The following is a 168,479-nucleotide window of genomic DNA, read 5'->3' as shown; positions in this document are numbered from 1 at the left end:
CTCGGGGGGGGCCGGCGCCCGCCCGGTTGCCCGTGGGGGGTGGTGTCCGCCCGTCGCGACACACCCCCCCCACAACACCCGCGGGACCGGCGGGGCCGCGAACTCGAGCGCGCCAGCGCTCAAAAAAAACCCTGTCGGACCCTCATGACATCATGCGAGCACCATGGAACTACGCAAGGGTGCGCACGCGCCGGTACCGACATCGCTTCTCGCCGTGGTCGTTTCATGGCGGTCGGCGCATACCGTAGACGCGCACGCCCTGCTGGTCACCGAATCGGGCCTGGTCCGCGCCGACCGGGATTTCGTCTTCTTCAACGCACCCCGGCACGCCTCCCAGGCGGTGACCCTCGACCAGGAGCCCGCCCCCGGCACCGCGCGACTGAGCATCTCACTGCCTCGCACCGAACCCGAGGTGGCGCGCATCGTCATCAGCGCGTCCCTCGACGACGCCACCTTCGACCAACTCCTCGACCTCACGCTGACCGTGCACGCCGCCGACGGCCCGGTCGCCCAGTTCACCATCGACGGTATCGAAGACGTCCAGGCGATGATGTTCGGCGAGTTCTACCGCCGCGACGGCCAGTGGCGGTTCCGTGCGATCGGCCAGGGTTGGTCGGGCGGGCTGGCCGGACTCGCCGGTGAATTCGGGGTCACGGTCGACGAGCCCACCACCGGACGTCCCAGCATCACTCCCGACGACAGCTCGCGGGTGCCCGCGCGACCGCATGGGGCAGCCGCCGACGCCGCGCGCTCCGCCGATCGCGCACGATTCGCGAGTGTGCCGTCACGGCACGACGCGTCGACGTCTACTGCCGATCTGCCCGGCGCCGACCACCGGGCGAACCGCTCGTCCCCCGAGTCTGCGAATCCAGCCGCAGCGCGATACGACGGACCGGCGTCGACGCGCCCACCGGCCCTGTCCCGCCGGGTCATCGACGTGCCGCCCCCGCCACCGGTCGACCCGGAGATCGCCGACTGGCACCCCGACCCGGAAACCCCCGATCAACTCCGCTGGTGGGACGGCGACGAGTGGACCTCGAGCGTCCGCCCGCACATCCACGATCACCGCACCCGCTGTACCCGCTGTGGTAGCCCACTGCGGCGCAAGCTGTTCGGTGGCCACGGACCGTGCAAGAACTGTGCCGCCGAAATCGAGGAGTTCCTCACGCACTGGCGCAACCGAGCCAGGCGCGTCCTCGCGGGTCCCGGCACGATGTCGGTGGAGTGGACCGAGGTGTGGGCCGCTCTGCGCTTCCAGCGCATCGACGAGGAGCGCGGCCGAACACTACTGCGCGAGGCGGGTCTGACCCAGGTCGAGCGGATGGTCGCCTTCGCCTTCGCCGACGGTGAGGTGTTCGCCGAGGAACTGGACGCTTTCGAACACGTGGTCAGCGAGCTGGCGCTGTCGGGCGGGATCGTCGACGATCTGCGTCGCCGAATGCATCGCGGCCGCACCCTGTCCCGCTTGCGCGCCGGCGAACTGCCCACCGTCAACACCCCCGGTCTGCATCTGGATCCCGACGAACGCGTGCACCTCGATCTGCCCGCTGTCCACATCCGCATGCTCGCGCGCGGCCCACGCAACACCGAGGGCCGCCTGATCGGCAGTTCCAAGAAGCTGCGTTTCGTCGGCGACGGCACCGGCATCGAGCTGCCGTGGAACCGGGTGGTGTCGGTGCATCCCGAGCACGGCACCGTCGTGCTCGCGGCGACCTCGGCGCGCGGCGGCGCTACCTTCGGCGTCACCGACCCCGACTATGTGGCGGCAGCGTTGGAAGGTGCACTGCGCGTATCGAAACGCCTGGTCCTGACGCCGGGACAGCTCGACAGCCGCAGCATCCCCCAGGACGTGAAAGCCCAGGTGTGGCAGCGCGACGGCGGCGCGTGCGTCGAGTGCGGCGACGGCCACTACCTGGAGTTCGACCACATCATCCCGCTCAGCCGCGGTGGTGCGACGAGCGTGACGAACCTGCAGATCCTGTGCCGGGCCTGCAATCGCGCCAAGGGCGCGCGGATCTAACCGAGAATCGCGTTCATGATGGTGCCGCCGCTGGTGGCGACGACGCCGCCGATCATCGCGCCCGCGATCATCTTCGGCGACTCCATGGAGCTGCCGGTCCACTTCTCCCAGGCGAACTTTCCGCCGGCGACGGTGATGGCGAGCACACCCGACAGGATCATGAACCAGGTCAGGTACTGAACCATTTTCATGATCTTGTCCGACAGCGGAGGCGCTTCCGGCGACGGGTTGCCGATCTGCGCGTACGTGGTGATGGTGTCGGCCATCGACGTCAGAATGATGCTCATAGCCTGCTCCCCTATCGCGTGACGCGAACTGCGTTCCAGCCCTGCCGTATTCGATCGTGGTCCAGGATACGGGCGCGAACCCCCTGCACACCAACAAAACCGATCGGTTCGATCGAGATGGGCGCCGACACGGTGACACATGACCGGATACCATCAGTGCAGAGTTCATCGTCGTCCCGTTCCTCCGAGATACCGAGTGAGACCCCATGCTCCTGGCCGCCGTCACCGATACCTTGGCGCAGATCGGCAATCCGACCCCCGAAGCACCGCCACTGGCGGACAAGATCATGCAGCTGGTCAGGTACCTGACCTGGTTCATCTTGTTGTCCGGCATCATCGCCATCACTGTCGCGGGCGGAAAGTTCGCCTGGGAGAAGTGGACAGGCAGCTCTATGGAGTCGCCGAAGATGGTCGCGGGCGCGATGATCGGCGGCGTCGTCGCCACCAGCGCGGGCACCATCATGAACGCGATGCTCTAGGTTCCTGCTCCGCTCGGGACGGTCCGGGATCAGCCCGGGCCGACTCGACCGGCTAGGAACACACCGACCCGAGTTCTGTTGGGGTTCAACAGAACTCGGGCCTACCGGATTGTCGAGTGTCGGCGCACGGCATCTACCTCCTGTCGTTCGGCGGGTCGGGTCGGCTACGTGTAGAGCCGGTCCACGAAGGCGTTCAGGTTTTCCACCACGCGGTGGGCCTTCTCCTCCGGCGTCAGATCCTCGCGATACCGGCTGCCCATCGACGGCCGCTTCTTGTTGCGCGCATACAGCGAGCAGGCCAGATCGGTGCACATGTAGCTACCGACCGTGTTGCCTTTGCGCCCCGACTCGCCCGTCTTGCTCGCGGTCATCAGCGAAACGCCGCCGCCGGAGTGCGTGGTGAGGCAGATCGTGCACATCTGTGTCTTGCCCGACCCGCCGGTCTCGTGCCGCAACGCGACGCTGACCAGCCCGTCCGCCCGCGGCACCGAGATATAACAGCGCCCCGCGTACGAGGGGTCGGTCCAGCCGAGGAAGTCGAGATCCTCCCAGGGGCGTTCACCCAGGTCACGCGGCACATTCAAGCGCTTGGCGTCGCCCTTCGAACAGTTGACGAACGACGACCTGATGTCGCGTTCGGTAATGGGTTCCATGCGTCGATCCTTCCAGTCTGCGAACTGCAAACGGTAGACACGCTAACGATCCCCACCTGCGGAGACAACCTGTTTTCCGGCCACCGATGACGAGCATCCCAGCCGATGGACGACTGTCAGCGAAGGATCCCCGCGGCCCGCGCGGCGCGCAGCCAGTCGGGGAACTCACCGAGCAGCCTGCCGTACAGCTCCGCGTCGCTGATCCGGTCGATGTCGTCGAGGGCGAAGAAGCCCGCGTTGTCCACGACGCGGCCGTCGAGTTCGTCGAGGGTGCGCAGGACACCGAAGTTGGCTGTGCCGAGGCCGATGAACTGCCAGAAGGCGGGCAGGTGGGCGGCCTCGCGCATCAGCGCCGCGATCTCGCGCTTCTTCGCGAAGCCACCGTCGGTGAAGAACAGGACGAGGGTGGGCTCGGTGAGGGTGTCGATGACCGCGCGCATGATCGGTAGTTCGTCGTTGCGGCCGCCGATGGCGTTGTAGTCGACGCCCTGGTGCGTGCCCTTGAGATGGAGATAGGTGTGCGCCCACTGCTCCCCGCCCTCGACGGTGATATCGGGCAGTTTCACGTAGCTGAGCGCGTAGAGGTAGGCCTCGAGCACGCCGTCGTCATCGAGTTGCGTGGCGACCGGGATCATGCGCTCGACGACCCGATGCACCGTGCCGGCGCGATACATCTTCTCCATGCTGCCGGTCTTGTCGATCACCAGCACCACCCGCGCCCTGGCTCCGAACGCGCTCTTGTCGATCAGCACCTTCGCGACTTCGCGCTTGCGCATGTCCAGCTTCTGGCGCTTGTCGAACGACAGCGCCGCCTCGCCGGGAACCGTCCGAACTTCCGCGACCACTTCCGGCTCGTCGTCGACGCTCACCCCGTGATCGGTGACCAGGTCGGGGAATCCGCCCGCGTAGCCCTGTCCGACGGCACGGACTTTCCACTGGTCACCCCGGCGATACAGCTCGAGCGCGATCACCACCGACTCACGATCGAGGCCGTCGATCACATACTCGTGCAGCACGTTCCCCGCACTGTCGGCGACCGAAGCCACCGGCGACGTGGCGCCGCCGAACGTATCCCCTTCTGCCGCGACAGTGATCACGGCGCGAATCTGCGCGATCTCGACCGGCACGGCACCGAGTGACACCTCGAGCGCGGCACCCTGGAGCCGAACACCCGGCGCCTGCGGCTGATTGAAGAAGACGAAATCCGCGTCCGAACGCACCTTCCCCGCGTCGGTCACCAGCAGTGCCGAGAGGTCGGCGGCCACGCCGCCGCGCACCGACAGCACCACCTCCCCCGAAGCCAAGCCCGCGTTCTGTCCTTTGACCAGCGCAGCAGCCATCGCCATCCCTCTCATCGCACCGTAACGCCCCACACCCTAGGCGAATACGGGCTAGATCCAGCCCTTCTCGCGCGCTTTGAGGGCGGCTTCGTAGCGATTGGACACCCCGAGCTTGGTCATCGCCGAAGACAGATAGTTGCGGGTGGTACCCGGGGACAGGTGTGCGCGTTTGGCGATGTCCTCCACGGAGGCGCCGTCGGCGGCGAATTCGAGGACGTCGGCCTCGCGGGCGGTGAGGACGGTGTCGCCCGCGCTGATGGCTTCGGCCGCGAGCTCGGGATCGACGTATCGGCCACCGTTGTGCACCGACCGGATCACCTCGGCCAGCGTCGCCGCGGAGGTCGTCTTGGGCAGGAATCCGCGCACACCGGCCGCGAGTGCGCGCTTGAGATACCCGGGCCTGCCATGGCTGGTGACGATCAAAGTGCCGGCACCAGGGGTGATCCGGAGCAGTTCGACGGCGGTGTCGATGCCATCGATGCCCGGCATCTGCAGATCGATGACCGCGACGGCGCCCGGCTCGCCGACCTCGGCCCTGCGGCGCCACGCGGCGACGAGTTCCGCACCGGAGCCGACGTGGGCCACGACCTCGAGATCGGGCTCCAGGCCGAGCATCGTCGCCATGGCAGCGCGGATGAGGGTCTCGTCGTCGGCGAGTAATACGGGAATCACTGCTTCTCCCAATGGATTTCGAGGGCGAATTCGTCGCCGGAGGTGGCGATGTCGAGGGTCGCGCCGACAGCGGCGAGTCGTTCGCCGAGGCCGCGCAGCCCGGATCGTTCACCGATCGCGCCCTGCGGGCGGTCGTTGCGCAGTGACATGCCGGACCCGCCGAGTGCGAGGGTCGCGGTGGTCGCGGCCGAGTGTTCGACGATATTGGTTGTGCCTTCCCGGACCACCCAGGCCGCGACTTCATGAAATGTCGCGGGCACCTTGGCCGCGTCACCCTCCACGACGAGTGCGCATCCCGCCGCCGACAGCAGTGATCGCGCCCCGGCCACTTCCCCGCGCAGGTCGATATTGCGGTAGCCGCGCACCAGGGTGCGCATCTGCCCCATCGATTCGACCGCCAGTGTTCTGACCTCGTCCATTTCCGCGGTCGCTCGATCGAGGTCGCCTGCCCGTGACAGTGCCGCCGCCAGTTCGCTTTTCACCGCGATGGCCGAGAAGCCGCGTCCGACGACATCGTGGAGGTCGCGCGAGAAGCGCAACCGTTCCTCGGCGACCTGCAGTTGCGCCTCGACACCTTTGGTTCGCTCCAACTCGTCGATGATGCCCAGCCCCCACACGGTGAGCCGGGTCAACACGATCGCGAAGACCCCGGTGAACAGGAACGCCGCCGCACCCTGCAGGCCCGCGCCCAGTGGCGTACCGAAGACCACCAGCGGAGTGGCCACGCTGAGAACGACCAGAATCCACCACTTGTGGCGAGTGAACGGGATGACGGAGAAGATCGCCATGAACACCGCGGACACGCCCACCGTGCGCGCGCTGAGGACCGTCGCCTCGTCGGTGGCCAGGCGGGCGACGATCCCGCTGATCGCCCACAGCGCGACCAGCATCACGATGGCGACGGGCAACATCCGCGGCCGCGCCACCACACCGGGAACGGTGGCGAACGCGGGTTGTGCCTCCAACGCGAACCCGGCCGCGATGCCACCGGCGACGATCCCGAGCACCGATGGCACCGACTCGGCGCTGATCGCCAGCACGACGACGAGCACGGCGATCACCGCCTGGAACGAGAGCCGGGTGTAGAGCCGGAACTTGGCGGCTCCCGACAGCTCGTGCCACCAGGCGGTCGCGCGCATCACCCGCGGTCGTCCCAGCGGAAGCTCTTGCGGGTCAGCACGAGCGCCAGCACGGTCCATAACGCCAGTGTCGCAAACGGCCGGCCGGATTCGGTGACGGTATCGGCGAAGCCGAGCGCGGCGTCGGATTCGGCGAACGCCGACAGCGTGCCCGACGTGCCGAGGGAGAGGAGGTCGGAGACGGCGGCGAAGGGGGTCCAGTCGGCCAGTTGCGCCAGCCGATCGGGCAGTACGCCGCGGATCGAGGACATGCCGAGCATCGCGATGATCATCACCGGCAGCGAGGTGATCTGCGCGGCCTCGGCGTTCTTGGTGTACGCGCTGGTGGCCAGGGCGAGCAGCGAGAACAGCACTGTTCCGCCGACGAGTGCTACCACGATCGCCAGTGGGTTGACGGGCGCGGGGGCGCCGGTGGCGTAGACCACCACGGCGATGACGGCGGTGCACGCGAGCGTCATGATGGCACCCGGGATGGCCGGAGCGAGCTGGATCTGCCAGTCGGCGGCCTCGCCCGTGCGCAATCGTTTCAGGACGCCTTCGCTACGGCGGGTGGTCACCATCGACAGCACCGAGTAGTACTGCACGAACAGCAGGGCGAGCAGTGCCAGCAATTCGAAGGTCACCGCCGCCATCGCCGCTGTGGGCTCGGCGTCTTTGCGGGCGATGAAGTAGGTGGCCAACGGAATTCCGATCGGGAAGACCGTCGCCATGTAGACGAGAGTCTTGTTGCGCCGGAACTGCAGCCACTCCGCTGTGGCGAGCGCGGCGAGTGGTCGACGGCGAAATCCGCCGGCGGGCAGGGTGGTGGTCATCGTGCTCCGATCAGGGTGGGAGTGGTTGCCTCGGCGATATCGAGAAAGACCGATTCCAGGGATGCGGCGCGCGCTTCGAGTCCGGTCAGGCGCACACCTGCTTCGCCGGCCCAGCCGAGCAGTTCGAACAGGTGGCCTTGTAAGTCGTTGGTGCTGATGGTGACTCGCGCTCGCGCGTCGACGCGGGCGCCGCGGAACTGCGGCACGGGCAGGCCGGGATGATCGAAGGCGATCCGCGCCGGATGGTCGTCGACGATGTCGCGCAGCGTGCCCCTGCGGGCGATCGCGCCCTTGTGCATGATCGCGATCTGATCGGCGAGCGCTTCGGCCTCGTCCAGGTAGTGCGTGGTGAGGACCATCGTCACCCCCGACGCTTTGAGGTCGGCGAGCAATTGCCATGTCCCACGCCGGCTTTCCGGATCGAGGCCGGTGGTCGGTTCGTCGAGGAACAGCAGGCGCGGCTGCCCGAGCAGGGCGCAGGCCAGGTCGACGCGGCGCTGCTCACCACCCGACAGTGAGCCGACCCGCACCCCGGACCGGTCGGTCAGGCCCACCTGCGCCAAGACTGCCTCGGCGGTGGTCGGTGCGGTGCACGTTCCACGCCACATGTCGAGCGTCTCGCCGACGGTCAGCTCGGCGGGCAACCCGCCCGACTGCAACATGATGCCGACCCGCGGACGGACCTGGTCGCGGTGCCGGAGCGGGTCGAGGCCGAAGACTTCGACCTCGCCTGCCGAGGGGGCGATGAGCCCCTCCAGCATGTCGAGGGTGGAAGTCTTTCCCGCGCCGTTGGTTCCGAGCAGGGCGAACACCTGCCCTTCGTGCACCTCCAGGTCCACGCCTTTGACGGCTTCGAACGCGTCGTCGCCGCGGCCGTAGGTTCGGCGCAGCCCGCGCGCGGTGATGACGTCTGTGTTTCTCATGCCTTCTACGGTGGTCGACGCGGGGCGTCGCCAGTAGTAAGCGCAGTCACCGATCCCCGATGGGATTCACACGGTCAAGCCATGACATAAGTCATCGGGCTGCGGCTGTGCGCAGGAGCGCTACGCCGTAGGCGATGAACCAGGCCGACCACAGCAGCCAGCCGGACAGGCCGATGAGACCGAGCGGGCCATCGTGGTCGATGATCAGGGGCGTGAGGGTCGCCGCGGTGAATTGCAGTGCGGCGGCGAGGAATCCGATGGTCGCATGCCATGGCTTGACGAGCCCGCCGAGCCGGCCCGCGACCGTCAGTCCGACCAGTGCCGTCGCGAGGAAGGTGCCGTTCAGTGCGAGCAGGGCATCGTGCAGCGCCCACAGTGCGCCGCCTTCCCCGCTCGAAGCGCCGAGGGCATAACGAATTCCGACGATCACTGTGAAAGTCGCGTTCTGCAACAGCAATCCGGCGAAGCCGACCAGCGACCACCCGGTCCCCGCCGTCCGCTCGGCCGGTCGCAGGGCCGCCAGTGCACCGGCACCGAACAGCACGGCACAGAACCAGCCCAGCGGTACCGGCGCCATCGCCAGCGCCACGAGGTCGCGGTGGTCGACGAAGAACGCGACGGCTGTGCGCGAGTCGGTACCGGGCTTCGGCAACCCGGCGGGTGCCAAGATCAGATTGGCCCCCAGGATGATCAGCGCGAACCCGATACCGGCGATCCCCGCGACCCGCTGAAACCGCGCGCCGCTCGACAGATTAGATTTATCGTTCATATTTTGAATATAGGTACCATAAAACGAAAGAGGAACCCCCTTTGGCCACCGACTCACCTCGCCGCCGCTACGACTCCCTTCGCCGCACCCTGCAAGCCCAGGCGACCAGCATCGAGATCGCCCAGGCCGCCCGCAGGCTGTTCGTGGAGCAGGGCTGGGCCGCCACCACGGTCCGCGACGTGGCCCGCGAAGCCGGCGTCTCCGTTCCCACCGTCTATTCCGCCTACGGCAACAAAACCGGGCTCATCCAGGCAATAGTCGATGCCGCCGATCTCTCCGCCGACGCCCCGCAGATGCTCGACACCCTGGAAGCCGCGGCAGGCGACCCCCGAGCTCAGCTGGCCGCCATGGCCGGCTACGACCGTCGCCTCTACGAACGCGCCGCCGACGTCATCGCCCTGATCCGCGAAGCGGGCCGCACCGAACCCGCCCTGGCCACCACCTACGTCGACGCCCGTCACCGCGCCGACCGAACCCGCATCGAGGTCTTCACCTCCTGGCCTCCCGGCACCCTTCGCGAAGACCTCCCCACCTCGGTCGACATCTACGCCGCCCTGTGCACCATCGACGTCTACACCACCCTCACCACCGAACGAGGCTGGTCGCCCGACCGAGTCGAAACCTGGTGGACCGCCACCCTCGCCCGCGAACTCCTCGCTTGACGATTCCCCCTCGGCCGACCGGGAATTTGTCTACTATCGGCCGTAGTAGAACGAACACTGGAGGGGCAGTGAGTGATCCGAACAAGACCGGTACCGGTCATGGCGCCACGAGGTCGTCGATGGCACGACTGGTGGAATCGTGCTCCCAATTCATGAACAAGCGCGGCATCTACCTGGGCCGCCGATCGACGAAACTCCATGTGGCCCTGTACCGCCGAACCAACGGCAGGCTCGGCGGCCACATGCCCGCCTGGCCCGACGCCCGAATCCTGCTGCTCGACCACGTCGGCGCCAGAACCGGCACCCGCCGAACCTCACCCTTGATGTTCCACGCCGACGGCGACATCATCGCCCTTGCCGCGTCCAAAGCCGGCCAACCAACCCACCCCGCCTGGTTCCACAACCTGAAAGCCAACCCGGACAGCACGATCCAGATCGGCGCCCGGTCGCACCCCGTCCGGGCCCGCGTAGCCACCGACGCGGAACGAAAACTGCTGTGGCCGAAGTTCGTCGAGCTCTTCCCGGGCTACGACTTCTACCAACGTCATGCGGGCAGTCGCACGATCCCGATCGTGATCCTCACCCCGCGCACCTAGATACCATCCGACCAGCATCGTCGATCGGCCCCTTCCGCTGCCCTACGCCGATCCGACCGTCGGGGACTTCGACTGGCGCACAGGTAATTTCCCAGCCATTTGCTGAATCCGCAACGCTGTCGACAGGCATCATCAAGGCATGAGTTTTACGGTGGCCTACCTGCAGTACGCCGGATCGGGTCCGATGCGGCACGAGGAGAAGCTCCTCACCGAGGGCCTCGCAAGACTCGGCGTCCCCGTCCGCCACTACAGCCTGAAGCGTATTCAACGCAGGCAGTTGACGTTGGGACCCGGCATCTTCATCGCCGGGGATATGGCCGCGATGCACGGCGCGATGCGCCAATTGGGCATCCCGCTACCGCAACCCGACGACTATCCCGACGTGCTTCGCGGCTTCCTCGGGCGGAAGGTGTGGGCGTCGACCCTGGGCGAGATCGAGCGCTCGATGGATGGCGGCTCCTCCCCGCCGGTTTTCGTCAAACCCGCGGACCGCCGCAAGGCCTTCACGGGCTCGGTCTGCTACTCGGAACACGATTTCGCCGCATGGGGGAATACCAGTCGGCGCCAGCGCGTCTGGTGCTCCGAGGTCGTCACCTGGGTGTCGGAATACCGCGTCTATGTCATCGGCAGGCGGATCGTGGCCGTGGACCACTACGAGGGTGACAACTCCGTGCCACTGAACAGGGAAACAGTCGAGTCAGCGGTCAGTGCCTACTATCGTTCCGGAACCGCCCCCGCTGCCTACGCCATCGATTTCGGCGTACTGACCAACGGGGAAACGACGCTCGTCGAGACCAACGACGGCTACGCCCTCGGCGCCTACGACATCACCGCCGACCAATACACCGCGCTGCTGATGAACCGATGGCGCGATCTACTCACGTCCGAGCCGCGGCCGGCACGAGCCACGAGCTTCTGACGTCGACTCATCGACGACGCAGGGACGCGTCCAGCAGAGATGGTGGGGTGTCGTGTTTCTCGTCGGGGGCGAGGTCGGTGCCAGGGGCCACGATGGCATCGACGGCGTCGAGGATCTCGGGCGGCAGGACGGTGTCGGCGGCGGCCAGCTGGGCGTGCAGGTGGTTCATGGTGCGGGGGCCGATGATGGCGCTGGTGACGGCGGGATGGGCCGTGACGAAACCCAGGGCGAGTTGGATCAGGGTCAGGCCCGCCTGGTCTGCCAGGTCCGCGAGTTGCTCGACGGCGGCCATCTTGGCGTGGTTGGCCGGGATGGTGGTGTCGAACCGGTCGGGCATGAATGCCGAACGGCTGGTGGATATCTCGCGGTCGGCGCGGATGGCGCCCGAGAGCCATCCCGAGGCCAGCGGGCTCCAGGCGAGCACGCCGAGACCGTATTCCCCGGTGACCGGCAGGACGTGAGTCTCGATGCCGCGCTGCAGGATCGAATAGCTGGGCTGTTCGGTGACATAGCGGCTCAGGTGGCGTTCTTCGGCCGCCCACTGCGCCTGCACGATGCGGTACGCGGGGAATGTCGAGGATCCGAAGTAGCGGATCTTGCCCGCACGCTGTAGATCCGTGAGCGCCGAGAGGGTTTCCTCATCGCTGGTTTCGGGGTCCCAGCGGTGGATCTGATAGAGATCGACGTGGTCGACGCCGAGTCGGCGCAGGCTGTCGTCGAGCGCGGTCATGAGCCAGCGGCGTGAACCGCCGCGATGATTGCGCTCCTCGCCCATCGGCATCGTCGCCTTCGTGGCCAGCACGAGGTCGTCGCGGCGACCCGCGACGGCCTTGCCGACCAGCTCCTCCGATTCGCCCTGGCCGTACATGTCGGCGGTGTCGATGAGGTTGACGCCGCCGTCGATGGCGACATCGATCATGGCGGTGACCTCGTCCTGGGTGGAATTTCCCAGCTTGCCGAAGTTCATCGCGCCGAGCACGAGCGTGCCGACCTGAACGCCGGTACGGCCCAGAGTGCGGTACTGCATGGCGGTTCCTCCCAGATGGGCTTGGTTCGGCTCGCCGGTTCTGGCATCCTCGACCAAGCGGAACGATGTTCCGCTAATCAACATACGGAACACTGTTCCGTTTAACAAGAGGGAGGTCTCGTGGCCGACAATCCGACCGAGGCGCCGCGCCGACGCGCCGACGCGCGGCGCAACCAGCAGGCCCTGCTCGACGCAGCCGCGGCCGCCTTCATCGCCTCGGGCGTCGATGTCCCCGTCCGCGAGATCGCCGCCCGAGCAGGCGTCGGCGTGGGCACCATCTACCGCCACTTCCCCACCCGGGCCGACCTCATCGTCGCCGTCTACCGCCACCAGGTCGAAGCGTGCGCCGAAGCGGGCCCCACACTCCTGGCCGCCCTCGGTTCCCCCCACGCCGCACTCGGCGAATGGATGACCCTTTTCGTCGACTTCCTCACCACCAAACACGGCCTGGCAGAAGCACTTCACTCCGACGCGACCACCTTCGAAACCCTCCACACCTACTTCCTCGACCGCCTGGTCCCCACTTGCGAAGCCCTCCTCACCGCCGCCGTCACCGCAGGCGAAATCCCCGCCGGCACCGACCCCTACGAACTCCTGCGCGCCGTCGGCAACCTCTGCATCGGCGGCCACACCCCCCGCTACCACCCCCGCCGGATGGTCGCCGTCCTCATCGCAGGGCTGACCGTGAAGTAGCCGACCAGAGCGCAGGCCGAGGACACTCTCGCGCTGACATACCCGAGCGGCGGTGAGCAGGCGGTTGTCGTCGGCACCAATACGCAGAAGGGCCGAGCGATGCCGACAGCAGCCGCCGAGATCGGGGTGGAGCAGCGTGTCGCGTTCATCCAGGCGGACCCGCGCCTGGTAGCCGAGAAGTGGCCGGCCATCCTCGACCTGTCCGGCCCTGGCGGCGATCCGTCCCGAATCCGCTGGGAGAAACCGCAGTTCAGAAGGGGAAGTGGGGCGGGTGGGGCTCGAACCCACGACCAGCGGATTATGAGTCCGCGGCTCTAACCGACTGAGCTACCGCCCCTCGCCGCGGGGGTCTCCGCGGGCGAGTCGCATGGTACCCGGCGAAGTGCGGGGTTGACCACTCGACGCGGCGGTCGTGTCGGACCGGCGGGTACGAGAACGGCGACCGGAGTCGCGGCTTCCGAGAAAGACGCGGCGACCGATCGCCGTGGTGGTGCTGCACCCGGGGGTAGGGTTTACGAGCGTTCAGCTCGCTGGCCTCCCCGCGCTCGTACATCGCGTTCGCGACGTTCGATGTTGCCCCCTGGGTTGCTGGCCAACTTGATGACTCCAACTACCAACAACAGAACCGCAGCTATCACTGCGATGATTATCAGTCCCTGCACGGAACATAACTTAACGTGTATTCCGTTGCAGCGCACAATAAGTTACAATGACGCGCCGACCGTCAACAAGGTACGACCGAGGGCGGAGCGGCTCTCGATCGCGGAGTGAGCCTGCCGCACCTGATCGATCGGGAAGGTTTGCCCGATCACGACTTCCAGCACACCCTCGGCGACCGCTTCCTGAGCGCGGGCAGTGATGCCGACCCAGTCCACGTCCTTGCCGACGATATCGAACAGACCGAGCACCGTGACACCGCGCGCACCAGCGGCATCGGTGTCGCCTGTCGCGAAATCACCGGCGGCGGAGCCATATCCGAGAAAGAGTCCGGTGTCGGCGGCGGCGGTCAGGGCCGCGCCACCGATATCGCCACCCGCACCGTCGAACACGACCGCCGCTCCCCCGCCGGTGATCTCCCGTGCTCGGTCCGCCCAGCCGTCGACGGAGTAGTCGACGACCGCGGTGGCACCCAATCGCGTTGCGAGCGCGAGCTTTTCCGGTCCGCCCGCCGCGGCGACAACCCGCGCGCCCGCCGCGATCGACAGCTGGATGAGCAGCGTGCCGAGGCCGCCCGCGGCGGCGGTGATCAACACCCACGAATTCGGTTGCACGGCAGCCCTGTCGAAGACAGCGAGCGCGGTGCGACCGTCGTGGGCCAGGCCTACGGCCTGCTCGGTGGTGAGCCCGGCGGGGATCTCGGTCAGTGTGGCGGCCTTGGCGAGGGACTTCTCGGCGTAACCGCCGGTGGGCAGGCCGCCACCGATGCCGCTGGCGGCGGTCTGGGTGACAACGCGCTTGCCGAGCCAGCGGGGGTCGACCTCGGCGCCGACCGCGCTCACCACGCCGCCGATCGCGCCACCGGGGACGTAGGGCAGGCTCAGCGGGAAGTAGTCCTGACCCCACCCGCTGCGCAGCCGGGTATCGAGGAACATCACGTCGGCGACCTCGACGTCGACGACCACTTCGACCGAATCCGGTTGCGGTGTGGGAACTTCCACCAGGTTCAGGACCTCGGGCCCACCGAATTCTTTGACCTGCACTGCGCGCATCGCGACTCCTTCGTGGTGTTGACCGAACGAGTCAAGGATGAAACCTGAAGTCGAGTTCAGGTCAAGCGCACTGGGACGTAGGTCACACGATCAGGACCCGCCGCCACAGCTGCTACTGCTGCCACCTCCACAACTGCTGCTACTCCCACCGGAACAACTGCTGCCGCTTCCACCGCTACAGCTACTGCTGCTCCCGCCGCCGCAGCCGCTCCCCCCGCCGCAACCGCTGTTCGAGCCACCGCCACACCCGGACGGGCTGCCCGGATCCCACGGCTGCCCCGAGGTCCCGTCGACATACCCGGTGATCCCGGCCGACCCGGCCACCCATCGCCGATCCAGCGGGCGCGCGTTCTGCGGCTGACTCGACTTCTGGATCAGCCACACGACGGTCGTCACCACCGCGCCGAGACACACCGCGACGAAACCGAGCACGATTACGAGCGTCAACACCATGTTCGCAGGCTAACGCCAGAACCCGGCCACAGCACCCCCACCGTCAGTGGCCTTACAGTGAATTGTGGCGTTCTCTTTCTCCCGGACCGGCAGACGGCAAGTCGACCTTCCCACCGTCGACCGCACCGTCGCCGCCCTGGTCTTCCCCGAAGCGATCTTCAAAACCTCGCCCTGGCAGCCTCGCGAACTCGTGGAAACCGGTCTGCGCCAATGGTTACGGTGCTGCGGTGCCGCCCTTCGCGACGACCAGGTGATCGGTATGCCCTCGCACGCGGTCGACGAGGCGTGGCACGGTTTCATCCTCTGCACCCAGCTCTACGCGACGTTCTGCGAGCAGGCTTACGGGCGTTTCCTGCATCATTTCCCCGAGGGCGCCGGGGAGAGTACGCAGAATCACGGCACCATGGTCGAACAGCTGGGCCGCACCGTGGTCGCCTGGTCGCTGGTCGCGCGACCCGAGGAAGAGTGCGTGCTGTGGGACCTGGACCGCACGGTCGGCGTCGAGAACGCGTGGGGCGTGGACGCCCGGCACGTTGCCGCCGTCGAGGAGCAACTGCGCCGGGCGTAGCCCCGATCTAGACCAGCTTCATCCGGCGCGCCGCGAACCGCACCGCGCCGGGTGCGATCCGGTTGATCCGGTACTGCACCCACGACTCCGGCGTCACCGGCACGATGTCGCGCCCGGTCCGCACGGCCTTCACGATCTGCGCGGCCACCCGGTCCGGGGTGTAGCCGCGTCGCTCGTACAGCTTGTCGAACTTCTGCTGCGCGGCGGCCTCCTCGGCGGCGGAGACGCCCGAGATACGGGTGGTGGCAACGATATTCGTGTGCACGATGCCCGGACACACGGTCGACACCGAAATGCCACGGTCGGCCAGTTCGGCACGCAGGCAATCGGAGAACATGAAGACCGCCGACTTGCTGGTGGCGTAGGCCGCCATGTCGCGCTGCGGACTGTAGGCGGCCATGCTGGACAGGTTCACGATGTGCCCGCCGAGCCCGCGATCGGCCATCGCCGCGCCGAAGGCCCGGCAGCCGTTGACGACGCCGCCGAGGTTGATCCGCAGTACGCGGTCGAACTCCTCCGACGGAGTATCGAGGAATCCGCCCGCCTGGCCGACACCGGCGTTGTTCACCAGCACATCGGGCACGCCGTGCGCGGCGATCACCGTGTCGGCGTGCGCGCGCACCGCGTCCTCGTTCGACACATCGAGTGGATAGGAGTGCGCCACCCCACCTTCCGATGCGACGAGCTCCGCGGTGGCCTTGGCGGCGAGCTCGTTGACATCGGAGACCACCACTTCGGCGCCGAGGCGCGCGAAAGCCAGCGCGGTCTCGCGGCCGATGCCGCTGCCCGCACCGGTGACGACCACCAGCTTGTGTTCGAATTCCCTTCGCGCAGCGCCTACTTCGGCCCTGGCGAGGCCGCGCGAGACGCCGGCGCCGTCGAGTGCGTCGATGAGCTCGGTGGTCGCGGTCGCGAGGAGTTCCGGATGCGAGAACGGCATCCAGTGCCCGGCGGGGACGTCGCGACGCCACAGCCGGTCGGTCCACTTGCCCGAGTCGTCGTAGCCCGCGGGCCGCACGGCGACATCGCGTCCTGCCACGATCAACTGCACCGGCACCTCGGTGCGACGCTCACGCGGGGAGAGCATGCGCGCCACGATGTTCGCGCGATAGATGAGCAGCCCGTCGACCATGTCGCGGCGGAAGGTGGGGCCGAGCTTCACATTGGCGGCGGGGGTGTCGTTCATGATCGACACCGCACGCTGCCACAGCTTTTCGGTGCCGATGGCGTTGAATGTGGCGCGCGGCAGACCGGGCGTCATGAAGAAGAACGTGTAGGCCGAGGAGGCCAGCTGGGTGATCGGCTGCCACACATTGCGCAGGGTGGGCCGGGAGAGGCGGTCACGCACCCAGGTGGCCAGGTGGTCGAGGTTGGGGCCCGAGACCGAGGTGAACGAGGCGACGCGCTCGGTGGCCCGCGGTTCGCACACCGCCTCCCACACCTGCACCGAACCCCAGTCGTGGGCGAGCACGTGCACGGGACGATCGGGGCTCACCACGTCGATCACGGCGTAGAAATCGCGTGCGAGTTCGTCGAGGCGGAAATCATCGGTGCGCTGGGTGCGAGTGGACTCGCCGTGGCCACGGGTGTCGTAGGCGACCACGTGGAAGCGCTCGGTGAGCAGCGGAATCACCCTGTCCCACAGATGGTGGGTGTCGGGCCAGCCGTGCACGAGCACGACGGTGTCGGCGGCCGGGTCGCCGTATTCGAACACGGCGATGTCGAAATCACCGCTGCGGACGGTGCGCTGGTTCGCGGGCTGCGGGCTGTCGTTCGTCATGATCTTTCGGACTCCTTGTCCAGCGGAGAAATCACAGGTCGAGCACCAATCGCTCACCGCGAGAACGGGATACGCAGGCCAGCATGGCACCCTCGGCGTGGTCGGCAGCGGACAGCGTGGTCTCGCGATGGTCGGGTTCGCCCGAGCGAACCCGCACCACGCAGGTGCCACAGAAGCCTTGCCTGCACGAGTAGGGCTGGTCGGGACGGGAATCGAGGATCGTGTCCAGCACGGTGCGGTCGGCATCGACCGTCACCACCGCACCACTGGACGCGAATTCGATCTCGAACGGGGTGCCGTCGACGATCGGCGGCGGCGAGAACCGCTCGAAATGCAGTTCCACGTCGGCCATCTCGCGCACCGCGGCGACGATCGCCGAGGTCATCGGGGTTGGGCCACACGCATAGACCGCGGTGCCCGGCCCGACGTCGGGCAGCAGGTCCACCGCGGCAGGTAGACCGTGCTCGTCATCGGTGCGCACCACGACGTTCGCGCCGAAGCCTTCGATCTCGTCCAGGAACGGGATGGTGTCGCGGCTGCGTCCGCTGTAGACCAGTGTCCACGGCACGCCGAGCCGGTGCGCGAGCCTGGCCATCGGCAGGATCGGGGTGATGCCGATCCCGCCGGCCACGAAATGCAGGCGCTGCGAAGGTGATCCGTGGCCCGGCACGGCGAACGGGAAGGCATTGCGCGGGCCGCGCACCACCAACCCGGAGCCGACGGGCAAGGCGTCGTGCACCTCGATCGAGCCGCCGCCGCCACCGGGGATGCGGCGCACGGCGATGCGGTACGCGCGCTCGTCGGCGGGATCGCCACACAGCGAATACTGGCGCAGCCGACCCGACGGAAGTTCCAGGTCCAGGTGCGCCCCTGGCCGCCAGCGCGGTAGCACGCGCCCGTCGGGTGCTTCGAGGCGAAGACTCACCACGTCCTGGTCGTGCGCTTCGATCCGGCGTTCGGTCACCACCACGGCCAGGCGGCGATCGTCGACGCGTGGGCGCAGATCACCGCGGTTGACCAGCGCGCTCCAGCGCAACCGGGTGGCCGCGATGGCGTCGATGACCTTCATCGCCGGATCGTGGCGGTACTTGCCGTAGAGATCGGCGGGGATGTCGCGCGTGGTCACGACGCTGCCGCGCGGGCGCCGGGCGAGGCCGCCAGATACGCGATCGCCTGCGCCGTCGAGCCGACCGACTGCGGGTTGTAGCCGGGCTGGAAGGTCGACAGCGCACTGGCCAGCAGCGACGGCACGCCGGGCAGCGCACCACGCCACATCGCGCCGAACACACCGGCGAGCAGCCGTGCGTAGCCCCGATCCGGCAGTTGCGGATCCTGCTGGACGAGGAACCGCGCACCGCGCACCAGCACGATGAGGAAGATCGGGAACACCAGCGTCATCGACGCGCAGCGCCGGACGTAGCCGACCCCGAAGTACTCGGCGACGTCGTGGGCGACATTGCGGTGTTCGACCTCTTCGGCACCGTGCCAGCGGAACAGGTCGGCCATCCGCGGGTCGGCACCGAACTTCTCGAGGTCGGCGTTGAGCACCCAGTCCCCGAGCCAGGCGAAGAAATGCTCGAGACAGGCGATGAAGGCGAGCCGCTCGACCAGCATCTGGCGGCCGGCGCGATCGTCGCCGCCGCGCGGGCCGAGCGAGATGCGGAACAGGTATTCCATCTGCGCCAGATAGGGACTCGCGTCGACGCCGTGGGCGGTGAAGACGTCGTCGAGCACCTTCCCGTGGGTCTGCGCGTGCATGGCCTCCTGCCCGATGAAGCCGAGCATGTCCTCGCGCAGCTTCTCGTCCTTGACGTAGGGCAAAGCCTCGCGGTAGGTCTCGATGAACATGCGCTCGCCCTCGGGCAGCAGCATGTTCAGCGCGCTGATCAGGTGACCGGCGATCGGTTCCGCCGACATCCACTGGAGGTCGACACCCGACCAGTCGAAGCTGACATTGCGCGCGTGCAATGCCACCACGCCCGGATCGATCTCCGGGCTTTCTCTTCCCCAAGGAAATAGCTTCATCGGTACTCCTCGATCAACCGCGCACGGACCTCCGTGCCCCAGGTCGCGACGTTGCGTCCTGCTCGGTAGTTCCGATGATACAACTATCCATAACTGTACGTAACACCTAAATGTGTCAGTTGGCCGCACCGAAGATCGCCAGCGCGACCGGCGCCGCCACCAGCAACCCGCACATCACGGCGTTGATCGCCTTGTGTTCGGCCAGAATCCCGGCGTATTCGCGCAGGACAGCGCTGGGCAGGTAGTAGCGCGCGGTCGGCGCGCCGACGGCCTGGGCGTCGATCCCGACCGAACGGGCGAGCAACGCGGTCCGCAGCACATGGAAATTGCTCGTGACCAGCAGAATGCGGCTGTTTATCCCCTGCCTGGCGAGCAGTTCCCGACTGAACAGCAGGTTCTCGCGGGTCGTCGTCGAGCGATCCTCCCGCAGGATCTCGTCGTCGCGCACGCCGTGTTCGACGAGGTAGGCGGCCATCGCCGTGCTCTCGGCAACCTTCTCGTCGGAGCCCTTGCCGCCGCTGGTCACCAACAGCGGCGCGGGGCCGTGCGCGCGGTCGGTACGCCAGATCTGCAGCGCGCGGTCGAGCCTGCTCGCCAGCAACGGCGGGACCCGGTCTCCGAGCAGGCCGGAGCCGTGCACCACGATCGCGACGGCGTCGTCGGTGCGGGTCACCCCGCCGTAGACGACCGAATAGAGCAGGAACGCGACCAGCACGAAGCCGAGGTAGGCGGCGACGAGCACCACCGCGAGCAGCAACACCCCGAGCACCACCCACTCGGCGATCACCGCCATCACCAGCAGCGCGTACGGAACCAGCAGCGCGACGCCGAGACCGAAGGAGAGCAGGTTCGCCGGACGCACGCCCTCGCGGCGCAGCATCACCACACCGTTGAGCATCAGCAGTCCGGCCAGGACCAGCACGAGCAGTGGCGACAGCGCCAGGGCGAAGAAGACCAGCATTTCGGGCCCTGATCCTTCGGCGCCCGAACCGATCAGCGCGGCGCCGACGCACAGGACTCCGAGCAGCAGCAACACCGCGTTGCCGAACCGGCGCCGCTCCTGACGGAAACACAGCGCGAACACCCCGAGCAGAACCACACCTATCGCCAGCAAGATCACCGGGCCACCCTAACCGCAGCACCGGCCAATCGGATTGCCGAGCTATTGCTCAAACCTGCTGGGCAACCTCGATACATGCGGATGAAAACTTGTTCACCAGCATTTTTATCAGAATTATGCCCCTCTATTCGCAACAGCTGATCGGTAACTGATAAGGGCGAAGGGAAGGCGGTGAGCGATCATGATCATCGATTACTTCCAGTGGTGGGCCAGGATGATCGTCGAATTCTTCGTCTGATCCGAAGACACGATTCGCGCAGGCGCGGGCTCGGATCCCAGTCGCGGGCCCGCCCTCGCGTCAGCGGATAGCACGCGAAGCCGATCAACGCCGCACCCGCGTGGCCCACATCGGTGAACGTGCGGTCCAGGAATACCGGTGGCACACAAACCGCCAGCACACCGAGCACGTACAGCACCCGCCACGGCAGCAACACACGGTAGGCGAGGACGGCGGCGACTCCGGCCAGCCCGTAGCTGACTCCCACATCGAGCGCGAACGCCGCACGCTCCGGGGCTCTGTCGTGGCGAATCGCCCAGAGCAGCACGCCCTGGCTGAGATACGTGGCGCCGACATGGGCGAGGACGACCACCACCAGCCAGCGCAGCGTCCCGAGCCACCGTTCGGCGTTGGCGTGCACGAGGCTGAACAGCACCGCGTAGACCAGCCACCCGCCGCCGTCGGTCCAGAACGCGCTGCCGACCAGCACCCGGATCGGGTCGTCGCCGAGACGATCGAGATTGGTCGAGCGGTGCCCGAGCCAGACTCTGGCTTCCTCCGGCGTGAGCCGCAGCTGGATCGCGGTGGTCACACCCAGCGCCGCCAGCCACACATAGGTGCCGGGAGCGCTGCGAATCCACCGCCACGCCGAGGCGGCGGCCGCCCGCACGCTGCCCGAGGCGCTCACCACGCCAGTGTGCCAGTCCTCGATCACGGTTCCGGTCATCCTCGCCGGGCGGTTGTTTCCCCGGCCGATCCCCGGGTAGGCGGCAACCAGAGCCGTCCACCGACCGGAACGGAGCACGTGATGCCTCAGCAAGCCTGGAGTGACAAGCGCGAACGGCAGTACGAAGACATCAAGAAGTCCGAGCGCGAGCGCGGCCGCAGCGAGAGCAGGGCCGAGGAGATCGCCGCGCGAACGGTCAACAAGACGCGCGCCCAGCACGGCGAGACCAAGGGCTCGAGCAAATCGTCGCGATCGCGCGGTTCCTCGCAGCGCAGCGGCCAGCAGGCGCAGGGCGGCGGCAAGACCCGCGATCAGCTCTACGACGAGGCCCGCCGCCGCAATATCGACGGCCGTTCCAAGATGAACAAGCAGGAACTGGCCAACGCCCTCGGCCGTAGCTGACCCCCAGCGAAAGGTTCGCCATGCAGCTCGGATTCAAACTGGCGGCCGAGGCTTTCGGCCCGAAAGAGCTTGTTCGACAGGCAGTGCGGGCCGAATCGGCCGGTTTCGATTTCGTCGAGATGAGCGACCACTTCCACCCGTGGCTCGACGAGCAGGGCCACTCGCCCTTCGCCTGGACGGTCCTGGGCACGATCGCCGCGAAAACCACCGACATCGGGCTCGCCACCGGCGTGACCTGTCCGATCATCCGCTATCACCCCGCCGTCATCGCCCAGGCCGCCGCCACCACCGCCCTGGTCTCGGATGGGCGGTTCACCCTGGGCATCGGTTCGGGCGAGCGACTCAACGAGCACGTCATCGGCCACGAGTTCCCGCCGGTGCTGATCCGTCAGCGGATGTTGCGCGAGGCGCTCAAGATCATCCGATTGCTGTGGCGCGGCGGCTATCGCAACTATTACGGCGAGTTCCTGGAGCTGTCGGACGCGCGGGTGTTCGATCTGCCGCAGACACCGCCGGTGATCGCGGTGGCCGCGGGCGGGCCGAGCGCCGCGGCGATCGCCGCCGAACTCGGCGACGGACTGTTCGCCACCGAACCCGATCCCGAACTCGTGCAGACCTTTCACGACAAGGGCGGATCCGGTCCGCGCTACGTCGAAGTGGGGGTCGCCTTCGCCGAGGACGATCGCGCGGGCGCCGAAGCGGCACTGTCGACCAACCGGTGGTCGACCGGTGGCTGGAAGGTGATGAGCGAGCTGCCCAATCCGGCGAACTTCGCCGCCGCGTCGAGCACCGTGCGAGTGGATGACATGCTCGAATCCTTTGTCTGCGGCAATGATCCGAAGCGCTACGTCGAGGCGGTGCGCAAGGCCGCCGACGCGGGTTTCGACCGTGTGGTGCTGATGAACGCGGGACCCGACATGGACGCGTTCCTCGACTTCTACAGCAGCGAACTCGCGCCCCTGCTCCGCTCGGAGATCTGACAGCGCTGCGGAGGGAGGCCGAAATGCCCATGTACGTCGGCACTTCCGGCTGGCAGTACCGCGACTGGCGGGGTGTGCTGTACCCGTCGGGGCTGCCCGTCCGGCAGTGGCTCGAGCACTATGCGCGGGCGTTCGCGACGGTGGAGTCGAACAACGCGTTCTATCGATTGCCGAGCAGGGAGAACTTCGCCGGTTGGCGGGAGCGCACGCCCGCGGGCTTCGTGATGGCGGTGAAGGCGAGTCGCTACCTGACCCATATCAAGCGATTGCGCGACCCCGCCGAACCTGTGCAGCGCCTGCTCGACCGGACCGAGGGACTGGGTGATCGGCTCGGACCGATCCTGCTCCAGCTGCCGCCGACCCTGCGCGCGGACCCCGATCTGCTCGACAACTGTCTGCGCTGCTTCCCCGACACGGTGCGGGTGGCGGTGGAACCGCGCCACGATTCGTGGTGGACAGACGAGATCGGTGACGTCCTGCGATCCCGTGGCGCGGCATTGACCTGGGCGGACCGTGATTCGCACCCGATCACGCCGCTGTGGCGCACCACCGACTGGGCCTATCTACGCCTGCACGCGGGCCGCGCCGCTCCCCGGCCGTCCTACGGCAAGCAGGCATTGCGCGGCTGGGCGCATCGGCTGCTCGGCACCTGGTCTCCCGACGCCGACAGCTACGTCTATTTCAACAACGATCACGGTGGTGCGGCGGTCCGCGACGCGGTCACCTTCGCCCACCTCGCGGCGGCCGCGGGCGCGGACGCGACTCGCGTACCCGATGTGCACGCGACCGCGGGCTGATCAGCGAGCCGATGGGGACAGGATCAGGCCGAACCCGGTCTCGACAAGACGGCGAACCCCGCCCCCGATGTCGCGCGATCGATGATCGGCGCGAGATCGCAGGCGGGGTGAACCAGTGCTCACCAGCCGGGATCGGTGTCCAGGGGGACGTTGATCCAGCTCGGGCGGGACGGGTCGAGCTCGAGGTGCTGGGTGCGCAGGCCGCTTTCGTTCAGCAACGGCCGCAGCGGGATTCCGCTGGGGAAGTTGCCGGCGAAGACGTCGACACGCAGGCGGTGACCCGGCAGCAGGACACCGTCGGTGGCGCGGATGCCGATCTCGATCGTCGTCGGCTCGCCGGGCACGATCGGCTGACGGGTATCCAGGGTGAGGTACGGATACGGGTCGGTGTAGTCGCCGTTCGGCGAGCGGGTCGCCTTGCCCTCGTCGATCGTGCGCAGGGATGCCATCAGCTGCCCCTGGGACCAGACCGTCGACGTGCCGTCGGGCGCGACATCGTTCACCGTCACCGTCCAGTAGCCGTCGGTGGCGTCGAGCACGGTGTTCAGATGAGCGGCGATCGGACCGGAGATCCGCGTCGGCGCGGCCACCGGAGCCGTGGTGAAGGTGAGCGCGGCGCCCTCGCTGATCCGGGCATCCTTGGCACAGATATCGGGCAGCGGGACCAGGCCGGCCGTGCCCTGCGCGGCATCACGCGAGCAGATGGTGGTCAGGCTCGGATCCACCGAAACACGTTGCGCGGCACCGGGAGCAGTGCGCAGGCTGCCGTCGTGGCGGGCGCCCGGCGCGGTGCCGGAGGCGGCGGCGTCGAGATACATCCGCCGGTGCTGCATGCCCGGCCGCGGGAAGGCGACATCGGCGGTCCACTGCCCACTGCCCTGCTGCCACAACGTGACCGGGTCGTAGCGGTCGATACCGTTGTCGATTCCCTTGAGCCACTTGTCGAACCACGCGCGCTGCAACGAATCCGCCGGCGCGGGCGCACCCGGCTGGCCGAGTCCCGAGGTCACCGTCACGTGGTAGACGTCGTCCATGACGAGCTTCTTCTGCTCGGCGGGCACGTTCACCGCGTTGTAGATGCGCGGGGTGGAGTAGGTGAAGATGTCGTGCCAGCCGCCGTAGAGGAAGGTCGGCACCCGCACCTGATCGGGCGAACCCACCCAGGCGGTCCGCAGCGCGCTCTCGTCGTCGAGGATCGACGCCATCTCCGGCGGGATCTGCTCCACGTTCGGAGTGGTCAGCGCGGCGATGAGCACGTTGAAGAAGGTGAACGGGTCGGTCACCCGGTCGCGCAGCCAGACCCAGTCGAATTTGCCGTTCAGCATCGACATCAGGTCGGGCAGCAGCTTCGCGCCGTCGACGGCGAGCAGCCAGGCCGGGATGAACCCGATCCCGAGCGCGCCACCGGGGGCGGCGACGTCGCGGATCAGGTCGCTACCGGGCACGATCGGGAAGATCGCCTTGAGCGCCTCGGGGTGCCGCTGCGCGGTCTGCAGCTGGTTGATCGCCGAGTAGGAGATGCCGCTCATCCCGATCTTGCCGTCGGACCAGCCCTGTTTCGCGGCCCAGTCGACGATTTCCACACCGTCGAGTTGCTCGCGTTCTCCGAAGACCTGCCAGGTGCCCTGGGAGAAGCCGGTGCCGCGCACGTCGACGACCACCTGGGTGTACCCGCCGCGGATCAGATTCCGGTCGACGCCGAAGGTGCGGGCCGCGCCGCCGGGCAGCGCGTTCATCATGTCGCTGAGGCTGCTGAAACCGAACGGCGAGAAGTCCAGGTTCTGCAGCACCGGCATCAGCAGGTCCGACAGGCCGGGAACCGCGAGCGCCGAGTCGGCGACGTTGGTGACCAGCTTGGTGTAGGGCGTCATATTGACGATCGTGGGCGTCGGCTCGGCGACGGGCTGACCGTCCGCACCGGCCGGGTGATAGACGTTCGCTTTCAATACGGTGCCGTCACTCATGGTGATCGGCACATCCCACTCGATGAAGACGTTGGGGTACTGCTGCGGCCCGTTATGGGTGGCGACGAACTGCGCGTCGAGACCCTCGGCATTCGGCGATGCTTGTCCGACCGGTGCGGATGCGACGGCGCCTGCCATTACGACGACGGATGCGACCAGCGCAGCCAGCCGCCCACGATGTGTGATCATGCTTCGGTTCAGCCCTCCACCATCGGGAACTCCGACGTTCCCGTACCGGGAAGTAACGTAGCGTGGGTCACGTCCGATCGCAAGAACATGTTCTGGGCAATCCACGATCAGCGCCCGCGCGCGTCCCACCGCGGTCACCTGACAGAATTGGCGTTGTGACAGCGTCCGAACTCGATGACGGCCGCCGGTACCGCGGGGCCGCCCCTGGGCAACGTCAGCAGGACCGCCGCACCCGGTTACTCGAGGCGGCCACGGACGCCTTCGGCATCGACGGCTACCGCAACACCACAGTCACCACGATCTGCGCGGCGGCCGGGGTCGGCAAACGCTACTTCTACGAGTCCTTCACCGACAGTGAGGATCTGCTGCTCGAGGTGTACCGCGAGACGGCCGCCCGGATGATCGAGGCGATCCATACCGGCCTGCGCGAGGCCGAGGCCGTCGACGCTCAGGTGCGCGTCGGCCTGACCGCGTACTTCCAGCTCATCCTCGACGACCCCCGGGTTCCCCGGATCGCCTTCTTCGAGATCCTCGGCGTGAGCCCCGCGGTCGACCGGGCCTATCACGACGTTCTCGACGCGCTGGTCGATATCTGCATGGCCCTGATCACCCCGCATGTCGACCTGGAAACCCACCCTGCCGTCAGCGTGCGCACGGTGCTGTTCGGCCTGGTCGGCGCCATCGTGATCATCGCCCAGAAGTGGGTGCTCGACGCCTACCGCCAGCCGATGGCCGATGTGGTGGACAGCGCGTGCCTGGTGGTCAACGCGGTGCTGGCGCGGATCGGACCGGACGGCGACCGACGGTGACGCCGGAACTGCGGCACCTGCGCTATCTGGCCGCTGTCGCCGAGCACGGGAACTTCACCCGGGCCGCGGAGCAGCTACACCTGTCGCAGCCGACGCTGTCGCACCAGATCAAGCAGCTCGAGCGCGCCGTCGGGGCGGTGTTGCTCGACCGGACCGGGCGCAGCGTGCGGCTCACCGACGCGGGGGCGGCCTATCTCGCGCATGCCCGCCGAGCTGTCGACGAGGTCGCCGCGGCGCAGCGGGCCGTGCACGACGTCACCGATCTCAGTCGCGGCCTGCTCCGCTTCGCCACCACTCCCACCTTCACGCCCTATCTGGTCGGCCCGCTGATCGCGGCGTTCCGGGCCCGGTATCCGGGGGTCACCGTCGAGTTCGGCGAGTTGTCCCAGGACGCCATGGAGTCCGAGCTGCTCGACGACCGCCTCGACCTCGGCATCGCGTTCGCTCCACCGCGCCTGCCCGGCATCACGGCCGAAGCGCTGTACGAGGAGACCCTGGCCGCCGTAGCCGGCATCGCCGCGCGCCCCGCGCTACCAGACTCCGTGACACCCGACGATCTGGGCGGCCGCGATCTCGCTCTGCTCAATTCGACGTTCGCGACCCGCCACCACATCGACAGCTACCTCCACGACCACGGCGTTTCGCCACGAATCGCGGTGGAGGTCAATTCGATTCAGGCGCTGCTGGAGGTGGTATCCACCTCGGACCTGATGACGATCCTGCCCGAGTCGGTCACCGACACCCATCCCCCACTCGCCCGGATTCCACTGCGGCCCAGCATGTCCCGGCGAACCGTCACGTTGCTGTCCGCGGCCGAGGGGCACCGCAGCGCCGCCGCGACAGCTTTCGCCGAATCGGTCCGCGAACAGACGCGGTGAGCGCGTCGGCGCGCCCGCTCAGCGCAGCAGTGCGACGATCGCGTCCTGGTGGAGGCGTTCGGCGTTCTGTAGCGCGGTGCGGCCTTCGGCATCGCGGATCTGCGGGTCGGCGCCCGCGGCGAGCAGCGCGGTGACGGTTTCCTGGTAGCGCTGCGAGCCGTCGCCGTAGACGACCGCCTCCTGCAGTGCCGTCCACCGCGGCTTGTTCACATGGTTGACGTCGACGCCCGCGGCGATCAGCATCCGCACGGTGCTCACATGCGCGTGCTCGCTCGCCGGGATGAGTGCCGTACCGCCGTAACGGTTCACACTGCGCAGGTCCGCGCCGTGGCGCAGGGTCGCCGCGAGGATCTCGTCGAGGCCCTCGGCTCCGGCGTACAGGTAGGCGGAGTCCTGGAGGTCGTCCGCCGCGTTCACGTCGGCGCCCGCCTCGATCAAGGCCGATGCGGCCGCGGTCGCCGTGTTCTTGGTGGCGGCGACCAGTGGTGTGCGCCCGTTGTCGCCACGCGTCTCCATATCGGCGCCGCGGGCGATCAGGTCGCGGACCCGGGCGGCATCGTCGGCGAGGGCCGCGTCGTAGAGGTCGGCGTCCAGGGCGTGGTCGAGCTGCCTGGTCTGCGGTGTGGCAGCGGAAGTCGTGGCCGACGTCTCGGGCGTCGCCGAGGCGACGGCGGATTCCGGCGTGCCCGGGTCGGCGGAGCAGGCGCCGACGCCCACCGCGAGCACCGCGAGCGCGAGCACGGCCGCGCGGGGGCCACGAACTGCCGGGCGAGCCGGATTCATAGGTATCTCCTCTGGTCAGGTCATGCTCCACCGTGCCCACCCCGTCCCCCCGCGTCCAGGACGCAGCGCCGATCGCCACCATCGACACCGTCTATGCGCAGCCGCCAGGACGCGATCCGAGGAACTGGGGCAGCTCTGGTTTCGACGAAAAGTAGGCACCGACCCGTTGATCGACGGTGTCGCCGGGTACCCCCGGAATATGACTACTCACGAGAACCGCCAACTCGACGAGGTCATCGAGCGGTTGATCATCCGGTACCCGACCATCGCACCCGCTGAGCTCGCCGACATCGTGCACAACGTCTACGACGCGTTCGGGAAGGTGCACATCCGCAACTATGTTCCGTTGCTCGTCGAACACCATGTGCGAGAAGAACTCGGCAGTCCGACAGGTGAGATCCCACCCATCCCGCATTGACCGGGCGGGCGGCCCCGCTAGCGTTGACGTAGACCCACGCCAACCATGAGGAGGTCCGCATGCCAGACACCGTCCGCGGAGTCATCGCCCGCGCGAAGGATGCGCCGGTCGAAACCGTCGACATCGTGATTCCCGACCCGGGACCGCACGATGTCGTCGTCCGCGTCCAGGCCTGCGGGGTGTGCCACACCGACCTGCACTATCGCGACGGCGGGATCAACGACGAGTTCCCGTTCCTGCTCGGGCACGAAGCCGCCGGTGTGGTCGAGTCCGTCGGCGCGGCGGTGACCCATGTGGCCGCGGGCGATTTCGTCGTCCTCAACTGGCGCGCGGTGTGTGGCGAATGCCGAGCGTGTCGGCGCGGGCGCCCCTGGTACTGCTTCGACACCCACAACGCCAGCGTCCCGATGACGCTCACCGACGGCACCCCGCTCACCCCGGCCCTAGGCGTCGGCGCTTTCGCCGACAAGACCCTCGTGCACGAAAAGCAGTGCACCAAGGTCGATTCCGAGACCGATCCCGCCGTCGCCGGCCTGCTCGGCTGTGGCGTGATGGCCGGGATCGGCGCCGCCGTGAACACCGGCAACGTCTCACGCGGGGACAGCGTCGCGGTGATCGGCTGCGGCGGCGTCGGTGACGCCGCCATCGCCGGTGCGCGCCTCGCCGGTGCGGGCACGATCATCGCGATCGATCGTGATCAGCAAAAACTGGACTGGGCCAAGGACTTCGGCGCCACCCACACCATCGACGCGACCAGCGAGGACGTGGTCGAGCGGATCAAGGAACTCACCGGCGGTTTCGGTGCCGATGTGGTGATCGACGCGGTCGGCCGCCCGGAGACCTGGCAGCAGGCGTTCTACGGGCGCGACCTGGCGGGCACGGTCGTTCTCGTCGGCGTCCCGACACCCGACATGACATTGGAGATGCCGCTGATCGACTTCTTCTCGCACGGCGGTGCGCTGAAATCCTCCTGGTACGGCGACTGCCTGCCCGAGCGCGACTTCCCGATGCTCATCGACCTCTACCGGCAGGGCCGACTGCCGCTGGACCGGTTCGTCACCGAGCGGATCGGCATCGACGGGGTCGAGCAGGCGTTCGCCGCGATGGCGCAGGGCCGGGTGCTGCGTTCGGTGGTGGTGTGGTGACTCGCATCGAAAGAGTCGTCACCTCGGGCACTTTCGCGCTCGACGGCGGCACCTGGGATGTCGACAACAATGTGTGGCTCGTCGGTGACGACACCGAGGTGCTCGTCATCGACGCCGCCCACGACGCCGATGCCATCGCCGCCGCGGTCGGCGACCGGCACGTCACCGCGATCCTGTGCACACACGGCCACAACGACCACGTCACCGTCGCGCCAGAACTCGCGCAGCGCCTCGATGCCCCCGTCCTGCTGCATCCCGGCGACGAGCCCCTCTGGCGCATGACCCACCCGAGGGCCGACTACCACTCGCTGGCGGATACCACCCGGATCACGGTGGCGGGCACCGATATCGACATCCTGCACACCCCCGGCCACTCCCCCGGCTCGGTCTCGCTGCACCTGCCCGACCTCGCGGCCCTGTTCACCGGTGACACCCTGTTCGCGGGAGGCCCGGGCGCCACCGGCCGCTCGTTCTCCGACTTCGACACGATCATCGACTCGATCCGAGACCGATTGCTCACGCTCCCCGAGGAGACCACGGTCCACACCGGTCACGGCGACACCACCACCATCGGCACGGAGCGGCCCGCGCTCGCGGACTGGATCGCCCGCGGACACTGACCGCGTGCCCACCGCCGATCAGCGGTGGGCACGCTGGTAGGCGCGGTGCCGAGGGCGATGAACGAGCCGTGAGCCTCAGTCGCGAAGGTCGGCGACGGACTCCTGGTAGGCCACTGCCGCCCGAGCGAAGTAGTCGAAGAGCACTTCGCGCTGCTCGGGGGTGTAACTCGCGATGATCTCGCCGATCCGGCGCCGCGCCGGGGCGAGCACCTTGTCGAGCTCGGCGGGCTGGTCGATCGGCTCGACGATGACCTTGCGCCGGTCGCCGGGGTCGGCGCCGCGACGCACGTACCCCGCCTGTTCGAGGCGGTCGACCAGACGAGTGGTCGGACCGGTGGTGAGGCCGGTGCGAGTACCGAGCTCACCCGGCGTCATCGCGCCGCTCAGCGCGAGGATGTTCAGCGCGTACAGGTCGGTCGCGTGCAGATCGACAGCCTTCGCACCTGCCTGGGCGTGCAGCACCACCGAACTCAGGTACCGGCGAAAGATCGCGCTCGGGTCGTCGTCAGGTACCGACATGCTCGCCACTCACTTCCTCCGCGCAGACACTTCGTCGCCAATGATAGATCGGAGTCCACTCCGTTGTGATCGCGCTGCGCGCAACCCGTGAATCCGGCATCTCCCTGCGCGATCGTGGAAGCATGACTTCCACCGCCGCGCCATCGACCACCGATTCCGAGCTGGACGCCATCTTCGCCCCGATCTTCGACCGGATCGCCGCGGGCGCGGTGGAACGGGAGGTCGATCGGCGGCTGCCGTTCGACGAGGTGGGCTGGTTGAAGGAGGCCAAGTTCGGGGCGTTGCGGGTGCCGGTCGAGTTCGGCGGGTACGGCGTGAGTGTGCGACAGCTGTTCCGGTTGCTCATCGACCTGGCGGCGGCCGAGTCGAATCTGCCGCAGGCACTGCGGGTGCACTGGTCGTTCGTCGAGGATCAGCTCCTGGCGCAGGCGGCGCCGGCGCGGGAGCGATGGTTGCGGGCGGTCGCGGCGGGGACCCTGGTCGGCAATGCGATCACCGAACCGGGGGTCGGCGCGGTCGACCGGTATCGCACCCGGCTGACCCGCGACGGTGACCGAGTGCTGCTCAACGGCGTGAAGTACTACAGCACCGGATCGCTGTTCGCCGATCACATCCTCGTCGCGGCCGACAGTGACGGCGAGCGGCTCGGCGTGCTGGTCGACGCCGACGCCGAAGGTGTTGTGCAACACGATGACTGGGACGGTTTCGGGCAGCGGCTCACTGCGAGCGGCACCACCGAGTTCACCGATGTCGTGGTGGCCGAGGACCGCGTCCTCGGACCCGGCTACGGTGTCGCGGGGCCCACCTACGGCACCGCCTACCTGCAACTGGTGCAGCTGGCGGTGCTCGCGGGGATCGCCGCCCGCGCCGAACGCGACGCCAGGGAATGGGTGAGCGCACGCACCCGCACCTACACCCATGCCGCCGCCGATCTGCCGCGCGAGGACCCCCTCGTCCAGCAGGTGATCGGCAAGCTGTCGGCGGCGGCGTTCACCGCGCGTGCGGCGGTGCTCGCGGTGGCCGATGTGCTCGACCGGGTGCTCGACGCCGGGGCGACGGACGAGAAGGATCTCGTGGCCGCCGAATTGGCCGCCGCGCAAGCACAACTCGGGGTGATCGACATCGTGCTCGGCGCCACGACCCAATTGTTCGAGCTCGGCGGAGCCTCGATCGTGTCCGAACAGCTGCGCCTGGATCGCCATTGGCGCAACGCCCGCACCATCTCGGTGCACAATCCCGCCCTCTTCAAAGCTCGCGCGGTCGGCGACTACCTGCTCAACGGCACCGACCTGCCGTTCGGCTGGAGCGCGGGCGAGCGGAACACCGGCACAACAGCTTCCGCGAGTCCGGAGCCCGAGGATGCGAGCACCGTGGCGGCATCGCGATGAGCAGGCCGATCCGGTTCAACGCCTTCGACATGAACTGCGTCGCCCACCAATCCCCGGGGCTGTGGCGTCATCCCGAGGACCAGTCGCACCGCTACACCGATATCGGCTACTGGACCGAGCTGGCGACACTGCTCGAACGCGGACGGTTCGACGGGATCTTCATCGCCGACGTCCTCGGCACCTACGACGTGTACGGCGGCAACGACATCGCCGCGCTGCGCCAGGGCGCGCAGACGCCGGTCGCCGATCCGCTGCTGCTGGTGTCGGCGATGGCGGCGGTGACCGAGCACCTCGGTTTCGGGATCACGACCGGCACCGGCTTCGAACACCCGTTTCCGTTCGCGCGCCGCCTGTCCACCCTCGACCACCTCACGAACGGGCGGCTCGGCTGGAACGTGGTGACCGGCTATCTGCCCTCCGCGGCAAGGAATTTCGGCGCCGAGGATCAACTCGACCACGACGAACGGTACAACCAGGCCGACGAATACCTCGAGGTGCTCTACAAGCTCTGGGAGGGTTCGTGGGAGGACGACGCGGTGGTGCGCGATGCCGAACGCGGCATCTACACCGATCCGTCGAAGGTGCACCACATCGGCCACCACGGCAAGCACTACACCGTGCCGGGAATCCACGTCTCCGAACCGTCACCGCAGCGGACGCCGGTGATCTATCAGGCGGGCGCCTCCCCGCGCGGTGTGCGGTTCGCGGCCGAGAACGCCGAGGCGATCTTCATCGCCGGACCCTCGAAAAGAATCCTGGCGCAGACAGTTTCGCGTGTCAGGGACGCGCTCGAGGCCGCAGGCCGTGACCGGTACGCGGCCAGGATCTACGCGCTGGCCACCATCATCACCGACGAGACCGACACCGCCGCACAGGCAAAGCGCGAGGAGTACCTGTCCTACGCGAGCATCGAAGGCGGACTGGTGTTCATGTCCGGCTGGATGGGAATCGACCTGTCGCAGTACGACCTCGACGACCCGATCGGCGAGGTGCAGAGCAACGCCATCCAGTCCGCGGTCGCGGCGTTCCAGGAATTCGACGACGACGGCCGCGAATGGACGGTGCGCGATATCGGCCGCTGGGCGGGCATCGGCGGCATGGGCCCGGTGTTCACCGGCTCCGGCAAAACAGTCGCCGACCTGTTGCAGGAGTGGGTCGCCGACACCGACCTGGACGGATTCAACCTCGCCTACGCGATCACGCCGGGGACATTCGAAGACATTGTGCGCCACGTTGTTCCGGTCTTGACCGAGCGCGGCGTCTACCGGACCGACTACGAGCCGGGCACCTTGCGCAATGCCCTGTTCGGTGCCGGTGATCGGCTCCCGCCCGAGCATCGCGGCGCCGGGTATCGCGTCGGCGGTCCGCGGTCTACCGTGTTGCCACCCGAGCAGTCGCGTCCCGAACCGGTGGAGGCACTCGCCCGTCCGTAGCGTGGCGTGTATCGCCGATCGGCGCCAGGACGTACTCGGCCTGGCGCCGATCGGCGTGCCCCATAGCTATATCCGCTGGGGTGCAAGGTATTCGGATCGATTCCCGCTGATCGCAACACTCATCATCGGGCGAAGGTGAGCGCACCATTCCGGTATGACATCGCAGACACCCGTTTCCCGTTCCCCTCGTTCGGCCGCGGTAATCGGCGCCGGCCAAACCGGCGTCACTGCGGCGCTAGGTCTTCTCGACGCCGGTTTCACCGTGACCCTCTACAGCGACCGAGATCAACGCTCACTCCGTGACGACGTCCCCGCCACCGGCACCGCCCTCGAATTCGGCGAGACCCAACAGGCCGAGGCGGCGCTCGGGCTCGACAGCTACACCGGGCGCGCGCCCCGCCACACCGGGCTCAGCGTGCGCATCGCCGGACCCGAGAACGCCGAACTGATCGCCCTCGACGGCACCTTCGACGGTTATGTCGGCGTCGCCGTCGACACCCGGCTCAAGGCCGATGAGCGCCTCACGGCCTTCCTCGAACGCGGCGGCGATTTCGTCGTCGAACCGGTCACCCCTGAATCCCTCGACGCCATCGCCGCCGCCAACGACCTCACCCTGGTCGCCACCGGCCGCGGCGGGCTGGCCGACCTGTTCCCGATCGACGAGGAACGCACTGTCTACGACAAGCCGCAGCGCTCGCTGCTCACAGTCACCGTGACCGGCCTGGACTTCGACCCTGGCGTCTTCGCGCACCGCAGCCCGGCAGGCGGGGCGCACAGCCTGTTCTCCATTCTCGCCGAGCAGGGCGAGGCGTGGTGGGGTCCGTACCTGCACAAGGACGCGGGTCCGAGCTGGGCGTTCCTGGGCTGGGCCCGACCCGGCAGCGACTGGGAAACCCGTTTCGCCGCAGCCGATTCCGCCGAATCGGCGCTGCAGATCGTGAAGGATCTCTACCGCGACTACATCGACTGGGACCTGCCGGAAGTGCAGGCCACCCAGGTGATTGCCGAGGACCCGCACTCCTGGCTCAAGGGCGCGGTCCGGCCGGTCGTGCGGGCCGGGGTGGGACACACCGCGGGCGGCCATCCGGTCGCCGCCCTAGGTGACACCGCGGTCGCCTACGACCCGGTCGCGGGCCAAGGCGCGCAGAGCGGGCTGATCCAGGCGCAGCGCCTGGTCGCGGCCGCCGCCGTACACGACGGACCGTTCGACGAACAGTGGATCACCGACCAGTACGCCACGTTCCTCGCTGCCCGCAGCGACGCCGCAGCCAAGGTGACCCGCCTGTTCCTCAGCGACCCCGAATTCGGCGACATCGGCGGCCAGTTCTTCGCCACGGCCGCCGTGAACCCGAAGTTCGCTTCGGCATTGGTCGGCCTGCTGCACCGTCCGCAGCCGTTCCTGCCGATCGACTCCCCCGCCGACGCCGCCGCCTACATCACCGAGGTCACCGGCACGGACGCGGCCGAATTGCTGGCGGAGTTCGCCCCCGCGGGCCGCTTCGAACGCTCGACGTTCGCCCCGGCCGCCGTCGGGTAAGAGGTGGATCCGGGCGGCCGCAGACACCAGCGGCCGCCCGCTCCGGTTCGTCCCGCCGGCTATACCGAAGCCCCGGGGCCGGTGCACTCCCAGGCCGCCTCGATCATCCGGAAGATCTCGTCCACCGCGGCTTCCGGATCGGCGGCCTCCCGGCCCAGCGAGTAGGCGTCGATCACGAACCTCGCGATCGCCGCGCTCTCCGTCGTGGTCCGCGCCAACGCGGGATCGGCGGCGACGGCCGCTGCCAGCGCCTGCGCATGGCGCACCCGCATCGACTCCCCGTACCTGCGCAACGCGGGGGATTCGTCGATCATGTGCCAGATCGGGGCGGCGCCGTCCGCCGAGCAATGTCGCACCATGGCATGGATTTCGCGCCGCAGCGCGGGGATGAGCGGTTCGTCGGCCGCCCGGTCGGTGACCGCCCGCACGAGTCCCTGTTCGAAGTCCTCATCCCGCTCGAACACCAGGGCCTCTTTGGCGGCGAAGTGGGCGAACAGTGTCGTGACGGCAACGTCGGCCTCAGCGGCGACTTCGCGGATGCCCACCTCGTCGTACCCGCGTTCCAGGAAGAGCCGCAGGGCGGTATCGGCGATCTTCTGGCGGGTCGCGGCCTTCTTGCGCTCACGACGTCCGGTCGGCACGGTCATGCCAGGAGGCTACCAGTTAGGAATATGTATCAGTTATGAATTCAAATCTGTTTCAAAACACTAACCGTTAGTGTTACGTTCGAGGCATGAGGAAAGTGAGCTTCGCCGAGTTCGGCGGTCCCGACGTCCTGCAACTCATCGATGCCGAGGAGCCCCACGCGGGCCCCAGCCGGATTCGCATCGCGGTGCGCGCGGCGGGCGTCAACCCTGTCGACTGGCGGCTGCGCGAAGGCCAGATCCTCGGGGCGCATCCGATCGCCTTGCCCGCCGGTGTCGGGCTGGACGCGGCCGGGGTGGTGGACGAGGTCGGCGCGGGCGTCGACGGAGTCGAGGTCGGCGACCCGGTGTTCGGCGAAGGCTCGAGCACCTATGCCGAGTTCGCCGTGCTGACGGCCTGGGCCCGCATGCCGGCGGGCCTGACGTTCGAGGAAGCCGCTGGGTACCCCTCCGTGGTGGAGACCGCGCTGCGCGTCATCGGCGAGGTCGGTGTGCGGGCCGGGCAGACATTGCTGGTCAGCGGCGCGTCGGGGGGTGTCGGATCGGCGGTGCTGCAGATCGCGCGCGAGCGTGGCATCACGGTGATCGGCACCGCGGGGGCCGCGAACCAGGACTATCTCCGGAGCCTCGGCGCCCTCCCCACGACGTACGGCGAGGGTTGGGTCGAGCGGGTGCGCCGGTTCGGGCCGATCGACGCGGCCCTCGATCTGGCGGGCTCGGGGGTGATCGGCGAGCTCGTCGAGCTGACCGGGGATCCACAGCGGGTGCTCACCATCGCCGATCTCGGTGCACCCGCCCTCGGGGTCCGATTCTCCGGCGTGGCAGGGAGCGTGCCGGATGCGCTCGCCGAGGCCGCCGCCCTCATCTCGCAGGGCACACTGCGTATCCCGGTCGAGAAGTCGTACTCGCTGTCCGACGCCGCCGCGGCGCACGTCGACAGCCAGGCCGGTCACTCACGCGGACGCCGGGTCATCGTCATCTGAGTCGTGCGCGCGATCGCGGCGAGGCCACGGCGGCCCACACCCAGGGGTGGACAGCGGCCACCCCCGGGTTCGCCGGGTGATACCTGCGGGCACTATCCGGACCGGCACAGAGAGCGGATAGTCATAGTCAGTCCCTATGACTTTCTCCCCGGTGAAGGAAAGGCCACATGCAGCCCAGCTACGTGCACCACGTCAGGCAGCAGGTTCGCGTCTACGGCGAGACCCGCTCCTACATCTACCTGCGTGAGGCGGGGCGCGAGCTCGTCGAGGAGGTCGTCACCTACCGCGATCTCGATCGCGATGCCAGGGCGCTCGCCGCGTGGCTGGCCGATCGCCCGGAATCGACCGAACCCGTCGTTCTGCTCTACCACGACGGCATGGCTTTCCTGCGGGCCTTCCTCGGCTGCCTCTACGCGGGCGTCATCGCGGTGCCCGCGCCCCTGCCGCACGACGAGCGCAGCACGCGGCGCGTAGCGGGCATCATCGCCGACTCCGGCGCCCGCCTGGTTCTGACCACCGCCAACTTCCAGCCGATGGTCGCCGCGGCCACCACCGCGGCCGTGGTGGCCACCGACGAACAGCTCGGTGACCCCGACGCGTGGCGCCTGCCCGACATCGACACCGGGACCATCGCGTTCCTGCAGTACACGTCCGGCTCGACCGGCACACCGAAGGGTGTCGTCGTCACCCACGGCAACCTCCTGCACAACGAAGCCGCGATCGCCGCCGCGATCGGGAGCGACGACACCTCGACCGGCGTCACCTGGATCCCGCAATTTCACGACATGGGCCTGATCGGCTCGCTGCTCGCCTCGATCTACGCCGGCGCGAACCTGGTGTTCATGTCGCCCACCACCTTCCTCAAACGCCCCGTGCGCTGGCTACAGGCGATCGACAAGTACCGCGCCACCTGCACCGCCGCCCCGAACTTCGCCTATGAACTGATCACCAAGCGCGTCACCGACGAGCAATTGGCCACCCTCGACCTGTCCACCCTCGAGGTGGCGTTGTGCGGCGCCGAGCCGGTCCGCGAACGCACCATCACCGCGATGCGCGAACGGTTCGCACCCGCGGGGTGGCGACCGACCGCGCTGCTGCCCGCCTACGGTCTGGCCGAGGCGACGCTGCTCGTCACGGCGGGCCCGGTCGACGCACCGCCAGTCGTCACCGACGGACCCGATAGCCTGCTGGTGGGTTGCGGACAACCGGCGCGCGGTCTCACCGTCCGCGTCGTCGACCCGCACACCGGCCAGCAGGCCGTCGACGACACCGTCGGCGAGATCTGGGTTCGCAGCGACAGCGTGGCAGCCGGCTATTGGAATCGGCCCGAGGAGACCAGGCACACCTTCGACGCGTATCTCGGCGACGAAGGACCCTTCCTGCGCACCGGCGACCTCGGAATGCTGCGCGACGGCGAACTTTTCGTCACCGGGCGGCTCAAGGACCTGCTCATCATCAACGGCCGCAACCTCTACCCGCAGGATGTCGAGGAACTGGTGGAGGAGTTGCATCCCGCGCTCACCACCGGCGTGGCCGTCTCCGTCGAAGCAGGTGGCCGGGAACGACTCGTCGTCGTGCAGGGCATCAAGACAGCGCTGCTGCGCGGTACCACCCTCGCCGAGCTGACCTCGACGATCAAGATCGCGGTCGCCCGCGGTTTCGATGTCCCCGCACCGAGCGTCGTCCTCATCGAGAGCCGCTCCGTGCACCGCACCACCAGCGGCAAAGTCCAACGGGCCTCGATGCGCGAGGCCTTCGTCGACAACAGCATCTCGACCGTCCTGCACGAAGACCTCGAACCGGCCCTGAGCCGATCCTCGACCGCGACCCACTGAGGAGCCGAAACATGTTCGCCACCATCACCACTCACTCCACGACAACCCAGGACTGGCTCATCGAGCGCGTCGCCGACTACACCGCACGCGCACCGCACCAGGTGGACCCGACGATCCCGCTCGCCGAACTCGGCATGGACTCGGTGTCGGCAGTGGCCCTGTGCGGCGAGATCGAAGACCGGTGGATGCTCGACATCGACCCGACCCTGGTCTTCGAATACCCCACCATCGCGGCCATCGCCACCTACCTCACCGCCGAAATCGCCGTCGCGGCATGACCGATATCGCTGTCGTCGGCCTCGACTGCCGTTTCCCGCACGCCGCCGACCCGGCGCGGTTGTGGCAGTTGCTGATCGACGGCCGCGACGCGATCTCCGACGTCCCGTCGAGCCGCTGGAACGCCGACGACTTCCACGACCCGGCCGGCGCACCCGGCACCATCAACACCCGCAGCGGCGGATTCATCGACGACGCCGACGCGTTCGACGCCGAATTCTTCGGCATCACCGCACACGAGGCCGAATCGATGGACCCGCAACAACGACTGCTGTTGCAGGCCACCTGGCGAGCCTTCGAGGACGCCGCGCTCGACCCCCGGGCGCAGGCTGGCTCACGGACCGGGGTCTATGTCGGCGTGATGGCCAACGAGTGGGCCAATCTGCAGATGAGCGACTACGCCGCGATCACGCCGCAGCACGGATCCGGCAACGGATACTTCATGACCGCGAACCGGCTGTCCTACCAGTTCGACCTGGAAGGGCCGAGCATCGCGGTCGACACGGCATGCTCGTCGTCGCTGGTCGCGGTCCACCTCGCGTGCAATGCCCTGGCAGCGGGCGATTGCGACCAAGCCGTCGCGGGGGGCGTCAATCTCGTGCTGACCCCGGCCGTCGGCGTGTTCTACACCCAGGCGGGTCTGTCGGCGCCGGACGCGCGGTGTAAACCGTTCAGCGGCAACGCCGACGGGATCGTGCGCGGTGAAGGCGTGGCGGTGCTCGTCCTGCGCCGCCTGGCGGATGCCGAGGCCGCGGGGCTGCCGATCTACGCGGTGATCAAAGGCAGCGCCGTCAACTCCGACGGGCGCAGCAACGGCATCACCGCGCCGAACCGATGGGCGCAACAGAAGGTGATCGGCGAAGCCTACCGGCGAGCGGGCGTGCGGCCCGACGACATCGACTTCATCGAGGCACACGGCACCGGAACGGTTCTCGGCGACATGATCGAGGTCAAGGCGCTCGGCAAGCTGCACGGGAGCAACCGGGCGCGGCCCTGCGGGATCGGGTCGATCAAGGGCAACCTCGGCCACACCGAGGGGGCCGCGGGCGTGGCCGGGCTCATCAAAGCCGTCCTCAGCCTGCACCACGGGGTGGTTCCGCCGTCCAGGTTCGCCGACCAGGAGAATCCGCGCCTGCAGATGGCCCGGCACGGCCTGCGCCTGCTCGACGATCCGATGCCGCTCGACGGACCCGCGCACGGTGGGGTGAGCAGCTTCGGGCTCGGCGGTACGAATGTGCACATGGTGTTGGCGAGCGCCACCGCATCGCCCGTGACATCCCAGGTTCCCGCCGCGTCGGCAGTGTCCGGGGCACCTGGAGCAGCCGGAGCGAGGGTGATCACCCTCTCGTCGGACAGCGAGGATGGACTGCGGCGCAACGCGATCCGGATGTCGGAGGCGTTGACATCGGTCACGGAGGACCACTTCGCCCAGTTCTGCTGGACGAGCAATCAGGTCAAGTCGTCGGGTCGGCACCGGCTCGCCGTCGTCGCCCACCACCGCGACGAGGCAATCGCGCAGTTGCACCCCGTTGACGGCACAGGCGAAGACGTGAGCCGGCGGCACGGTCTCGCGCAGCCGGTGCGCGCCGGCTGGATGTTCACCGGTCAGGGCTCGCAATTCCGCGGTATGGGTCGAGCTCTGCACGAGACGAGCCCGGGGTTCCGGCGCGCACTCGAACTCGTCGACACCGCCATGGCCGCCCACCTCGGCCGATCGGTCCGAGACCTGCTGCTCGACGAACACGCCGACCTCGATCCCACCGCCCTCGCGCAACCGGCGATCTTCGCCATGGAATACGCCATCGCCAAGACGCTCGCCGACCTCGGCATCCGACCGGCCTGGCTGATCGGGCACAGCATCGGCGAATTCGCGGCCGCGGCGGTGGCGGGTGTCTTCGATCTCGACGACGCCTGCAAGCTGGTCACCGCACGGGGACGGCTGATGCAACGACTGCCGACCGGTGGCGCGATGCTGGCCGTACGCGCCGCCACCGAGCGGATCGCCGACCTGCTCACCGACGAACCCGCCGTGGTGGTCGCCGCCGTCAACGGCCCGGAGGATCTCGTCCTCTCCGGCGACGCCGAGGCGCTGCACCGTATCGCCTCGGCGCTGCGCACCCGGTCGGTGATCGCGAAACCACTCACCGTGTCGCACGCGTTCCACAGTCCGCTGATGGCGCCGATGCTCGCCGAATTCGACACCATCGCCAGTACCTGCGCCTACCGCGCCGCCGCACTGCCGATCTACTCGACCGTGCACGGCAGGCTGCTCGATCCCGAGGAGGTGATGGACGCCGAGTACTGGACCGAACACGTCCGCGCCACAGTCCGTTTCGGCGACGCCGTCCACGCCGCGCTCGGCACCGACCCGACGCACATCATCGAGGTCGGCCCCCGGCGCGTACTCGCCGCGGCGGTGCGCAGGATCGATCCCGGGCTCGGTGCACGCTGCCTGTCCCCGAGTCCCGGCCCCGGCGCGACCGGCGACGACCTCGCCGCCACCGTCGCCGCGCTCTACCGCGACGGTCTCGACCCCGTGTGGAACGAACTCTACGAACCCGCGCAGCGCGTCCGTCACCGCCTGCCGGTGTACGAGTTCTCTGGCGCGCACCGGTTCTGGGTGGAGCCACCCACCGTCGGCGACGTCGGCGCATCGGCACCCACACCCCACTCCGCACCTACCGAGGAAACGACGATGGACTCACTGATCGCGCTCTTCCGTGAACAGAACGCGGTACTGGCGGGCCTGCTGGCGGCGCCCGGCCAGGCACCCGGCACACCCCTCGACACCGGCTCCGGCTCCGTGCGCCACGATCACGCCCCGGACGCCGCCGCGATCGTCCGCGCGGAGGTGGCCAGGGTGAGCGGATTTCCCGCCGACCGGCTGGCGGACAGCCGAACACTCGGCGACAGCCTGGGCTTCGACTCGCTCATGCTCACCGACCTGTTCACCGGTCTGACCCGCAAGATCCCCGGCACGACCGTCGACCCGGCCCTGGTCACGGGGACAACGACGCTCGGCGATGTCATCGCCCACTTCACCGGTCGACGCACCGATTCCCCTGCCGCGCCGAACACGTCGGTCGAGACATCCGAAACCACCTCCACCGCAGCCGAAGCCAGGCAGGCAGGCGTCGCCCCCGAATACCGGGTCTCCGACTTCGCCGAGGTGCGAGCCATCACCGATCGGCTCGCGGGCGGCGAAGCACTGGGCCTGGCCAACCCCTACTTCCTGATCAACGACGGCGTCACCCGAGACACCTCGTTCATCGGTGGCACCCAGGTGGTCAACTTCTCCAGCTACAACTATCTGGGGATGTCGGGTCACCCCGCCGTCGTCGCCGCCGTGCAAGACGCCGTGGCCCGCTACGGCAGTTCGGTCTCGGCCAGCCGGCTGCTCTCCGGCGAGAAGCCGATCCATCGTGAACTCGAGGCCGAACTGGCCGCCCTGCTCGGTACCGAGGACGCGATCGCACTGGTGGGCGGTCATTCGACGAACGTGACGATCATCGGCCATCTGGTCGGCCCCGAGGATCTGGTGATCCACGACAGCCTGGCGCACGACTCCATCCTGCAGGGCTGCCGACTCTCCGGTGCCACCCGCAGACCGTTCCCGCACAACGACCACGCCGCCCTCGACGCGTTGCTGACCGAGATCCGGCACCAGTACCGCCGGGTCCTCATCCTCATCGAAGGCGTCTACAGCCAGGACGGTGACATCCCCGATCTGCCCGCGATCATCGAGATCAAGAAGAAGCACCGGGCCCTGCTGATGATCGACGAGGCGCACAGCGTCGGCGTACTCGGCGAGAACGGCGGTGGCATCGGCGAATACTTCGATGTCGACCGCCGTGATGTCGAGCTGTGGTCCGGCACGATGTCGAAGGCGCTCGCGGGCTGCGGTGGCTATGTGGCAGGCAGCGCGGAGCTGGTCCAATTCCTGAAATACACCACTCCGGGCTTCGTCTACAGCGTCGGCATGACACCGATGAACGCGGCCGCGTCCTTGGCCGCGATGCGGTTGCTACGGACCGACCACACGCCGCTCGACCGCCTTCGACACAATGCCGAACTGTTCCTTCGCCTCGCCCGCGAGGCGGGCATCAACACCGGCGACAGCCACAACACTCCGATCATCCCGTGCATCGTCGGCGACTCGATGAAGACGCTGAAACTGTCCACCGCGCTGCTGCATCGCGCGATCAACGTCAACCCGATCATCTATCCCGCCGTGCCGGAAGACCTGGCCCGGCTCCGCTTCTTCGTCACCTCCTGCCACACCGAAGACCAGATCCGCGACACCGTCGCCGCCCTCGCCGAAGAACTCGCCCGGATTTCCGCCGACGACCTCGTCGACCACTAGCCCTGGCGGTCAGCCGGCCCAGTCGACCCCCTCTCGCCCCGCCACCGACGCACCGGGCCACTGTCGCGAGGAGTCATCCTTTTCGGGTGAGCCGAGCTCACGGCCGATGTGTGACCATCGGCGAATGCCCGCCCGGACAGCACGCCCACGCCGCCTGCGAGCCGGTCTGGCCCAGCTCGTCTTCATGCTCGCCGGGCTCGGCGCGGGCCTGGCCGCCCCGAGGATCGCCTGGGGACCACGCGCGCCGAGCGCCCCGGTGACCGACGCGCTGCTCTCGATCGGAATCGGCCTGCTCGGTGCGGTGGCCTTGATCTTCTCGCTGCTTTTCCTGGTGGTGCAGTGGGTGATGTCCACGTTCACGCCACGGTTGATGCTGTTCCGCGACGACCCCTTCATCTGGCGGACCTTCGGGTTCGCCCTCGGGTTGGTCGTGTTCTGTGTGACCGCGGCCCTCGCCATCGGCAGAAGTCCCGAGGTTTCGGCGGTCGTGCCGGTCCTCGCGATGCTGGCGCTGTTCGTGCTGCTCGTGCTGTTGCGGGCATTGCTGTTGCGGGCCTTCGCCGCCATTCAGTTGGTGCCCGCGCTCAGTACGATCGCCGATCACGGGCGGACGGTGCTCACCGCCCTGTACGCCGCACCCCGCCTCGACTCGCCACAGCTGCCGCCCGTGCGGACGACGGTTGTCTGGAAGCAGCCGCCCGCAGTGCTGCAACGGGTCGAGACGGCCGACCTGATCGACGCCGCGACGGCCGCGAACGTGACCATCGTCTTACGTGAGAATCCTGGCGCCACACTGCATCACGGCTGTCACGTGGCAGATGTGCACGGCGGCGAACTGCCGGAAGACGCTGTGCTGGGCGGTCTCGTCGTCGGCACCGAACGAACCTTCGAGCAGGACCCGCTGCTCGCGCTTCGGCTGCTGGCCGATATCGCGCTGCGCGCGTTGTCCAGCGCGGTGAACGATCCGGCGACTGCCGTACAGGCCATCGACGAGTTGGAGGATCTTCTCGGATGGGTGGCCGAAGCACGTCTCGAACCGCTGCGGGTCACCGACAACGCGGGTGTCGACAGGCTGGTCGTTCATCTGCCGGGATGGGAGGAATTCGTCCGGACCGGGGTCGACGACATCGCCTTCGCCGCCCGCTCACCGATGGTCGTCACAGGTCTGCGAGACTCCCTGCGTCGAGTACGCGACCGGGCGACCCCCGAGCATGTCGAACTGCTCGACAGATGGCTGGCCCGGCTCGACGACCAGCTGGCCCAGCTATGAGCTCGGACGAGCCCAGCGCGCCGTCTGCCACAGTCGTGCCCAGTCGAAGGCCGCGGCGGCGGGACGCACTCCCGGTCTGGTTCTGGGTACCAGCACGCGCAGCGCCCCCGGCTGGATGGTGCACCGGACGGGTGTAGCGAGCAACAGGGATTCGCCGTCTATGCCTGCCGGGATCTCGGGGGCGTCGGCGTCGACGATCAACTCGATCGCTGTCTCCTGCGACAGGCCGCGAAGTCGGGTTCGGCGCAGCAGACCGACCGCTTCCCTGGTGCTGGTGACCGACAGCGTGACCGCGCCGAGAACACCGCGATCGAGGCGAATACGACGGCTCAGGCCCGCTAGATCATTGCTGCCGTACGGGTTGTTGCTCACCAGGATCGCCTGTGGTCCCTCCACCGCCATCGCACCGATCCGGGCGACCAGTTTCGGGCCGCTGTGTCCAGTGAGCAGGTCGGGAAGCAGCGCCAGCACCGTCGCGGTCTTGTCGTCGCGATATTCCGGACTGCGCACGATCTCCGCGTAGACCCCGAACGAGGCGTTGTTGACGAAGGGCCGTCCGTTCACGGTGCCCAGATCGACGCGCAACTCCACACCGTCGCGCAGGGCGTCGAGTGACCGGGTGGGATCCGCGCGATCGAGCCCGAGATCCATGGCGAAGTGATTGCGGGTGCCGGCGCTGATCACCAGGAACGGCAGATCGTGTTCGACCGCCACAGCCGCGACGAGGGCCTGGGTCCCGTCGCCGCCGGCGACCCCGAGCAGATCGGCGCCCTCCGCGACTGCCTGGTGAGCCAGTGCGGTGACGTCGATTTCCTCGGGTCCTTCGAGCAACGCCACGCGGGCACCGAGTTCTTCCGCTTTGCGCACCAGGTCGAACTTCGTCACCTTCCCGCCACCGGAGCGCGGATTCATGATCAGGAAGGGGCGCTGCGGAGGTGGGACCGGAAATTCCGGCATCTTCGCGTCCGAACCGCTGCCGCGCAGGGCGGCGCGGGCGGCGCCGAGGGTCACCAGCGCGAGCGCACCCCACACCAGGACCACCCACAGCAGATTCGCCCGCACGAATGACACCACCACGACGACCGGCGCGAGCAGCGCCACCCCCAGTGCGATCCACCGCAGGATGCCGAACCGGGTGATGAACGAGTAGAGCGCCGCCACAGCGACCACGACGCCGCCGGTGCCGACGATCAGCAACGCCAACGCGCCGAACACCCCGGCGGCGAGCACGGGCACCACCACAGCGGCGGCAGCGGCGACGAACGCCAGTCGCGCCCACCAGCGTCGAGCGCGGCTACCGGCAGTGTCCGGCGAGTTCATGGAGGCGGTTCACTTGGCGGTGGTCTTGCGCGACCGGGGACGGCGCACTGCCTTGGCCGGTGCCGGTTTCGACGCCGATTTCGTGGCCGGTCTCGGTTTCGGCGCCGGTTTCGGAGCCGGGGCCGGGGCCGGTTTCGCGTCGGACCTCGTCTCGGCGGCGGGATCGTCGTGCCACTTGATCTCGATTTCGATTTCGGTCTCGTCGCCGTCGACTTCGATCTCGAATTCCCACTGGAGGCGGTCGGCGACGACGATCTCGATCGAGTCGTCACCGGTCTTCAGTTCCACTTCGGAGCCGTGGGCGAGGGCCCGTCCGATCATGATGAGCCGCTCGCCTACCTCTGTGCGGGAGAGCTCTGTTTTCCTCTTGATCTCCAACTTCGGCACGGCAACTCCTGACTGGATTCAGTGTGGACGTTCCTCCACCGTAGCCACTGCGGCGAGCTGGACGGATCACCCTTTTCGGATGAGCTGCACCTGCCGCCGGGCTTTCGAAACCCCAGCTCAGCCTGCACGGTCCAGGCGGGAGATGCAGTAGCCGTTCGCGGCGTGCTCGAGGGTGAGCTCGACCGCTGATGTCGCACCGTCCGCACTGCTCACCGGCGCGTTGATGGTGACGACGGTGCCTGTCGAGCTGCGGACCGTGAGTGCCTTGTCCTCGAATCGCCGCACCCCGGACAGGGCGGTGCCCGGCTGGGTGCCGTTGCACAGCAGTGGGTAGTCCGGTTCCACGTCGGCCGGGTTCACGGGGTCGCCGACCACCCGGCTCAGATAGCGCTCGACGGTGTAGCGAGCCTGCTCCTCGGTGAGCCCGGTCGACGATCGGTCACTGACGATCGGGCAGCCGTACACGGACCGTAACTCGCTGGGGCGCAGGCTGACCTGTAGCGCGTCGTTCTGCCAATACGGTCCGAACTGGCCCAGGCTGCCGGGTCGGCGCACCGCATCGGCGATCTGCTCGACATCGCCGTACATCCCGGGGATCTCGGCGGGCGACTGGGTCCAGCACTTGCGGATCAGGGCGCTCATGTCACCGGCGAGGACATCGTCGAGCCAGGGGCGCAGGACCGCCGCCGCCTTCGGGCTGTTCGGGACGGCGCCGATTCGCGCGGTCTGCGTCGTGGCAGGCGCGTCCGAAGCGCCCCTGTTCGCGGCGGTCAGCACGGCGAACGCGGTCACCGCGGCCACCACCGCCGCGCCACCGACACCGAGCAGGACTTTCCTGGTCAGCGACCTGCCAGGAGCCTGCGGCGTATCCCGCTGCAGCACAGCGGTCTCCCCCACCACCGGCGCGCCGGTGAGAGCGGAGATCGCCGCGTCGGCGAGCTCACCGCAGCTGGCGTATCGGTCGTCCGGATTCTTCGCCATCGCCCGCGCGATCACCCCGTCCAGGGCAGGCGGCAGCCCCGGATGTCCGGCCGACGGACGCGGCGGCGGCTCGATCAGATGCGCGCTGATCAACGCGGCCGGACTCTCCCGCTGGAACGGCACGAACCCGGTGAGCAGCTCGTAGAGGGTGCCGCCGAGGGCGTACACGTCGGTGCGCACATCCAGCGGTTGCCCCTCGAGCTGTTCGGGCGCCGCGTACGCGAGCGTGCCGAGCACCGATCCCGCGGAGGTGAGACTCGTCGTCTCCCCCATGCTCCGAGCGATCCCGAAGTCGGTGACCATCACCTCGTCGGTGCCGTCGTCGGCACGGGCGATCAGCAGGTTCGCCGGTTTGATGTCGCGATGCAGCAAGCCTTGCCGATGCGCGTAGTCCAGTCCCTTCGCCGCCTCGGCGACAATGCGTACCGCCCGCTGGGGCGTGAGCACCGACAGCCCCTGGCGCAGCAGCTGTGCCGCGTCTAGCCCGTCCACGAACTGCATCGCGATCCACAACCGATCGCCGTCGACGCCCCGATCGAAGATTTGCACGACATTCGGATGACGCAGCCGCGCGGCCAGATCGGCCTCACGCTCGAACCGGGCCCGAAACGTCGGCTCCACCGCGAGCCGCCCATCGAGCACCTTCACGGCGTCGCGGCGCGGCAGCCGAGGATGCTGGGCCAGATACACCGTCCCCATTCCCCCGCCACCGAGCCTGCGCTCGATGCGGTATCCCGCAAGGATCGCCTCCGGCCCGAACTCCATCACCACTCCTTCGCACGACCACCCACGTGACTGCGCTCAGGTTATCCGGCACGGGCCACCCCTGCCGCAACTCGGATTCGGCTGCACGGGTTCAGGTCTCCGCGCGCTCGCCCCATTTCGCCATCCAGCTCGCGTTCTCCAGCGAGATGGTGTTCTCGCAGTCCGTGACGAATTCCGCCCACCGCACCCGATCGGTGGGTGATCCGTCGGCGCGCCACCGATCGAGCCGCCGTCGCAGGCGATCCGCGGTGGCGAGATAGGTCATCACCAGGAAGTCGTACCGCTTGCCCGCGAGGTAGGCCAGCAACGATCCGCTCAGCGTGGTCATGACCGCGACCCACGGAGCGATCCGGCCCGACGATTCCGCGCCGACGCCGGTGTTGATCGCGGCGACGATCGTGGCCGCGAGGCCGAGTCCGACGGCCGCGCGGCGCAACCTGGTCGCGCGGGCGCCGTAGCAGCGGGCCGTCGGCAGGTAGTAGCCGTCGATCTGGGCCCGTACCCGGTCACGGACGTACTCGTCGGGCCGCATCGATCGCGGCGCCTGGACGGCATCGTCGCCGGGCGCGAGCAGCGGCAGCAGGTCCTCTGCGGCCTGTTCGATGCCTTCGATCTCGGCCTGCAATCGCTCGGTCTGTTGTGCGTCGCCGATGGCGCGGAAGGTGAGAATTCTCTGCTTGATGCCTTCGGAGACGGCCCGTGCCCGGGTCCAGCGGCGGGTCGATTCCGCGGTGAGGTACTGGGCGGTGAGGAACGTCGCCACCGCCAGCGCCACCGCACCCGACAGCGCCACGACGCGGGTCGTGGTGCCGGCCGAGCGCAGGATCGTCGTGGTCGAGGCCGTGGCGATCGCACCCCAGCTGCCGAGGAACAGGACGGTGAGCCGCACTCGATCCAACCGGCGCTTCATCCGGGTAGCGGTGGCCGACCAGCGAGTTCGGCGCTGCCAGAGAGTGTTCAGGAGATCGTCGTCGGACATCGGCTACTCCTCCTCGCCGGCGATCGGAAGTCCCGGGCAGAGCTCGATGTAGCCGATCTCCGAGGAGACCCGGCCCCGCCACATCTCCCGGCTCATGTTGTGCGTCATCTTGGCGCACAGTTGCTCGGGCGAGGCGGTCGGCACGGGCCACATCCGGATGGTCTCGTCGATGCTCGCCGAGATGATCCCCGAACCGTCGGGCAGGAAATCGACAGCGGTGACGAGAGCGCCGTGACCGACCAGGGCGGGTCCGATCTGGCGGTGCGTCCCCACATCCCACAGCCGCAACACGTTGTCGGTACCGACGGTGACCAGTGTGCGGCCGTCCCGAGAGAATTGGACTCTGGTGGCGGGGCCGTCCTGCACCATGGGTTCGCCGATTTCCTGGCCGGTATCGGTGTTCCAGATGCGAATCGTCTTGTCTTCGTAACCGACGGCGAGCAGGCGGCCGTCCGGGCTGAAGCTGGTGCTCTTGACCCACCCGTCCCCGACCATCGGGTCGCCGACCGGATTGCCGGTGTCGGCGTCCCACAACCGGACCGCGTAGTCGGTGGCGCCGGTGGCGACGCGCCGTCCGGCGTCGTCGATCGACACCATCTGCACGAAACCGTCGTCGTGGCGCAGTTCCGGTCCGACCGGCCGCATACTCGCCATGTCTCGAATCTGGGCCTTTCCGTCGCCGGCGATCACGATCCTGCGCCGACCAGGATCGTGTGCGAAAACAGCCGTTTCGGGCGGCAGCGGGATCGGCGACCCGACCGCAGCGCCCGATGCGGCATCCCAGAACCGAATTTCGGTCCAGGTGAGGGATTCGGGGCTGAACCCGGCGGCCTCCAGCTGTGTGCCTTCTGCTGTGTACTCCGCGAGCTGGAAAAGGCCTTCGTCGCCGCGGAGCAAGGGACCGACCTGCGCACCGGTGCCGGTATCCCACTGCCGAATGGTGCCGTTCGCACCGCCGGAGACGATATGCCTGCCGTCCGGGCTCACGTCCGCGCCCAGCACTCTCGCGCCGTGGTGGATGGTTCGCCCGCCACCCACATCCCACTCGCGGACGGTGGAATCCATACTGCCGGAGAGGATTCGACCGGAGTCGGGGTGGAAGGCGACACTGGACACCACCAGCTCGTGTCCCTCCAGTGGCTCTCCGATGGGCCTGCCCGTCGCGGCATCCCACAGCCGGATCGTCTTGTCATCGCCTGCCGAAGCGATCTGCGTGCTGTCGCCGCTGTAGACGACTTGTTCTACCGCGGCGGTGTGTCCGCGAAGCGGCTCCCCGATCGGGCGGCGGGTCCTGGTATCCCATTGCTGGAGATCGAATCCCGCGACCACCAGCCGGTCACCGTCGCGGTCGAAGGCAAGGCTGTTCACGGCACTGCCGGTATGCGCGGTCAGCGGTTCACCCGAGGGCCGCTGGGACCGAGCGTCCCACAGTTGGACGGTGCCGCCGACATCACCCGAGGCGATCAACCCGTTCCTGCCGAACGTCACCGAGGTCACCGGCGTGGTGTGCCCGGTCATCTCGCCGATCTGCTGATGCGTCTCGGCATCCCAGAGCCGGACGGATTCATCCAAGCTCGCCGACACGATGTGGTGGCCGTCCGGGCTGAACGCGACGCCGACGACCACACCGGTGTGGCCGCGCATTTCGGCCCCGATCTGCTTCTGGGACTCGACATCCCAGAGCCGAACAGTTCGATCTCGACCTGCGGACACCAGCCGGGCACCGTCCGGACTGAACGCGATGCGAGTGACTTCGGACGCGTGGCCGGACAGCAGAGCGCCGATCGGGGTCCAGGTTGCGGCATCGAGGAGCTGGATCGCGTTCCCACGCGTGGCAGCGATCTGTTTCCCATTCGGGCTATAGGTGACGCTGGAGACGTCGGCCTCGTCCATGTCGGCGATCTTGCGGATTTTGCCCTGCTGGTGGATCGCGTTGAGCAGGGCGAACTCCCGCCCGGTCCCCTCGCCGAGACGGTACGCGGCGATAGCCATCTGCATACCCAGGATGTCGTCGCTCTTCCCCGGCCACCGGCCCGAGAGCATGAGTTGCGAGTTCGCCGACAATGCCAGTGCTGTCGCGCGACGGCTCTCGGCGACGGCACGTTCTTGCGCCCGATCCGCGCGCACCCACAGCAAACCCGCGACCAGCGCGGCCACCATGGTCACCGCCAGCGCCGCCCGCAGAATCCGCGACCGCCGGTGCAACGCCCTGGCGCTGCGCTGCGCGTCCTCCTTCGCCCGGCTCTCCGTGGCCGCCAACGTTTCCGCCGCCTGCTGGCGTTCCCTGGCGGCCCGCAGCTCGTCCTCCCGGTGCCGACGTTCCTCGGCGATGCGCTCGTCCTCGACCTGCCGTGAGGCCAGCAGCAATCCCCGGGCAGGGTTGAGCCGCTCGCGGAATCCTGGTGCGGTGGCCAGTGATTCGGCATCGGTGAGCCGTGACCCCGACAGCAGCCATTCCTCGCGCCGCCCGTTCTGCTCCCACGCCTGCGCGGCCCGCTCGAGGTTGTCGGCGGCCTCCAGCTCGCCGGCCTGCACCCGCAGCCAGTCGGCGAGGGTATCCCATTGGCGCAGCAGGCTTTCCAACGCGACCTCGACGACAACGGCGCCGTCTCGCTCGTCTTTGACCAACAGCCTGCGTGCGACGAACTCCTCGAGCAGTGGATGACTCTCCGGCGGCAGATCGAACCAGCGGGCCGGGCGGCGCATCGGCTGGTCGTTGCCGGAATTGATCGTCGCCAGCCACGGCACGAAGGCCCGCCGCAGGATCGCCAACTGCCCGGCCCGGACCTCGGGATCGGCGTCGAGGAGCTCGTCGACCTCCCGCTGTACCACCCGCCGCAATCCACCGAGGGATTCGTAGTGCGCGAGGGTGATCTCCCCGTCCCCATAGTCCCGGTACAGCCGGGCGAGGGTGAGCGAGAGCAGCGGCAGGGTGTCGGCGCCGCGGGACCAGTCGTCGAGCAGACGTTCCACCAGGTCCGGGGCGAACGACAACTCGGCGCCGGCTTCTCTCGCCCGCCGCGCGGGCCCGACGATGACCTCCTTGAACTGGGCCTGCGGCATCGGTTTCAGATCGTCGAACGGGCGCACCGCGACCGACGCCAGCATGGGTGCGGTCTGGAGCGGCTCGTAGCGGTCCGAGCGGATAGTGGCGACCGCGATCATCGCGATCCCACGCTCGCGGTCGAGCAGTCCGCCGAGGAGAGTGAGCAGCACGCCTGCCTGCTCCCCCGCCTCGGGGCCGAACAGCTCCTCGGCCTGGTCGATCGGCAGAATCAGCGTCGGCGCCGGGTCGTCGCCGGAGTCCACAACGCGATCGCGCGCGGCCTGCTGTGCTTCGATCAGCCAGGCCCGCACCTGTTCGATGTCGCGGACGCCGTCCTCGATCTCGGTGAGGCAGGGCCGGCGCAGCCCGACGCCGACGCGCAACGCGTGAATCGACCGCGCGAATCCGGCATCGCCGGTGAGCGCCCTGCGGTGCGGCCGCACGATGTCCATGGTTCGGAAGTGGCGGTCGTCGCGGGCCAGCCGAGGCAGCAACCCGGCGCGCACGAACGACGACTTGCCGACGCCGGAGGGACCGAGGACGACGAACAGGTGGCCACCACCGAGGCCACGCAGGCCGCGCACGGTGTCCATCGCTCGCCCGATCTGCGCGTCGCGACCGAAATATACTGCGGCATCGACAGATTCGAGCGGTTCCCACCCGCGGTACGGTGCGCGTCCCGGGTCGCCGGGCGGTGGCCAGCCGAAGGTGTCGGCGCCGATACCGGCCGCCCGCAGACCGTGACGTAGTCGCTGCAACCCCTCTGTCAGGAACTCGACCTTCTCCCCGTCCACCAGGATCGTGGTCTTCGGTCCGTCCCCGAACAGGTCGCAGCGCTGCCACTCGCTGGTCATGTCGCGCCCGGTCAGCGGTTCGAGCCGGACCGTGAAGATCGGCTTGTTCAGGGACTCGGCATGGCGGTATTCGACCTTGCACTCATGAGAACTGTCCCAGTTGTCCGACAGCAGACAGATGACCGCCTCGCAGCGGTCGCCTGCCCGGCGCAACGCGTCCTTCCAGCGCACGCCTGCCGGAATCCCGGTGTCCGGGTCGAGATCGAGGAAGATCTCGCCCGCCAGACCGGGTTCCGCCTCGATCAGCCAGACCCGCAGTGCGACCGCTTCGCGGCTGTCCCGGCTCGAATGGCTGAGGAACAGCCTGGCCTTCATGGCAGTTACACCCGCGAACGGTCGATACCCGCTTCGACCAGCGCCGAGCGCGCCACGTCCTTCGCGCAGGCGGTGAGCGCGCCGAACGCGCTGATCCGGCTGAACGTCTGTCCGGTGTGGACGACATTGTCGTTTTCGTCGTCGCCGTCCACGATCGGCACAGCACCCGCCAGCAGCCATGTGCGAACATCGGCGACCGACGGCATCGTCCCGGCCACCCGCAGATGGAATTGCTGAATCAGCAGCACGATGCCGGCGACCACGGGCGTGGCCTGACTGGTGCCGTGCTGGATCGACTCGCCGCTGTCGTTGCGGATCCCCGACGAGGTCGTCGGGGCGCCGGGCGCGAAGATGTCGGTCGCGCAGGCGCCACCCACACTCGAGTGCAGGCGCTGCGAGAACGGGGTGATCCGATCCGGAGCCGTCGAAAGGGCGGTCGCCCCGGAGCCGTAGCTGAACGAGCCCTCGTCGGCGTCGTAGACCGCGCCGACACTGATCGTCTGGCGGAAGATCGCCGGGTAGCTCATGCCTTGGCCACTGTTGTGGGCGAAGTAGTCGTTACCCGCCGCGACACAGCAGGCGACGCCGGCGTCGGTGAGTTTCCGCATCACGTCGCCGATGCCGTCGCCCGCGAAATCCGCGTCCGAGGTGTTGTTGTCCGATGCGCCGAGCGACATACACACGGCGGAGATACCCAGCGATGCCCGATTGGCCAGCACCCAGTGCAGTGCGTCACGGATCGCCTCGAAGCTCCCGCCGCCGGAGTTGCCGAGGACCTTGACGGGCACGATATTCGCGCGCGGCGCCATCCCGGTGTGCACCCCGCCGGCACAGATGATCCCCGCGACGTTGGTGCCGTGACCCTGTCCGTCGCTCGGATCGGTGGGCGAACCATTGTTGTCGGCCGTGAAGTTCCGGCCTGCCCGAACCCGGCCCGCGAAATCGACGTGCGTGGTGCGGAGCCCGGTATCGAGGACGGCGACCGTCATGCCGGATCCGTCGACGTTGAACTTGGCGCGCGCCTCCGCGGCGCGCACCAGCAGATCCACCTCGAGCAGTTCGGGCATCACCGTCAGGTCGGTCTGCAACGGCTTCTCCACGGGGACAACGAACTCGTAGGCGACGTCGGCTACCGATTCGGCAGAGATGGTGTCGGACATGATGATTCCTTCCTACAGAGCCGAGTACGCGACGATGAAGTCGCAGACGTCGCGGGTCATCCGCCGTCCGAACCTGGGCTTGCTGTTGTCGCCGATCGCGTCGGCGGCACCGCGCAGCACGCCCACGACACAGGGCCATCCGTCGGTGCCGTACACGTAGAGACAGCGCGGTGTAGGACGATGTGCGCCGTTCACCTCCGCCCGGAGCAGCTCGACGAACGAAGTGGTCGGCGCGGGGTACACCGAGTTCGGTGAGACCTTCGCGTCGCCGATCAGAGTCGGTGGTCGGCCTTGGGGCGATGTCAGCGTGGTGATTGCGGTAGACATCCGTACTCCTCGACACTCGCGCGGCGCAGATGTCCCAAACGCCGACGTCAGCCGCAGATTTTCAGGCTGATCTGAACGTACGAGGATGTGTCCGAACCCACACGAGTACCCGGCTACCCCAATTTCCACGCAGGTACTACCCGCGCCGAACTACCGAGAAGCGAGAGCGAGCACCGCTAGCTCTGGTCCGGGTCTTCGACCGCGGCCAGGAAGGTCGGCAGATGGTTGCCGGGGACCGGCTCGGCGGGCTCCGCACTCGCGTCGCCGAGATACTGGGCGCTGAACAACGACACCGGTGCGGCGCCGGCGGCGTTCAGATGCGGATCGGTCATGGGGTCCCCCGTATATCGGTGTGACTGAGGTGGAATTTCGCGGAGCCTGCGCGTCAGGAGGATTCGACGGTTGGACGCTCGTCCGCGCGCGCCGACAGAACTCAGTTCAGCGACGCAGCTGGTTGTGCGGAATCAAGACCGTGGTGCGCTCGTCGATCGGCTCCATCGGCTCGAGCTTCGGCTGCGTGCTCAACTTGTCCGACAGCTTCTGCCGGCTCACCGACACCAGCTTCCTCGTCACCGGACTACCCGCGACCGCTCGCGAGGCCGCAGTGATCTGTTCGTAGCGTGCCCGACCGGCCTTCGTGCCCAGCACATAACCGGCCGCCACGCCGATGATCAACCGCAGCATCTCCTGGAGCTCCTCCCACGTCTGTGTGCGGGCTCCATCCTGCCCCAGCCGCCCCACCCCTGTCGATCCGGCCACCGTTCGACAGCACATCGTTATACGCCGCATGTCCGCAGGTAGCGCCCCGATTTGGGTTCCCGCGACACGATGCGCTAAAGTTTCATCTCGGTCAGCCCGCCAAGGCAGACCACCTGAGTCTAACCACCCAGGACAATCCCCTATAGCTCAATTGGCAGAGCAGCCGACTGTTAATCGGCAGGTTTCTGGTTCGAGTCCAGATGGGGGAGCATCTACCAGGGCAAACGTCATCGTTTGACCTGGTTTTCTGCTTTTCGGGGTCGTCGAGGCACGGAAACGGCACACTTTCATCGGTTCAGCTGCCCCAAAGTCTCCGTGAAGTCGGGGGCCTGAGTACGCGTTCCGACCGAGGCTGTGGTCCCTCGCATTCGGTCGTCTACTGTCCCTCGCGTTTGGGCGCCCCGGGGACAGGCAGGCAGAAGACTCCGCTTTGACATGCCGGTTCTGGGCTGTCGAAGGGCGGTGTCAGCGGTACGCCGCCACATGAGAGCAGCGTGCATCCGGCCGGGGCATATGGTCCTACGCCGAATGATGCCAGCAGGACATTGGGATCGAAGACACCGATCGGGTCGAGTTCGAGGTTCATGCTGGGGACGTAGGGGCCCGGGTCGGGCAGGTCGACGTCGGTGATCGCGCGGGCAAAGAGTCGAAGGAACTCCCGGTAGAGTTCACTGTTGGTGTTGACGGAAAGCAGCGTGCTCGGGTCGGGTGATACATCGCCGAGGACACCGTTCCAGGTGATCAGCAAGTTCAGACTCGGCACAACGAAATTTGTTTGGTGCAAGAAACCTACGGTTGCATAGGTGTCGGGCGGCATCGGGTCGAACGCCGCAACATCGATCGTCTTTCGCGACGGCAATGTGACGCCCGTACAAGGAGTTTGGTTGAGCCAGACAAGGAAGCCGTAGCAGGCGTTGGACTTCGACGGCTGCCGGTATTGGTCCATGTAGGCGGCGTCGATGACTCGTTTCCCGTTCCACTCACCGTTGTTGAGTAGAAGCAACCCGATCCGGGAGAAGTCGTTCGGCGGCAGGAACAGATACGCGAACCCGTAGATATTGCCCGCACGGTCGCGCTTCCAGTAGTAGTCCTCGGCATCGATGCCCAGCGGGTCGAACAGGTACTGCTGTGCGAACCCCTGAAAATCTCGTCCGATCGCGTGCTGCACAACGTAGACAAGGAGGTCGGGTCCGCGCTGGGAGTACTCGAAAAATGTGCCCGGAGGGTGCTCAACCGGCAAGGCTAAAGCTTGTTGGGCGGTGTTCAGATCGGGAATCAGGCCGGTGAAAGCCTCGGCGAAAAGTGACTGCTTCAAACCCGATGATTGCGTCAACAAGTCGCGGATGGTGATCGCGCGATGCGCGGCGTCTCCTTCGCCTTCTGGTAGGTAATCACCGATCGGTGCGTCCAGGCGTAGCAGGCCTTGTGTGACGGCGACACCGACGACCAACGCTGTCACCGCTTTGGTCGAACTCCACAGGTGCCATGCGACATTGCCGGTAGCAGAGTTCAGCGGTCCGGTACCTACGAGACAGTTGTTGCGGAAGATCTGGATGTTGGTCCGCATTCGCGACGACGCGAACGCGATCGCCTCGTCCATTGCTCGCTGGTCGATATCGACATCAGCGGGTGCGACGGACTCGACGGCGGCATCCCCTTCCGGCAGTGCGCATATTCGAGTCTCAGCGCTAGCTGGTGGGGTGCCGATCATTCCGAATCCCGCGAACAGCGTGGAAATGCTCAGCAAGGTGATCGAGACCTGGCGAAACCTCGATCGGCACCGTAAATCCATCTCGCACCACCTCGTTGTACTGCGATTTATTTACGTATCGATATAGGCCTACCACGATCGGTGTGGGTGATGGGGGAATTCGGGACGCATAATCGCTGACCGGGACATCCCCTGGTCAGCGGTCAGCTCAGCTTCTTCGTGCCGATGGAAATCAAGCGGACGAGGCGACCTCGTGGGCCGAGGTGTGTGTGTTGCGGATTGCGACACGAGGTGTCGCGTCGAGCGTCGCGGTGAGATCGGTGCGCATCGTGGTCAGCCAGTCGAGGATGTAGTTTTGTCGGACTTTCCACGGCCGCCGGTCGCCCTGGCGGGGGAACTCGTTGATCGAGCGTTGGACGTAGCCTGCCGCCAAATCGAGCAGTGGGCGCTCATGAAGGCCGGGATCTGCCTTGGGTGCGATGGCGGCCAGTTCGTGCCGGTCCATGTGGTTGAGGACCTTGCAGACCAAGCGCGAGGTGAGGTCGCCGCGCAGGGTCCACGAGGCGTTGGTGTAGCCGATGCACATGGCGAAGTTCGGCACTTCGCTGATCATCGCACCCTGCCATACGAATTGTGACTGCAGGTCAACAGCTCGGCCGTCGACTTTCAGCTGGACTCCGCCGAATGCCTTGAGCTGCAGACCTGTTGCGGTGATCACGATATCGGCTTCGAGCACACGGCCGGATCGAAGGCGGATACCTTCGGGAACGAAAGCATCGATGTGGTCGGTGACGACCTCGGCCGCTCCGCTCTTGATAGTTTTGAACAGGTCTGCGCCCGGGATGGCGCAAAGCCGTTGGTCCCACGGGTTATAGCTGGGAGTGAAGTGGTCCTCGACCAGCTGCGCATCGCCGAGAATGCGGGTGTTCATCTTGATGAGCAGTTCGCGTGCTCCCTCGGGCCGCCGACGGCAGTACTGATAGAAGGCGGTGCTGAAAAGAATGTTCTTGGTACGAATGATGCGATGCGCCATACCGGCGGGCAACATGGCGCGCAGTCGATCAGCGATCTTGTCCCGGCTGGGGACGGCGCTGATCCAGGTCGGTGAGCGCTGCAGCATCGTCACATGGGCGGCGTCTGTCGCCATGGATGGCACGAGGGTCACGGCGGTCGCGCCGCTGCCGATTACGACTACCTGCTTGCCGGTGTAGTCGAGGTGGTCGGGCCAGAACTGGGGGTGCACGATCATGCCGGTGAAGGAATCGCTATCCGGAAATTGCGGGGCGTGGCCTCGGTCGTAGTCGTAGTAGCCCGCACACGAGTACAGGAAGGTACAGGTCAGCGCAGAGGTGGTTGTTGTTCCGTCGTCGCTGTGCCGTTCGACGGTCAATGTCCATAGGGCATCGGCGATCGAGTAGTCCGCGGCGACGACCTTGGTGTTGTAGCGGACGTGTCGGTCGATGCCGAACTCGGTCGCGGTTTCCTGGATGTAACGCAGAATATCGGGGCCGTCAGCGATGGACTTGGCCTCGCGCCAGGGCCGGAACGGGTATCCGAGAGTGAACATGTCCGAATCGGAGCGAATCCCGGGGTATCGAAACAGATCCCACGTTCCGCCCAGCGCGCTACGGGCCTCGAGCACGGCATAGGACTTGGTCGGGCACTCGGTTTGCAGCCGGTATGCGGCACCCACACCGGACAAGCCTGCGCCGACGATCACCACATCGACATGCTCGGAGCTGGTGGTGGAACGCGGGTCGTCTGTCATAGCAACCAGTATTTGCCGTTCACTGCTCGTAGTTCTTGATCTGAGACGACAAAAATTTGATACTGGGCGACATGCCGATGATTCGTTCCGCAGCGCTGCGCGGGTTCCGTGCCACCGTAGCCGAGCTCGGCGGCAACGCCGACGAGCTGGCCGAGCGGGCAGGGCTACCGCCGGTCGCACTCGACAGCGACGACATTCTCATCTCCGATCTCGTGGCCGCCCGGGTACTCGAGTCCGCAGCACGCCTGCTGGACTGTCCAGATCTGGGATTGCGTGTTGCCGGCCGCCAGGACCTGGGAATGCTGGGACCGCTGTCTTTGGCGATCCGCAACGCCCCCACCGTCGCTGATGCGCTCGAATGTGCTTCTCGATACCTGTTTCTGCATGCCCAGGGAATGAGCATCGCGATGGAAGACGACCCGGACGGGGCGCGCGGTGTACTCGCCCTGAGATACGGGGTCTCGGCCGGCGGACGGGTCATCTCCGTGCAAGGCGTGGATCTTGGACTCGGCTTCCTCCACCGAACCATCGAGCTGCTGGTCGGCGGCCGGTACGGTCTGCGGTCGGTGGATCTGCCGTATCGACCCGTCGCCCCGATAGCCCTTTACGAGCGGTTCTTCGGAGCGCCGGTGCGCGTTGCGCGTCCGGCCGCGAATTTGCGGGTACCGCGCAGCATCACAACCCTTCCCCTCTCTGGTGCGGACGAGAGTCTGATGCGGTTGGCAATGACCTTCCTGGCGGAACAGGCGCCGTCGCACCCCGCGCTGCCGACCGGGACTCAGGTGCACGCGGCGTTGCAACAGTCGCTCGGCACCGCACCTGCGGAGATCGGTGTCGTCGCCAGGCTTCTCGCCGTGCATCCCCGCACGCTGCAACGCCGCCTCGCAGCTGAGGGCACGTCGTTTGCCGCCATTCTCGACGAGGTTCGTCGCAACCAAACCCACCGCTACCTGACCACCACCGACATGCCGATGAGTCAGATCGCGGCGCTGGTCGGGCTGAGCGAACAATCCACCCTGACCCGATGCTGCAGACGCTGGTGGGGTGCCACGCCGCGCGCAATCCGCCGCGGCGGTGCTGCGGCACCGTAACCGGGTGAAACTATCGGGCTGCTGATCAGAACCCAGCGCAGTGTCGCGCAAAGCGAAATTGTTGTCGTCTCACATCAAGTTCGCACGGATGTTGCCCAACAGACTGGCGGTCGAGCCAATTGTCGCGCCACTGTTGAAGGAGATCCGATGTCACTGTCCTCTTACAGGTTTACGGGGGCCACTGCGTTACTCACCGGTGCTGCGAGCGGTATGGGCGAGCAGATGGCATATGGGCTGGCTACACGCGGCTGCAACCTGGTGCTGGTCGATAAGGACGCCGACCGCCTGGCTACAGTCGCCGAAGTGGTGCGGTTGGCCCGCCCCGACCTAGCGGTGGATACCTATGTCGTGGACCTCGCCGACCTCGACAGCCTGGAGGCAAAGACCTCGGCGATCCTCGCCCGGCATCCGAGCATCACACTGTTGATCAACAATGCCGGTGTCGCCCTGGGCGGAAATTTCCGAGACCTCACGGCTGAGGAATTCCAGTGGGTTCAAGACATCAACTTCCGCGCCCCGGTCGCCTTGGCACGCTTGCTGCTCCCGACCTTGCTCGCCACACCGGGAAGCCACATCGTCAATGTTTCGAGCCTGTTCGGCCTCATCGCACCACCTGGCCAAACCGCTTACGCCGCAAGCAAATTCGCGCTGCGTGGCTTCAGTGAAGCGCTGCGCCACGAACTCGCCGACCAAGGAGTCGGAGTCACCACGGTGCATCCCGGGGGGATCCGCACCAGGATCGCGGAGAGCGTCCGGATCGCGGACTCGGCTTCCGAAGAACAGACACGAGTGAGCAAAGCGGCATTCGCCAAACTCCTCACCTATCCGGCGGACAAAGCCGCCGAGCAGATCCTCGACGGCATCACCCGACGCAAACCACGCGTATTGATCGCATCATCCGCCGTCACGGCCGATCTGATAGCCCGCATGTTTCCGGCCTCGTACCTGACGGTGATGCAGCGACTGAGTCCCCGTGGTACGCGCAAACGCCGAGCGGCGGCTCTGCGATGAGTTGGCTCGCCGAACTCCACCGGAACGGGGAATCCACAAGGACGGACACGGAATGAAGATTCGGGGCGCGGTACTCGAACACAGTGGGCAGGATCGACCATACGCACGGTCCCGGCCACTCGTCATCGATGAACTCGACCTCGACCCACCCGGGCCGGGCGAGGTCCTTGTTCGTATCGAGGCCGCCGGTATCTGCCACTCCGACCTGTCAGTCGTCGACGGCAATCGTCGCCGCCCCCTTCCGATGCTGCTCGGGCACGAAGCCGCCGGGCGAGTCGAGCTCCTCGGATCCGACGTCGATGACATCGCGATCGGACAGCGAGTTGTCATGACCTTTCTCCCGCGATGTGGATATTGTCTCGCCTGTGGCACCAACGGGCGATTGCCCTGCTCGGCGGGTAGCGCAGCCAACAACGACGCCATCCTCCTCGGAGGTGGAGTACGCCTGCGTCGCGGCGGGAAGGCGATCAACCATCATCTCGGGATATCGGGATTCGCCACCCACACAGTGGTCGACCGACGCTCAGTAGTTCCCATCGGCGACGACATACCGCCTGACATCGCTGCGGTACTCGGTTGCGCGGTACTGACCGGCGGCGGCGCGGTGATCAACGCAGGCCGCCCACAGCCGGGCGATGCGGTCATGGTCGTCGGGTTGGGTGGAGTGGGAATGGCGGCCCTGCTTACCGCAGTCGCGTTGGGCCACGGCGAGGTCATGGGCGTGGATCCGCTGCCCGACAAGCTCAGCCACGCACGCGCAGCGGGTGCCGCCGCTTGCACACCGCAAGAGGTGATCGAATCCGGGATCACCGCCGCCGTCGTCGTGGAGGCAGCAGGCAGTGCCCGCGCATTCGAGACCGCCGTGGCGGCGACCGCTCCAGGCGGGACAACCGTGACAGTCGGGCTGCCTGGACCCGAGATCCGCGCCACCATCGCGCCGTTGGGTCTGGTCTCGGGAGCACGCACGATCACCGGAAGCTATCTCGGTTCGGCGGTGCCCGAACGTGACATCCCGATCTTCGCGCAGATGTGGCGCGACGGTGTACTCCCGGTCGAGCAGCTGATCACCTCACGTATTCGACTGTCCGAAATCAATTCAGCCATGGACGAATTGGCCGACGGCAAAGCCGTTCGACAAATCATTGTCTTCGATCAAGATTGAGGCCCAGCAATTGAGCATCACAGCATCCACCATTCGTGACGTCGAGGCGCAGATGTACTACGGCGGGCAGTGGCGAGACGCACAGGGCGCCAGAACCTTTCAGGTCTTCGACCCTGCCACTGAGCTGCCCCTGGCCTCCGTGGCCGACGCAACGCCCGCCGACGCGCGCGCCGCTCTGAACTCCGCTGTCGTCGCCCAACGACACTGGGCTCGCACCGCACCTCGCACGCGATCGGAGATTCTGCGAAGAGCTTTCGAAGCCGTAACCGCCCGCGCGGAGGAATTCGCCGCACTCATCACTCTCGAGATGGGCAAACCGTTGGCCGAGGCGCGAGCCGAGGTCACCTACAGCGCAGAATTCCTGCGCTGGTTTGCCGAAGAAGCCGTGCGGGCAAATGGACGATTCGGCACCGCACCTGACGGCAAGACCCGACTACTCGTCAACAAACACCCTGTCGGGCCAACGCTGTTGATCACCCCATGGAACTTCCCACTGGCGATGGCCACCCGCAAGATCGCACCCGCCGTCGCGGCCGGCTGCACCATGGTACTCAAACCCGCCGCGCTCACACCGCTGACTTCACTCTTGCTGACCCGAGTCCTCGCCGAGGCCGGCCTTCCTCCAGGCGTGCTCAACGTGATTCCGACATCATCGGCGGCAGAAGCTGTTTCGGCGATCATTACCGACCCTCGGCTGCGGAAACTGTCGTTCACGGGTTCCACTCAGGTCGGTCGCCGTCTTCTCGCCGAGTCGTCAACACAAGTACTGCGGACCTCGATGGAGCTCGGCGGCAACGCACCGTTCCTTGTGTTCGACGACGCCGACATCGATACCGCCGTCGAGGGCGCGATCGTCGCGAAACTACGCAACATGGGGCAGGCATGCACCGCAGCCAACCGCTTTCTGGTGCACGAATCGGTGGCCGCGGAGTTCACCGACAAACTCACCGAACGCGTGGCCGCCTTTGTCGTCGGGCCGGGCTCCGACCCCACCACCCAGATCGGACCACTGATCGATGAGGCTTCCCGCCGCAAGGTGCACGACCTCGTGCTCGACGCTGTCGAGCGTGGTGCCGTCGTTCGCGTCGGCGGTGCGCCACTTCCTGGACCCGGGCACTTCTATCCGCCGACCGTCCTAACCGACGTGGATCCCGGTTCCCGCCTGCTGCGCGAAGAAATCTTCGGACCTGTCGCACCGATCATCCGATTCGGCACCGAAGACGAGGCCATAGCAGCAGCGAACAGCACCGAGTACGGACTGGCCGCCTACGCCTACACTCGCGACACCGCCCGTGGCCTACGTCTGATGGAAGAGCTCGAAACCGGCATGCTCGGGCTCAACGTCGGTGTGGTGTCCAATCCCGCGGCACCGTTCGGAGGGGTTAAACAATCTGGTTTGGGCCGCGAGGGCGGATTCGAAGGCATCGAGGAATATCTGGAAATCAGGTACACCGCAGTGAGCGACCCCTACGCCTGAGAGAGATCCTTGACCGCGTGCACTTTTCACGCGGTCAAGGATCTGGCGTGCTGACGCGACCTGGCTTCGACATGGCTATCGCATCGTCACGTGACTGCAGGGGTGATCGCGTGCGTGGTCCGGCGCAGATGAACTTGGCGCACCCCTGGCCGCGAATATTCCTGTGCAGATGCCCGGCCTGTGGTCGAGCGAATAGCGCGACTGTCCGGCCACGCCGGGCCGCTGGACTACGCATTTCTGATCGTCAGATGTCGGTGACAGCCGTATGGATGTCTTCGACTACCCGAATGATGTCAACGACCGCGATGATCTGTCCAAGTGTCGAGGAGGGCAGACCATCGACGGTCTGGACGAGACGACGCAATGAGCGATTGCTGAATTGCGCGACGATCTCAGCATCGCGGCGGTATCGAACCTTATCGCCGTGAGGACTACGGCGTGCACGTGGCATCGGAACTCCAATTCGCGCGCAGTGTTTCGAGCAGTCGGTCGTTCACCGCTGATGTTGAACGTCACGGTGGCGGGCGAGCTGTCTCGGCCAGAAATCGCATCCTCGGGAGCTGAGCTCGGCTCGGCTCCCGAGGATGTCGGGGGCTGGTGGAGATCTAGGTCAGGGCAGCGAGGTGACGGTCAGGTCGCCGTCGGCGTACTGGGCGCGCAGCCGTTTCTTGTCGAACTTGCCGACGCTGGTCTTGGGCACCTCGGTGATGAAGGTCCAGCGTTCGGGCAGTTGCCATTTGGCGACTTTGTCGGCCAGGAAGTCGCGCAGCTCGGCGGCCTCGGCGGCGCCGGCCTCGGTCAGCACGATGACGACCAGCGGCCGCTCGTCCCACTTCTCGTCCGGCACTCCGATGACCGCGGCCTCAGCGACGGCCGGGTGGCCCATCACCGCGTTCTCCAGATCCACCGAAGAGATCCACTCGCCACCGGACTTGATGACATCCTTGGAGCGGTCGACCAGGGTGAGATAACCGTTGGGGCTGATCTTGCCGATGTCGCCGGTACGCAGCCAGCCGTCGTCGAACTTGTCGGAGTCGATCGCGACGCCGTCGGGGGAATAGTAAGAGGCGGTGATCCAGGGTCCGCGAACTTCCAGCTCGCCTAGTGAATCGCCGTCGTTGGGCACGACGTTGCCATCGTCGCCGACCAGCCGTGCCTGCACACCGGCGGGGAAACGACCTTGGGTATAACGAAACTCCCACTCCTGCTCGCCGGTGACACCCGCAGGCGGATGAGCGACGCTGCCCAGCGGTGAAGTCTCGGTCATGCCCCAAGCCTGCACAATTCGCAAGCTGTGCTGCTCTTGGAAGGCGCGCATCATCGAAGGCGGCACCGCCGACCCGCCCACCACCGCGGCGCGCAGGTGCGAGATGTCCTGTGGCCTGGCAGCCAGCCCGGCAAGGACCCCGCCCCAGATGGTTGGCACGGCCGCGGCGAAGGTCGGCTTCTGGTCTGCCATCATCTCCAGCAGCGGTCCCGGCTGCAGGAAGCGGTCGGGCATGAGCAGGTTCGTGCCCGCCATCAGCGCGGCATAGGGCAGGCCCCAGGCGTTCGCATGGAACAGGGGCACGATCGCCAGCACGTTGTCGGACCCGGTGCAGCCCATACCCATCGGCGAGGCGACCTGCATCGCGTGCAGCCAGTTGGAGCGGTGCGAGTACACCACCCCTTTCGGATCGCCGGTCGTGCCGGAGGTGTAACACATTGCGGCGGCAGAGCGCTCATCGATCAGCGGGTAGTCGAAGGTGTCGGGCTGGGTTGCGAGCAGTTCGGCGTAGGAGTGCACCTGCACGCCGGCAGGTGCCTGCAACGCCTCGGCGTCGCCGTTGGCAACGATGACGTGACGGACCGTCTTCAGGTTCGGCAGATACTGGGCGAACATCGGCACCAGCGAGCCGTCAACGATGACGACCTGGTCTTGGGCATGATTGGCCACGAACACCAGCTGCTCTGGAAACAATCGGATGTTGAGAGCGTGGAGCACCGCGCCCATCGCGGGCACGGCGATGTAGCTGACCATGTGCTCGTTGTTGTTCCACATGAAGGTCGCGACCCGGTCGCCGATTCCGATTCCGAACCCGCGCAGCGCGTTCGCCAGTTTCGCTGCCTCAGAACCCATTTCACGGTAGGTCATGGTGCGCACGCCGCTGCCGGTCCAAGTGGACACTGTGCTGTCGCCTTGGAAGGTCGAGGCGTACTTCAGTAGCGTCGCCAGCGAAAGCGGCTCGTCCTGCATGGTGCTCAACATCGGTGCGGTGTCTCCTCTAGCTATTGATCGCATTTCGTTGTCCTCGGTGCGGTGGGGTTGATCAGCCGAATACCTGCGGTAATTGATGGCTGGTTCGACTGGTGAACTGTGGTCGCCTCTTGCCGAGGAACGCGTCGACGCCTTCTTTGCCGTCGGCGATGCTGGTGTAGAACATCGCCAGCGAGTCGACCCGGTGGGCATCGAGCGGGTGCGGTTGTGCGCTGTTGCGGTACATCATGTGCCGGGCCAGTGCGGTAGCGACCGGTGAGCGGTCGGTGGTGAACGTCTTCGCCAGCGCATACGCGGTATCCAGCAGATCGGCCGCCGCCACGACCGTACGAACCAGCCCGCTTTCGAAAGCGGCATCGGCGGTGAGGATTTCGGCCGCATAGGTCCATTCCAATGCACGACTGATTCCGACGATGCGCGGCAAGAACCACGTGCTGCACGCTTCGGGAACGATGCCGAGCTTGCCGAAGACGAACCCGATGCGGGCATCATCGCTGGCTATTCGAATGTCCATGGGCAGGGTCATCGTCGCTCCGACTCCTATTGCGGCGCCGTTGATGGCGGCGATCACCGGTTTGGTGCACGCGAAGATAGCTAGCGCCACGCGCCCGCCCGCATCACGCACACCCTGATGGATCGGCGGATCGGTCAGCCGGTGGTGCATGTCTGTTGGTGTGGGCCGGGCTGTTTCATCCAGACCGAACACGTTGCCGCCGACCGACAGGTCCATGCCCGCGCAGAAGGCACGCCCGGCGCCGGTCACCACGATCGCAGCGACTGCGTCATCACGGCTGGCTTGCTCGAACGCGTGCACCAGCTCGTCGGCCATGCTCACGGTGAACGCGTTGAGTTGCTCAGGGCGGTCCAGCGTGATGGTCAAGATCGCGTCGTGTACCTCGTAGCGCAGGGTCTGGAAGGTCACCGGGTTGCTCCTGACTGGGGTGTGATCGGCCGACGTGGATATCGCGCGACCGAACCAGATCGTGTTCGCTATGCCATCCCCGTCCCACGAGACGGCGTCGATGAAGGAAATCGGTCCTGCTGGGCGTCTTTGCCAGCAGGACTCGACAAGCTGTAAGTCTGTGCAGCCTCGGCGGCGAGAACTTGCCTTTGCGCGACAACAATTTGACTTCATCCGACAGATTCGCTGCGTCCGCGACGAGCCCTCCACCTGGAGTGCGGGCAAATTTGCAACATCTACTTGATTCGTTGCTACATTTGTGAGTATGTTGCATTCATGAGTGGTCCGGGTCACAGCAAAGTGTCAGCCGAGCAGGCGATCGCCGTCGCCAGGCGCAAGTTCCTCGAGGGCGACCGTTTGGATATGCAGAAACTCGCTGCTGAACTCGGGGTCGACCGAACAACACTGTTCCGTTGGGTCGGCAATCGCGACCATCTGCTCGCGACCGTGCTGTGGTCGCTCGCGGAACCGACTCACCGCGCAGCGGTGGCAGCGACCACACGCACCGGTGCGGCCCGGATCGCGGACGCGACGGGCACGTTCGGTCAGGCACTCATCGACGCACCGTATTTCCGCAGGTTTCTCCGCAGCGAACCCGAACGCGCTCTGCGCCTGCTCACGACCAAGGAAAGCCCCGTGTTGAACGAAATCGTCGACGCCGTGGAGCGCGTGGTGCAACAGGAGTTGGACCGTGGCCATCTCGTTCACCCGATGTCGGCGCACGATCTGGCCTATCTCATCGCGCGGATCACCGAATCCTTCATCTACGCAGATCTCATCACCGGAGAAGACCCCGACGCAACGAAGGCAGCCATCGCGGTAGCAGCATTGCTCGGCGACCCCACATATATCCCGAAGGGAACGTAGTCATGACCGTAAGCGGGCAATGTAGCCCCGAATTCGATGATCTCCGAACGGAGTTCGAGAAGAACATCGCCTCAGGTGAGGAGTTGGGCGCTTCAGTAGTTGTCGACATCGACGGCGAGGTCGTTGTCGACCTATGGGGAGGGTTCAGCGACATCGAGCGGACCCGGCCATGGGAAGCCGACACCATCACCAACGTGTGGTCGTCGACGAAGACAGTGACGAGCCTGGCAGTACTGATGCTGGTCGACCGGCATCAGGTCGATGTCCGCGCCCCGGTCGCGGAGTACTGGCCCGAATTCGGCGCCAACGGCAAGGACCGTATCGAGGTTCGCCACCTGCTGTCCCATACTTCCGGTGTCGCCGGCTGGGAACCGCCGTTCGCCCTGGACAATCTTTACGATTGGGATTCGGCGAGTTCGCACCTGGCTGCACAGAAGCCGTGGTGGGAGCCGGGGAGGTCCTCGGGCTACCACGCCCAGAACTACGGCCAACTGCTCGGCGAAGTTGTTCGCCGGGTCTCTGGGAAGTCCCTGGCACAGTTCGTCGCCGACGAAATCGCCGGGCCGCTGGACGCCGACTTCCAGATCGGTGCACACGAACTGGATTGGCCGCGCATCGCCGATGTGGTTCCGCCGCCACCACTTCCGTTCGACCTCACCGCGCTTCCCGAGGGCAACCTCATGCGCAAGGCACTCGGGTCCCCGCCACTCGATGCTGCCGCGGCGAACACCGCGTCCTGGCGGCGCGCAGATCTCGGCGCCTACAACGGCCACGGCAATGCTCGCTCGCTCGCTCGCATCATGTCCGTGATCCCGTGCGGTGGGAGCGTTGACGGTGTCAAGTTGCTGTCTCCGGCCACGATTGAGCTGATCTTCGAGGAACAGAGCAACGGCAGAGACCGCGTGCTCGGCGTCCCGCTGCGCTTCGGCATCGGCTACGGCCTCCCCGAACCTCAAACCGTTCCCGCGATTCCTGACGGGCGAATCTGCTTCTGGGGTGGGTGGGGCGGATCCATGGTCGTCATGGACTTGGACCGCCGAATGACCATCACCTACATGATGAACAAGATGGGTCTCGGTCTCCTCGGTTCGCCGCGGAGCGAGGCGTACCTGCGCGCGGTCTATCAAGTAATCGACGCCTGATCGGCGCGCATACAACGCCCGGTTCAAATCCGGGCGCGCCTTGCCATGGCTTGGCACGGCAACCGAACCGGCTGACGCCCAGCGGTTCCGCGAGTTGCTCGTTGTTTCGTAGACGACTCCGCAACTTTGATTCGATTCGACAGTGGGAGAGAACAATGCGAGATCTGGTCCAGGGACCGTTACGCTCCCTCGGCGAGTTCTTCTATCTGTCGCTCGACACTTTCCGTGGCATGGTGACATGGCCCTTTCAAGGCCGGGAATTCCTCGAACAGTGCTGGTTCATCGTGCGAGTGTCGTTGTTGCCGACGCTGTTCGTCGCGCTTCCCTTCACCGCATTGATCAGTTTCACCTTCAATATCCTTGCCGCGGAATTCGGGTCATCGGATATCGCAGGTGCCGGTGCCACGCTAGGGGCGGTGACCCAGGTGGGACCCGTCGTCACCGTGCTGGTCGTAGCCGGGGCAGGTGCGACCGCAATCTGTGCCGACCTCGGGTCGCGGACGATTCGCGAGGAAATCGATGCGCTCGAGGTGCTCGGCATCGACCCGATTGTGCGGCTCGTTGCGCCGCGTGTGCTCGCCTCGACTGTGGTTGCGCTGCTGCTGAATGCGCTCGTGTGCGCGATCGGGATCGCGGGAAGCTTCTTCTTCTCGGTGTACTTCCAGAACGTCACACCCGGAGCGTTCGTCGATGGCATACCGCTGTTGACCGGACTACCGGAGCTTGTGATCTCCGAAATCAAAGCCGGGATGTTCGGACTCATCGCCGCGCTCGTCGCGTGCTCACGCGGTCTCACCGTGAGGGGTGGCCCAAAGGGCGTCGGCCAGGCCGTGAACGAGACGGTTGTCTACGCATTCATGGCCTTGTTCTTCGTAAATATCGCCCTCACGGCGATCGGTATCAAGATGACGGCGGGTAGCTGAATGACGTTGGCAGTACCTAGGTTCACGTCGCGACCGGCTCGCTTCGTGTTTCTCCGCGCGAAGTGGCTGAAACGGGCAGTCGACGAGATCGGCAGGCAAGCGGTCTTCTATCGGAAAGCGATAGTCGAAATCCCACTCGCGCTGGTCCACTATCGCCGGGAAACACTACGGTTGGTCGCCGAAGTCGCACTCGGTTCCGGCGCCTTGGCGGTGATCGGCGGCACCATCGTCATCGTCGGATTCTTGACGATGTCAGCCGGGGCTGTCGTTGCGCTGCAGGGCTATACAACACTGGGCGACATCGGCGTCGAGGCCTTGACCGGCTTCATCGCGGCGTATGTGAATGTGCGCGTCGCGGCACCGGTGATCGCCGGTGTCGGCCTAGCGGCGACCATCGGTGCCGGCGCGACAGCACAGATCGGCGCTATGCGCATTTCGGAGGAGATCGACGCGCTGGAGGTGATCGGCGTGCGATCGGTTCCGTACCTGGCGTCATCGCGGATTCTCGCCGGCATGGTGGCGATCGTCCCGGTGTACGGAGTGGCGCTCATCGCCTCGTTCCTGGCGAGCCGAACGGCGACGGTCGTCGTATACGGCCAATCGGGCGGGGTATACGACCACTACTTCTACACGTTCCTCGTACCCACGGACCTGCTGTGGTCCTTCTTGCAGGCGATTTTGATGGGACTCGTCGTGATGCTCATTCACACCTATTTCGGCTACACCGCCAGCGGTGGGCCCGCGGGCGTGGGCGAGGCCGTCGGCCGAGCGGTTCGTTCGTCACTCGCTGCAGTGGTGTTCGTGACGCTGGCGGTGTCGCTGGCCGTGTACGGCACCTCCGGCAAGTTCAACTTCGCCGGATGATCAGGCGACTGCGGACGGGGCCGCCGCGCGACCCCCACGTCACCACGGCAGGAATCCTCTTCACCGGCTGCGTCATTGTCATCGCCGCGCTCGTCGTAGCCCAATTCCGCGGTGAGTTCATCGACAGCGTGAAGGTCGAGCTGCTTGCGCAACGATCCGGGTTGAACCTCGACACGGGAGCCAGGGTGAAGCTCCTCGATGTACAGGTAGGCCGCGTCGGCAAGATCAGAGAAGAAGCGGGATACGTATCGATCGAGCTCGATCTCCTCCCCGAGCACGCACATTCGATTCCGGTCAACGTCGGTGCTTCGATCGAAAGCACGACTGTCTTCGGCGCAAAGTACGTTGCACTGGTTTTACCGCAATCTCCAGCAGCACAAGCGATTACGAGCGGGGCAACGATCGACAACCGAGATGTCACCCCTGAGATCAACACCCTGTTCGAACGGCTGACCACAGTATTGAAGGCCGTCGCGCCGGAAAACCTCAACGCGACGCTCACGGCGATCTCCGACGCCCTGCGCGGCCGAGGCAAGCAATTCGGTCACACCATCGATCAGGCCGACGCCTATCTCACCCAGTTGCGTCCGAGCTTGGACAATCTGCAGCGCGATCTGGCGGCAACGGCCGACGTAGCCACCGTCTACGAGGACGCGGCACCGGACATCCTCGAGACTCTGCGGTCGTTGTCGACAACGGGAGACACTGTGGTGGACAACGTAGCTGGGCTCGACAGATTCTTCCTGGCAGCCATCGGAGTGGGACGGGCCGGCGGCGAGTTGCTCGAGGCGAACGGACAAGCCACCGAAGCGCTGTTGCGGTCGATCCGACCGACTACCGAACTGCTCGACGAGTACTCGCCAGGGCTGCCCTGCTTCTTCCAGGGGCTGGACAAAGCACGCGCCGACATCGAGTCCTTCGTCGGTGGCGCGGTGCCGGGAGTCAACATCAGTGCCACGCTGCTAGCCGGCGAGATGCCGTACCGCTACCCCCAGGACCTACCGAAGGTCGCTGCCAGCGGCGGTCCGCGGTGTGGCGAACTGCCCGTTCTCGACATCGCGAACGGACCGGCGAAATACCTCGCGACCGACACCGGAGTGAATCCGTACCTCCCCACGGATCGGCCGGCGCAGCTCAACGTCCTGGACTTCATGCTCTACGGCATCCCAGGGGGTAGACGATGAAGAACGCTGTGAAATTCGGCAGCTTCACGCTCGTCATGGTCATGGTTCTCGGGCTTCTCGTGTTGGTGCTCGGGCGAATTCGTCTCGACAGCAGGATCGACTATCGCGCCGAGTTCGCCGACGTGTCCGGGCTCGCCGAGGGCGATGTCGTCCGGGTAGCCGGTGTCGACGTAGGACGAGTGGGTGCCGTTGACTTGCGCGGCAGGGACGTGGACGTCGTGTTCGACATCGCTCGCGATATCCGGGTCACGAGTGATGCGCGCCTGACCGTGCGCTACTCGAACCTGCTCGGAGACCGCTACCTCGAGCTCGTCAACGGCGACCACCTCGACGAGCCGATGCAGGAGGGCGGCACCTTTCCGTTCGCACAGACAAACCCTGCCCTCGATATCGATTCCCTGCTCGGTGGGCTGGCACCACTGACGCGTTCGCTGGAACCCGAACAGATCGATCGCTTGACCGGTGAATTGATCCGTGTCCTGCAGGGACAAGGCGGGACGATCACCGGCATTCTGCAGGAGATCGCGATTCTCACCAGCACCCTCGCCGATCGTGACGCGCTGATCGGATCCGTTATCACCAACCTGGGTGCGGTACTCGGCACCGTCGGGAACGACAGCGGCGCGCTGTCCCGGGTGATCGACCATATGCAGCAACTGGTGTCGGCCCTGGCCGAACGGGGCACCCCGATCGCGGATGCGCTCGTGCAGGTCGAGTCGGCTTCCACGACACTGGCCGATCTACTCATTGCCGACCGCCAGCCCATCCGAGATGACATTGCCCAGGCAAACCGCGCAGCAACACTTCTCGATGACGGCAGCGCACAGATCGAGGCCGTACTGACCGCCTTGCCGGAGGCCTACCAGCGGCTGACTCGGCTCGGCGCCTATGGCAGCTTCTTCAATTTCTACCTCTGCGCGGTGACGTTGAAGATCGACGGTCCCGCCGGCGCACCGATTGTCACGAAACTCGTGCAACAGAAACAAGGCAGGTGTGTGACACCGCAATGAGGCGATACGAGAACCGAAACGCAGTGCGGACAGGCGTCGTCGGCGGAATATTGATTCTGGCGACTGTCGCGACTGTCTCGAACTACGACCGACTACCTGTGCTCGACTCCGACAGCGAGATCCGGGCAATATTCGCCGATGCCGGCGGCCTGAAAACAGGCGATCGCGTCGAATTTTCCGGCGTGAATGTGGGCACCGTGCGCGACATCACGCTGCGCGGCACCGACGTCGAAGTGACGATGGGTGTCCGCCCCGATCTCGCACTCGGCGCCACCCCCAGCGCACAGGCAAGGACTCGGACTGCACTCGGCAGCAAAGCCGTTGTGCTCACCCCCAGCTCTGACGATCGGCGATTCGACTATGCCTCAGCGATCCCTCTCGAGCGAACCCGGTCACCCTACGACCTGCCCACCGAACTCGGTAAACTCACCGACAACGTCGCCGGGATCGACACCGAGCAACTATCGGACGCCTTGCACACGACATCGGGTGTGCTCGAGCAATCCTCGCCAGAACTCGAGGCCGCACTCGACGGCGTCGCGCGTTTGTCGGAAAGCCTGGGCTCTCGGGATCAGGCACTGCGGCAGTTGTTCGCCGACGGGTCGAAAGTGACCGGCGTGCTGGCGGAGCGCAGCCGACAGATCAATACCCTTGTCGTCGACGGCAACCGCATCCTCGCCGAGCTCGATGCGCGGCGCACTGCGATCGGGAAGCTGTCGAACTCTCTGTCGGCGGTCGCACAGCAGATCAGTAGCCTCATCGCCGAGAACCGCGAACAACTCGCACCGACACTCACGCGGTTGAACAGCGTGCTCGACCTGCTCGAGCGGAACAAGAGTTCCATCGACGCCGCACTGCCCGGTCTCGTCAAATATATGGGGACACTCGGCGAATCTGTCGGCAGTGGACCGTTTTTCAGCGCCTATGTCGGAAATCTGCTACCCGGCCAATTCATTCAGCCGTTCGTCGATGCCGCTCTGGGCGACGGTCGTGTGCCGCAACCGGAGGGGCCGCGATGAGACAGAAGCGAAAGATGTTGGTGAGCAGTGCCATCGCGGGCATTCTCGTCGCGCTGGCGGTTGTGAGTTATGTGATCGTTCCGCGGATCACGGACAAGGCGATCGTCGCGTACTTTCCCGCGGCCGTCGGACTGTACCCGGGTGATGACGTACGCATACTCGGCGTGACGGTGGGTGTCGTGGACCGGATCGAGCCTGAAGGTACCCGTGTCGCAGTGCATTTGACCCTGGACCAGCGGTGGAAGCTGCCAGCTGACGCGCAAGCCGTCGTCGTATCGCCGACACTTGTCACCGCCCGATTCGTGCAGCTCACCCCGGCCTACGCCGGTGGACCCGAGCTGCCCGACGGCGGTTCGATTCCCGAAGAACGAACAGCCGTGCCGGTCGAGTGGGACAAGATCAAAGAACAGCTCACCCGCCTCGCGAAGCGATTGGGTCCACAGTCCGGTGAGCCGGGAAGTCTCGGTGAATTCGTCACCGACGCCGCGGGCACCATGCGCGGAAACGGCGCCACGTTCAATTCGACCCTGGCGAACCTCGCCCGGGCAACCACCACATTGTCCGACGGACGGACCGATCTCTTCGCCGCCGTAAGGAATCTGTCAGTGCTGGTGGACGCGCTCTCACAGAGTCACGCGCAGATCGTCGCATTCGGAGATCGGCTTGCGTCAGTATCAGAGCTGGTCGCGACAAGCGAGACGTCGTTGGGAGATACCCTCGCCGACCTCGATCTCGCGGTCGCCGACCTGCAGGCCTTCGTGGGGGAGAACAGAGCGGGAATCAGCGACACCGTCGACAAACTGGGCGGCGCCACGCAAGTCCTGGTGGACCGGCGACGCGACCTCGAACAGGTCCTGCACGCGTCGCCGACCGTGCTCGCGAACCTCGAGAACATTTATCAACCCGCTCAGAACTCCCTGACAGGAGCATTGGCGATGACGAACTTCGCCAACCCGGTCCAGTTCATCTGCTCGGCCATCGCTGCCGCCGGTGAGCAAGGCGCCGAGGAATCGACGAAGCTGTGCATCCACTACCTCGGACCATTGCTGAAGTCGCTCGCGTTCAACTATGCCCCGATCGGCGCCGTTGTCGGGAACTCGGTCGGCGCGCTTCCGGACCAGATCGAATACAGCGATCCGGCTCTCGAACAGGCTCCGCATGCGCCGCGCCCCTCCCCCGCGCCTGTCCAGGTTCCCGCACTGCCACCGTCGCTTCCTGGTTTCCCCGGTCTCATGCTGCCCACGCTTCCGCTGCCAGGAGGACCACGATGAGCGCAGTTGCCCGCCTGGTGTGCGTCCTTTGTTCGGCTTCGGTTCTCGCAGGGTGCGGGTGGACCGGGATCAACCAGTTTCCTCTGCCTGGCTCTGTCGGCACCGGGGATGGTTCGTGGTCGATCGATATCGAGATGCCTGACGTTGCCACCCTCACCGAAAACGCGCGAGTACGCGTGAGTGATGTGACGGTGGGGACCGTCCGATCGATCAGGGTCGAAGGCACACACGCTCTCGTGACGGTCTCCCTCGAGCCCGATGTTGAATTACCCAACGGCACAACAGCCAAGATCGGTGCCACGAGCTTGCTCGGCTCGGCTCACCTGGAACTGCTGCCGCCCAAATCGAGTCCAGTCGCAGCGCTGTTGCATGACGGTGATCGCATCTCGCTCGATAACGCCGACGCATATCCCACGACCGAGCAAACACTGTCGACGCTGTCGTTCCTCCTCACCGGTGGCGGGGTCGGCAAACTCGCCGAGATCAACCGCGAAGTCGGCGAAGCCTTGTCCGGTCGCGAGGACACCGTGCGCAGCCTGCTCGACAATCTGCGCGATTTCACCGGTCGGCTCAACCAGCAGCACGCCGATATCGTGGCGGCGCTCGACGGACTCGACCGCTTCTCGAACATCGTCGCCGGCGATCGCGAAACCCTCGATCAGGCACTGCTGACGCTGGATCCCGCGTTGACCACGCTGGACGCGCAGCGTGAGGATCTGATCGGCGCAGTCGATGCCATCGGACGATTCGCCCGTTCGGCCGACGCGCTCATCACCGCGAGCCGCGCGGACCTCGATGCCGACCTCCGGGCACTGGAGCCGGCATTACGTGCGCTGGCAGACTCCGGACCGTCCCTGACGTCCTCGCTCTCACTGCTCGCGACCCTGCCGTTCCCGATGAACTCCTATCGCAACGCCGTGCAAGGCGACTTCGCGAATCTGTTCTTGAATCTGGATTTGACGACCGCCCGGCTCGACCGGGCATTGCTGACCGGGACACCCGCGATGGGGCAGCTCGCCTCGCTCGGCGGCATCATCGGCCAGCTTCCGCCCTTCCCGCCGATCCAGGGCAATCCGCTCATCACGCCGCTGAACCTGGGGCAAACCCGTCCCACCGAACAAGGCGGTAACTGATGCTGCTCTCGCGACTCGTCAGATACCAGTTGATCGCCTTCGCCGTGATCACTGTCGTAGCCGTCGCCTGGATCGGCATGAAATACCTGCGTGTCCCCGCCATGCTCGGAATCGGCCGCAACACAGTAGAACTCGTGCTCCCTTCGGGCGGCGGACTCTACGAGAAATCGAACGTCACCTACCGTGGCATCCAGGTCGGCGTTGTCGACAACCTCCGTGTCGACGACGGTTCCGTCGTCGTCACGATGTTCCTCGACGGTGCTGTCGACATCCCCAAGAACGACATCGTCGCCGAAGTCCACAGTCGATCGGCCATCGGCGAGCAGTACATCGAACTGCTGCCGCAAACCGACTCCGGCCCCTATCTACATGACGGCGACACGATCGTCGGCGGCCGGTTGCCCACCCCTACAGCGGAACTGATCGACACGCTGGATCTCGCGTTGGCCGATGTTCCGCGTGATGATCTGCGTGCTCTCATCGACGAGAGCGGTACGGCGTTCCGCAACAAGGGCAACGATCTGCAGCAGATCATCGATGGGACAGGCGCATTCATCGATGAAGGATTGGCGAACATCGGCCCGACGCGGGCGCTGATCGACGGAGCCGGACCACTGCTCGACACCCAAGTAGCGAGCACAGAGTCTATTCGCGCATGGTCTGGCTACCTCGGTTCCATCACCCGAACGGTTGCCGACCGAGACGGCTCGTTGCGCAGCCTGATCGACAACGGTGGCCCGGCGGGAGAGGCGGGCGCTGCCCTGTTCACCGAGATCGCGCCAACGCTTCCCCGGGCCCTCGCCAACCTCCATTCCATCGCCGACGTCCTGCGGATCTACAACCTCAGTGTCGAACAGATCCTCGTCATCTACCCGGCGGTCGCAGCAGCGATCCAGAGTGTGGCCGCCGGCTCGGAGCCGTCGATGGGCAACCTCGACTTCAACCTCAACCTCAACGTGCCGCCACCATGCACCACGGGTTTCCTTCCGCCCGATCAACGGCGTTCACCTGTGGACTCCGCACCCCTTCCGCTGCAAACACCCGCGTTCTGCGCTGTGCCGCAGGATGATCCGACAGTCGCTCGCGGCGCACGAAATCTGCCCTGCACCGAAAACCCAGGGCGGCGTGCACCGACAGTCGAGCAATGCAAAGACCCCGCCGGCTACGTCCCGCTCGGCGAGAACACCCCACTCGAGACGGGAGAGAAATGAGATGGCTGACCGTTTGACCGCCTTGCTGCATGCCTTGCGCCGCACCGACCGGCTGATTGCCGCGACCGTCGGATTCGCGATCGTCGCGGCGGTATTCACCGGCCTCGCGGCAACGTCGCTGCGAGACCACCGCGCCATAGAGCGGGAGCATATCGAGAACGCCGAGATTCTCGATGCCGCCAGGTCGGGAATACTCGCGATGATCTCGATCCGTGACGCCTCGGCCCCAGACGATGTCAAGAAGGTCCTCGACCAATCCACCGGCGCATTCAAAACGGACTTCGAGGCACGGTCGGCAGCATTCGTGTCGGTTGTGCAGCAAGCGAAAGTGGTCACTACCGGTGACGTAGTCGCTCAGGGCATCGAATCCAGGGACGACGAAACAGCGACCGTGCTGGTGTACGCGACCTCGTCGGTCACCAACGCCGCCGGCGCCGAGAACGAGACCAGAAGCTGGCGTCTCCGCGTGACGATGACCGACGATCACAACCGCTACAAGATGTCGAAAGTGGAGTTCGTGGCATGAAAATACCTGTGCTGAAACATCTTCGAACACGGTCGCGAGCTGTACTCGTGCTGTGTGCGAGCGCTGCCCTCGTCGCGGTATCCGGCTGGGCCTATCTGGCATTCGTGGTTACTCCGCGTGACGTGGCGACGGGATCGACGCAGCAGCAGTCCGCCGTCGACGCAGCCACCCATGCCGCGGTGGCGATTCTCAGCTACGGATCGGACACCGTCGACTCCGACCTCGAACACGCCAACGACCTGCTGACCGGAGCGTTCGCCGGGTACTACGGCACCTTCACACGCGACGTCGTTATCCCCGCGGCGAAGGAGAAAAGGATCGACACCTCGGCGACTGTGGTGGGGAAGGCGATCACAGAGTTCACCGAAGACCGCGCCGACGTCATGGTCTTCCTGAACCAGTCCACGACAACAGCCGACTCCACAGAGCCGATCACTACGAGTACGACGGTCCGCATGGAGGTGGAACGCCACGGCAACGCGTGGCTGGTCTCGAAATTCGACCCGGCCTAAGTGGGAGTAGACGATGAATATCGACTTGGTAGATCCGATTCAACAGCTCGTGACAGCACTCGCTTACCTGCTGATTCGAGGTCATCTACCTGGCTGATCCTTGGCATTCGACCTCTTCCGACCTTCCTTTTCCCCTAATCCGAACAGGAGTGAACTGTTGACTACAACTCGCACCGCCATTGTCACAGGCGCCGCGCGCGGCATCGGGGCGGCAGTAGCCGTCAGGCTGGCCGGCGACGGCCACGCGGTTGCCATCGTCGATCTCGATGAGGCAGCCTGCAAACCCATCGTCGAAACGATCGAGCGAGCCGGAGGCACGGCAATCGCTGTCGGCGTCGACGTTTCCGATGAGGCCGGCGTCCAATCGGCTGTCGAGAAGGTTGCCGGCGAACTGGGCCAGCCGACCATCTTGGTGAACAACGCCGGTGTCCTCCGGGACAACCTGCTGTACAAGATGACCACTGACGATTGGGACGTCGTGCTGAGCGTGCATCTGCGCGGCTCATTCCTCATGACCCGTGCGGTACAGGCCCACATGACCACAGCACGCTGGGGTCGGATCGTGAACTTGTCCAGCACTTCTGCGCTGGGCAATCGCGGACAAGCGAACTATTCCGCAGCGAAGGCAGGCCTGCAGGGTTTCACCAAGACGCTTGCGCTGGAGCTGGGCAAGTTCGGTGTCACCGCAAACGCGATCGCACCGGGTTTCATCGAGACCGAGATGACCGCGGCGACCGCGGCGCGCATCGGGATGTCGTTCGATGAGTTCAAAAGCGCTGCCGCCGCGGAGATCCCAGTAGGCCGTACCGGCACACCCGACGATATCGCGCACGCCGTTTCGTTCCTCGCGAGCGAAGGCGCGGGATTCGTTTCAGGACAGGTGCTGTACGTGGCAGGAGGCCCACGGGGATGAGGTTTCTCGATGGCCTCAATGGGCTGCAGCAGGCCGAGGGTACCCATCTGGGGTATTCCGATTGGCATACCATCACCCAGGAGCAGATCGACAGTTTTGCTGACGCGACCGGCGACCACCAGTGGATTCACGTGGACGCTGAGCGCGCCAAGGCCGGTCCGTTCGGCGGCACGATCGCACACGGCTACTTGACCCTGTCGCTTGTTCCGATGCTGACCTGGCAGGTCTACACCGTCGAGGGCATGCAGATGGGTGTCAACTACGGTGCCAACAAGATTCGGTTCCCGTCTCCGGTGCCGGTCGGTTCGGCAGTACGGGCAGGCATCGAGTTGGTCTCCGTATCTCAGGCAGATTCCGGATACCAGGTGGTCACACGGGTCACCGTCGAACGTGCGGGCAGCAGCAAGCCTGCCTGCGTAGTCGAAGCTGTCACCATGTTCGTGCCATAAGGGGCGGTGCGAAGAACGACGCGCTGACGCCGAGGATACCGCCTCGGCGGCGGCGACCACCTCCATCCACGAAAATGCCCAATAACTACTTCCATTGGCCACACCATGTTCGAGCATTTCACACCACAATTGACGGAGCCGGATGTCATCGTCCAAATCCACTGGTCAGATGTCGGGGGCGACTGCTTGGATCTGTTCTACGAGGCCTGCGTGAGCGCCGCGAGCCGGTTCGTGGCCGCTTTCAACGCCTCTCACACCAATGCCATCGCCACGATGTGCGCCGATACCGCCGCGCTGTTGCTGCCACGCCTTCCATGCGAACGAAACTGGGTGATTCCCTGACGACCGTGTCCGATCCTCTCGATATCGACGGCATCATCCACGACTGGCGCGACAACCCCGCCTATTTACTCGCTGCTCGGCGTGGGCGCGCCCACGCCGCCGCTGGGCAACATCACTCAGGAGGCTCGCTGCGCCACCGGCGCAGGCGAGCTCTCCGTCGTGGAAGCGATCTGCGGCCACAATCGCGGAAGGTGCTGGGTCCGCTCGCGTCCGCGGTGTGCCGACTCAGCCCACAACACGGATTCATTGGGAATCGACTGCATCAGTCGGGATCCAACGGGAACACCTTGAACGCCACATTCGCAGGTGATGGGCTCGTTTTGGAACTGATGAAACACAATGGGCCGCAGAGTATTTGAATCGGCAGGTTTCTGGTCGAGTCCAGACGGGAGGTGGCGGATTTCGCTGGATACAGTCGAGAGCGGTGCCGCCGCCGCGAATCCCAGTGAAGGACAGCAAAACAATGCCTGACAACAACGAACCCGCTGTGCGCTACTTCGCGTTGATCGATGACGAGCGAGGCTGGCCCGAGGGCTGGCGCGCCCGTCGAATCACCGGGCTTGTGCGCCGGACCGACACCCAGCCTCTACCGACCGACGAAGCGCTCGGCAGGGACTTCACCTGGGGTCCTACCGAGTACCTCCAGCGCTATCGGCGGGGAATAGACGAGCCCCACGAGGAGATCTCCGCCGAGTCAGCCGAGCGATTCATCGCGAGTTGGCGCGCCTCGAGGGCGAGCAGCGAGGCCGAACGCACGCGCCCCGCGTCGAACCCACCCGTCGACGACGCACAAGCCTGATCGGTTCCGCGCGGCGAGCAGGTCGTCGGGTTCCGGTGCTTCGACCGGCTCGCGATCTCTCGTTTTGTGCTGAAAGTTGGGATCGGTAGGCGGCGGGTATGGCATGTACTTGCCGCATGACATCTTCTCAGCTTCCCTCGAACCAACCGCAGTCCCCCGGCCTGGACAAGAAGACCAGTGCGATCCTGTCCTACGCGCTGGGCTGGCTCACCGGAATCATCTTCCTCTTTGTGGGAAAGAACGATCCCGATGTGAAATTCCATGCTGCGCAATCGATCATCTTCTTCGCCGGGGTCTCGGTGCTCAATATTGTTCTGAGCATCGTCGGCTCGCTCCTCGGCGCCCTGGGGATCATCTTCAGCCTCGCCGGACTCGCCCTCGGGATCTTCGCGGTCGTCGTCTGGATCATGGCTATGGTCCAGGCGAACAACAGCGGCGGTGTCCGTGCGGAGCTTCCCCTTGTCGGAAAGTTCGTTGCCCCGTTCGCCGATCAGCTGGCCGGTTCGGTCAAGTAGCGACGTACCCGAAATCCCCGCACGGCGACCACGCCCAATACTCCGAAGATCAACGGCCCGAGACTGTCTCGGGCCGTTGACGCACGCCCGGACCGTCGCGCCCCGCAGGCTTCCTGACCGATTTTGACGAATGGACTTCGGTTCACGCTGTGAACAGCGCTACTACGGGCAGTGCTGTCAGGACTACCAGAAGTGTCGCCACGATCTTGGCCAGTCGAATCCGGCTCGAGCCGGGTTCGACGACAAACGGCGCGGCGGCTGCGAGGACCGCCGCGGCGGCCAGGGCGAGCACGGTGCCGATGAGGAGTTCGTAGCCATGGGGATCTGTCAGCGGATCGGCTGACAGTCTGGAGTGGAGCACGATGTACACGCACCGTAGCCAGAAAAGTCCTGCTGTACAGGCGATGAGAAGGGCCGACGCGGCGACCGGTATGCGCCATCGGGTGCCGGCCGCCTTGTTCGGTCTCACCACTGCCTCTCCACGACTTCGGTGGCCGACCTGGGGTCCGCGTCCGATCAGCATGCCTGGGCGGTCTGGTCGGGGTCAGCGCCGGCGGCTAACTCTTTCTCACCCGCGCCGGTCATGCGGGCTACAAGCGCGGAACGCAGGCGCCAGATACCGTCCGGCTGCGTCGGGTCGAGCCCGGTGATCTCGGCGATCTTGTTCAGTCGGTAGTCGACAGTGTTGGGGTGTACGTGCAGCGCACGCGCGGTGCGCAGACGAGTGGAGTGGGTCGCGAGGTGCGCTGTCAACGTCTCCAGCAGGACTGGATGGTCCTCGAGCGGGTCCAGTAGCGCGGCCAGATGCCTTCCTGCTGTGCCCGGCCGGGACAGCTGGTACTCCAGCGACAGGTCGTCGAAGCGCTCGAGCCCGACTCGGCGCAGGCGGCGCATGATGTCGAGCACCGCGTGCGCGCGCTCGACCCCTTCGGAGATGTCGCCTGCCCCTGCCACCACGAACGCGGCGCGAACCTGCGTCTGCGCCGCGCCGGCGATCTGCTCGACGAACCGTTCGGCGGCGCCGGGATCGAAATGGTCTTGCGGAATCAGCAGGGTAGCTGTGTCGGTGCCCATCTGCATCAGCGCGTTGTCATCGCAGTGGTGCAGCACCTCGGCTCTGATTCGCCGAATTGTCCGGTGCGCGAGGATATGGCGATCCGGGCGCGGCTCGTCCGCTCCATGGCGTGGCACGAACCCGACCGCGAAGACGAAATAGCTCTCGGCCAACCGGACCCCGCAGGCGCGCGCCAGGGCCGGTGTCGCATTCCCGGCGATCAGCGCGGCGGCCACGGCATCGGCTGCGTCACTACCCGCCACCTGCCTTTCACGCAGGTACGCCTGTGAGATCGCCATGGCGAGCTCGCGGGAGAGGTGGCCGAACATGCGCGCTGTTTCGATCAGTGCCACGTGATCCTCGTCGACCCTCGCGCGTGCGGTGAGATGGTCGAACACCGCCTGCGTGCCTACCCGCACGGCCTTGTGCATCGTGTCGATCGTGACGCCCTCGCGTGCCCATTCCATGACGTCGGCGCGCACCTCGGCCAGCGGTTCGGCAGTGTCGCCGCCGGTCAACATTCTGGCGGTGAGCTCGAGGCACGCGTTCACCAGTGCGGCGACATCGCGACGTAGGGCCGCCATGGGCACTCGGGCGGGTAGTTCACTGCCGACGATGAACAGACTCATGATCTTGCCCGAAATCGTTGACGCTGCGGGGAGCCGGTCGAGAATCGGCCGACCTACCGTCGTCGCGGTCCGGGCCGACAGGATGCTGTCGGGCATGCGCACATTTCCTACTTTCCGCTGTTTGCGCTTTTATCGTGCGGCCTCACCACCCCGCGTTCCAATGGTGCTTCGCACCCAGATGAAACCATCGTTGTGCACTATGCACCACCGGGCATGCAAAGGACGCTTCACCCGTACACCCAAACAGGCTACGGAAGCAGGATTCGCGGCTGCGGCCGACACGGTTCCGCCCGGCGAATGCACGGTCTCCGTGCTTGCCGAATGTCGAGTACGGACCTTCTCAGCTGTAGAAATGCTGCCTGTGCCCGCAATGACGGCGAGTGAGCCCACCCGGTGGGGAGCGCGATGGTCCCAGGATTCACCGTCGGCAGGCATCCGCTACGCCGGTCGAATTCGAGTGAACGAATGTGTACTATTTTGCCGTGAACAGCTCGGGCGCGCAGCCGCTACAGGGTTCGACCAGCCACGCTACTCCGCCAGGGTTGCTCCGATGACCACAGTCGCGATCACCGTGCTCGCGATCGTCGCCGCCGGTGAAGCCGTCGGCATACTCATCCTGTCGATCTTGCTGGTCCGGAGTCGGCGCAAGCGCCGGGCACCACGTCGGTCGACGACGGGGCAGCGGTTGGTGGTGAGCGGTCGCGAAGCGGTACGAACCGCCTGGCAGGCCGCTGATCTGGTGCGTGCCAAAGGTTTTCGTGCCGCCGTGCTCACCTCCATCGAAGACCTCGCGGGCTGGGCACGGGTCGAACGTCCCGACCTGGCCAGACTGGCGCCCGACGGCAACGTCGTCATCATGTTCTCCGACATCGAGCAATCGACCGCTCTCAACGAACAGCTGGGCGACCGTGCGTGGGTCAAGCTGCTCGACCGCCACCACCGCCTGGTGGATCGCTGCGTGCACAACCACGGCGGCCATGTGGTCAAGAACCAGGGCGACGGGTACATGATCGCCTTCGCCGCTGCCGACCGGGCGGTCCGATGCGGCCTGGCCATCCAGGCGGCACTGAGCAAGGACGCCGAAGCATCCCGGGGCGAGGCCGATTTCCGGGTCCGGATCGGTATCCACATGGGAAGTTCCGTCCGCCGGGGTGACGATTTGTTCGGACGCAACGTCGCCATGGCCGCGCGGGTCACCGCGCAGGCAGAGGGTGGCGAAGTCCTCCTCAGCGAGCCGGTGCTGGAGGCGATCGGAAGCAGTACCGATCTCACGATCGGAACCGGACGGGAAGCGACCCTCAAGGGTCTGCGGGGCACGCACCGCCTCACTCCGGTCTGCGCGCGGCGGTAATTCGAATCGGTTCAACTGGGCCGGGGAGTGTTCTGCCGCCAGTACAAAGCGTCCAATGCGACCGCGACATGCACGCCGTTCTCCGCCAGTGGACGTGGCAGCAACTCGTCCGCGCGGGCGATCCTGCGCAAGATCGTGTTCCGGTGGGTGAACAGGCGCGCCGCAGCGCGCGTGGCATTGCATTGCTCGTTGATGTAGACGAGGACCGATTCGCGTAGTTCGCTGTCGGCGTGTTCCAGATCGCCGAGGGTGTACTTGATGAATCGGTCGGCCTGAGCGCCGTTTTCGGTGATCAGCGAGGTCAGTTGCACCTCGCCGAAGGTGACCAGGCGTCGGGTGCTGTGCGGGCGGGCGAGGATTCGGTGCGCGGCCTGCGCGTCGAGGTGACTGGTCCGGAACCCGGCGAGGTCTCGGCCGGTCGAGCCGATCGCGATCCGCACGCCGGGGATATGGTCCAGCGCTTCGGTCAGTGCCGCGGTGTCGGGAGGGGTGGGGCCGGGCACCCACACCCACAGGGTGGCCGCGCTGGCGAGCACGCTCAACGCCGTGGCCGCCCCGGCGGCCTGTGTGAGGGCCCTGGTCACCCGATGCGGTTCGTCGAGTTCGGCACCGGGAATGTCACTCCAGGCGATGGCCGCGGTGTGGGTGGCGTCGAGCCGGTAGCCGAGGCGGGTCGACGCACGCTCGATGTTGGTCGGCTCCCCCTCGAGAATGAGCGAAATGACTTCGCGGCGTTCGGCATACGAGCCGCGGGCGAGTTCGTCGCGCTCCTGACCGATGACCTCGGTGATCGCCTCGATGGTGCCGTCCACGAATGCGGCGATCGAGGCGGCGGTGACCTCCAAGACCTCCTGCAGCTCGAACGGGTCCGGCGTGAGAATGAAGATGATGGTCATCCACCGTCGCCAGACGACATTTTGCCCGACGCGATAGGCCTGCAAAGCGGCCTCGTTCATGCCACGCCGGACCAGGTCGCGAACGGTGGCGATCTGGTCCGCACCGAGGTTGATCGGCACCGGCATTCCCGGATCGGCCACGTTGGCCGAGGCCCAGTGCAGCAGGTTGCCACGGTTGACGCGCCGGACCGCCTCGGCCAGCAGCGGATCCCCCGCGACAGCGCGCAGGCTGGTTGTCAGGAGAGTGGCGTCATAGAGTTCGTCGAGCCATTCCTCCGGCGCGTTCAGCGCGATCTCGGCACCTTGGCGGATTACTTCTCGCGCGCGGTCGGACAGGCGTCGATCGAACAGACCATCACCGGAGTGCACCGTGTCATTATGCAACCTCCGATCCGAATTCATCTGCGCCGAACTGCCCGTCGCCGACCCGCGTACTTCGTCAACGACACCCGCGACCAGGCCGCGGCGTTCGTCCGCGAACAGCTCAGCCGGTAGCCGCGAAACTGAGAGGTGTCGCCGGGCGGTCGCTGGCATAGTGATTTCGCATGGGACGGACGTTCGAGGATTTGATCGCCGAGGCGGCATCGGCGCCGGTGGAGGGATGGGATTTCTCCTGGCTCGACGGGCGGGCCAGTGAGGCGCGTCCTTCGTGGGGTTTTCAGCGGCTGATGAGTGATCGGCTGAAGACCGCTTCCGCTGCTCTGGATATTCAGACCGGTGGTGGCGAGGTTCTGGCCGAGGCGCAGGTGTTCCCGCAGACCATGGTCGCCACCGAGTCGTGGCCGCCGAACATCGCCAAGGCGACCGCGTTGCTGCATCCTCGCGGCGTCGTTGTCGTCGCCGCGCCCGACGAGCCGCCGTTGCCGTTCGCCGACGCGGCGTTCGATCTGGTCACCAGCCGACATCCGGCGACGATCTGGTGGGCGGAGATCGCGCGCGTTCTGCGTTCGGGGGGAACGTATTTCGCACAGCACGTCGGACCGGCGAGCGTGTTCGAGCTGGTGGAGTATTTCCTCGGTCCGCAACCGGAAGCCCGTCGAGGGCGCCATCCCGACAACGAGGCCGCCGCCGCGCGGGCCGCTGGACTGACGATCACCGACCAGCGGACCGAGCGGCTACGCATCGAGTTCCACGACATCGGTGCCGTCGTGTACTTCCTGCGCAAGGTGATCTGGATGGTGCCCGGGTTCACCGTCGAGGCCTACCTCGACCAGTTGCGTCGGCTCCACGATCGAATCCGGCAGGAGGGGCCGTTCGTGGCGTACTCCAGCCGCACGCTCACCGAAGCCACCAAACCGTGACTCACGGGTGGTGTCAGGCGCCGGCCGCGTAGCCCTCGTTGCCCATCGCCTGGGCGGCGAGGCTCTTGCGGTACTGCTCCAGCGCCACCAGGTCGCCGAACAGCGTCATGTAGGTGTCGGGCTCCTCGCTGGCCGACAGCCGCTGCAGCCTCGACTTGAGCTCGGCGATCTGGCGGCCTACCCAGGCTTCCTGGACTCGCGCGAGGATGCCCGTGATGAAGCGGGGGGTGTCGTTCTGGGTGCGCACCGGGAGCTGCTCGTTGGCCAGTTCGGAGACCAGGGCGCGGATCATCAGGTCGTCGGTATGGTCGGCGACGGCGGCGACCCATTCCGCACCGCTGAGCCCGGCAGCCGTGCCGCCGGCCTGGGCGATCATGATGCGCACGGCCACATAGGCGGGGTGGGTGAAGGCGGCGGCGTCGATGGCGTCGAAGGACACGCCCGCGATGCCCGGGTATTGCAGTGCGGCGCTGAGGGTTTGGCGCTGCGCGTACAGCACCGGGTCGTTCGGTGCGGGCCGCACCGAGGAGCTCTCCTCGACGCGAGGCGCGGGGATCGCCGCGGCGCCGGACTTCAGATCGGGCGTGGTGCCGCCCATCCGGTTCTTCTTCGCCTCTTCACCGACCCGGCGCACGACGAGCTGGATGTCGTCCCAGCCCACCCAACCGGCCAGCTTGGTGGCATACCCCTTGCGGGTGGCGTTGTCCTTGATCTGGGCCACCACGGGCACCGTACGGCGCAGCGCCTCGACACGACCCTCGACATCGTCGAGATTGTGTTCGGCCAGCAGTCCGCGAATCACGAACTCGTACAGCGGGGTCCGCCGCGCCACCAGATCACGCACGGCGCTGTCGCCGGAGTGCTGACGCAACTCGCACGGATCCTGCCCGTCGGGCGCCACCGCGATGTAGGTCTGTCCCGCCAGCCGCTGATCACCGCTGAACGCCTTCAGCGCCGCGGCCTGACCGGCCGCGTCACCGTCGAAGGTGTAGATGATCTCGCCGCGCCAGAAGTTGTCGTCCATCAGCAGCCTGCGCAGTACCTGCAGGTGTTCTTCGCCGAACGCGGTGCCGCACGACGCCACCGCGGTTTTCACCCCGGCCAGATGCATGGCCATGACGTCGGTGTAGCCCTCGACGACCACGGCCTGATGGCCCTTGGAGATGTCGCGCTTGGCGTGGTCGAGACCGAACAGCACCTGAGACTTCTTGTACAGCAACGTTTCCGGCGTGTTCACGTACTTGCCGGGCATGGTGTCGTCGTCGAACAGCTTGCGCGCGCCGAAACCGATCACCTCGCCGCCGAGATTGCGGATCGGCCACAGCAGGCGACGATGGAACCGGTCGATCGGACCGCGCTTGCCCTGCTTGGACAGTCCGGCAGCTTCCAGTTCCTTGAACTCGAAACCCAAGCGCTGCAGGTGCTTGGTCAGCCCGTCCCAGCCCGCGGGGGCGTAACCGCAGCCGAACTGCGCCCAGGATGCCTTGTCGAAGTTGCGGTCGGTCAGATACTTGCGCGCGGCCTCGGCCTCGGGTTCGTGCAGCAGGCCCATGTAGTACTCGTGCGCGGCGGCATTGGCGGCGACCAGGCGCGAGCGGGTGCCGCGGTCGCGCTGCACCGAGGTGCCGCCACCCTCGTAGTTGATCTGGTAGCCGATGCGATCGGCCATCTGCTCGACGGCCTCGACGAAACCGATGTGTTCCATCTGCTGCAGGAACTTGTAGACATCGCCGCCCTCACCACAGCCGAAGCAGTGGAACAGCCCGTGGTTGGGGCGCACATGGAACGACGGCGACTTCTCGTCGTGGAACGGGCACAGACCTTTGATCGAGTCGGCGCCCGCGCGTTTGAGCGCCACGTACTCACCGACTACATCTTCGATCCGGACACGTTCACGGATCGCCGCGATATCGCGATCTGGGATTCGTCCGGCCACGATGAGCGAGTCTAGTCGGGTCTGCTCAGCGGCAGTCCAGCGAGGCGGCGACGCGTTCGAAGCGGCTCTCGGTGTAGGACGCGATCTGGTCGATCACCACGCGCACGCGGGCGGCCTCGGTGGTGGCGGCGTTGAACCAAGGCAGCATCTGATCGTCGAGGTGGGCGGGCGCGGTGGTGAGCAGCCGATCGGCGACGGCCTGCACGCGGTCGCGCTGGGTCTGCTGGCGGGCGAGGTGGCCGGGGTCGGAGCGCACGTAGCGCAGGGCGACGGTCTTGAGGACGGCCACCTCGGCGGCCACGATCGGCGGCACGATCAGGTCGGCCTCGTAGCGGCTGAGCGGGCCTTCGCCGTAGCGCTCGTGGGTGGCCGAGATCGCGGCGGTGGCGAAGCGGCCGACCAGTTCACTGGTGAGCCGTTTCAGGGCAACCGAGGCGCCGAAGCTGCCGTCGTAGTTCACGGCGTCGGCCACGATGTCGAGCTCGGAGAGCCGTTGCGCGGCGGCGGCGAGTGCCTCGATCGACTGGTCGGGATGCTGGCCGTGGCCCTGCTCGGCCAGCGCCGCCTGTTCCGCCGGGTCGGCGAGGGCGCGCAAGTCGATGCGGCCGACGATCACACCATCCTCCACGTCGTGCACCGAGTAGGCGACGTCGTCGGACCAGTCCATGATCTGGCATTCCAGGCTTTGTTTGCGGTCGGGCGCGTCTTTGCGCACCCAGGCCAGGCGCTCGAGGTCGTCGTCGTAGGCGCCGAACTTGGTGCCGGAACCGCTTCTGCCCCACGGGTATTTGAGGGTCGCGTCCAGGGCCGCCCGAGTGAGGTTGAGCCCGAAGCTCTCTGCGTCGGCGTCGAGGACCTTGGGTTCGAGGCGGGTCAGGATGCGCAGGTTCTGCGCGTTGCCTTCGAAACCGCCGTAGCGGTCGGCGAATTCGTCGAGCGCGCGTTCACCGTTGTGACCGTAGGGCGGGTGGCCGATGTCGTGGGCCAGGCCGGCCAGGTCGACGAGGTCGGGGTCGGCGCCGACACCGTCGGCGATACTGCGCCCGATCTGGGCCACTTCGAGCGAGTGGGTCAGCCGGGTGCGCGGGGTGTCGCCCTCGCGCGGGCCCATGACCTGGGTCTTGTCGGCGAGGCGACGCAGCGCGGCGGAGTGCAGCACGCGGGCACGATCGCGGGAGAACTCACTGCGATGCCCCTTGCCCGCGGCGCCGGGCCACGCGGTCTTACCGGGCTCGTGGACCATGCGTTCCTGGTCGTGCGGGGTATAGGTCCCGGTCATCTCACTGTCCCGCCTCGTAAGGAAAATCTGCCGAGAAATGAGTGAGCTGGTACCAGAGCAGCGCGCCGGTTTCGCGGGCGATGCCGTGGAATTGCGACTCCCTCGTGTAGACGGCGGGCCCGGTACGGGTGGGTGCGGTCCACGCTTCCAGGCCTGCGTCGCGAGCCATCGTCCTGGTTCGCAGTGAATGCCACGGATCGCTCACGAGTACGGCCGATGACATATCGCGCTCCCCCATCGCCGACGCCACCGCCTCGATGCTGCGCAGTGTGTCGGAACCGGTTTCGACGGCCACGATGTTCTCGCTGGGGACGCCCTTGTCCTCCAGATACCGTTTGCCCGAGGCGGCTTCGGTATACAGGTCGCCCTCCTGTTTGCCGCCGACAGTGATCACGGTGGGCGCCACCCCGGCCTCGTAGAGTCGCCACGCCTGATACAGCCGCGCCTCGAAAACCGACGACGGCGTTCCCGAATACTGGGCCGCGCCGAGCACCACGATCGCGTTCGCGGGGGTGTAGTCGTCGATCCGCGCGACCTGCCAGACCCGGACCGCTGTCCCGGCGACCAGCACCAACCCCATCAGCACCGCGCCGGCGATCAACCGGACGAACCACACCGAGACCGTCGACACCAGCCCGCGCGGATGCCTGACATCCGGGGCGGGCGTGACCGTTCGCGAGAAACCCGATTTCACCTTCGTCAGTCTGCCAGGTCGCTCCGACGCCCCGCGGGGTCAGCGGTCACCACCGGATTCCGTTCCGGTGAACGGCCGACCGCCGGTACCGCGGACTCCCAGGGGATCGTCGCGGCGATGTCGACGAACGAGCGGATCAGCGGGCTGTGTGCCGCGCTGGTCCAGGCCAGCACGAGGCTGCTCGGCGGCTTGTCGGCGAGCGGGACCACCACGAGACCCTCCGGGACCGGGTGGCCCAGTGGTGTGAGGCCGACGGTGCCGTTCCACAGGACGGTTTGCTGACATTCGTGGACGGTGCGCACCACCGGGCCGGTGTCCGGATCGGTCGGGTGCGACCAGTAACTCCGCCAGATCGGTTCGGTATCGGCGGGCAGCTGGAACCACTGTCGATCGGCCAGTTCGCGCAGGTGCAGACTCGCGCGATCTGCCAGGGGATCGTCGACGCGAAGGACGACACCCACCGGGTCGGTGCGCAAAACCTGTGTGGTGATGCCGGTTTCGTCGAAGGGCGTGCGGGTGAGGGCGATGTCGACGCGTCCGGCGCGCAACCCGGCCGTCGGGTCGGCGAAGTCGCCTTCTCTGATGTGCACCTGGACGTCGGGATGCGCGGCCCGGTACGCCGCGGCCAGTCGGCTCCCTGCCGCTTCGGCGAAGGTGCCGATCGTGACGGCGGACGCCCCGGCGGCGACCGCGACCCTGGTGCGCACCCGATCGGCCTGGGCCAGCAGCTCGAGGGCCTCGTCGTAGAGGGCGGACCCGGCAGGCGTGAGAGTCACGCCCGTCGGTGAACGACGCAGGAGTTCGTAGCCGAGGTCGTCTTCGAGCTGTTTGATCGCCCTGCTCAGGGGCGGCTGGGTCATGTACAGCCGGGCGGCGGCGCGACCGAAGTGGAGTTCCTCGGCCACCGCCGTGAAGTATCGCAGCAGACGGAGGTCCATGAGCTGCGACGATACCCGCTCGGTATCGGTCCCGCAAAGATCAGTCTTGGACGCGACCGGTCTCGCGATGATCAGGTGGAAGTCATGAGCGTCATGGTCCTGATCGGACGAATCCTGTTCTCCGCGTTGTTCATCGGCGCGGCTATCGGCCATCTGAGCGCGGCGAAGGACACCGCGCGCTACGCCGCGAGCCGTGGGGTGCCGTCGCCGTTGTTCGCGGTGTACGCCTCGGGTGCCGCCGTGCTCGTCGCGGGAACGAGCGTGCTGCTCGGCGCCTGGGGCGACCTCGGATCGCTTGTCCTGGTGACGTTCCTGGTGCCGACGGCCTTCCTGATGCATGCCTTCTGGAAGGAGACCGACGCCGAGACCAAGCAACACGAGATGGTCCACTTCAACAAGGATCTCGCCCTGGCCGGTGCGGCACTGGTGTTCTTCGCGGTCTTCGCCTACACCGCCGACCTGGGGCTCACCCTCACCGCACCAGCCTTCACGCTGCGCTGACCGGACCGGAGATCACCAACCCCGCGCCCGCCATTCGGGCAGATTCGCGCGGTCGGCGCCGAGGGTGGTGTCGTCGCCGTGACCCGGGTAGACGACGGTGTCGTCGGGGTAGCGGTCGAAGAGTTTGGTGGTGACGTCGGTGAGGAGGGTGTCGAAGTCGGCGGGACTATGAGTTTTCCCCACTCCACCTGGGAAGAGGGAGTCGCCGGTGAAGAGGTGGGTGTGGCCCGCGTTGTCGGTGAGGGCGAGGGCGATCGAGCCGGGGGTGTGGCCGCGCAGGTGGATGACGTGGAGGACGAGGTCGCCCACTTCGATGGTGTCGCCGTCTTCGAGCAGGCGGTCGGGGCGGACCGGGAGGTGGTCGGCGTCGAGGGTGTGGGCGGCGGTGGGGACGTCGAGGGACTTGGTGACCTCGGTCAGGGCCTGCCAGTGATCGGGGTGGCGGTGGGTGGTGACGAGCAGTTCGATCTGGCCGGGCGTCTCGAGCACGGTCAGTTCGATGATGCGCTCGGCATCGTTGGCGGCGTCGATCAGCACCCCGGCGCCGGTGGTGGCGCTCTGGATCAGGTAGGTGTTGTTGTCCATCGGACCGACGGACATCTTCACGATGCGGGCGCCGGGGACGTCGCGCTGCTGGGCGTCCCCGCCCGCGGTGACGTGACCTGTGTACTGGCGAGCGACTGTGACCATGCACCCGATCGTAGAAGCCACGCGCCGCGCTGTCGTGCCGGTGTCGGTGTCGACCGTTAGATTCGACACATGCCGCTGTCGAGTTCGGCCCCACGATCGGTTTCCGCACTCTGCGCGGTGTTCGCCGTGTTGAGTCTGCTGTGCGCGCCGAGCGCGGTCGGCGAACCGCCCGCGCGCATGGGTCCGCAGGTGGTCGATACCGCGAATGTGCTCAGTGCGGGCGACGAAGCACGCGTGCTCGACGCGGTCGACGCCCTCTACCGCGATCACCAGGTGAAGCTGTGGGTGAACTATGTGCGCACCTTCGGGTCGATGGCGCCCCGCGACTGGGCTACCCGCACGTCCGACCTCTCCGGCTTCAGCGATCATGATCTGCTGCTGGCGGTGGCCGTCGACGACCGCGGCTACTGGCTCGACGGCACCCTTCCCGAGAGTGTGAGCGACTCCGAACTGGACTCGCTGCTCGCGGGCTCGGTGGAACCCGATCTGCGCGACCAGAAGTGGGCACAGGCCGCGGTCGACACCGCCGAGGGAATCGGTTCGGCGATGCGGGGCGGCGGAGTGCCGTGGGGTGTGCTGATCCTCATCGGGCTGGCCGTGATCGTGGTGGCCGGCGGTTTGATGTTGTTCTCGCGCAAGCGCCGTGACGACCAGGATCGTGCCGAGCTGACCACCGCGCGCAGGGTGGATCCGACCGATTCCGCGGCGCTGGCGCGATTGTCGCTGCCGACCTTGCACACGCTCTCCCGCGAGCGACTGGTCGAGATCGACGATGCCGTGCGGACCAGCGCCGAGGAATTGACCTTGGCCACCAGCGAATTCGGTGACACCGCGGTGACGCCGTTCCGCTCCGCGCTCGATGCCGCCCGCGCCGCCACCGCGAAGGCGTTCACGATTCGTCAGCAACTCGACGACGCGATTCCGGAGACGCCGGACCAGCAGCGCGCCATGCTCATCGAGCTGATCGCCACGGCGGGCACGGCCGATCGCGAACTCGACTCGCAGGTCGCCGATTTCGACGCCATGCGCGATCTGCTCATCGACGCGCCCGCTCGGCTGGACACGCTCACCCGCGACATCGTCGAGCTGACCGCGCGCATGCCGGGCTCCGAAGCCGAACTCACCCGCTTGGGCTCGACCTATCCACCCTCGGTCATCGCGCCGATCCACGACAACGTGCGGATGGCGCAGGAGCGAATCACCTTCGCCGAGAACAACATCGACTCCGCTCGAACCGCTCTCACCCAGCCCGTCGGGCAGCAGGGTGGTGCGGTCGCGGCGATCCGAGCGGCCGAAGGCGCGATCGGACAGGCAAGGACGCTGCTCGATGCCGTAGACCAGGCCGCGACGAATATCCAGCAAGCACGCGACGGTCTTGCGGCCGCCCTCGACGAACTGCGCGCCGACCTGAGCTCGGCCACGAGCCTCACCGAGTTCGGCGGCGCCGACCTGGCCGCCGCGGTCTCGTCCGCCACCGCGGCCCTGAATGCCCCGAACGCCGACAGCGATCCCCTCGGTACCTTCCACACCGCGGTCACCGCTGATGCCGAACTGGACCGCGCGATCGCGGCGGCCTCGGATCGCAAACTGGCCGTGGGGGATCTGCGACGCCGGCTCGATCGCACCCTCACCGACGCATCCGCCCGCATCGATGCGGCGTCGTCGTTCATCACCACCCGGCGTGGCGGCGTCGACGCGGAGGCCCGCACCCGGCTCTCCGAGGCGCAACGTCACCTCGCCGAGGCACACGGGCTCGCGGGCAGTGACCCCGAACGCGCACTCGTCAGCGCACAGACCGCCGCCGACCTCGGCGGCCGGGCCATGCAGCAGGCGCAGGCCAGCGTGCAGGCGTGGGAGACGCGTCAGCCGATGTCGGGCGGCGGCTCACAGACCGGCGCGGTGCTGGGCGGAATCCTGCTCAACGAGCTGCTGCGGGGCGCGATGAGTGGCGGTTCGCGGCGCGGAGGCGGCGGCTATGGCGGAGGCGGCGGCTACCGTCCGGGCTCGTACGGCGGCTCGTCGGGATCGCGTCGAGTCAGCCGGGGCGGCAGATTCTGATCCCGGCCAGCGCGAGGGTCGACCGCGCCGGGCGCAGTGCCGGACGCACCTGATCGCGGCGCGGCGAGGTCGACCGGTTCGCCCTTGACTCTCTCACCGTGTGAGGCCGTACACCGGAAGGCGTCATGTTCAGTATCGGAGATTTCGCCAGGCACGGTCAGGTGTCGGTGCGCATGCTGCGCCACTACGACGCGGTGGGCTTGTTGGCGCCCGCCAGAGTCGACGCGGCCACCGGGTACCGCTTCTATACGGCGGCGCAGCTGGCCCGGCTCAATCGGCTCATCGCATTGAAAGAGCTCGGGTTCACGCTGGAACAGGTGGGCAGAATGCTCGAGCCGGGGCCCGACGCGGCAGAACTGCGCGGCATGCTCACCTTGCGCCGAGCCGAGTTGGAACAGCGGATCGCGGCCGACCGTTCGCGGTTGACCGAAGTCGAAGCGAGACTCCGAATCATCGAAAAGGAGGGCGTCATGCCCGATCAGGATGTGGTGGTCAAGTCGGTGCCCGCAGTCAGAGTGGCCGAATCGTCCAGCTGGGCTTCGGGATTCGAACCCCAGGCGATCAGCCCGGTGATCGGGCCGCTGTTCAGCGAACTGTCCGACCGGCTGGCCGCGGCCGGGATCACGATCGCCGGTCCCGCGATCGCCTACTACGACGCGCGTGACGACGGGACGGTCGGCGTGCACGCGTGTGTGCCGGTGAATGTGGAACCCGCTGCGGCACCGGACTTCTCGATCGTCGATCTGCCCGCGCTCGAACACGCCGCGACCACCGTCCATCGCGGGAACGTGAGCGGGATCGGCGCGGCGTGGCAGGCGCTCGGTCGCTGGGTGGAGGACAACGGGCACCGCACCGGCGCGCCCGTCCGCGAAGTCACCCTGGAGTGGACGCCCGATCCCGATGGCTGGGTCACCGAGCTGCAGGAGCCTCTCGCACCGCGCTGAGGCGCGGCCGGCCCGTGCGATCCGCAGGCGAGATCCGTGCACCCAGCCTCCAGCGGTCGTGGCCGGCGGAATTCCCATCGACTGCGCCACTTGCGGCGGGGTGCCGCTCTGCGGAGCCGGGCCGTGCCGTCGGATTCAGGCGGTCGCGGCTTCCTGATCCGCGGATGACCAGGACAATTCCGCGGCGACGGCATCCAGCAGGTGGGCGGCGAGCGGGCCGCCACCCAATCGGCCGATGGTCAGTCGACCGAGATAGGTGTAGACGAGGAAGGTGACCGCCGCGGACGCCCCCGTCGACGGGCGGGGGTGTGCGGAGAGGTAGACGATCTCGTAGTCGTCGAGAATCAGCCCGGCGGGGGCGCGGAACGGGGGCACCGTCCCGGTGTTGGTGAGCGCGATATGCCCTGCGGTGGAGTGGATTCGATCGGGACCGAAGAAGTCGGGGAAGTGCAGAACCGACTGTTCGATCACCCCGTCGGCCAGGTCGTTGTGCAGGCTGGTGCCGATCCGGCGAGCGAGCACGACGAGGTCCGCGGTGTCGGCGGCATCGGTGGCGAACGCGGCCAGGCCGGACAGGTTGGTGCCGGCTTCCGCGGCGACCGCAGGGTCGAGGCGCCTGCGCAGGTCGACCGGATACATACACGAGACGTGGTCCGCGCCCGAGAGATCGCCGTATGCCCGCAACACCGCGGCGGTGACCAACCCGTTGACGCTCACCGCATGCGCGCGAGCCAGCTCGAGCACTCGTGCGGTCGCGACGGTATCCAGCTGAATCCGCGCGGGCCGGGCCAACGTGGCCGGTGCGGCCTCCGCCCGCTCGATCCCACTCACCGAATCTGTGACGACGAGCGGACGCGCTACCGTCTCGAGTCCCGACCGCCGTCCACGCCGGATCCCCCGCTGCGCCAGCAGCACCTCGAGCGACGCCGGATACTCCCACGTCGCACCGGCTGCGGTCTCCGACTCGGCGACCACGGTTGCCGTGTCCGCGATCTTCCCGGTCTCCACATAGTCGGTGTAGAAGCCCCACAGCCGCGCGAACAGTTCGACACAATGCCCCGCGTCGGCCACGCTGTGGTGCACGAACAACGTGACCCGAGCCCGATCCTCTTCGGCGAGAACCACATCCAGATAGGCCAATTGGGCCCCGGGATCCATGGACTCGGCCGGAATCCGCACCTCGTCGGGATCGCCGAAACTCACCCACGCGCCGACGGCCTCGATATCCCCCGGACGCAACAGGATTCCGTTCTCGTCGGCATCCTCGACGATCCGGCACACCAGAATCGGAAACCGCCGCTGCAACGCCGCGAAGGCCGCGCCGAGCCCGGCCGCGTCCAGTTCCCCGAGCACCGTGACCGACCGTCCGGTGAAGGTCGCGTGCCGCACGAATCGTTGTTCCGACGGGTCGAGCGCCCGCACCACGTCTTCCGGTTCCCACAGCACAACGAAGATCGTGAGGCAAGCGTCCACCCAACGCAAACCGTCAGCTACGCAGTGTGATCAACCGCCCAGTGCGCGGACGTGAAAGAGCCCGCACCGAGCTAGCGGTGCGGGCTCCGTCGACCTGACGGATCAGGCGCCGATCAGTCGTGCTGCCAGGTAGGACTCGACCTTGTCCAGGGCGATGCGCTCCTGGGCCATCGAGTCGCGCTCGCGGATCGTCACCGCGTGGTCGTCGATGGTGTCGAAGTCGACCGTGATGCAGAACGGGGTACCGATCTCGTCCTGACGACGGTAACGACGGCCGATGGCACCCGCGTCGTCGAAGTCGACGTTCCAGTTGCGGCGCAGCTGGGCGGCGAGGTCCTTGGCCTTCGGGGTCAGGTCGGCGTTGCGCGAGAGCGGCAGCACCGCGGCCTTGACCGGCGCGAGGCGAGGATCCAGACGCAGGCTGATCCGCTCTTCGGTCGTGCCCTTCGCGGTGGGCACCTGGTCGACGGTGTAGGCGTCGACCAGGAAGGCCATCAGCGAACGGGTCAGACCGGCGGCCGGCTCGATGACGTACGGCGTGTAGCGCTCACCGCTGGCCTGATCGCGGTAGCTCAGGTCGACGTTCGAGTGCTCCGAGTGCGTCTTGAGGTCGTAGTCGGTGCGGTTGGCGATGCCCTCGAGCTCGCCCCATTCGCTGCCCTGGAAGCGGAAGCGGTACTCGATGTCGGTGGTGCCCGCCGAGTAATGCGACAGCTTTTCCTTCGGGTGCTCGAACAGGCGCAGGTTCTCCGGGTCGATGCCGAGGTCGGTGTACCAGGACAGACGGGTGTCGATCCAGTACTTGTGCCACTCCACGTCCTCGCCCGGCTTGACGAAGAACTCCATCTCCATCTGCTCGAACTCACGCGTGCGGAAGATGAAGTTGCCCGGCGTGATCTCGTTGCGGAAGCTCTTGCCGATCTGGGCGATGCCGAACGGCGGCTTCTTGCGCGCGGTTTCCTGGACGTTCTTGAAGTTGACGAAGATGCCCTGCGCCGTCTCGGGACGCAGATAGTGCATGCCCTCTTCGTCGTCGACCGGGCCGAGGAAGGTCTTGAGCAGGCCGGAGAAGTTACGCGGCTCGGTCCACTTGCCGGGCTGGCCGGTGTCGGGATCGTTGATGTCGGCCAGGCCGTTGGCGGGCGGGTGGCCGTGCTTGGCCTCGTAGGCCTCGATGAGATGGTCGGCGCGGTAACGCTTGTGCGTGTGCAGCGACTCGACCAGCGGATCGGAGAAGGTGGCCACGTGGCCCGAGGCCTCCCAGACCTGGCGCGGCAGGATCACCGAGGAGTCGAGACCGACGACATCGTCGCGGCTGGTGACCATGGTCCGCCACCACTGCCGCTTGATGTTGTCCTTCAGTTCGACGCCGAGCGGACCGTAGTCCCACGCCGACTTGGTGCCTCCGTAGATCTCACCGCACGGGTAGACCAGACCCCGGCGCTTGGCGAGGTTGGCAACGGTGTCCACCTTCGACTTGGGTGCCACGCGAGATTTCTCCATCCACTGCGAGTCGGAATTGTTCGGCATGCCGTACCGGTGTTCGATGCGGCCTACCGTACGTAAGTGGGTCCAGCGTATCGGGACGCGTCCAGTGGGTTTGCAGCAGCCGAGGTGTCCGCGCGGCGCGTCATTTGACATGCGCAATTATGCATATCAAAATGGAATCTGTTTCCATTAAGGAGTTGGTTGATGACCACCGAGGCCGCGCCCGCGCACCCGCACAACCCGTACCACTCCCCCGCCCCCGCCGCCGTGCCGTCGCGCACGGTCCTGGAGGACGCGGGCGAGCTGCTGCGGGCACTGGCCGCGCCGGTACGCATCGCCATCGTGCTGCAGTTGCGTGAGTCGCCGCGCTGCGTGCACGAGCTGGTCGACGCGCTCGGCGTCACCCAGCCGCTGGTCAGCCAGCATCTGCGCATTCTCAAATCGGCGGGCGTGGTGCACGGCGAACGCTCGGGCCGCGAGGTGCTCTACGAACTCGTCGACGACCATCTGGCGCATATCGTGGTCGATGCCGTCGCCCATGCCGAGGAAGGGTAATCCGTTGGCAGACAACACCTCCGCGAAGCAGGTCGGGGTCCGCAGCACCCGCCAGCGCAGTGCCATCTCGGCCCTGCTCGACAATATCGACGAGTTCCGCTCGGCGCAGGAATTGCACGACGAGCTGCGCAAACGCGGCGAGGGTATCGGCCTGACCACCGTCTACCGGACTCTTCAGTCCCTGGCCGACGCGGGCATGGTCGACGTGCTGCGCACCGACACCGGCGAATCCGTCTACCGCCAGTGCTCGAGCGGCCACCATCACCACCTGGTGTGCCGCCAGTGCGGGCGCACCGTCGAGGTCGAGGGCCCGACGGTCGAGGCATGGGCCGAGACCATCGCGAGCGAACACGGCTTCACCGAGGTGAGCCACACACTCGAGATCTTCGGCACCTGCCGCGAGTGCGTGCGCAGCCGAACCGATGCGGCGAGAGACGAACCCGCATCCGTGTGACTCACATCACATGATGGAACCTTCGCTTCGCGAGCCCCGTCCAACCTTCACGAAGGGACCGGCCCGCACGGGCGCGCAGTCCTCTCGGCAGCGAAGAAGGGGACATCGTGAGCGGGACCCTGGGCGTCGAGCCCGATCAGTTGACGACGATGGCGACGACCTGGCGTCGGGAGGCGGCCGAAGTCGACGCGCTGAGCTGGACGGCCGCGAGCGAGGCGACCGGCGACGGCAATGACGTGCTCGCCGCCGTACGCGGACTGTCCGACCCGGCTTCGCAGGCCATGGACTCGATCGCGACCCGGTACACGACGCTGGCCGACCTCGTCGACAAGTTCTCCGCCGATATCCAGGCAAGAGACGCCGAGACCGCGGGCGAAATCGGAAAGCTCGGTACCCGCTGATGCGGCCGACCATCCCCCAACTCGACACCTGGAATCTCGAGGGCCTGCACCGCGCCGGGGAAGCCGCCCGCGCCAACGCCGACATCCTCTCGACCTCCGTCGACGACTGCTCGCGCGCGATCTCGGCCGCGGGTAGCTGGTACGGACAGACCAAAGACGCGGCCTCGCGGCGCATCGATGAGGAAATCGATCACGGCTACGAGGTGCGCACCGTGCTGCTCCGTGTGGCCGACGACGCCGAAGACGCCTACCAGGGCCTGAAACACGCCAAAACCTATGTGCTGGAACAGAAGAACCTCGCCGTCGGGCAAGGTTTCGTGGTCGCGCCCGACGGCCGGGTGACCCACTCCGATCCGAAAGAGGAGGGCGCCGCAGGAGTTTTCCAGCTCAACCTGCTCAGTGGGCTGGACGAGCTCGAACGCCTCGACAACCTGTTCGGCGCCAGGCTACGGGAATCGATGGGCGACCTCGGGGCGATGCGCGACGGGCAGCCCGACATCACCCTCGCCGACGGTTCGATGCGGGATCCGGACGTGGTCGCGATCCAGCTGGCGTCGATGTCGCCGGACGATCGGGCGACCTTCCTGGCCGGGTTGAGTCCCGAAGCGCAACGTCAGCTGGTGATCGCGGCGCCGGAGAAGCTGGGAAATCTGAACGGCGTGCCGTTCGTGATGCGGATCGAGGCCAACGAGATCAATGTCCGCAACGCGCTGACGTCGGAGAAGGCCAAGCCGAATCGAGACGAATCGCGGGTGAAGCAGCTGGAAGCAATGCTCGCGCCCATCCCGAATCCCGAAGGTGCGTGCACGCTCGACACCACCGCCGCCGCGACCGGCGAAACAGCGACACCGCAGCTGGGCATGGTCGACCGCAAGTTCGTCATGTTCAGCACCGAGGGCAACGGGCGGATGATCGAGATGGTCGGCGAGATGAAGTCGGGCGCGCCCGGTGTGGGGGTGTATGTGCCCGGCACCAGTACGAATCTCAACGGCTCCGGGTCGAATCACGTGGCCGCGTGGAATCTCGCCGATCAGACGGGCGGCCCGATTTTCCTGTACATGGAGGGCGACTTCCCGCAGAGTCTGACCAGCCTTTCCGACGGGGCGCCGAGCCCGAAATTCGCCGCGGACATGGCGCCTCGGCTTGTCGACTTCGGCCGCGAAATCGACCGGGAAGTCGGTGCGACCGCGCCGGGGACGCCGGTTTCCTATGTGGGACATTCCTACGGCGGCTCGATCGTCGGCTCGGCCGAGCAGTTGGGTCTGCGCGCTGACCGCATCCTGCACGCTTCTTCGGCGGGCACCGGCGTTTTCGACACGGGCTGGAACAACCCGAACCCGAGTGTCCAGCGGTATTCGATGACGGCACCCGGCGACCTGATCGGTGTCGTGCAGTCGTATCCCGAAGGCGGACTCAGCATTCCGGGCGCATTCACGATTCCCGGAAACCCCCACGCGTCCGCCGAATTGGGCGGTGATCCCGACGAGGTACCCGGCGTAACACGACTCGATACCGGCTTCTACAGCGACACCTCCCGAAACCACCCCACCGAGGTCGTCTTCGGTACCGACGGGCACGGGAAGTACTGGGACGACCCGAGATCGACAGCGTTTCAGAACATCGTCGGCGTTATCGAAGGATCGACCGCGACCGCGTATGTCGAACGAGGAATCGAAACACCGTACGTCGACATCGGTTTGGGAGACAACGGCGACGGAGGCAAGGAGGGGTTCGACGCAGCGAAGGCAGCTGCTGCCGCTCGCCTCGCGGCAGCCCTCGGTAATCCCGACCTCGACCCGTACGCCGACCCCCGCATCACCGACAATGCCGAGCCCGGCCGAACGATCGACATCAAATGACGAAAACAACGATCGTGGCCTGCATCCTGATGATCACTGCGGGCGTCACGGGATGCAGTGGTTTCATCCACGAAGGTCCGACCAACGAGCGGATCAAAGACACCACGGGGCTGACCGTCGCCGAGGCAGGCGCGATTGTCGAGCGCAATTTCGAGCTCATCTGGCCGCAGAAGGGCCCCGTCGAGATCGCGAATCTGACCTTGCCGGGCACGGGCTGCCGAACGAACCCGAACTCTCTGATGTCCGAGGGTCCGCCGTGGCGGCCCCGGTACACGATGGAGGAAGTGAACCCGCCCCAGGAGTTCATCGACCGAGCGATGGCGAATCTCGAAGCGATGACCACACGCGGCTTCACCCTCGTACCGAGCCAGCGGCCCGACAACGACCCGGTGAACCGGCTCTACCGCGACTCGACCGGCTACACCGTCGCATCGTTCCGGGATACCTCCGTTGGGCCGAGGAACGAGGTGCGGTTCTCGATGACCGCGTCCTCACCTTGCGCGGCGGAGTAGGCGTGACCTTTCGCGATGCGTATCAGCGTGACTACGATCTTCGGAGCGGGGACGTCATGAACGGGCACCGGTTCTGTGGGAGGGACGAAGACATGGCAGTTCGAGGTGCGGCGGCGAGGGTGTTCGGCGTTGTCGCGGTGGCGGGGTTGGCTGTCGTGGGGTGCGGTGAGGGGGAGCAGGGAACGGCTACTCCGCAGACGAGCGGTGTGAGTGTGGCGGCGAGTCCTACTTCGGTGGATGCCGAGGCGAAGGTGTGGGATCCGTGTTCGTTGCCGGATTCGGCTGTCGGCGCGGTTGGGATGAACGTGGGAAGCAAGAAGAAAGATGTCGCGGGAGTGGACTTCACTGGATGGAAGGTCTGCAACTGGACGGACTCGGCTAAGAAGTACACCTTCTCCGTGATGTCGTCTGCGCACACGCTTGCCGAGTCCAGGCAGCGAACCAGCGAATACACCGGATGGGCCGACCTCCAGGTCGGATCCCGCAATGCGCTCGAGTTCCGACCGATCGGCTCCGCGAACGACGTCGCTTGCTACGTCAGTGTCGAAGTGCCTGCCGGATCGGTCGATTTCAAGGTGCAGAACCGCGTCAGCGCTGAAGGGGCCAGCGAACCTTGCGGCGAGGCCCGGCGACTGAGCACCGCACTGGTTCAGTACTTGCCCACAAGCTGAGGGGACAGCTGATGGTGCTCGGCATAGATCCGACTCAATGGAGCCGACTACTCGGTCAGGCAGAGGCCGGTCAACTGTCACTGGATCCCGAGACAGGCAAAGACCTCGATCGCGTGTGCGACGACCACTTGGACCGGCTCGAGGAGGTCTACGAGATGATCGAAAGTGTGCGACGAGTCGGCGGGTTCGGCTCGTTCGACTCGAGCAAGATCCTCGAGAACAAGTTCTCGCTCACCGCAGCCGGAGGTGATCGTGCGTTGGATACAGTGATCAGGCAGCACATCGAAACGGTCAAGACAGCCAAAGAGGTTGTGGCCAAAGCGATTGCGAACTTCGTTGCCCAGGACGAAGCGACCGGTGCCGAGATCTCCGCGACAGGAGAACACCTGTGACCTACGAGGACTACAAGAGCAAGGTGATCGCAGCTCAGGAGCAGTGGAATACCGAGCGGGCCAAGATCTACGACCGCCAGCTCGCCGGCAACTACGCCACGATCTTCGGCGGCGACATCCAACCCCCGCACATCACCACCCCTGACAACTACGACAGCATGACGCTAGAGCAGATGCAGGCGGCGGTCGCGGCGATGAAGCCACAGCTGGTCGATGACGCGGTCACCGCGTGGGCGAATATCGGTGGCGCGCTGATGGGCACCTTCACCGGGTTCAACCAGCAGTTCGCCCGCACCGTCACCGGCGCGGGCGGCCATGGCGGATGGACGGGCGCGGCAGCTTCCGCCGCCGTCGCGGCCGTGAACAACTATGCGCAGCAATCGATTCCACTCTCTCAGGCCGCGACTGCGATCAGCCTCAAACTGACCGAGATGCGCACCGGGATCGAGCAGACCCAAGCGTTGATGCCCGGCCTCACCGAGCGCACCAACGTCACCGGCAAGTCGTTGCCCGCCGACGGTGTGATGAAGGTCGACGATCACAACCGCGACGAAGCCACCCAGGAGGGCAGGCGGATCTTGCGCTCCGTGTACAGCCAGGTCGCCGGCCAAACCGACAACGGCGTTCCCTTCTTGCCGACCGCGCCGACCATCGCCGACGACGGTGGACCGGGCAGCAACAGCGAGACGAATGCCGTGGACAGTCGAGATGGTTCGACCGCAGCTGGCAGCGAAACCGAAGACCCGGCGGCGGGAACGAACGGCGACAGCGCGACACCCGAGGATGCCGCTACCGAACCGCCTTCCACCACAACCTCTTCGACAGACGCGGGCTCGACCACACCCCAGAGCGCCACCACCACACCGCAATCCACCACCCCCACCACAACAGCTCCGAACACCACCGCGCCGACCAACGCTGGTGCAACTACGCCAGGCCTCGGCACACCCGGTGTCGGCGCCCCGGGCACCGGCGCTCCCGGCTCCGGCAGACCCACCGGCAGCGGGCCCGGCGGATCTGGCACCCCGCGCGGCAGCGGCACCCCGACCAGCGCCACTCCCGGCCGAAGCACCCCTGGCACCCCGTCCCCCGCTGCCGGGGCAGCAACCGGAACCCGCGCGGGCACCACCTCCGCCACCGGTCGCGGCGCAGCGGGCGTGGGCGGCATGGGCGCACCGGGCGCAGGTCGCGGCACCTCCGACGACGAACGAACCAAGGACATCCCCGACTACCTGATCACCCAGGAGAACGGTGACCTCCTGCTCGGCGCGGACCAGATCAGGACCGTGCCCCCGGTGATCGGCGGAGACGACGACAGTGCACCGCGCTGAATTCACCGGCATCGAATTCGAGATCCTGTGGTCCGGCTACGGCCGTGACCGCCTCCCCTATCCGCTCCAATACCGCACCGACATCGCCGAATTCGACGAGCTGAAGCAGCACCGGGAAGCCGCGGTGGACGCCCTCCTCCGCAAATACGACCCGGCGGTGGAACGCGCCCTCGCCGTTCTGCTCGACCCCGATGCCAGGGTCGAATCCAAAGGCTATGTGGGACAGGACAACACGAACATCATCCGCTTCCACGGCGCGATTCGCGGCGCGGTCGGCGCCACCCTGCAACAGGCGCCGGGCGCCGCGGAGGACACCGGCGCCGACATCACCCTCACCTACTGCACCCCCAGCCAGGTAGCAGCCCTGACGGTCGCTGCCCTCCCCCGCACGAAGCCGGGTAAGAAGGCGCCGGTCGAGGTCCGCCGAGACCAGCTGTCCGTCGAAGAAGACCACTTCGAGTACCGCGCGGGCCGCCTCAGCTCGGCCGACCAACTCAACCGCATGTTCCACCGCCCCCGCCGAGCCTTCGGCGAGATCTCGGCCCTGTCCGGCCCCGCCCTCGACTCGCGCCCCACCCCCGCCCGCACCTTCTGGTGGATGGACTACCCCGACGGCCGCTACTACGTGAAAACCGGCGACCCCATCGTCGCCGAACCCCTCCCCACCGACCGCATGATCGCCGGCATCTACCGCATGCTCACCCGAGCCCAGCGCTACCACCAAGAATTCGGCACCGACGACTACCGCACCGGGTAACCGCACAGCGCACGATGCAGCGATTACCCGTCTATTCGCTTCAAATTATGCAGCGAATAGACGGTAATATCGCTGCATGACGAACCGTGGGTACATCTGGGAGGCGACGAACTGGCCTCGCTTCACCTACGACGCCGTTCTGCTCGCCAAACCGACGGCAGAGGTCGCGCTCGCCCAGGGGCGCCTGCACGGTCGACTCACCCACGCCGACGACGCCACACAGGAACGCGCGGGGCTGGAAGCGCTGACCACTGACGTCGTGCAGTCGAGCGCCATCGAAGGCGAGTTACTCGATGCGGCGTCGGTCCGGTCGTCCATCGCTCGCAGGCTCGGTGTCGATATCGGCGCGACAACGCCCACCGACCGCCGGGTCGACGGTGTCGTCGATATGGTCCTCGACGCCACCCGCCATCACGACCAACCGGTGACGGCGGAGCGCCTGTTCGGCTGGCACGCAGGACTCTTTCCCACGGGCTACTCCGGCATCTCACGAATCCGGGTGGGCGGCTGGCGAACCGATGAGACCGGACCGATGGAGGTGATCTCCGGACCATACGGTCGGCAGCGAGTCCACTTCGAAGCCCCACCCGCCTCCCGCCTCGACGACGACATGCACCGCTTCCTGATGTGGCTCGACGCGGAAACCCCCGAACCCGCGGTGCTGAAAGCCGGCCTGGCACACCTGTGGTTCGTGACGATTCATCCCTTCGATGACGGAAACGGCAGAATCGCACGCGCGATAGGTGATCTCGCCTTGGCCCGTTCCGAACACAGCCCTCGCCGGTTCTACAGCCTGTCCGCCCAGATCCAGCGCGATCGCAAAAACTACTACGCCATCTTCGAAAGCACCCAACGCGGCGACCTCGATGTCACCGCCTGGCTGCTCTGGTTCCTCGATGCGCTACTCCAGTCCATCAACAACGCCGACCGAACCATCGACGCAGCGCTCGCGAAAGCCCGCTTCTGGCGCACGTGGCACACCACGGCGATGAACTCCCGTCAGACCGAAATGCTCAACCGAATCCTGGACGGTTTCAACGGAAACCTGACAACCCGCAAATGGGCGATCATCACCAAAACGTCCCAGGCCTCCGCCCTCCGCGACATCAACGAACTCATCGAGCTCGGCGCCTTGCGACGCTCCGACTCGAGCGGCCGAAGCACATCCTACGAACTGACGGAAATCGCCGAGCCGAACACGGAGTAGCTGCCGAATCTCCGCAGCCACAGGCTCCGCTCGACATCACAGCCAAAACGCTCCGCACGAGAGTTGGTCGTGCGGAGCGTTTTCGCGGGGCGGGTCAGGCGGGTACTGCCACCGGTTCGGGAGATGCGGTCGGCGTGGTCAGCTGGCGGGAGCGGAGGGCGCCGAGGCCGAGGAGGGCGACTCCGCCTGCGGCCCAGGCGAGTAGGACGGTGAGGGGGGCGAGGGCGCCGGCACCGTCGAAGTAGGCGACCGAGCGGAGCAGGGCGGCGGCGGCGCCCGGGGGGAGCAACTGGCCGATGGTGCCCCAGGGCTGGGGCAGGAGTTCGGGGGCCGAGGTAGCGGCGGAGAACGGGTTGCCCACCAGCAGCATGGTGAGGGCGCCCAGGCCGATGCCGGGGCGGCCGATCGCGGCGGCCAGGCCGACGATGACGGCGGCGACGGTAAAGGAGGCCAGGCCCGCGATGGCGGCCAGTTCGAGGTAGGAGCCGGGCAGGATCGAGAGCCAGGTGTGGAAGATCAGGGTGCTCAGGAGCCCGCCCGCGATACCGAAGGCGGCCAGGCCGGCGAGCCGGGACCCGAAGGCGGGGACCAGCAGGGTGAGCAGGATGCCCGCTGCCATACCGGACATGACCAGCGGCAGGACCATCGAGCCGAAGCCCGCGCCGCGCTGGTCGTCGGGATCGACGGCGATCACGTCCTCGACCGGAGCGACGGGGATACCGCTGAGTTGTTGTGCCACGGCGGTGAGCTGCTGGGCGACGGCGGGCGAGGCGGCGGAGGCGACCAGGACCTGCGGTGCACCGTTGCCGGTGACGACAGCGCCGTAGATCTCGTTGTCGGCCATCGCGTTTCGCGCCTGCTGCGCGTCGGCGACGGTGATGATCTCGAAGGCCTCGGGATCGCGCTGCCGCAGTTGCTGGGCGACCTGGACGGAGCCAGGACCCGCGACGGCGATCGGCAGATCACGCGGGCCGATATTGACGGCGGGCCAGGCGAAAGCGATGAGCATCAGGGCCTGGATCGCGGTGGCCGCGAGGCCGAGAGCTACTGCTCGGCGGGTGATCGTCATGCGATTTCTCCCATTAAAGCGAATGTTCGTTCTTTTTGATGTTCCTACCGTGACACCGCCCACCTCGCTTGTCAAGAACGGACATTCGTTTTACTTTTGACCCATGCCCCGAGTCAGCGAAGAACACCTGGAACGCCGCAGGCAGCAGATCCTCGACGCCGCGCAGCTGTGCTTCGCCAGGAAGGGCTTCCACGAGACCTCGATGCAGGACGTATTCGCCGAATCGCAGATGTCGGCGGGCGCGGTCTACCGGTACTTCGCCAGCAAGAACGAGATCATCGCCGCGCTCGTGCAACGCACGATGGGGCCGCTGCGCGAGCGGCTCGCCGAGATCATCCGCACCGAGACCGCGCCTCCCCCGGCGGAGGTCATCCGACTGCTGACCACCGAGATCGTCAAACGCAGTGGGCCAGAGGGACCGCTGCGGCTCGCCCCACAGGCGTGGGCGCTCGCGCTGGTCTCGGACGAGGCGGCCGTCCCGGTACGCGCGGCCATCGCGTCGATGCGCGCGTTGTGGTTCGAGTACGCGGACCGATTGTGCGAGTCCGGCTGGCTGCCACCGGGCACCGATTCCGACGCGATCGCCAAAACGCTCATCGGGCTGCTGCCCGGCTTCATCCTGCAGCACCTCCTGCTCGCCGACGTCGACCCGGAGGATTTCGCCCGCGGTCTCGAGGTCATGCTGCCGGGACCTCCGCACCATCCCCGGTGAGCAAGGCCACTGTTGCCACCGCCGCCGAACGGGTAGGTTCGGGTGCGGCACCGGAGGGGGTCCCGAGCGCCGGACATCGTTGAATACCGATCCGACCAGGGAGTTTCCTGTGACTTTGCACCGTCGAACCCTTCGATCACGCGGCCTGACCGCGCTGGCAGCCGTGACCGTCGTGGCCGCGCTGCCCGCGGCGATGGCAGGCACCGCGCAGGCCAGGATGATCGGCGGATTCGAGGTGGGCGGCGCGATCGAGACCGAATACGACCAGGCGGGCGGCCCGGCGCTGGGCGAGCCCACCTCCCCGGAAGCCGACGCGGCAGCCGGCGGCAAGTACCAGACCTTCGCCAACAACGCGGCCATCTACTGGCATCCCGACACCAACGCCAACACCGTCTCGGGTCAGATCCGGGACAAGTTCGCCGAGACGGGCAACGAGTCGGGCAAGCTCGGCTACCCGACCACCCGCGAGGAGTCCACCCCGTCGGGCGGCGGTCGCTTCAACCACTTCCAGAAGGGCTCGATCTACTGGTCCGTCGGCACCGGCGCACACCAGATCAGCGGCCCGATCCGCGACAAGTGGGCGGCGCTGGGCTGGGAGTCGAGCCCGCTGGGCTTCCCGCTCACCGACGTGTCCGCGGCGGGCAAGGGCGACGGCCAGTTCACCATGTTCCCGACCGGCGCCATCTACTGGACGTCGAAGACCGGCGCGCACGCGGTGTGGGGCAGCATCCAGGCCGACTGGATCCGCGCGGGCGGCGAAAACGGCCGCTACGGCTATCCCACCAGCGACGAGTACGACTACCAGGGCGGCAAGGCCCAGGATTTCACGGGCGGCAAGATCACCTGGAAGCCCGAGCGCTGAGCTACAACCAGCCCTGACGCTGCGCCGCCAGAATCGCCTCCGCGCGGTTGCGGGTGCCGGTCTTGCCGATGGCGGCCGAAAGATGGTTGCGCACAGTCCCTTCCGAGAGGTGTAAGCGCTCGGCGATGGCCCCGGCCGCCGAACCGTCGGCGGCCGCGGCGAGCACTTGACGTTCCCTGGCCGTGAGCGGAGACGTTCCGGCAGTGAGGGTCTCGGTCGCCAGCGCCGGGTCGACGACGCGAAGTCCCAGGTGTACCCGGCGGACCGCGTCGGCCAATTCCCGTGCGGGAGTGTCCTTCACGACGAACCCGCTCGCGCCCGCATCGATGGCGCGACGTAGGTAGCCGGGGCGCCCGAACGTGGTGACCATGAGGATTCGCACGCGCGGGTGTTCGGCGTGCACGCGGGCGGCGACCTCGATGCCGTCCAGGCCCGGCATGTCGATGTCGAGCAGTGCCACGTCGGGGCTGGTGCGGGTCACCGCGGCCAGGACTTCGTCGCCGCGGCCGACCTCGGCGACCACCTCGAGGTCGGATTCCAGACCGAGCAGGGCGGCGAGCGCGCCGCGCACCAGTGCCTGGTCGTCGGCGAGCAGCAGCCGGATCATCGGACACTCCCTTCCGCGGGCACCGTCGCCAGCAGGCCGACGCCGCCGCCCAATGGCGTCGACATGGTCAGCGTGCCACCGGCCGCGCGCAGTCGCTCGGCCAGCCCACGCAAACCCGAACCGGACGGTGCGGTGACGTCGCAGCCACGGCCGTCGTCGGTGATCTCGATGCTGTTCTCGGTAACGACCACGGTGCAGTGCTGGGCAGCACTGTGGCGCACGACGTTGGTCACCGCCTCGCGCAGTACCCAGCCGAACAGTTCACTGTGCCGCGTGTCCACCATCGTCGAATCGGGCAGTACAGCAACGATCTCGGCTGCGGTCAGCGCGGTGTGCGCGGTGGCGAGTTCTCGGCGCAAGCTCACCTCACGCAGACCACCCACGGTGTCGCGCACCCCGGCGAGCGCCTCGCGGGCCAAGCGTTCCACATCGGCGAGCTCGGTCTTGGCGCGCGCCACATCGACATCGATAAGGCGTTGCGCGAGTTCGGTTTTGATGGTGATCACCGTGAGGGAATGGCCGAGGATGTCGTGCACATCGCGGGCGACCCGATTGCGCTCGGCCTCGATCGCCAGGTCGGCGCGCTGACGGCGGGTGATCGCCTGTAGTCGCCTGCCGCGCAAGCCGATCTCTCTGGCGAGCCAGATCACCGGTGGAATCACCGCGAGCACCAGCGCCGTGCCACCGAGCCACCGACCCGGCGCGAACACGGGCATCGCCACCATCGTCGCCGATACCGCCACCACCACGACCAACGAGAGCCGGGTGGGCAGCGAGAAGATCGCGACCGCGGCGATGTAGAGCACGGTCGGGAGCGCGGCCGCGCCGAGCAGCGCCATCATCACCACCGACAACGCGGCCATGCCTGCGAGCAACGGCCAGATCCGCGGATCGACAGACCGCGGATCGTCCTGCTCGTCCCAGTCGAGTCGGCGGAAGACGACGAACGCCGTCACGATCAGCCCGCCGAACGCCAGCACGGCTGCCGTCGCACCGACCGACCGCACCGTGCCGTGCTCGACCCAGCTGTCGTAGATCTGCGGTACCAGGTACAGCAACCATCCCGCCGCGAGCGCGGCACCGAACCACCCGCGGCGCATGCCGCTGGTATCGGTCGCCCCGGTGCCGAACACCCGGTCGACGAAGTCACCCGAACTCACGAGCAATCCCTTCTCACAGCACTTGCGCAGCCACGCGGGCCGACCCGGCGAGTACCGACGGTACCCACGAATCGGCCCGGGTGATCGTTCGTTCAACGAGCGGTGTCCCGGCGGAACAGCGCGGCCGCGCCCACCACGAACACCGCGGTCCACGCGACGACATTCACCACGGCCAGCGCGATGGTGCCCGCACCGGTGTCACCGAACGGGGTACGCACCAGGGTGGCGACCCCGTAGGTCGGCAGCACCTTCGACACGGCGGCGAACCACCCGTGGATCGGGAAGAACAGCCCGCCCGCGAACGACAGCATCGCCAGTCCGGGGCCGAGCAGTTGCATGACGTTCTCGGAGGGCAACAGGTAGCCCATGAGCAGACCGAAGGCCGCGAACACCAGCGAGCACACCCAGGCGAGCAGGAAGCAGGCCACCCAGGCCACCGGCGTCAGGCTCGCCCCGCAGAGCGCGCCGACGACGAACACCGTCGTCACCGCCACCAGCCCCAGCGACATCGCGACCGCGATCTTCGTCGCCACGTAGGCCACCGGCCGCAGCGGTGTCAGCCGCAGCTGGCGGGTCCAGCCGTGGGCACGTTCGACCGCCACCATCGCGCCGCCGCTGGTAGTCGCGAGCAGGGCGCCGTAGAGCGCCATCGACACCATGATGTAGCCGGTGACGTTGCCCGAACCGAAGGACTCGTCCCGGTTTCCACCCTGGAGACCGAAGATCACGAAGAACACCGGCGGCATGATCAGGGTGAAGATCAGGGTGCGCCGGTTGCGGAGCATGCGGCGAAGTTCGAGCGAGAGAAAAGCCGGGCTGAAGCCGCCGAGGCGAGGTGTGCGCACCGGTTTCGTCGCGGTGCGGGTTGTCTCGATCATGTCAGCGCTCGCCTTCGGGTGCGGAGGTCAGCGCGAGGAACGCCGATTCCAGGTTGTGGGTGGTGATTTCGATGTCGTGGGCCGCGGTGTGGGTGAGCAGGAAACGGGCGATGTCATCGGAGTCTCTGGCCTGCACCAGGATTCGATCACCGCGCAGCTCCACCTGCTCGACACCGGGCAGCGCGGACAGGTGGGCCGGGTCGGCTCCGGGCAGGGTGGCCGCCACGGTCCGGCCGACGGTCAGGTTCTTGATCTGGGCGGCGCTGCCGTCGGCGACGATACGACCGGCACGCACCAGCACGATCCGGTCGGCGTAGGCATCGGCTTCGTCGAGATAGTGGGTGGCGAACAGCACGGTGCGGCCACTCACGGCGTCTTCGCGCATGGCCGCCCAGAAATCGCGTCTGCCCGACACGTCCATGCCGGTGGTGGGTTCGTCCAGCACGATCAGGTCCGGGTCGGGCAGCAGTGCCAGCGCGAACCGCAGCCGCTGCTGCTGGCCACCCGAGCACTTTCCGACGAGGCGGTCGGCGATATCGGCGATGCCCGCCCGCTCGAGGACTTCCGGCGCCGGCCGCGGCCGGGCGTGCAGGGCGGCGACCAAGCGAACGGTTTCGCCGACGGTGAGGTCGGGCAGCAGCCCACCCGACTGCAGCACCGCGGCCACCCGCCCGGCCCGCACGGCATCCTCCGGCGCTTGGCCGAAGACCGCGACCGTACCCGAATCGGGAGCGGTCAGGCCGAGGAGCAGGTCGATCGTGGTCGACTTACCCGCGCCGTTGGGGCCGAGGAAGGCGACGATCTCGCCCGGCGCCACGGTCAGATCGAGACCGTCGACGGCGCGGACCGGACCCGTGGTTCCGGGAAAGGATTTGCGCAGGTCGCGCAGCTCGATGGCCGCGCTGGTTGTTCGTGGTGAAGGCATGGTTCAAGATTCGCGCGGACGAGGCCGCGAAACCTGAGCCGACTGTCACCATTCGCCCATGACAGGTGTCATGGGTTACGGCGCGAGCAACCCCTGCCGGGCTCGGCTCGCACCGGACAGCGCGAGCAGCAGCATGGTGGTGAGTGCCCCGTCGTCCAGACCTTCGGCGGGGAAGGTGTAGCGCAGAATGACGTCGCCCAGCTGGCCACGAGCGATCAGCGTGACCGACCCGAACTGGATCTCGTTGTTGCGTTCGGCGACGCGCTTGTGCAGGGCCGCCTTGAGCGGACGATCCCAGGCCAGCACGCTGGTCAGCGACAGCACAGTGAGGCCGGGCGCGAGGGTGACGGCGCGGATCGAGCACAGGGCGCCGTCGTATTCGAAGCCCAGCGACCCGTCCGCGTCCACCCGGACATCGACGTCCTGCATCTGCAGGCACGCGCCGGTGCGCGCCTGCAGGTCGATTTCGGGTGAGACCGTGGTATCCATCTCGGCTCCGTCGTCACTCATTTGGCGCCACCGAAGCGGCGATCGCGCTTGGCGTATTCCAGGCACGCGTCCCACAGGTTACGCCGGTCGAAGTCGGGGAAAAGCGTGTCCTGGTACACGAATTCGGCGTAGGCCGCCTGCCAGATCAGGAAGTTCGAGCTGCGGAACTCGCCGGAGGGGCGAAGGAACAGATCGACATCGGGCATATCGGGTTCGTCGAGGTACTTCGCGACGGTGGCCTCGTCGACCTTCTCCGGGTCGATCTCGCCCGCAGCCACCCGGCGCGCGATTTCCCTTGCGGCGTCAGCGATTTCGGCACGACCACCGTAGTTGACGCACATGGTCAGCGTCATCACGTCGTTGTCCTTGGTGAGCTCTTCGGCCACCTCGAGTTCCTTGATCACGCTGCGCCACAGGCGGGGCCGGCGCCCGGCCCAGCGCACCCGCACACCCATCTCGTGCATCTCGTCGCGGCGGCGGCGGATCACGTCGCGGTTGAAGCCCATCAAAAAACGCACCTCGTCGGGGCTGCGTCGCCAGTTCTCGGTGGAGAAGGCGTAGGCCGAGAGCCACTTCACGCCGATCTCGATGCAACCTTCGACGGAGTCCATCAGCACGGCCTCGCCGCGTTCGTGTCCGGCGGTGCGCGGCAAGCCACGCTCCTGGGCCCAGCGGCCGTTGCCGTCCATCACCAGCGCGACGTGGTTGGGGACGAGCTCGGGCGGGATCGCGGGCGGACGCGCGCCGGAGGGATGCTGGGACGGCGGCCGCACGGTGCGGGTGCCGTCCTTGCTCGCGGGAGAGGAGTCACGACGCAGGATCACGGCGTCCATCCTGCCTGATCGCCGGGTACGGGCTGCACGGGCTCCGGCTTCGCGCCGTTTGCTCAGCCGACCCGGCCCACGACTGCGGCGTCGGGCCGGTCCGCGGGTTCGATACGGGATCGCTCGATCAGCGGCAACGTGCGCAACTGGCGCTCCAGATGCCACTGCAGGTGGGCGGCGACGAGACCGCTGGCCTGGCGGCGGACGTTGTCGGGAACGCTGTCGATGTAGGCCCACTCCCCCTTCAACAGGGCGACGAGCAGATCGAGCACCCCGGTGATGGGCGTGCTCGCGCCCGGCGGACGACAGTGCACACAGACCGCACCGCCCGCTGCCACATGGAAGGCGCGGTGCGGGCCGGGGGTCGCGCAGCGGGCGCATTCGTCGAGCGCGGGCGCCCACCCGGCGAAACCCATGGCGCGCAACAGGTACGCGTCCAGGATCAGTTCGTGGGGTCGCTGTTTGGCGGCGATCGCGCGCAGGGCACCCGCGGTGAGTACGTGCAGTTTCGGGGCGGGTGCGCGTTCTTCACCCGCGAGACGCTCAGCGGTTTCGAGGATCGCGCACGCGGTGGTGTAGCGGCCGTAGTCGTCGATGATGTCGGCGGCGAACGCCTCCACGGTGATGACCTGGGTGACGATGTCGAGCGTGCGCCCGGGGTGCAACTGCACATCGATGTAGGAGAACGGCTCGAGCCGCGCCCCGAACTTCGATTTGGTGCGCCGCACCCCCTTCGCCACCGCCCGGACGAGCCCGTGTTGCCTGGTCAGGAGCGTGACGATGCGATCGGCCTCGCCCAGCTTGTGCTGGCGAACCACTACCGCCTCATCCCGATACAACCGCACGCGCCCAGTCTTCCATGTGCGCCCGACACCGCGGTCACGGACACGGATCAGGACTGGAGCAGACCGGCGATGAGGAGCAGCAGCGATTGCTGGGTTTCGATGCGAGCACGGTCGGGGTCATCGGCGTGGGCGACGATGAGCGAGGCTTCGGTGATGGCGCTGAGCAAGAGTTGCGCGAGTACCGGAACGGGGGCGACCGGGATCAGGCCCGCGTCGGTGGCGCGTTGCAGTTCGTCGGTGATGAGGCCGAGTCCGTGGCGAGCTTCGAATTCGCGGAAAGCGGGCCAGCCGAGGACGGTCGGGGCGTCCATCAACACGATGCGCAGCATTTCCGGGCGGGCGCAGATGTCGAGAAAACGCGCCAGCCCCGCGGTCATGCCACCGATGATGTCGGCGCGGTCGACAGCGGCGACAGCGCTCGCGATCTCCTCGGTGGCCTCGGTCTCGACCTGTTCGAGGACCGCGAGGAACAGTCCGCGCTTGTCGCCGTAGTGGTGGTGCAGGGCGCCGCGGGTGACACCGGCGGCGGCCACCAACTGCTCGGCCGACGTACCGGCGAAGCCGCGCTCGGCGAACAGGCGACGGCCTGCCTGCTCGAGCGCGGCTCGGGTGACCCGGGAGCGATCCTCCTGACTACGGCGCTGCATGCAGCCGAGTGAACTCCACGATCAGTTCGGTGAGCAACTCCGGCCGGTCCTCGGGGATGAAAGTGTAGGAATTGTCGAGGGTGCGCAGGCTCGCCCGCGGGAGATCGGCGACCAGCCGTTCGGCCAGCGCCATCGGGAACAGTTTGTCCTCGGTCGACCAGACCACCAGCACCGGCGCATCGACCGTGCCGAAGCGTTCGGCGGCGGCCACGGTGCATCGATTGTCGACACCGGCGGCGAAGCGGCGCAGATCATCGCGGATGGCGGCGTTGCGCCGGGCAGACCCCAAATAGGACTGCGCGATCTCTTGCGGCAGTTCATGTTTGGTGACCAGCCCGAATCCGAGTGGCAGGCGCTGCATGAACCCGAAGCGCATCGGCGCCAGCAGCGGCCGGATCACGCCGGGAATCTTCGCCACCTTCAGCAAGCCCGCGAAAGGCTGCGGCGGGAACACTTCGTAGCAGTCGACGGCGGCCAGGACGACGCGGCCGATCCGTTCCGGCCGGCGGGTCATCAGGATCTGGGTGAGCGCACCACCGGTGTCGTTGGCGACGATCGTGACATCGGTGAGGTCGAGCGCGTCGAGGAACTCGGCGATCAGGTCCGCGATGCCGGTGGGACCGAGATCGGCGTCGGGCATCGGGATGGTGTGGGATCCGAGCGGCCAGTCGGGCGTGAGGCAGCGGTGGCCTGCGGCGGCCAGACCGGGCACGACCCCGCGCCAGATATCGGCGTTGACGAGCAGTCCGTGGACGAAGACGACCGGCGATCCGGAGCCGGTGTCGTGATAGCGGATGCGGCCGGATGACAGGGCGATCTCGCGTGCCGGGCCGAGTGCTGAGCTGATTCCCATGGGGTCCTCCCCTGGTCGAATACTGGGCACGTCCACTGTTACATACATACCGTATGTATGTCTATACCCACCCTAGGGGATGTGGACGGGTGACCAGGTTCGCGTTACGGTCGAGCCACGCACCTGCAGAGACGGAGCTCACATGTCCGCGCCCGACCACATCGCGCCGAATTCCTCGGCCGATCTCGGCCTCACCGAGCTGTCCTCGGCCGTGGCCGACGGCAGTATTTCCTCGGTCGTCGCCGTCGCCGACGCGCTCGACCGGATCGAGGCGTCGCAGCCGTCGCTCAACGCGTTCCGGGTCGTCCGTCGCGACGCCGCGCTGAAGGAGGCGGCCGAGGCGGACGCGCGGTTGGCGGCGGGTGTGCGGCTGCCGCTGCTGGGTGTGCCGATCGCGGTCAAGGACGACACCGACATCAGCGGCGAGGTCACCGCCTTCGGGTGTGGTGGGGAGTTCACGCCGAAATCCGCCGACGCCGAATCGGTGCGCCGGCTGCGCGCGGCGGGTGCGGTGATCGTCGGCAAGGCCAATACCTGCGAGCTGGGGCAGCTGCCGTTCACCAGCGGTGACGCGTTCGGCCACACCCGCAATCCGTGGGATCGCACGCGCACGCCGGGTGGGTCATCGGGCGGGTCCGCGGCGGCGGTCGCGGCCGGATTGGTCCCCGCCGCGCTGGGTTCCGACGGCGCGGGGTCGGTGCGTATCCCGGCCTCGTGGACCAACCTGATCGGGATCAAGCCGCAGCGAGGGCGCATCTCCACCTGGCCGCTGGCGGAGGCGTTCAACGGGCTCACCGTCAACGGACCGCTCGCGCGCACTGTGCGGGACGCGGCGCTGCTGCTCGACATCGCCGCCGGACCGCACGAGGGCGACCGGCACAAGCCCGCGCCCATCGAGGCGAGCGCGGCCGTCGGGCGCGATCCCGGCAAGCTCAGAATTGCGCTCTCCCTGAGCATTCCGTACACCGCGACCACCACCGCGCTCGATCCACAGATCGCGGCCGCCGTGCACGCGCTGGCCGCCACCCTGCGCACGCTCGGCCATACCGTCACCGTGACAGACCTGCACTACGGGTTGATGATCGGCGCGTCCTTCCTGCCACGATCACTGGCGGGGATCAGCCGGGTGCACCGGGATATGCCGGGCGCGGTCGTCGACCCGAGGACCACCACCAATGCGCGCATCGGACGTGTGCTCAGCGGACCCGCACTCACCGCCGCGCGTCTCGCGGAACCCCTGCTGCACAAGCGCATCGGCTCGTTCTTCGACGACTACGACCTGGTGCTGGCGCCGACCACCGCGACCCCTCCCCCGCAGGTGGAGGAGATCGATGGCATCGGCTTCGGTGCGACGAACAATCTGATCACCGCCGCATGCCCGTACACCTGGCCGTGGAACGTGCTCGGCTGGCCGAGCGTGAACGTGCCCGCCGGCTTCACCGACGCCGGACTGCCGATCGGTGCGCAACTGATGGGCACCGCCGACAGCGAACCACTGCTGATCTCGCTGGCGGCCCAGCTGGAATCGGAACTGCACTGGGAACGTCACCGCCCCGCGCAGTGGTGGTGACCGTTCCTATCGGCCCGGTTCCGTCCACCCTTCGAGGTCGCTCTTGGTACCCGACGGACAACCGTCCTGGCCGGTCTGCCGGGGAAACATCATCAGGCAGCGCTGTGGTCCCGCGCCGCCGACCGCGGTGGTGACCAGCACCGCGATCGACGAGCCGTCGGCGACACGGCTGGTCGAGAAACCGAGAGTGCCAGTGACGCCGCGATAGTCGGACTCGCGCAGCTGGACCGCGATGGCGGTTCGGTTCGGCGGGAGGTCGGCCAGCACGCCACGGCTGTTGCGCACCGCTTGAACGAACAGGCCGCTCACGTCGAAGGCCAGACCGGTACGGTCACCCGCCCAGGTGGGCCGGTAGTCGGTGAGGTCGGGATAGCCACGGAGGTCCCCGATCAACCCCGCCAGTTCGGTACACAGCTGCTCGTGTTCGAACGGCACCGGCTGGTCGCCGAGCTTGCCGATGCCGCCGACACAATCGGCGCCGCCGAGCATGACCGGCGAGGCCTTGGACACATAGCGCACGGTGAGGTTGGCGGGAAGCGCGGCGGTGGCCTTCGGATCGGTGATCAGCCTGGTCACCGCGTCGTTGCCGAGGATCGCCGGGCCCGCGCCGCTGAGGCAGCCGCGACTCACCGATTTGGCGAAGGTCGGGAAGTCGTCGTTGCGGCCCGCGAAGAACAGCAGGGTGCGACGGTCGAATCCGGCGGTCTCGCACGGTGCGGGGAAACGGTAGAGCTGCTGCTGTTCGCGCCAGCTCATACTCTGTTGGGCCACACCGCGTTTGGTGAGCTCCTTCTGCAGATCTTCCACCAGGGTGGTCACGTACAGATCACCGGCGGCCTCGGGGTGATAGATCGCCACCTTGTCGTAGCGCGATGCGCCGTTGAGGTCACGCGCACCCTGCACATAGTCGGCGACGAGACGGGCCTGCACGGTATTGCTCGGTGCCGCTTGGAAATACAGCGGCGATGCCTGCTCCAGACCATCGGCGGACAGGGTCGTGGCCACCGCGGGCACCCCGAGTTCACCGAGACGCGTGATGGCCTTGCGGGTTTCGTCGTTGCTACGATCGATTCCCACCACACCGAGCACGCTGGGATCGTCGGCCACGAGCTCGCGCAGCGGATTGTCGACCACCCACCCGGCCTGGCGCATATCGGAGCCGCCGTTGGCGATGATGATGCGCAGCAACGGTTCCGATTCATCGGAGGCCAGCAATGCGCGACGCTGCTGCACCGCCAGTCCGGCCAGCTCCTCGACCTGGGCGTGCGGATAGCGCACATTGGTGTCGACGTAGCTGAGGCCGGCGAAGTACACCAGCGAGATCAAGGGTCTGTTCGGGTTGTTCGCGCGCGCGTCGGCCGCGGCGACATTGAGCCGGAACACTTCTCGCTGCATCGCCGACAGCTCGGGGTCATCGGCGAAGGTCTGGCGGGGGTTGTCGCTGTAGCCGACGCATTCACCGTCGCGCAAACTCACCGAGACACCGTCGGTCCACGGCCAGTGCGAGCATTCGGCGCCACGCAGCGGCGGGAAGTAGACCAGGGTCGCGGCCACGGCAAGCACGATCGGGATCAGCACACACAGACCGACGAACCAGCTGCGCGCGGCGAGCGGCGGCGCGGGCGGCAGTGCGAGACCGCGAAATCGGCCATCGCTGACGCGCGGGGTCGTGTCGGGCGGCAGGATCGCGCGCAGGGGCAGAAACCAGGCGTCGGCCTGACGATGGGTGCGCCGATTGTCGATCTCGCGCACCCACTCCTGCAGTGGATCGGGCGGTTGCGGGGTCGGCGCGTCGGCGAGACTTTCCAGGGTGCGCAGCGGGCGGAGGTCGCTGATGTGCGAGAGCTCGCCGACCTCACGGCTGGGCCCTTCGTCGCGCAGCGCCACCACGACCAGCGGATCGAAAAGGCCGGTCTCGTTCCGGATTTCGTTGATCCAGGTGAGGATGCGCGCACCGTCGCTGCCCTCGGCCAGACCACCGAGCAACGCCACCGGGTACGCGGTGCGCCGCCAGCTCGACGGGCGCCAGATCCGGCGTCGGTAGGCATCGCGCAGGTCCTCGAGAAACGCGTGCACGAGGAGCTTGGCAACCTGCTCCTCGTTCTCGTCGACCCGATGTGACGCGGTGAGCCGGGACGCGAAACCGAGGAAGCTGCCCGACAATTCAGGCGCCAGGTAGCGCTGGTGCAAGAACCACCGCGTCACCTTCGACATGCCGGGAATGCGCCCCGACACCCACAGCCACAACCGCAGCACCGGCCACAGCGCCAGCACACCGAAGACCACTCGCGAAATCGTGTCGCCCGCAACACCTTCGGCGGTGTCGGAACGGCTCGTCGGTGAACCGCTACGCAGCAGTTTGGGCAGTCTGCGACGCAGCTCGTCGGGTGCCTCGGATTCGTCGGAAGTCACCCGCTGGCGGGTCAGCCAGTCGGCGGTGCGGTAGCGCGGGAACTTGATCGCGCCCATCGCGGTGTCGTCGGCGGCGAAACCCGCCACCAGCTGCTGGACGATCGGCAGGCAGTGGCCGGGGATCTCCTGGTCATTGGCGTGCGGACCCGCGTCGATCGCGTTGAGGTCGGGGGTGAGCAGCGTGCGCGGCAGGTCGGGCGCGTGCAGGTCGATCTTGACGCGCGGCGTCGCCCGCCTGCCCCCGGATTCGCTGAGCCAACTGTAGATTTCGCCGACCAGCGCGGTGTGCCCGGCAACGCCGACGACTTCGATGATCGGCCGCGGCAGCGCGCGCCGCCCGTGGACCAATGTGCGCAGCACGCGCGGGCGGGCGTCGGGAATCTCGAGCGCCCGCAGCAGCTCCAGCAGCTTGCCGACATCATTGGCATCGGGCACTTCCACGGCCTCCCCGGACGATCAGCGACGCACGCCGAACGAACCGGCGTGTTCGCCGAACGATACCCCGAACCGCCGACCGTCAAACGGTCAAAAGCCCAGCTTTCCCAGCTGTTTCGGATCGCGCTGCCAATCCTTGGCGACCTTCACGTGCAGGTTCAGGTAGATGCGGGTGCCCAGAATGTGCTCGATCTGCTTGCGGGCATTGGTGCCGACCTCCTTGAGGCGGGCACCGTTCTTACCGATGATGATCGCCTTCTGACTCGGCCGTTCGACGTACAGCAGGGCATGCACTTCGAGCATGTCCTCGTTCGCCTCGTACGGCTCGATGTCCTCGATCACCACGGCCAGCGAGTGCGGTAGTTCGTCGCGCACGCCTTCCAGAGCGGCCTCGCGGATCAGCTCGGCCATGAGGGTTTCCTCCGGCTCGTCGGTGATCTCCCCGTCGGGATAGAACGCCGGACCCTCTTGCATCTGCGAGGCGATCACGTCGACGAGCACCTCGACCTGTTCGCCCTTCACGGCCGAGACCGGAACGACCTCGGCTTCGGGGCCGAGCAGCTTCGACAGCGCCATCAGCTGGTGCGCGATCTCGTCGCGACCCACCTTGTCGATCTTGGTGACCACGCCGAGGATCTTGGTCTTGGGCGCCATCATCCTGATCTGCTCGACGATCCAGCGGTCACCGGGGCCGATCTTCTCGTCGGCCGGGATGCACAACGCGATCAGGTCGACCTCGGAATAGGTGTCGCGGACTAGGTCGTTGAGACGCTGGCCGAGCAGGGTGCGCGGACGGTGCAGGCCGGGGGTGTCGACCAGGATCAGCTGGGCGTCCTCGCGGTGCACGATGCCGCGGATGGTGTGGCGGGTGGTCTGCGGGCGCGAGGAGGTGATCGCGATCTTGGTGCCGACCAGGGCGTTGGTGAGCGTCGACTTGCCGGTGTTGGGGCGGCCGACGAAACAGACGAAGCCGGAACGGAATTCCTTGCCGGAGTCAGCCACCGTGCACCTCGCTCAGCACGGCGCCGGTGCGGTCGGTGCGGATCACCGAAGCCGACGGCGAGACCTCGCGCACGGCGTCGATGCCCGCGTCCTCGGCGTCACCCCCGACGACGACCGCCGCCTCGAACCCCTCGGCGCCGCTCGAGATCGCGGCGGCCACGGCGGCCTGCAGCGCGGTCAGGCGCAGCGCGTTCAGCCCGACCTCGCCCGCGGCGTAGGTGCGGCCATCGGTATCGCGCACCGCGGCGCCGCTCGCACCCCCGGTGCGGCCCAGCGCGCCACGCGCCAGTACCAGCAGTTTGTTGTCCTCTGCGTTCAGTTCACTCATGGTGCTCTCCGTTGTCGTCGGGCACGCGCACCGTGTCGGTGTCGGCGGTTGCCTCGTCGGTCGTGCCCTTGCGGGGCTTGTCGGTCTTCTTCTCCGCCTTGTCGGCCTTGTCCGCGGCCCGGCGCACCAGCACGGTGTTGACTCGCATGCGCCCGCGCGCGTCGGCGCCACCCTCGCCGCGCAGCACCAGCCCGTAGACGGTCACCTTGGAGCCGGGCAGCGGAACGCGGCCCAGCTCGTGAGCGAGCAGCCCGCCCACCGTGTCCACGTCGTCGTCCTCGATGTCGAGGCCGTACAGCTCCCCCAGGTCTTCCACCGACAGCCGCGACGAGACGCGGTAGCGCCCGTCGCCGAGGTCCTCCACAGGCGGGGTTTCGTCGGTGTCGTATTCGTCGGCGATCTCACCGACGATCTCCTCGAGCACGTCCTCGATGGTCACCAGGCCCGCGATACCGCCGTACTCGTCGACCAGCAGCGCCATGTGATTGCGGCGGCGCTGCATCTCGTCGAGCAGTTCGTCGAGCGGCTTGGAATCGGGGACGAAGTTCGCGGGCCGCATGACATCGCCCACCGACACCTTGCGGGCGCGATCAGCGTAGGGCACAAGGTCTTTCAGGTAGACCACGCCGCGGATGTCGTCGACGTTCTCGCCGATCACCGGAATCCGGGAATGGCCCGATCGCACCGCCAGCGACATCGCCTGGGCGGCGGTCTTGTCGTCCTCGATCCACACCATCTCGGTGCGCGGCACCATCACCGCGCGAGCCGGAGTGTCGCCGAGCTCGAAGACCGACTGGATCATCCGGCGTTCATCGTCGGCCACCACGCCGCGCTCGCGGGCCATGTCGACCACCTCACGCAGCTCGATCTCGGAAGCGAAGGGGCCGTTGCGAAATCCCTTACCGGGGGTGATCGCGTTGCCGAGCAGAATCAGCAGGCGGCTGACCGGGCTGAGCACCGCGCCGATGATCTGCAGCGGCACGGCGGCGGCCAACGCGATCGAGTAGGCGTGCTGACGGCCGAGGGTACGCGGACCGACGCCGATCACGACGTAGGAGACAACAACCATCAGCGCGGCGGTGACCAGCAGCGCCGTGCTCTCGTTCCACAGGTCCAGCGTCGCCGCCGCCAGCAGCACCGTGGCAGTGATCTCGCACAGGATACGCAGCAGGACAACGAGATTCACATAGCGCGGACGGTCGTCGACGATCTTGCGCAGTCGCGCGGCGCCGGGGCGCTCCTCGCGGACCATGTCGTCGAGCCTGGCCCGTGACACCGTGTTCAGTGCCGAGTCCACGCCCGCGAACACCCCGCCGATACCGATCAACACGATTGCCAGCGGGATCAGGGTCAGTGCTGTCACGCGGGGCCTTCACCGGGTGCGGTGAAACCTGCCTTGCCGAGTAGACGGTCGTCACGCTCGGCCAGCTCGGCGCGGCGCTGCTCCTCGCGCAGGCTCACGTACCACTCCTCGAGCAGCTGGGCCTGCAGCGCGAACATCTCCTTCTCCTCCTCCGGCTCGGCATGGTCGTAGCCGAGCAGGTGGAGCACGCCGTGCACGGTGAGCAGGGCCAGCTCGTGATCGAGCGAATGGTCTGCCTTCTGCGCCTGACCCATCGCGAACTCCGGGCACAGCACGATGTCACCGAGCATGGACGGGCCGGGCTCCGGGCTGTCGGGACGACCGCCGGGCTCGAGCTCGTCCATCGGGAACGACATCACGTCGGTGGGGCCGGGCAGGTCCATCCAGCGCACGTGCAGGTCGGCCATGGTGTCGAGATCGACGAGCACCATCGACAGTTCGGCGGCAGGATGGACGTCCATCCGGCCGATCACGAAACGCGCGACGCTGACCAGGTCTTCTTCGGGAACGTCCATGCCCGATTCGTTGGCGATCTCGATGCTCACCTGTTCAGGGTACGGTGCTGGCCCGACGCCGCCGGGAGCGGCATCGGGCCAGCGTGGCGCACCTCAGCGCCGGTCGCTGCGACCCGCGGCCCTGCGCTGGGCGCGATTGCCCGGGTAGTGCGGGCCCGGCACCGCGCGGGTCTCGGATTCGAAGCGGTCGTAGGCGTCGACGATGTCGGAGACCAGCCGGTGACGGACCACGTCGGCGCTGGTGAGCTCCGAGAAGTGGATGTCGTCGATATCGGTGAGGATCTCCGCGGCCGCCCGCAGGCCCGAGCGCTGACCGTTGGGCAGGTCGACCTGCGAGATGTCGCCGGTGACCACCATCCGCGAACCGAAGCCGAGGCGGGTGAGGAACATCTTCATCTGCTCGGCCGTGGTGTTCTGCGCCTCGTCGAGAATGATGAACGAATCGTTGAGGCTGCGACCACGCATGTACGCCAGCGGCGCGACCTCGATGACACCGGAGGCCATCAGCTTCGGAATGGCTTCGGGGTCCATCATGTCGTGCAGGGCGTCGTAGAGCGGGCGCAGGTACGGGTCGATCTTGTCGTTGAGGGTGCCGGGCAGGAAGCCGAGCCGTTCACCCGCCTCGACCGCGGGCCTGGTCAGGATGATGCGGGTGACCTGCTTGGACTGCAGGGCCTGCACCGCCTTGGCCATGGCCAGGTAGGTCTTACCGGTGCCCGCGGGGCCGATGCCGAACACGATCGTGTTGTCATCGATCGCGTCGACATAGCGCTTCTGGTTCAGCGTCTTGGGGCGGATGATCTTGCCCCGCCGCGACAGGATATCCAGGCTCAGCACCTCGGCGGGCGATTCGGACACGCCCTCGTCGGTGAGCATCGAGATGGTGTGGCGAACCGCCTCGGGCGTGATCACCCGGTTGCGGCCGGTCAGCGCCACGAGCTGCTCGATGACCCGCTCGGCCAGCGCCACATCGCCTGCCTTACCGGTGATGGTGACGGTGTTGCCGCGGACATGGATGTCGGCCGGGAGGAGTTTCTCCAGCTGCCGCAGGTTCTGGTCGGCCGAGCCGAGGAAACCGAAAACCGACTCCGGGGCGAGCTCGATGCTGGAACGCACGGTCCGCGCGGCGGGACCAGCATTGTTACCGCCTGCGCCGATGTCTGATACGGGGTTGGTGGGGTTGCCGATCTCGCCTGAGTTCTTCAAAAGTGGCTACAGCCTGCTTCCGGTTTCGACCTGGTGTTCGATGAGATCAGTTTACCGCCGAGCACTGACACCGCACAGTGGATAAAATGCGCCCGTGGTATGCCGTTCGCGTCCCCGTGAAATACCCGGTTCCGGACGGTCCACTCCTGCCTCACCAGCGCGAGGTCAACGCCCCCAGCGCGCCGAGCGCGACGGCCGCCGCGGTGGAGGTGCGCAGCACGGTCGGGCCGAGGAGCACGATGTCGGCTCCCGCCTCCGCGAGCGCGGCCAGCTCGGCGTCGTCGAGGCCGCCTTCGGGGCCGACGATCAGCACCACTTCGCTCGCCGCGGCCAGCGGCAGTTCGGTGAATCTACCCGCGCCGGATTCGTGCAGGGCCGCGACGATCGCGCCGTCCGCCTTGGCTTTTCGCACCAGTTCCACCAGGTCTCGGGTGCGGTGCAGGGCGGCGATCTCGGGAATGTAGGCGCGACGGGATTGGCGGGCCGCAGACTTCGCCGCCGCACGCCACTTCTCGATGCCCTTGGCGGCCTTGGCTTCCCAGTTCGCGACGCAGCGCGCGGCCTGCCACGGGACGATCAGGTCCGCGCCGGCCTCGGTCATCAATTCCACGGCCAGCTCGGAGCGATCCGACTTGGGCAGCGCCTGCACCACGGTCACCGCCGGGGTGGGCGGCGCGGCGATCCGACGGTCACGGACCGCCAGTTCGAGCCGGTCCTTCTGGGCCGCAACGACTTCCGAGTCGGCCAGCACACCGTGCCCATCGGACAGGGTGATCGGTTCGCCGACCTTGATCCGGCGCACGGTCGCGGCATGGCGGCCTTCGGGGCCGTCCAGCACCGCGACAGCGCCCGGCTCGGGGACCTCGTCGAGGTAGAAGACCGTTGCGGCCACGGGCTCAGCGCCCGCTGAACGACGCGCGCAGCCGGGCGAACAGACCGCTGTTGTGCTCGGACTGGGTCGACATCACCTCGGCGCGATCCTTGTCCCGCATGCCCTTGAACTTGCGCAACAGATCGGTCTGCCTGCCGTCGAGCTTGTTCGGCACGACGATGTCGAGGTGGGCGAGCAGGTCGCCGCGCGCACCCGAACGCAGGCGCGGCATGCCGTGCGCCCGCAGCTGGATGACCTCGCCGGGCTGAGTGCCCGCCGCGATGGTGAGTTCGGTGGGGCCGTCGAGGATGGTGTCGACGACCACGGTGGTCCCGAGGATCGCGTCGACCATCGGCACCCGGACCGTGCAGTGCAGGTCGTCGCCGTCGCGCACGAAGGTGTCGTGCGGCTGCTCGACTACCTCGACGTAGAGGTCACCGGCATGGCCGCCGCCGGGGCCCACCTCGCCCTGCGCCGCGAGGCGAACCCGCATGCCGCTGGCGACACCGGCCGGGATGGGCGCGGCGATCTCGCGACGGGCGCGCACGCGGCCGTCGCCACCGCACTTGTTGCAGGGGTCGGGGATGGTCTCGCCCGCGCCACGGCAGGTGGGGCAGGGCCGCGAGGTGAGCACCTGGCCGAGGAACGAGCGCTGCACCGACTGCACCTCGCCCGCGCCGTCGCAGGTCTCACAGCGCACCGGCTTGGAGTTGCCGTTGGTGCCAGAGCCCACGCAGACATCGCAGAGGATCGCGGTGTCGACGGTCAGATGCTTGGTGACGCCGACCGCGCATTCGGCCAGGCTCAGCCGAGTGCGGATCAGCGAGTCGGCGCCGGGCTGCACGCGGCCGCGCGGCTTACGCTGGCCACCGCCCTGGCCGCTCATCCCGCCGAAGAACGCCTCGAAGACGTCGCCGAGGCCGCCGAAGCCCGCACCGTTGAATCCTGCTCCGCCGCCGCCGTTTTCGAGCGGGTCACCGCCGAGGTCGACGATCCGGCGCTTCTCGGGGTCGGTCAGCACCTCGTAGGCGGTGGAGACGTCCTTGAAGCGGGCCTGCGCGCCCTCGTCCGGGTTCACATCGGGGTGCAGTTCGCGGGCCAGCTTGCGGTAAGCGCGCTTGAGCTCCTGGTCGGTGGCGTTCTTGCCGACGCCGAGCAGTCCGTAGTAATCCCGTGCCACGTGAGTTCTCTAGTCCTTGGTCGGTGTGGGCCGGCCGAGCGCCGGGCGCATCCTTTAGTCGAATCCACTCAACTTTACCGGCCGAAGTATCGACCTTAACAGTCCGGTTGTCGTGGATCCCGAGCTGGCTTCACCTTTCGGCGAGCACCTCGCCGATGTAGCGGGCGACCGTCGCGACGGATGCCATGGTGCCGGGGTAGTCCATGCGGGTCGGGCCGAGCACACCCATACCGCCGAGCACAGCGCCCGCCGCACCGTAACCGGTGGAGACGACGGAGGTGCCGCGCATCTGCTCGACCTGGGTCTCCTCGCCGATCTGCACCATCACCTGGCCCGGCTGCTGGGCGGCGGCGAGCAATTTGAGCACGATGACCTGTTCTTCCAGGGCTTCCAGCACGGTGCGCAGGGAGCCGGGGAAGCCGAAATCGGCGACATTGCGGGTGAGATTGGCCGTGCCGCCGAGGACCAGGCGTTCTTCGGGGTGCTCGACCAGCGTCTCCACCAGGACGGTCGAGACCCGGACCAGCACGTCGCGGATCTTGGCCGGTGCGCGTTCGGGCACACCGGCTACCGACGCACTCGCCACCGACAGCAGCTTGCCGTCCATAGCCCCGCCGAGCAGGCCGCGCACGGCGGCCAGGTCCTCGTCGGAGATCACCGCGCCCAGGTCGACGATGCGCTGGTCGACGCGGCCGGTGTCGGTGATCACCACGAGTAACAGCCGGGCCGGGTTGAGCGCGACGACCTCGATGTGGCGCACGATCGAGGCCGAGACGGTGGGGTACTGCACCACAGCGACCTGGCGGGTGAGCTGGGCCAGCAGGCGCACGCCGCGGCGCAGAACGTCGTCGAGGTCGACCCCGGATTCGAGGAATTCCATGATCGCCCGGCGTTCGGCGCCCGAGAGCGGTTTCACCTCGGCGATCCGGTCGACGAACTCGCGATAGCCCTTGTCGGTGGGGATGCGGCCCGAGCTCGTGTGCGGCTGCGTGATGTAGCCCTCGGCCTCCAGCACCGCCATGTCGTTGCGGATGGTGGCGCTGGAAACGCCGAGGTGATGACGTTCCACGAGGGACTTGGAGCCGATCGGTTCCTTGGTGGCGACGTAGTCCGCGACGATCGCTCGCAGGACCTCGAAACGTCGATCCTCGGTACTCGACGCCATCGACCCCACCTTCCTCGCTCGTGCCTGGTACGTCACGCCTACCCGTGCTGCGTTCGCACAGGGTCGCACGCCGACGCTCGCAGCGTCTTGTTGTCCAGTCTAATTGTCTTGTTGCCGATCCCTGGATCGCACGGCTGTCCGGCATCGAACCGTCATGCGGGGATATCCGGCGTCGGGGGCGGTGTTCGGCTTGTCGGCTCGGTCGAGCCCCACGCCAGGGTTGTCCACAGACCCGAGTTATCCACAGTTGTGGTTTCGCGGGTTGCCGGGCTCGGGCAGCGGGCGTAGATTTCGGACTGAATCAGGGGGCCTACCAGCTGTTTTCAGCTGACTACAGAGTGCACGGGGAGGGAACTGTGGTGTATCCGGGTGGGGTCGGCGAAGCGGGGCAAGTCGGTTCGAGCGCGGTCGCGGTGCGGCCGGCGGAGTTCGCCCGGATCGACGGTGCGTGTGTGGAATTTCTCCACGCGATCGCGCGGATACGGGCGCTTGCCGTGGAAATCGGCGATCAGGAGCGCTGGGGGCTCGGCGAGGGAGAAGCGCGGTTGGTATCCGGTCGCACATTGGTCGCGCGATTGCGTTCCCTCGCGGCGGCGAACGAGAACAGCGTCACTGCCGTATTGGACGCGCATTCACAGATCGTGGCCGATATTCGGCAATCTTTCCGGGCTGCGCGCGATCTGATGGTGGTTGCTGACGAAGCGTGGGCTGATCGACTTCGGATGCCGGAACCCTCTGCGGGACAACATATTTCTTCGGTGTCAGCGTGACAGGCCCCGAGCCGAGCGGTATTCGCGGCGAGAACACATATCCGGACTATTCGAGCGACGTCACGAAATCGGGTGTTCCCGGCGGCGGGGAGAACACGCATTGTTGGCGACATCGGGAGATCGTCGCGGCATTCGGGGCGCTCGAGGTGACCGACGCGTTGGCGCAAGCGGACAGGTTCGAGCAGATCGCGCGGTGGTGGGACGAGGGTCTACGCGCATTCCGGCACGCAGTGGATGGGTCGCTGGCATCGGCTTGGTCGGGCGTGGGTGCCGCCGCGGCCGGATCCGCGGTCGACGACTATGTCGCCCGAGCGCACGATCTGACTGTCGCGCTGGAGGATTTGCCGGACGTGGTTCGAGCGGCTGCCGAGGCGATCGTGGCGACCAAGTACGCAGTCGGGTCACCCGTTGCCGAGGAGATCGGCGCCGCGGCATGGTCGGCGAGTGGGGCGGTACACACCATGGGCTCAGCATCGGCGCACGGTGCGGCGTCGGCCGCGGAGGAGGATGCGCGGGCGGCGATGCGGCAGCGATACGTGTTGCCGATCGCGGAGTTGGTCGCTCGCATTCCGGTGCTGCCCATGCCACTTCGGTCGTTCGACTCCGGCGAGCTGAGCGATCGGCAATTACTGATCGGCACCGTGGGGCAATCGCGAGGCGAGCGGCACAAGCTGTCGCCGGTCGAGGTTTCCGCAGTTGGCGGGCAGAACTTGTCCGCCGCGTCCGGGGAGAGTTCGGCCCAGCAGGTGGCGATCGGCCACTCGGAGAAGGTGAGGAGTGATGGGCGCGGCACAGGAATGCCGATCGACGGTCACGAACTGGTCGACGGCAGATCGGTGGAATCCGATGACCGATCGGCACGCCCCGGCAACGCTACGACGGTGACCTCGGCGTCGTCGGGTGTCACTGGCGCGGCACCGCCGAGCGGTGCGGCTACGTTGACGGCACCTGTCGGCGCGGGTTTGCTCACAGCGCCCGCGGGGACTTCCGCGGCGGCTGTCGACCCCGGGGTGGTTTCGACGGGCCGTGTTCCCGCTGCAGGCTCAGCGGCTGGGCGTATGGGTCCGAGCGTCAGCACGAGCGGAGGCGATGACCGGACATGGGGTAGGGCACCGCGGTATCGACCGCCCGGCCAGCACGATGTGTCGAGGCCGGGTATCGGGCACAGCGTTCCCGGATCGACAGGCCCGGCTATCGGCGTCAACCCGCCGTCGGGGCACGCCACAACCAGGTCGGTCGATCGCTACTTCCATTGCGGAGGAGGACCGCCGACGGCGCCCGCGCCGGGCGTCGACGCCGTGCGCGGACTGCCGGAGTACTTGATCACGCTCGCGAACACCGCGGAACTACTCGGTGCGCCACGACCGGCGATAGCCGGTGGGGTGATCGGTGGTGGCGATGACTTCTCGCCGGTCGAGCAACGCTCAACGGCGACTCGGGGCTGACGGCGATGTCAGCGCGTCGGCGAAGGCGTCGGCAGTGGCCGCCCGATTCGGGCGGCCGGTGCCGGATCAGACTCGGGCAGCAGCGCCGCAGCGAGCGGCGGAGTCGGGGGCGCCGACCTGCTTGCCCGCGAGGGCGTCGAGACCCAACATCGCCAGCAGCGACGTGCAATCTTCGGCGTCGTTCGAGTGCGAAGCGACCGTCCGCGCGGCGACCGCGCATTGACGAGCGTTCTCCGCCTTCTCCGCGGAGCGCGCTTCAGCGAATTCGCTCTGCTCGTGGACGAGGGTGATGTGCCGTTCGGTGGACATATAACTCCCTAGGATCGAGCCGAAGCCTACGCCCCTAATCGTTATCTTCCACCCCGAACCCACCGAACATACCCTTAGAGCACCCCGCTGTTCGAGGCCTCTCGCCAGGTGTGCATTGGTGGATTACACCAGGATGACCGGGCAATCTTTGGATGCGATCCCAAGCCTGAGAAATCTCGAAATTCAGATCACGATGACATCACCACTCGCGCGATTCTTCGACTGGTTCAGCAGCCCGTCGATCAGCCGAGAACGGCTCCCGCGCCCCCTCGCGCGGTCAGATGAGGAGGTCGCGGACGATGCCGTCGGCGAGGAGGCGGCCACGGTCGGTGAGGACCAGATTGTCGCCGGTGACGCGGGCCAGGCCGTCGGCCAGAATGCGGTCGAGGGCCGAGCTTGCCGAGGGGGCTAGATCCGCGAGAGGCAGGCCGGTCCGGAGGCGGACGGTGAGCATGAGGTGTTCGGTGTAGCGCTCGTCGTCGGTGAGGGCCTCCCAGCCCGCGGCGGGGAGACCGCCCAGGGCGACACGGTCGGCGTAGCGGGCGGGGTGCTTGACGTTCCACCAGCGAACGCCGCCGACATGGCTGTGCGCGCCGGGACCGGCGCCGAGCCAGTCGCCACCGTCCCAGTAGCCCAGGTTGTGCTGACAGCGGGCGGCATCGCTCGCGGCCCAATTGGAGACCTCGTACCACGTCAGACCGGCGTCGGCGAGGCGGGCATCGATGCGTTCGTAGCGGGCGGCGAGGACATCGTCGTCGGGTGCGGGCAGTTCACCACGGCGGACCTTGCGTGCCAGCGCGGTTCCGTCCTCGACGATCAGGGAGTAGGCGGAGACATGATCGACACCGGCGGCCAGCACCGCGTCCAGACTCAGATCCAGATCGGCATCGGTCTCGCCCGGGGTGCCGTAGATCAGATCGAGGTTCACGTGGTCGAACCCGGCCGCGCGCGCCTCTTTCGCCGCGGCGACCGCGCGGCCCGGCGTATGCGTGCGGTCGAGCACCTTCAGCACGTGCTGTGCGGCGGACTGCATGCCGAGCGAGATCCGGGTGTAGCCCGCCACGCGGAGCCGCTCGAAGAACTCGGGCGAGGTGGATTCCGGGTTGGATTCGGTGGTCACCTCGGCGTCGGCGGCCAGGGTGAAGTTCGCCCGCACGGCATCGAGAACCGACGCCAGCCCGTCACCACCGAGCAGCGACGGTGTCCCGCCGCCGACGAAGATCGTCGACACCGCGGGCGTCGCGCTCGGCAGGGCACCGAACTCGGCCGCGGCGGTCGCGAGCTCGCCGCGCAACGCCTCCAGCCACGACTGCGGCGACGCCGAAGTACCCAGCTCCCCCGCCGTATAGGTGTTGAAGTCGCAGTACCCGCAGCGCGTGGCGCAGAAGGGAACGTGCACGTACACCCCGAACGCGCCGCTCCCGAAATCGCGCAGCACCGGTCGATCGGCATCGGCCGGTGTCACGCCGGGAACCCCGGAAGCAGCGCTGGTAGTCACCCCTCCAGTCTGCCGGGCCCTGGTAGCGCGCTCCGCCCGGCCCCTCGCACGTCAGTCCGTCACGACGGGCGTGTTCTGGTTGGCGGTGAGCACCCAGGCGCCGTCTTCCTTGGTCATCACATACATCGGCGTGCCCTGCCCGGACAACTCGCCGTCGAGGGTGAAGTAACTCTGGCGGATCTTGACGGCGGCGACATCGGGCCGCAGGAACAGCACGTGCTCGACCTCATAGGTCGCGGTGCCGTGCGTCGTGGCCCCTGGCAGCACCTGCGCCGTGAACTCGGCGATGGCCGGGCGCCCGAACAGCCGCTTGCCGTGACCGGTGGTCCAGATCGCGTCCTCCCGGAAAACGGCGACGAACTCCTCGGCCAGTTCGTTGGCCTGGGCGTGCGCGATGGTGTCGACGACGGCGCGGATGGCCGCGAGTTCGGTGCCGAGATCGGCGGGGGTCTGACCGGCGGCAGTGGCGTCATTGCTCATGGCACTACTGTGCAACCTCGAGTGCGATCCAGGTCAACCACGCTGTGCGGCACCGCACACATGTCCGCGCGGGGTATCACAGCCCGGTTCCGGGCGGCGGCCTATGACCCCCGTCACAGAACAGGACGGCCGTCCAGGGAATTTCCCCCAAAAGTGCGGGAAATATCTCCTTGCGGTCGGAACGACCAGGCTGACGTGGCACAATAGCCACATGCACGCAACTGGAGTACGACTCGTGGCCCGTCGCCACGTCGACTTCCAGCGTGTCTGCAGCGCCTGTTGTCGGCCCGGTTTCCACCGGTAGCGCAGCGGCGTCCACGCCCGGGTATCCCCCGGTGCCTTCGACTTTCATCGGCCCGCTGACTCCCCTGACGCGAGCCAGCCCCTCGCGCCTTCAGCACGGATGTCCCAACACCCCCGCAGGAGCGACCACCCATGACGTCGAGCACCGACGCCGGTTCGACCGAACAGTCGACGGCGCAGGCCCGCACTGAGCGTTCAACTGCCCAGCGCCCGGCCCGCCCGAGCACCGATGCCCCGGTCGCACCGCGCGCCCGCACCGGCAAGCCGGTCCGCCGCCGGTCCGAAGGCCAGTGGGCCCTCGGCTACCGCGAGCCGCTGAACCCGAACGAGCAGTCCAAGAAGGACGACAACCCGCTCAACGTGCGTTCGCGCATCGAGAACATCTACGCCAAGGGCGGCTTCGACTCGATCGACAAAGCCGACCTGCGTGGCCGTTTCCGCTGGTGGGGTCTCTACACCCAGCGTGAAGAGGGCTACGACGGCACCTTCACCGACGACGACAACATCGACCTGCTCGAAGCCAAGTACTTCATGATGCGGGTGCGGTGCGACGGCGGTGCGCTTTCCGCCGCCCAGCTGCGCACGGTCGGCCAGATCTCCACCGAGTTCGGCCGCGACACCGCCGACCTGTCCGACCGCGAGAACGTCCAGTACCACTGGATCGAGGTCGAGAACGTCCCGGAGATCTGGCGCCGGCTCGAGTCGGTCGGTCTGCACACCACCGAGGCGTGCGGCGACTGCCCGCGCGTGGTCCTCGGTTCGCCGCTCGCGGGCGAGTCGCTCGACGAGATCATCGACCCCACCTGGGCGATCGACGAGATCGTCAAGCGCTACATCGGGAAGAAGGAGTACTCGAACCTTCCCCGCAAGTTCAAGACCGCGATCTCGGGCCAGCAGGACGTGGTGCACGAGATCAACGACATCGCCTTCGTCGGCGTGAACCACCCCGAGCACGGCCCCGGCCTCGATCTCTGGGTCGGCGGCGGTCTGTCCACCAACCCGATGCTGGCGCAGCGCGTCGGCGCTTTCGTGCCCCTCGAAGAGGTCCCCGACGTGTGGGAAGCGGTCGTCTCGCTCTACCGCGACTACGGCTACCGCCGCCTGCGCACCAAGGCCCGCCTGAAGTTCCTGATCAAGGACTGGGGCATCGAGAAGTTCCGTCAGGTACTCGAGGACGAGTACCTGAAGCGTAAGCTCATCGACGGTCCGGCACCCGTGCAGCCGGCCAAGCCCATCGACCACGTCGGTGTCCAGAAGCTGCGAAACGGCCTGAACTCCGTGGGGTTCTCCCCCATCGCCGGTCGCGTCTCGGGCACCATCCTGAGCAAGGTCGCCGACGCCGCCGAGAAGTACGGCTCGGATCGCATCCGCTTCACCCCGTACCAGAAGCTGATCGTCCTCGACATCCCCGACGACCAGGTCGACGCGCTGATCGACGAACTCGAACCGCTCGGCCTGCAGGCCCGCCCCTCGGTCTGGCGTCGAAACCTCCTCGCCTGCAGCGGCATCGAGTTCTGCAAGCTGTCCTTCGTCGAGACCCGCAAGCGTTCGCAGGTGCTCGCACCCGAACTCGAGCAGCGCCTGGCCGACATCAACGCCGAACTCGACGTGCCGATCACCATCAACATCAACGGGTGCCCGAACTCGTGCGGCCGGTCCCAGATCGCCGACATCGGCTTCAAGGGCCAGCTCGTCGACGACGGCACCGGGAATCAGGTGGAGGGTTTCCAGGTTCATCTCGGTGGCAGCCTCGGCCTGGACAGCGCGTTCGGCCGGAAGTTGCGTCAGCACAAGGTGACCAGCGTCGAGCTCGGTGACTACATCGATCGCGTCGTCCGCAACTTCGTCAAGAACCGGGAATCCGGGGAACGCTTCGCGGTGTGGGCTGTGCGCGCCGACGAGGCCGACCTCCGATAGTCGATGAGGAGATCCCCACTGTGACAACGAATCTCGCGGCCAAACTGTCCGAAGCCGAATTGCGCGCGCTCGCCGAGCAGGGCGCGGCGGAGCTGGGCCCCGACGCCTCACCCGCCGACCTGATCGCCTGGACCGACCGCAACTTCGGGAACGGCTACATCGTCGCCTCGAACATGCAGGACGGTGTGCTGGTCCACCTGGCCGCGCAGACCCGTCCCGGTGTGGACGTGCTGTTCCTCGACACCGGCTACCACTTCGCCGAGACCATCGGCACCCGCGACGCGGTCGAGGCCGTGTACGGGGTGAATGTGGTGAACGTGCGCCCCGAGGCGAGCGTCACCGAGCAGGACGAACTGCTCGGCAAGGATCTGTTCGCCCGCGACGCCGCCGAATGCTGCCGGCTGCGCAAGGTGGTCCCGCTGAAGAAGTCGCTGAGCGGCTACAACGCGTGGATCACCGGCATCCGCCGCGTCGAGGCGCCCACCCGCGCCAACGCGCCACTGATCTCGTTCGACGAAGCCTTCGGCCTGGTGAAGATCAACCCGATCGCACCGTGGTCCGACGACGAGATGCAGGCCTACATCGAGGCCAACGGCATTCTCGTCAATCCCCTGGTGGAGGAGGGCTACCCGTCCATCGGCTGCGCGCCGTGCACGCGCAAGCCCGAGCCGGGGTCCGATCCGCGCAGCGGCCGCTGGGCCGGTATCGCCAAGACCGAATGCGGATTGCACCAATCATGACCATCACCACCACTGGGAGTGAGCCTGTGAGTACCAACACCACCGAACGCGAACTCGGCCTGTCCGAGTTCGACACCCTCGCGGCGCTGGAATCCGAGGCGATCCACATCTTCCGTGAGGTCGCGGGCGAATTCGAGCGTCCCGTGATCCTGTTCTCCGGCGGCAAGGACTCCACCGTCCTGCTGCACTTGGCGCTCAAGGCCTTCTGGCCCGCGCCGCTGCCGTTCACGCTGCTGCACGTGGACACCGGCCACAACCTCGACGAGGTGCTCGAGTTCCGCGACAAAGTGGTCGAGCGCTACGGCCTTCGCCTGCACGTGGCCTCGGTCGAGGAGTACCTGGCCGACGGCCGCCTGACCGAGCGCCCCGACGGTATCCGCAACCCGTTGCAGACCGTGCCGCTGCTCGACGCCATCACCGAGCACCGCTTCGACGCGGTCTTCGGCGGCGGTCGTCGCGACGAGGAGCGCTCGCGCGCCAAGGAGCGGATCTTCTCGCTGCGCAACGCCTTCGGGCAGTGGGATCCGAAGCGTCAGCGCCCCGAGCTGTGGAACCTCTACAACGGCAAGCACGCGCCGGGTGAGCACGTACGCGTGTTCCCGCTGAGCAACTGGACCGAGCTCGATATCTGGCGCTACATCGCCCGCGAGGACATCGACCTGGCGTCGATCTACTACGCGCACGAGCGTCCGGTGTACTCCCGTGACGGCATGTGGATGACGCCCGGCGTGTGGGGCGGCCCGAACGAGAACGAGGTCCTCGAGACCCGTTCGGTGCGCTACCGCACCGTCGGCGACGGCTCCACCACCGGCGCCATCATCTCCGACGCCGCCGACAACCAGGCCATCCTGGCCGAGGTCGCGGCGTCACGACTGACCGAACGTGGCGCTACGCGTGGCGACGACCGTGTGTCCGAAGCCGCCATGGAAGACCGCAAGCGAGAGGGTTATTTCTGATGTCCGACCTATTGAGGCTGGCCACCGCCGGTTCTGTCGACGATGGCAAGTCCACGCTGGTCGGACGGCTGCTCTACGACACGAAGTCCGTGCTGGCCGATCAGATCGACGCGGTCACCCGCGCCTCGGTCGACCGTGGACTGTCCACGCCGGACCTGTCGCTGCTCGTCGACGGCCTGCGCGCCGAGCGTGAGCAGGGCATCACCATCGACGTGGCGTACCGCTACTTCGCCACGCCCAAGCGGTCTTTCGTGCTGGCCGATACGCCGGGGCACGTGCAGTACACCCGCAACACGGTGTCGGGCGCGTCCACGGCGCAGCTGGTGATCCTGCTGACCGACGCACGCAAGGGCGTCATCGAGCAGACCCGTCGCCATGCGGCCGTGCTGGCACTGCTCGGTGTGCCGCGTCTGGTGCTCGCGGTGAACAAGATCGACCTCGTCGACAACCCGGCCGAGGTGTTCGCCGAGATCTCCGCCGAGTTCAACGAGCTCACCTCGAAGCTGGGCTGGGCCACCGAGGACGTCATCGAAATCCCGGTCTCGGCGCTGCACGGCGACAACATAGCCAGCCGCTCCGAGAACACCCCGTACTACAACGGCCCGTCGCTGATCGAGCACCTGGAGTCCGTTCCGGTGGACGCTGATTCGACTGGTACGCACGCGCTGGGTCTGCGTTTCCCGGTGCAGTACGTGATCCGTCCGCGCACGGCCGAATACCCCGACTACCGGGGTTACGCGGGTCAGATCGCGGCCGGTTCGGTGTCACCCGGCGACGAGATCGTGGTGCTGCCCTCGGGTAAGAAGACCACCGTCGAGCGCATCGACACCCCGGACGGCGAACTGGCCGTGGCGCAGGTCGGGCGCAGCGTGACGCTGATCCTGGCCGACGAGGTCGACATCTCACGCGGCGACATCATCGCCTCGGTGCACGACGCGCCGGAGTCGATCGACACCTTCGACGCGACCGTGTGCTGGCTCGGCGACAAGGGTCTGCGTCCCGGCGCCCGGCTGCTGCTCAAGCACGGCGCCAAGACTACCCAGGCCATCGTCGGCGCGCTCGTGGAGCGGTTCGACGAGCAGACGCTCACCGCACAGGCCGGCCCGGAGTCGTTGGAGCTCAACGACATCGGTCGCGTCTCGCTGCGCTTGGCCGAGCCGATCCCGGCCGACGACTACCGCACCAACCGGCACACCGGGTCGTTCCTGCTGATCGACCCCGCCGGTGGCAACACGCTCGCGGCCGGCCTGGTCGGCGACGTGCTGACCTCGGTCGAGGTCGGTACCGCGGTCTGATGTATCGCCTGCCCGCTCCGCCGCGTGGTGCCGTTGCGGTGCCGCGCGGCGCGGGCGGGCCCGCGTTGATCGCGGTTGCCCATGGCAGCCGCGATCCGCGTTCGGCGGCGACCATGGCGGCCGTGGTCGCCGACGTTGCCGCTGCCCGGCCCGACATCCCGGTCCGGCTGGCTTTTCTGGATCTCAGCACGCCCTCGGTGGACGAGGTGGTCGACGACCTCGCCACCCAGGGGCACACCGACGTGATCGTCGTTCCGCTCCTGCTGGGCAACGCTTTTCACGCGCGGGTCGACCTTCCGGCGCTACTGGCCGAGGCAGGCCGCCGTCATCCCCGGCTGCAACTCACCCAGGCGGCGGTACTCGGCCCCGATCCGCTGCTCATCGCCGCGGTGGCCGACCGAGTCGCACTCTCGTGCCACCTCCCCCTGCTCCCCACCCTGGTCACACCGTTGGTCCCAGCCTTTCCGGGTGCGCTCGCTGCCACAACAGATCCGTTGAGTGATGCTCCGGTCGGAATCGCCGTCGCCGCGGTCGGTTCGCGCGACGCCGCGGCCAATCGGCGGACCGCGGTGGTATCTCGACGACTGGCGGCGGTGACCGGCTGCCCTACTGAAATGTGCTTCGCGACAGTCGAACCCAGTGTCGATCTGGCGGTGGATCAGCTGCGCGCCCGCGGAGCCGAACGCATCGTCGTCGCGCCGTGGTTTCTGGCGCCGGGGCTGCTCACCGACCGGCTGGCCGCGGCCGCGCCCGAGGTCGTGCATGCCGACGTGATCGGAGCACACTCCGCGCTGGTCGACGTGATCTGGGCTCGATACGACACTTCCGTCGCCACCGCGCTCGTACTCTCGGCCTGATCCCAGCAGATTCGGGCCGCTCGGTCCCGCCCCGAACGGGGTAACCCGTCGCGCTGCCCTCGATTCGGCCGAGCCCACTCCGACCGGTTCGGGACGCGAGCGCGAGGTTCGCGCTGCCCACATCCGCACCCGCGACGATCCGCGCTTTCACTTCGGATCGACGTCGCCATCACCTCTACGGCCAGAAGTTCGCCTGTATCGCGTCTACTGGTGCGGCTCTCGGCACAACCGGACTCGGCATCCACGGTGGCGCAGCTCACACGCATTCCACTCTTTACGACATACCCCCTAGGGGTATATGTTCGTATCAACGCACAGCGAACTGAGAGAGGCGAAACGATGACCACCAACGCCCACGCCGGACACACCGCACACGTCAACGCCGCAGCCCAGCCCGGCCACGTCGAACAGAGCACCGCGCACGGCGGACACGCCGAACACGGCGGCGGTGCGCACGCCCCGCACAACGGTCACGCGCCGCAGGGTGGCGCCCATGAAGGACACGAGGCCCACTCCGAGCACGGCGGTGGCACTCACGCCGGACACGGCACACACGCAGCCGGGCACGATGCGGGCCTGCCCGGGGGCCTGGGGATTACGCAGGACGGGTACACCCTCGACCTCGACACCACGATCGCCGAGCCCGGCAAGATCGACTTCCGATTCCGGATTCTCGGCCCGGACGGGTCGGCAGTGACCGAGTTCGACGCGATTCACGATCGCGAACTGCACCTGATCGTGGCGCGTCGCGAGCTGACCGGGTTCTGGCATGTACACCCGCGACGGGAAGCGGACGGCACCTGGGTGATCCAGCTGGACCTCCCCGAAGCCGGGGCTTATCGGGTGTTCACCGATATCGCACCGCGCGCACTCGGCCGCACCATCACCCTCGGCGCCGATCTGGCGATCGCGAGACACTATGCGCCACAGCCGGTTCCGGTGGTGAACCGCACCACCGAGGTCGACGGCTATCAGGTGACAGTGGCCGGTGAGTTGCGCGCCGAGGGCGATCTACTGACGCTCACCGTGCGCAAAGACGGCGAGCCGGTGACAGATCTGCAGCCGTACCTGGCGGCTTTCGGCCACCTCGTCATCCTGCGCGCGGGAGACCTCGCGTACGTCCACGTCCACCCCAACGGCGAACCCGGCGACGGAGTCACGCCTTCGGGTCCCGAAGTCACCTTCCACACGGCGGTTCCGGGCCCCGGGACCTACCGCCTGTTCCTGGACTTCCAGCACAACGATGTCGTCCGGACAGCCGCATTCACCCTCACCACTCTGGAGATCCCGGCTCCCTGACACGGCGACTGTTGCCGTGTCAGGCCAGAGCGCATCCGCGAACCAGGTCGGCTACGTTCGACTCGGCGCGTCCGACAACAAACGGGTCGCGATGGTGCGGGCCGCTTGCACACGAGCCGAATCACCGGTCTGGCGAGCGACATTGGCGGCGCTCACGATCGCGTCCAGTTCGAAGACCAGCAGATCGGGGTCGACGTCGACGAGTTCGCCCATGGCCTGAGCCTTCCGGACCTCGCCGGCCAGGAAGGACAGCCAGTAGTCGTGGTCGGCGACGACGGCGTCGCGCACGGGACCGGGCTTGCTGCTGAATTCGGTGAGGGTGGCCACCCGGAAGCAGCCGCCGGGGAAGGGCGGATTCTCGATGTGCGCGAACCAGCCGTCGATCAGCGCGCGAACCCGGGTTCCACCGCGTGGCGCGCGCAGGCCGGGAGCGATGACGCGTTCGATGAAGATGTCACGGCCCGCCTGAACGGCGGCGAGTTGGAGCGCCTCTTTGGTACCGAAGAGGGTGGCGATGCCGCTCTTGCTGATGCCGAGGTCGGTGGCGAGCCGGCCGATGCTGAGGCCGTCGAGACCCTCGACAGAGGCGAGTTCGGCGGCGCGCCGGGCGATGGTGGCGCGCGCACGGGCGCCCTTGGCCAACCGCTGATCGCTCGGTTCCGACAACTGGGTCATGTGCATCATTGTTCCACTGCGGGGTTGCGAAGGCGAACGATCGGTCGTACTTTTATTTACGAACGATCGTACGTTCTTATTCTCCCCCTCGAAGGACTCCGCATGACCGACGTGACAGCTCGGCCCGAAGATCCGCTCAGCACAGCTACTCCCGACAGCAGCGCCGCAGGCCGCACCCTCGCCGTCGCCTCGGGCGCGGCATTCATCGCCTTCCTCGACCTCTCGGTCGTCAACATCGCGTTCCCGACGATCGCCCTGAGCTATCCCGGCACCCCCACCGGGACGCTGACCTGGATCGTCAGCGGCTACGCGATCGCGTTCGCGGCGCTGCTCACCCCGGCCGGGCGCATCGCCGACGCACTGGGTCGCCGTCGCCTGTTCGCGCTGGCACTGGCCGGATTCGCCATCACCTCGCTGCTGTGCGGGCTGGCGCCCGGCGCGGGCTGGCTCATCGCCGGACGGGTCCTGCAGGGCATCGCGGCGGCGTTCATGGTGCCCGCGGCACTCGGGCTGGTCCTGGAGGCCACGCCACGAGCGAAGATCGGCGCCGCCATCGGCGCCTGGTCGGCCGCCGGTGGTTTCGCGGCGGTGGTCGGCCCGGCGCTGGGTGGCGCGTTGGTCGAGGCGTTCGGCTGGCGCGCGGTGTTCCTGATCAATGTGCCGATCGCGTTGGCGCTGATCGTGCCGGGGCTGCGGCTGCCCGGCGGCGACCAGGGCTCCCGCGAGACGACGCTGCCCGATCCGCTCGGCACGCTCGCCGTCGCGATCGGGCTCGGTGCGATCGTCGCGGCCGTCACCGAAGGCCAGTCGTGGGGGTGGACCGCACCCGGCACGCTCGTCGCCTTGCTCGGCGGTCTGGCGCTGACCACGTTCGCGTTGCTTCGCTCCCGTCGCCACGCCAATCCCGCTGTCGCCGTGGCACTGTGGCGTGATCGGCAATTCGCCGTGGCGAATGCGGGTTCGTTCCTGTTCGGCGCCTCGATGTTCGCCTGGCTGCTGGCCGGTCCGCTGTTCCTCGATGCCATCTGGGGCTACTCCGTCCTCGAATCGGCGGCGGCGCTGACCGTCGGTGCGGTGGCCTCGATGGTGACCGCCGTTGTCACCGGGCGGATTACGACGCCGGCAGGCCAGCGGTGGGTAGGTGTGCTCGGTGCGCTGATGTCGACAGCCGCGCTGGTCTGGATGAGCACCGACGCCTTCGGGCCCGAACCCGCGCTGTGGACAGCGTGGATTCCGGCGGGCGTGCTCGGCGGCGGCGGGATCGGCATCGTCGTCACGGTGTTCGGCACCGCGGCGGCGAGTTCTGTTCCACCGCAACAGTTCGCGGCGGGTATCGGAATGAACGTCACCGCCCGGCAGGTGGGCGGAGCACTCGGCATCGCCGTCCTGGCGGCCATCTTCTCGGCGACCTCCGACGACCCCCTTCGCGGCTTCCACCTGCTGTTCGCCGTGTGCGCGGCCATCAACCTCGCCGTCGCCCTGCTGCTCGCCGCGCCGTCGCGGGCTCGTTCGACCGACTGAACCAGAGGAGATCGACATGTCTTCCAGCACACCGCTCTCCGTGCAGTTCTCCGCCGAGGCCGACGATCCGCTGGTACTGGCGCCGGAGCAGGCCGCCGCACTGCTCGCGGGGGCACCGTGGCAGCGTTTCGCGGTGCTCGGCGATTCGATCGCCGCGGGGACGGGTGACCCCAGTCCCGGATACGCTCCCACCGGCTGGGCCGATCGGGTCGCGGCACACCTCACGTCGGTGAATTCCACACTGGCCTATCGCAATACGGGCCGGATAGGCGCGACCAGCGGTCAGGTCATCGACCGCCAGCTCGCCGAAATCCTGGAGTTCGCACCGGATCTCGTGCACCTCAGCTGCGGCGGCAACGACCTGTTCACCGCGGGCGGTGACATCGATCAACTGCACACGAATCTGTCGACGATCCTCACCGCGCTGGCCGCCACCGGGGCACAGCTGTCGATTTTCACCGTGGCCGACGTGTGGTCGGTCGAGCGGATGGCCCCGATGCGAGCCATGCGGCCGCAGATGATCGCGTTCAACGAGGTGGTGCGGGCGATGGCCGCCGAATTCGATGCGGTGCTCACCGAATTCTGGAACCATCCGCTGCGGTCGAGACCCGAGTTGATGAGCGCGGACCTCATCCACTTCACCACGAGTGGGCACGCGGTGGTGGCCGGTGAGGTGGTCACGTCGCTGGCCTCGCTCATCGACAGGTCGTAGTGGAGGCGGGGCGGTCGCAGCAGGATCGCCCCGCACAGACCTCAGCCGGCAACGGCCTGTGCGCCGATGCGTCGCTCACCTGTTGTCGTGCACCAATCGAGTACCGAGTGCGACCAGTTCGGATCTCACCTCGGCAGGACCGACCACCTCCACGTCGCCGCCCCAGCCCGCCAGCTGCCGGGCGACCATGTTCGCGGTATCGGCGGAGATCTGTGCTCGCACCCGACCGTCGGGTGCCGGGCCGAGCAGAGTGCAGTTGCGGCCCTGCTGATCGGCCAGGATCGGGGCGAGCTCGGTGGAGACGAGAACCGTCGCGGAAACGGCGGCGCGCCGCCCCTCCATCTGCTCGACGATCTGCGCCCATTCCGCGGCGAGATCGAAATCCGCTGGTCGGTCGGCTGTTTCGTCGAGCGTGATGGCCTCGGCGATCCGGTCGAGGCGGAAGGTTCGCTGCCCGCGGTCGGTGCCCGCGATGAGATACCAGACCGTCTCCTTCTCGACCAAGCCCCACGGATCGATCGTGCGGACCGTGCGTTCCCCCTTGCGCAGGTATTCGATGCGCACGCGGCGGCGATCCACCACCGAGCGGCGCAGCGTATCGAGCACCGCGGGTGCTCGAGGATCGGGGCGACCCCACCGCGCCGGATCGACCACAACCGCGTCGGCTGCGGCGGCCGCATCGGCGCGGAAAGTGTGCGGCAGGGCGCGGACCAGTTTGCGAAGGGCCGACTTCAGTTCGGGGGCGGCCTGGGCCGCCGGACCCGCGAGCAGGAACAGCGCCCTGGTCTCCCCCGCCGTCAGCCCGGACAGGTCTGTGCGGGCGCCGCCGATCAGCGACCAACCGCCCCCGCGACCCGATTGCGGATAGACCGGGATGCCCGCGGCCGACAAAGCCTCCAGGTCACGGCGGGCCGTCGCCACCGAGACTTCGAGCTCGGCCGCGACCTCCGCGGCCGTCACCCGCCCGCGTGCCTGCATCAACAACAGGGTGGCTACCAATCTGTCCGCTCGCATACTCGGCAATTCTGCCGAACAAAGTGCTCATTCGGTGAGCACTTTGGCTGGCAAGGTCGTTGTCACACCGAAGCGACAACCGAATGGAGCAGACATGCTGCGCGGAATGGCCACCACCACCTACTACGCCGACGACCTCACCGCCGCCAAGGACTGGTACAGCGAATTCCTCGGCATCGCGCCGTATTACGAGGTACCCGGCGGGTACTACGAGTTTCGGCTCGGGCCGTTGCAAGCCGAGCTGGGCATCATCAACCGCGCGTATGCCCCGGCAGGCGCACGCAATGCACCGGGTGGAGGCGGAGTCGTGTTCTGGCAGGTCGACGACCTCGCGGCCACCTTCGCCCGGTTGCTCGAGCTCGGCGCCACCGAGTACGAGCCGATCACCGAACGCGGCGAAGGAGCCGGGTTCGCGACCGCGGCGGTGCTGGATCCGTTCGGCAATGTGCTCGGGATCATGGCGAACCCCCACTATGTGGCGATGACCGCGCCGGTGCCGACCTAGGTCCCGCGTTCAGGCTGTGGCACCGGTGGCGACAACCGCGGTGCTCAGGCGAACCAGCGCTCGAGGACGGTGGCCACTCCGTCCTCGCTGACGTCTCCGGTCACCTCGTCGGCGAGGGCGAGCACCGCGTCGGGCGAGCCTGCCATCGCTACCGAATGTGCCGCCCAGCGCAACATCTCCCGGTCGTTGAAACCGTCGCCGATGGCCAGAGTCGCATCGGCCTCTACGCCGAGGAGGAGCCGAAGTCGTTCCAGTGCCCAGCCTTTGGACACACCGCGCCGGGAGACCGTGAGCCACGGACCGTACTCGCCGTGCACCCAGGAGGCATCGGGCACATCGAATTCCTGTAGGAGGCGCAGCATTTCGTCGGGGCTGCCGTCGGGCCACCAGCCGTTGAGGCGCGGGGTCGGCACACTGCTCAGTGTGCGGTGGTCGACCAATCGGAAGTCGCCGATCGAGAACTCCCCCGGCCCGTGCCCCGTCGCCCAGGTACCGACGCCCACCTGTTCCGCGGCGAAGATCATCGCTGGGAACAGTGCGCGCAGCGCGAGTACGGCAGGTCCCGGATCGAACGACTGGACCGCGACCGGCTCGCCACGCGCCACATCGATGTGCACAGCACCGTTGGAACACAACGCATGCCCCTCGGCGAGCCCGAGCTCGCTCAGCACCGGACGTGTGGTGAGCACCGTTCGCCCGGTGGTCACCACCACATGCGCGCCGGCCGATACCGCCGCTCGCACCACCGCCCCCACCCGCGCGCTGATATCGACCCCCTTCGCCAGCAGGGTCCCATCCACATCGAGCGCAATCAGCTTCGGCGCTCCCCCAGCTAAACCCACCGCCCTATTGTGCCCGCACCCACCGACAGCCCACCCCGGTTTCACTACCAGCGCTCCGACGACCGGCCGCGCGAACCGCATCGCCGTGGCTGCGGACCGCGAGATCGACTCTCGTGGCACACCCGTCCATGTCGCAGCGAGCCCCGCGACATGGACGTGATACCGCGGCCGGGCTACGCAGGCGCGTCAGCCGATCAGCAGCGAGAGCCGGAACCGTCGGAGGAAGAGCTCGTCGGCGGTGGCGCGCTCGTGCACTGCGTGTTCGAGGACACTCAGCACTCCCGGGCGTTCTCCAGCGATGATGACGTCGAACTCTTCACGTGCGGAGTGCATTCGTCGATGTCGCCTACAACGTCGATGTCGCCTACAACGAAGCCCTAGAGTTCCCGTTCTCGCGCCCGACCTCGTTCGCCGATCGGATGTTCATCCCACCGGCGAGGCAAGGCCGACCTGTCAGTAGCAAGAACATTGATGCCGCGGCGGCTGCAACGGGCGTGACCCATGGTCAGCGGCGTGAGCCGCCACCGCCACCGCCACCGCCGCCACCGGTGGAGCCACCTGCCGATGCGCCACCTTTGGAGCCTCCCGAGGAAGCGCCGCCGGAGGACGCACCCCCTGAAGACGCACCACCTGATGCCGCACCACCGGAGGACACACCGCTGTCGGATCCGCCGCCGGAGGACGCACCACCTGACACGCCACCGCCTGACGCACCACCACCGGACGCACCACCACCGGACGCACCACCGCCTGACGCACCGCCACCGGACGCACCACCGCCTGACGCGCCACCACCGGACGCACCACCACCGGACGCACCGCCACCGGACGCACCACCGTCGGATCCACCACCACTGGACGCACCACCACCGGACGCACCACCGCCTGACGCGCCGCCGCCTGAGGCACCGCCACCGGACGCACCACCGCCTGACGCGCCGCCGCCTGAGGCACCGCCACCGGACGCACCACCGTCGGATCCACCACCAGATGCACCACCACCGCCGGTGCCGCCGCCGTTCGATGCACCGCCATCAGACGCCCCGCCGCCGGTCGAGCCACCGGAAGTTCCTGTGCCGCTCGATGTTCCGCCACCGGTCGCGCCGCCTGTGGTATCCCCGTCGGTCGTACCGCCGGTCGGCGTTCCGCCCGAGGTGGTGCCACCGGTCCCGCCGGTCGACGTGCCGGGGCTGGAAGGTGTTGTGCCGGTGCCGGTTCCACCGGTCGGGGTCGATCCCCCGACATCGACCGTCACGCCGCCCGAACTCGGCGTGGATGTGCCACCGGTCGGTGTGGACGTGCCGTCCGTCGGTGCCGTACCCGGCGACGGCGCGTTACCTACGGCGGGAACAGTGCCGGGCGAGGTCGGAGTGCCCGGCACCGCAGGAGTGCCGGGGCTCGAGACCGGGCCGCTGTGGGGAAGTTCGGGGGTGCCGGGGTTGGTCGGCGTGTTCTGGGGCTGGGCAGCCTGTTGGCCGAACGGTAAGGGGTTTATGAAGCGGGCCGGGTCGCCGTAGGTGGTACGGGCGAGGACCGGCGACTTGCAGTCGTTGCTGACGTCCAGGCGGCCGGGGGCGCCGCGGTCGGCGCTGCCGCCGGGGCGTGATGTGCCGCCGGGCGCGGTCGCGGGGGCGATGAAGTTCTCGTAGGCGCTGCGGGCCGCGGCTATGCCCGCCACCCGGATGCGGCCGTTGAGCGGGTCGACATCGCTGACCAGACCTGCGGTTCGGGCGGCTAGGAGGTCGGCGCTCATGTCGTAGAGCAACGCGTCGGCGGGAGCGCCCAGCACCGGGAACCGGTCGAGTACCGGCATCAGGCCGGGGTCGAAGGGGCTGCCGAACACGGTCATCGCCGACATGGCGAGCGCGGAAACGACTGCCGCGCTGGAGAACACCGCCACGTGCGGCACCGGGCCACCGGTTTGCTGCTCCGGCGCGAAGGTGCGAGCCGCCAAACCCGCCGCGCCCGAAGCGATCACCTGGCCGGGGTCGGCGACGGTGACGAGCGGAACGCCGAGTTCGGCGAGGGTGCGGGCGACTTCGGGCGGACGCGAGGCACCGCCGACCACGAGAATGCGCGACAGGTCCGCGAGCCGCAGCCCCGCCGCGGACACGCTCTTGCTGACCAGCGGGAAGGTGTCGCGGATGTGCTCGGCGCGCAGCGCGTCGATGTTCACCATGGAGGTGAGGGTCTGGGTCGCGCGGCCCGGACCCGGGTCGCCCGCGTAGCGAGCGACCATCTCGCCGAGCGGCTTGCCACCGAAATCGATGGACCGCGTGGGAGTCCCGACCATCGGGTGGTGCGGCCAGTCGGGACCGACACGCAGCACGGTGAGGTCGAGGCTGGTGGCGCCCAGGTCGTAGACGAGCACGAAGCCCGGCTCCAGTGGGCCGCGATCGACCTCGAGCCATTCCGCGGCGGCGACCGGTTCCGGCACCAACAGGACCTCACCGGCGCCCGCGAGATGCAGCGCCTGGCCGAGTAACGAGACCTGTTTGTCGGTATAGACCGCCGGATAGGTCAACACGATCCCGGCGGGCGGTTCGGCCAGCTCGATCAGACCGGTGACCACCGCGGCGATCAGGTTGGTCGCCGAGTAGAACCGTCCACCCATCACCATCGGCTCGGGCTCGCGCGTGAGATCCGCGAAATCCGTGATCGCCGAGGCGAATTCGTTGATCGCGCCGATACGGGGCCTGCCCGCGTCGTCGAATGTCAGTGCGGTGCGTCGTGTTCGCACCGCCGGTTTGGCCGGATCGTCGGCGACTACCGCCGAAATCGCATTGACCGCACCGATACTCAAGCCCAGACCTCTGGTCATGTTTTTTGCTATCCCGTCAACGCACCGTGACCACGTCCAGCACGCGAGCGCACCATGTGGCCGCGGTCGTCTTCCAAACAGCTCGCCTAGATTAACTGGCACGTCCGCGAATTGCTGCCGGATTGATACGGAAACCGCAACCATGCGTCGCCACAAGGCGATTCATGCAGGTGAGATCATTGAAGCCAACATATCCACCCCCCTGAACACCCTCCCCGCGATTCACAGACTCCGAGAAGCAGCTACCTGCGAGTAATCGGACAGAGCGCCCACTGAATACATTCTTCAAGTTTGTTATCCCGCGCATTCAGTGCACTTACCGGCCGGTAACCAATTCATTTACTACCAACGCGATTTCACTGGCGGCGAATTACATTCCCCCATTTCGAAGTCGGCCCACTTTCAGTGACACGTCAATGCAGCGACCGAATCCCGCCAGCACGACCCTGCGCGCGCCGGTTGACTGAAAGGACGGAGAGACACCGACCCGATGTTCGAAAAACCAAGGGAAAGAAGGCACTACGCATGTCCACTCGATTCGCCGACCAGGTCGTACTCATCACCGGCGCCGGCTCCGGCATCGGCAAGGCGGTCGCACTGCGAGTCGCGTCCGAGGGAGCCGCCGTGGTTCTCGGCTCCCGCGGCAAGGACCAGGGCGAGCAGGTCGCCGAGCAGATCAGGGCGACGGGCGGCCGCGCGCTGTTCGTCGCGACCGATGTCACCGTCGATGCCGATGTCGAACGACTCACCCAGGCCGCGCTCACCGAGTACGGCCGCCTCGACGCGGCGTTCAACAACGCGGGCGCGGTGAACGCCTTCGGGCCGATCGCCGAGATCGATACCACGTCCTGGCGCGCCGACCTGGATCTGAACCTCGACGGCGTCTTCTACGGTCTGCGCCACCAGGTTCCGGCCATCACCGCCTCCGGCGGCGGCGCGATCCTGAACAACGCCTCCAACCTCGGAGTGGTCGGCATGGCGCACGTGGCGCCGTATGTGGCCGCCAAGCACGCCGTCGTCGGACTCACCCGGTCGGTGGCGCTCGAGACCGCGGCGACGGGTGTGCGGGTCAACGCGCTGATCTCCGGTGCGGTCGACACCCCGGCGTTCCGCGCCTCGATGGGCGCGACTCCCGAGGCAGAGGCGGCCATCGCGGCGCTGCACCCGATGGGCCGGATCTCCCAGCCCGACGAGGTCGCCGCGGTGTGCGCCTTCCTGCTCAGCCGCGAGGCGTCGTTCGTCACCGGTGCGGCCATCGCCGCGGACGGCGGCTTCACCGCGCAGTAGGCGCACACGAAAGGCCCGCAACGTCTCCCAGTGACGTTGCGGGCCTTCGCTTTTCGATCAGCTGCGAGCGAACAGCCGCTTCACCGAACGTTCCCGCTGCACCGCGGCCCCGCGGGCGACCGCCTGCGGGCGACGGGCGCGAACGAGTCGGTCGAACTCGGCCGCGTCACGGGTGGGCTCGCGCAAGTTGCCGCCGTTGAAATCGTCGGCGAGCTGCTGCACGGTCTCCTGTGCACACGACTTGTTGGTCCCGATGAAACCGGTCGGGCCGCGCTTGATCCAGCCGGTCACATACGTGCCGGGGAAGACCTCACCACCGGGTGCGGTGAGCACCCGGCCCGCGTCGTTCGGGATCACCGCGCGAGCGTCGTCGAACGGCAGATCCACAGTCGGCACCCCTCGGTAGCCGACCGAGGTGAGCACGACACCGGCCTCGAGCAGTGTCGTATCACCGGTCGGCGTGGCGGCCACGCGACCTTCGGCATCGGCGACGAGCTCGTTGCGCTCCACCCGTACCCCGGTCACCGTGTCGGTGCCGACGATCTCCACCGGCGAGGACAGGTAGCGGAACACGATGCGCTTACGCTCACCGAACGGGCGATTCGCGACGCTGTGCAGCAGGCGCAGCTTCTGCTCCACCTTGTAGGGCAGATCCGGCGTGATCGCGGGCAGCTCGCCGTCGATCGCGATGTCGATATCGGCGGCCAGCAGGCCGACGAACTCGGGCACCGTGAACGCCGACTCGGCCGGACCACGACGGCCCAGGATCACGACCTCTTCGATCTTGCTCTCGCGCAATGCCTTCAGCGCGTACGGCGCGATATCGGTGTCGGCGAGCAGCGCCGGATTCACGGTCAGGATGCGGGCGACATCGAGCGCGACGTTGCCGTTGCCGACGATCACGACCCGCTTCTGGTTCAGGTCGAACCGGTCCTCGGCGTGGTCGGGATGGCCGTTGTACCAGGCGACGAAGTCGGTGGCCGACACATTGCCCGCCAAGCCTTCGCCAGGAATGTCCAGCTTGCGATCCGAGGACGCGCCCACGGCGTAGATCACGCCGTGGAAGTGCTCGAGCAGCTCGGCATGGCTGATGTGCTTGCCGATCTCGACATCGAGGTAGGTACCGAAGTCGTCCTGCTTCGACATGATGTCGAACAGGTCGGCGACCTTACGGGTGTGCTTGTGATCGGGCGCGACGCCCAGGCGCGCCAGCCCGTAGGCCTGCGGCAGGCGGTCGAACATCGTGACCGCGACACCGGGCTGGGTGAGCAGCTCGTCGGCGGCGTACATCGCCGAGGGACCCGATCCCACGATGGCGACGCGCAGCGGGGAGCGCTGCGTGTCGATCGCGGGCGGCATCACCGGCGCGGCCAACGTCGGCCGATCCCGCTGCACGCGGTAGAAGTCGGCGTTGATCTCGATGAACGGCTTCTGCTCGTCGGTCAGCTTCTTCGACGAGGTGATGGCATCGACGGGGCATGCGGTGGCGCAGGCACCACAGTCCACGCAGGCCGCCGGATCGACGTAGAGCATCTCTGCGGTACGGAAATCCGGCTCATCCGGGGTGGGATGAATACAGTTGACCGGGCATGCGTAGACGCACGAGGCGTCACTACAGCATGACTGGGTAACGACATATGGCATATTGCTATCGTCTCAGGCGGCGTGCTTAGCGGAGCGCTTGGGCTCCGAGCGGTACCGGCTGGACGGGCCGTCGATGCCGAACATCTTCCACACCTTGCGGGCGACCGGGTTCATCAGACCGATCTCCTCGGCGAGCGCGCGCACGTCGATGAAGTAATCGGCGAAGACCTGCTTGGCCTCCTTGGAGCCGTAGAACAGCTCCTTGCGCACGTCGGCGGGCATGTCGAACTGCTTGAAGAAGGTCTTCGGCGGGGTCGCGATGGCCCGGCCGAGGATGAACATGATGGTCGGCATGGCCAGCGACAGCACGAACTTGTTGAACGAGCGCTGCGCGGGCACGTTCTTCTTCAGGAACTCGTGCGCGAAGGAGATGTGGCGAGCTTCCTCGGCCACGTGGATCGCCATCACGCCGCGCATGATCGGGTGAATGTCGTCACCCGAGCGCAGGATGTCCTTCTGGATGTGGTCGATCGGCTCTTCGCCGGCGAGTACGGCCATGAAGAACAGGTTCGGCATCAGCGCGCCGACCGGGGAGACCAGGTGGCGCAGCTGACGCACGAGCGGGTTCATGCCCGGCACGTCGGCGACGCGGTTCACCATCTCCTGGAACATCAGGGTGTGGTTGTGCTCTTCGATCATCTCGTGCGAGCAGTACCGGAATTCCGGATCGTTGTTCTTCAGATTGAAGATGTGCTGCATCATGCCGACGATCAGGATCGCCTCGAACTGCAGGCCGACCTTGGCCACGTTGGCCTGACGGACCTTGCCGATCTCGATCTTGGTGTCCAGCGGCAGCGCCTGGTACCAGGGGTGGCGACCGATGGGGTCGGCCGAGGTGACCAGGACCCAGCGCTCGGGCTTGCAGTTCGGATCGAAGTCGGGGGCGTCCCAGTCGATGTCCTCGAACGGGTCGAAGTGGCGATCGACCGATGCCTCGGACAGCATCAGCAACTTCTCGGCGTACGCCTGAGCCTCCGCGACTACAGGATCGACGTCAGGGGTGGTGGGCGCAGACATCGTCGTCACTGCCTCTCCTCTAGGGACGTTTACTGTTTCCAATGGTTACACCTACACCGAGTCACGTCAACTCCATGCCATGCCGAATCTCTCGTGTTCGGCGTGGCGAAAGCCCTGTTGAGGAAGCTACTCACCAGTAAAAATGCCTCTACCTGTGACACTGCGTCATGCACAGTCTTCGAGGGTCCGCGGTGAGACACGAAAAAAAGTTGTCCGGCGAGCGCGTCGAACCGGCTGACGGACCGCCGGTACCGGTTAACCTGCGCCGATCCCCATCAGTCGGACCGCGCACGGACCGCCGGCGAACCCCTCGACAACGCACCGGGGCCCCGCGACAGGTGTCGCGGGGCCCCGGTCGTTGCTGGAGGATCAGGCCAGGGGAAGGTCCGGGATCCGGGTGGCACGGGCGTACACCGTCTCGCCCTCGGTCAGGTGCAGCGCCGCGGCATCACCGCGGGTGACCTGGGCGGCGAACTGGTCACCGGTCGCGGCATTGCGCAGTTCCAGGCGCACCTCGAAACCGAGGCGCACGATCCGCTCCACCGTGGCCCTTGTGACGCCCGCCGATTCGGCGGTGCCCTCGTGTTCGGCCATCGCCATGCTCGGATCGCGCCCGACGCGGATGTCGTGCGGGCGGACCAGGTGGCCGTTGAGCCGGGCGACCGCGCCGAGGAACGACATCACGAACTCGTTGGCGGGCCGGTCGTAGACCTCCTCGGGCGAACCGACCTGCTCGATGCGGCCCTTGTTCATCACCGCGATCCGGTCGGCCACATCCAGGGCTTCCTCCTGGTCGTGGGTGACCAGCACGGTGGTCACGTGGACCTCGTCGTGCAGCCTGCGCAGCCACTGCCGCAGATCGGTGCGCACCTTCGCGTCGAGCGCGCCGAACGGCTCGTCCAGGAGCAGCACCTGCGGGTCGACGGCCAGTGCGCGGGCCAGTGCCATGCGCTGACGCTGACCGCCGGAGAGCTGCGCGGGATAGCGGTGCTGGAAACCGTCGAGTCCGACGATGCCGAGCAGCTCGTCGACGCGCTTGTCGATCTCTTTCTTCGGCCGCTTGCGGATGGTCAGGCCGAAGGCGACGTTGTCGCGCACGGTCATGTGCTTGAACGCGGCGTAGTGCTGGAACACGAAGCCGATATCGCGCTTCTGCGGCGCCACGTGGGTGACGTCGTTGCCCGCGATCACCACCACGCCCGAGTCGAGGGACTCGAGGCCGGCGATCGAGCGCAGCAGCGTCGACTTGCCCGAGCCCGACGGGCCGAGCAGGGCGGTGAGCTGGCCTGCGGGAATATCGATGCTGACATCGTCGAGGGCGGCGAAGGAACCGTAGTTCTTGCGCGCGTTGGTCACGGTGATCATTCGGTGCCCCGCTTGCGTTCGAGGAGAGTCATCAGGAGAAGGACGATCAGCGCCATACCCATGAGCAGGGTGGCCGCGCTGTAGGCGCCGAAGGTGTTGTGGTCGTTGATATAGCGGCCGTGCACCAGCAGGGTGAGCGTCTGGGACTTGCCGGGAAGCGCCGTGGAGACCATGATCACCGCGCCGAACTCGCCCAGCGCGCGGGCCACGGTGAGCACGACGCCGTAGGTCAGACCCCAGCGGATGGCGGGCAGGGTGATGCGCCAGAACGTCTGCCAGCGCGAGGCGCCGAGGGTGGCCGCGGCCTGCTCCTGATCGTCACCGATCTCGTGCAGCACCGGCTCCACCTCACGCACCACGAACGGCAGCGTGACGAAGATGGTCGCGATCACCATGCCGGGCAGGCTGAAGATCACCTTGAATCCGAGTGATTCCAGCCCGCCGAACCAGCCGCCCGCGCCCCACAGCAGGATCAGTGACACACCGACGACCACCGGCGACACCGCGAACGGCAGGTCGACGATGCCCTGCATCAGACTGCGGCCCGGGAACTTGCTCCGGACCAGCGCCAGCGCCGTGACCACACCGAACACCACGTTCAGCGGCACCACGATGACCACGATGATCATCGACAGCTGGAACGCCGAGATGGCCGCGGGCGTGGTGATCGACTCGATGAACGCGCCGATCCCCCGCTCGAACGTGCGCAGCAAAATGATCACCAACGGCAGCACCAGCAGGATCAGCAGGTAGCCCAGCGCGACCGTGCGCAGCGAGATCCTGGTGAACGCGGACAGTTTCATCGGGCCGCCTCTTCTTTGCGCGAGGTGCGTTCGGCCAGGATCCGCAGCACGAGCAGGCTGACGAACGAGATCACCAGCAGCGCCACCGACACCGCGGCCGCGTTGACCGGCCGGTCGACCTCGATCTGCTGCTGGATGTACTGCGAGGTCATCTGCGTCTCGCGCGGGATATTGCCGCCGATCAGCACCACCGACCCGTACTCACCGATCGCCCTGGCGAAGGCGAGGCCGCCGCCGGAGATGATCGCCGGCGCCAGGGTGGGTAGCACGATGCGCCGGAAGGTGATCCAGTTGCTCGCGCCCAGCGACAGCGACGCCTGCTCCACTTCCTTGTCGACCTCGATCAGCACCGGCTGCACCGAGCGCACCACGAACGGCAGCGTGACGAAGGCCAGCGCCACCACCAGACCGGGCTGGGTGGCGTTGAGGTGGATGTCGACCGGGCTGTTCGGGCCGTAGAGCGAGAGCAACACGATCGAGGCGACGATCGTGGGCAGCGCGAACGGAAGGTCGATCAGCGCGTTGACGATGCCCTTGCCCGGGAACTCGTCACGAACCAGCACCCAGGCGATCAGCGTGCCCATCACGACATTGATCACGGCGACGATCACCGAGACGCCGATCGTCACCTTCAGCGAGTCGAGCGCCGAGGGCGCGGTGACCGCGTCCCAGAAGCCGGACCAGCCGTCTTCGAAGGAGCTGACGGTGAGCGCCGCCAGCGGCAGCAGCACGATGAGGCTGAGCCACAGCACGGCGACACCGATGCCGAACGGGCCCACCGACCCGGTGACGCGCAGCCAGGCCCAGCGAGGTCCGCGCGAGGTCGGCGGCTTTTTGTCCAGTTTCACGGCGCCGCCGGGATCGGAGGTCTCCCCGGTCCCGGCGGGCCCACTGCTGTCAGTCACAGTTGTCCAGTATCGCGTGTGAGCCGGGTCACGGCCTACTTGGTGGCCTTGTCGTAGATGACGGCGACCTTGCCGGTGCCCTGCGCGAACAGATCCTTGTCGACGGCCTTCCAGCCACCGAGGTCATCGATGGTCCACAGCTTGGCCGGGGTCGGGAAGTCCTTGGCGAACTCGGCCGCGACCTTCGGGTCGACCGGACGGAAGCCGGCCTTCGCCCACGCTTTCTGGCCCTCGGCGGTGAACAGGAAGTCGCGGAACGCGGTGGCCTTGGCCAGGTTCTTCGAGTTCTTCAGCACCGCGACCGGGTTCTCGATCTTGAAGGTGGTCGGCGGGTTGATGTGCTCGATCGGGTCGCCGTTGCGCTCGGAGAAGATGGCCTCGTTCTCGTAGCTCAACAGCACGTCGCCGGTGCCCTGCAGGAAGGTCTCGGTGGCTTCACGGCCCGACTTGGGCTGCACCTTCACGTGCTCGGGCGAGACCAGCTGCGACAGGTAGTCCAGACCTGCCTGCTGGTTCTTGCCGCCGTCGCTCTTGGCGGCGTAGGGCGCGAGCAGGTTCCACTTGGCCGAGCCCGAGCTGAACGGGTTCGGGGTGACGACCTCGACACCCGGCTTCAGCAGGTCGTCCCAGTCCTTGATGCCCTTGGGGTTGCCCTTGCGCACCACCAGGGTGACGACCGAACCGAAGGGGATGCCCTTGGTGGCGTCGGCGTTCCAGGTGGACTCGACCAGACCGGCGTCGACCAGGCGGGTGATGTCGGGCTCGACGGAGAAGTTCACGACGTCGGCCTCTGCGCCGTCCTTGACCTTGCGCGACTGGTCGCCCGAGGCGCCGTACGAGGCCTGGACCTGCACACCCTTGCCCGCGTCGGTCTTGTTGAACTCGGGCACGACCTTGTCGAAGCCCGGCTTCGGGACCGCGTAGGCGTAGAGGTTGAGGGTGCCCCCGCTGCCGTCGGCCACGGTAGCGCCGCCGTCGGTCGAGTCGCTGGCGCCACCGCCGCAGGCGGTCAGGGCGACCGCGGCGACAGCAGTGAGAGCGATGGCGGCGGCGCGGCGGCGCGAGCCGATCCAGGTGTTGCGAGACATCGGGGTGTACCTTTCGGGAAAGGACCTGCGGCGCAACGATTTTCGTGGCGGCAGGGAAGATCGTGTCGATCGGTAGACCTGTCGTACGTGGATATACGACAGTTGGCGCGACTCGGGCCCAACGGCCCCCGGAGTGACGGACTACGACTGCGAAAGGAAAGCGCGCGCCAGTCTACTGGGCAAGAACGCGCAGCCGGGTCCGGTGGCCGATCATCGACAGAGAATGTCTGCGACCGCGAGGTTGCCGACAGCGATCAACGCCAACTCATGGCGGATCTGCGGGGCGACACTCGACGACACAGGCAGACTGTAGCAGATTGCGCCATGATGATCGCAATCGACGAGAGTTCTCTAACCAGGGGGGATTTCATCCTATGACCATGGCTCCAGACCGGGTTCGCACGCGTTTTCCGGAGATCAGCACGCGCACTTGGGAACACCCGGCCGACCGCACCGCACTCGTGGCGCTGCGGTCGCTGAGCGGCTTCGACACGGTGCTGCGGGCGCTGTCGGGATTGTTGCGGGAGCGCCAGCACCGGTTGATGTACCTGGCGACCGCCGTGCGGGTCGACGATCGGCAGTTCCGCACCCTGCACGAGTTGCGCGCGGACTGCGTCGGCGTGCTCGACGCGCAATCCACACCGGAGATGTTCGTGCTCCAGGACCCCTCGGTGAACGCGTTCACCATCGGGATGGACAAGCCGTTCATCGTGCTCACCACCGGCCTGCTCGAACTGATGGACACCGAGGAACTGCGGTTCGTGGTCGGCCACGAACTCGGCCACGCACTGTCCGGGCACGCGGTGTATCGCACGATGCTCATGCACCTGATGCGGCTGTCGGCCTCGGTCGGCTGGATGCCGGTGGGCGGCTGGGCGTTGCGCGCGATCGTGGCAGCGCTGATGGAGTGGAGCCGCAAGTCGGAGCTGTCCGGCGACCGGGCGGGGCTGCTGTGCTGCCAGGACGTGGAGGCTTCGGTACGCGTGCACATGAAGACCGCGGGCGGTGCGTGGCTGCACGAGATGAACCACGGCGCGTTCCTCGACCAGGCCGATGACTACCTGCGCTCGGGCGACCTGCGCGACGGCGTGCTCAAGCTGCTCAACCTGGAACTGCAGTCGCATCCGTTCTCGGTGCTGCGCGCGGCCGAGCTGCGCCGCTGGATCCAGTCCGGCGAGTACGAGCGGGTGCTCGGCGGCAGCTATCCGCGTCGCGAGCAGGACAAGAACGCGCGGATCAGCGAGGAGGTCAAGGAGGCGACCCGGCACTACCGCGAGTCGTTCGACCAGTCCGAGGACCTGCTGGTCCGCACGGTGCGCGACCTCGGCCGCGACGTGGGCTCGGCGGTGAACACGGTGGGTCAGGAAGTCGGCCGCACGGTATCCGACCTGGGCAAACGTTTCGACGACTGGCGCAAGAACTAGCCGCAGTGTCGGCGCGGGCTGGTGCTCGCGCCGACTAGCGCGTGAAGAACCACGCGATGACGACCAGGACCAGTAGGGCGATGAGCGCGAGCTGGACGCGAGAACGTGGCATCAGCGGGCACCGCTGCCGACGGTCGGGCGTTCGGCGAGGGTGACCGGCATCGGCGGTTCGGTGCGATCGTCGCGGCGCAGCAGGCGGAAGGCCATACGCAGGCTTCGGTCGAGCAGGAAGGCGATGGCGAAGCTGATCGGGACCATGCCGACCAGCACCACGAGAAACTGCGGAATGAAGGGCAGCCCGGCTACCCAGAGTTCGAACCCGTCCCACCAACCTGCGATGCGTTGCACGCCGTCCAGCCTAGTCGGTCGCCGTGAACGCCCTCGCCGTCCGCATGGCCGCGGGCGAATTCCCGGCCGCGACCGGCCGATACGCCGAGATCGCCGCCCCCAGCGGTGGACGCGCGCCCACACCGCCGTGATGATGGGGTATGGAGTCTTCCAGCGCTGACAGCCTGCCGATTCTGAGTCCGGTGTCCTCCAGCGGCCGTCGCGGCGCGTTTCCCCCGATCGACGACTATGCCTTCCTGTCCGACTGTGAAACCAGCTGCCTGATCGCCAGCAGCGGTTCGGTGGAGTGGATGTGCGTGCCACGCCCGGACTCCCCCAGCATTTTCGGCGCGATCCTCGACCGCAGCGCCGGGCATTTCCGGATCGGCCCCTACGGAACGAACGTGCCCGCGGCGCGGCGCTACCTGCCGGGCGGGATGATCCTGGAAACCACCTGGCAGACCGAAACCGGCTGGCTGATCGTGCGCGACACCCTGGTACTCGGCCCGTGGCACAACAACAACGCCCGGTCCAAGACCCACCGGCGCACCCCGATGGACTGGGACGCCGAACACATCCTGCTGCGCACGGTCAAGTGTGTGAGCGGCACCGTCGAACTCGAAATGAGCTGCCAGCCCTCGTTCGACTATCACCAGCGCGGAGCCAAATGGGAGTACACCGGCAAGGTCTACGAGCAGGCGACCGCGCGGGCGTCGAGCGATCCCGACAGTGGGCCGTCGCTGATTCTCACCACCGATCTGCGCCTCGGCCTGGAGGGTAGGGAGGCACGCGCCCGCACCAGGATGGCCGAGGGCGACCAGGTGTTCGTCGCGCTCACCTGGTCGGAGCTACCCGCGCCCGCCACCTACGACGAGGCCGCGCAGAAGATGTGGGCGACCACCGAGTGCTGGCGGCGCTGGATCACCCAGGGTGATTTCCCCGACCATCCGTGGCGCAGCTACCTGCAGCGCAGCGCACTCACGCTCAAGGGGCTCACCTACGCGCCGACGGGCGCGCTCCTCGCCGCCGCCACCACCTCGCTTCCGGAAACCCCTGGCGGAGAACGTAACTGGGACTACCGCTACACCTGGGTGCGCGACGCGAGTTTCGCGCTGTGGGGCCTGTACACCCTCGGACTCGACCGCGAGGCCAACGACTTCTTCGCCTTCCTCGACGATGTCACCACCGGCGAGAACGGGGACGCCGTCCCCCTGCAGGTGCTCTACGGGATCGGCGGCGAACGGCAGATCACCGAATACGAGCTGCCGAATCTGTCCGGCTACGACGGCGCGCGCCCGGTCCGCGTCGGCAACGCCGCCTACGACCAGGACCAGCACGACATCTGGGGCACCATGCTCGACGCGGTGTACCTGCATGTGAAATCGCGCGGGCAGGTGCCGGAATCGCTGTGGCCGCTGCTCGAACGCACCGTGCACGCGGCGATCGCGAACTGGCGCAAACCCGATCGCGGGATCTGGGAGGTCCGCGGCGAACCGCAGGACTTCACTTCGTCGAAGGTGATGTGCTGGGTGGCACTGGATCGCGGCGCCCGGCTGGCGGAGTTGCACGGCCAGCACGAGCGCGCGGCCGAGTGGTTCGAGATCGCCGAGGAGATCCGCGACGACGTCCTCGAATTCGGTGTCAGCCCGGAGGGCATCTTCACCCAGACCTATGGTGGCAACACGCTCGACGCCTCGCTGCTGCTGGTGGTGCTGACCCGATTCCTGCCGCCCGACGATCCGCGCATCCGCGCGACGGTGCTCGCCGTCGCCGACCGCCTCACCGTCAACGGACTGGTGCTGCGCTACCGCACCGAGACCACCGACGACGGCCTGGAAGGCGAGGAGGGCACCTTCACGATCTGTTCGTTCTGGCTGGTCTCGGCGCTGGTGGAGATCGGCGAACTCGAACGGGCAACCAATCTGTGTGAGCGGCTGCTCGGACTGGCCAGCCCGCTGCGCCTCTACGCCGAGGAGATCGACTCACGCACCGGGCGGCACCTGGGCAACTTCCCGCAGGCCTTCACCCACTTGGCGCTGATCAACGCCGTGACCCACGTGATCCGGGCCGAGGACCAGCGCAACGCGGGTCAGTTCCAGCCCGCGCACTCACCTTCGCACCGCTCATGAGACCGGGGCGGCCGACGCCTTCGCCCGGTGCCGGACACAGTGTTTCGCCCCACCGGGCGCCCGCTCAGTAGGCGAGGCGTTCGGCGCGGGCGCGTAGCCCCGCCACCGTGCGCAGGCCCGCGTCGATCTCGGTGATACGCAGTTCCCGATGGTCGCCGTAGCGCAGGCCTGTCTCCTCGGCGGCGCGCAGGGCCTCGTCGGCGGTACGGCCCACTTCGGCGGCGATCTCGGTGTAGTGGTCGCGCAGCACACGTTGCAGGGAGCGAAGGCGGTTGCGCGATTCCTTGCCCACCTGGAAGATCACGTCGTCGGCCAGCCGGGCGACGGCCACTTTGGCCTCTGCCTGCCTGCGATGCTTGCGGTTCTTGCGGTCGTCCCACAGCGCGTTCACACCGAGCAGCACACCCGCGCCGGCGGAATACCAGTTCACCAGCGACATCCCGAGCAGGCTGGTGGCCAGACCGACCATCAGGATGCCGCCGTAGGAGCCACGCAGCGCGGTGAGCAGCTGCTGTCCCACACCGGCTTTGGCACTTTCGAGGGGTTCCAGCGGCTGCACCGGCTCGAGAACCTCGCCGGGGTTGGTCAGCCGCAGTTCGGGCAGCGGGGGGGTTCGGTTGTCGGGCGGGAACTTCGAGGCCACCTGCTCGGTGAGCTCGACGGCACGGTAGTGCGCCATCACGAAGTTCTCCTCGACCGCCTCACAGATCCGCGCGTCCAGCTCGGAGGCGAAATCGGACCACTTGCGGGCAGGGTCGGTGCGGGTGATCTCGGCCTCGGCCTCGCGAACCAGCGTGCGCAACCGGTGCCGCAGGTCGTGTTCGATGTCTGCGCTGAGCTCGGAGCTGCCGTCGACGAGGGTGACCTGCCAGGTGGCGGTGCGCTGTCGCAGCTGATCGGCGGTGGTGCGCGCGGCGGCGAGGCGCTGGGTGATCTCGGCGCGCCTGCGCGGGTCGCGCAGTGTGTCCGACTCGGCCCGCAGGGTGACGGTGAGCTGATCGGTGATCAGCGCGATATCGCGCACCGCGGCCGCCACGGCCACCGAATCGGCCTGGGCGACAACATATTCCCGCAGGTGATCGATGAGCTGGGGCACGCCCGACTCGGCATCACGCTGCTGGTCGCCGCGCTCGGCGGCCTCTCGGTGCAGCAGACCCGAGACGGGAGCCACCGCGAAGTTCAGCCCGGCACCGTCGAGCAGCGCGCGATTGCGTCGCTGGGTGAGCGACCAGTGCGGGTTGCGGTCGATCTTGGTGAGTACGCAGACCACCGACGGGCACACCTGCTCGACCCGGCGCAGGTAGTCCAGCTGCGCCTCGGTGAGCTCGGCGGCGGAGTCGGCGGCGTAGAGCACGACATCGGCGGCGGCGATCATCGACCAGGCGGCCGCCTCGTGCGCGGTCGAGCCGGGCGCGTCCATCACGACGAGCCCGTCGGCCAGCAGCCCACTCGGCTCGGCGAACTCGGCGCGCAACACACCGAGCGAGGTCAGGGCGGGAAGCGGATTCAGCGGATCGACGGGCACCCGTTCGACCCGGCCACCCGGCGCCGACTTCACCAGCGTCGCCTTCGGCGCCTGGCCGTATTCGACGATCACCGGAACGCTCGGCTTGCCCTCGGTGGCACTGACCGGCGACCCGACCATGCTGTTGACCAGCGTGCTCATCCCCGCCTGCGGTTCGCCGACGACGACGATCCGGACCCGCGGATCGCTGAGCCTGGCCCGCACCATGCCCAGCCGGGCATCGAGGTCGTTGCGGCCGCCCGAGCGGACCAGTTCCCGCAGTTCGTCGACCAGCGCGACAACGGGAGCCATCACATCCGGATGCTTCACCGTCGCGGTCTGCAGTCCGGCTGCGGCAGACACCTGTTCCTCACTCTCGTCGCATCGACACGGCCGAAATCGTCGTGTCAGACCACGAAGTCATACCCGTGGTGCTCGATGGGAAACGCGGCTGCGTGCAAATCACCGCCACCCAAGCCCGTATCGAACAATCCGGCCGAGACGCCATGGTAACCGCTGTCGTGCTGGTCGAACTCGGCGGCGATCGGCTTGGTCTCGATGACCGGGGGTTTTACCGGTGCGACGGTCGGCTGCACGGTGACCGGCGGCGGGGTGACCACCGTCGGCGGGTCGATGTCGACGGTGGGCTGCTTGGTCGGCGGATCGATGGTCGGCTGCTTGGTCGGCGCCGTCGGCTGCTGGGTGGGCACCGTCGCACTGGTGTGCGGGGTGGTCTGGCTGGGCACATCGACGGTCGGCGTACTCCCACCGGTCGAGGGGGTCGTCACGCCGCCGGTGCTGGTCCCCGGCTTGGTGGTGAGGTCGTCGTCGGGAGTGGTCGGCATGGTCGGAACGGTCGAGCCGGTGTGGCCGGTCGGCGGCACGGTGATCGGCACCTTGGTGACGTCGGGCGCGGTCGGCGCCGTGACCGTGGGCACCTTCACCGTCGTCGGGGTGTCGAGGTCGACCGTCGGGACCTTGGAGGGAACCGTCACCGGCACGGTCGTCGGGGTGTGGCCGCCACCGGAGACTTCGGGCAGCACAACGGGTTTCGTGGGGGTGGGTGGGGTGAACAGCGCGGGCACCGAGGCCGCGGGCGCGGTCAGCGGCGACACGGCTTGGTGACCGAACACATTCGCGATCGGGGTGGAGGCCGCGTCGGGCTGGATGGTGGTCTGCAACGGCGTGCTGACCACGGGGTTGACCGCCACCGGCGCGGGCGCTGCGGGGGCGACAGGCACGGGCGCGGGAGCGATCGGGGCCGGCGCGTGCGCGGGAGCCGCGGCGAACGGTGTCGCCGGGGCGGGTGCGGGAGCCGCGATGGCCGGCGCGGGTGCCGCGAGCGCCGGGGCGGGCGCGGCGGGTGCCGTCGTGCCGGGCAGGCCGATGCCCGACGAGGACGAACCGGGCAGGCCGGGAGCGCCCGACGACGAGTTGCCCAGACCGGTTCCGCCGGACGCGGAAGTGCCGAGGCCGGATCCGGCCGGCGTGGTGCCTGCCGTGTCGCCGGGGACCTTCAGTCCGTCACCGAGCCACTGGCCGTAGTCGTCGAGCTGATCGCCGACCTGGCCGACCTGCACGTCGACCTTCATCTGCGACGTGGCCCACACGCCGTCGAGCCCGACGTGGACGTCGACCTGCCAGTCGGTGGTCACCATCGCGCCGACACCGTCGAACATGCCACCGATACCGTCGAATGCGCCGTCGAGGTTGCCGATCCCGTCGAACATGCCGCCGGGCGCGTTGGCACCGGCCGAACCGCCACCGGGCAACCCGACGCTGTCGTAGCCGGGGAGGCCGAACCCGTTGCCGGGCAGACCGTCGTAGCCCGGAATGCCGATACCGCCGCCGGGCAGACCGTCGAAACCGGGCAGACCGTGGCCGGTGCCGGGTAGCTCGAAACCGGGAAGGTTGCCGTGGCCCGGAAGACCTTCGAAACCGGGCAGATCGAAGCCGGGGTCCGGGGTGGTGCCGGGCAGCGGGTTCGGGGTGTCGTGGTACCCCGGTCCGGCGGGCGTGTGCCCGTAGCCCGGTATGCCGATACCGCTGGACGGCTCGTCGCCGCCGGGGATCCGGAATTCACGATCACCGTCGGAGCCGGGAACCTCTGGGCGCCGGGGGGATTCGTCCGTCGCCGCGACCATCGAGACGTCGGGCTTGGGCGGCGCGGCGAAGGCCGTGTGCGGAATCACCGGGGCAGGCGGGGGCTCGACGGCCAGGTCGGGGAAGGTCACGATCGGACTCGGTGCGTCCGGGCTCGGATCGGTGGAAACGGTCTGCTGCGACCAGCCCGCGTACCTGCTGTCGGCATTGCTGGTGCCCGGCTCGCGCGTGGTCCCGTTGGCCGCGACCAACGCGCCACCGGTGACATAGGCGCCGGCCCTGGCCACCCGGGCTACGCCGTTGGCGATCCGGTAGGCCGTGTCCGACCCCTCCGACCCCTCTGCGCGCGCGGCACCGTCATCGAAAGGCAGATCACGCGTCATCAAAGCTCCAACACTCGCATCGCTGTGGTTCCCCACCACAAACAGCGGCGAAGTGAGGCCCATCCAACACTATTTCCCGGACATCGGCCTGTCATTTCGTGCAGGCCGGTTGGTACCCCGCTCACCTTATGGCGAGCAACATCTTTCGGCGAGCCCGGGGAATCAGGGGCGCGCACGATCCCAAGAGAACTCTAACGAATGCTCAACGGAGCGTGAAGATCGGAACCCTAGCGTCGGTGCGGTCCACCGAGAAGGTCGGTGAAACGCACAGTCAGGAGCCCGATCATGACCGCACTCTCCACCCGTCACCGCGTCAAGGCCGCCGCACTACTCGGCGGTGCCGCCGTGATCACCGCCACTGCGGCGGGCGTCGCGTCCGCCGATCCGGGCGAGCGCCCCGACGACGGCCGGGCAACCACGATCATCTGCACCGCGCCGGGCGGCGGGGACGCCCCCGGTCTCCCCCCGCTGCCCGCCGAGCCCGGAGTCCGTTTCGAACGCGTCGTTCCCGGTGTGCCCGGCCAGGAACCCGGCCGGATCCACATCGAGCGCGCGGCCCCGGGCACCCCCGCACCGTCGATGGACGGTCCCGTGGAATGTCAGCGGATCCACCCCGATGGCGAGCGCGCCATCGTCCCCGCGCGACCGTTCTGACCAGCATGAACAGCGGAAAACACTAGGGTGAGTGCATGACGGGACAGCAGATCTTGGTCGTCGACGACGAGGTCCGCGTGCTCGCGTCGCTGCGGCGCGGCCTCGAGCTCTCGGGCTTCGAGGTGATCACCGCGCCCGACGGCGCTCGCGCACTCTCCCTGGTGGGGACCGCTGCTCCCGACGCCATGGTGCTCGACGTGAACATGCCCGAACTCGACGGCGTCGGGGTGGTCACCGCCCTGCGTGCGATGGGCAACGACATCCCCATCTGCGTACTCAGCGCGCGCAGCGCGGTCACCGACCGGATCGCCGCGCTCGAGCGTGGTGCCGACGACTATCTGACCAAGCCGTTCGATCTGGGCGAGCTGGTCGCGCGGCTGCGCGCGCTGTTGCGACGCAGACCGGTCACCGCCGCCTCGCCGGCCGACACGATCCAGGTCGGCGAGGTGATGATCGATCTGACCGGACATCGGGTGCACGCGGGGCCGGCCCCGGTCGACCTCACCAAACGGGAGTTCGAGCTGCTCGCGATGCTGGCGCGCAATGCCGGGATCGTGCTCGGGCGCGAGCAGATCCTGTCGACCGTCTGGGGGTACGACTTCAGCACCGACACCAATGTGGTCGATGTGTTCGTCTCGTATCTGCGGCGCAAACTGGAGGCCGAGGGTGTCGCGCGGGTGGTGCACACCGTGCGCGGGGTCGGGTTCGTGCTGCGGGATCAGCCGTGAGGGCCTCGTGGTCGTTGCGGGTCCGGGTCGCGTTGGTGTCGGCGGCGGTGGCCGCGCTGGTCGCGGTCACGCTCGGGCTGACCTACGCCGCGCTGCTGAAGGTGACGGGGACGAGCCAGCTCGATCAGACCGTGTCGAGCATGCGGGTGCAGATCGCGCAGCGCTACGACGGCGTGCCCGGGGAGCCACCCGAACTTCAGGCTCCCTCGGCCCCGGTTCCGTTGCCCACCACCGGGATAGCGCGTGAGCGCACCATCGTGGTCCCCGGCGCCCCACCCGATGAGGCGCTCGCCCAGGTCCAGGGCGCCCCGGGGTTGCTGGTGCGGCTCGATCCCGATCGCGAACTCGTCGACGCCGCCATCACCCGCAGCCAGCTGATCGGTCTCGGCATCGGGGTGGCCGGGGTGATCGTCGCCGCCGTATTGGGTTGGGTGCTGGCCGGATTCGCCGCACGCCCGCTGCGCAGACTCGCCACCGCCACCCACGAGATCGACACACTCGACGAGTTGCCGCCGCTGTCGGGGCGCGGCGCCAAGGAGGCCGAGGAACTGTCCGACGCGATCAACCGGATGCTGGCACGCCTAGAGACCGCACACGGCGAGACCCGCCGGGCACTGGCCAGTGCCCGCGACTTCGCTGCCGTCTGCGCCCACGAGCTCCGCACTCCGCTCACCGCCATGCGCACCGACCTGCAAGTGCTGTCCGGCACCGAACTGCCCGCCGACCAGCGCGGCGCCGTTCTCGCCGATGTGCTGGCCGCCGAGGGTCAGATCGAGCGCACCCTCACCGATCTGGAACGCCTCGCCGTCGGCGATCTCACCGATCACGGTGCGTTCGAACCGTTCGAACTGTGCGAGACCCTCGACCGCGCAGTGCAGAACGCTCGCCGCGCGAATCCCGGCGTCGACATCTCGCTCACCGCCTGCGATCCGGTCCCGGTACACGGACTGCCCGGCGGGATCATGCTGATCGTGACCAACGCGGTCGCCAACGCGGTCCTGCACGGCCGGGCCACCGAGGTCGCCGTCGCCGCACGGTCCACCGGCAACGGCGCCGAGATCACCATCGACGACAACGGCACGGGCATACCGGAACACCTGTCCCCCACCGCTTTCGACCGCTTCGCCAAACGCCCCGGCTCTCCCGGCTCCGGTCTCGGCCTCGCACTGGTCCGCCAGCAGGCCGAGTTGCATTCCGGTACCGCCGAACTCGCCCACAGCCCCCTCGGCGGCGTGCGCCTGCGGGTGGAAATAGCTCAGGCGCCGGTGAGCACCGGCGCCTGAGCGGTCGTTCTGAGAGCTTTCCTACTTCTTGGGCTTGTCCGAATCCGAGGACAGCGCCGCCACGAAGGCTTCCTGAGGGACCTCCACGCGACCGATGGTCTTCATGCGCTTCTTGCCCTCCTTCTGCTTCTCGAGGAGCTTGCGCTTGCGGCTGATGTCGCCGCCGTAGCACTTGGCGAGGACGTCCTTGCGGATCGCCCGAATGTTCTCGCGGGCAATGATCTTCGCGCCGATCGCGGCCTGGATCGGCACCTCGAACTGCTGACGCGGGATCAGTTCGCGCAGCTTGGTCGTCATCTTGTGCCCGTAGCCCTGCGCGGCATCGCGGTGCACGATCGCGCTGAACGCGTCGACGGCCTCACCCTGGAGCAGGATGTCGACCTTCACCAGATCGGCTTCCTGCTCGCCCGCCTCTTCGTAGTCGAGGCTGGCGTAGCCGCGAGTGCGCGACTTCAGCAGGTCGAAGAAATCGAAGATGATCTCGGCCATCGGCATGGTGTAGCGCAGCTCGACGCGGGTCTCGGACAGGTAGTCCATGCCGCCCAGTTCGCCGCGACGCTGCTGGCACAGCTCCATGATCGAGCCGATGAACTCACTCGGCGAGATGACGGTGCACTTCACGATGGGTTCGTACACGTGCCGCGACTTGCCCTCCGGCCAGTACGACGGGTTGGTGACGACGTGTTCGGTGCCGTCCTCCATCTCCACCCGGTACACCACGTTGGGTGCGGTGGAGATGAGCTCGAGACCGAA

160 protein-coding genes and 2 tRNA genes (1 of these 162 only partly in view) are annotated in these 168,479 nt (G+C 67.2%); 80 read left to right on the top strand and 82 right to left on the bottom strand.

What is annotated here, in order from left to right; translation table 11 throughout:
- The first annotated feature begins 163 nt into the window (after window positions 1-163).
- On the top strand, window positions 164-2,020 hold the full coding sequence (locus ACFVVI_RS30905; protein ID WP_387447928.1) for a TerD family protein: 1,857 nt from the start codon (window positions 164-166) through the stop codon (window positions 2,018-2,020).
- On the opposite strand, the gene ACFVVI_RS30900 is transcribed toward ACFVVI_RS30905, so the two are convergent.
- The gene (locus ACFVVI_RS30900; RefSeq protein ID WP_378994033.1) at window positions 2,017-2,307 is read right to left on the bottom strand and encodes a hypothetical protein; all 291 of its coding nucleotides are present in this window, start codon (window positions 2,305-2,307) and stop codon (window positions 2,017-2,019) included. The two genes, ACFVVI_RS30905 and ACFVVI_RS30900, sit on opposite strands and share 4 nt — an antisense overlap.
- Before the next feature lie 206 nt (window positions 2,308-2,513).
- On the opposite strand from ACFVVI_RS30900, the gene ACFVVI_RS30895 reads away from it, so the two are divergent.
- Window positions 2,514-2,786, top strand: a complete 273-nt coding sequence (locus tag ACFVVI_RS30895; protein WP_101469239.1) for a hypothetical protein — start codon at window positions 2,514-2,516, stop codon at window positions 2,784-2,786.
- 164 nt (window positions 2,787-2,950) lie between these two features.
- Here ACFVVI_RS30895 and ACFVVI_RS30890 read toward each other — a convergent pair whose 3' ends face one another.
- The 7 genes from ACFVVI_RS30890 to ACFVVI_RS30860 form a co-directional block, all read right to left on the bottom strand.
- Window positions 2,951-3,439 carry an FBP domain-containing protein gene (locus ACFVVI_RS30890; RefSeq protein WP_387447926.1) on the bottom strand — a complete coding sequence of 163 codons (489 nt, stop codon included), beginning with the start codon at window positions 3,437-3,439 and terminating at the stop codon, window positions 2,951-2,953.
- A 116-nt stretch (window positions 3,440-3,555) separates the two neighbouring features.
- On the bottom strand, window positions 3,556-4,779 hold the full coding sequence (locus tag ACFVVI_RS30885; RefSeq protein WP_387447924.1) for a VWA domain-containing protein: 1,224 nt from the start codon (window positions 4,777-4,779) through the stop codon (window positions 3,556-3,558).
- Between the two features lie 51 nt (window positions 4,780-4,830).
- The gene (locus ACFVVI_RS30880; RefSeq protein ID WP_387447922.1) at window positions 4,831-5,451 is read right to left on the bottom strand and encodes a response regulator; all 621 of its coding nucleotides are present in this window, start codon (window positions 5,449-5,451) and stop codon (window positions 4,831-4,833) included.
- Window positions 5,448-6,590 (bottom strand): sensor histidine kinase, encoded by a 1,143-nt coding sequence (locus ACFVVI_RS30875; protein WP_387447920.1) that lies wholly within the window; start codon window positions 6,588-6,590, stop codon window positions 5,448-5,450. The genes ACFVVI_RS30880 and ACFVVI_RS30875 overlap by 4 nt, the downstream gene beginning before the upstream one ends.
- On the bottom strand, window positions 6,590-7,402 hold the full coding sequence (locus tag ACFVVI_RS30870) for an ABC transporter permease (protein ID WP_378994025.1): 813 nt from the start codon (window positions 7,400-7,402) through the stop codon (window positions 6,590-6,592). The genes ACFVVI_RS30875 and ACFVVI_RS30870 overlap by 1 nt, the downstream gene beginning before the upstream one ends.
- Window positions 7,399-8,325, bottom strand: a complete 927-nt coding sequence (locus tag ACFVVI_RS30865) for an ABC transporter ATP-binding protein (protein ID WP_387447917.1) — start codon at window positions 8,323-8,325, stop codon at window positions 7,399-7,401. The genes ACFVVI_RS30870 and ACFVVI_RS30865 overlap by 4 nt, the downstream gene beginning before the upstream one ends.
- A gap of 91 nt (window positions 8,326-8,416) precedes the next feature.
- Window positions 8,417-9,094: a hypothetical protein gene (locus ACFVVI_RS30860; protein WP_387447915.1), complete on the bottom strand. Its 678-nt coding sequence runs from the start codon at window positions 9,092-9,094 to the stop codon at window positions 8,417-8,419.
- A 41-nt stretch (window positions 9,095-9,135) separates the two neighbouring features.
- Here ACFVVI_RS30860 and ACFVVI_RS30855 point away from each other — a divergent pair, with 41 nt between their 5' ends.
- The 3 genes from ACFVVI_RS30855 to ACFVVI_RS30845 all read left to right on the top strand — a co-directional run bounded on the left by ACFVVI_RS30855 (window position 9,136) and on the right by ACFVVI_RS30845 (window position 11,271).
- On the top strand, window positions 9,136-9,756 hold the full coding sequence (locus ACFVVI_RS30855) for a TetR/AcrR family transcriptional regulator (RefSeq protein ID WP_378994020.1): 621 nt from the start codon (window positions 9,136-9,138) through the stop codon (window positions 9,754-9,756).
- Between the two features lie 68 nt (window positions 9,757-9,824).
- Window positions 9,825-10,352: a nitroreductase family deazaflavin-dependent oxidoreductase gene (locus ACFVVI_RS30850; RefSeq protein ID WP_387447913.1), complete on the top strand. Its 528-nt coding sequence runs from the start codon at window positions 9,825-9,827 to the stop codon at window positions 10,350-10,352.
- 139 nt (window positions 10,353-10,491) lie between these two features.
- Complete coding sequence (locus ACFVVI_RS30845) at window positions 10,492-11,271, top strand: ATP-grasp domain-containing protein (protein WP_387447911.1); 780 nt, start codon at window positions 10,492-10,494, stop codon at window positions 11,269-11,271.
- A gap of 7 nt (window positions 11,272-11,278) precedes the next feature.
- Here the strand turns inward: ACFVVI_RS30845 and ACFVVI_RS30840 are convergent, their stop codons facing one another.
- Entirely contained in the window at window positions 11,279-12,298 is a 1,020-nt protein-coding gene (locus ACFVVI_RS30840) for an aldo/keto reductase (RefSeq protein WP_387447909.1), read from the bottom strand.
- 120 nt (window positions 12,299-12,418) lie between these two features.
- On the opposite strand from ACFVVI_RS30840, the gene ACFVVI_RS30835 reads away from it, so the two are divergent.
- The gene (locus ACFVVI_RS30835; RefSeq protein ID WP_387447907.1) at window positions 12,419-12,991 is read left to right on the top strand and encodes a TetR/AcrR family transcriptional regulator; all 573 of its coding nucleotides are present in this window, start codon (window positions 12,419-12,421) and stop codon (window positions 12,989-12,991) included.
- 263 nt (window positions 12,992-13,254) lie between these two features.
- On the opposite strand, the gene ACFVVI_RS30830 is transcribed toward ACFVVI_RS30835, so the two are convergent.
- Both ACFVVI_RS30830 and ACFVVI_RS30825 read right to left on the bottom strand, forming a co-directional pair.
- A tRNA-Ile gene (locus ACFVVI_RS30830) sits at window positions 13,255-13,328 on the bottom strand.
- Between the two features lie 367 nt (window positions 13,329-13,695).
- Complete coding sequence (locus tag ACFVVI_RS30825) at window positions 13,696-14,700, bottom strand: zinc-binding dehydrogenase (RefSeq protein ID WP_387447905.1); 1,005 nt, start codon at window positions 14,698-14,700, stop codon at window positions 13,696-13,698.
- Between the two features lie 517 nt (window positions 14,701-15,217).
- On the opposite strand from ACFVVI_RS30825, the gene ACFVVI_RS30820 reads away from it, so the two are divergent.
- On the top strand, window positions 15,218-15,721 hold the full coding sequence (locus tag ACFVVI_RS30820; RefSeq protein WP_379315058.1) for a hypothetical protein: 504 nt from the start codon (window positions 15,218-15,220) through the stop codon (window positions 15,719-15,721).
- Between the two features lie 7 nt (window positions 15,722-15,728).
- Here the strand turns inward: ACFVVI_RS30820 and ACFVVI_RS30815 are convergent, their stop codons facing one another.
- From ACFVVI_RS30815 to ACFVVI_RS30795, 5 genes are all read right to left on the bottom strand, one after another.
- Window positions 15,729-17,501: an SDR family oxidoreductase gene (locus tag ACFVVI_RS30815; RefSeq protein WP_387447903.1), complete on the bottom strand. Its 1,773-nt coding sequence runs from the start codon at window positions 17,499-17,501 to the stop codon at window positions 15,729-15,731.
- Between the two features lie 31 nt (window positions 17,502-17,532).
- Window positions 17,533-18,627: a PDR/VanB family oxidoreductase gene (locus tag ACFVVI_RS30810; protein ID WP_378994004.1), complete on the bottom strand. Its 1,095-nt coding sequence runs from the start codon at window positions 18,625-18,627 to the stop codon at window positions 17,533-17,535.
- Complete coding sequence (locus ACFVVI_RS30805; protein ID WP_387447899.1) at window positions 18,624-19,526, bottom strand: metal-dependent hydrolase; 903 nt, start codon at window positions 19,524-19,526, stop codon at window positions 18,624-18,626. The genes ACFVVI_RS30810 and ACFVVI_RS30805 overlap by 4 nt, the downstream gene beginning before the upstream one ends.
- 115 nt (window positions 19,527-19,641) lie before the next feature.
- Window positions 19,642-20,646: a YdcF family protein gene (locus ACFVVI_RS30800; protein ID WP_387447897.1), complete on the bottom strand. Its 1,005-nt coding sequence runs from the start codon at window positions 20,644-20,646 to the stop codon at window positions 19,642-19,644.
- A 185-nt stretch (window positions 20,647-20,831) separates the two neighbouring features.
- Complete coding sequence (locus ACFVVI_RS30795; RefSeq protein WP_387447895.1) at window positions 20,832-21,590, bottom strand: rhomboid-like protein; 759 nt, start codon at window positions 21,588-21,590, stop codon at window positions 20,832-20,834.
- A gap of 81 nt (window positions 21,591-21,671) precedes the next feature.
- Here ACFVVI_RS30795 and ACFVVI_RS30790 point away from each other — a divergent pair, with 81 nt between their 5' ends.
- The 3 genes from ACFVVI_RS30790 to ACFVVI_RS30780 are packed head-to-tail and all read left to right on the top strand — an operon-like array spanning window position 21,672 to window position 23,769.
- Window positions 21,672-21,992 carry a plasmid stabilization protein gene (locus ACFVVI_RS30790; protein ID WP_387447893.1) on the top strand — a complete coding sequence of 107 codons (321 nt, stop codon included), beginning with the start codon at window positions 21,672-21,674 and terminating at the stop codon, window positions 21,990-21,992.
- Window positions 21,993-22,012: 20 nt separating this feature from the next.
- Complete coding sequence (locus ACFVVI_RS30785; RefSeq protein WP_387447891.1) at window positions 22,013-22,972, top strand: TIGR03557 family F420-dependent LLM class oxidoreductase; 960 nt, start codon at window positions 22,013-22,015, stop codon at window positions 22,970-22,972.
- 23 nt (window positions 22,973-22,995) lie between these two features.
- Window positions 22,996-23,769, top strand: a complete 774-nt coding sequence (locus tag ACFVVI_RS30780) for a DUF72 domain-containing protein (RefSeq protein ID WP_387447889.1) — start codon at window positions 22,996-22,998, stop codon at window positions 23,767-23,769.
- Between the two features lie 119 nt (window positions 23,770-23,888).
- Here ACFVVI_RS30780 and ACFVVI_RS30775 read toward each other — a convergent pair whose 3' ends face one another.
- Window positions 23,889-25,922 carry a CocE/NonD family hydrolase gene (locus ACFVVI_RS30775; protein ID WP_387447887.1) on the bottom strand — a complete coding sequence of 678 codons (2,034 nt, stop codon included), beginning with the start codon at window positions 25,920-25,922 and terminating at the stop codon, window positions 23,889-23,891.
- A 155-nt stretch (window positions 25,923-26,077) separates the two neighbouring features.
- Between ACFVVI_RS30775 and ACFVVI_RS30770 the strand changes: the two genes are divergently transcribed.
- Window positions 26,078-26,731 carry a TetR/AcrR family transcriptional regulator gene (locus ACFVVI_RS30770; protein WP_378993988.1) on the top strand — a complete coding sequence of 218 codons (654 nt, stop codon included), beginning with the start codon at window positions 26,078-26,080 and terminating at the stop codon, window positions 26,729-26,731.
- Window positions 26,728-27,609, top strand: a complete 882-nt coding sequence (cynR, locus tag ACFVVI_RS30765; RefSeq protein ID WP_387447885.1) for a transcriptional regulator CynR — start codon at window positions 26,728-26,730, stop codon at window positions 27,607-27,609. The genes ACFVVI_RS30770 and cynR overlap by 4 nt, the downstream gene beginning before the upstream one ends.
- A gap of 18 nt (window positions 27,610-27,627) precedes the next feature.
- On the opposite strand, the gene ACFVVI_RS30760 is transcribed toward cynR, so the two are convergent.
- Complete coding sequence (locus ACFVVI_RS30760) at window positions 27,628-28,392, bottom strand: ankyrin repeat domain-containing protein (RefSeq protein ID WP_378993984.1); 765 nt, start codon at window positions 28,390-28,392, stop codon at window positions 27,628-27,630.
- 199 nt (window positions 28,393-28,591) lie between these two features.
- On the opposite strand from ACFVVI_RS30760, the gene ACFVVI_RS30755 reads away from it, so the two are divergent.
- From ACFVVI_RS30755 to ACFVVI_RS30745, 3 genes are read left to right on the top strand one after another with little or no spacing between them, the layout of a single operon-like run.
- Window positions 28,592-28,810, top strand: a complete 219-nt coding sequence (locus ACFVVI_RS30755; RefSeq protein ID WP_358067951.1) for a three-helix bundle dimerization domain-containing protein — start codon at window positions 28,592-28,594, stop codon at window positions 28,808-28,810.
- 59 nt (window positions 28,811-28,869) lie between these two features.
- Window positions 28,870-29,955, top strand: a complete 1,086-nt coding sequence (locus ACFVVI_RS30750; RefSeq protein WP_387447883.1) for an S-(hydroxymethyl)mycothiol dehydrogenase — start codon at window positions 28,870-28,872, stop codon at window positions 29,953-29,955.
- Window positions 29,949-30,575 carry an MBL fold metallo-hydrolase gene (locus ACFVVI_RS30745; RefSeq protein ID WP_378993980.1) on the top strand — a complete coding sequence of 209 codons (627 nt, stop codon included), beginning with the start codon at window positions 29,949-29,951 and terminating at the stop codon, window positions 30,573-30,575. Before ACFVVI_RS30750 ends, ACFVVI_RS30745 begins: the two co-directional genes overlap by 7 nt.
- Before the next feature lie 75 nt (window positions 30,576-30,650).
- Here the strand turns inward: ACFVVI_RS30745 and ACFVVI_RS30740 are convergent, their stop codons facing one another.
- The gene (locus ACFVVI_RS30740) at window positions 30,651-31,094 is read right to left on the bottom strand and encodes a MarR family winged helix-turn-helix transcriptional regulator (protein ID WP_387447880.1); all 444 of its coding nucleotides are present in this window, start codon (window positions 31,092-31,094) and stop codon (window positions 30,651-30,653) included.
- Window positions 31,095-31,216: 122 nt separating this feature from the next.
- On the opposite strand from ACFVVI_RS30740, the gene ACFVVI_RS30735 reads away from it, so the two are divergent.
- The 3 genes from ACFVVI_RS30735 to ACFVVI_RS30725 all read left to right on the top strand — a co-directional run bounded on the left by ACFVVI_RS30735 (window position 31,217) and on the right by ACFVVI_RS30725 (window position 35,452).
- A complete protein-coding gene (locus ACFVVI_RS30735; RefSeq protein WP_387447878.1) occupies window positions 31,217-32,482 on the top strand; it encodes an acyl-CoA dehydrogenase family protein in 1,266 nt (421 codons plus the stop codon).
- Window positions 32,479-33,915 (top strand): LLM class flavin-dependent oxidoreductase, encoded by a 1,437-nt coding sequence (locus ACFVVI_RS30730; RefSeq protein ID WP_387447876.1) that lies wholly within the window; start codon window positions 32,479-32,481, stop codon window positions 33,913-33,915. The genes ACFVVI_RS30735 and ACFVVI_RS30730 overlap by 4 nt, the downstream gene beginning before the upstream one ends.
- 154 nt (window positions 33,916-34,069) lie before the next feature.
- Window positions 34,070-35,452 carry a styrene monooxygenase/indole monooxygenase family protein gene (locus tag ACFVVI_RS30725; protein ID WP_387447874.1) on the top strand — a complete coding sequence of 461 codons (1,383 nt, stop codon included), beginning with the start codon at window positions 34,070-34,072 and terminating at the stop codon, window positions 35,450-35,452.
- 59 nt (window positions 35,453-35,511) lie between these two features.
- Here ACFVVI_RS30725 and ACFVVI_RS30720 read toward each other — a convergent pair whose 3' ends face one another.
- Window positions 35,512-36,099: a TetR/AcrR family transcriptional regulator gene (locus tag ACFVVI_RS30720; RefSeq protein ID WP_387447872.1), complete on the bottom strand. Its 588-nt coding sequence runs from the start codon at window positions 36,097-36,099 to the stop codon at window positions 35,512-35,514.
- 86 nt (window positions 36,100-36,185) lie between these two features.
- On the opposite strand from ACFVVI_RS30720, the gene ACFVVI_RS30715 reads away from it, so the two are divergent.
- The 5 genes from ACFVVI_RS30715 to ACFVVI_RS30695 all read left to right on the top strand — a co-directional run bounded on the left by ACFVVI_RS30715 (window position 36,186) and on the right by ACFVVI_RS30695 (window position 44,823).
- Entirely contained in the window at window positions 36,186-37,079 is an 894-nt protein-coding gene (locus ACFVVI_RS30715; protein WP_387447870.1) for an NADP-dependent oxidoreductase, read from the top strand.
- Window positions 37,080-37,246: 167 nt separating this feature from the next.
- The gene (locus ACFVVI_RS30710; protein ID WP_387447868.1) at window positions 37,247-38,914 is read left to right on the top strand and encodes a fatty acyl-AMP ligase; all 1,668 of its coding nucleotides are present in this window, start codon (window positions 37,247-37,249) and stop codon (window positions 38,912-38,914) included.
- A gap of 11 nt (window positions 38,915-38,925) precedes the next feature.
- Window positions 38,926-39,192: an acyl carrier protein gene (locus ACFVVI_RS30705; protein WP_387447866.1), complete on the top strand. Its 267-nt coding sequence runs from the start codon at window positions 38,926-38,928 to the stop codon at window positions 39,190-39,192.
- Window positions 39,189-43,553 (top strand): type I polyketide synthase, encoded by a 4,365-nt coding sequence (locus ACFVVI_RS30700; protein WP_387447865.1) that lies wholly within the window; start codon window positions 39,189-39,191, stop codon window positions 43,551-43,553. The genes ACFVVI_RS30705 and ACFVVI_RS30700 overlap by 4 nt, the downstream gene beginning before the upstream one ends.
- Before the next feature lie 124 nt (window positions 43,554-43,677).
- Complete coding sequence (locus tag ACFVVI_RS30695; RefSeq protein WP_378993960.1) at window positions 43,678-44,823, top strand: DUF2254 family protein; 1,146 nt, start codon at window positions 43,678-43,680, stop codon at window positions 44,821-44,823.
- Here ACFVVI_RS30695 and ACFVVI_RS30690 read toward each other — a convergent pair.
- From ACFVVI_RS30690 to ACFVVI_RS30650, 9 genes are all read right to left on the bottom strand, one after another.
- On the bottom strand, window positions 44,818-46,143 hold the full coding sequence (locus ACFVVI_RS30690; protein ID WP_378993958.1) for a diacylglycerol/lipid kinase family protein: 1,326 nt from the start codon (window positions 46,141-46,143) through the stop codon (window positions 44,818-44,820). The two genes, ACFVVI_RS30695 and ACFVVI_RS30690, sit on opposite strands and share 6 nt — an antisense overlap.
- Window positions 46,144-46,152: 9 nt before the next feature.
- Window positions 46,153-46,530, bottom strand: a complete 378-nt coding sequence (locus ACFVVI_RS30685; RefSeq protein ID WP_378993956.1) for an amphi-Trp domain-containing protein — start codon at window positions 46,528-46,530, stop codon at window positions 46,153-46,155.
- Between the two features lie 117 nt (window positions 46,531-46,647).
- A complete protein-coding gene (locus tag ACFVVI_RS30680) occupies window positions 46,648-48,276 on the bottom strand; it encodes a serine/threonine-protein kinase (protein ID WP_378993954.1) in 1,629 nt (542 codons plus the stop codon).
- Between the two features lie 91 nt (window positions 48,277-48,367).
- Window positions 48,368-49,255, bottom strand: a complete 888-nt coding sequence (locus tag ACFVVI_RS30675; protein ID WP_387447862.1) for a DUF4231 domain-containing protein — start codon at window positions 49,253-49,255, stop codon at window positions 48,368-48,370.
- Between the two features lie 3 nt (window positions 49,256-49,258).
- Window positions 49,259-53,470, bottom strand: a complete 4,212-nt coding sequence (locus tag ACFVVI_RS30670) for a TIR domain-containing protein (protein ID WP_387447860.1) — start codon at window positions 53,468-53,470, stop codon at window positions 49,259-49,261.
- A 5-nt stretch (window positions 53,471-53,475) separates the two neighbouring features.
- A complete protein-coding gene (locus tag ACFVVI_RS30665) occupies window positions 53,476-54,630 on the bottom strand; it encodes a S8 family serine peptidase (RefSeq protein WP_387447858.1) in 1,155 nt (384 codons plus the stop codon).
- A gap of 12 nt (window positions 54,631-54,642) precedes the next feature.
- Entirely contained in the window at window positions 54,643-54,957 is a 315-nt protein-coding gene (locus ACFVVI_RS30660) for a hypothetical protein (protein ID WP_387447856.1), read from the bottom strand.
- Window positions 54,958-55,133: 176 nt separating this feature from the next.
- Complete coding sequence (locus ACFVVI_RS30655; protein WP_387447854.1) at window positions 55,134-55,289, bottom strand: hypothetical protein; 156 nt, start codon at window positions 55,287-55,289, stop codon at window positions 55,134-55,136.
- Window positions 55,290-55,395: 106 nt separating this feature from the next.
- Entirely contained in the window at window positions 55,396-55,641 is a 246-nt protein-coding gene (locus ACFVVI_RS30650) for a hypothetical protein (RefSeq protein WP_056821808.1), read from the bottom strand.
- A gap of 211 nt (window positions 55,642-55,852) precedes the next feature.
- Here ACFVVI_RS30650 and ACFVVI_RS30645 point away from each other — a divergent pair.
- Window positions 55,853-55,925: transfer RNA gene (locus ACFVVI_RS30645), tRNA-Asn, on the top strand.
- A 167-nt stretch (window positions 55,926-56,092) separates the two neighbouring features.
- Here ACFVVI_RS30645 and ACFVVI_RS30640 read toward each other — a convergent pair.
- Window positions 56,093-57,508, bottom strand: a complete 1,416-nt coding sequence (locus ACFVVI_RS30640; RefSeq protein WP_387447852.1) for a serine hydrolase domain-containing protein — start codon at window positions 57,506-57,508, stop codon at window positions 56,093-56,095.
- 151 nt (window positions 57,509-57,659) lie between these two features.
- Complete coding sequence (locus ACFVVI_RS30635) at window positions 57,660-59,195, bottom strand: flavin-containing monooxygenase (RefSeq protein WP_387447850.1); 1,536 nt, start codon at window positions 59,193-59,195, stop codon at window positions 57,660-57,662.
- A 71-nt stretch (window positions 59,196-59,266) separates the two neighbouring features.
- Between ACFVVI_RS30635 and ACFVVI_RS30630 the strand changes: the two genes are divergently transcribed.
- The 4 genes from ACFVVI_RS30630 to ACFVVI_RS30615 all read left to right on the top strand — a co-directional run bounded on the left by ACFVVI_RS30630 (window position 59,267) and on the right by ACFVVI_RS30615 (window position 63,936).
- The gene (locus tag ACFVVI_RS30630; protein ID WP_387447848.1) at window positions 59,267-60,286 is read left to right on the top strand and encodes an AraC family transcriptional regulator; all 1,020 of its coding nucleotides are present in this window, start codon (window positions 59,267-59,269) and stop codon (window positions 60,284-60,286) included.
- 147 nt (window positions 60,287-60,433) lie between these two features.
- Window positions 60,434-61,297 (top strand): SDR family NAD(P)-dependent oxidoreductase, encoded by an 864-nt coding sequence (locus ACFVVI_RS30625; RefSeq protein WP_387447846.1) that lies wholly within the window; start codon window positions 60,434-60,436, stop codon window positions 61,295-61,297.
- Window positions 61,298-61,349: 52 nt separating this feature from the next.
- Window positions 61,350-62,459, top strand: a complete 1,110-nt coding sequence (locus tag ACFVVI_RS30620; protein ID WP_387447844.1) for an alcohol dehydrogenase catalytic domain-containing protein — start codon at window positions 61,350-61,352, stop codon at window positions 62,457-62,459.
- A 52-nt stretch (window positions 62,460-62,511) separates the two neighbouring features.
- On the top strand, window positions 62,512-63,936 hold the full coding sequence (locus ACFVVI_RS30615; RefSeq protein ID WP_387447940.1) for an NAD-dependent succinate-semialdehyde dehydrogenase: 1,425 nt from the start codon (window positions 62,512-62,514) through the stop codon (window positions 63,934-63,936).
- A gap of 244 nt (window positions 63,937-64,180) precedes the next feature.
- Here the strand turns inward: ACFVVI_RS30615 and ACFVVI_RS30610 are convergent, their stop codons facing one another.
- The 3 genes from ACFVVI_RS30610 to ACFVVI_RS30600 form a co-directional block, all read right to left on the bottom strand.
- Window positions 64,181-64,387 (bottom strand): hypothetical protein, encoded by a 207-nt coding sequence (locus ACFVVI_RS30610; RefSeq protein ID WP_387447842.1) that lies wholly within the window; start codon window positions 64,385-64,387, stop codon window positions 64,181-64,183.
- Between the two features lie 159 nt (window positions 64,388-64,546).
- A complete protein-coding gene (locus tag ACFVVI_RS30605) occupies window positions 64,547-66,184 on the bottom strand; it encodes a long-chain fatty acid--CoA ligase (RefSeq protein ID WP_387447938.1) in 1,638 nt (545 codons plus the stop codon).
- A 61-nt stretch (window positions 66,185-66,245) separates the two neighbouring features.
- Window positions 66,246-67,115, bottom strand: coding sequence for a crotonase/enoyl-CoA hydratase family protein (locus ACFVVI_RS30600; RefSeq protein ID WP_387447840.1), 870 nt, complete (start codon window positions 67,113-67,115; stop codon window positions 66,246-66,248).
- A 315-nt stretch (window positions 67,116-67,430) separates the two neighbouring features.
- Here ACFVVI_RS30600 and ACFVVI_RS30595 point away from each other — a divergent pair, with 315 nt between their 5' ends.
- From ACFVVI_RS30595 to ACFVVI_RS30515, 17 genes are all read left to right on the top strand, one after another.
- Window positions 67,431-68,021 carry a QsdR family transcriptional regulator gene (locus ACFVVI_RS30595; RefSeq protein WP_387447838.1) on the top strand — a complete coding sequence of 197 codons (591 nt, stop codon included), beginning with the start codon at window positions 67,431-67,433 and terminating at the stop codon, window positions 68,019-68,021.
- A 2-nt stretch (window positions 68,022-68,023) separates the two neighbouring features.
- A complete protein-coding gene (locus ACFVVI_RS30590) occupies window positions 68,024-69,163 on the top strand; it encodes a serine hydrolase domain-containing protein (RefSeq protein ID WP_387447836.1) in 1,140 nt (379 codons plus the stop codon).
- A gap of 155 nt (window positions 69,164-69,318) precedes the next feature.
- Window positions 69,319-70,086: an MlaE family ABC transporter permease gene (locus ACFVVI_RS30585; RefSeq protein WP_379313394.1), complete on the top strand. Its 768-nt coding sequence runs from the start codon at window positions 69,319-69,321 to the stop codon at window positions 70,084-70,086.
- Window positions 70,087-70,131: 45 nt separating this feature from the next.
- Window positions 70,132-70,950 carry an MlaE family ABC transporter permease gene (locus tag ACFVVI_RS30580; RefSeq protein WP_379313384.1) on the top strand — a complete coding sequence of 273 codons (819 nt, stop codon included), beginning with the start codon at window positions 70,132-70,134 and terminating at the stop codon, window positions 70,948-70,950.
- A complete protein-coding gene (locus tag ACFVVI_RS30575) occupies window positions 70,947-72,134 on the top strand; it encodes an MCE family protein (RefSeq protein ID WP_387447834.1) in 1,188 nt (395 codons plus the stop codon). The genes ACFVVI_RS30580 and ACFVVI_RS30575 overlap by 4 nt, the downstream gene beginning before the upstream one ends.
- The gene (locus tag ACFVVI_RS30570; protein WP_387447832.1) at window positions 72,131-73,144 is read left to right on the top strand and encodes an MCE family protein; all 1,014 of its coding nucleotides are present in this window, start codon (window positions 72,131-72,133) and stop codon (window positions 73,142-73,144) included. The genes ACFVVI_RS30575 and ACFVVI_RS30570 overlap by 4 nt, the downstream gene beginning before the upstream one ends.
- The gene (locus tag ACFVVI_RS30565; protein ID WP_379313387.1) at window positions 73,141-74,163 is read left to right on the top strand and encodes an MCE family protein; all 1,023 of its coding nucleotides are present in this window, start codon (window positions 73,141-73,143) and stop codon (window positions 74,161-74,163) included. Before ACFVVI_RS30570 ends, ACFVVI_RS30565 begins: the two co-directional genes overlap by 4 nt.
- Complete coding sequence (locus tag ACFVVI_RS30560) at window positions 74,160-75,434, top strand: MCE family protein (protein ID WP_387447830.1); 1,275 nt, start codon at window positions 74,160-74,162, stop codon at window positions 75,432-75,434. Before ACFVVI_RS30565 ends, ACFVVI_RS30560 begins: the two co-directional genes overlap by 4 nt.
- Window positions 75,431-76,567 carry an MCE family protein gene (locus ACFVVI_RS30555; RefSeq protein WP_387447828.1) on the top strand — a complete coding sequence of 379 codons (1,137 nt, stop codon included), beginning with the start codon at window positions 75,431-75,433 and terminating at the stop codon, window positions 76,565-76,567. Before ACFVVI_RS30560 ends, ACFVVI_RS30555 begins: the two co-directional genes overlap by 4 nt.
- Window positions 76,567-77,778 (top strand): MCE family protein, encoded by a 1,212-nt coding sequence (locus ACFVVI_RS30550; protein WP_387447826.1) that lies wholly within the window; start codon window positions 76,567-76,569, stop codon window positions 77,776-77,778. The genes ACFVVI_RS30555 and ACFVVI_RS30550 overlap by 1 nt, the downstream gene beginning before the upstream one ends.
- Before the next feature lie 34 nt (window positions 77,779-77,812).
- Window positions 77,813-78,304: a hypothetical protein gene (locus ACFVVI_RS30545; RefSeq protein WP_387447824.1), complete on the top strand. Its 492-nt coding sequence runs from the start codon at window positions 77,813-77,815 to the stop codon at window positions 78,302-78,304.
- 47 nt (window positions 78,305-78,351) lie between these two features.
- Window positions 78,352-78,816 (top strand): hypothetical protein, encoded by a 465-nt coding sequence (locus tag ACFVVI_RS30540; protein WP_387447822.1) that lies wholly within the window; start codon window positions 78,352-78,354, stop codon window positions 78,814-78,816.
- 154 nt (window positions 78,817-78,970) lie between these two features.
- Complete coding sequence (gene fabG / locus ACFVVI_RS30535) at window positions 78,971-79,729, top strand: 3-oxoacyl-ACP reductase FabG (RefSeq protein ID WP_387447936.1); 759 nt, start codon at window positions 78,971-78,973, stop codon at window positions 79,727-79,729.
- Window positions 79,726-80,178 carry a MaoC family dehydratase gene (locus ACFVVI_RS30530; RefSeq protein ID WP_387447820.1) on the top strand — a complete coding sequence of 151 codons (453 nt, stop codon included), beginning with the start codon at window positions 79,726-79,728 and terminating at the stop codon, window positions 80,176-80,178. The genes fabG and ACFVVI_RS30530 overlap by 4 nt, the downstream gene beginning before the upstream one ends.
- A gap of 105 nt (window positions 80,179-80,283) precedes the next feature.
- Window positions 80,284-80,520 carry a hypothetical protein gene (locus ACFVVI_RS30525; protein WP_378657478.1) on the top strand — a complete coding sequence of 79 codons (237 nt, stop codon included), beginning with the start codon at window positions 80,284-80,286 and terminating at the stop codon, window positions 80,518-80,520.
- 463 nt (window positions 80,521-80,983) lie between these two features.
- Window positions 80,984-81,319, top strand: a complete 336-nt coding sequence (locus ACFVVI_RS30520) for a hypothetical protein (RefSeq protein WP_387447818.1) — start codon at window positions 80,984-80,986, stop codon at window positions 81,317-81,319.
- 116 nt (window positions 81,320-81,435) lie between these two features.
- Window positions 81,436-81,834, top strand: coding sequence for a DUF4870 domain-containing protein (locus tag ACFVVI_RS30515; RefSeq protein ID WP_379315277.1), 399 nt, complete (start codon window positions 81,436-81,438; stop codon window positions 81,832-81,834).
- Between the two features lie 142 nt (window positions 81,835-81,976).
- Here the strand turns inward: ACFVVI_RS30515 and ACFVVI_RS30510 are convergent, their stop codons facing one another.
- Together ACFVVI_RS30510 and ACFVVI_RS30505 are read right to left on the bottom strand one after the other, a co-directional pair.
- Window positions 81,977-82,195, bottom strand: a complete 219-nt coding sequence (locus ACFVVI_RS30510) for a hypothetical protein (RefSeq protein ID WP_387447815.1) — start codon at window positions 82,193-82,195, stop codon at window positions 81,977-81,979.
- Window positions 82,196-82,350: 155 nt separating this feature from the next.
- Window positions 82,351-83,613, bottom strand: a complete 1,263-nt coding sequence (locus tag ACFVVI_RS30505; protein ID WP_387447813.1) for a PucR family transcriptional regulator — start codon at window positions 83,611-83,613, stop codon at window positions 82,351-82,353.
- 454 nt (window positions 83,614-84,067) lie between these two features.
- Between ACFVVI_RS30505 and ACFVVI_RS30500 the strand changes: the two genes are divergently transcribed.
- Window positions 84,068-84,868, top strand: a complete 801-nt coding sequence (locus ACFVVI_RS30500) for an adenylate/guanylate cyclase domain-containing protein (protein ID WP_387447812.1) — start codon at window positions 84,068-84,070, stop codon at window positions 84,866-84,868.
- Between the two features lie 11 nt (window positions 84,869-84,879).
- Here ACFVVI_RS30500 and ACFVVI_RS30495 read toward each other — a convergent pair whose 3' ends face one another.
- Window positions 84,880-86,133, bottom strand: coding sequence for a PucR family transcriptional regulator (locus ACFVVI_RS30495; protein ID WP_387447810.1), 1,254 nt, complete (start codon window positions 86,131-86,133; stop codon window positions 84,880-84,882).
- A 176-nt stretch (window positions 86,134-86,309) separates the two neighbouring features.
- Between ACFVVI_RS30495 and ACFVVI_RS30490 the strand changes: the two genes are divergently transcribed.
- On the top strand, window positions 86,310-87,065 hold the full coding sequence (locus ACFVVI_RS30490) for a class I SAM-dependent methyltransferase (protein ID WP_387447808.1): 756 nt from the start codon (window positions 86,310-86,312) through the stop codon (window positions 87,063-87,065).
- A gap of 13 nt (window positions 87,066-87,078) precedes the next feature.
- On the opposite strand, the gene dnaG is transcribed toward ACFVVI_RS30490, so the two are convergent.
- From dnaG to ACFVVI_RS30470, 4 genes are all read right to left on the bottom strand, one after another.
- The gene (gene dnaG / locus ACFVVI_RS30485) at window positions 87,079-89,001 is read right to left on the bottom strand and encodes a DNA primase (RefSeq protein WP_378637593.1); all 1,923 of its coding nucleotides are present in this window, start codon (window positions 88,999-89,001) and stop codon (window positions 87,079-87,081) included.
- Window positions 89,002-89,026: 25 nt separating this feature from the next.
- The gene (locus tag ACFVVI_RS30480) at window positions 89,027-90,280 is read right to left on the bottom strand and encodes a deoxyguanosinetriphosphate triphosphohydrolase (RefSeq protein WP_387447805.1); all 1,254 of its coding nucleotides are present in this window, start codon (window positions 90,278-90,280) and stop codon (window positions 89,027-89,029) included.
- A gap of 1 nt (window position 90,281) precedes the next feature.
- Complete coding sequence (locus ACFVVI_RS30475; RefSeq protein WP_378637756.1) at window positions 90,282-90,860, bottom strand: YdcF family protein; 579 nt, start codon at window positions 90,858-90,860, stop codon at window positions 90,282-90,284.
- Window positions 90,861-90,979: 119 nt separating this feature from the next.
- Window positions 90,980-91,912, bottom strand: a complete 933-nt coding sequence (locus ACFVVI_RS30470; RefSeq protein ID WP_387447803.1) for a LysR family transcriptional regulator — start codon at window positions 91,910-91,912, stop codon at window positions 90,980-90,982.
- Window positions 91,913-91,996: 84 nt separating this feature from the next.
- On the opposite strand from ACFVVI_RS30470, the gene ACFVVI_RS30465 reads away from it, so the two are divergent.
- Window positions 91,997-92,413 (top strand): DoxX family protein, encoded by a 417-nt coding sequence (locus tag ACFVVI_RS30465; protein WP_387447801.1) that lies wholly within the window; start codon window positions 91,997-91,999, stop codon window positions 92,411-92,413.
- A gap of 12 nt (window positions 92,414-92,425) precedes the next feature.
- On the opposite strand, the gene ACFVVI_RS30460 is transcribed toward ACFVVI_RS30465, so the two are convergent.
- Window positions 92,426-93,103, bottom strand: coding sequence for an MBL fold metallo-hydrolase (locus tag ACFVVI_RS30460; RefSeq protein WP_387447799.1), 678 nt, complete (start codon window positions 93,101-93,103; stop codon window positions 92,426-92,428).
- Between the two features lie 69 nt (window positions 93,104-93,172).
- Here ACFVVI_RS30460 and ACFVVI_RS30455 point away from each other — a divergent pair, with 69 nt between their 5' ends.
- Both ACFVVI_RS30455 and ACFVVI_RS30450 read left to right on the top strand, forming a co-directional pair.
- On the top strand, window positions 93,173-95,161 hold the full coding sequence (locus ACFVVI_RS30455) for a TPM domain-containing protein (RefSeq protein ID WP_387447797.1): 1,989 nt from the start codon (window positions 93,173-93,175) through the stop codon (window positions 95,159-95,161).
- Window positions 95,162-95,286: 125 nt separating this feature from the next.
- Complete coding sequence (locus tag ACFVVI_RS30450; RefSeq protein WP_387447795.1) at window positions 95,287-96,105, top strand: MerR family transcriptional regulator; 819 nt, start codon at window positions 95,287-95,289, stop codon at window positions 96,103-96,105.
- Between the two features lie 135 nt (window positions 96,106-96,240).
- Here ACFVVI_RS30450 and ACFVVI_RS30445 read toward each other — a convergent pair whose 3' ends face one another.
- Both ACFVVI_RS30445 and ACFVVI_RS30440 read right to left on the bottom strand, forming a co-directional pair.
- A complete protein-coding gene (locus ACFVVI_RS30445) occupies window positions 96,241-97,578 on the bottom strand; it encodes an acyltransferase (RefSeq protein WP_387447793.1) in 1,338 nt (445 codons plus the stop codon).
- 102 nt (window positions 97,579-97,680) lie between these two features.
- Complete coding sequence (locus ACFVVI_RS30440) at window positions 97,681-99,081, bottom strand: glycine--tRNA ligase (protein ID WP_378637754.1); 1,401 nt, start codon at window positions 99,079-99,081, stop codon at window positions 97,681-97,683.
- 189 nt (window positions 99,082-99,270) lie between these two features.
- Between ACFVVI_RS30440 and ACFVVI_RS30435 the strand changes: the two genes are divergently transcribed.
- The 10 genes from ACFVVI_RS30435 to ACFVVI_RS30390 all read left to right on the top strand — a co-directional run bounded on the left by ACFVVI_RS30435 (window position 99,271) and on the right by ACFVVI_RS30390 (window position 107,205).
- Entirely contained in the window at window positions 99,271-99,621 is a 351-nt protein-coding gene (locus ACFVVI_RS30435) for a helix-turn-helix transcriptional regulator (RefSeq protein WP_067456316.1), read from the top strand.
- Between the two features lie 4 nt (window positions 99,622-99,625).
- The gene (locus ACFVVI_RS30430) at window positions 99,626-100,075 is read left to right on the top strand and encodes a Fur family transcriptional regulator (protein ID WP_379314523.1); all 450 of its coding nucleotides are present in this window, start codon (window positions 99,626-99,628) and stop codon (window positions 100,073-100,075) included.
- Window positions 100,076-100,182: 107 nt separating this feature from the next.
- A complete protein-coding gene (locus ACFVVI_RS30425) occupies window positions 100,183-100,476 on the top strand; it encodes a hypothetical protein (RefSeq protein ID WP_378993902.1) in 294 nt (97 codons plus the stop codon).
- Window positions 100,476-102,335 carry a hypothetical protein gene (locus tag ACFVVI_RS30420; protein ID WP_387447791.1) on the top strand — a complete coding sequence of 620 codons (1,860 nt, stop codon included), beginning with the start codon at window positions 100,476-100,478 and terminating at the stop codon, window positions 102,333-102,335. Before ACFVVI_RS30425 ends, ACFVVI_RS30420 begins: the two co-directional genes overlap by 1 nt.
- On the top strand, window positions 102,332-102,847 hold the full coding sequence (locus ACFVVI_RS30415; protein ID WP_387447789.1) for a hypothetical protein: 516 nt from the start codon (window positions 102,332-102,334) through the stop codon (window positions 102,845-102,847). Before ACFVVI_RS30420 ends, ACFVVI_RS30415 begins: the two co-directional genes overlap by 4 nt.
- Before the next feature lie 2 nt (window positions 102,848-102,849).
- Window positions 102,850-103,518: a DUF3558 domain-containing protein gene (locus ACFVVI_RS30410; RefSeq protein WP_387447787.1), complete on the top strand. Its 669-nt coding sequence runs from the start codon at window positions 102,850-102,852 to the stop codon at window positions 103,516-103,518.
- A gap of 11 nt (window positions 103,519-103,529) precedes the next feature.
- Window positions 103,530-103,910 (top strand): hypothetical protein, encoded by a 381-nt coding sequence (locus ACFVVI_RS30405; protein ID WP_387447785.1) that lies wholly within the window; start codon window positions 103,530-103,532, stop codon window positions 103,908-103,910.
- Window positions 103,907-105,241 (top strand): hypothetical protein, encoded by a 1,335-nt coding sequence (locus ACFVVI_RS30400; protein WP_387447783.1) that lies wholly within the window; start codon window positions 103,907-103,909, stop codon window positions 105,239-105,241. The genes ACFVVI_RS30405 and ACFVVI_RS30400 overlap by 4 nt, the downstream gene beginning before the upstream one ends.
- Complete coding sequence (locus ACFVVI_RS30395; RefSeq protein WP_387447781.1) at window positions 105,228-105,998, top strand: ESX secretion-associated protein EspG; 771 nt, start codon at window positions 105,228-105,230, stop codon at window positions 105,996-105,998. The genes ACFVVI_RS30400 and ACFVVI_RS30395 overlap by 14 nt, the downstream gene beginning before the upstream one ends.
- Before the next feature lie 76 nt (window positions 105,999-106,074).
- A complete protein-coding gene (locus tag ACFVVI_RS30390) occupies window positions 106,075-107,205 on the top strand; it encodes a Fic family protein (protein ID WP_387447779.1) in 1,131 nt (376 codons plus the stop codon).
- 94 nt (window positions 107,206-107,299) lie between these two features.
- On the opposite strand, the gene ACFVVI_RS30385 is transcribed toward ACFVVI_RS30390, so the two are convergent.
- Window positions 107,300-108,274: a hypothetical protein gene (locus tag ACFVVI_RS30385; protein ID WP_387447777.1), complete on the bottom strand. Its 975-nt coding sequence runs from the start codon at window positions 108,272-108,274 to the stop codon at window positions 107,300-107,302.
- A 103-nt stretch (window positions 108,275-108,377) separates the two neighbouring features.
- Here ACFVVI_RS30385 and ACFVVI_RS30380 point away from each other — a divergent pair, with 103 nt between their 5' ends.
- Both ACFVVI_RS30380 and ACFVVI_RS30375 read left to right on the top strand, forming a co-directional pair.
- Window positions 108,378-108,986 carry a TetR/AcrR family transcriptional regulator gene (locus ACFVVI_RS30380; protein ID WP_387447775.1) on the top strand — a complete coding sequence of 203 codons (609 nt, stop codon included), beginning with the start codon at window positions 108,378-108,380 and terminating at the stop codon, window positions 108,984-108,986.
- Window positions 108,987-109,095: 109 nt separating this feature from the next.
- Window positions 109,096-109,848, top strand: coding sequence for an LGFP repeat-containing protein (locus tag ACFVVI_RS30375; protein WP_387447773.1), 753 nt, complete (start codon window positions 109,096-109,098; stop codon window positions 109,846-109,848).
- A gap of 1 nt (window position 109,849) precedes the next feature.
- Here the strand turns inward: ACFVVI_RS30375 and ACFVVI_RS30370 are convergent, their stop codons facing one another.
- The 9 genes from ACFVVI_RS30370 to ACFVVI_RS30330 form a co-directional block, all read right to left on the bottom strand.
- On the bottom strand, window positions 109,850-110,455 hold the full coding sequence (locus tag ACFVVI_RS30370; RefSeq protein WP_378993880.1) for a response regulator: 606 nt from the start codon (window positions 110,453-110,455) through the stop codon (window positions 109,850-109,852).
- Window positions 110,452-111,615 (bottom strand): sensor histidine kinase, encoded by a 1,164-nt coding sequence (locus ACFVVI_RS30365; RefSeq protein ID WP_387447771.1) that lies wholly within the window; start codon window positions 111,613-111,615, stop codon window positions 110,452-110,454. The genes ACFVVI_RS30370 and ACFVVI_RS30365 overlap by 4 nt, the downstream gene beginning before the upstream one ends.
- A 92-nt stretch (window positions 111,616-111,707) precedes the next feature.
- Entirely contained in the window at window positions 111,708-112,493 is a 786-nt protein-coding gene (locus ACFVVI_RS30360; RefSeq protein ID WP_387447769.1) for an ABC transporter permease, read from the bottom strand.
- A 1-nt stretch (window position 112,494) separates the two neighbouring features.
- Window positions 112,495-113,418, bottom strand: a complete 924-nt coding sequence (locus ACFVVI_RS30355; protein ID WP_387447767.1) for an ABC transporter ATP-binding protein — start codon at window positions 113,416-113,418, stop codon at window positions 112,495-112,497.
- Between the two features lie 75 nt (window positions 113,419-113,493).
- Window positions 113,494-113,847 carry a YbjN domain-containing protein gene (locus ACFVVI_RS30350; RefSeq protein ID WP_243655106.1) on the bottom strand — a complete coding sequence of 118 codons (354 nt, stop codon included), beginning with the start codon at window positions 113,845-113,847 and terminating at the stop codon, window positions 113,494-113,496.
- A gap of 77 nt (window positions 113,848-113,924) precedes the next feature.
- Window positions 113,925-114,740, bottom strand: a complete 816-nt coding sequence (locus ACFVVI_RS30345) for an isoprenyl transferase (RefSeq protein ID WP_378637531.1) — start codon at window positions 114,738-114,740, stop codon at window positions 113,925-113,927.
- A 53-nt stretch (window positions 114,741-114,793) separates the two neighbouring features.
- Window positions 114,794-115,576, bottom strand: coding sequence for a DNA repair protein RecO (recO, locus tag ACFVVI_RS30340; RefSeq protein WP_101463905.1), 783 nt, complete (start codon window positions 115,574-115,576; stop codon window positions 114,794-114,796).
- Between the two features lie 47 nt (window positions 115,577-115,623).
- Window positions 115,624-116,223 (bottom strand): TetR/AcrR family transcriptional regulator, encoded by a 600-nt coding sequence (locus ACFVVI_RS30335; protein ID WP_378993872.1) that lies wholly within the window; start codon window positions 116,221-116,223, stop codon window positions 115,624-115,626.
- A complete protein-coding gene (locus ACFVVI_RS30330; RefSeq protein WP_387447764.1) occupies window positions 116,210-117,076 on the bottom strand; it encodes an alpha/beta fold hydrolase in 867 nt (288 codons plus the stop codon). Before ACFVVI_RS30330 ends, ACFVVI_RS30335 begins: the two co-directional genes overlap by 14 nt.
- Before the next feature lie 142 nt (window positions 117,077-117,218).
- On the opposite strand from ACFVVI_RS30330, the gene ACFVVI_RS30325 reads away from it, so the two are divergent.
- On the top strand, window positions 117,219-118,646 hold the full coding sequence (locus ACFVVI_RS30325; protein WP_387447762.1) for an amidase: 1,428 nt from the start codon (window positions 117,219-117,221) through the stop codon (window positions 118,644-118,646).
- A gap of 6 nt (window positions 118,647-118,652) precedes the next feature.
- Here the strand turns inward: ACFVVI_RS30325 and ACFVVI_RS30320 are convergent, their stop codons facing one another.
- The 9 genes from ACFVVI_RS30320 to hrcA all read right to left on the bottom strand — a co-directional run bounded on the left by ACFVVI_RS30320 (window position 118,653) and on the right by hrcA (window position 129,123).
- Entirely contained in the window at window positions 118,653-121,493 is a 2,841-nt protein-coding gene (locus tag ACFVVI_RS30320; protein ID WP_387447760.1) for an ABC transporter substrate-binding protein, read from the bottom strand.
- 90 nt (window positions 121,494-121,583) lie between these two features.
- Window positions 121,584-122,495 (bottom strand): GTPase Era, encoded by a 912-nt coding sequence (era, locus tag ACFVVI_RS30315; RefSeq protein WP_379299443.1) that lies wholly within the window; start codon window positions 122,493-122,495, stop codon window positions 121,584-121,586.
- A complete protein-coding gene (locus tag ACFVVI_RS30310) occupies window positions 122,488-122,823 on the bottom strand; it encodes a cytidine deaminase (protein ID WP_387447758.1) in 336 nt (111 codons plus the stop codon). Before ACFVVI_RS30310 ends, era begins: the two co-directional genes overlap by 8 nt.
- Window positions 122,816-124,186, bottom strand: coding sequence for a hemolysin family protein (locus ACFVVI_RS30305; RefSeq protein ID WP_379313931.1), 1,371 nt, complete (start codon window positions 124,184-124,186; stop codon window positions 122,816-122,818). The genes ACFVVI_RS30310 and ACFVVI_RS30305 overlap by 8 nt, the downstream gene beginning before the upstream one ends.
- Window positions 124,183-124,731 (bottom strand): rRNA maturation RNase YbeY, encoded by a 549-nt coding sequence (gene ybeY, locus ACFVVI_RS30300; protein ID WP_364410399.1) that lies wholly within the window; start codon window positions 124,729-124,731, stop codon window positions 124,183-124,185. Before ybeY ends, ACFVVI_RS30305 begins: the two co-directional genes overlap by 4 nt.
- A gap of 63 nt (window positions 124,732-124,794) precedes the next feature.
- Window positions 124,795-125,859 carry a PhoH family protein gene (locus ACFVVI_RS30295; protein ID WP_378637749.1) on the bottom strand — a complete coding sequence of 355 codons (1,065 nt, stop codon included), beginning with the start codon at window positions 125,857-125,859 and terminating at the stop codon, window positions 124,795-124,797.
- 199 nt (window positions 125,860-126,058) lie between these two features.
- A complete protein-coding gene (locus ACFVVI_RS30290) occupies window positions 126,059-126,799 on the bottom strand; it encodes a 16S rRNA (uracil(1498)-N(3))-methyltransferase (RefSeq protein ID WP_387447755.1) in 741 nt (246 codons plus the stop codon).
- Window positions 126,800-126,803: 4 nt separating this feature from the next.
- Entirely contained in the window at window positions 126,804-127,958 is a 1,155-nt protein-coding gene (dnaJ, locus tag ACFVVI_RS30285) for a molecular chaperone DnaJ (protein WP_378993858.1), read from the bottom strand.
- A gap of 130 nt (window positions 127,959-128,088) precedes the next feature.
- Entirely contained in the window at window positions 128,089-129,123 is a 1,035-nt protein-coding gene (gene hrcA, locus ACFVVI_RS30280) for a heat-inducible transcriptional repressor HrcA (protein ID WP_378637503.1), read from the bottom strand.
- Between the two features lie 356 nt (window positions 129,124-129,479).
- On the opposite strand from hrcA, the gene ACFVVI_RS30275 reads away from it, so the two are divergent.
- Together ACFVVI_RS30275 and ACFVVI_RS30270 are read left to right on the top strand one after the other, a co-directional pair.
- Window positions 129,480-129,893 carry a hypothetical protein gene (locus ACFVVI_RS30275; protein WP_387447753.1) on the top strand — a complete coding sequence of 138 codons (414 nt, stop codon included), beginning with the start codon at window positions 129,480-129,482 and terminating at the stop codon, window positions 129,891-129,893.
- Complete coding sequence (locus ACFVVI_RS30270; RefSeq protein ID WP_387447751.1) at window positions 129,890-131,338, top strand: hypothetical protein; 1,449 nt, start codon at window positions 129,890-129,892, stop codon at window positions 131,336-131,338. The genes ACFVVI_RS30275 and ACFVVI_RS30270 overlap by 4 nt, the downstream gene beginning before the upstream one ends.
- Before the next feature lie 66 nt (window positions 131,339-131,404).
- Here ACFVVI_RS30270 and ACFVVI_RS30265 read toward each other — a convergent pair whose 3' ends face one another.
- From ACFVVI_RS30265 to ACFVVI_RS30255, 3 genes are all read right to left on the bottom strand, one after another.
- A complete protein-coding gene (locus ACFVVI_RS30265) occupies window positions 131,405-131,647 on the bottom strand; it encodes a hypothetical protein (RefSeq protein ID WP_067456243.1) in 243 nt (80 codons plus the stop codon).
- A 277-nt stretch (window positions 131,648-131,924) separates the two neighbouring features.
- Entirely contained in the window at window positions 131,925-133,112 is a 1,188-nt protein-coding gene (gene hemW / locus ACFVVI_RS30260; RefSeq protein WP_387447933.1) for a radical SAM family heme chaperone HemW, read from the bottom strand.
- A gap of 84 nt (window positions 133,113-133,196) precedes the next feature.
- Window positions 133,197-133,625: an SgcJ/EcaC family oxidoreductase gene (locus tag ACFVVI_RS30255; RefSeq protein ID WP_379311913.1), complete on the bottom strand. Its 429-nt coding sequence runs from the start codon at window positions 133,623-133,625 to the stop codon at window positions 133,197-133,199.
- Between the two features lie 435 nt (window positions 133,626-134,060).
- Here ACFVVI_RS30255 and ACFVVI_RS30250 point away from each other — a divergent pair, with 435 nt between their 5' ends.
- The 6 genes from ACFVVI_RS30250 to ACFVVI_RS30225 all read left to right on the top strand — a co-directional run bounded on the left by ACFVVI_RS30250 (window position 134,061) and on the right by ACFVVI_RS30225 (window position 140,992).
- Window positions 134,061-135,845, top strand: coding sequence for a nitrite/sulfite reductase (locus ACFVVI_RS30250; RefSeq protein WP_387447748.1), 1,785 nt, complete (start codon window positions 134,061-134,063; stop codon window positions 135,843-135,845).
- A 20-nt stretch (window positions 135,846-135,865) separates the two neighbouring features.
- Window positions 135,866-136,585, top strand: a complete 720-nt coding sequence (locus tag ACFVVI_RS30245; RefSeq protein ID WP_379311915.1) for a phosphoadenylyl-sulfate reductase — start codon at window positions 135,866-135,868, stop codon at window positions 136,583-136,585.
- The gene (cysD, locus tag ACFVVI_RS30240; protein WP_378993846.1) at window positions 136,564-137,541 is read left to right on the top strand and encodes a sulfate adenylyltransferase subunit CysD; all 978 of its coding nucleotides are present in this window, start codon (window positions 136,564-136,566) and stop codon (window positions 137,539-137,541) included. The genes ACFVVI_RS30245 and cysD overlap by 22 nt, the downstream gene beginning before the upstream one ends.
- A complete protein-coding gene (locus tag ACFVVI_RS30235) occupies window positions 137,541-138,836 on the top strand; it encodes a sulfate adenylyltransferase subunit 1 (RefSeq protein ID WP_378993844.1) in 1,296 nt (431 codons plus the stop codon). The genes cysD and ACFVVI_RS30235 overlap by 1 nt, the downstream gene beginning before the upstream one ends.
- Window positions 138,836-139,693 (top strand): sirohydrochlorin chelatase, encoded by an 858-nt coding sequence (locus tag ACFVVI_RS30230; protein ID WP_387447745.1) that lies wholly within the window; start codon window positions 138,836-138,838, stop codon window positions 139,691-139,693. The genes ACFVVI_RS30235 and ACFVVI_RS30230 overlap by 1 nt, the downstream gene beginning before the upstream one ends.
- A 339-nt stretch (window positions 139,694-140,032) precedes the next feature.
- Window positions 140,033-140,992, top strand: coding sequence for a hypothetical protein (locus ACFVVI_RS30225; protein WP_387447743.1), 960 nt, complete (start codon window positions 140,033-140,035; stop codon window positions 140,990-140,992).
- 51 nt (window positions 140,993-141,043) lie between these two features.
- On the opposite strand, the gene ACFVVI_RS30220 is transcribed toward ACFVVI_RS30225, so the two are convergent.
- Window positions 141,044-141,667, bottom strand: coding sequence for a TetR/AcrR family transcriptional regulator (locus ACFVVI_RS30220; RefSeq protein ID WP_387447741.1), 624 nt, complete (start codon window positions 141,665-141,667; stop codon window positions 141,044-141,046).
- Between the two features lie 102 nt (window positions 141,668-141,769).
- Here ACFVVI_RS30220 and ACFVVI_RS30215 point away from each other — a divergent pair, with 102 nt between their 5' ends.
- Together ACFVVI_RS30215 and ACFVVI_RS30210 are read left to right on the top strand one after the other, a co-directional pair.
- On the top strand, window positions 141,770-143,188 hold the full coding sequence (locus ACFVVI_RS30215; RefSeq protein ID WP_387447739.1) for an MFS transporter: 1,419 nt from the start codon (window positions 141,770-141,772) through the stop codon (window positions 143,186-143,188).
- Between the two features lie 16 nt (window positions 143,189-143,204).
- Complete coding sequence (locus ACFVVI_RS30210) at window positions 143,205-143,900, top strand: SGNH/GDSL hydrolase family protein (RefSeq protein WP_387447737.1); 696 nt, start codon at window positions 143,205-143,207, stop codon at window positions 143,898-143,900.
- A gap of 75 nt (window positions 143,901-143,975) precedes the next feature.
- Here the strand turns inward: ACFVVI_RS30210 and ACFVVI_RS30205 are convergent, their stop codons facing one another.
- Window positions 143,976-144,914, bottom strand: a complete 939-nt coding sequence (locus ACFVVI_RS30205; RefSeq protein WP_387447735.1) for a helix-turn-helix transcriptional regulator — start codon at window positions 144,912-144,914, stop codon at window positions 143,976-143,978.
- Window positions 144,915-145,008: 94 nt separating this feature from the next.
- On the opposite strand from ACFVVI_RS30205, the gene ACFVVI_RS30200 reads away from it, so the two are divergent.
- Window positions 145,009-145,419, top strand: coding sequence for a VOC family protein (locus ACFVVI_RS30200; protein WP_387447733.1), 411 nt, complete (start codon window positions 145,009-145,011; stop codon window positions 145,417-145,419).
- A 44-nt stretch (window positions 145,420-145,463) separates the two neighbouring features.
- On the opposite strand, the gene ACFVVI_RS30195 is transcribed toward ACFVVI_RS30200, so the two are convergent.
- From ACFVVI_RS30195 to ACFVVI_RS30185, 3 genes are all read right to left on the bottom strand, one after another.
- Window positions 145,464-146,261, bottom strand: coding sequence for an HAD family hydrolase (locus ACFVVI_RS30195; protein WP_379311922.1), 798 nt, complete (start codon window positions 146,259-146,261; stop codon window positions 145,464-145,466).
- Window positions 146,262-146,447: 186 nt separating this feature from the next.
- On the bottom strand, window positions 146,448-146,594 hold the full coding sequence (locus ACFVVI_RS30190) for a hypothetical protein (RefSeq protein WP_387447731.1): 147 nt from the start codon (window positions 146,592-146,594) through the stop codon (window positions 146,448-146,450).
- Between the two features lie 172 nt (window positions 146,595-146,766).
- The gene (locus ACFVVI_RS30185; protein ID WP_387447729.1) at window positions 146,767-149,082 is read right to left on the bottom strand and encodes an Hsp70 family protein; all 2,316 of its coding nucleotides are present in this window, start codon (window positions 149,080-149,082) and stop codon (window positions 146,767-146,769) included.
- A gap of 525 nt (window positions 149,083-149,607) precedes the next feature.
- Here ACFVVI_RS30185 and ACFVVI_RS30180 point away from each other — a divergent pair.
- Entirely contained in the window at window positions 149,608-150,369 is a 762-nt protein-coding gene (locus tag ACFVVI_RS30180; RefSeq protein ID WP_387447728.1) for a glucose 1-dehydrogenase, read from the top strand.
- A 57-nt stretch (window positions 150,370-150,426) separates the two neighbouring features.
- Here ACFVVI_RS30180 and ACFVVI_RS30175 read toward each other — a convergent pair whose 3' ends face one another.
- The 7 genes from ACFVVI_RS30175 to ACFVVI_RS30145 form a co-directional block, all read right to left on the bottom strand.
- Window positions 150,427-152,013, bottom strand: coding sequence for an FAD-dependent oxidoreductase (locus ACFVVI_RS30175; protein WP_387447726.1), 1,587 nt, complete (start codon window positions 152,011-152,013; stop codon window positions 150,427-150,429).
- A gap of 12 nt (window positions 152,014-152,025) precedes the next feature.
- Window positions 152,026-153,039 carry a diiron oxygenase gene (locus ACFVVI_RS30170; protein WP_378993818.1) on the bottom strand — a complete coding sequence of 338 codons (1,014 nt, stop codon included), beginning with the start codon at window positions 153,037-153,039 and terminating at the stop codon, window positions 152,026-152,028.
- Window positions 153,040-153,399: 360 nt separating this feature from the next.
- Window positions 153,400-154,395: a sulfate/molybdate ABC transporter ATP-binding protein gene (locus tag ACFVVI_RS30165; RefSeq protein ID WP_378993816.1), complete on the bottom strand. Its 996-nt coding sequence runs from the start codon at window positions 154,393-154,395 to the stop codon at window positions 153,400-153,402.
- Window positions 154,392-155,198 (bottom strand): sulfate ABC transporter permease subunit CysW, encoded by an 807-nt coding sequence (gene cysW, locus ACFVVI_RS30160; protein WP_378993813.1) that lies wholly within the window; start codon window positions 155,196-155,198, stop codon window positions 154,392-154,394. Before cysW ends, ACFVVI_RS30165 begins: the two co-directional genes overlap by 4 nt.
- Window positions 155,195-156,046 carry a sulfate ABC transporter permease subunit CysT gene (gene cysT / locus ACFVVI_RS30155; RefSeq protein WP_378637744.1) on the bottom strand — a complete coding sequence of 284 codons (852 nt, stop codon included), beginning with the start codon at window positions 156,044-156,046 and terminating at the stop codon, window positions 155,195-155,197. The genes cysW and cysT overlap by 4 nt, the downstream gene beginning before the upstream one ends.
- Window positions 156,047-156,138: 92 nt before the next feature.
- Window positions 156,139-157,191 (bottom strand): sulfate ABC transporter substrate-binding protein, encoded by a 1,053-nt coding sequence (locus tag ACFVVI_RS30150; protein ID WP_378993812.1) that lies wholly within the window; start codon window positions 157,189-157,191, stop codon window positions 156,139-156,141.
- A gap of 210 nt (window positions 157,192-157,401) precedes the next feature.
- Complete coding sequence (locus tag ACFVVI_RS30145; protein WP_019045829.1) at window positions 157,402-157,491, bottom strand: Ms4533A family Cys-rich leader peptide; 90 nt, start codon at window positions 157,489-157,491, stop codon at window positions 157,402-157,404.
- Between the two features lie 74 nt (window positions 157,492-157,565).
- On the opposite strand from ACFVVI_RS30145, the gene ACFVVI_RS30140 reads away from it, so the two are divergent.
- Complete coding sequence (locus tag ACFVVI_RS30140) at window positions 157,566-158,615, top strand: M48 family metallopeptidase (protein WP_387447723.1); 1,050 nt, start codon at window positions 157,566-157,568, stop codon at window positions 158,613-158,615.
- A gap of 111 nt (window positions 158,616-158,726) precedes the next feature.
- Here the strand turns inward: ACFVVI_RS30140 and ACFVVI_RS30135 are convergent, their stop codons facing one another.
- Window positions 158,727-158,963 (bottom strand): hypothetical protein, encoded by a 237-nt coding sequence (locus ACFVVI_RS30135; protein WP_378657211.1) that lies wholly within the window; start codon window positions 158,961-158,963, stop codon window positions 158,727-158,729.
- 140 nt (window positions 158,964-159,103) lie between these two features.
- Between ACFVVI_RS30135 and ACFVVI_RS30130 the strand changes: the two genes are divergently transcribed.
- Window positions 159,104-161,071, top strand: coding sequence for a glycoside hydrolase family 15 protein (locus ACFVVI_RS30130; RefSeq protein ID WP_387447722.1), 1,968 nt, complete (start codon window positions 159,104-159,106; stop codon window positions 161,069-161,071).
- Window positions 161,072-161,135: 64 nt separating this feature from the next.
- On the opposite strand, the gene ACFVVI_RS30125 is transcribed toward ACFVVI_RS30130, so the two are convergent.
- Together ACFVVI_RS30125 and ACFVVI_RS30120 are read right to left on the bottom strand one after the other, a co-directional pair.
- Entirely contained in the window at window positions 161,136-162,938 is a 1,803-nt protein-coding gene (locus tag ACFVVI_RS30125; protein ID WP_378993804.1) for a hypothetical protein, read from the bottom strand.
- 44 nt (window positions 162,939-162,982) lie between these two features.
- A complete protein-coding gene (locus ACFVVI_RS30120) occupies window positions 162,983-165,061 on the bottom strand; it encodes a hypothetical protein (RefSeq protein ID WP_387447721.1) in 2,079 nt (692 codons plus the stop codon).
- A gap of 285 nt (window positions 165,062-165,346) precedes the next feature.
- Here ACFVVI_RS30120 and ACFVVI_RS30115 point away from each other — a divergent pair, with 285 nt between their 5' ends.
- The 3 genes from ACFVVI_RS30115 to ACFVVI_RS30105 are packed head-to-tail and all read left to right on the top strand — an operon-like array spanning window position 165,347 to window position 167,726.
- Window positions 165,347-165,715 (top strand): hypothetical protein, encoded by a 369-nt coding sequence (locus ACFVVI_RS30115; protein ID WP_387447720.1) that lies wholly within the window; start codon window positions 165,347-165,349, stop codon window positions 165,713-165,715.
- Between the two features lie 35 nt (window positions 165,716-165,750).
- A complete protein-coding gene (locus ACFVVI_RS30110) occupies window positions 165,751-166,443 on the top strand; it encodes a response regulator transcription factor (protein WP_387447719.1) in 693 nt (230 codons plus the stop codon).
- Complete coding sequence (locus ACFVVI_RS30105) at window positions 166,440-167,726, top strand: ATP-binding protein (RefSeq protein ID WP_387447718.1); 1,287 nt, start codon at window positions 166,440-166,442, stop codon at window positions 167,724-167,726. Before ACFVVI_RS30110 ends, ACFVVI_RS30105 begins: the two co-directional genes overlap by 4 nt.
- 21 nt (window positions 167,727-167,747) lie before the next feature.
- Here ACFVVI_RS30105 and lepA read toward each other — a convergent pair whose 3' ends face one another.
- Window positions 167,748-168,479, bottom strand: the final stretch of a protein-coding gene (gene lepA / locus ACFVVI_RS30100; protein ID WP_387447717.1) for a translation elongation factor 4. 1,143 nt of this gene lie beyond the right edge of the window; only the last 732 of its 1,875 coding nucleotides appear in the window; its start codon lies beyond the right edge, outside the window; it ends in the stop codon at window positions 167,748-167,750.

It is taken from the genome of Nocardia sp. NPDC058114 (genome assembly GCF_042884695.1).
Lineage (GTDB): Bacteria > Actinomycetota > Actinomycetes > Mycobacteriales > Mycobacteriaceae > Nocardia.
Note: the sequence above shows the minus strand (reverse complement) of the source record. Positions and strands in the feature narration are given on the sequence as shown.

Excerpts from the sequence above, each read along its gene's own strand:
- ACFVVI_RS30905 (WP_387447928.1), top strand. The coding sequence starts at position 164 with ATGGAACTACGCAAGGGTGCGCACGCGCCGGTACCGACATCGCTTCTC.
- ACFVVI_RS30900 (WP_378994033.1), bottom strand. The coding sequence starts at position 2,307 with ATGAGCATCATTCTGACGTCGATGGCCGACACCATCACCACGTACGCG.
- ACFVVI_RS30895 (WP_101469239.1), top strand. The coding sequence starts at position 2,514 with ATGCTCCTGGCCGCCGTCACCGATACCTTGGCGCAGATCGGCAATCCG.
- ACFVVI_RS30890 (WP_387447926.1), bottom strand. The coding sequence starts at position 3,439 with ATGGAACCCATTACCGAACGCGACATCAGGTCGTCGTTCGTCAACTGT.
- ACFVVI_RS30885 (WP_387447924.1), bottom strand. The coding sequence starts at position 4,779 with ATGGCTGCTGCGCTGGTCAAAGGACAGAACGCGGGCTTGGCTTCGGGG.
- ACFVVI_RS30875 (WP_387447920.1), bottom strand. The coding sequence starts at position 6,590 with ATGCGCGCGACCGCCTGGTGGCACGAGCTGTCGGGAGCCGCCAAGTTC.
- ACFVVI_RS30870 (WP_378994025.1), bottom strand. The coding sequence starts at position 7,402 with ATGACCACCACCCTGCCCGCCGGCGGATTTCGCCGTCGACCACTCGCC.
- ACFVVI_RS30865 (WP_387447917.1), bottom strand. The coding sequence starts at position 8,325 with ATGAGAAACACAGACGTCATCACCGCGCGCGGGCTGCGCCGAACCTAC.
- ACFVVI_RS30860 (WP_387447915.1), bottom strand. The coding sequence starts at position 9,094 with ATGAACGATAAATCTAATCTGTCGAGCGGCGCGCGGTTTCAGCGGGTC.
- ACFVVI_RS30845 (WP_387447911.1), top strand. The coding sequence starts at position 10,492 with ATGAGTTTTACGGTGGCCTACCTGCAGTACGCCGGATCGGGTCCGATG.
- ACFVVI_RS30840 (WP_387447909.1), bottom strand. The coding sequence starts at position 12,298 with ATGCAGTACCGCACTCTGGGCCGTACCGGCGTTCAGGTCGGCACGCTC.
- ACFVVI_RS30825 (WP_387447905.1), bottom strand. The coding sequence starts at position 14,700 with ATGCGCGCAGTGCAGGTCAAAGAATTCGGTGGGCCCGAGGTCCTGAAC.
- ACFVVI_RS30815 (WP_387447903.1), bottom strand. The coding sequence starts at position 17,501 with ATGACGAACGACAGCCCGCAGCCCGCGAACCAGCGCACCGTCCGCAGC.
- ACFVVI_RS30805 (WP_387447899.1), bottom strand. The coding sequence starts at position 19,526 with ATGAAGCTATTTCCTTGGGGAAGAGAAAGCCCGGAGATCGATCCGGGC.
- ACFVVI_RS30795 (WP_387447895.1), bottom strand. The coding sequence starts at position 21,590 with ATGACCGGAACCGTGATCGAGGACTGGCACACTGGCGTGGTGAGCGCC.
- ACFVVI_RS30790 (WP_387447893.1), top strand. The coding sequence starts at position 21,672 with ATGCCTCAGCAAGCCTGGAGTGACAAGCGCGAACGGCAGTACGAAGAC.
- ACFVVI_RS30785 (WP_387447891.1), top strand. The coding sequence starts at position 22,013 with ATGCAGCTCGGATTCAAACTGGCGGCCGAGGCTTTCGGCCCGAAAGAG.
- ACFVVI_RS30780 (WP_387447889.1), top strand. The coding sequence starts at position 22,996 with ATGCCCATGTACGTCGGCACTTCCGGCTGGCAGTACCGCGACTGGCGG.
- ACFVVI_RS30775 (WP_387447887.1), bottom strand. The coding sequence starts at position 25,922 with ATGATCACACATCGTGGGCGGCTGGCTGCGCTGGTCGCATCCGTCGTC.
- ACFVVI_RS30760 (WP_378993984.1), bottom strand. The coding sequence starts at position 28,392 with ATGAATCCGGCTCGCCCGGCAGTTCGTGGCCCCCGCGCGGCCGTGCTC.
- ACFVVI_RS30755 (WP_358067951.1), top strand. The coding sequence starts at position 28,592 with ATGACTACTCACGAGAACCGCCAACTCGACGAGGTCATCGAGCGGTTG.
- ACFVVI_RS30750 (WP_387447883.1), top strand. The coding sequence starts at position 28,870 with ATGCCAGACACCGTCCGCGGAGTCATCGCCCGCGCGAAGGATGCGCCG.
- ACFVVI_RS30740 (WP_387447880.1), bottom strand. The coding sequence starts at position 31,094 with ATGTCGGTACCTGACGACGACCCGAGCGCGATCTTTCGCCGGTACCTG.
- ACFVVI_RS30735 (WP_387447878.1), top strand. The coding sequence starts at position 31,217 with ATGACTTCCACCGCCGCGCCATCGACCACCGATTCCGAGCTGGACGCC.
- ACFVVI_RS30730 (WP_387447876.1), top strand. The coding sequence starts at position 32,479 with ATGAGCAGGCCGATCCGGTTCAACGCCTTCGACATGAACTGCGTCGCC.
- ACFVVI_RS30725 (WP_387447874.1), top strand. The coding sequence starts at position 34,070 with ATGACATCGCAGACACCCGTTTCCCGTTCCCCTCGTTCGGCCGCGGTA.
- ACFVVI_RS30720 (WP_387447872.1), bottom strand. The coding sequence starts at position 36,099 with ATGACCGTGCCGACCGGACGTCGTGAGCGCAAGAAGGCCGCGACCCGC.
- ACFVVI_RS30715 (WP_387447870.1), top strand. The coding sequence starts at position 36,186 with ATGAGGAAAGTGAGCTTCGCCGAGTTCGGCGGTCCCGACGTCCTGCAA.
- ACFVVI_RS30710 (WP_387447868.1), top strand. The coding sequence starts at position 37,247 with ATGCAGCCCAGCTACGTGCACCACGTCAGGCAGCAGGTTCGCGTCTAC.
- ACFVVI_RS30705 (WP_387447866.1), top strand. The coding sequence starts at position 38,926 with ATGTTCGCCACCATCACCACTCACTCCACGACAACCCAGGACTGGCTC.
- ACFVVI_RS30700 (WP_387447865.1), top strand. The coding sequence starts at position 39,189 with ATGACCGATATCGCTGTCGTCGGCCTCGACTGCCGTTTCCCGCACGCC.
- ACFVVI_RS30695 (WP_378993960.1), top strand. The coding sequence starts at position 43,678 with ATGCCCGCCCGGACAGCACGCCCACGCCGCCTGCGAGCCGGTCTGGCC.
- ACFVVI_RS30690 (WP_378993958.1), bottom strand. The coding sequence starts at position 46,143 with ATGAACTCGCCGGACACTGCCGGTAGCCGCGCTCGACGCTGGTGGGCG.
- ACFVVI_RS30680 (WP_378993954.1), bottom strand. The coding sequence starts at position 48,276 with ATGGAGTTCGGGCCGGAGGCGATCCTTGCGGGATACCGCATCGAGCGC.
- ACFVVI_RS30675 (WP_387447862.1), bottom strand. The coding sequence starts at position 49,255 with ATGTCCGACGACGATCTCCTGAACACTCTCTGGCAGCGCCGAACTCGC.
- ACFVVI_RS30670 (WP_387447860.1), bottom strand. The coding sequence starts at position 53,470 with ATGAAGGCCAGGCTGTTCCTCAGCCATTCGAGCCGGGACAGCCGCGAA.
- ACFVVI_RS30665 (WP_387447858.1), bottom strand. The coding sequence starts at position 54,630 with ATGTCCGACACCATCTCTGCCGAATCGGTAGCCGACGTCGCCTACGAG.
- ACFVVI_RS30660 (WP_387447856.1), bottom strand. The coding sequence starts at position 54,957 with ATGTCTACCGCAATCACCACGCTGACATCGCCCCAAGGCCGACCACCG.
- ACFVVI_RS30655 (WP_387447854.1), bottom strand. The coding sequence starts at position 55,289 with ATGACCGATCCGCATCTGAACGCCGCCGGCGCCGCACCGGTGTCGTTG.
- ACFVVI_RS30650 (WP_056821808.1), bottom strand. The coding sequence starts at position 55,641 with ATGCTGCGGTTGATCATCGGCGTGGCGGCCGGTTATGTGCTGGGCACG.
- ACFVVI_RS30640 (WP_387447852.1), bottom strand. The coding sequence starts at position 57,508 with ATGGATTTACGGTGCCGATCGAGGTTTCGCCAGGTCTCGATCACCTTG.
- ACFVVI_RS30635 (WP_387447850.1), bottom strand. The coding sequence starts at position 59,195 with ATGACAGACGACCCGCGTTCCACCACCAGCTCCGAGCATGTCGATGTG.
- ACFVVI_RS30630 (WP_387447848.1), top strand. The coding sequence starts at position 59,267 with ATGCCGATGATTCGTTCCGCAGCGCTGCGCGGGTTCCGTGCCACCGTA.
- ACFVVI_RS30625 (WP_387447846.1), top strand. The coding sequence starts at position 60,434 with ATGTCACTGTCCTCTTACAGGTTTACGGGGGCCACTGCGTTACTCACC.
- ACFVVI_RS30620 (WP_387447844.1), top strand. The coding sequence starts at position 61,350 with ATGAAGATTCGGGGCGCGGTACTCGAACACAGTGGGCAGGATCGACCA.
- ACFVVI_RS30615 (WP_387447940.1), top strand. The coding sequence starts at position 62,512 with ATGTACTACGGCGGGCAGTGGCGAGACGCACAGGGCGCCAGAACCTTT.
- ACFVVI_RS30610 (WP_387447842.1), bottom strand. The coding sequence starts at position 64,387 with ATGCCACGTGCACGCCGTAGTCCTCACGGCGATAAGGTTCGATACCGC.
- ACFVVI_RS30605 (WP_387447938.1), bottom strand. The coding sequence starts at position 66,184 with ATGTTGAGCACCATGCAGGACGAGCCGCTTTCGCTGGCGACGCTACTG.
- ACFVVI_RS30595 (WP_387447838.1), top strand. The coding sequence starts at position 67,431 with ATGAGTGGTCCGGGTCACAGCAAAGTGTCAGCCGAGCAGGCGATCGCC.
- ACFVVI_RS30590 (WP_387447836.1), top strand. The coding sequence starts at position 68,024 with ATGACCGTAAGCGGGCAATGTAGCCCCGAATTCGATGATCTCCGAACG.
- ACFVVI_RS30585 (WP_379313394.1), top strand. The coding sequence starts at position 69,319 with ATGCGAGATCTGGTCCAGGGACCGTTACGCTCCCTCGGCGAGTTCTTC.
- ACFVVI_RS30575 (WP_387447834.1), top strand. The coding sequence starts at position 70,947 with ATGATCAGGCGACTGCGGACGGGGCCGCCGCGCGACCCCCACGTCACC.
- ACFVVI_RS30570 (WP_387447832.1), top strand. The coding sequence starts at position 72,131 with ATGAAGAACGCTGTGAAATTCGGCAGCTTCACGCTCGTCATGGTCATG.
- ACFVVI_RS30565 (WP_379313387.1), top strand. The coding sequence starts at position 73,141 with ATGAGGCGATACGAGAACCGAAACGCAGTGCGGACAGGCGTCGTCGGC.
- ACFVVI_RS30560 (WP_387447830.1), top strand. The coding sequence starts at position 74,160 with ATGAGACAGAAGCGAAAGATGTTGGTGAGCAGTGCCATCGCGGGCATT.
- ACFVVI_RS30555 (WP_387447828.1), top strand. The coding sequence starts at position 75,431 with ATGAGCGCAGTTGCCCGCCTGGTGTGCGTCCTTTGTTCGGCTTCGGTT.
- ACFVVI_RS30550 (WP_387447826.1), top strand. The coding sequence starts at position 76,567 with ATGCTGCTCTCGCGACTCGTCAGATACCAGTTGATCGCCTTCGCCGTG.
- ACFVVI_RS30530 (WP_387447820.1), top strand. The coding sequence starts at position 79,726 with ATGAGGTTTCTCGATGGCCTCAATGGGCTGCAGCAGGCCGAGGGTACC.
- ACFVVI_RS30525 (WP_378657478.1), top strand. The coding sequence starts at position 80,284 with ATGTTCGAGCATTTCACACCACAATTGACGGAGCCGGATGTCATCGTC.
- ACFVVI_RS30520 (WP_387447818.1), top strand. The coding sequence starts at position 80,984 with ATGCCTGACAACAACGAACCCGCTGTGCGCTACTTCGCGTTGATCGAT.
- ACFVVI_RS30515 (WP_379315277.1), top strand. The coding sequence starts at position 81,436 with ATGACATCTTCTCAGCTTCCCTCGAACCAACCGCAGTCCCCCGGCCTG.
- ACFVVI_RS30505 (WP_387447813.1), bottom strand. The coding sequence starts at position 83,613 with ATGCCCGACAGCATCCTGTCGGCCCGGACCGCGACGACGGTAGGTCGG.
- ACFVVI_RS30500 (WP_387447812.1), top strand. The coding sequence starts at position 84,068 with ATGACCACAGTCGCGATCACCGTGCTCGCGATCGTCGCCGCCGGTGAA.
- ACFVVI_RS30490 (WP_387447808.1), top strand. The coding sequence starts at position 86,310 with ATGGGACGGACGTTCGAGGATTTGATCGCCGAGGCGGCATCGGCGCCG.
- ACFVVI_RS30480 (WP_387447805.1), bottom strand. The coding sequence starts at position 90,280 with ATGACCGGGACCTATACCCCGCACGACCAGGAACGCATGGTCCACGAG.
- ACFVVI_RS30475 (WP_378637756.1), bottom strand. The coding sequence starts at position 90,860 with ATGGGGTTGGTGCTGGTCGCCGGGACAGCGGTCCGGGTCTGGCAGGTC.
- ACFVVI_RS30470 (WP_387447803.1), bottom strand. The coding sequence starts at position 91,912 with ATGGACCTCCGTCTGCTGCGATACTTCACGGCGGTGGCCGAGGAACTC.
- ACFVVI_RS30465 (WP_387447801.1), top strand. The coding sequence starts at position 91,997 with ATGAGCGTCATGGTCCTGATCGGACGAATCCTGTTCTCCGCGTTGTTC.
- ACFVVI_RS30460 (WP_387447799.1), bottom strand. The coding sequence starts at position 93,103 with ATGGTCACAGTCGCTCGCCAGTACACAGGTCACGTCACCGCGGGCGGG.
- ACFVVI_RS30455 (WP_387447797.1), top strand. The coding sequence starts at position 93,173 with ATGCCGCTGTCGAGTTCGGCCCCACGATCGGTTTCCGCACTCTGCGCG.
- ACFVVI_RS30450 (WP_387447795.1), top strand. The coding sequence starts at position 95,287 with ATGTTCAGTATCGGAGATTTCGCCAGGCACGGTCAGGTGTCGGTGCGC.
- ACFVVI_RS30440 (WP_378637754.1), bottom strand. The coding sequence starts at position 99,081 with ATGGAGAAATCTCGCGTGGCACCCAAGTCGAAGGTGGACACCGTTGCC.
- ACFVVI_RS30435 (WP_067456316.1), top strand. The coding sequence starts at position 99,271 with ATGACCACCGAGGCCGCGCCCGCGCACCCGCACAACCCGTACCACTCC.
- ACFVVI_RS30420 (WP_387447791.1), top strand. The coding sequence starts at position 100,476 with ATGCGGCCGACCATCCCCCAACTCGACACCTGGAATCTCGAGGGCCTG.
- ACFVVI_RS30415 (WP_387447789.1), top strand. The coding sequence starts at position 102,332 with ATGACGAAAACAACGATCGTGGCCTGCATCCTGATGATCACTGCGGGC.
- ACFVVI_RS30405 (WP_387447785.1), top strand. The coding sequence starts at position 103,530 with ATGGTGCTCGGCATAGATCCGACTCAATGGAGCCGACTACTCGGTCAG.
- ACFVVI_RS30390 (WP_387447779.1), top strand. The coding sequence starts at position 106,075 with ATGACGAACCGTGGGTACATCTGGGAGGCGACGAACTGGCCTCGCTTC.
- ACFVVI_RS30385 (WP_387447777.1), bottom strand. The coding sequence starts at position 108,274 with ATGACGATCACCCGCCGAGCAGTAGCTCTCGGCCTCGCGGCCACCGCG.
- ACFVVI_RS30380 (WP_387447775.1), top strand. The coding sequence starts at position 108,378 with ATGCCCCGAGTCAGCGAAGAACACCTGGAACGCCGCAGGCAGCAGATC.
- ACFVVI_RS30370 (WP_378993880.1), bottom strand. The coding sequence starts at position 110,455 with ATGATCCGGCTGCTGCTCGCCGACGACCAGGCACTGGTGCGCGGCGCG.
- ACFVVI_RS30360 (WP_387447769.1), bottom strand. The coding sequence starts at position 112,493 with ATGATCGAGACAACCCGCACCGCGACGAAACCGGTGCGCACACCTCGC.
- ACFVVI_RS30355 (WP_387447767.1), bottom strand. The coding sequence starts at position 113,418 with ATGCCTTCACCACGAACAACCAGCGCGGCCATCGAGCTGCGCGACCTG.
- ACFVVI_RS30350 (WP_243655106.1), bottom strand. The coding sequence starts at position 113,847 with ATGCAGGACGTCGATGTCCGGGTGGACGCGGACGGGTCGCTGGGCTTC.
- ACFVVI_RS30345 (WP_378637531.1), bottom strand. The coding sequence starts at position 114,740 with ATGGACGCCGTGATCCTGCGTCGTGACTCCTCTCCCGCGAGCAAGGAC.
- ACFVVI_RS30335 (WP_378993872.1), bottom strand. The coding sequence starts at position 116,223 with ATGCAGCGCCGTAGTCAGGAGGATCGCTCCCGGGTCACCCGAGCCGCG.
- ACFVVI_RS30330 (WP_387447764.1), bottom strand. The coding sequence starts at position 117,076 with ATGGGAATCAGCTCAGCACTCGGCCCGGCACGCGAGATCGCCCTGTCA.
- ACFVVI_RS30325 (WP_387447762.1), top strand. The coding sequence starts at position 117,219 with ATGTCCGCGCCCGACCACATCGCGCCGAATTCCTCGGCCGATCTCGGC.
- ACFVVI_RS30310 (WP_387447758.1), bottom strand. The coding sequence starts at position 122,823 with ATGAGTGAACTGAACGCAGAGGACAACAAACTGCTGGTACTGGCGCGT.
- hrcA (WP_378637503.1), bottom strand. The coding sequence starts at position 129,123 with ATGGCGTCGAGTACCGAGGATCGACGTTTCGAGGTCCTGCGAGCGATC.
- ACFVVI_RS30265 (WP_067456243.1), bottom strand. The coding sequence starts at position 131,647 with ATGTCCACCGAACGGCACATCACCCTCGTCCACGAGCAGAGCGAATTC.
- ACFVVI_RS30255 (WP_379311913.1), bottom strand. The coding sequence starts at position 133,625 with ATGAGCAATGACGCCACTGCCGCCGGTCAGACCCCCGCCGATCTCGGC.
- ACFVVI_RS30250 (WP_387447748.1), top strand. The coding sequence starts at position 134,061 with ATGACGTCGAGCACCGACGCCGGTTCGACCGAACAGTCGACGGCGCAG.
- cysD (WP_378993846.1), top strand. The coding sequence starts at position 136,564 with ATGCGGATTGCACCAATCATGACCATCACCACCACTGGGAGTGAGCCT.
- ACFVVI_RS30235 (WP_378993844.1), top strand. The coding sequence starts at position 137,541 with ATGTCCGACCTATTGAGGCTGGCCACCGCCGGTTCTGTCGACGATGGC.
- ACFVVI_RS30230 (WP_387447745.1), top strand. The coding sequence starts at position 138,836 with ATGTATCGCCTGCCCGCTCCGCCGCGTGGTGCCGTTGCGGTGCCGCGC.
- ACFVVI_RS30225 (WP_387447743.1), top strand. The coding sequence starts at position 140,033 with ATGACCACCAACGCCCACGCCGGACACACCGCACACGTCAACGCCGCA.
- ACFVVI_RS30220 (WP_387447741.1), bottom strand. The coding sequence starts at position 141,667 with ATGACCCAGTTGTCGGAACCGAGCGATCAGCGGTTGGCCAAGGGCGCC.
- ACFVVI_RS30215 (WP_387447739.1), top strand. The coding sequence starts at position 141,770 with ATGACCGACGTGACAGCTCGGCCCGAAGATCCGCTCAGCACAGCTACT.
- ACFVVI_RS30210 (WP_387447737.1), top strand. The coding sequence starts at position 143,205 with ATGTCTTCCAGCACACCGCTCTCCGTGCAGTTCTCCGCCGAGGCCGAC.
- ACFVVI_RS30205 (WP_387447735.1), bottom strand. The coding sequence starts at position 144,914 with ATGCGAGCGGACAGATTGGTAGCCACCCTGTTGTTGATGCAGGCACGC.
- ACFVVI_RS30200 (WP_387447733.1), top strand. The coding sequence starts at position 145,009 with ATGCTGCGCGGAATGGCCACCACCACCTACTACGCCGACGACCTCACC.
- ACFVVI_RS30190 (WP_387447731.1), bottom strand. The coding sequence starts at position 146,594 with ATGCACTCCGCACGTGAAGAGTTCGACGTCATCATCGCTGGAGAACGC.
- ACFVVI_RS30185 (WP_387447729.1), bottom strand. The coding sequence starts at position 149,082 with ATGACCAGAGGTCTGGGCTTGAGTATCGGTGCGGTCAATGCGATTTCG.
- ACFVVI_RS30180 (WP_387447728.1), top strand. The coding sequence starts at position 149,608 with ATGTCCACTCGATTCGCCGACCAGGTCGTACTCATCACCGGCGCCGGC.
- ACFVVI_RS30175 (WP_387447726.1), bottom strand. The coding sequence starts at position 152,013 with ATGCCATATGTCGTTACCCAGTCATGCTGTAGTGACGCCTCGTGCGTC.
- ACFVVI_RS30165 (WP_378993816.1), bottom strand. The coding sequence starts at position 154,395 with ATGATCACCGTGACCAACGCGCGCAAGAACTACGGTTCCTTCGCCGCC.
- cysW (WP_378993813.1), bottom strand. The coding sequence starts at position 155,198 with ATGAAACTGTCCGCGTTCACCAGGATCTCGCTGCGCACGGTCGCGCTG.
- ACFVVI_RS30150 (WP_378993812.1), bottom strand. The coding sequence starts at position 157,191 with ATGTCTCGCAACACCTGGATCGGCTCGCGCCGCCGCGCCGCCGCCATC.
- ACFVVI_RS30140 (WP_387447723.1), top strand. The coding sequence starts at position 157,566 with ATGACCATGGCTCCAGACCGGGTTCGCACGCGTTTTCCGGAGATCAGC.
- ACFVVI_RS30130 (WP_387447722.1), top strand. The coding sequence starts at position 159,104 with ATGGAGTCTTCCAGCGCTGACAGCCTGCCGATTCTGAGTCCGGTGTCC.
- ACFVVI_RS30120 (WP_387447721.1), bottom strand. The coding sequence starts at position 165,061 with ATGACGCGTGATCTGCCTTTCGATGACGGTGCCGCGCGCGCAGAGGGG.
- ACFVVI_RS30115 (WP_387447720.1), top strand. The coding sequence starts at position 165,347 with ATGACCGCACTCTCCACCCGTCACCGCGTCAAGGCCGCCGCACTACTC.
- ACFVVI_RS30110 (WP_387447719.1), top strand. The coding sequence starts at position 165,751 with ATGACGGGACAGCAGATCTTGGTCGTCGACGACGAGGTCCGCGTGCTC.